We start from the raw sequence: 230,686 nt of genomic DNA, 5'->3' as shown, positions 1-230,686 counted from the left end.
GTGACCCGATTTGCCCAGCCATGACTTCCGTACCCGAATCGATCCCGTCTGAGCAGGACGTGCAGGCCTATGCAGACGGCCGGCTCGCCGCCGACCGGGAGCATAGCGTGAGCGCGTACCTGGCCCGGCGTCCCGCCGAGGCGCGTCGCGTCGCGTTCTATGCGCGGGTCAACGCGCAGTTGCGCAACCATTTTCCGGACGACGGCCTCGCCGCCGCCGTCCTGCCGCTGAGCGCGGCGCCGGCGGCTTTGTCGGTGCCTCCAGCGCAATCGACACCGGCGCTCGCGGCCGTGCCGGCAAGCCGCCGCCGCGCCTCGCGCTTCGGCTACCGGCTGGCCGCCGCCGCGCTATTGGCCCTGCTGGCCGCGGCGGTCCTGCCGCGGCTGTTGCGGGTGCCGGATCACCGGCTCGACACGGCCGCCTACGCGATGCTGCTGGCCTTGCCGGGCATCGACCCGGCAATGGGGCGCGCCGCGCCGTCGTCCGCCGCGGCGCCCGCCGGCGGGGCCGCCAATGCCTCGACGCCGGCCGCGAGCCAAGCCCCGGCTCGTCCGGCCAATCCGCAACGGCCAGCGGCCGCCAGCCTCGCCGCCGGCGCGCTGGCCGGCTCGTCCCTGCTGCTCGCCTCGAAGCCCGCGCCGCGCGACGCGGCGCCGGATCTCGGCGCGGTCGGCTTCCACCTGGCCGGCGCGCGCCGCCTCGACATCTGGCCCTTCGCGAGCGCCAACGCCTACGTCTACCGCAACGCGGCGGGCGAGCCGGCCGTGCTGGTCGCGCACGGCACGCCCGAGGGCGGCGGCCACTGGCAGGCTCGCCGGATCGGCGGGGTGCGCCTGCTGGAGTGGACATCGCGCGCCGGGCAACATATCGTGATCGCCGGTGACGCAGGCACGCGCGGCCTGATGCGCGCCGCCGACCTGCTGGCCGGCGACTGAATGCGCCGCCTATCCTCCTTGCCGTCCGCCATCGGGCCGACTCAGCCATGACCATCCGAGACGAACTGATCGACCATGTCCCGCGCCTGCGCCGCTATGCGCGCGCGCTGATCCACAACCGGGAACTCGCCGACGACCTGGTGCAGGACACGCTCGAGCGCGCGCTGCGCCACACCGAGCAGTTCCAGGCCGGCACCGACCTGCGCGCCTGGCTCTTCACGATCATGCACAACGTGTTCGCGAACCAGGCCCGGCGGCCCGGCGCGCGTGCCGAGCATGTGTCGATGGACGACGACGAGGCGCTGCCCGAGGCCGCGCTGGCCGTGTCGAGCGGCGCCACGCGCTCGCTGGAGGTGCGCGACCTCGACTACGCGCTGCAGCGCCTGCCGGTCGACCAGCGCCAGGTGGTGCTGCTGGTCGGGCTCGAGGAGCTCAGCTATGCCGAGGTGGCGCTGGCACTCGGCATTCCCGTCGGCACCGTGATGTCGCGGCTCTCGCGCGGCCGCGAGCGCCTGCGCGCGCTGATGTCCGGAACCCAACCCAGCGCAAACCTGAAGGTGGTGCGATGAACGACCAAGCCACGCCGATCACCGAATCGGAACTGCATGCCTACGTGGACGGCACGCTCGACGAGGCGCGCCGCGCCCATGTCGACCGCCTGCTCGAGACCGATCACGCGCTCGCCGATCGCATCGGCGACTACTTCTCGATCAACACCCTGCTGCACGAGCGCTACGACCGCGTGCTCGACGAGCCGCTGCCCGCGCGGCTGCTGCCGCCCGAGGATTTCGCGCCCGAGGCGCGGCAGGGCGAAGCGGGCGGCCCGGCGCCCGCTGCGGCGGGGGCAGCCACACCGGCCGCCGCGCCGGCCGTTTCGGCGGTGCCGGGCGCGGCGCGTCCCGCTGCCAACTGGAAGCGTTTCGCCGGCCTGGCCGCGGCGCTGGTGCTCGGCATCGGGATCGGCGCGGGCGGCGTGCTGAGCCCGGTCGGGCGCGGCGTGCTGGGCGGCGACGGCAGCGGCGAGAGCGGCGGCTCGATCATCCACGCTTCCTACAGCGGCGAGGCGCTGGCGCGGCAATCGGCGATCGCCTATGTCACCTATGCGCCGATGGTCACGCGGCCGGTGGAGGTGGGCGCCGATCGCGAGCAGGAACTGGTGCAGTGGCTGTCGAGCCGGCTCGGCACCGACGTGCGCCCGCCGGTGCTGACCCACGCCGGCTACGAGCTGATGGGCGGGCGCCTGCTGCCCGGCGACGACGGTCCGATCGCGCAGTTCATGTATCACAACGCGCTGGGCGAGCGGATCACGCTGAACATCTCGCACCGCAAGCTGAGCTCGGACGTGACGGCCTTCAAGCTCTACCAGAGCGGCCCGGTCAACGTGTTCTACTGGATCGACGGCCGTTTCGGCTATGCCGTCTCGGGCGGGATGGACCGCCAGGCGCTGCTCGACCTGTCGCACGAGGTCTATGAGCAGTTGACGGCCAATGGCGGGCCGCAGCCGGCCAAGTGAGCGGGATGGACGACACGCGCGGGGCGGAGGAAACCAACGAGCGGCGCGGGTCCAGGGCGGGCGCGATGCGGATCCGTCGCGCCGCGCCGGGCGAGGAACCCGCGCTGCTGGCGATCTTCCAGTCCTCGGTGCGCGGCCTGGCCTCGCGCGACTACACGCCGGCGCAGATCGACGCCTGGGCGCCGCTCGCGGCCGACGCGGCCTGGTGTGAAGCATGGTGCCGGCGGGTCGGCGCGAACCAGCCCTGGGCGGTCGAGATCGAGGCCCGGCTGGTGGCCTATGCCGACCTGCAGCCCAGCGGTTATCTCGATCATTTCTACGTGGCGGCCGACGCGGCCGGTCAGGGCATCGGCGCCGCGCTGATGCGGCACCTGCTGGGCATCGCGCGCGAGCAGGGCATCGACTGCGTCGTCGCCGACGTCAGCCTGCGCGCGCGGGCCTTCTTCGAACGCTTCGGCTTCGCGGTGGAGCGGGAGCAATGCGTCAGCGTGCGCGGCGTGAGCCTGCGCAACGCGCGCATGCGTCTCGCCGTTGCCGCCGCGCCCGCCGCTCCCCTTGCTGCCGGCCCGCTCGCCGGCACCCCCCTCAACGATTGACGTCGACCACCAGCCGGCCGCGCACCTTGCCGGCCAGCAACTCCGCGCCGGCCTCGATGGCTTCGGCCAGGCCGATCTCGCGCGTGATGGTGTCGAGCTGGGCGAGATCGAGCGTATCGGCCAGCGCGCGCCAGGCGGCCTCGCGCTCGGCCTTCGGCCGCGTCACGCTGTTGATGCCCAGCAGGCTCACGCCGCGCAGGATGAAGGGCGCGACCGTGGCCGGCAGCGCCATGTCCTGCGCCAACCCGCAGGCGGCCACCGCGCCGTCGGCGCGCAGCGAGGCGCAGACATTGGCCAGCGTCACGCCGCCCACCGAATCCACCGCCGCGGCCCAGCGTTCCTTCTGCAGCGGCTTGCCGGGCTCGGACAGCGTCGCGCGATCGATCACCTCGGCCGCGCCGAGCGCGCGCAGGTAATCGGCTTCCCCGGTCTTGCCGGTCGAGGCGACCACGCGATAACCGCGCCGCGCCAGCAGCGCGATCGCGAAACTGCCCACGCCGCCGCTCGCGCCCGTCACCAGCACCTCGCCGCGCGACGGGTCGATCCCGTGCCGCTCCAGCGCCAGGATGCACAGCATCGCCGTGTAGCCGGCGGTGCCGGCGGCCATCGCCTGCCGCGCCGTGAGCCCCGCGGGCAGCGGGATCAGCCAGTCGCCGTTCACGCGCGCGCGCTGCGCGAGGCCGCCCCAATGCTGCTCGCCCACGCCCCAGCCGTTGAGCAGCACCGCGTCGCCGGCGCGCCAGGCGGGATGCGAACTCTCGGCCACGGTGCCGGCGAAATCGATGCCCGGCACCATCGGGAAGCGCCGCACCACGGGGCTCCTGCCCGTGATCGCGAGGCCGTCCTTGTAGTTCAGCGTGCTGTATTCGACCTCGACCAGCACGTTGCCTTCGGGCAGGCGGCTGTCGTCGAGCGTGTCGAGGCGCGTGCGGCTCTTGCCGCTTTCGTCCTGGTCGATCAGGAGGCAGTGGAACGTCATGCATCACTCCGGGGGAAGTCGGTCCGCGGGCGGACGGGCACGGCCCGTCGCCGGCCGTGCGCGAGGCAGGCCGGCGAGGAAGCCGTCGAAGAAGGTGTCGAGCGGCGCGCCGTCGCGCAGCAGCCGGGCGCGCAGCACCGCGCCTTCCCAGCCGATCCAGAAGAAGGCCGCCAGGCGCTCGAGATCGGCGTCGGCCGCGAGCGTCCGTTCCTGCTGGGCCGCGCGCAGGCAATTCGCGACGCGCGCCTGCCAGCCCGTGAAGATCGCCGCGAGCCGTTCGCGGAAGCCGTCGGGCAGCGCGCCCGCCTCCAGGCCGAGATTGCCGACCAGGCAGCCGCGCGTGAAATCGTGGCGCGCCATGCCGGCCTTGGCGTCCTCGACGAAGGCGGCGAGCCGCGCCAGCGCGGGCTGGCTGTCGTCGAGCAGCCAGCGATCGAGCTTGGCGATGAAGTAGCGGTCGTAGGCGTCCATCAGCTCGCGGCCGAAGGCGTCCTTGCTCTCGAAGTAGTGATAGAAGGAGCCCTTCGGGATGCCGACGCGCTTGAGCACGGCGTCCAGGCCGGTGGCGGCGAAACCCTGCTCGGTCAGCAATTCCATGCCGGCGCGCAGCAGCACGCCGCGCGTGTCGGCATGCGCGGCGGGGTTCTTCGGGGGACGGCCGCGGCGCGGCCTGGCGGGGATCGAGGACATGCGGCGGATTTTAGACCGATCGTCTATAAAATTCAAAGGGAAATCTGAAGGCGCCGCCCACCAGCGCGGATCGGGGCGTTTCAGGCCAACCGGAAGGGCGTGGCGGGGGCGAGATCGAGATGCTGCGCGGCTTGCGCGATGAAACACCGGCTTTCGTCGTCGTAGTCGCAGCGCGTGACGGCGGCGCGGCGCTGGCCGAGGCAGTCGCCCGCGTAGTCGATCAGGTTGACCGAATTCGGCGTGCCGGCGCGCAGGCGGCGCGACACGGCCGTGCCGCCCTGGACCATGAACACCGGCCGCTCGACGGCACCGTCGCGGCCCGCTTCGTCGTCGCGCGGCGTGACCCGCCAGGCGCCGGCGCGATGCGTGTGCCCGCCCAGCACCAGGTCCGCGCCGGCCGCCGCCCAGCGGCGCAGGGCGATCTCGCCGCCATGCAGCCGGTCGTGCCGGTTCGCGGGCCCGATCGCGACGATCGGCTGGTGCACCACCACCACGCGCAGTTGCGCGGGGCTCGCCAGCGCGAGCCGTCGCGCCACGCGCGCCACCTGTTCGGCCGAGATCTCGCCGGCCGTGTGGCGCGCCGGGCGCGTGGTGTTCACGCCGATCGCCAGCAGCGCCGGCGCGTCGAACACGGGCTCGAGTTCCTCGCCGAAGGCGCGCCGGTAGTTCGCGTAAGGCTGCCGCCAGCGCGCGATCAGGTCGAACAGGGGCAGGTCGTGATTGCCGGGGATCGCCAGCACCGGCTGCGCGCCGAGCCGCGCCACGAAGGCGCGGGCCGCCTCGAACTGATGCCGTCGCGCGCGCTGCGTGAGATCGCCCGAGATCACCACCAGCTCGGGCCGCGTCTGTTCGATCAGGCGCACCAGCGCATCGACGGCTTCCTGCCGTTCGGCGCCGAAATGCGGATCGGAAATCTGCAGCAGCCGGCTCATTGGCGATTGCGCTCGGCCTGCTCGGCTTCGGGCTTGAGCAGCCGCAAGGCACGCTCGCCGACGCGGAAGACCAGCGGCAGTTGCAGCCGCAGGATCTCGCCGTCGGTGGCCACCTTCACCGGGCGCGGCCGGCGCCGGGCCGAGCGGCGCGTGAGCGTGAAGCGCTCGAAGCCGAAGCCGATCACGTCGTCGGCGTCGCGCATCCGGCTGAACGCGCCGCGCAGCGACAGCAGGATCTGGGCGAGCCGGCCATGCGCGAGCGGCGCCATCGCCACCAGCATGCCCTGCGCGAGCAGCGGCGCCTCGGCCGCGCCCACCTGTTCCAGTTGCAGCCGGTTGTTGGCGACGAACAGCGTGGTGGTGCGCAGCTCGCGCGTGGTGCCCTCGTGCTCGACATGCAGGTGCAGCAGCCGATGCGGGCGCAGCAGGGTGGCGATCGCCGAGCCGAGCGCGACCAGCCGGCTGCGGCCGAACTGCCGCTTGTAGGCCTCGCGCTGCTCGAGCAGGCGCGGGTAGAGGCCCAGGCTGGCATTGACCAGGAACAGCGCGTCGTTGACGAAGCCGACCTGCACCGGATGCACGCGCGCGCTCAGCAGCAGTTCGATGGCCTGCTCGGTGTCGGCGGGGATGCCGTGGTCGCGGCTGAAGTAGTTGAAGGTGCCGCGCGGCAGCACGCCGAACACGCAGCCGGCGTCGTAGGCGGCGCGCGCCACGGTGCGCAGCGTGCCGTCGCCGCCCACGCCGACCAGCACGCCGTGGCGAGCGCGCTCGGCGGCCTGCGCCACGCTGGCTTCCAGCCGTGACGGTTCGGTGACGGTCACCAGTTCGTAACGGCGGCCCGCGCGGGAAAACGCGGCGTCGAGCTGGGCGGCCAGGGTGTCGAGTTCGCGCCGGCGGCCCGAGCCGGCGTTCACCACGAAGATGCAGGGCGCGTCGGGCGCGGGAGCGGGTTCGGGTGCGGCGCCGGCAGGCGCGGATTGCGCGGCGGATGGCGAGCTCATCGGGCGGCCCTCGTGGATGGGGAGGCTTGCGATTCTATTTCAGTCCGGCCGGCGCGCGCAGATCGGGATGGCCCGGAGGTATCTCCAGCCGGCTCTGTCCCTGTCGATTTCGGCTGGCTACACTGCGCGATTACGCTCGCCGAACGCCGGCAGCCCAGACAACGAACACCCGCGGAGGAGACGCGCAGCATGACGACCCACGACACGACCCAGGCCAGCCGCGACGCGGTGGCCGTCACCACCTGGCGCGGCCCCTCGCTGGAGAACGCGCATCGCGCGCATATCGCGGTGGTCGACGAGACGGGGCGCTTGCTGGCCGGCTTCGGCGACGCCACGCGCTTCACGCTGGCGCGCTCGGCCGCCAAGCCGGCGCAGGCGCTGGCGGTGGTCGAGACCGGCGCGCTGGAGCGCTTCGGTTTCGATTCGGCCGATCTCGCCCTGATGTGCGCCTCGCACAGCAGCGAGGCGCGCCATGTCGAGCGGGCGCGGGCGATGCTGGCCAGGCTCGGCGCGAGCGAGGACGATCTGCGCTGCGGGCCGCATGCGCCCTTGTCGGATGCGGTCTGGCGCGACTGGATCCGCCGCGGCATCGAGCCGAGCGCGGTGTGCAGCAACTGCTCGGGCAAGCACGCCGGGATGTTGGCCGGCGCGAGGGCGATCGGCGCGGCGCTGGCCGATTACCACCTCGAGGCGCATCCGATCCAGCAGCGCGTCAAGCAGGTGATGGCCGAGGTTTGCGACCTGCCCGAGGCGGCGGTCGAATGGGGCATCGACGGCTGCAACCTGCCGACGCCGGCGTTCCCGCTGGACCGGCTGGCGCGCCTCTACATGAAGCTGGCCGACGCGGCCGACCGGGTCGACGCCGCGGGCGCCGCCGGGGCCGCCTGCACGCCGCGCGTGGCCGCGTTGGCACGCCTCTATCACGCGATGACGAGTCATCCCGAATTGGTGGCGGGGGAAGGGCGCTTCTGCACGCGCCTGATGACGGCCTTCGAGGGGCGGCTGGTCGGCAAGCTCGGCGCCGATGCCTGCTACGGCGTCGGCATCCGCGCCGGCGAGGATACCCGCCGGCTGGGCGCTGCCGGCGCGATCGGGCTGGCCGTCAAGATCGAGGACGGCCATGTCGGGGTGCTGGCGATGGTGGTCTGCGAGGTGCTGGCGCGCCTGGACATCGGCGCGCCGGCGCAGCGCGCGCAACTGGCCGCCTTCCATCGCCCGCCGATGCGCAACACGCGCGGCATCGAATTCGGCCACGCCGAGTTTCCGTTCGAGCTGGCGGCGCCGGCCGCGCCTTGAGGCGCGCCGCGCGGCTCGGGGCGGCATCGGCCATCGAATTCGGCGCTGCCGGGTCCCGTTCGAACCGGCCGCGCCGAGCGTGTCGAACGGACATCGAGGCGCCTCGCGCGGCCCGGATCGATGCCCGTCGGGCCCGCCCCGCGGCCCACCCCGAAGCTCACCCCGCAGCTCGCCACGCGGCCCGAGCAGGCGGCCCGAGCCGCCTTACTCCGCGCTCGCGCTGCTGGCCGCCGAGGGCGGCTTGCTGAAGCGGATATGGGCGATGCGGCGCACCAGCCAGGCGGCGGCCACGGCCGCGCAGCCGGCCAGGGCGATACCGATGTGGATCGACTGCACCATCACCCGGCGCGCCGCCTCCAGCAGCGCGGCGCCGTCCAGCCCGGCCGCGTGCAGGCGGTCCAGCAGCGTCCCGGCCACGCCGGGGTCGACCAGCACGCGCGGGTCGGCCAGCTGCGGCAGCCATTGCGCCGAGACGCTCGCGCCCAGCACGCTGATCGACTCGGCCACGCCCCCCGCGTAGTGATGCTGGACGATGGTGGCCAGCACGCTGGTGCCGAGCATGCCGCCCACCATGCGCGTCGACTGCAGCAGCGCGGTGGTGATGCCGAAGCGTTCGCGCCCGGCGATCTCCTGCGCGAAGATGTTGAGGTTGTTGAGGATGAAGCCCAGGCCGATGCCGACCGCCGCCATCGCCACTTCCAGGATCCAGTGCGAGGTGCCGGGCCCGGTCAGCGACAGCGAGGCCGAGGCGGCCGCCAGCAGGCCGAAGCCGACCGAGAGGATCAGGGTGGGCCGCTTCAGGCGCGTCACGATGCGAATGTTGATCAGGCTGCCCAGGGCGATGCAGGCGGCGATCGGCGTGGCCAGCAGGCCGGCCGCCTCGGGCTCGAGGCCGAAGCCGCCCTGCAGCAGCAGCGGCGCGAAGAAGATCAGCGAGAACATCACGAAGCCGGCCAGCGTGGAGAGCAGGAACAGCGTGACCAGTTGCGCGTCGCGAAACAGGTCGAGCGGCACGATCGGGTGGGTGGCGCGCCGCTCGCAGGCCAGGAAGGCCACGAAGGCCGCTACCACCACTGCCGCCAGCGTCAGCGTGCCGGTGCCGATGCCGCGCGCCGGCAGCGCCTCGATCAGGAACTGCAGGCAGCCCAGCATCAGGCCGACGAACAGCGCGCCGGCGTAGTCGATGCGCACCTTGCCCTCGCGCGGGCGCACGAAATGCGGCAGGTGCCGCCAGATGTAGTAGAGCGCCAGTGCCCCCACCGGCAGGTTGATCAGGAAGGTCGAGCGCCAGCCCCAGTGCTGGCTCAGCCAGCCGCCCAGCGAGGGCCCGGCGGCCGTGCCGATGCCGTAGGTGGCCGCCATCACCACCTGCCAGCGCACGCGTTCGCGCGGATCGGGGAACAGGTCGGGGATCGAGGCGAAGGCGGTGCCCACCATCATGCCGCCGCCCACCCCCTGCAGGGCGCGCGCCACCGCCAGCATGCGCATGTCGGTAGCCGCCGCGCACAGCACCGAGGCCAGCGTGAAGACGATCACCGCCGCCACCACGAAGCGCTTGCGCCCGAAATAGTCGCCCAGCCGCCCGAAGATCGGCACCGTCACCACCGAGGCCAGCAGGTAGGCGCTGGCGATCCAGGCGTAGTACTCGAAGCCGTGCAGGTCGGCGACGATCGAGGGCAGCGCAGTGCTGACCACGGTCTGGTCGAGCGCGACCAGCATGTTGACCAGGCCGATGCCGAGCATCGCCAGCAGCGCGTCTCGGAAGGGCAGGGAGGGCGAGGAATCGTTCACGGCGGGGGCGGGGCGCGGGCGCGGCGGCAAAGCCTGTCACGATAGCGAGGCCCCGCGCGCAGCGCAACCGCTTTGCGGGCGGGGCCCGCAAAGCGCCGTCTCAGATGGTTTCCTCGAACACCGTATGGAACACCACGCCGTCGAACATGCCGATCAGCGCGCGCGACTCGACCTGGCTCTCCAGCCGGGTGGGCGAGGCCAGCGCCGCGTCGATCGCGGCCTGGTCCTCGAAACGCATCGTGATCACCAGCGGGAAGGCCGGCTCGCCCACGTCGCTGTGCTGCTGGCGCAGCACGCGCACGTCGTGCGCGCCGGGAAAGCGCGTCCAGAGCGGCACCAGCCGGTTCTCGACATGGTCGTAGAAGCGGGCCTCGCAGCCGGGCTTGATGCGGCCGCTGAAATACGCGCAGCGCGTCAGCATGTTGGCGGCTCCTGTCGGCGGGCGGCGGTGGGGGACGAGGGCCGCCGCATCAGCCGCGTCCCACGAAGGGCATGTGGCTGGCCATCACCGTCATCGACAGCACGTTCGCGTCGAGCGGCAGACTGTCCATGTAGAGCACCGCGCGCACCACGTTGTCCATGCTCATGCGCGGCTCCACCTTCATCGAGCCGTCGGCCTGCAGCGTGCCCTGCGCCATCAGCTCGCTCATGTCGCTCACCACGTTGCCGATGTCGATCTGTCCGCAGGCGATTCCGTAGGCGCGCCCGTCCAGCGAGGCGGCCTTGGTGAGCCCCGTGATGGCGTGCTTGGTGGCCGTGTAGGCCACCGCCTGCGGGCGCGGCGCGTGCGCCGAGATCGAGCCGTTGTTGATGATGCGCCCGCCCCGCGGCTGCTGGCGCTTCATCACGCGGAACGCGCCCTGCAGGCACAGGAAGGCGCCCGTCAGGTTGATGTCGACGGCCTGCTTCCACTGCGCCACCGCCAGGTCCTCCAGCGAGCATTGCGGGGTGAACACGCCGGCGTTGTTGAACAGCAGGTCCAGGCGCCCCCAGTGCGATTCGATGGTGTCGAACAGGCGCTGCACGGCGGCCTCGTCGCCCACGTCGCAACTGATCGGCAGCGCGCGCTCGCCCGCGCCCGATTCGGCCGCCACCTGCTCGAGCGCGTCGAGCTTGCGCGCGGCCAGCGCGACGCGATATCCGGCCTGCAGCAGGCCGAGCGCGACGCTGCGGCCGATGCCCGAGCTGGCGCCGGTGACCAGGGCTACCTTGGAATTCATCCGTGACTCCTTGCTTGAGGTTGGCGGCCGGGCCGCGCGCGAGGGCGGGGCGGCCGGAATGCGTTCAATGGATCGCGTCGTCGAGGTCGGTCAGGTCGCGCCCGCGCGTCTCGGTCGACATCGCCACGCCCACCAGGGTCAGCGCCGACAGCACGGCGGTGTAGAGGCCCATCACCCAGAACGCGCCGCCCGCCAGGCCGATCAGGTAGATGCCGAGGATCGGCGCGAGGCCGCCCGAGAGCACCGCGCCGATCTCGCGCGACAGCGCCACGCCAGAATAACGGTAGCGGTTGCCGAACAGCTCGGCGAAGTGCGCGCATTGCGCGCCGAGCATGCTGTTGGCGCCGATCGCCAGGCCGCCGAACATCGCGACGGCCACCCACACCGGCTCGCCGGTGCTGACCATCCACCACGAGGGCACCGACCACAGCAGCATGAAGATCGCGCCGGCGCGATAGATCGTCTTGCGTCCGAAGCGGTCCGACAGCGCGCCGAACAGCGGCGTGGTGATCACGCTGGCGAGCGTGGCGATCATCGCGCAGGAGGTGCCGATGCGCGCCAGTTGCGCGGCCGGCAGGCCCAGGCGGGTGGCCACCGTGCCGCCCAGGAAGGCGATCACGATGGTGGTGTAGATGGTCGAGCCGCCTTGTTCGGCCAGGCGCATCAGCACCGCCGCCGCGACCGGGCGCCGGGCTTGCCGGAGCACCGCGCGCATCGGCGAGCGCGCCACCTGGTGGCCGCTCTCCAGCGCGGCGAAGGCCGGGCTCTCGCGCAGGCGCAGGCGGATCCACACCGCCACGGCGATCAGGATCACGCTGGCCAGGAACGGCAGGCGCCAGCCCCAGGCGAGGAGGGTGGCGTTGTCCATCAGGTGCTGCAGCAGGCTGAAGGTGGCGGTGGCGATGCCGAAGCCGGCGAAGATGCCGACGAAGGGCAGGGCCGCGAAATAGCCGCGGCGCGGCAGCGGCGCGACCTCGGCCATCAGGGTCGAGGCGCCGGCCTGTTCGGCGCCGGCGCCGAAACCCTGGATCAGCCGCAGCACGATCAGGCCCACCGCGCCCAGCGGGCCGGCCGGCAGCAGGCCCACCAGGGTGGTGGACACGCCCATGATCGCGATCGTCATCAGCAGTACGAACTTGCGGCCCTTGCGGTCGCCCAGCGAGCCGAAGAACAGGCCGCCCAGCGGACGCGCCAGGAAGCCCACGCCGTAGGTCGCGAAGCTGGCCAGCAGGCCCGCGTGCGCGTCGAACGAGGAGAAGAACACGCGGCTGAAGATCAGCGCGGTGGCCAGGCCGAAGATCGCGAAATCGTAATACTCGAGCGCGCTGCCCACCGCGCTGGTCAGGATCGCGCGGCGCAACTGGCGCGCGGAAACCGGCGCGGCGCCGGTCGCATCGGGGGAATCCGGCCGCGTGGCTGTGGCCGGGGACGGCGTCACGGGCGTGATCGCGTCGCGGTTGATCGTCATCTCTGCTGTCTCCATGTTCCGGCTTTCTTGTCGTCGCCCGCCGATCCCGCGGCGCGCGTCCGGTAATGCCGAAACCGGTCCGTCCACTGCGTGGCGACAGACCTTGTCGCATCGGTCCGGCAAAACCCTGTGGCCTGGAACGAGCGGCTTCGGCTACACTTGGTTATCGGTAACCAAGTGATGCAAAATCTAACATGAAGGAGATGCGGATGTCCAAGGAAGAGTTATTGGTTGTTACCCGATATCCCGAGGCCGACATGATCGTGCTGGCCGAGCGCTACACGCTGCATGTGCTGGCCGAGGCGCCGGATCGCGCGGCGCTGCTGGCCGAGCTGGCGCCGCGCGTGAGGGTGCTGGCCACCAATGGCGAGTCGGGCGCCGACGCGGCCCTGATCGACGCGCTGCCGAGGCTGGAGATCATCGTCTCGTACGGCGTGGGGGTCGACGCGATCGATCTGGCGCATGCCGCGGCCAAGGGCATCCGTGTGACGAATACGCCCGACGTGCTGACCGAGGACGTGGCCGACATGGGCCTGGCGCTGATGCTGTCGGTGGCGCGCGAGATCTCCCGCAACGATGCGCGGGTGCGGGCCGGCGAGTGGGGGCGCGAGCATTTCGCGCTGACCTCGCGGATGTACGGCAAGCGGCTCGGCATCATCGGCCTGGGCCGGGTGGGGCGCGCGGTGGCGCGGCGCGCGGCGGCCTTCGAGATGCGCATCGGCTATCACGACCGCTTCCGCTTCGAGGACGTGCCCTATGCCTATCACGACAGCGCGGCGGCGCTGGCGGCCGATTCCGACTACCTGATGGTGTGCGCGGCGGCCGACCAGATCCCGCGCGGCGCGATCGGCCGCGAGGTGTTCGACGCGCTGGGGCCGAACGGATTCCTGATCAATATCGCGCGCGGCAGCATCATCGACGAGCCGGTGCTGATCGACTACCTCGCCGACGGCCGGCTGCGCGGCGCCGCGCTCGACGTGTTCTGGAACGAGCCGGCGATCGACCGGCGCCTGCTGGCGCTGCCCAACGTGGTGCTGCAGCCGCATCGCGCCAGCGCCACGATCGAGACGCGCGCGGCGATGGCCGAGCTGCTGCGCGCCAACCTGGAGGCCTACCTGGCCGGCCAGCCGTTGGTCACCGAGTTCACCGCGCATCTGCGCCGGGCGAGCTGAGCGCGAGAGGGCGATTTCGCGGCATAAAAAACCGACGCGGCGCGTCGGTTTTTTATCTGCGCTTGGGCATCAAGCGCTTTCGCGCGCCACGATCTCGTAAGGAATCCGGATCAGCGGCGGCGCCTCGTGCAGCGTGCGCTCGGCGCGCGCCGAGGCGATCTCGCGGCGCGAGGCGTTGGGCCGCTCCGAGCCGTCGATCGCGGCCAGCATCGACAGGCCGGTGGAATGGCCGATTCCGTAGGCGTCGACCGAGACGGTGGTGATGGTCGGATAACAATGGCGCGCCACCTCGAAGTCGCCGAAGCCGGCCACCGCGATATCGTCCGGCACCTTCAGCCCGAGCCGGTGGCAGGCCATGATCACGCCGAAGGCGTGGATGTCGCTGGTGCACATCACCGCGTCGGTATCGGGCCATTCGGCCAGCAGCCGGTTCAGCGCGGCGCTGGCGTTTTCCATCGCCTTGCCGTGCGCCATGTCGGTGCCGGATTCGTCGTGCTTGACCTCGCGCGTGATCTCGCGCGGCGCTTGGCCCGCCGCCTCGACCGCCGCCAGATAGCCGTTGCGCCGCGCGATGCCGCGCCGGTCCAGGTGCGTGGTGCCGCCGACGAAGCCGATCCGTCGATAGCCGCGCCCGTAGAGATGGCGCACCATCGCGCCCGCCGCGTCCTCGTTCGAGAAGCCCACCACGCGATCGATCGGCTTGCCCGGCAGCTCCCAGGTCTCGATCACCGGGATGCCCACCTGCTTGAGCATGGCGCGCGCCTTGCTCGTGTGATGGCCGCCGGTGAGCACGATGCCGCGCGGCTGGTGGCTCAGCAGCGAGCGGATCAGCGATTCCTCGCGTTCCACCATGTAGTCGGTATTGGCCAGCAGCAGGCGCAGGTTGCGCGTCTCGACCACGTCGTTGATGCCGCGCACCGTGTCGGCGAAGTTCGAGCTCGACAGCGAGGGCACGATCACCGCGATCACGTTGTTGCGGCCCGAGGACAGCGCGCCCGCCACCGCGTCGGCCACGTAGCCGGTCTTGCGCACCGCGTCCATCACGGCCTCGCGCGTCGCGTCGCTGACGTGCTGGCCGGTCAGCACGCGCGACACCGACATCTTCGACACGCCGGCCAGGCGCGCGACGTCGGCCATGCGCACAGGCGCGCCCGGCGCGAGGGTGCCCGGCTCGGGCGGGAAATCCTTGTTGTTTGAACTCATGGTCTCGGAGGCGGCCTTCGGGTCGTGGCCGCCCGCGCGGCGGGCGGCAAACGCCAATTGTAGCCGCAGCGGCCGGGGTTCCGGACCTGGCCCTGTCCTTGCTGGCGGCAGGCGCCGGCAAGGCCCGCGAGCGTCTATTGCTCGGCGGGAAAATGGATGCTCGCGACCGGCGAGAAATCCCTGGGATCGCGATCGATCAGCCGCTCCGGCGAATAGTCGGCGAGCAGGCCGTCGCGACGCTGGTGGACCAGCTCCTCGGCCACCAGGCGCCCCAGCAGCGGGCCGAGCGTCATGCCGCTATGCGTGGCGACCACGTAGGCGCGCTGCCGCGCGGTGACGAAACCCACCGCGGGCAGGCCGTCGGCCGGCCGCGAGCGCTGGCCGACCGAGAGGCGCTCGATGCGCGCATGCCCGGTATTGGCGAACAGGCGGCGCAGGCGCGCCAGCATCTCGCGCCCGACGTAGCCGTCGACGGCGGCCTGGTGGACGGGATCGGCGCGATCGTCGAGATCGGTCGCCTGCAGCAGCAGGCGGCCGCCGCCGTCGGGCCGCACGTTCAGCTCCGGGCCGATCAGGTTGGCGCGCAACTGCACGAATTGCGGATCGGTCGAGGCCAGGAAGCCGCAGGCGCGCTTGTCGGGCCGGTTGGCGTCGAGCATGGCCAGCGACACGCCGAGCGCAGGCATCAGCTCGGGCGTCCAGCGGCCGGTGGCGAGCACGCAGTAATCGCCTTGCCAGCGTTCCCCCGTCGACAGGTCGAGCGTCACACCTTGCGGCGTCTCGGCGATATCGACCACCGAGACGGACTCGCGCAGCACCGCGCCGTGGCTGCGCGCCTCGGCCCACAGCCGCGCCATCAGGATCGACGGCGAGACCAGCGCCTCCTCGGCGAAATACCGGATCGTGCCGCTGCGCGCGTCGATGCGCAGCTCGGGGATGCGCTGCTGCAAGCTTGCACGCGACACTTCCTCGACGGCATAACCGAGCGCCTTCAGGGCCGTTGCGCGCGCATCGAGCTGCGCCTGCCTGGCCGCGTCGATCGCCCATTCGTAGGTGCCGCACACGTCCAGCCAGCGGGCCTCGCCGGCGCCGCCGTCCTGCAACGCGACATGCTCGGCCATGCCGGCGCAGTTGAGCGCGTGGTAGCTCTCGGGTTGCTTGCCGTTCGAATTGATCCAGGCGAAAGTCGTGCTGCTGGTGCCCGAGCCCAGGCGCGACTGCTCGAGGATCGACACCTGGGCGCCGAGCCGGGCCAGCGAACGTGCCACCGACAGGCCGATCACGCCGGCGCCGATCACGGCAATACGGGGAGTGCTTGAATTCATGGGATATGCGCCTCAGAGGTTCTGCGTCAGACCCGACCAGACGATTTCCAGTTCCAGCGCGATCGAGCGAGCCAGGCCGTCGAGCCCCTGGAACAGCGAGGCATTGGTGATGTTCATGCGGTACAGCCACTTCATCGCGTCCACCCGCAGCGCGCCGGGCAGCACCAGCTTGTGCAGCAGTTCCTCGTCGCTGTCGTAGCCGTCGAGGATCGCCTGCAGCGGCTTGTCGATCACGCCCGGCAGCACGAAGGTGCCCGACTGCGACACCAGCCGCTCGTCCATCGCGCTGGGCTCGCCGGACCAGAGAATCTCGTTGGTATTGGACAGGAAGTATTTCTGCAGGTTGTCGCCCACGCGCGGATCGATCACGTCGCGCGACAGGCCCGGGCGCGGCTTCGGCACGGCCCGGTTGTTCCAGAGCGCCGGCGTGTTGAGCGCGAAGATCGCCGCGTCGCCGGTGGCGCGCTCCAGCGCGAAGAAGGCCGCCACGAAGGGGCTCTTGGTGAAGTCGAGCAGCCGCGTGGGCGCGCCGTGGTGCTGCATCAGGGCGAGGCAGCGCAGGTCGTCGTCGAGCGTTTCGGGGTGGGGCAGGAAGTTGTGGGCCTTGCGCCGGAACACGCGGATCGCGCGCTCCTCGCGCGAAGGCCATTGCCGGCGGTCGGGGACGTAGTCGCGCAGGTAGCGCGACAGCGAGCTCTCCAGGCGCCAGTCGGCGTTCTGCTGGCCGCGAAAGGCCCAGCCGTCGAGCTCCGTCGCCAGCGCCATGAATTGCTGCCAATCGGACAGTACCGTGGTCTGCATGCTCTCCTTCCTGTGGCGTGATCGATGCGGAGGCCGCCCGCTCATGCCCGACGATTATCGTTGCGCCGCGTGACGTTTCGCAACCCGGAGTTGGCAATCGGCGCGATTCGCGGCGAAGGCCACGGGCAAGTGGGCGAGTCTTTAGGAAATTAATATTATTAGTCATAATCGCGAACCGCCGTCGCTGCGATTCGGCCTTGCGCAGCCCGCCGCGCCGATGCCGATCAACTCAAGCCGGCCTCGATCGCAGCCACTGCATGCGAGGGCGCCGAAATCTCCTGCGCCCTCGTTTTTCCTGCGCCAGTCAAGCAATCAGACCGACCTGTCATTTCCCTCGACCGGGCCCCGCGAGTCCGCCGCGGCAAGCGAAGGTCATTCCAGGCAAGCCTAGGGGATTGTCCCGACTCGTAAATCCGGGTTCGCAGGAAATATTATTAGTAACAAATATCGCTCATGAATATTGCCTGATCGACGGGTTCCCCGATCGGAGCCGGCCGGGCGGGCAAGCCAGATGAAGGGCCGCGACAGGCGGCAAGCGATCGTCGCGACGCGAACATGCGTCGCGGCGGTTCAATCCATGACAGGCGCGCGGCCGGCGAGGGGGCTTTCCGGCGCGGCGCGCAAGGGCAGGGCCGGCATCGCATTCGTGCCACCTGCTTTCCAGTCTCTTTTCGCTTCTTGATTCTGCTTCGACGATCGCGGCCCCGGCTTGCCGCGATCGGCAGTCGTGTGTGGATCGTCATCAACGCGCGTCGCTCGTCGCATCCAGCGAGTCGGGCGGCGCCGCATCGATGCATGGCTTCATCAGCAAGGCGTGTGCGGTTCTGCAGCGGTATCGCGTGACAGATACTTCGGAAAACTTACTATTTGGGATCGACGGAGGATAGGGCTATGTGGAAGCGGAGTGAATTGAGCATCGCGCTGGCGGCGATGACGATGGCGCTGGCCGCCTGCAATGGGGATTCGGACGGCGGCAGCTCGCTGTCCCTGAAGCAGAATTCGCAAGGCGAGAGCCAGGCGCAGAACGGCGCGTCGGCCAGCACCGGCGGCGCGGCCGCCGCCGCGGCCACGCCCTTGCCCTGCGATACGCTGGCCTCGGCGGGCACCGCCTGTTCCGCGGCCCACAGCGTGACGCGCCTGCTGACCAAGGGCTACACCGGCCCCTTGTTCCGCGTGCTCAACCTGAGCAGCAACGCCGAGACGAATATCTTTCCCTACGCGGCCAATTCGGGCGTGACCGCGAACCTGGTCGGCACCACCAACCTCGATGCGCTCAAGCGGGCCTGCGGCAGCGATGCCAGCGGCTGCGTGGTCGACACCATCTACGACCAGATCGACCTGGTCGCGCCGCTGCAATCGGCCGGCAAGTACGGCAACGTGGCCGCCACCCTCAGCGTGGTGAACAACCAGGCGCAGACGCTCACCATCAACGCCACCGGCCAGAGCGTGCCGGTCACCGGCGGCTTCGCGCAATTGCCGCTGCCCGGCGGCGGCAAGCTGACGGTGCAGGTGCACCGTCCCTCGGTCAACTTCCCGAGCCTGCTGAACAATCCCGTGCCGACCAACCAGGCGATCACGATCGGCAACGACCTGCCGTTCGCCGGCGACAAGGCCCCGGCGACCCTCCGCCTGGTGTCGCTGCCGGGCGGGCGCACTACGGTGGCGCTCGACATCCAGGCGCGGCAGTCGTATCGCAATCGCATCGGCACCGTGAACCAGTCGATCGGCGACACGGAAATCGCCGAATACATGGTGGCCGGCGCGGCCCTGCCGTTCGGCGCGACCTCGTCGTGCTGCGGCACCTACGGCAACATGGAGGACAACTCCAGCGGCAGCTTCCAGGGCAGCGGCACGGTTCCGCCCTCGGGCGGCTCGATCCCGGGCGACCCGGTGCTGGTGGACGGCAACGGCAGCAAGGGGCAGATCGAGGGCATGATGTTCGGGCTCGCCTATGCCAGCGGCAACGCGGCCGTGTTCGGCTACGGCCCCGGCTACAAGAACGGCGGCCCCTCGTATTCGGCCAACAACACCGGCGTGAACTGGCCGGGCGTCGACGCGGAAGCGGGCGTCTATCTCTACGGCCCCAAGCAGCCGCTGACCACCGACTTCGTGACCGTGCTGGCGAAATACTCGCCGCAAGGCCAGGCGAACCGCTTCGCGGTGAAGGGCGGCGATTCGGCGCAAGCCACGCTGACCTCGGTCTATGACGGCGTGCCGCCCGAGGCGGTCGACTTCTTCAACGATACCGGCCATCGCCTGCTGGGCCGCTGGGAAGGCGGCCTGTCGCTGGGCGAGGGCGGCGACGAATCGGATGCGCCGATCACCTTCTACGAAGGCGCGATCGTCACGAAGATGAGCTCGGACAAGTCGGACAACGCGATCCAGGGCAGCATCCAGGGCTTCTACGGCCCGGCCGTCGACACCACGGCCGCCGCCTGCCAGGCCAACAACCTGCTCACGCAGCCGCTCGCGCTGGCCAACACCTCGGCCTGGTCGACCGGCAGCGGCGGCTCGGTGATCGGGCTGAGCACCGACATCTCCGGCCAGACCAACCATGCCGCGGTGATCGGCAATGCCAGCGGCAGCCCGTTCGCGCAGATCAACCAGTGGATCAAGGTGCAGGGCGGCCAGAGCTACACCTTCACGGACTACCTGCCGGCCAGCTCGGGCCAGACCATCTTCCCGGCCTTCTCGGTGCAGACCGACGACGGCAACCAGACCGAATTCGCGGGCGTGCTCAACACCAACAACGGCGTGATCGTGCCGGGTTCGTGGAGCACCGGGAATTCGACGCTGTCGACCAGCAAGGTGGGCAACTGGTGGAAGGTCAGCATGAGCTTCACGGCGCCCTCGGGCTCGTCGAACGCGCACATCTTCCTCGATCCGCGCACCTCGAACGCCTCGGGCGCGCGCAGCAACCAGAGCGTCAACGACGACCTGTCGGCGACGCACTACTGCCCGGGCCTGTCGATCGCGGCGCGCTGAGGAAGAGGCGAAAGCCGAGGAAGGCGCCCGGAGCGAGCGAGTCGATCCGGGCGCAGCGCGGGGCCGATCCGTTGCATGAGGCGGATCGGCCCCGCGTCACATGCCGGTTCGCAAGCCGCGCGTGATCGTCGGGCTGGAAAGCGCCGCTCGAAGATCTGGCGCGAAACGTCAGGCGCGAAATTCAGCCCAGAAACGTCAGGCCGCCGTGCCGGGCCGTTTCAGGCCGAGATGCTCGCGCAGCGTGCTGCCCTCGTAATCGCCGCGGAACAGCCCGCGCTGCTGCAGGATCGGCACCACGCCGTCGACGAAGTCCTGCAGGCCGCCCGGCAGCACGTCGGGCATCAGATTGAAACCATCGGCCGCGCCGGCGCGGAACCAGCGCTCGATATCGTCGGCGATCTGCTCGGGCGTGCCGACCAGTTCGCGATGAGCGCCGCCGCCGCGCTCGCCGCCATCCTCCCAATCGTCCGCCTCGCCCGGCGCTTCGCCGGCCTCCACGCCGAGCCGCTGCGCGAGGCGCTTGCGTCCGCGCGGCGGCGGCACCAGCTCGGCCAGCTCGCGGCGGCGCCGCCGCGCCTCGGCCTCGGTGCCGCCGATGCAGGTGGCCAGGCCCGGCAACATACGCAGGCCGTCGGGATCGCGGCCGAGCGCGCGGGCGCGCTGCCTGAGGCCTTGCGCGTCGGCCAGCGCCTGGTCGAGCGAGCGCGCCGCGCTGAACACGGCTTCCGCGTGACGCGCGGCCAGCGCGCCGCCGTCGCGCGCGGCGCCGGCCTGCATCAGCACCGGGTGCCCCTGCGGCGAACGCGGCTGGTTCAGCAGGCCGTGCACCGAGAAGAATTCGCCGCGATGCCGCAGCGGCCGCAGCTTGCCGGTATCGACGAAGCGCCCGCTGCGCGGGTCGGCCACCAGCGCGTCGTCGTGCCAGCCGTTCCAGAGCCCCTTGACCACCTGCGCGCATTCGTCGGCGCGACGGTAGTGGCTGGCCGGGTCGGCCGTCGCGTCGAGGCGGTAGCTGCGCGCCGCGCGCGGGTCCGGCGCGGCCGCGATGCTCCAGCCGGCCCGCCCGCCGCTGAGCAGGTCGAGCGAGGCGAAGCGGCGCGCGATGTTGTAGGGCTCGTCGTAGCTGGTCGAGGCGGTCGCGACCAGGCCGATGCGGGTGGTCGCGCAAGCCACCGCGGTCAGCACCAGGGTCGGGTCGAGCGCGGCGACCGGGCCGGCATCGAGGCCGTCGACGGCGAGCGAATCGGGCAGGAAGATCGCGTCGAACCGGCCTTCCTCGGCGATCCGCGCGATCCGCACGTAATGCTCGATGTCGACGAAGCCGCGCGGTGAGTTTTCCGGCATGCGCCAGGCCGCGGGCGCGAAACCCTGCGGCCAGGCGTTGACGTGCAGGTGAAGCTGGCGGGGTGGCGGGGCGGTCATGGGCTGGCTGGCGGTGAAGGCTGCTGGACAATCGGTGAAGGGACGCCCGGGCGCCGCGGCGCGAGACGCTCGCGACGGCACGCGGCCGCTGCGAGCGCACGGCGCCGAAGCGCCGGCTTCGGCGTCATCGCGTGCCGAAGCCGGGCTTGCCGTGCCGGCGCCGCGCGCGGGCGCGCGGCCGATGTCGGGCGGCAGCGCACCGCCGCGTCGACCGGCGCGCGGCGCGCGTGTCGTGGTTCATGCCTCATTGCCGAAACGCTCCATCAGGTTCGCCAGCTCGTGCGCGTCGAGGCCGGCCAGCTCGAAGGCGGGCGCCGCGGCCGCGGCGGCCGGCGCCGTCGCCAGTTGCGCCTCGAACAGCGCCAGCAGCCGCTCGACCGAAGCCGGCGCGAGGCGCGCCTCGTCATACGCGCAGCGCAGCGTCAGCCCGGTGTCGTCGCGCAGCAGCTGCAAGGCCAGCGCACGACGCGCGTCGGGCACCAGCAAGGCCCCGGCCGGCCGTTCGACGAAGCTGCCGAGCGAGGCGAGGCCGTCGCTCAGCATGGTGCCGCCGCGATCCTCGTATTCGACCGCCACCTCGGCCGTGCCCGGCATGTCGGACGACATGTCGGGCGGCATGGCGAGGCAGGCCGCGATCCGCTCGCCGAGCGCTTCGCGCGTCGCCTGCTCGTCGACGTCGAAGTGCAGCGCGTGGATCTCGGTCAGGCAGCCGAGCGTGCGCGACAGATCGAGCGGCGCCGCGGCCGTGGCACGCAGCGCCAGGTCGAAGGCGACCTCGACCGCGCCGGACCAGCGGGCCAGCGCCGTGGACAGCGCCGCCAGCAAGGCGATGGGCGCGCCCGCCGCGCCGGGCTCGAACAGCGAGCCCGCGGCGCCGGCGGCAAGCCGCGCCTCGGCCGTCGATACCCGAAGCGCGGCCGCTTGCGTCACCGCCTCGCGCCACGGCGCCGCGAGCCGCGCGGCCCATTGCGCGAAGGCGCTGGTCTTGAGCGGCAGCAAGGGTTCGCGGCCGGCCAGGCATTGTGTATAGGCGTCGTACAGATCGCGGACCAGGATCGGCCAGGCGGCGCGATCGAACACCAGCGCGTGCGCGATCAATACCAGGCAGGTTCGCCCGTCCTCGCTCGCGTAATGGCCGACCCGCAAGCGCGGCGCCTGCGCGAGATCGGCGACCTGCGCGACGCCTTGCTCGATACGGGCCGCCAGTTGCGCGGCGTCGAGCGGCATGTCGGCCTGGTCGTCGAGCACGTTCCGCGTCGGCTCGCCGTGCTGCTGCGTCCAGCCGCCTTCATGCTTCGCGAAGCCCAGCCGCAAGGCGTCGTGATGCGCGAGCAGGGCGGCCACGGCGGCGGCCAGCGCATCGCGATCGAGCCGCGCGCGCGGCTCCAGCTTCAGCACATGCACCGCTTCGCGGGCCGATGCCGCCGTCTCGGCGCGCGCCAGCCAGTGCCGCTGGGCCGGCGTCGGCGGCAAGCCGCCGCCGACGCTGCCCTGCTCGGCATGCACCGTGTCGCTGGCTTGCGCGAGCCGGGCGAGGCCGGCGATGGTCGGCGCGCGGAACAGGTCCGGCGCGGCCAGCACCAGGCCTGCGCGGCGCGCGCGCTCGGCCACGCCGATGCTGAGGATCGAGTCGCCGCCGAGCTGGAAGAAATTGTCCTGGATGCCGATCCGCTCCACGCCGAGCACCTCCGACCAGATCCGCGCCAGGCGGCGCTCGATCGGCGAGACGGCGGCCACGAAGGGATCCGCCTCGTCGCGCGCGACCACGGGCGCCGGCAGCGCGGCGCGGTCGAGCTTGCCGTTCGGGGTGAGCGGCAGCGCGTCGAGCGTGACGAAGTGCGCCGGCACCATGTAGTCGGGCAGCACGGCGGCCAGCGCGGCGCGCCAGGCCGGCGCGCCGCTCGCCGCGGCGGCACCGGCCATGCCGATCCCGGCCGTATCGGCGACCTCGGCCAGCTCGTCGCGCATCGCGGCCTGATCGCCCCCGGTATCTCCAGCGATCTCGGCCGCCGGTACCACATACGCCACCAACTGCTGCTGGCGCACCACCACCGCGGCCGCCCGCACATCCTCACGCGCCAGCAGCGCCGCCTCGATCTCGCCCGGCTCGATCCGGAAGCCGCGCAGCTTCACCTGCATGTCGAGGCGCCCGAGATGCTCGATGCGGCCGTCCGGCAGGTAGCGCGCGCAATCGCCGGTGCGATACATGCGCTCGCCCGGCAGCGCCGAGAACGGATCGGGCACGAAGCGCTCGGCGGTGAGGCCGGCGCGTGCCAGGTAGCCGCGCGCCACACCCTCGCCGCCGATGCAGAGTTCGCCGCGCGCGCCCGGCGGCACCGGCTGCCCCCAGGCATCGAGCAGGTAGACGCGCGTATTGCCCAGCGGCCGGCCCACCAGTACGCGCTCGCCGTCGCGCGCGAGGCGGCTGGCGGTCGACCAGATGGTGGTCTCGGTCGGCCCGTACAGGTTCCAGACCGAGGGTGCGTGCTCGAGCAGGCGCGCGGCCAGGTCGCGCGGCAGCGCCTCGCCGCCGCACAGCACCGACAGCTCGCCGATCCGCCCGGGCAGGCCGTGGTCGGCCAGCGCGCGCCAGGTGACGGGCGTGGCCTGCATCACGGTCGCGCCGCTGGCGTCGACCAGCGCGCTCAGCCGAGCCGGGTCGGCCGCGCTCTCGCGCGGCGCCAGCACCACCTGCGCGCCGCAGGTCAGCGGCGCGAACAGTTCCAGCCCCGCGATATCGAAGGACAGCGTGGTGACGCTCAGCAGCGTGTCGCCGGGGCGCACCATCGCGTGCTCGCCGATCGCGGCCAGGAAATGCACCAGGTTGCGATGGCTGACCATCACGCCCTTGGGGCGACCGGTGGAGCCCGAGGTGTAGATCACATAGGCCAGGTCCTGCGGCCCGGCCAGCGGCGCGGGATTGGTTTCGGGCTCGGCGTCGAGCGGCTCGGTGTCGAGCCAGAGCGTGAGCAGGCCGCTGCCGGGCGCGGGCAGCGGCAGCCGCTCGCGCAGCGAGGACTCGCTCAGCAGCACCGCCGGCGCCGCGTCCTCCAGCATGTAGGCCACCCGATCGGCCGGATAGGCGGGATCGATCGGCACATAGGCGGCGCCCGACTTCAGCACCGCCAGCAGCGCCGCCACCATCTCTACCGAGCGCTCCACGCAGATCGCCACGCTGCGCCCCGGGCCGGCGCCCAGCGCGCGCAGCCGGTGCGCGAGACGGTTGGCGCGTGCGTTGAGCGCGGCGTAGTCGAGCGAGCGCGTGCCGTCGCCGACCGCCGGCGCGGCGGGCGTGGCGGCCGCCTGGCGCTCGAAGCACTGGTGCAGCGTGGCGTCGCGCGGGTAATCGAGCGCCGTCTCGTTCCAGTCCCGCAGCAACTGCCTGCGCTCGGGCGCGTCGAGCATCGGCAGCGCGCCGATCGCCTGGCGCGGATCGGCCACGATCGCCTCCAGCAACCGCAGGAAATGGCCCGCCATGCGCTCGATGGTGGCGTCGTCGAACAGATCGGTGCTGTATTCGAAGCTGCAGTTCAGGCGTCCGTCGTGCTCGGCCGCGTACAAGCTCAGGTCGTACTTGCTGGCCGGCATCGCCGGGGGCTCGGCGCGCAGCGCCAGGCCCGGCAGCGCGCGCGCGGCGGCCGGCGCGTTCTGCAGCACCAGCATCACCTGGAACAGCGGCGTGTGGCTGAGGTCGCGCTCGGGGTCGAGCGCGTCCACCACCTGCTCGAAGGGCACGTCCTGGTGCGCGTAGGCCGCCAGCGCGACGCGGCGCACCTGGGCCAGCAGCGCGGCGTAGCTCTCGCGCGGATCGATCCGCGTGCGCAGCACCAGGGTGTTGATGAACAGGCCGATCAGCGGCTCGAGTTCGGCGCGCTGGCGGTTGGCCACCGCGGTGCCGAGGCTGATGTCGTGCTGGTCGGCGTAGCGCATCAGCAGCACGCGCAGCGCGGCATCCAGCGTCATGAACAGCGTGGCCTGCTCGCGCTGGCCTAGCGCGTGCAGCGCGGCCAAGGTCGCCGCGCCCACCGTGAAGTCGTGGCTCGCGCCGTGGTGGCGCTGCACGGCCGGGCGCGGATGGTCGAGCGGCAGGTCGAGCAGCGCCGGCGCGCCGGCCAGTTGCCCGCGCCAGTAATCGAGCTGCCCCTGCAGGCGCTCGCGGTCGAGGCGGCGACGCTGCCATGCGGCAAAGTCGGCGTACTGCACGGCCAGCGGCGCGAGCGGCGAGGCTTCGCCGCGCGCCAGCGCGGGGTAGAGCGTGGCGATCTCGTCGAGCAGCACGCCCAGCGACCAGCCGTCCGAGACGATGTGGTGCAGCACCGCCACCACCAGGTGCTCCTCGGCGGCGAGCCGCAGCACGCGCACCCGCAGCAGCGGGCCGCGGCCCAGGTCGAAGGGCGCGAGCGCGGCCTCGCGGGTCAGCTCGCGCGCCCGCGCCTCGGCCTGTTGCGCCGGCAGGTGGTCGAGCGCCACCAGCTCGAAGGGCAGCGCGATGCGCTCGGCCACGCGTTGCACGGGCGTGCCCTCGTGCATCTCGAAGCGGGTGCGCAGCGGCTCGTGGCGCGCCACGATCGCCTCGAAGGTGGCGCGCAGCACCGCCGCGTCGAGTTCGCCCTCGAGTCGCGCGGCGACCGGCACGTGATAGGCCGGGTTGCCCGGCTGCAGTTGATCGAGGAACCACAGCCGCTGCTGGGCGAAGGACAGCGGCAGCGGCGCGTCGCGATCGACGGGCTCGATCGGCTCGTCGCGCGCGGCCGGCTCGGCCTGGTCCAGGCGCTGCGCCAGCGCTGCCAGCGTGGGCGCCTCGAACACCGCCGCCAGCGGCAGCTCGATGCCGAGTTCGCGTCGCAGCCGCGACACCAGTTGGGTGGCCAGCAGCGAATGGCCGCCGAGTTCGAAGAAGTTGTCGTGGCGGCCGACGCGCGCGGCCTGCAGCAGCTCGGCCCATTGCGCGGCCAGCGCCTGTTCGCGCGGCGTGGCCGGTGCCGCGTAATCGGCCGAGGCGGCCGAGGCGGCCTCGTCGACCGGCGCCGGCAGGGCCGCGCGGTCGAGCTTGCCGTTGCGCGTGAGCGGCAGCGCTTCCAGCGCGACGAAGCGCGACGGCAGCATGTAGTCCGGCAGCCGCGCGGCCAGCGCGGCGCGCCAGCCGGCGCGAGCGACACCATCGGCGCCCGCGCCCGGCGCCGGCACCACGTAGGCCACCAGCCGCGTGTCGCCGGCGCGCAGCTCGCGCGCCACCACCACGGCCTCGCTCACGCCGGGCAGCGCCGCCAGCGCCGTCTCGATCTCGCCGGCCTCGATGCGAAAGCCACGCACCTTGAGCTGGTTGTCGATGCGTCCGAGGTACTCGAGGCGCCCGTCGGGGCGCCGACGCGCGTGGTCGCCGGTGCGATACATGCGCGCGCCGGGTCGCGCGGCGAACGGATCGGGCACGAAGCGCTCGGCGGTGAGGGCGGCGCGCCCGAGGTAGCCGCGCGCCAGGCCCTCGCCGGCGATGTGCAGCTCGCCGGTGGCGCCTTGCGGCACCGGCTGGCCGAAGGCGTCGAGCAGGTAGATCGCGGTATTGGCCAGCGGCCGGCCGATGCAGGACGCGTCGCGCGCGTGCGCCACCGGTTCGGTGGAGGACCACACGGTGGTTTCGGTCGGGCCGTACATGTTCCAGATGCGCGGCACGTGCGCCAGCAGCCGCTCGGCCAGCTCGGCCGACAGCGCCTCGCCGCCGCACACCAGCCGCAGCGGCCGCGGCAGCGCCGGCCAGCCATGCTCGACCAGCATCCGCCAGGTGGCCGGGGTGGCCTGCATCAGCGTCACGCCGTGACGCGTCATCAGCTCGGCCAGGCGCGCCGGATCGTCGGTGTCCGCGCGCGGCGCGTAGACGGTGCGCGCGCCGCAGAGCAGCGGCAGGAAGAGATTGGGGATCACCAGGTCGAAGGCCAGCGAGGTGACGCTGAGCATGGTGTCGTCGGCCGCGATGCCCGGCTCGGCCTGCATCGAGCGCAGCAGGTTGACCAGCCCCGCGTGCCGCACGCCGACGCCCTTGGGCACCCCGGTGGAGCCCGAGGTGTAGATCAGGTAGGCCAGGCCGTCCGGTGCCTGGCCGCGACGCGCCTGCAGCGCGGCGGCATCGAGCGGCTCGGGCCAGGCCTCGGGCTGGTCGATGCAGAGTGCGGGAATCGCCTCGCCGGGCACCGCCTCGCGCAGCGCGAGCTGCGTGAGGATCAGCTTCGGCGCGGCGTCGCCGACGATGAAGCCGAGCCGCGCCGCGCCCACGTCGGGGTCGAGCGGCACCCAGGCGGCGCCGGTCTTCATGATGCCGAGCACGGCCACCATCATGTCGGCCGAGCGCGCGCAGAACACCGCGACGCGATCCTCGCGGCCGATGCCGCGCGCGAGCAGCGCCGCGGCCACGGCCCCGGCGCGCATATCCAGCTCGCGGTAGCTCAGTCGCGTCGCCTCGAACTCGATCGCGACGCGCGCCGGCGTGGCGGCGGCCTGCGCCTCGAAGCGCGTGATGCAGTCGAGCTCGGGCAGGGGGCCGGCCGTGTCGTTCCATTGCGCCAGCGCCAGGCGCATCCCGGCCGCGTCGACCACGCCCAGCGAAGCCACCGGCGCGGCCGGCGCGGCCACGATCGAGCGCAGCAGCTCGGTGAAGTGACGGCCGATCCGCTCGACCGTGGCGGCGTCGAACAGGTCGGTGTCGTATTCGAGGCCGCAGGCCAGCGTGCCGTCGCCCTCGTTCTCGGCCACGTTGAGCAGCAGGTCGCACTTGGCCGTGGCATTGGCATTGCCGCGCATGCGCAGCGTCAACCCCGGCATGGCCGGCGTGTCCATCGGCGTGTTCTGCACGATCAGCATCATCTGGAACAGCGCCTGGTGGCTCAGGCTGCGGGTGGGCGCGAGCGCGTCCACCACCTGCTCGAAGGGCAGGTCCTGGTGCGCGTAGGCGTCGAGCGCATGCTGCCGCACCTGGGCCAGCAGCGCCTCGAACGAGGCCAGCGGGTCCACCTGGGTGCGGATCACCAGGGTGTTGACGAACAGGCCGATCAGCGGCTCGATCTCGGCGCGGTTGCGGTTGGCGATGGCCGTGCCCACGCTGATGTCGCGCTCGCCCGAGTAGCGGGCCAGCAGCACGTCGAAGGCCGCCATCATCAGCATGAACAGGGTGCTGCCGGTGCGCGCGCAGAGCGCGCGGATCCGCGCGCTCAGTTGCGCGTCGAGCACGAAGCCGAGCTGTTCGCCGTGATGCCCGCGGCGCGCCGTGCGCGGCCGGTCGGTCGGGAAGGCCAGCAGCGGCGGCGCATCGCGCAACTGCGCGCTCCAGTAGGCGAGCTGGCGCTGCATCACGCCGTCGGCCAGCCAGCCGCGCTGCCAGGCCGAGAAGTCGGTGTACTGGAGCTCGAGCGGCGCCAGCGGCGAGGGCCGTCCCTCGGTATAGGCGGTGTACAGCGCGGCCAGCTCGCGCATCAGCACGCCGATCGACCAGCCGTCGGCGACGATATGGTGCAGCGTCAGCAGCAGCACGTGCTGCTCGGCCTCCAGCGCGATCAGGCTCGCGCGCAGCAACGGGCCCTGGCCGAGGTCGAAGGGCCGGCGCGCCTCCTCGGCCGCCAGCGCGTCGATGCGCGCCTCGCGGGCCTCGGGGTCGATCCCGCCGAGCTCGTGCAACGGCAGCGTCAGCCGCAGGCTCGGCGCGACCTGCTGCACCGGCACCCCGTCGCGCTCCACGAAGCGCGTGCGCAGCGAGGCGTGGCGCGCCACGATCGCCTCGAAGGCGCGGCGCAGCGCGTCCAGGTCGATGCGCCCGCCCAGGCTCAGCGTGACGGGGATGTTGTAGAGCGGGCTGCCGCGTTCGAGCTGGTCGATGAACCACAGCCGCTGCTGGGCGAACGACAGCGGCGCGCTGTCCTGCCCGGGCTGCGCGACGATCGCCGGCAGGTGCGTGCCGCGCTGCTCGCGCGCCAGTTCGTCGATGCGGCGCGCCAGGCCGCGCAGGGTCTTTTCCTCGAACAGCGCGCGGATCGGCAGGTCCACCCCGAAGCTCGCGCGTGCCTTGGAGATCACCCGCGTGGCCAGCAGCGAATGGCCGCCGAGCGCGAAGAAATCGTCGTCGACGCCGCTTCGCGCGATGCCCAGCACCTCGTTCCAGATACCCGCCAGCAGTTCCTCGGTCGGGCTCAGCGAGACCGCGCGCGCGGCCGGGCCGGCGGCGGCGGGGTCGAACTCGGGCGCCGGCAGCGCGCGGCGGTCGAGCTTGCCGTTCGGCGTGACCGGCAGGCGCGCCAGGCGCACGAAATGCGAGGGCAGCATGTAGTCGGGCAGGCTGCGCGCCAGCTCGGCGCGCCAGGCGGCCGCCTCGGCGGCGTGCTCGCGGGCGGTCGCGCCGGTCATGTCCCCGCCGGCTTTTCCGGCGATTTCCCCGGCCTCGCGGGTCTCGTCCTCCCGCTCGGCATCGGTGCACAGATAAGCCACCAGGCGCGGCTCGCCGGCCGCCGTGGCGTGAACCGCCACCGCGGCCTCGCGCACGCCCGGCAGCCGGCTCAGTGCCGCCTCCACCTCGCCCGGCTCGACCCGGAAGCCGCGCAGCTTGAGCTGCGCGTCGTTGCGGCCCAGGTAGTCGAGCTGGCCGTCGGGCAGCCAGCGGCCCAGATCGCCGGTGCGATAGAGGCGCGCGCCGGGCTGCCGCGCGTGGGGATCGTCGATGAAGCGTTCGGCGCTGAGCGCGGGCCGCCCCAGATAACCGAGCGCGACCTGCGCGCCGCCGATGCAGATCTCGCCGGGCATGCCCGGCGGCAGCGGCCGCAGGCGCGCGTCGAGCACGTACAGGCGCGTATTGGGCAGCGGGCGGCCGATCGAGGGCAGCACGGGCCAGTCGGCCACCGCCTCGGGCAGCGCCAGGGCCGTCACCACGTGCGACTCGGTCGGCCCGTAGTGGTTGTGCAGCCGGCAGCCGGGCAGGCGCGCGAACCAGGCCGAGATGGCCGGCGTGATGCGCAACTGCTCGCCCGCGACGATCACCTCACGCAGCGCCGGCGGCTCGCCACCGGCCGGCTCGCCGAGTTGCGCGGCGGCGCTGGCCAGGCCGTGCAGGGCCACGTAGGGCAGGTAGAGCCGCTCGATCCGTTGCGCATGCAAGTGTTCGAGCAGGCGCGGGAAGTCGATGCGCAGGTCGCGATCGACCAGGTGCAGCTCGCCGCCCGAGCACAGCGTGCCGAAGATTTCCTGGAAGGCCACGTCGAAGCCGAGCGCGGCGAACTGCAGGGTGCGCGCGGCGAACTCGCCGCCGGGCGGATGCTGGCGGATCTGCCAATGGATCAGGTTGGCCAGCGCGGCATGCGGCATGGCAACGCCCTTGGGCTGGCCGGTCGAGCCCGAGGTGTAGATCACGTAGGCGGCCTGGCCCGGGTCGCTGGCCGCGCTGGGCGGCGTGTCGCTTTCGTGGGCGGTGTCGCGGCCCTGGTCGTCATCGTCGTTGGCAACGGCCGGCGCGATCGCCAGCAGCGGCAGCCCGGCCGGCGCGAAGCCGGCCACCGTGGCGTGCTGCCCGGCGTCGGCGAGGATCGCCGCGGGCCGGCTGTCGGCCAGCATGTAGGCCAGGCGCTCGGCCGGGTAGTCGGGATCGAGCGGCACGTAGGCCGCGCCGGCCTTGAGGATCGCCAGCAGGCCGATCACCATCTCCGGGCCGCGCCCGGCGCAGATCGCCACGCGCGCGCCGAGCCCGGCGCCGGCCGCGCGCAGCCGGTGCGCGAGGTGGTTGGCGCGGGCATCGAGCCGGGCGTAGCTCAGGCGCTGTGCCTGGTGGACCACGGCGATGCGTTGCGGCGTGCGCGCGGCCTGCTGCTCGACCATATGATGCAGGCAGGCCTCGCGCGGATAGTCGGCCTCGCCGTTGAGGCTGCCGACCAGGCGCTGCCAGCTTGCATCGTCCAGCAGCGGCAGGCTGTCGAGCGGCACCTGCTCGGCGTCGGCGGCCCGCGCCATCGCGCGCAGCACGCTCAGCAGGCAATCGACATGGGTGCGCGCGGTGGCGGCGTCGAACAGCGCGCTGGCGTATTCGAGCGCGCCGACGAAACCCTCGCCGCTGTCGCGCAGGTCCAGCAGCAGGTCGAACTTCGCCGAGCGCTGGTCGGTACCCACCACCTGCAGCGCGAGCGAATCGAAATCGAGCGCGCCGCCGTCCTCGCCCTGCCAGGCGAACATCGCCTGGAACAGCGGGCTGTGCGAGGGGTCGCGCTCGGGCTTGACCAGTTCGACCACCTGCTCGAAGGGCAGGTCCTGGTGCGCCTGCGCCTCCAGCGTGCGCTGGCGCACGCGGCGCAGCAGCTCGGCGAGGCTGGCCTCGCCCGGCAGGTCCAGGCGGATCGCCAGGGTGTTGACGAAGAAGCCGATCAGCCCGGCCAGCTCGGGCCGCGCGCGGTTGGCCGCCGGCGTGCCGATCACCACCTCGCGCTGCTCGGCCAGGCGCGAGAGCAGCAGCGCCCAGCCCGCCATCACGGTCATGTAGGGCGTGGCGCCGTGGCGGCGGCCCAGTTCGGCGAGCGCGCGTGCCAGCGGCGCGTCGATGCGCACCTCGACCGCCGCGCCGGCATGGTCCTGGTGCGCCGGGCGCGGACGATCGGTGGGCAGGGTCAGGCGCGCGGGCGCGCCCGCCAGCGCGCGCTGCCAGTAGGCGGCGTGCTCGCGCAGCGTTTCGCCGGCCAGTTGCGCGCGTTGCCAGGCCGCGTAGTCGGCGTACTGCACCGGCAGCGGCGCGAGCGGATCGGGCGCGCCGCGCCGGCGGCCCTGGTAGAGCGTGCCGAGTTCGCGCGTGAGCACGCCCATCGACCAGCCGTCCGAGACGATGTGATGCAGGGTCAGCAACAGCAGATGATCCTGCTCGCCGAGCCGCAGCAGGCGCGCGCGCGCGAGCGGGCCGCGCGCCAGGTCGAAGGGCGCGGCCGCTTCCTCGGCGACGAAGCGTTCGAGCGCGGCGGCGTCCCCGGCGAGTTCGGGGCGATCCTCCACGGCCAGCGCGAAGTCCTCGGCCGGCAGCACCACCTGGCTCGGTTCGCCGTCGTGCTCGACGAAGATGGTGCGCAGCGCCTCGTGGCGGGCCGCCACGCGCGCATAGGCCCATTGCAGCGCGGCCGTGTCGAGCGCGCCGCGCAGGCGCAGCGCCACCGGCATGTGATAGGCGGCGCTGCCGCCCTCGAGCTGGGCGATGAACCACAGCCGTTGCTGGGCGAAGGACAGCGGGGCCGGGCCGGTGGCGGCGCGCGGCGTGATGGGCTGTTCGAGGCGCGGAACCGCGCTCGCGGCCGCCGCCGCGACCTCTGCCTCGGCCTCGCGGCGCGCGCCGTCGATCCGCGCGGCGAGGCCGGCGATGGTGGGCGCGTCGAACAGCGCCTGCAGGTCCAGACGCGCCTGCAGCGTCTGGCGGATCGTCGCCACCACCTGCACGGCCAGCAGCGAGTGGCCGCCGAGATCGAAGAAATCGTCGTGGATGCCGATCGGCGCGATGCCGAACTGGGTGCGCCAGATCTCGGCGAGCGCCTGTTCGGTGGCGCTGGCGGGCGCCACGTAGTCGACCGCCAGCGCCGGGCGGGCGGCGGCTGGCGTGCTGCCTTGCGAGCCGGTCGACGAGCCGGTTTGCGCGTCATCGCCCGCGCCCTGGCCTTCGCCGCGCAGCGCCCGCGCGAGCCGCGCGGTGCCGGCCGCCACCGCCTCGTAGTCGAGCGGCGTGACGATCGCCTGCACCGGCCGCGCGCCGAGCAGGCGCTCGAACAGCAGTGGGCCGTCCTCGGCCGCGAGGCAGTTCGACAGATAGAGTTCGAGCTGGTCGCGGAACGCGGCCGGCACCTCGATGCGGCGCGCCATGCCCACCTCGCGCCAGGTGTTCCAGTTCGCGGCGATGGCCTTCACGCCGCGCGCGCGCAGCGCCTGCGCCCAGCTATCGAGCACGGCGTTGGCCGCGCAATAGGCCGATTGCCCGTCGATCGGCGCGAACGCGGCCAGCGAGGAGCAGAGCAGCACGAAATCGGCGCGCGCCAGATCGAATACGGCGTCCAGCACGCGCAGCCCGGCCGTCTTCGGCGCGAACAGCGCCTCGGTATTGGCGGGCGTTTCCTCGGCGATGCGCCGGCCGCCCGCCACGGCGGCCGCGTGCACCAGGCCGTCGATCGCGCCGAAGCGCGCCGTGGCCGTCCGCGCCACGCGCGTCATGGCTTCGCGATCGGCGACGTCGGCGCTCAGGTACTGGACCTCGGCGCCGAGCGCGCGCAGCGCGCGCAGCCGCTCGATCGCGGCGGCCGGCGCGTCGCCTCGCGGCGCGCCGGCGAGATAGGCGTCCCAGGTTTCGGGCGCGGGCAGCTCGCTGCGGCCGACCAGGGTGAGGCGCGCGCCCGGCGCGCTGCGCGCCGCGTGCTCGGCGAACAAGGAGCCGATGCCGCCCGCGCCACCGACGAGCAGGTAGTGGCCGCCCGGCTTCAGCACGCTGGCGGCAGGCGCGGCCAGCGGCAGCGGCTCGACCGCCTGAAGCCAGCGATGCCGGCCACGCAGCGCCACCACCGGCTCGGTATCGGCGGTGTCGACGACCGTCGTCAGTTCCGCGCCCAGCAACTCGCGGCCGGCCGCGTCGAGCACGGCGCCCGCGCGCAACTCGACATCGACCAGGCGGCAGCGCAGGTGCGGATATTCGAGCGGGATCACGCGGCAGGGGCCGGCCATGGCCGCCTGCTCGGGCAGCAGGAACTCGTCGCCGCTCACCGCGTGGATGCCGTTGGCGGCCGCCGTCAGCAGCACCGGTGCCTCGGCCAGCGGCCCGAAGGCGCGCGCAATCGCATGCAGGCCGTGCACGCCGTCGAAGCGGTTCGCCGTATCCGCGGCGGCCGCCTCCGGATCGACCAGCCCGGCCAGATAGCTGATGCGCGCGGGCAGCCGGCCCGCGGCGCGCAGCGCCTCGGCCAGCGCCGCGTAATCGGCCTCGCCGGCCGGGTCGATGGCGTAGGCCTCGCCGCCGCCGGCGAAGGCCGCGGCCGGCGTCACCACCACCAGGTCCTCGCCCGCGGCGCGCAGTGCGTCCACCAGCGGCGCCGCGCGGCCGCCGCGATCCACGAACAGCAGGTGCACGCCGTCGCCCGCGCGCGCGGCGGCCGGCGCGCCGGTGCCGCGTCGCCACGACGGCGCGAAGAACCAGCGGCCCGGATCGGCCTGCCGCCCCGCGTGACGGCGCGCGCCGCGCGCGGCCGCCGCCGGTGTCTCCTCGAGCGGCTCGCGCGCGGTCTCGGCCTCGACCCAGTAGCGCTGGCGCTGGAACGGGTAGGTGGGCAGGGCGATCCGTTGGCGCCGCTCGCCGCCGTAGTAGCGTTGCCAGTCGATCTCGACGCCATGACGCCACAAGCCGCCGAGCGCCTCGCGCAGGCTCTGCTCGGCCGAGCTCGAGGAACGGCGATGCGGCAGCGAGGCGAACGCGGCCGGCAGGCCGCGCGGCCCGAAATGGGCGCGCGCGAGGCCGCCCAGCATCTGGCCCGGGCCGACCTCCAGCAGCACGCAGGGGCCGCCCGCGGCCAGCGTGTCGAGGCCGTCGGCGAAGCGCACGGTGGCGCGCAGGTGCTCGACCCAGTAGGCGGGATCGGTGGCCTGGCGGGCCGTCACCCAGTCGCCGCTCAGGTTCGATACCCAGGGCAGGCTCGGCGCGCGCAGCGCCACGCTGTCGAAGGCGCGGCGGAACGGGCCCAGCACCGGGTCCAGCAGCCCCGAATGGAAGGCGTGCGAGGTGGCGAGCGGCTGATGGCCGATCGACAGGCCGTCGAGCCGGGCCGCCAGCGCCGCCAGCGCCGCCGGCGTGCCCGACACGCTGCAGGCGGCGGGGCCGTTCACGGCGGCCAGCCACAGATCCTCGCCGAGCAGCGGGCGCAGCTCGGCCTCGCCGGCGTGCACCGCCAGCATGCCGCCGACGCCGGCCAGGCGCTCGATCAGCGCGCCGCGCGTGGCGACGATGCGCAGCGCGTCGTCGAGCGCGAACACGCCGGCCAGGCAGGCCGCCACGTACTCGCCCACGCTGTGACCGAGCATGCCGGCCGGCTCGATGCCCCAGGCCTGCCACTGGCGCGCCAGCGCGTATTCGACGGCGAACAGCGCCGGCTGGGTGAGCCCGGTGCGTTCGAGCCGCGCGCGGGCCGCTTCCGGGTCGGCGCCGGCGGCGGGATAGAGCGCGTCGCGCAGGTCCAGGCCCAGCATCGGCTCCAGCACCGCCGCGCAATGGTCGATCTGCTCGCGGAACACGCCGCCGCGCTCGTAGAGCGCGCGGCCCATGTCCGGGTGCTGCGCGCCCTGGCCGGGGAACAGAAACATCACGCGCGAGCCGTCCTCGTCGCGCGCCTCGGGCGCCGCGTCCGCCGGCGCGGGTCCGTCCAGCGCGCGCAGCGCCTCGTCCAGGTCGGCGGCCACCACCGCGCGGCGCTGGCCGAAGCGCATGCGGCCCACCTGGGTGGTGTAGGCCAGGTCGGCGAGATAGGCGCCGTGGTCCGCGTCGGGATGCGCGGCGAGGCGCGCGCGCAGATGCTCGCGCAGCCCGGCCGTGGCGGCCTCCAGCGCCTCGCCGCCGCGTGCCGACAGCAGGATCAGGTGGTGCGCGTGGCGCGCGGGCTCGACGGGCTGCGGCGGCGCCTCCTCCAGCACCAGGTGCGCGTTGGTGCCGCCGATCCCGAACGAGCTGACGCCGGCACGGCGCGGCACGCCCTCGGGCGTCGGCCAGGGCGCGGTGCGCGCGGCCACCGCCAGCGCGCTGCCGGCGATCTCCAGGTGCGGGTTCGGCGCGCTGAAATGCAGGCTGGCCGGAATCTGCCGGTGGCGCAGCGCCAGCGCGGTCTTGATCAGGCCGGCCACGCCGGCGGCCGCGTCGAGGTGGCCGAGGTTGGTCTTGACCGAGCCGATCGCGCAGACGCTGCCGTTTGCGCGCGGCTGGCCATAGACGCGGCGCAGCGCGTCGAACTCGATCGGGTCGCCGAGCGTGGTGGCGGTGCCGTGGGTCTCCACGTAAGACACCGAATCGGCCGCGACGCCGGCCGCGCCGAGCGCCTCGGCGAGCACCCCGGCCTGGCCCTCGGCGCTGGGCGCGGTGAAGCCCACCTTGTTGGCGCCGTCGTTGTTGATCGCCGAGCCGCGGATCACGGCATGGATCGTGTCGCCGTCGGCGCGCGCGCGCTCCAGCGGCTTGAGCACCACCACGCCCAGCCCGCTGCCCGGCACGGTGCCGCTGGCCTGGGCGTCGAAGGCGCGGCAGTGGCCGTCGCGCGAGCGGATGTCGCCCTCGGCATGGCGGTAGCCCGGCACGCGCAGCACGTCGATCGACACGCCGCCGGCCAGCGCCATCTCGCACTCGCCCGCCAGCAGGCTCTGGCAGGCCAGGTGGATCGCCACCAGCGAGGTCGAGCAGGCGGTCTGCACCGTCACCGCCGGCCCGCGCAGGCCCAGGTGATAGGCCACGCGGCTGGCCAGGAAATCGCCGCCGTTGCCCAGCGTGAGCTGCATCGGCGTGCTGTTGCGCAGGGTGCCCGGGCTGCGGCTGAGCTGGTGGAAGAAGTAGCCGTTGAAGGCCAGCCCGCCGTACACGCCGATCGGCCCGGCGTAGCGCGAGGGGTCGCAGCCCGCGTGCTCCAGCGCGGCCCAGGCGGTTTCCAGGAACAGGCGCTGCTGCGGGTCGGTCAGCTCGGCCTCGCGCGGCGTGAAGCCGAAGAAACCCGCGTCGAAGCGGTCGATGTCGGGCAGGAAGGCGCCCACCGGCACGAAAGCCGGATCGGCGAGCAAGGCCGGGTCGACGCCGGCCGCCGCGAGTTCGGCCGCGTCGTAGCGCCGGATGCTCTCGACGCCGTCGCGCAACTGCTCCCAGAAGATGTCGATGTCCTGCGCTCCGGGGAAGCGTCCGGCCATGCCGACGATCGCGATGCTGAGCGCGTCGTCGGACGGAAGGGAATCGTGATGGTCGGTCATGGTCGGTCTGTCGAGTGTCTGGATCGGTGTTCGGGGGCGATGTCGATGCGGGGCATGGATGCGGCGGCTGGCGCGGCGGACGCGGCCGCTAGCGGCGCGAACGCGGATTCGGCCGCGGGCCTGGCCGCAGCCCCGGGGCGCGGGCGGCGCGCCGGCTCAGCACGAGGGCTCCAGCAGCGAGGTCAGCACGCGGCGCTCGCCGGTGTAGCTGCGCCGGCCGTGCGCGACCTGGATGTTGTCGGCCAGCACGATGTCGCCGCGCTGCCAGGCGATGTCGACCGCGGCTGCGTCGAAGGCGGCGCGCACGGCGGCCAGGCTGGCGTCGTCGATCGGCTCGCCGTTGCCGAAGCAGGCGTTGCGCGGCAGGCGGTCCTCGCCGAAGGCGTCCACCAGGTCGGCGCGGGTTTCCTCGCCGAGGCTGGAGGGGTGGAACAGGTGCGCCTGGTTGAAGAAATACTCGCGGCCGCTGGCGGGATGGATCACCGTGCCCTGGCTGACCTGGCGGGTCCTCAGGCTGCCGTCCTCGAGCCATTCGTGCTCGATCTGGTTGGCTTGGCAGAAGCGCTGCAGCTCGGCGCGCTCCGAGGTCTGGAAGACCACCGTCCAGGGCAGGTCGAAACCCTCGTGGTAGACGCGGTCGTAGCGCACCCCGAGCCGGCCGAAGCGCGCCAGCAGCGCCGGGTCCAGGCGGCGCTGCACCTCCAGCATGTCGGCCAGCGGGGTGGCGCCGCCGCCGGCCGCCGGCTGCAGGCAGCAGAACGCGATCTTGTGCGGCCAGGAGCGCTGGTAGGCGTTCTCGTTGTGCAGCGGGATCTCGCGGTCGGCCGGATATTCGGTGGCGGTGTAGAGCCCGCCCGCCACGCTGGTGCGCGGCGTGGAGCGGTACAGGTAGGGCATCGGCGCGAGCCGCAGCGCCTCGACGAAGGCGCCGAAGGCGGCCGCGTCGGGCACCGCGAAGCCGCGCAGCACCACCGCGCCGCAGGCCTCGACGTGGGACAGCAACTGCTCGCGTCGCGCGGCGGCATAGTCGGCCGCCGGCAGGCCGGGCTCGCGCGACTGGATCAGGAGCGGCATCCGCGTGCCGGGGTTCAGCGCTTGTTCGATGATGTCCATGATGGCTGGCGGGAGGCGGTTCTCGGTAAGGGTTTGGCTGGGCAGGTCCGGCGCGCCTAGGCCGGCGCGCCGTCGCGCAGCAGCGCGGCCAGCTCGGTGTTCAGGTGGGCCAGCACGGCGGCCTCGGCCTGGCCCGGGTGGATGAAGAAGTGGTCGCCCTCGAACCACTGCACCTGGCAGTCGGCGCTGGTCTCGCGCTGCCAGGCGCCGAGGTGCTCCAGGTCGAGATCGACGTCGTCGCGGCCCGACAGCACGTCGATCGGCATGTCGAGCAGCGGCCCCGGCCGGTAGCTGTAGTTGGCCGCCATCGCGAAGTCGGCGCGGATCGCCGGCGCCAGCAGCGACATCAGCTCCTGGTGCTCGAGCAGCTCGGGCGGCGTGCCGTTGTACTGCGCCAGCGCCTCGATGAAGGCCTCGCCCTCGAGCTCGTGCACGTTGCGGATCGCCTTGCGGTGGCGCGGCGCGTCGCAGCCCGAGATGAACAGCTTGCGCGGCGTGCGCATCCAGCGCAGCTTGCAGTAGCGCGCCAGCTCGAAGGCCACCAGGCCGCCCAGGCTGTGGCCGTAGAACACGAAGGGCAGGCGGTCGGGGAACTGGATGCGCGCGGCGATCTGCTCGACCAGGGCCGGCAGCGAATCGATCGGCGCCTCGCGCAGCCGCGAGGCGCGCCCGGGCAACTGCACCGCGACCAGCTCGATGGCGGGATCGAGCCGGGCCTGCCAGGGCAGGTAGGTCGAGCCGCTGCCGCCGGCGTAGCTGAAGCAGAACATCCGCAGGCGGGCCTGGCCGTTCGGGCGGGACGTGAACCAGGGCGTGGTGGACATGGGCAGGGCTCCGTACTGATGAAATGACAAAAGGTGATGGCCTGGATCGAGGCGGGCCGGCATCGACCGGTTTCAACCGGCCTCGTTCTCGGCCAGGCCGGTGGCGCGGGCCGGGCTGGCGGCCTCGGGCGGCGGCACCGAAGCCGCGCGCGGCGCGCTCGCCGCGGCCGCCGGCGCGAGGCCGTCGCGCAGCTTGATCACGCGGTCGGCGCAGTCGAAATAGGCGTCGTCGTGGGTGATCACGATCACGGTCTTGCCGCGGCGCTTCAACTCGGGCAGCAGCTCGGTGTAGAACACGCGCTTGAAGGCCGGGTCCTGGTCGGCCGCCCATTCGTCGAACAGGTAGATCGGCCGGTCCTCGGTATAGGCGCTCACCAGCGCGAGCCGCTTGCGCTGCCCGGTGGACAGCTCGATGGTCGAGTAGCGGCCGTCCTCGATGCGCACCTTGTGAGCCAGGCCGAGCCGCTCCACGTAATGCGCGGCGGCCTGCGCGGCATCGGGCCGGCCGGTGTCGGGCAGGTGCTCGAACAGGTGGAAGTCCGAGAACACCGCCGAGAAGTGGCGCCGGTAGGCGGCCAGCCGCTCGCGCGTGAGCGGCACGCCGTTCAGCGCGATGCTGCCCGCGCTCGGCTCGTACAAGCCCAGCAGCAGCATCGCCAGGGTGGTCTTGCCGCTGCCGTTGCCGCCCACCAGGAACAGCACCTCGCCCTGGTCCACCTCCAGGTCGATCGGCCCGAGCGTGAAGCGGGTGTCGTCGCCGGCATCCTCGAACACGTGCTCCACGCCGCGCAGCTCGAGCCGCAGCGGGCCGTCGCGATCGAACGGGCGAAATGCGTCGTCGGGCGGCGGCAGCGCATCCAGGGTGCTGGCGATCTGCTCGATCCTGCGCAGCGAGATGTCGGCCTGGCGCAGCATCGGCAGGCCGTTGATGGTGGCGGTGACCGGCGAGATCAGGTACAGGCCGAGCAGGGCCGAGGTGGCGCGCACGGTGATCGGCAGCGGCAGCCACAGCGGCGTGACGAACACCACCACGCCGATCACCAGGTAGAACAGCAGCGCGCCGCCGTTGGCCACCCAGATGTAGTTGCGCATGCCGTCCACCGAGGCGCCGCGAAAGCGCTCCAGCCCCGGCGAGAGGATCGCGCCGATGAAGTGGCGCGCGCGCCGCTCGTTGAGCTGCAGCTCCTTGCTGCCGTCGATCAGGCCGCGGAAATGCCGGTACATCACGTCGGTCTGCTCGCGCACCACGCGCAGCTTCTCCAGCGGCACGCGCTCGGCCAGCGGATAGAGCACCATGCCGGCGGCCACGCAGGCCAGGAAGATCGCGCACAGCTGCCAGGAGATCCAGGCCAGGTAGGCCAGGCAGCCGCCGATCACGATCAGGTTGCCGAACATCATCGGCAGCAGCTGGGCGGTCTGCGAGAAGGTGTCGATGTCGCGCGTGAGGATCACGAACAGGTCCGACTTGCCCAGGCGCTGCAGCTTCTCCTGCGGCGTGTCGAGCAGGCGCTGGCTGAGCGTCACGCGCAGCCGCATCATCATCGACTGGGTCAGCCTGACCAGCGCCACCTCGGACCAGGAGCGAAACGCGAGCTGCACCGCGCACAGCCCGAAGAAGGCCAGCGCGTTGCCCAGCAGCGAGGTGCCCGGCGCGATGCTGCGGCTCGTCACGGTGGCCATGCCGGCGCTGGCCAGGCCGCCGATCAGGCTGGTCAGCGTGACCAGCACCATCAGGCGCGGCGACTGGCGGTACAGGTACATCAGCACTTTCATCGCGTGGCTCCGTGGCTCAGGTGGGACGATTCGGCGGCGGCGGCGCCGTCGGGCGCCGCGTTTTCGGCGGGCGAGGCGGGCGCGGCGAGCGCGGCACCTGCGCCGGCCGCCGCGACCACCGCCTCGGCCGGCTGGCCGGCCAGCAGCGCTTCGATCGCGGCGGCGATCGGCGCCGCGTTCTCGCCGGTCACGAACTCGTTGTGCTCGCCGGGCAGGCGCAGCACGGCGCAGGCTTGCGGCTGCCCGGTCAGGGGCAGCCAGACGCGCGGATCGACGCCCCCGGCCAGCGTGTACTCGGCCCAGAACGCATGCACCGGTGCGCGCAGCGGCGTGGGGCGGAACTGGTCGCTGTAGCGGCCCGCCACGCTGCGGTCGCGCTGGAACTTCAGCAGCCGCTGCACCAGCTCCGGGTCGAAGGACAGCGCCGCGTCCGCCTCGCGCGCCGCCGCCTCGCTCGCTGCGTCGTGCTCACCGCGCTCGCCGCGCCTGTTGCCGGCCGCCTGCAACTGCTCGCAGAACGCGTCGAGCCCCAGTCCGGCCACCGCCGCGCGCACGCCGTGCAGCGCGCCGAGCGTCTCGGCGCCGTAGCGGGCCGCGAAGTCCTCGTCCTGCTCGTCGAGCAGGCTCGACACGATATTGCGCAGCGAGAACACGTCCTCCACGCTGCCTTCGTGCTGCACCAGGGTCGAGTCGAGCATCACGATCCACTCCACCGTCTCGCCCTCGCGCTCCAGCAACTGGGCCATGTGGAACGACAGCATGCCGCCCAGCGAGTGGCCCAGCAGCCGGTAGGGCCCGCGCGGCTGCACCGAGCGGATTTCGGCCAGATAGGCCTGGCAGACCGCGTCGAGCGTGTCGGGCTCGATCGTGATGCCGGCCGAGCGCGGCGACTGGATGCCGTGGATCGGCCAGGCCGGGTCGATCAGCTCGGCCAGCTTCAGGTAGCTGAACACCTCGCCGCCGCTCGGGTGGATGAAGAACAGCGGCGCGCGCTCGCCCTTCGCGCGGATCGGCACCAGCAGGCGGCGCTTGGGACTGCGCCGCGCCATTTCCTCGCCCAGCGAGGCCACGCTCGGCGTGAGGAACAGCTGCGAGAGCGGCAGGTCGAGCTGGAAGCGCTCGGCGATGCGCGCCATCAGCTTCACGGCCGTCAGCGAATGGCCGCCGAGCGCGAAGAAGTTGTCGTGGATGTCGAGCCGCTCGATGCCCAGCACCTCGGTCCACAGCGCGTGCAGCATGCGCTCGGCGTCGTTGCGCGGGCCGCTGGGCTCGCCGTCGCGGCTCGCCGCGGCGGTGGCCGCGACGCGCAGCGGCTGCGGCAGCGCGGCGCGATCGACCTTGCCGTTGGCGTTCAGCGGCAGGCGATCGAGCGTGACGAAGTGCGCCGGGACCATGTATTCGGGCAGCCGCTCGCGCAACGCCGCGATCGCGTTCTCGTGCAGGTTCGCCGCCGCCTGCTGGACATAGGGCGTGTTGACCAGCGGCGTGTCGGGCAGCTCGGCGTAGCAGTCGCGCCAGTCGATGCGGGGCGCGCTTGCCACCGCGTCGGCACCCGCATCCGAATCGAGCGAGAACACCGCGTGGAAACCGCCGCTGTCGCCGGCCGCCGGGCTCAGTTGCAGCCGATAGCCGTGGCGGGCCGCCAGCTCGCGCAGCGCGCGATGATCGACGGCCGGCGCCTCGAAGGCGGCGCGCGGCGCATCGAGTTCGCGCTGCAGCTCGGCCGCGGTCTCGCCGGCCGAGGCGTCGCGCAGCCGCTGCATGGCCAGCACGTCGCGTTCGAGACGCGCGTCGGGCACATCGCGGATCGCCACCAGCGCCTGGTCGCGCGGGGCCAGCAGCATGTCGAGCATGGTGAGGCTGCCGATGCCGTCGAGGCCGAATTCCCAGCGCAGCCAGTGCGGGGCGAGTGCCGGCGCATTCGTCACATTCGTCGCATTCGTCGCGTTCGTCGCGCCGTTCGCATCGGCATTTTCGGCGCTTTCGGCCAGGCTCAACACCGCGTCGTAGCGGTAGCGCGTCAGTTCGTTGAGCGCATCGCCGTACTTGATCTGCAGCTCGACGCGCGCGAGCCGCGCATGGCGCGCCGCCAGCCCGTGCAGCCAGGCCGGATCGACCAGCAGCTCGGTCTCGCGGCGCTGGCTTTCGGCGCTCGCCTCGCGCACCTGGGCCAGCGGCGTGGCCGGCCCGACCTGAAACAGGCGCAGCGCGGTGTGGAAGCTTTCCATCAGCCCGGCATGGCGCAGGTCGCCCAGGAACAGGCGGCCGCCCGGCGCGAGCAGGCCCAGCGCCTGCTCGATCACCGCCTCCAGGTAGGCCGCGTCGGGGAAGTACTGCGCCACCGAGTTGATCACGACGGTGTCGAAGCGCTCGCCGTCGAATTCGGGCAGGCGATCGGCCGGCGCCTGCATCACGCGTACCTCGCAGCCTGCCGGCGGATGCGCCCGCAGGCTGCGCCGCAGCTTGCCGATCGCGTTGGCCGACAGGTCGGTGCCGATATAGGCCTCGCAATGCGGCGCGACGCGATGCAGCAGCAGGCCGGTGCCGCAGCCGATTTCCAGCACGCGGCGCGGCGCGAGCGCGAGGATGCGCGCCACCGTCAGGTCCACCCATTCGCGCATCTCGTCGGCCGGCAGCGGCCGGTTGTCGAAAGTGCTGTTCCAGCCGACGATGTCGAAGCGCTCGTCCACGGGGCTTGGGTCGCCGCCGTAGATGTCCTCGAAGGTATGTTCCCAGCGGTCCCCGGCGCTGCCCGCCGCGCTCGCGACCGGCACCAGGTAGGCGGCCAGGTAGGGCTCGCCGGGTTCATCCTCGCGCACCGTCACATGTGCGTCGGCCACCTCGGGCAGGGCCCGGATCGCCGTCTCGATCTCGCCGGTCTCGATCCGGTAGCCACGCAGCTTGACCTGCTGGTCGGCGCGGCCCGCGTATTGCAGCTTGCCGTCGGGCAACTGGCGCACCAGGTCGCCGGTGCGATACATGCGCGTGCCGGGCTCGGCGGCGAACGGATCGGGCAGGAAGCCCGCGGCGCTCAGGTCCGGGCGGTTCAGGTAGCCGCGCGCGAGACCCGCGCCCGCCACGTAAAGCTCGCCGATCGCGCCGAGCGGCACCGGGTTCAGCCGCGCGTCGAGCACGTAGACGCGCGTGTTGGGCAGCGGCCGGCCGATCGGCGGCGCCGCGTCGAGCGCGTCCTCGCCGGCCGGCTCGCAGCGGAACATCGTCGCGCATACGGTGGTTTCGGTCGGCCCGTAGGCGTTGAAGAAATCCCGTTGCGTCGCCCAGGCGCGCACCAGCGCGGCCGGGCAGGCTTCGCCGGCCACCACGATGGTGGCCAGCTTCGGCAGCGCGGCCGCATCGAGCGTGGCGAGCGCCACCGGCGGCAGCGTGGCGGTGTCGATCTCGAGCGCCCGCAGGGTGGTTTCGAGATCGCGCCCCGGCAGCAGGGCTTCGCGCGGCGCCATGCACAGCGTGGCGCCGGCCGACAGCGCCATGAAGATCTCCCAGGTCGAGGCGTCGAAGTTGAAGGAGGCGAACTGCAGCACGCGGCGCTCGGGCGTGAGCGCGAAGGCCTCGGCCTGCGCGTCGACCAGGTTGCAGAGGCCGTCGTGGTGCAGCAGCACGCCCTTGGGGCGCCCGGTCGAGCCCGAGGTGTAGATCACGTAGGCGAGGTTGCCCGGCGCCGCGCTGTCGGCCGGCTCCTCGGCCGGCTGCGCCGCGAGCTGCGCGGCCAGTTCGTCCAGGCACAGCGTGAGGTTGGCGGGCGGCAGGCGGTCGACCAGCGCGCCGCGCGTGAGCACCAGCGGGCAGCGCGAATCCTCCAGGATCCAGGCCAGGCGCTCGGCCGGGTAGTCCGGGTCGAGCGGCACGTAGGCGGCGCCGGCCTTGAGGATGCCGAGCATCGCCACGATCAGCTCCGGCGAGCGCGGCAGGCACAGGCCTACCAGGGTCTCGGCGCCCACGCCGCGCCGGCGCAGCAGATGCGCCAGGCGGTTGGCGCGCGCATCCAGTTCGCCATAGCCGAGCACGGCCTCGCCGAACTGCACGGCCGGGTGGTCGGGCAGGCGCGCGGCCTGTTGCGCGACGCGCTGGTGGATCAGGCGCGGCTCGCGGCGTGCTCGCGCGGTGTCGTTCCAGCCCTTGAGCCGCGTGTCGAGCTCGTCCGCATCCTGCATGTCGAGCGCGGCGATGCGCGCCTCGGGGTTGGCCGCGATCGCGTCGAGCAGGCGCACGAAGTGGCGCGCCATGCGCTCGATGGTGGCGTGCGCGAACAGGTCGGTGTTGTACTCGATCATGCCGGCCAGCTGCTCGCCGTCCTCGGCCACGTGCATCGACAGGTCGAACTTCGAGGTGGCCTGCTCCGCCGAGAAATACTGCAGCTTGACCTCGGGCAGCGCGAGTTCGCTTTGCGGCGTGTTCTGCAGCGTCAGGGTGGCCTGCACCAGCGGCGCGTGGCTCAGGTGACGCTCCGGGCGCACCAGCTCCACCAGCCGCTCGAACGGGATGTCCTGGTGCGCGTAGGCGTTCAGGGTGGTGGTGCGCACCCGCTCCAGCAGCGCGCCGAACGGCTCGGCCTCGTCCACCCGGCTGCGCAGCACCAGGGTGTTGACGAAGAAGCCGATCAGCGGCTCGATCTCGACGCGGTTGCGATTGGCGATGCCGGTGCCGATGCAGATGTCGGCCTGCCCCGAGTAGCGCGCCAGCAGGATCTGGAAGGCCGCCGTGACGGTCATGAACAGCGTGGTCTGGTGGCGGCGACCCAGCGCGTGCAGCCCCGCCAGGGTGGCCGGCGCCACCTCGAAGTTGACCAGGCTGCCGCGGTAGCGCTGCACCGGCGGGCGCGGGAAGTCGGTCGGCAGCCCCAGCAGCGAGGGCGGCGGATCGAGCTGGTCGAGCCAGTAGTCGACCTGGCGATCGAGGATCTCGCCGTCGAGCCACTGGCGCTGCCAGAGCGCGAAGTCGGCATATTGGATGGCCAGCTCCGGCAGCGGCGAGGGCTGGTCCTGCACGAAGGCGCCGTAGATCGCGGCGATCTCGCCCACCAGCACGCCGGTGGACCAGCCGTCCGAGGCGATGTGGTGCAGCGTGAAGAGGATCACGAACTCGTCCTCGGCCAGGCGCAGCAGGCTGACGCGGATCGGCGCGGCGGCCGACAGGTCGAACGGGCGCCGCGCTTCCTCGTCGGCCAGCCGGCGCGCGCTGTCCTCGCGCTGCTCGGGCGGCTGGGTCGACAGGTCGAGCACCGGGATCTCCAGCGGCCGCGGCGGCTCGACCACCTGCATCGGCACGCCGTCCTCGACCGTGAACCGGGTGCGCAGGATCTCGTGGCGGCGCACCACCTCCTCGATCGTGCGGCGCAGCACCGGGATGTCGAGCCGGCCGCTGAGGCGCAGCGCGGCCGGCATGTTGTAGAAGCCGCTGGCGGCATCGAACTGGTTGAGCACCCACAGCCGCTGCTGGGCGAAGGACAGCGGCGCGTGCGTGCCGCGTTCGAGCGCGCGGATCAGCGGCACCACGGTGCCGCTGCGGTCGTAGCGCGCGCCTTCCACGCGCTGCGCCAGCTCGGCCACGGTGGGCGCCTCGAACAGCGCGCGCAGCGACAGCTCCAGGCCGAAGGTCTCGCGGATCCGCGACACGATGCGGGTGGCCAGCAGCGAGTGGCCGCCCAGCTCGAAGAAGTTGCCATGGATGCCGGGCCGCTCGACCTGCAGCACGTCGCTCCAGATCTGCGCCAGCACCTGCTCGGTCGGCGTGCGCGGCGCCACCCGGTGATCGGGATCGCGCGCCCAGTCCGGCGCGGGCAGCGCGCGGCGGTCGGTCTTGCCGTTGGCGTTGAGCGGCATGCGCTCGAGCATCACGAAGTGCGCCGGCACCATGTACTCGGGCAGCATGCGCTGCAGGCTGTGGCGCACCTCGTTGCGGATCGCCACCTGGCGCTGCGCGGCGGCAGGCTGGTTGGCCAGCGCCAGCGGATCGAGCGCCTCGCGCGGGTTCAGGTAGAGCGCGCGCCAGTCCGGCTCGCGCGCGGCGTCCAGCGGCCGGCGCGACAACCAGGCGTGGAAGCAGCCGGCGCCACCGCTGCCGGCCGCGAAGGCGACCTGCAGGCCGTGCCGCCGGGCCAGCGCCAGCAGCTCGGTGCGCGCGATGCCGCGTCGCGGCCGGGCCGCGTGCCGCTCGGCGAGCTGCTGCACGGTGGCGCCGGCCGGCGCCTCGCGCAAGGCGCGGGCGACCTCGCATTCGTATTCGATGGTCGCGTCGGGGATGTCGCGCAGCGCCAGGGCCGCGCCCTGGTCGCTCTCGCCGCCCGAGGCGGCCAGCGCCGCCAGGCGCGCGTCCAGCGCGGCCAGCATGAAGTCGGCATCGGCGGTGCCCTCGGCGCGATCGCCGGCCAGCGTGTCCCAGGCCTGCCAGGCAGGCGCGTCGGCACGATCGGCCGCATCAGCCGCATCGGCTGCATCGAGCGTGAGGATCACGTCGTAGCGGAAACGGTTCAGCTCGTTGGGCGCGCCGAGCTTGGGCAGCGCGCGTACCGAGCGGATTCGCGGCTCGTGCTTCTGCAGCAGGTAGAACCAGGCCGGATCGACCAGCAACTCGTTCTCGCTCTTGACGTTCTGCGCGACGGCCGCGGCCAGCTGCGCCTGCGGCAGGGTCGGCACCGCGTGGAACAGCTCGATCGAGGCGTGGAAGGCCTCCAGCAGGCCGTGATGGCGCACGTCGCCGATGAACAGCGTGGCGGGCCCGGCGGTGAGCTCGAGCACGCCGCGGATCACCTCGCGCAGATAGGCCGCGTTCGGGAAATACTGCGCCACCGAGTTGACCACCACGGTGTCGAAGCGCGCCCCGTTCAGTGCATCGAGCGCATCGAGCCCGTCGAGCGCGTTGGCCGGGCGCGTCTCGAGCGCGATCCGGCAGCCGGGATAGGCATGACGCGCGACGCTGGCGCGCAACTGCTCGATCACGGTGGCGGAGAAGTCGGTGCCGGCATACACCGCGCAATGCGGCGCGACGCGATGCAGCAGCAGGCCGGTGCCCACGCCCAGCTCCAGCACGCGCTCGGGCCGCAGCGCGAGGATCCGCTCGGTGGTGGCGTCCACCCATTCGCGCATCTCGGCGGCCGGGATCGGCGCGTTGCGGTAGCTGTCGGTCCAGCCGACGATGTTGAAGGTGTCGTCCTCGGCCGCGCGCGGCTCGCCGTCGGCGTAGAGCTCGTCGAAGATCTCGCTCCACTGGCCGATCTGCAGGTCGAGGTGGGCCGCGTTGTCGTCGCGCGCCTCGTGGTGCGGCACCAGGTAGGCCACCAGCCGGCGGTCGCCGGGGCGGTCTTCGCGGGCCAGCACGGCGGCGTCGCGCACCGCCGGCAGCGAGGCCAGCGCGGCCTCGATCTCGCCCAGCTCGATGCGGAATCCGCGCAGCTTGATCTGCGTGTCGAGCCGCCCGAGGTATTCCAGGCTGCCGTCGGGCAGGTGGCGCGCCAGGTCGCCGGTGCGATACAGGCGCGCGCCGGGCTCGCGCGAGAACGGGTTCGGCACGAAGCGCTCGGCGGTCTCGCGAGGGCGCTTCAGGTAGCCGCGCGCGAGGCCCGCGCCGCCCAGGTAGAGCTCGCCCGCCACGCCGCGCGGCACCGGCTCGCCGCGCGCGTCGAGCAGGTAGGCGCGGGTGTTGTCGATCGGCTTGCCGATCGGGCAGAGGCCCTGCGCGTCGCGGCGCATCGGCGTGTAGGTGGAGTAGGTGGTGTCCTCGGTCGGGCCGTACAGGTTCAGCACGCGCTCGACATGCGCGCGGCGGTACAGCGCCTGCACCAGCGGGTTCTGCAGCGCCTCGCCGGCCAGGTTGATCACCTTCACGCTGGCGGGGATCGCGTCCTGGCGGTCCAGCTCGGCGATCGCCGAGGGCACCGTGTTGATCAGCGTGACCGGGTAGCGGGCCGGCTCGGCGGCCAGCGCGAGGATGTCCTCGACCAGCCAGACCGAGCCGCCGCAGGACAGCGGCGCGAAGATCTCGAAGATCGACAGGTCGAAGCACACCGAGGTGGAGGCCAGCACGCGTTCCAGCTCGGCGGGCTCGAAGGCGCGCAGCGCCCAGGCCACGAAGGCGGCGCTGCTCGAATGGCGGATCGCGGTGCCCTTGGGGCGGCCGGTCGAGCCCGAGGTGTAGATCACGTGCGAGAGGTGCTCGCCCTGCGCGAGCGGATGCGGATCGTGGGTGCCGAAGGCTGCCAACTGGTCCTGCTCGGCGTCGAGCAGGAAGCTCGGGATGCCCTGGAAGGCCGGGTTGGCGGCCAGCGCCTGCTGGGTCAGCAGCAACGCCGGCTGAGCGTCGGCCAGCATCAGCGCCAGGCGCTCCTGCGGATAGGCCGGGTCGAGCGGCAGGTAGGTGCCGCCCGCCTTGAGGATCGCCAGCAGCCCCACCAGGGTATCGGCCGAGCGCCGCGTGCAGAGGCCCACCAGCGTGTCGGGGCCGACCTGGCGCGCGCGCAGCCAGTGCGCGAGCCGGTTGGCGCGCGCGTTGAGCTCGCCATAGGGCAGCCGTGTCTCGCCGCAGGCCAGCGCGAGCGCCTCGGGCGTGCGCCGCGCCTGCGCCTCGAAGGCCGCGTGCAGCAGCGGCGCGCCGTCGCCGGCGGGCGCGTCGGTGGCGTTGAAGTCCTCCAGGATGGCGCGGCGCTCGGCCTCGCCGAGCATCGGCAGGTCGTCCACCGCGCCTTGCGGGTCGGCGGCGATCGCGCCCAGCAGTTGGCGCAGATGCTCGGCCATGCGCTCGATGGTCGCCGCGTCGAACAGGTCGGTGTTGTACTCGAGCAGGCCGGTGAGCGTGCCGCTGTCCTCGCTGAAGTACAGCGACAGGTCGAACTTCGCGATCGGGTTGCCGCCGTCGAGCGGGCGCGCCTCCAGGCCCGGCAGGTAGAGATCGCCGATCGGCGCGTTCTGCAGCACGATCAGCACCTGCACCAGCGGCGCATAGCTGGTCTGGCGCTCCGGCTTGAGGATCTCCACCAGGCTCTCGAAGGGCAGGTCCTGGTGCGTGTAGGCGTCCAGCGTGGTGTCGCGCACCTGGGCGAGCCAGTCGACGAAGCGCGGATTGCCCTCGATGCGGTTGCGCAGCACCAGCGTGTTGACGAAGAAGCCGATCAGGTTCTCGGTATGCGCGTGGCGGCGGTTGGCGATCGGCGTGCCCACGCAGAGGTCGGCCTGGCCGCTATGGCGCGCCAGCAGCAGCTTGAAGGCGGCCGTCAGCGTCATGAACAGGGTGGCGCCCGCGGCATTGCCGATCGCGCGCAGCCGGCTCGCCACGTGGGCCGAGACCGTGAAATCGACGCTCGCGCCGTGATGGCGCTGCAGCGCCGGGCGCGGCCGGTCGGTGGGCAGCGGCAGCAGCGGCGGCGCGCCGGCCAGCTGGCGGGTCCAGTAGGCGGTCTGCTTGGCCAGGCGCTCGCCGCTCAGCCAGTCGCGCTGCCAGCGCGCGAAATCGGCGTACTGCACCGGCAGCGCGGCCAGTGGCGAGGGCTCGCGGCGCAGCCTCGCACCGTACAGCGCGCTCAGCTCGCGCACGAACACGCCCAGCGACCAGCCGTCGGCGACGATGTGGTGCAGCGTGAAGGCCAGCACGTGCTCGCGCTCGGCCAGGCGCAGCAGCGTGATGCGCAGCAGCGGGCCGCGCGCCAGGTCGAAGGGCGCGCCGGCGTCGGCGGCCACCACCGCCAGCGCGCGCGCCTCGCGTTCGGCGGCCGGCAGCGCGGCCAGGTCGATGACGGGCAGGTCCAGCGCGCGATGCGCGTCGATGCGCTGGCAGGGCGCGCCCTCGACGGTCTCGAAGCGCGTGCGCAGCACCTCGTGGCGTTCCACGATCGCGTCTATCGCGCCGCGCAGCGCCTCCAGATCGAGCACGCCGCTCAGGCGCAGCGCGCTCGGGATGTTGTAGAACGCGTGCTCGGGCTCGAACTGGTCGATGAACCACAGCCGCTGCTGCGCGAAGGACAGCGGCAGGGCCGCGTCGCGCGGTGCCGGCGGGATCGCGAAATCGTGCTCGGCGTGCTCGGCGCCCTGGGCCGCGTTGGCCGCATGCGCGCCGACGATGCGCGGCGCGAAGCCGGCGATGGTCGGCGCCTCGAACAGCTCGCGCAGCGGCAGCTCGACGCCGAAGCGGGCGCGCACGCGAGACATCAACTGGGTGGCCAGCAGCGAGTGGCCGCCGAGCGCGAAGAAGTTGTCGTCGATGCCGAACGCGTCGGTGCCGAGCACCTCGCGCCACAGGCCCGCCAGCGCCGATTCGGTGGCGGTGCGCGGCGCCACGCGCGCGGCCTCGGCGCCGGCCATCTCGTCCTCGGGCAGCGCGCGGCGCTCGAGCTTGCCGTTGGCGCCGAGCGGCAGCCGCTCGAGCAGGATCACGCGGGCCGGCACCAGGTAGGCCGGCAGCGCGCGCAGCAGCGCGGCGCGCAGCGCCTCGGCGTCGAGCCGCCCGGCGAACGCCGCGGTCGGCGCCACGTAGGCCGCCAGGTAGGCACCGCTGTTGTTGCCTTGCTGATCCGACTGCGCGCCGCGCACCACCACGGCGGCCTGGCCCACGCCCTCGAGGCGCAGCAGCGCGGCCTCGATCTCGCCCGGTTCGATGCGCACGCCGCGCAGCTTGAGCTGGCCGTCGGCGCGGCCCAGGTAGTCGAGCGTGCCGTCGTGGCGGTAGCGAGCCAGGTCGCCGCTGCGATAGAGCCGCGCGCCCGGGCGCGGCCCGAACGGATCGGGCAGGAAGCGCTCGGCGGTGAGACCGGGGCGGCCCAGGTAGCCGCGCGCGATGCCGGCGCCGCCCAGGTACAGCTCGCCGGCCACGCCCGGCGGCACCGGGCGCAGCGCCTCGTCGAGCAGGTAGACGCGCACGTTGTCGATCGGGCGGCCGATCGGCACCGCGCCGGCCTCGCCGCGCAGTTCGTGGACGGTCGCCCAGATGGTGGCCTCGGTCGGCCCGTATTCGTTGTAGAGCTTGGCGGCCGGCGCGTGCAACTGGGTCAGCCGCACCGCCGAGGGCGGGCAGGGCTCGCCGCCGACGATGATCTGGCGCAGCCCGCGCATCGCCTCGTGGTCGAGCAGGCGCAGCAGGTCGGTGTAGAGCGAGGCGGTGCAGATCAGCGTGTCGACGCGGTGGCGCGCGAGCAGCGCGGCGATCGCGTCGACGTCGCGCGCCCGTGCCTCGGGCGGCACCACCAGGGTGCCGCCCGAGAGCAGGGTGCCGAGGATGCCGGCCAGCGAGCTGTCGAACGAGATCGACAGCGTCAGCAGGTGGCGCGCGAAGGGCGCGTAGCGCGCCAGGCGCGCCGCGCAGGAGGCGGCCAGGTTGCCGTGCGTGACGGCCACGCCCTTGGGCGTGCCGGTCGAGCCCGAGGTGTAGATCAGGTAGGCGAGATGGTCGTCGCCCACGCGCGCGGGCGGGTCGAGATCGTCGCCGTCGCGGGGCCCGCCCGCCTCGGGGTGCTCCGGGTCGAACAGCGGTAGCGCGAGGGCGGGCGCGGGCAGGCGCTCGCGCAGCGCGGCCGGCGCGACCAGCAGGGCCGGGCCGCTGTCGGCCAGCATCTGCGCGAGGCGCGCCGGCGGGAAGGCGGGATCGAGCGGCAGGTAGGCCGCGCCCGCCTTGAGGATGCCGAGCAGGCCCACCAGCATCGAGGGCGAGCGCTCGGCCAGCAGCCCGACGCGCAGGTCCGGCCCCGCGCCGGCGCGGATCAGCGCATGGGCGAGCCGGTTGGCGCGGCGGTTCAGCTCGGCGTAGTCGAGCACCTGCTCGCCGTCGCCCTTGCCGTCGTCGAAGATCACGGCGGGCTGCGCGGGCTGCCGCGCCGCCTGCCGCGCGAAGGCTTCCTGCACGGTGCGCCAGGCCGGCGGCGGCGCGTCGGTGTCGTTCCACTCGACCAGCACCTGGTGACGGGCCGCCTCGTCGAGCAGCGGCAGTTCGCCCACGCGCGTGGCGGGATCGGCGGCGATCGCCTCCAGCAGGCGCGTGAAGCGCGCGGCCAGCCGCTCGACGGTGGCCGCGGCGAACAGGTCGAGGTCGTATTCGAATTCGCCGACCAGGCGCTCGCCCGTGTCGGTCAGCTTGAGCGTGAGATCGAAGCGCGCCACCGTGCGGCGCGCCGCCATCGGCTGCAGCTCCAGGCCCGGCAGGCGCAGGTCCTCGTTGGGCAGGTTCTGCAGCACCAGCATGGTCTGCGCGAGCGGCGCGTGGTTCGCGTGGCGCTCGGGCTGCAGGGTCTCCACCAGGGTTTCGAAGGGCACGTCCTGGTTGGCGAAGGCGTCCAGCGCGGTGGCGCGCACGCGCGCGAGCAGGTCCAGGAAGCGCTCGGCCGGATCGACGCGGGTGCGCATCACCAGGGTGTTCACGAAGCAGCCGATCAGCGGCTCCAGCTCGGGGCGCGTGCGGTTGGCCACCGGCGTGCCGATGCAGAGGTCGTCCTGCCCGGTATGGCGCGCCAGCAGCACCGCGTAGGCGGCCTCCAGGGTCATGAAGAGGGTGGCGCCCAGGTGCTGGCTCAGCGCATGCAGGCTGGCGCGCAGCGCGGGCGGCAGCGCGAAGCCGTGCGCCGCGCCCTGGTGGCGCGGCACCGGCGGGCGCGGGAAGTCGGTGGGCAGCGCCAGCAGCGGCGGCGAGCCGGCCAGTTGCTCGCGCCAATAGCCGATCTGCCGCTGCAGCGCGCCGCCGTCGAGCCACCGGCGCTGCCAGTGCGCGAAGTCGGCGTACTGGATCGCCAGCGGCGGCAGCGGCGAGGGGCGGCCTTCCAGGAAGGCGGCGTAGAGCAGCCCGACCTCGCGGATCAGCACGCCGAACGACCAGCCGTCCGAGACGATGTGGTGCAGCGTGAACAGCAGCACGTGCTCCTGCTCGGCCAGGCGCAGCAGGGTGGCGCGGATCAGCGGGCCGCTGGTCAGGTCGAAGGGGCGCGCGGCCTCGTCCTCGATCATCTGCCGCACGCGCGCCTCGCGCTCGGCCGGCGGCAGCTCGCCCAGGTCCACCAGCGGCAGCGCCAGCGAGAGTTCGGGCAGCACGCGCTGGGCCGGCTTGCCGTCGAGGTTGTCGAACACGGTGCGCAGCGCCTCGTGGCGGCGCACCACCTCGTCGAGGGTGCGCCGCAGCGCGTCGCGATCGAGCCGGCCGCTCAGGCGCACCGCGTCGGCCAGCAGGTAGGTGGCGCTGTCGTGCTGGAGCTGGTCGAGGAACCACAGTCGCTGCTGCGCGAACGACAGGGCCTGGGGGCCCTCGCGCTCGGCCGCGCCGCGCGGCCGGATCGCGTTGGCGTCGCTGGCGCCGGGCGCGTCGCGCCGCAGCAGGTCGAGCAGCAGGGCCTTCTTCGCACGGATCTCGGCCACGAAGGCGGGCGTGAGCCGCTCGGTCCGGCCGCTCAGCACCAGCTCCCCGTCGGCGGCCGCGAGGCGGATGCCGAGCTCGCGCAGGCCGGCCAGAATCTCAATCGTTTCCATGTCTCAGATCCTCATGCTGATGGCGTCGTCGGAGAGCGAGTCGTGGTTCGACGACATCGCCTGCAACATCGTGATTTCGTCGACGTACTGCGCCATGGCCGCGACGGTCTGGAATTCGAAGGCGACGCGGATCGGCAGGGCCACCCCGAACTCGCGCGCCGCGTGGTTGACCAGCTGCACCGCCAGCAGGGAGTTGCCGCCGATGTCGAAGAAGCTGTCCAGGCGGCCCACCCCGGGCACCCGCAGCACGTTCTCCCAGATCGCGGCCAGCGCGATCTCGGTGGGCGTCTCGGGGGCGGCCTCGCCGTGCGCGCGCGAGCGCGGCTGCGGCGCCGGCAGGGCGCGGCGGTCGACCTTGCCGTTGGAGGTCAGCGGCAGGTGCGCCAGCTCCACGAAGTGCGCCGGCACCATGTATTCGGGCAGCATCTCGCGCAGCGCGGCGCGCAGCGTCGACACGTCGCCCTCGCCCTGCACCTCGGGCACCACGTAGGCCACCAGCGCCACGCCTTGCTCGCCGGCCTCGGACGGGTTGCGCCAGGCCGCCACGAACACGTCGCGCACGCCGGGCAGGCCCGAGATGGCCGACTCGATCTCGCCGGGCTCGATGCGGAAGCCGCGGATCTTGAGCTGGTCGTCGATGCGGCCGAGGAAGTCCATGGTGCCGTCGGGCAGGTAGCGCGCCAGGTCGCCCGAGTGGTACATGCGCGCGCCCGGCGTGGCCGAGAACGGGTTCGGCACGAAGCGCTCGGCGCTCAGCGCCGGGCGGTTCAGGTAGCCGCGCGCCAGGCCCTCGCCGGCGATGTAGAGCTGGCCCACCACGCCGGCCGGCACCGGGTTGCCGAGCGGATCGAGGATATGCATCTGGGTGTTGGCGATCGGCCAGCCGATCGGCACCGTGGCCTCGTAGGGCACGCTGCCGCGCAGCGTCTGCACCGAGCAGCCGACGGTGGTTTCGGTCGGGCCGTATTCGTTGATCAGGGTGGTGTCCGGGAAGTAGTCGAGCCAGACGCGCGCCTGCGCGGCGGTCAGCGCCTCGCCGCCGCTGACGGTGGTGGCGATGCGGGTGCGCACGCTCGACTTCGGCATGCTGGCGGCCACCAGGTCGATATGCGCCGGGGTGATCTTCAGCACGCTCAGGTCGTGCGGCTCCTTGAGGAAGGCGAACAGGTCCGCGCCCGCGTCGGGCGGCGGCAGGTGCACGTCCTTGCCCGACAGCAGCGGGATGTAGAGCGTGGTGATCGAGGCGTCGAACACCAGCGGCAACTGCGCGAAGGAGCCCAGCTCGCGCTCGGTCGGGTAGGCCGTCTGCCCCCAGCGCAGGTACTGCATCAGCGTGTAGTGCGAGATCATCACGCCCTTGGGCTTGCCGGTCGAGCCCGAGGTGTAGATCACGTAGGCCAGCTCGCTCGAGTAGGTGCGCAGGCCCGGGTCGTGATCGGGCAGCGCGGCTTCGTCGGGCAGGCCGGCGTCGAACGTGCAGACCGGCACGCCGGTGGCCGGCAGTTGCCCGGCATGGCGCGCCAGGGTCAGCAGCACCGCCGGGCGCGCGTCGTCGAGCATGGTCTGCAGGCGCTCGTGCGGGTGGCTCGGGTCGAGCGGCACGTAGGCGCCGCCGGTCTTCAGGATCGCCAGCAGGCCGACCATCATCTCGACCGAGCGCTCCACGCAGATCGCCGCCAGCCGCCCCGCGCCGAGCCCGTATTGCCTGCGCAGGTGGTGCGCCAGACGGTTGGCGCGCGCGTTCAGCTCGCCGTAGCTCAGGCGCGCCAGCGGCGAGGCCACCGCGAGCGCGTCGGGCGTGAGCGCGGCCTGGCGTTCGAAGTGTCCGTGCAGGGTGCCTTCGCCTTGCGCGTGGTTGCCGTAGTCGACGGCGTTGTCGTTCCACTCGTGGACGATGCGGCGCTGCTCGGCGTCGTCGAGCATCGGCAGCGCGCCCACCCGCGTCGACGGCGCGGCCACGATGCCCGCCAGCAGTCGCCGGAAGTGGCCCGCCATGCGCTCGATGGTGGCGGCCTCGAACAGGTCGGTGTTGTAGGTCAGCGAGCAGTCCAGGCCGCCTTCGACCTGGCACATGGTCAGCGTCAGGTCGAACTTGGCGGCGTGGCCCGGGGTGGCGAAGGGCTCGACCTCGAGGCCGGGCATCGGCGCGGCCGTGAGCGGCACGTTCTGCAGCTCCACCAGCACCTGGAACAGCACCGAATGGCTCATGTGGCGCGTGAGCTGCAGCGCGTCCACCACCTGCTCGAAGGGCACGTCCTGGCGCGCGTAGGCGGCCAGCGCGGTGTCGCGCACGCGCGTGAGCAGGGCGTCGAAACCCTCGTGCAGTTCGATGCGGTCGCGCAGCACCAGGGTGTTGATGAACAGCCCGATCAGCGGCTCCAGCTCGGCCTGGCGGCGGTTGGCGATCGGCGTGCCCACGCAGATGTCGGCCTGGCCCGCGTGGCGGGCCAGCAGCACCTTGAAGGCGGCCGTCAGCGTCATGAACAGGGTGGCGCCGCCGCGCCGGCCGATCTCGCCGAGCGCGGCCACCGTCTCGGCCGGCACCCGGAAGTCGAGCGTCGCGCCCAGGTAGCGCTGCACCGGCGGGCGCGCGTGGTCGGTCGGCAGCGGCAGCAGGGTGGGCGCGTCGGCGAGCTGGTGGACCCAGTAGTCGAGCTGGGTGTCGAGCGCGCCGCGGCTCAGGCGCTCGCGCTGCCAGGCCGCGAAGTCGGTGTACTGGATCGCCAGTTCCGGCAGCGCGGCGGGCCGGCCCTCCAGCGCCGCCTGGTAGCACTCGGCGATCTCGTTGAGCAGCACGCCCACCGACCACGCGTCGGCGATGATGTGGTGCAGGGTCAGCATCGCCACGTGCCGGTCGGCCGCCAGCCGCAGCAGGCCGGCGCGCAGCAGCGGGCCTCGCGCGAGGTCGAGCGGCGCGCGCGCGGCCTGGTCGGCCAGCTCGGCGGCACGGGCCTCGCGCTGCTCGGCCGGCAGCGTGTCCAGCGCGGTGAGCGGTACCTCGATGTCCAGCCGCGGCGCGACGGTCTGCACCGGCTCGCCGTCGACCATCGGGAAGGTGGTGCGCAGCACGTCGTGGCGTGCCACCACCGCGTTGACGGCGCGGCGGAAGGCCTCGACGTCGAGCCGGCCGCTCAGGCGCAGCGCCAGCGGGATCAGGTAGGCGCTGCTGCCGGGCTGCAACTGGTCGAGGAACCACAGGCGCTGCTGGCCGGTGGACAGCGGCGGCGGCCCGAAGTGCTCGGCGCGCAGCACTGGCGTCTCCAGGCGCGTGCCGGCGCCGGCATCCTCGATGCGCGCGGCCAGGCGCCCCAGCGTGGGCGCCTCGAAGATCGCGTGCAGCGGCAGCTCGAGGCCGAGGTCGCGGCGGATGCGTGCCACCAGCTGGGTGGCCAGCAGCGAATGGCCGCCGGCGGCGAAGAAGTGCTCGTCCAGGCCGACCCGCTCGAGCTTGAGCACGTCGGCCCAGATCGCGGCCAGCGCGCGTTGCAGCGCGGTGACCGGCGCGGCGAAGCCGTTGGCACCGCCGGCACCTTCCGCGGCGCGGGCGTCGGGCGCGGGCAGCGCGCGGCGCTCGAGCTTGCCGTGGGCGCTCAGCGGCAGCGCCGCGAGCCGCACGAAGTGCGCGGGCACCATGTAGTCGGGCAGGCTGGCCGACAGCGCGGCAGGGGCCGCGGCGGCGTCGAAGCCCTCGCCCGTCACGTAGGCCACCAGGCGGCGGTCGCCGGGGCCGAACTCGCGCGCCACCACCACGGTTTCGCGCACGCCCGGCAGGCGGGCGATGGCCGCCTCGATCTCGCCGGGCTCGATGCGCAGGCCGCGCAGCTTGAGCTGCTCGTCGATGCGGCCGAGGTATTCGAGCGTGCCGTCGGGCAGGTGGCGCGCCAGGTCGCCGCTGCGGTACATGCGCTGGCCCGGCGTGGCCGCGAAGGGATCGGGCACGAAGCGCTCGGCGCTCAGCGCGGGGCGGTTCAGGTAGCCGCGCGCGAGCCCGATGCCGGCGATGTGGAGTTCGCCCGGCACGCCGGCCGGGGCCGGCTGGCCGGCCTCGTCGAGCACGTAGAGACGGGTGTTGGCGATCGGCTTGCCGATGGGGATCACGGCGGGGATCACGGCGGGGATCGCGTCCGCGGCCGAGCCGGCCTCGGGCGCCGGCCAGCTCCAGGCCGACACGTCGACCGAGGCCTCGGTCGGGCCATAGAGGTTGTGCAGGGCCACTCGCGGCAGCGCCTGCGCGAAGCGCGCCACCAGCGCGGCGGGCAGCGCCTCGCCGCTGCACATCACCTGGCGCAGCGTCGGCAGCGCGCCGGCCGGCCGCGCCTGCAGGAAGGCGTCGAGCATCGAGGGCACGAAGTGCAGCGTCGAGATCCGCTCGCTCGCGATCAGCGCATGCAGGTAGGCCGGGTCCTGGTGGCCGCCCGGGCGCGCGATCACCAGGGTGGCGCCCTCGCGCAGCGGCCAGAACAGTTCCCAGACCGAGACGTCGAAGCTCAGCGGCGTCTTCTGCAGCACGCGATCGCCCGCGCCGATCGGGTAGGCGCGCTGCATCCAGGCGAGCCGGTTGCCGATCCCGGCGTGGTCGACGCCCACGCCCTTGGGCGTGCCGGTCGAACCCGAGGTGAAGATCACGTAGGCGAGCTGGCCGGGGTGCACCGGCAGGCCCGGCGAGTGGTCGGCGGGCGAGTCGGCGGCGCCGGCCGGCTGCTGGTCGACCAGCAGCAGCGGCAGGCCGTCGTGGGCCGGCAGGCGAGCGGCCAGCCGCGAGTGGCCGAGGATCGCCGCGGGACGCGCCATGTCGAGCATCAGCGCGATCCGCTCGCGCGGCAGCGCCGGGTCGATCGGCAGCCAGGCCGCGCCGGCCTTGAGCGTGCCGAGCAGGGCCACCATCATTTCCAGCGAGCGCTCCAGGCACAGCGCGACCGGCTGGTCGGGCCGCACGCCGGCCGCGATCAGCGCATGCGCGAGGCGGTTGGCGCGGCGTTCCAGTTCGCCGTAGCTGAGCGAGTCGCCCTCGAACACCAGCGCGGTCGCCTCGGGCGTGCGCGCGGCCTGCTGCTCGATGCGCAGGTGCAGGGCCGGCTCGCCCGCGTCGCGAGGCTCGACGGCGGTGGCGTTCCAGTCCTCCAGCACGCGGCGGCGTTCCTCGCGCTCCATCAGCGGCAGCTCGCCGACGCGCCGCGACGGCTGCGCCAGCACCGCCTCGAGCAGGCGCACGAAGCGGCGCGCCAGCAGCTCGACGGTGGCGGTGTCGAACAGGTCGGTGTCGTACTCGAACAGGCAGTCGAGCCCCTCGGCGCCGGCGCTCACGTAGAGCGAGAGATCGAACTTGGCGGCGCGCGTGTCGGCCGCCAGCGGCTGCAGGCGCAGGCCCGGCAGCGCGAGTCCGGCGCCCGGCGCGTTCTGCAGCGCCAGCATCACCTGGAACACCGGCGTGTGGCTCAGGTGCCGCTCCACCTGCAGGGCTTCCACCACCTGCTCGAAGGGCACGTCCTGGTTCGCGTAGGCGGCCAGCGCGGTGTCGCGCACCTGGCCGAGCAGGGTGTCGAAACCGGCGCGCAGGTCGACCCGGTTGCGCAGCACCAGGGTGTTGACGAACAGGCCGATCAGCGGCTCCAGCTCGGCCTGGCGGCGGTTGGCGATCGGCGTGCCCAGGCAGATGTCGGCCTGGCCGCTGTAGCGCGCCAGCAGCACGTCGAAGGCGGCCGCCAGGGCCATGAAGCGGGTCGCGCCGTGGCGCGCCGCCAGCGCGTCGAGCGCGGCGGCGGTGTCGCCCGGCACCTCGAAGGCCAGCGCCGCGCCCAGGTGGCGTTGCACCGCCGGGCGCGGCCGGTCGGTCGGCAGCGGCAGCAGGGCCGGCGCGCCGGCCAGTTGGTCGAGCCAGTAGCGCAACTGCGCGTCGAGCACGCCGGCCTCGCGCCGTTCGCGCTGCCAGCAAGCGTAGTCGGCGTATTGCACCGGCAGGGCCGGCAGCGCGGGCGTGGTGCCCTCCAGTGCGGCGCGGTAACCCGCGGCGATCTCGTCGACCAGCAGGTCGAGCGACCAGCCGTCGGCCACCACGTGGTGGATCACGGCCACCGCGATGTGCTCGTCCTCGCGCAGGCGCAGCAGCGAGACGCGCAGCAGCGGGCCGGTGGCCAGGTCGAACGGCAACTGCACGGCCGCGTCGATCAGTGCGCGGGCGCGCGCGTCGCGCTGTGCCTCGGGCTCCTGGTCGAGCCGCACCAGCGGCACCTCGATGGCCAGCGCCGGCGCGATCTGCTGCACCGGTTCGCCCTCGCGTACCGCGAAGCGCGTGCGCAGCGTGGCATGGCGCGCCACCACGGCATTCACCGCGCGGCCGAAGGCGGCCACGTCGAGCGCGCCCGACAGGCGCACCACCAGCGGGATCGTGTAGGCCGGATTGCCCGGCTGCAACTGCTCCAGGAACCACAGCCGATGCTGGGCCGCCGACAGCGGCGGCGCCTCGCGATGCGTGCGCGGCAGGATCGGCGCGGCGGCGGGCTGGGTATCGGCCTGCGCGGCCGACTCGCCGGCTTCCTGCACGCGGCGCGCCAGCCGTTCCAGCGTGGGCGCCTCGAACACCGCGCGCAGCGGCAGTTCCACGCCGAGTTCGCGGCGCAGGTGGGCGACCAGCCGGGTAGCCAGCAGCGAATGGCCGCCGGCCTCGAAGAAGTTGTCGTGCAGGCCGATCGCGGGGCGCTTGAGCAGGCTGGCCCAGATCGCCGCGATTTGAGCTTGCAGCGGCGTGGCCGGCTCGACATGGACCGCCGGGGCCGTCAGCTCGGGCAGCGGCAGCGCGCGGCGGTCGAGCTTGCCGTTGGCGGTCAGCGGCACCGCCTCGATCTCGACGAAGCAGGCCGGCACCATGTAGTCGGGCAGGGTGGCGGCCAGCGCGTCGCGCAGTGCCTCGGCGGTGTCGGCCGGCGGTGCCGCGTGGCTCGCATCGCCGGCTTCGAGGGCCGACGCGCCCGCCGGCTCGCGCACCAGGTAGGCCACCAGCCGCTGGTCGCCGTCGCCGAACTCGCGCGCCAGCACCACGCATTCGCGGATGCCGGGGCGCGCGGCCAGGACGGCCTCGATCTCGCCGGGCTCGATGCGGAAGCCGCGCAGCTTGATCTGGTTGTCGAGGCGGCCGAGCAGTTGCAGCCGGCCGTCGGCGAGCTGGCGCGCCAGGTCGCCGGTGCGGTACATGCGCTGGCCCGGGCGGCCCGCGAACGGGTCCGGCACGAAGCGCTCGGCGCTCATCGCGGCCTGGTGCAGGTAGCCGCGCGCGAGACCGTCGCCGCCGATGTGCAGTTCGCCCGCGGCGCCGGGCGGCACCGGCTGGCCCGCCTCGTCGAGCACGTAGAGCCGCGTGTTGGCCAGCGGCCGGCCGATGCAGGCGGCGTCGGCGGCGCGCTCGAGCGCGGTGAACGAGGACCACACCGTGGTTTCGGTCGGTCCGTACATGTTCCAGACCGCCGGCACGTGTTCGAGCAGCCGGGCGGCTAGGTCGGCGCCCAGCGCGTCGCCGCCGCACAGCAGCTTGAGCGGCGCGGGCAGGGTCGGCCAGCGGTGCTCGACGAGCATTCGCCAGGTGGCCGGGGTGGCCTGCATCAGGCTCACGCCGTGATGCTCCATCAGCTCGGCCAGGCGCGCCGGATCGTCGGTGAGTTCGCGCGGCGCGTAGACCGTGCGCGCGCCGCAGGTCAGCGGCAGGAACAGGTTCGGCACCACCAGGTCGAAGGCCAGCGAGGTGACGCTGAGCATCACGTCGTCGGCCTCGATGCCGGGTGCCTGCCGCATCGAGCGCAGCAGGTTGGCCAGGCTTTGCTGGCGCACCTGCACGGCCTTGGGCGTGCCGGTCGAGCCGGAGGTGTAGATCAGGTAGGCCAGCGCTTCGGGGGAAATCGCGCGGGCGCGGCGAAACGGCGTGGCCGGCGCGTGTTCCACCTCGGCGTCGTCCAGGCAGATCGCGTCGGCGCCGTCGGGCGTGTGCGCCAGCAGCGCGCGCTGCGTGACGATCGCGGCCAGCCGCGCGTCGGAGACCATGTAGCGCAGCCGCTCGGGCCGCAGCTCGGGGTCGAGCGGCACATAGGCCGCGCCGGTCTTCATCGCGCCGAGCACGGCCACCATCATGTCGGTGTCGCGCTCGGTGTGGATCCCGACCAGGTCCTCCGGGCCGATGCCGCGCGCGGCCAGCGCATGGGCCAGCCGATCGGCGCGCGCGTCGAGTTCGCGGTAGTCGAGCGTGCGGCCCGCGCCGGTGACGGCGACGCGCCCGGGCGTGGCCCGCGCCTGCGCCTCGAACATCGAGATGAAGTCGGCCGGCTCGGGCCAGGCGCGCTCGGTGGCGTTCGCCTGTTGCCTCAGCTCGCGCAGCTCGGCGGCGTCGAACAGGCTCAGGCCGCGCATCGGCGCGTCGGGCGCGGCCGTGACCGCGCGCAGCAACTGCGTGAAGTGGCGCCCGATGCGCTCGACCGTGCCGGCCTCGAACAGGTTCAGGTCGTATTCGAGGTCGCAATGCAGCTCGCTGCCGGCCTCGCTGACGTTGAGGATCAGGTCGCACTTGGCGGTGGTGCCGGCCGCGCCCAGCGACTGCAGCGACAGGCCCGGCAGGGTGAGCGCGGTGTCCGGCGTGTTCTGCAGCAACAGCATGATCTGGAACAGCGGCTGGTGGCTCAGGCTGCGTACCGGCGCGAGCGCGTCCACCACCTGCTCGAAGGGCAGGTCCTGGTTGGCATGCGCCTCCAGCGCGGCGCCGCGCACGCGCTGGAGCAGGGCGCGGAACGAGGCGGCCGGGTCCACCTGGGCACGCATCACCAGGGTGTTGGCGAACAGGCCGATCAGCGGCTCCAGCTCGGCGCGGTTGCGGTTGGCCACCACGGTGCCGACGCAGATGTCCGATTCGCCCGAGTAGCGCGCCAGCAGCAGGTCGAAGGCGGCCATCAGCACCATGAACAGCGTGCTCTGGGTGCCGCGGCCGAGCGCGCGCGCGGCGGCCGCCAGCGGCGCGTCGATCACGAAGCCGGCATGCGCGCCGCGATGGGCGCGATGCGCGGCGCGCGGGTGGTCGGTCGGGAACGGCAGCAGGGCCGGCGCGCCGGCCAGTGCGCCGCGCCAGTAGTCGAGCTGGCGTTGCAGCACGCCCTCGGCCTGCCACTTGCGCTGCCAGGCGGCGAAATCGGCGTATTGCAGTTCGAGCGGCGGCAGCGGCGAGGGGCGGCCCTGCACGAAGGCGCCATAGAGCGCGCCGAGTTCCTGCACCAGCACGCCGATCGACCAGCCGTCGGCCACCGTGTGATGCAGGGTGAGCAGGGCGATGTGCTCGGTGTCGCCGGCGCGTAGCAGGGTGGCGCGCGCCAGCGGCCCGCGCGCCAGGTCGAAGGGAGTTCGCGCTTCCTCGGCCGTCAGCTCGGCGATGCGGGCCTCGCGCGCCTCGCGCTCCAGCGTGTCGAGCTCGACCAGGCGGATCGGCAGGCCCGCCTCGGGTGCGATCAGCTGCGCCGGCTGGCCCTGGGCGTGCTCGGCCCGCGGGCCGTGCTCGGGCACCGCCAGGCGTGTGCGCAGCGTGGCGTGGCGCCCGGCGATGGTGTCCAGCGCGCGTTGCAGCGCGTCCAGATCGAGGCGGCCCGACAGGCGCACCGCGATCGGCATGTTGTAGAGCGCGGAAGGGCCTTCGAGCTGGTCGATGAACCACAGCCGCTCCTGCGCGAAGGACAGCGGCGGCGCCGCATCGGTCGAGCCGGCGGCGTTGGCGGTGATCGCCGGCAGGTTGGTGCCGGCCCGCTCGCGCTGCGCGAGTTCGACGCGCTGCGCGAAGCCGCGCACGGTCGGCATCTCGAACAGGGCGCGGATCGGCAGCTCGGCCTGGAACGCGGCGCGCACCTTCGAGATCACGCGGGTGGCGAGCAGCGAATGGCCGCCGAGGTCGAAGAAGTTGTCCTGCGCGCCCAGCGCGGGCACGCCGAGGATCTCGCTCCAGATGCCGGCCAGGATCTCCTCGGTCGGCGACAGCGCCGCGCCCTGGGCGGCGGCGTCGGCCGCCAGGCCCGCGTTGGCCGTCGCGTCGGGCGCCGGCAGGGCGCGCCGGTCGATCTTGCCGCTGATGCCGCGCGGCAGGCGGTCGAGCACCACCAGGCGGCCCGGGATCATGTAGTCGGGCAGGCGCGTGCGCAGCGCCTGCAGGATCTGCTTGTGGATCTTCGGCAGCAACTGGACGGCGCAAGGCCGATTGACGAGCGGGGCGGCGCCGTCGTGGCCGAAGCGCGCGCGCCAGTCGATGCGCACCGGCTCGCGCGTGAATACCGCGTGGAACTGCCCGAGCGCGCCGGCCGCGCGGCTCAGCTGCAACCGGTAGCCGTGGCGCGCGGCCAGCGTCTCGCAGGCCGCCGGCGCGATGCCGCGGCGCGTGCGCGCGGCCTCGGCGCGGCGCAGCTCGGCCACGGTGGCGCGCGGCGCGGCCTCGGCGTGGACCATCGCGTCGGCCGCCACCTGCGCCTCCAGCCGCGCATCGGGAATCCCGGCGAAGGCCAGGCAGGGCGACGCGCCCGCCGCCAGGCGCCGGTCCAGTTCGGCCAGGGCCTGGTCGGCGGCGAGCGCCGTGTCCCAGTCGATCCAATCCGGCACGAGCGGCGCGGCGTCGCCCGCTCGCGCGCGCTGGTGATCGACGCGCAGCACCACGTCGTAGCGGAAGCGCGTCAGCTCGTTGTCGTCCTCGCCGGCCTTGGGCATCGCCTCGACGTGCGTGATCGCCGGCCAGCGCTCGGCCAGCGCGAAGAAGAAGGCCGGATCGACCAGCAGCTCGGTCTCGCCGGCCTCGATGCGCGCCACCGATTCGCGCAGGCGCGAGAGCAGCGTCGAGGGCTGCGCGCGGAACAGTTCGAGCGAGGTGTGGAAGGCGCGCAGCAGGCCGTGATGGCGCAGGTCGCCCAGGAATACGTGGCCGCGCTCGGGAATCGCCGCCACCGCGCGCTCGATCACCGCCAGCAGGTAGTCGGGACTCTCGAAGTACTGCGCCACCGAGTTGATCACCACCGTGTCGAAGCCGAGTTCCTGCCAGGCCTCGATCTCGTGCGCGCCGCGCGCGAGCAGCGCGATCTCGCAATCGCGATAGCCGGCGGCCCGCACCGCCGCGTCGAGCTGGGCGATCGCGCGCGCGGACAGGTCGGTGCCGTAATAGCGCGCGCAATGCGGGGCGATGCCGTGCAGCAGCATGCCGGTGCCCACGCCCAGCTCGAGCACGTGGCGCGGGTTCAGCGCGAGGATGCGCGCGAGCGTGCTGTCCAGCCAGCGGCGCATCTGCGGGGCGGGAATCGGCAGGTCGTCGTAGCTGCTGTTCCAGCCCGCGGTGTTGAAGCTCGCGTCGGCCGGGCCCTCGACGTCGTAGATGTCGTCGAAGGATTCGCCCCAGTGGCGCGTCTGCTCCTGGCCCGGATCGACGCCGACATAGGCCACCAGCTGCCGTTCGCCGGGGCCGGTTTCCTGCGGCAGCACGATCGCCTCGATCACCGGGCGGGTGGCCAGCAGGGCCGTCTCGACCTCGCCCGGCTCGATCCGGTAGCCGCGCACCTTGAGCTGGTCGTCGGCGCGGCCGACGTATTCGAGCGTGCCGTCGGCCAGGTGCCGGGCCAGGTCGCCGCTGCGGTAGAGGCGCTCGCCGGGCTGTGCGGCGAACGGGTCCGGCACGAAGCGGGCGGCGGTCATGGCCGGCTGGCCGAGATAGCCGCGCGCCAGGTTGGCGCCGCCCACGTAGAGTTCGCCGGCCACGCCCGGCGGCACCGGCTGCATGGCCTCGTCGAGCAGGTAGAGCCGCGAGCCCGCCTGCGGGCGGCCGATCACGGGCAGGGTGCCGGCCGCGTGCAGCTCGGCCACGCTGACGTCGACCGTGCATTCGGTCGGGCCGTAGAAGTTGAAGAAGCGGGTGCCGTCGATCTCGCGCGCGGCGGCCCACATCGCCGCGTCGATCGCGTCGCCGCCGGTGGAGACGTAGCGCGGCAGCCGCGTGCCGCCCGATTCGATCAGGTAGCGCAGTTGCAGGGTCGGGCAGTCGATCGCGTCGATGCGCTGCGCCTCGATGAAGTCGAGCAGGGCCTCGGGCGCGCGGCGCACCTCGTCGGGCACGATCACCAGCGCGTGGCCGTCGAGCAGCACCGCCATCTCGGCCACCGACACGTCGAACGACAGCGAGGCATTGCAGGCCACCCGCAGCGGCCCGGGCGCGACGTTCGCCAGGATCGCCGCGTGCGAGGCGGCCATGTTGAGCGTGGCGGCCTGGCTCACCAGGGTGCCCTTGGGGCGACCGGTCGAGCCCGAGGTGTAGATCACGTAGGCGAGGTTGCCCGGCAGCGCCCGCCCGGGCGGATTGCCGGCCGGTGCCGCGTCGCCCTCGGCGCCGGCGAAAAAAGCCTCGTCGAGGCTGATCACCGGCAGGCCGCCGAAGCGCGCGGCCAGCGCCGGCTCGGTCAGCATCGCGGCCAGCCGCGCGTCGTCGCGCAGCAGTGCGAAGCGTGCCGCGGGCTGGTCCGGATCGAAGGGCACGTAGGCCGCGCCGGCCTTCCAGATGCCGTAGATCGCCGCCACCATCGCCGCGCCGCGGCTAAAGCCGATGCCCACCCGCGCTTCCGGGCCGATGCCGCGCGCGCGCAGCGCCTCGGCCACGCGGTTCGCGCGCGCGTTGAGTTCGGCGTAGCCGAGCACGGTGTCGCCGTGGATCACGGCCGGCGCCTCGGGCGTGGCTGCCGCCTGCGCCTCGAAGCGGTCTTGCAGGGTGGCGGCCGCATCGGGCGCCGGCCGCGCCGCGAACGGCGCGTTCCAGTCGCGCAGCACGGCCCGCCGCTCGGCCTCGCCGAGCACCGGCAGCTCGCCCACGCGCCGCTCGGGGTCGGCGCCGATCGCCTCGAACAGGCATTCGAGGTGCCCGCACAGCCGCTCGATGGTGGCCAGCTCGAAGTGGCGCGTGTCGTAGCTGACCAGGAATTCCAGGTGCGAGGACAGCGAGGCGCCGAAGGTCAGCGGGTAGTTGTCCTGCTCGCGCAGCCGCACCTCGCCGATCGGCAGGATCTGGTCGGCCTGGCGCAGCGAGGCGTCGATCGGGTAGTTCTCGAACACCAGCATGCTGGCGAACAGCGGCAGGCCGGCGGGCACCTCGCTCCATTCGCGGATCTGCGTGAGCGGCGTGTATTCGTAGTGGCGCATCTGCGCGTTGTGCGCCTGCAGCGCGCGCAGCCAGTCGCCGAGCATGGCCTGGCGGTCGATGCGCGCGCGCACCGGCAGGCTGTTGATGAACAGGCCCACCATCGAGTCGATGCCCTCGATCTCGGCCGGGCGCCCCGACACGGTGGCGCCGAACACCACGTCGTCCTGGCGGCTGTAGCGGCCCAGCAGGATCGCCCACACGCCCTGCACCAGCGTGTTCATGGTGATGCCGGCGCGGCGCGTCCAGTCGCGCAGCCGCGCGGTGCCGGCTTCCTCGTAGCGCCAGATGATCTGTTCGACGCCGGCGCGGTCCTCGCGGCGGCGGTCCACCTCCAGCGGCGTGGGGTGCGCGAAGCCGGCCAGGCTGTCGCGCCAGAACGCCTCGGCCTTGGCCAGGTCGCGCTGCTTGAGCCAGGCGATGTAGTCGCGATAGGGGCGCACCGGCGGCAACGCGCTGGCCTCGCCGCGGCTCAGGGCCACGTAGATCGCCAGGAATTCCGACATCAGCTGCGCGAAGGACCAGCCGTCGTAGAGGATGTGGTGCGAGGTCCAGACGAAGCGCGCGTCCTCGTCGCCGAAGCGGATCAGCGTGAAGCGCAGCAGCGGCGGCTGGTCCAGCGCGAAGCCGCGCTGGTAGTCCTCGGCCAGGAAGGCGTCGTAGGCGGCCTCGCGTTCCCCGGCGGGGCGCTCGCGCCAGTCGAGCTGCGCGAGCGGCACGCGCAGCTCGCGGCGGGCGATCTGCAGCGGCTCGTTGAGCTTGTCCCAGGCGAACACGGAGCGCAGGATCGCGTGCCGGTCCACCAGCGCCTGCAGCGCCTGCTCGAAGCGCGCCACGTCCAGGCCCCGGCCGATCCGGCAGGTCAACTGCTCGACGTAGACGCCGGTGCCCGGCGCCATCAGGGTGTGGAACAGCATGCCCTGCTGCATGGGCGTCAGCGGATAGATGTCTTCGATGGCGGCGTTCATGGCGATGTCCTGGGCGTGGCTTGTCGTTCCGTTCGCGGGGCGGCGAGCCGCGGCATGCGGGTGTCGAGGGCGTTGCGGTTCATGAGGCGTCGGGGCGGCGCCGGGCGGCCAGCGCCTGGCGGCGTTGCGCGCCGCGCTGGCGGTCCTGGTCGGGCACGGCCGCCGCGGCGCCGGGCGCGGGCGGGCTGCCCGGGGCGGCATGGGCGCGGCCGATGCCCGGACGCGGCGCGCTCAGGCTCAGCGCGAGCCGCGCCACGGTGGTGTGGCGGAACAGGTCGACCACCGTGAGTTGGGCGTCGAAGGCCGCCACCAGCCGGCCGTGCAGGCGCACGATCGACAGCGAGTTGCCGCCCAGGTCGAAGAAGTTGTCGTGGATGCCTACCCGCTCGACCTTGAGCAGTTCGGCCCAGATCTGCGCGAGGCGCTGCTGGATGTCGTTCTGCGGCGCCTCGTAGCGCAGCGTCAGGCGGCCCGCGTCGGGCATCGGCAGCGCGCGGCGGTCGAGCTTGCCGTTGGCGGTCAGCGGCAGGTGCTCGAGTTCGACGAAGTGCGCGGGCACCATGTAGTCGGGCAGGCTGGCGGCCAGCGCGGTGCGCGCGGCGGCGATCTCGTCCACCCCCTCGGCCGCGGCCGCCGCGGGCTCGCGCACCACGTAGGCGACCAGCCGGGGGTCGCTGTCCTCGCGCTCGCCGCCAGCGTCCTGGCCGCCGAACTCGCGCACCAGCACCACCGATTCGCGCACGCCGGGCAGCGCGGCGACGGCCGCCGCGATCTCGCCCAGTTCGATGCGAAAGCCCCGGATCTTGACCTGCTCGTCGTTGCGGCCCAGGTAGTCGAGGCTGCCGTCGGCCAGGCGTCGCGCCAGGTCGCCGGTGCGATACAGGCGCGAGCCGGGCGCGCCGAACGGGTTCGGCACGAAGCGCTCGGCCGTCAGCGCCGGGCGGCCCAGGTAGCCGCGCGCCAGCCCCGCGCCCGCGATGTACAGCTCGCCCGCCACGCCCTCGGGCACCGCTTCGCGCCGCTCGTCGAGCAGGTAGGCGCCCAGGTCCGGCAGCGCGCGCCCGATCGGGCTGCCGGCGCGCTCGGCGTCGCCGGCCTCCAGCGCCCGGTAGCTGACGTGCACCGTGGTCTCGGTGATGCCGTACATGTTCGCGAGCCGCGTGGCCGCGTTGCGCGGGTCCGCGTACCAGGGCGCGAGCATGCCCGGATCGAGCGCCTCGCCGCCGAATATCACGTGACGAAGCTGGTGCGTGGCGCTGCTGGCACGCTGCGCCGCGATCAGTTGACGGAACGCGCTCGGCGTCTGGTTCAACACCGTCACGCCGGTCTCGCCCAGCAGCGCATGGAAGGCTTCCGGCGACTGCGCCACCGGCTTGGGCACGATCACCAGGCGCCCGCCCGCGAGCAGCGCGCCCCAGATCTCCCAGACCGAGAAGTCGAAGGCGAAGGAATGGAACAGCGTCCAGACATCGTCGTGGTCGAAGCCGAATGCGTCCTGGGTGGCCGAGAACAGGCGCAGCACGTTGGCGTGCGTGACGGTCACGCCCTTGGGCTGGCCGGTGGAGCCCGAGGTGTAGATCACGTAGGCGAGCTGCTCGGGCAGCACGGGCGCGGCGGTGAAATCGTCGGGCGCGGCGGCCGTGCAATTTTCCAGCAACAAGGTCGAGGAGGCCGCCGCCAGCGCGGGGACGCTGTCGAGCAGGGCCTGGCTGGTCAGCAGCACGGCGGGCGCGCTGTCGTCGAGCATGTAGCTCAGGCGCTGGGCCGGATAAGCGGGATCGAGCGGCACGTAGGCGGCGCCGGCCTTGAGGATGCCGAGCACGCCGGCGACCAGGTCGAAACCGCGCTCGACGCAGAGGGCGACCCGTTGATCGGCGCCCACGCCGCGCTCGCGCAGCGCCTGCGCGATGCGATTGGCGCGCGTATCGAGTTCGCCGTAGGCGAGCGACTGCCCGTCATGCAGCAGCGCAATCGCCTCGGGCGCGCGCCGGGCCTGCGCCTCGAAGCGCTGCGCCAGCCCGCCCTCGACTACATAACCTGCTCGAGGCGCGCTGGCCGCCAGCACCGCCTCGCGCTCGCCGGCCGCCATCATCGGCAGCTCGCGCACGCGGCATTCGGGCTGGCTGGCCAGCGCGGCCAGCAACTGTCGCAGGTGGCCCGCCATCCGCTCGATGGTCGCGGCGTCGAACAGGTCCGCGCCGTATTCGAACGAGCACTGCAATTGCTCGCCGTCCTCCACCACGTTCAGCGTCAGGTCGTGCTTGGCGCTCACCTGGCCGATTGCGAACGGGCGGATCGCCAGGCCGTCGAGCGCCAGCTCGGCCGGCGCCATGTTCTGCAGCACCAGCATGGCCTGGAACAGCGGCGTGTGGCTGGTGTCGCGCTGCGGGTTCAGTACTTCCACCAGGTGCTCGAAGGGCACGTCCTGGTGCGCGTAGGCGGCCAGCGCCGTGTCGCGCGCGCGGCGCAGCAGCGACAGCGCCGTCTCGTCGGGATCGATCGCGGTGCGCAGCACCAGGGTGTTGACGAAGAAGCCCAGCAGCGGCTCGATCTCGGCCTGGTCGCGATTGGCGACCGGCGTGCCGATGCAGATGTCGGCCTGGCGGCTGTGGCGCGAGAGCAGCAGCCCGAAGGCCGCGTACAGCGTCATGAACAGGGTGCCCTGCACGCGCCGTGCCGCCTCGCGCAGGCCGCGCGCGGTGGCCGCCGGCACCGTGAAGCCGTGTACCGCGCCGCGCAGGCTGCGCACCGCCGGCCGCGGCCGGTCGGTCGGCAGCTCGAGCAGGGCGGGCGCGTCGGCCAGCTGCGTCTTCCAGTAGTCGAGCTTGCGCGCCAGTACCTCGCCGGCCAGCCAGTCGCGCTGCCACAGCGCGAAATCGGCGTATTGCAGCGGCAGCGGCGCGAGCCGGGCCTCGCGCCGCTGCACGGCGGCCGCGTACAGCTCGCCGAGCTCGCGTACCAGCACCCCGGCGGACCAGCCGTCGAAGGCGATATGGTGGGTGCTCAGCGCGATCACATGCTGTCGCGGCGCGAGCCGGATCACGGCGCAGCGCAGCAGCGCGCCGGCCGCCAGGTCGAACGGCCGGCGGGTTTCGGCCTGCACCAGTTGCTCGGCGCGTGCCTCGCGTTCGGCCTCGGGCAGGGTGCCCAGGTCGTGTTCCTGCGTGTCGATCCGGGCTTGCGCGGCGATCTGCTGGGCCGGCGTGCCGTCCACCACCACGTAGTTGGTGCGCAGCAGCTCGTGGCGCTCGACCACGCGCTCGAGCGCGCCGAACAGCGCCGCGGTGTCGAGCTCGCCGTCCAGCCGCAAGGCCACCGGCACGTGATAGAGCGTCTTGTCGGGCAGCATGCGATCGAGGAACCACATGCGCTGCTGCTCGAACGAGAGCGGCAGGGCGGCCGGGCGCGCCCTCGCGACGATCGGCGGACGGCGCGCGGCAGTGTCGCCCCCGAGCGCGCGCAGCCGCTCGGCGAAGCCGGCCAGGGTGGGCGCCTCGAACACGGTACGCAACGGCAGCTCGGCGTCGAACACGCGGCGCACCTGCGAGATCATCTGGGTGGCCAGCAGCGAATGCCCGCCCAGTTCGAAGAACTGATCATGCCGGCCGACGCGCGCGAGGCCCAGCACGCCGGCCCAGATCGAGGCGAGCGCGAGCTCGGTCTCGCCCGCCGGCGCCTCGTATTCGCGCGCGGCATGCGCGCTGAGCTCGGGCACCGGCAACGCGGCGCGGTCGAGCTTGCCGTTCGGCGTGAGCGGCAGGGCGGGCAGGGCCACGAAGGCGGCCGGCACCATGTGCTCGGGCAGCCGCTCGGCCAGTCGGGCGCGCAGCGTTTCCGGCTCCTGCGCGGCGCCGGTGTGGTAGGTCACCAGTTGCGCGCGGCCCGGCGTGTCCTCGCGCACGATCACCACCGGATCGCTGAGGCCGGCGCGTTCGAGCTGTGCCTCGATTTCGCCCGGCTCGATCCGGTAGCCGCGCAGCTTGAGCTGCGCATCGTTGCGGCCCAGGTAGTCGAGCGTGCCGTCGGCGCGATGGCGCGCCAGATCGCCGGTGCGATACATGCGCGCGCCGGGTTCGGCGGCGAAGGGATCGGGCAGGAAGCTCGCGGCGCTCAGATCCGGGCGGTTCAGGTAGCCGCGCGCGAGGCCCGCGCCCGCCACGTAGAGTTCGCCGGCCGCGCCGAGCGGCACCGGGTTAAGCCGCGCGTCGAGCAGGTAGACCCGCGTGTTGGGCAGCGGCCGACCGATCGGCGGCGAGCCGGCCGGTTCGTCCCGGATGCGTTCCGGCTCGCAGTGGAACATCGTCGCGCAGACGGTGGTTTCGGTGGGGCCATAGGCGTTGAAGAAGCGTCGCCCGGGGGCCCAGGCGCGGGCCAGCGAGCTGGGGCAGGCCTCGCCGGCCACCACGATGGTGGCGAGCCTCGGCAGCGCGGCAGGCTCGAGCGTGGCGAGCGCCACCGGCGGCAGCGTGGCGGTGTCGATCTCCAGCGCCCGCAGCGTGGTTTCGAGATCGCGCCCCGGCAGCAGGGCTTCGCGCGGCGCCATGCACAGCGTGGCGCCGGCCGACAGCGCCATGAAGATTTCCCAGGTCGAGGCGTCGAAGTTGAAGGAGGCGAACTGCAGCACGCGGCGCTCGGGCGTGAGCGCGAAGGCCTCGGCCTGCGCGTCGACCAGGTTGCAGAGGCCGTCGTGGTGCAGCAGCACGCCCTTGGGGCGCCCGGTCGAGCCCGAGGTGTAGATCACATAGGCGAGGCTCGACGGCGCGATGGCCGCCGGCGGCGGCACGGCCGGCGCGTCGTCCAGGGCGGCGCGCTCGTCGTCGAGCGCGAGCACGCGGCAGCCGGCCGGCAGCCGGGGCGCCAGCTCGCGATGCGTGAGCACCAGCGCACCGCGCGAATCCTCGACGATCCAGGCCAGGCGCTCGGCGGGATAAGCCGGATCGAGCGGCACGTAGGCGGCGCCCGCCTTGAGGACGGCGAGCATCGCCACGATCAGCTCCGGCGAGCGCGGCAGGCACAGGCCCACCAGCGCCTCGGCGCCGATGCCGCGCTGGCGCAGCAGTTGCGCGAGCCGGTTGGCGCGCGCGTCGAGCTCGCCGTAGCCGAGCACGGTGTCGCCGAACTGCACGGCGGGGTGATCGGGCGCGCGCGCGGCCTGTCGAGCGACGCGCTGGTGGATCAGGCGCGGCTCGCGGCGCGGCCGGGCGGTGTCGTTCCAGCCCTTGAGCAGGGTGTCGAGTTCGTGCGCATCCTGCATCGCGAGCGTGTCGAGCCGCGCGGCGGGTGCGGCCACGATGGCATCGAGCAGGCGCAGGAAATGACGCGCCATGCGCTCGACGGTGGCGCGCGCGAACAGGTCGCTGTCGTACTCGATCACGCCGCCGAGCCGGCCGTCGCGTTCGCCCAGGTGCACCGACAGATCGAACTTCGAACTCGCCTGCAGCGTCTCGATCGGCTCCAGCGCAAGCCCCGGCAGGCTCAGTTCGCGATGCGGGGTGTTCTGCAGCGTGAGCGCGGCCTGCACCAGCGGCGCGTGGCCGGGATGGCGCTCGGGTCGCACCAGCTCGACCAGCCGCTCGAAGGGCACGTCCTGGTTCGCATAGGCGTCGAGCGTGGTGGCGCGTACCTGCGCGAGCAGGGTCTCGAAGCTGGCCGCCTGGTCCACGCGGCTGCGCAGCACCAGGGTGTTGACGAAGAACCCGATCAGCGGCGCGATCTCGTTGCGGCCGCGATTGGCGATGGCGGTGCCGATGCTGATCTCCTGCTGCCCGGTGTAGCGCGCCAGCAGCACGTCGAAGGCGGCGGCCACCACCATGAACAGGCTGGCCTGGTGGCGGCGCGCGAGCTCGTTCAGGCCGGCCAGCGTGGCTGGCGCGATCTCGAGCGGCACCGTGTCGCCGCGGTGGCGCGGCGCGGCCGGGCGAGGGAAATCGGTCGGCAGCCGCAGCAGCTCCGGCGGCGGATCGAGCTGCGCGAGCCAGTAGTCGATCTGGTTCTGCAGCACCGCGCCGTCGAGCCAGCCGCGCTGCCAGGCCGCGAAATCCGCGTACTGGATCGCCAGTTCGGGCAGCGGCGAGGGCCGGCCCGACGAGAAGGCCGTGTAGATCCCGACGATCTCGCCCACCAGCACGCCGGTGGACCAGCCGTCGGAAACGATATGGTGCAGCGTGAGCAACAGCACGTGCTCGGTCTCGCCGTGGCGGATCAGCGTGACGCGGATCGGTGGCCCCGATGCGAGATCGAAGGGCGCCCGCGCTTGCTCCTCGGCGAGCCGGCGGGTGGCCGCGTCGCATTCGTCGGCGGCCAACTCGCTCAGGTCGAGCAGCTCGCTGTCGAGCGCGAAACCCGTGGCGCAAGGCGGCTCGACCACCTGCGTGGGCGCGCCGTCCACTGCGGGGAAGCGCGTGCGCAGGATCTCGTGGCGCCGCACGATCTCGTCGAAGGTGCGCGACAGCGCCACCACGTCGAGCCGGCCCCGCAGGCGCAGCGCGGCGGGAATATTGTAGAAGGCGCTCTCGGGGTCGAGCTGGTCGAGGAACCACAGGCGCTGCTGCGCGAACGACAGCGGCGCAGCCGCGCCGCGCTCGGCGCGCGGCAGGATCGCATCGCGCCGGGGCTGCTTCGCCTGTCCCTTGAGCCAGCGGTCGAGCAGCACCTGCTTGGCGTCGGACAGGGGGAGGGCATTCGTCATGTCTCGTGACCTTTGTCTCGCTATCGGTATCTCGATGGCCCGTTGCCGGCCGATTGTTTGCCTGCTTCCCTGGCTTGCTTGCCGGCCGCCTGGTCAGGGCAGGGTTCGACGCTTCACGCGAACGCGGCGACCACGCGCCTCACGCCCGAGCCGGGCGTCCAGTTGCAGGTGGCGTGGGTCCAGCTCACGTTGTTCTGGATCAGCAGCTCGCCGGGCGCGAGCCGCGCCGTCAGCTTGCAGCGGAACAGCGCGGCGTAATCGACGCCCGAGCGCCACACGCGCCGCTCGTAGGCGTTGTCGAGCGCCTCGACGCCGAGCGCAACTTGAGCATTCCTGAGTATTCGATTCGATCGCAGCAGTTCGATAAAGGCCTCGCCGGCATCGAAGTCGTAACTGGCGATGCTGTCCCAGTAGGCGTATTGCTCGCGCCCGAGGATCCTGCCGTGCACCGGCCGGGCGCGCGCCAGCACGCGATGCACCTCGAGCCCGGGGATCGTGCTGTCCAGCGTGGCCAGCACCTGATCGCCCTCGTCGAGCGCGGTGGAGGTGGTTTCGATCCCATACGTGGCGCGCGCGCGCAGACTGGCCTCGCGCGTGAGCGGGCCGTCCCGCGCGATACCGCGGTGGGTCAGCTCGCGCACCTGCTGCCAGGCGGCGCTGTCGGGGGCCACGTTCATCAGGATCGACTCGCCGCCGTCGGTACTGTTCTCGAAGCAGTAGAAGCCGGCGAGCTGCATGCCGATGCTGTGCGAGCCCTCGGAATGGGCGGGGATCACCTGGTAGTCGCCGCGCGTGTTGACCGTCATGAAGAACCGCGTGGCGCGCTTGCGATGGCCGCGGAAATCGGCGAAGCCGGCCTGGATCTCGAGCTGGTCCGACAAATCGAAGCCGCCGGCCACTTGGTACATCACGTCGTCCGCATCGTCCTGCTCGACGCCGCGCAGCAGCGCGACGTTGTCGCGCCTGAGCGCCTCGATGGCAAATGCCACCGACTGCGGGACCGTTTCATGCTCGCGTGCTTCAAGTCGTGAGGTATCCTCAGCGATGAGATGCGGGCCGCCATTTTTTTCCATGGACCAATTCCAGTTTTCAGGACGTCAGATCAGTTTCCGGTGGCTCGGCCCGGCGCGCGTCGGCGAAGCGAAGCCATGCGTGTTCGTGCGAATCGAACCCGCCAACAGCGATGGGAATGAAGGTGCGTGTCGCCACGCGCGGCACATGCGCGGATGCGCGCCGTCGAATCAGGCAGCCGGCGTCGAGCGCCGCGCCGGAAGGCCGGCGGCCTGTCCTGGAAGATCGATCGTCGGGGCTCTCAGGTTCGTCAACGGGACGCTCGGTTTCATGTTCTCCTGCCTCGTCTCTCTCATGCGCCGGGCGTGCCGGGCCGCGCGAATCGCGCGTTGTCTGTTGTCGTGCGTATTGCCGGAATCACCGCTTGCCCGCTATTTGGGAAGCACGTGCCGGAGTCAGGCCTGACAAGGAAAACGGGCTGAATGCCGCAAATCAAAAAGAGTTACGGACGTCAGGCCACACCATTGTCACAATTCATTGATTCAAGCAAGGAAGCAATTTCGCTACGCTCGAAAACCCTGATTCTCCACACGTATTCTTTTACGTCGACTTCGCGGGTACGGATCTTTATCGGTCGAAATGTCTCGGAACAAATTCTCTTAACGTGAGCAAAAGTTTGAACTACAATCCTGCCGAAATCAAGCAATGGATTGTGTGCGTGGCAGGGATGATCGAGACCGGCCGGCGACGGTTCCGCCATGCGCGAAGCCGGTGCGAAGTCGCGCCGAGCACGGCATTCCACGTGCGCGAGAGCCTTTGTGGAAGGGCTCTCCTGGCGGTCGGGGCGGGTCCGGAGAGACTGGTCGGTATGCGAAGCAATGTCGGAATTTCCGAATGGTTCCGGCCCGAACAACCTTGTTACCGAATTGGCGCGGGCACGATATGCATATGAAACAAAATCGAAGCCATCGGAATGTCATTTTGACATCGCGGACGAAAGACTTTTAAAGCAGTTGATTTTTCGCTGAGCATTGCCCGAATGCCGGGTATCAGGTTCAAAGGAAAAGCATGCGCAGCAAGTCACGGTTTGCCGAAGACCTCAGGGCGCATGTGCGCACTGTCCTGCTTAGCGACGAGCTGATTGAGCTGGCTTATGCGGCGGGTCTCGATCGAGACGAAATAACCGACCGTCTATGGCCATTGCTGACTCGCCAGCCGCCATTCCGGGCCCAGGCCTTATTGCATGCGATTTCTCCGGATCCGCGTGAAACCGTGGCCTTCATGAGCACGCTGCTGGACGAATTCGCGAGCCTGGCCGAGTGGCGGGCGGCCGGGCTGCGCTCGGCCGCGATGCGCGTGGCGAGCCTGCATGGCCTGGGCGCGCGGCATGCCGAGATGATCTGCAGTTGCTGGATGCTGTTCGGTCCGTCACCGCTCGATCCGTTCGCGAGCATGCAGGTGTTCGGGCGCGAGGCGACCCTGGCGCGCTGCGAGCAGGCCTTGCGCTCGTTCAGCGCGAACCTGATGGTCAGCTGAGCCGGGCGCGGCGGGGCGGGCGACACGCTCGCGAGCGTGTCGCCGGATCAGGAGCAGGGCGGCACGGCGCCGGAACCACGGCGCCGGCCGCATCGATGAAAGACAACGCGGGACGCACGGCTGGCCGGCCGTGACGACACTGGAGACACCATGAAGCAAAGGGTGCGCGGCATCGCTACATCATCAGCACGACCGGACGCCCTGTCCGCCCCGGCAGGCGCGCCGTCAAGCGCGCCGGAGCGGACCTTTCCGGAGATCTTCGCGGCCCGCGCCCTGGCGCATCCGGACAAACTCGCGTTCATCTGGCTCGGCGACGGTGATCTACGTAATACCACGTACTCCGAAATGTATGAGGCGGCGCGTGGCATCGCCGCCGCGATCGCCGAACGTGCCGAACCGGGCTCGCGCGCCGTGCTGTTCTACCAGCCCGGCGCCGATTACCTGAGCGCCTTCCTCGGCTGCCTGCTGGCCGGCGTGATCGCGGTGCCCTGTTATCCGCCGCGCAACCGGCGCGGCTCGGAGCGGATCGCCGCGATCCTGCGCGACTGCTCGCCCGCGCTGGCGATGACCTCGCCGGGCGAGGCCGAGGCGATGCGCAAGCTGGTGGATTGCGAGGGCTGGCTCGAAACCTCGCTCGATTCGCATGCGAGCCAGGTGTTGCAGGACAGCACGCTCCATCACGCCCGTCATGACGATGTCGCCTTCCTTCAGTACACCTCAGGGTCGACCGGCACGCCCAAGGGCGTGATGATCACCCATCGCAACCTGGTCGGCGACGCCGAGCTGATCCAGGCCGCGTTCTCGCTGGACGCCGACAGCGTCGGCGCGACCTGGCTGCCGCCGTACCACGACATGGGCCTGATCGGCGGCCTGCTGCAGGTGCTGTACCTGGGCATCCATTCCGTGGTGATGTCGCCCAACGCGTTCCTGCGCAATCCGCTCGCCTGGCTCGACGCGATCGGCCGCTATCGCGTCACGCATTCGGGCGCGCCCAACTTCGCCTACGACCTGTGCGTGGAGCGCATCGGCGAGGCCCAGCGCGCCGGGCTCGACCTGTCGAGCTGGGTGGCCGCCTATTGCGGCGCCGAGCCGGTGCGCCCGCGCACGCTCGATCGCTTCGCCGAGGCCTTCGCCGCCAGCGGCTTCCGCCGCGAGGCCTTCCTGACCTGCTACGGCCTGGCGGAAGCCACCCTGATGGTGTCGTCCTCGCGGCGCGGCGCGGGTCCGCTGCTGGGCACCCACGAGGACCAGCCGGACAAGACGCTGGTGGCCGCCGGCGCGCCGGTCACGCGCGAGTTGCGCATCGTTGATCCCGAGCGCGGCATCGAGCTGGCCGAGGGCGGCATCGGCGAGATCTGGGTGGCCGGCGAGAACGTCGCGGCCGGCTACTGGGGCAAGCCGGAAGCCAGCGCGGAAGCATTCGGCGCGCGCCTGGAAGGCGACGCGAGCGGCACCGCCTACATGCGCACCGGCGATCTCGGCTTCCTGCACGACGGCCAGTTGTTCGTCAGCGGGCGCATCAAGGACCTGATCATCATCGGCGGGCGCAACGTCTACCCGCAGGACGTCGAGGAAGCCTCGTTCGCCAGCCACCCCGGCCTGCGCATCGACGCGGCCGCGGCCTTCACCCGGGAAGGCGAGGGCGCCGAGCAACTGGTGGTGGTGCAGGAGCTCGATTTCCGTCGGCAGCCCGAGGAGGCGATGTTCGGTGCGATCGCCGAAGCCGTGTTCGAGCGGATCGGCGTGCAGCCGGCCGTGATCGTGCTGCTCAAGGCCGGCGGCGTGCCGCGCACCTCCAGCGGCAAGATCCGCCGCCGCCAATGCCGCGACGACCTGGAGCGCGGCGCGCTGCCGGAACTCGCGCGTCGCGAGCGCCAGCGCGCCGCCGCCGGGGATACGCCCCCGCCGGCCCGCGCGCCGTTCGCGACGGACCGGGCGGACCAGGCGGCAGCGACGCCGGCGGCCTCGGCGCGGATCGTCGAATGGCTGTGCGCGCGCATCGAGCAGCGCCTGGGCCTGCCGGCGCGTTCGATCAACCCGGCCCAGAGTTTCTTCTCGCACGGCGTCGATTCGATCCTCGCCGTGGAGACCGCCGAGGCGCTGTCGAGCCGGCTCGGCCGGCCGATCGAGCCCACCTTGTTCTGGGATTACCCGTCGCCGCTCGCGCTGGCGCTGCATCTGTGCGGCGAGCCCGAGGCGGCGGCCGCGCCGGCGCATGAAGCGCGCGCGACGCCCGAGCCGGACGAGCCGATCGCGATCGTCGGGCTCGGCTGCCGCCTGCCCGGCGCCGACGATCCCGAGGCCTTCTGGCGCCTGCTCGACCAGGGCATCGACGCGGTCCGCGAAGTGCCGCCCGCGCGCCTGGCGGCCGGCAGCTTCCGCACGATCGGCGGCGCCGGCGCGCCCGCCTTCACGCGCATCGCCGGCTTCCTCGACGAGGTCGACCGCTTCGACGGCGAGCTGTTCGGCATCGCGCCGGTCGAGGCCGCGCACATCGACCCGCAGCAGCGCCTGGTGCTCGAAGTGGCCTGGGAGGCGCTGGAGCATGCCGGCATCGCGGCCGGCTCGCTGGCCGGCAGCCAGGCCGGCGTGTTCGTCGGCGTGTCGAGCCGCGACTACGACGAGGTCCGCCACGGCTCGGGCGAGGCGCTCTCGCTCTACGACACCACCGGCGGCGCCTTCAGCGTGGTGGCCAACCGCCTGTCCTACCTGCTCGACCTGCGCGGCCCGAGCCTGGCGATCGACACCGCCTGTTCGTCCTCGCTGGTGGCCGTGCATGCCGCCTGCCGCAGCCTGCGCGACGGCGAGAGCACGCTGGCGATCGCCGGCGGCGTGAACCTGATCCTCTCCACGCGCACCAGCGAGGCCTTCGCCGAATCGGGCGTGCTGTCGCCCGACGGCCGCTGCAAGGCCTTCGACGACGGCGCCAACGGCTACGTGCGCGGCGAGGGTTGCGGGATGGTGGTGCTCAAGCGCCTGTCCGACGCGCGCCGCGACGGCGACACCGTGCATGCCGTGATCCTCGGCTCCGCCGTGCAGCAGGACGGGCGCAGCAACGGCCTGACCGCGCCCAACGGCCTGGCGCAGGCCGCCGTGATCCGGCGCGCGCTGGCGCAGGCCGGCGTGGCGCCGGCCGCGATCGGCCATGTCGAGGCGCATGGCACCGGCACCGCGCTGGGCGACCCGGTCGAGCTGAACGCGCTGCGCCAGGTGCTCGATGCCGAACCTCAGGTCGAACATGGGCTCGCGCATGGCGAGACGCCGCCCGAGCCCTGCGTGATCGGTTCGGTCAAGACCCACGTGGGGCACCTGGAAGCGGCCGCCGGCATCGCCAGCCTGATCAAGGCGGTGCTGTCGATGCGCCACGAGCGCGTGCCCGCGCAACTGCATTTTCAGCGCCTGAACCACCATTGCTCGCTGGACGGCTCGCGCCTGGAGATCGCCGCCGCGGCGCGTGCCTGGCCGCGCGCGAAGCGCCGTTTCGCCGGCGTGAGTTCGTTTGGTTTCGGCGGCACGCTCGCGCACCTGGTGCTGGCCGATGCGGCCGAGATGGCCGACGAGGCGCGAACGCACGAGCCCGCGCCGATCCCGGCGCCGGCCTGCGAGCCGGCCGTGGCGCCGCTGCTGGTGTGGTCGGCGAAGACGCCCGAGGCGCTGGAACGGATGACCGACCGGCTCGCCGCGCGCCTGCGCGAGCGCGACGCCACGCCGGCCGAGCTGGCCTTCAGCCTGCAGACCGGCCGCAGCGCGCTGCCGCATCGGCGCGCGCTGGTCTGCGCGGCGACCGACGACGCGCAGCAGATCGCCGGCTGGCTGACGGCCCGCGATCCGGCCCGCCTGGTCGAGCAGCTCGCGCATGCGCGTGCGCGGCCGGTGCCGGTCTTCATGTTCCCGGGGCAGGGCGCGCAGCGTATCGGCATGGCGCGCGGGCTGTATCGCGAGCTGCCCGGGTTTCGCGCGCCCTTCGATGCCTGTGCCGACGGTTTCGCCGCGCATCTCGGCCTCGACCTGCGCGAGCTGCTGTTCGCGCCGGAGCCGGGCGATGCCGGACAGGACGCCGCGCCGGCCGCGCGGCTCGAATCGACGGCACTGGCCCAGCCGGCGCTGTTCGCGCTCGACTACGCGCTGGCGCGCTGCCTGATCGGGCTCGGCATCCGGCCCGCCGCGATGATCGGACATAGCCTCGGCGAATACGTGGCCGCCTGCCTGGCCGGCGTGTTCTCGCTGGAGGACGCGCTGGCGATCGTCGCGCTGCGCGGCCGCCTGATGCAGGCCCTGCCGGCCGGCGCGATGGCCAGCGTCGGGCTCGGCGAGGCCGAGCTGGCCGAATCGCTGGGCGAGGGCCTGTCGCTGGCCGCCGTAAACGGCGCGGCGCGCTGCGTGGTGGCCGGCGAGAGCGCGCGCGTCGACACGCTGCTGGCCGCGCTCGAGGCGCGCGGCGTGCCGTGTCGCCGTCTGCGCGTCTCGCACGCGTTCCATTCGGCGATGATGGAGCCGGCCCGCGAGCCGCTGCGCGAGGCGCTGTCGCGCATCACGCTGCGCGCGCCGACGCTGCCCTTCGTCTCGAACCTGACAGGCGACTGGATTCGCGACGAAGAGGCCGTCGATCCCGGCTACTGGGCGCGCCATCTGCGCGAGCCGGTGCGCTTCGCCGACGGGCTCGCCACGCTGCGCGAACGCCTGGGCGACGCGACCCTGCTGCTCGAGGTCGGCCCCGGCGGCACGCTGCAGGGCTTTGCCCGGCAGCAGCAGCCCGATGCGGCGCTGCCCGCGCTCGCGCTGATGCCCGCGCCCGGCAGCGCCACCGAGGCGCGCGACTGCCTGGGCGTGCTGGCGAGGCTGTGGGCCGCCGGTTGCGAGCCGGATTGGCCCGCGCTGCATCGCGGCGCGCCGCCGCGCCGCGTGAGCTTGCCCGCTTATCCCTTCGACCGCCGCCGCCACTGGCTCGAACCGGCGGCCGCTGTCCCGCATTCCGCCATTTCCGTCGATCCCGCTTCCGCTCCGGAATCCCTGACCATGTCCGCCTCCCTCCACAGCCCGTTTTCCGGCGCCGCCGCGCATCGTGTCGAAGCCGCGTCGCAGGCTTCGACCGCCGTCGTGGCGCCGCGTCCCGGCGCGCGCCGCGAGCGCATCGAGGCCGAGTTGCGCGAACTGGTGGCGGGGCTGCTGCGCACCGATCCCGCGCGCATCGACACGCGCGCGGCCCTGCTCGAACTCGGCGCCGATTCGCTGGTGCTGGTGCAGGCGGTGCGGCAGCTGGAGACGCGCTTCGGCGTGGCGGTGACGATCCGCCAGTTGTTCGAGGAACTGACCAGCATCGCGGAGCTGGCCGCGCATCTGGAGCGGCACGTGGCGCCGGATTGGGGCGGGGCGCAGGTGGTGCAGGACGCGGCGGGGCAGGCCGCCGCGGCCGTCGCGGTTGCCGCGTCCGCTGCCGGATCGGCGCTCGCGCCGTCTCCAGGCGCGACGATCGTATCCGCCGCCGCCGCATCGCCCGCCAACGCCTCCGCGCTCGAACGGCTGATCGAGCAGCAGCTCGACCTGATGCGCGCGCAACTGGCCTTGATGGGCGGCGCCGCGCCGGCCTCGGCCCCGAGCGCGCTGGCCGCGCCTGCCGCCGCCGCGCCGCGGCAGCCGGCTTCGGCTTCGGCTCCGGCTCCCGCGCCGGCCGCGCCGCGCCTCGGCCACGATCCCTATGCCGCGCTGGCCGCGCCGCAGCGCGCCTACCTGCAAGGCTTCGTCGCCGATCTCGCGCGCCGCACGGCGGCCTCGAAGGCGCATGCGAGCCAGTATCGCGAGGTGATCGCCGATTACCGCGCGCTGGCCGGCTTCCGCTTCTCGGCCAAGGACCCGATCCTGCCGATGTCGCTGAGCGAGCTGTTCTACCCGGTGGTGGCCGAGCATTCGGAGGGCGCGCAGCTGGTCGACCTGGACGGCAACCGCTACGTCGACCTGGCGATGGGCTTCGGCGTCTCGCTGTTCGGCCATGGCGCGCCCTTCGTGCGCGAGGCGATCAGCGCGCAACTGGCGCGCGGCATGCACCTGGGGCCGCAATCGCCGCTGGCCGGCGAGATCGCGCGGATGATCCGCGAGCTGACCGGCATGGAGCGCGTGGCCTTCTGCAATTCCGGCACCGAGGCGGTGATGCTGGCGGTGCGCCTGGCGCGCACCCGCAACGGCCGCCCGAAGATCGCCCAGTTCACCGGCTCGTACCACGGCTGGGCCGACGGCATGCTGGTGGCCGCCGACCCCGAGCGCGACCCCTACGCGGTGGCGGCGGCGCCGGGCCTGCAGACCGGCAGCGGCGAGCAGGCGCTGGTGCTCGAATACGGCTCGGAGCATGCGCTGCGGATGATCCGCGAGCACGCGCACGAACTGTCGGCGGTGCTGGTCGAGCCGGTGCAGAGCCGCCGGCCCGAGCTGCAGCCGCGCGAGTTCCTGCAGCGGCTGCGCGCGCTCACCAGCGAGCTGGGCATCGCCCTGATCTTCGACGAGATGATCACCGGCTTCCGCCTCCATCCCGGCGGCGCGCAGGCCTGGTTCGAGGTGCGCGCCGACCTGGTGGCCTATGGCAAGGCGGTGGGCGGCGGCATGCCGATCGGCATCGTCGCGGGCGACGCGGCGCACATGAACGGCATCGACGGCGGCACCGCGCCCGGCGCCGGCGCGAGCGCCGACACCACCTTCTTCGCCGGCACCTTCAGCAAGCATCCGCTGGCGCTGGCCGCCACCCATGCCGTGCTGCGGCGCCTGATCGAGCGCGGCCCGGAGCTGCAGGCCAGCCTGAACCGCCGCACCGACGCGCTGGTGGCGCGCCTGAACCGGCTGTTCACCACGCATCGGCTGCCGATGCAGATGGTCAACTGCGGCTCGCTGTTCCGCCTGCACTGCCTGCACAACCTCGACCTGTTCTGCTATCACCTGCTCGCCAACGGGCTGTACGTGTGGGAAGGCCGCACCATGTACCTGTCCGACGCGCACAGCGAGGCGGACGTGGACGCGATCTACGCGGGTTTCGAGGCCAGCGCGCGCGCGCTGGTGGCGGCCGGCTTCTTCCCCGACGCGACGCCGCTGCCGCCGCCCCCGGGCGGGCGCCGCGCCGTACCGGCCCAGGCGCCGGCGCCGGCCGCCGCGCGGGCCGAGACGGCAACCGCCGGCACGGCGCTCGCGGCCACGGCCGCGCACGCCGCCGGCGGCGCGATCGAGGCGGCCGGCGCGCGCGTGCCGGACTTCAGCCTGTCCTTTTTCGGCACCTACGATGCCGCCTACCAGCGCGGCAAGTACGACCTGCTGTTCGCCGCGGCGCGCTTCGCGGACCAGCAAGGCTTCGCCGCGCTGTGGCTGCCCGAGCGCCATTTCCACGCCTTCGGCGGGCTCTCGCCGAATCCCTCGGTGCTGGCCGCCGCGCTGGCGCGCGAGACGCGCCATATCGAGCTGCGCGCCGGCAGCGTGGTGCTGCCGCTGCATCATCCGGTGCGCGTGGCCGAGGAATGGGCGGTGGTCGACAACCTGTCGGGCGGCCGGGTCGGCATCGCGGTCGCCTCGGGCTGGCACCCGAACGATTTCGTGTTCGCGCCCGAAGCCTTCGGCCGCCACCGCGAGCTGACCTTCGAGCGGCTCGACCAGGTCCGCCAGCTGTGGGCCGGCCAGGCGCTGCAACTGCCCGACGGCTCGGGCCAGCCGTTCGCCGCCAGCGTCTACCCGCTGCCGGGGCGCAAGCAACTGCCGGTCTGGGTGACCGTGGTCGGCAATCCCGATACCTATCGCAAGGCGGCCGAACTCGGCGCGGGCATCCTGACCAACCTGATGGGGCAGAGCCTCGAGGAACTGGCCCGCAATATCGCCCTGTACCGCCAGGCGCTGGCCGAGCACGGCCACGATCCGCGCGCCGCGCGCGTCACCGTGCTGCTGCATACCTTCGTCGGGCCGGATCGCGAGGCCGCGCGACGCGAGGCCCGCGAGCCGTTCCTGGCCTACCTGAAGTCCTCGGTGGGGCTGTTCCGCAACATGGCGCGCGCGCTCGGCATGCAGATCGACGGCGAGCTGAAGCCCGAGGACGAGGCCTACCTGCTGTCGGCCGCCTACGAGCGCTACGTGAGCTCCAGCGCGCTGATCGGCGATCCCGAATCCTGCGCGCGGATCGTCGCCGGGCTGGTCGCGATCGGCGTGGACGAGATCGGCTGCTTCATCGATTTCGGCGTCGACGCGCATCGTGTCGAGGCGCAGCTGCCGTATCTGCAGCAGTTGCGCGAATGCGTGGCGCAGGCCGCCGTCGAGCTCGCCGAGGCCGCCGAAGTGGCGGCAACGGCGGGAGCGGGCGAAGCGGCGCCGGCCGCCGCGCTCGAAACGACCACCGCCGGGCACGAAGCAGGGAGCGAAACCGACGACCGGACCTGGCCCGTCTCGACGGCCCAGCGCTGGCTCTGGCTCGACCACCAGCGCGACGCGCGCAATTGCGCGCACAACATCTGCGCGATCGTGGCCTTGCCCGCCGGCGTCGCGCCGCGGGTGCTCGACCAGGCGCTGACGCGCATCGTGGCGCGCCACGAGGTGCTACGCACCAGCTTCGCGCAGCGCGACGACGAGGTGGTGCAGCGAGTGGGCGCGGCGCGCGAGCTGCGTGTCGAGACGCGCGAGGCACGCAGCGCCGCCGACGTGCAAGCCTGGCTCGCCGAACTCGCGGCCGAGCCCTTCGATCTGGAGCATGGCCCGCTGTTCCGCGCGCTGCGCGTGGCGCTGCCCGATGGCGGCCAGCAACTGCTCTGGTGCATGCACGAGATCGTCGCCGACGGCGCCTCGGCGGTGCTGCTGCAGGAGGAAGTCACCGCGCTGATGACGGCCGCCGCCGCGGGCGCCGCCGATCCGCTGCCGCCGCTGGCGATGCAGTACCGCCACTACGCGGCGGCCCAGCGCGAGCAGCTGGCCTCGGCCGACCACGCCGCGCGCGACTACTGGCACCGCCAGCTGGCCGCGCCGCTGCCGGTGCTGGACCTGCCGTTCGACCGGCCGCTCACGCCCGCCACGCCGGCGGCCGGCGCGCGCATCGAGCGCGTGATCGGCGGCGAGCGTCACGCTCGCCTGCAGGCGCTCGCGCGCGCCCATCACTGCACCCTGTTCATGTTCCTGCAGGCGGCCGTGGCGGCCTGGCTGGCGCGCATGACGGGCCAGCGCGACGTGGTGATCGCCTCGCCGGTGGGCGCGCGCGTGCATCCCGGCACCGAGCGGCTGATCGGCTTCTTCCTCAATACCGTGCTGATGCGCCACCGCGTCGAGCCGGGCGCGCGTTTCGACGCGCTGCTGCGCGCCGCGCGCATGACCGTGTTCGACGGCCTCGAACACCAGGACTACCCGTTCGAGCAGTTGCTGGAGGAACTGCGCCCGGCGCGCGTGCGCAATGCCTTCCCGGTCACGCCGGTGATGCTCAACGTGCTCAACTACCAGGGCGCGGCCGAGGCCGAGGAGCAGGTCTGGAGCGGGGCGCTCGACATGAAGGCCGAGCTCGAGCTGTATGCCGCCGAGCAGGGGGGCGAGCTGCGGCTGGCCTGTCATTACCGCGAAGGGCTGTGGCAGGCGTCGAGCGTCGAGTACCTGGTCGACGAGCTGGTGTCGCTGCTCGACCAGGTGCTGGCCGACTCGCGGCGCCCGATCGACGACTACGCGCTGTTCGCCGAGCCGGGCCGGCTCGCCGGCCGCTACCTGCGCTTCGTCGAGCCGCTGGAGGCCACTCGCGCGGGGGGCGATTCGGTGCCCTCGCTGGTGTCGCGCATCGCCGCGCAAGTGCGGCGCGCGCCCGCGCATCCGGCGCTGGAGAGCGCGCAGGGCGTGCTCGACTATCGCGGCCTGTGGGGCCGCGCCGGCGCCGCCAGTCGGGCCTGGCGCGAGGCGCTCGGCCTGCGTCGCGGCGAGGTGGTGGCGCTGCTGGGCGAAGACCGCGCGCAGCACGTGGTCGGCCTGCTGGCCGCCTTGCGGGCCGGCGCGATCGCCGCGCCGTTCTCGGTGCGCGAGCCGCTGGCGCGCCAGCGCGCGATGAGCGAGGCGGCCGGCCCGGCGCTGTGGGTGGCCGATGCGCTCTCGCTCGATCGCCTGCTCGAACTGCACGGCGAGCGCCCGATCAGGCTCGCGCTGTGGGGCGCGCCGCCCGAGCGCGCGCTGCCGGCGGCCTGGCAGCTCGTGTCGCTGCCGGTCGATGCCGAGGACGCGGCGGCTGCGCGGGACACGAACGAGGACGCGCCCGCCGAAGCCGGTGCGCCGGCCTACCTGTTCTTCACCTCCGGCTCGACCGGCGAACCCAAGCCGATCGTCGGCCGCGCCGACAGCCTGGCGCAGTTCGTCGACTGGGAAATCGACGAGTTCGGCCTCGACGCCACGCTGCGCGCCAGCCAGCTCGCCTCGCTGAGCTTCGACGCCAGCCTGCGCGACATCCTGGTGCCGCTGTGCGCGGGCGGCACGCTGTGCCTGCCGCCCAGGCCCACCCGAGATCTGGAGCCGCAGGCGCTGCTGGCCTGGCTGGAGGCCGAGCGGATCTCGCTGGTGCATACCGTGCCGGCCGTGTTCCGCACCTGGCTGCCGCTGCTCGAACGCGCCGAGCAACTGCCGGCGCTGGGCCATGTGCTGATGTCGGGCGAGCCGCTGCTGCCGAACGACGTGCGGCGCTGGCAGGCGGTGTTCGGCGAGCGCGTGCAGCTCGTCAACCTCTACGGCGCGACCGAAACCACCCTGGTGCGCTGCTTCCATCGCGTCACGGCCGGCGATGCCGAACGCGACTTCATTCCGGTGGGCCGTCCGATGGCGGGCACGCGCGCGATCGTGCTCGATGCAAACCGGCAGATCTGCCCGCCGGGCATGAGCGGCGAGCTGTGGCTGCGTACCGCCTGGGGCACGCTCGGCTACTACCGCCAGCCGGAGCGGACCGCGCAGGTGTTCGTGCGCGACCTGTTCGACGGAGCGGGACTGGCGCGCGGCGAGGTGGTCTATCGCAGCGGCGACCTCGCGATGTGGCTGGAGGACGGCACGCTGCGCGTGCTGGGCCGGCTCGATTCGCAGCTCAAGGTGCGCGGCGTGCGCGTCGAGGCCGAGGAGATCGAGAACGCGCTGTACGCGCATGGCGGCATCGAGCTGGCGGCCGTGGTGGCGCGTACCGCGCGCAGCGGCGAGACCAGCCTGGCGGCCTATTACACGGCGCCCGAGGCGCTCGACGCCGGCGCCCTGAAGGCGCACCTGGCCACGCGCCTGCCGGCCGAACTGGTGCCGGCCACCATCGAGCGGCGCGCCTCGCTGCCGCTGACCGCCTCGGGCAAGGTGGACCGGCGCGCGCTCGGCGAGGCCGCGGCCGATGCCGCCAGCTCGGCCGCGCGCGCCTTCGAGGCGCCGCAAGGCGACCTGGAAGCGGCGGTGGCCGCCTTGTTCGCCCAGGTGCTGGAGGTGCCGCAGGTCGGCCGCCACGACAATTTCTTCGAGTGCGGCGGCCATTCGCTGCGTGCCTTGCGCGCGATCTCGCGGATCCGCAAGCTGTTCGGCGTCGACCTGGCGCCGGACCGGTTCTTCGAGGCCGCCACGCCGGCCGCGCTGGCGCACGAGATCGAGCGCCTGCGCGAGGCCGCCGAGGCGCCGCGCCAGGACGGCCGGATGCCGCCGGTGCGCCGCCGCGCGACCGACGCGACGCTGCCGCTGTCCTACGAGCAGGAGCGCGTCTGGGCCCAGGAGGTGCTGGGCCTGGCCGGCACCGGCTACAACATCCCGGTGGCGCTGAGCCTGCGCGGCGCGGTACGAGCCGAGGCGCTCGAACGCGCGCTCTCGGCGCTGGTCGAGCGCCATGAGATCCTGCGCACGCGCTTCGAGGCCGCCGAGGGCGGCGCGCGCCAGATCGTCGAGCCGGCCGCGCCGGTGGCGCTGGCGCGCCTCGATCTGGGCAGCGAAGCCGACGAGTCTTGGCAGGCCGCCGCTCTCGATCGCCTGCTGCGCGACGAGGTCGAACGTCCCTTCGATCTCGCCAGCGGGCCGCTGCTGCGCGCCGCGCTGGTGCGGCTCGACGACACCCGCCACGTGATGCTGCTCAACATGCACCACATCGTCTCGGACGGCTGGTCCGCCGACGTGCTGGTGCGCGAGCTCGGCGCGCTCTACGCGGGCTTTGCGGCCGGGCGTGCGGTCGAGCTCGCGCCGCTGCCGGTGCAATACGGCGACTACGCGATCTGGCAGCGCGAATGGCTCGACGAGGCGCGGCTCGCGCAGCAGCTCGACTACTGGAGGGGCGCGCTGGACGGCGCGCCGGTCGCGCTCGAACTGCCGACCGACCGGCCGCGTCCCGCCGAGCAGAGCTTCCGCGGCGCGCGCGCGCAGTTCGTGCTGCCCGGCGAGCTGGTGGCGCGCCTCACCGAACTCGCGCAGCGCGATACGGCGACGCTCTACATGGTGCTGCTGGCCGGCTTCGCCACCTTGCTCGGCCGCTACAGCGGCCAGCGGGACATCGTGATCGGCGCGCCGGTGGCCGGGCGCCGGGCCCAGGAGCTGGAAGGGCTGATCGGCTTCTTCATCAATACGCTGGCGCTGCGCGCCGACCTGTCCGGCAACCCGGGTTTCGCCGAACTGCTGGGCCGCGTCAAGCGCAACGCGCTGGCCGCCTACGCCCACCAGGACCTGCCGTTCGAGAAGCTGGTGGCCGAGCTGGCGCCGGCGCGCGACCTGTCGCGCCAGCCGCTGTTCCAGGTGGTGTTCGGCTTCCAGCAGGCCACGCCGCCGATGTCGCTGCCGGGCATCGAGATCGCGGAACTCGACAGCGAGGCGATGGCGGTGAAGTTCGACCTGTCGTTGCAGATGCGCCAGCATCGCGACCATCTCGCCTGCACGCTCGAATACGCCACCGACCTGTTCGATCGCGCCAGCATCGAGCGGATGATCGGCCATTACCGCAACCTGCTCGAGGCCGCCGTGCGCGATCCGCGGCAGCGGATCGGCGAGCTGGACATGCTCGGCGCGGCGGATCGGGCGCAGGTGGTGCGGGAGTGGAATCGCAGCGAGGCGGCGTATCCGGCGGCGCAGCTGACCGGGATGGTCGAGGCGCAGGCGCGGCGCACGCCGGAGGCGGTGGCGCTGCGGCATGGCGAGGCAACGCTCAGCTATGCGCGGCTCGACGCGAGAGCCAACCAGATCGCCCATGCCTTGATCGCGCGCGGCGTCGGTCCCGACACGCGCGTGGCGATCTGCGTGCGGCGTGGTCTCGACATGGTGACGGGGCTGCTGGGCGTGCTGAAGGCCGGCGCGGCCTATGTGCCGATCGATCCGGCTTATCCGGCCGAACGGCTGGCCTACATGCTGGAGGATTGCCGGCCGCGGGTGCTGCTGACGCAAGCGGCGGTGCGCGCGGGCTTGCCCGAGCACGCGTTCGAGACGCTGAGCCTCGATGCCGATGCGGCCGTGTTCGACGCGATGCCGGATTCTCAGCCGACGCGTCGCACGCTGGCCGAGCATCTGGCCTATGTGATCTACACCTCGGGATCGACGGGTCGTCCGAAGGGCGTGATGATCTCGCACGGCGGCTTGTCGAACTACCTGCAATGGGCGCTGGCGGCGTACGAGCCGGCGCCGGAGCGGGGCGCGGTGGTGTCCTCGTCGCTGTCGTTCGACGCGACGGTCACCAGCCTGTGGACGCCGCTGCTGTGTGGCGGCACGGTCACGCTGCTCGACGAGGGCGACGAGATCGCGGGGCTGGAAGCGCATGTTCGCAACGCGGCGGGCCTGGTGAAGATCACCCCGGCCCACCTCGATGCACTGGGCCGTCGCTTGCGTGCCGAAGGCATCAAGGCGAAGACCGACGCGTTCGTGATCGGCGGCGAAGCGCTGAGCGCGGGCACGGTGGCGCTGTGGCAGGAAGTGGGCCCGGGCGCTCGGCTGGTCAACGAATACGGCCCGACCGAAACGGTGGTGGGCTGCCTGGTGTATGACGCGCAGAACCTGCCGGTGGGGATGATGAACGTGCCGGTCGGCCGGCCGGTGGCGAATTCGCAGATCTACATTCTCGATGCCGGCGGCGAGCCGGTACCGGTGGGGGTGACGGGCGAGATATTCATCGGCGGCGCGGGCGTGGCGCGCGGTTACCTGAACCGGCCGAGCCTGACGGCGGAGCGCTTCGTGCCCGATCCGTTCGGCGCGACGGGCGCGCGCATGTACCGGACGGGCGATCTGGCGCGTTACGAGGCGGACGGCAACATCATCTACCTGGGCCGCAACGACGAGCAGGTGAAGCTGCGCGGCTTCCGTATCGAGCTGGGCGAAATCGGAGCGATGCTGGGGGCGCATCCCGGCGTTCGCGACGCGGTGGTGGTGATGCGGGAGGAGGCGGACGGCGATCGCCGGCTGGTGGGCTACTACACCAGCGACGAAGGCCGGGACCCGGGCCTCGAGGTCTTGCGCGCGCATCTGAAAGCGAGCCTGCCGGACTATATGGTGCCGTCGGCGCTGCTGAAGCTCGACGCGCTCCCGCTGACGCCGAACGGCAAGCTGGACCGCAAGGCGCTGCCGCAGCCGGGCGAGACGAGCGGCAGCGGCAACTACGTCGAACCGGAAGGCGAGATCGAAACGCGCCTTGCGCGGATCTGGCGCGAGGTGCTGAAGGTCGAGCGAGTCGGCCGCCATGACAACTTCTTCGAACTGGGCGGCCATTCGCTGCTGGCGATCAAGCTGTTCTCGCAGATGCGCCGCGCGGGCCTGGCCGCCGACGTGCGCGTGCTGTTCAACGCCCCGACCCTGGCCGCGCTGGCGCGCGCCGTGGGCGGCGAATCGAGCCGGCAGGTGGTCGTGCCGCCGAACGCGATTCCCGCCGGCTGCGAGGCGATCACGCCCGACATGCTGCCGCTCGCGCGGCTCACGCAGGACGACATCGATGCGATCGTGGCCCGCGTGCCGGGCGGCGCCGCCAACGTGCAGGACATCTACGCGCTCGCGCCGCTGCAGGAAGGCGTGCTGTTCCATCACCTGATGGCGCGCGACGGCGACCCCTACCTGCTCAACACGCTGTTCCGCTTCGACGATCGCGCGCGCCTCGACGCCTTCCTGGCGGCCTTGCGCGAGGTGATCGCGCGCCACGACATCCTGCGCACGGCGGTGTTGTGGGAAGGCTTGTCGGAGCCGGTGCAGGTGGTCTGGCGCGAGGCGTCGATCCAGGTCGACGAGGTGGCGGTGCAAGCCGCCGACGGCGACGCGCTGGCCGATCTGCAGCGCCGCTTTGACGCGCGCCAGGTCTGGCTGGACCTGGGCCGGGCGCCGCTGATGCGGATCTTCGTCGCGCGGGACGCGAGCGGCGGCAAGTGGGCCATGCAGGTGCTGTTCCATCACCTCGCGATCGACCACACGGCGCTCGACGGCATCGCGCGCGAAGTGCAGGCCTGCCTGCTCGGCCGCGCCGCGCAACTGCCGGCGCCGGTGCCGTTCCGCAGCTACGTGGCCCAGGCGCGCCTGGGCGTGAGCCGCGAGGCGCACGAGCAGTTCTTCACGAAGATGCTGGGCACGGTGGAGGAGCCGAGCCTGCCGTTCGGCCTGCAGGACACGCAGGGCGAGGGGCACGGCATCGGCGAGACGCGCGTGGAGCTGGAGGCCGCGCTGGCGGGGCGGATTCGCCATCACGCGCGCGAGCTGGGCGTGAGCGCCGCCAGTCTGTTCCACCTCGCCTGGGCCCAGGTGGTGGGCCGCGCGGCCGGCCGCGACGACGTGGTATTCGGCACGGTGCTGTTCGGGCGCATGCAGGGCAGCAGCGAGACCGAGCACGCGCTGGGCATGTTCATCAACACCCTGCCGGTGCGCATCGGCCTGGCCGACGGCGTGCGCGAGGCGATCCGGCGCACCCACGCCACGCTCACCGAGCTGCTGCGCCACGAGCACGCGCCGCTGGCGCTGGCCCAGCAGTGCAGCGGCGTGCAGGCGCCGGCGCCGCTGTTCAGCGCGCTGCTGAACTACCGCCACGACGATGCCGCCCAGGACGCCGAGCAGACGCTGCAGGCCTGGCAGGGCATCGAGACGGTGCGTTCCGAGGAGCGCACCAACTACCCGTTGACGCTGTCGGTCGACGATCGCCAGGCCGGCTTCGGCCTGATGGTGCATGTGATCGACACGCTCGACGGCGCGAGCATCGCCGGCTACGTCGAGCAGGCACTGCGCGCGATGCTCGACGCGCTGGAGCAGGACGGCACGCGCGCCGTGCGCGAGCTGGACGTGCTGCCGGCGGCCGAGCGAGAACAGGTCCTCAACGGCTGGAACGCCACCGGCGCCGACTATCCGCGCGAGGCGGGCCTGAGCGCGCTGTTCGAGGCGCAAGCGGCCCGCTCGCCCGAGGCGATCGCGCTCGAACACGGCAGCCTCACGCTCAGCTACGGCGAACTGGAGCAGCGCGCCAACCGTCTCGCGCACTACCTGGGCGAGCGCGGCGTGACGAGCGGCACGCGCGTCGCGCTGCTGCTGGAGCGCTCGATCGAGCTGGTGGTGGCGGAGCTGGCCGTGCTCAAGTGCGGCGCCGTCTACGTGCCGCTCGACAGCGCGGCGCCGCCCGAGCGGCTGCGCTTCATGCTGGAGGACTGCGGCGCGCGCCTGCTGCTCGCGCATTCCTCGCTGGCCGCGCCCGAATTCGACGCGACGCAAGCCGGCCCGACGCGCATCGACCTCGACACGCTGGCCGCCTCGGGCGAGCTGGCGCGTTGCGCGTCCAGCGCGCCCGCGCTGGCGGCCTGCGCCGAAGCGCCGGCCTACATCATGTACACCTCGGGCTCGACCGGCACGCCCAAGGGCGTGGTGGTGCCGCAGCGCGCGATCACGCGCCTGGTGCTGAACTGCGGCTACGCCGAGTTCGGCCCGGCCGATCGCTTCGGCTTCGCCTCGAACCCGGCCTTCGATGCCAGCACCCTGGAAGTCTGGGGGCCGCTGCTCAACGGCGGACGCAGCGTGGTGATCGACCCGGCCACCCTGCTGTCGCCCACGGGCCTGCGCGACGCGCTGCTCTCGCACGGCGTGGACGTGCTGTTCATGACGGTCGGCCTGTTCGACCAGCATCTCGACACGCTGCTGCCGGCCTTCGCCCGGTTGCGCTACCTGATGGTGGGCGGCGACCTGCTGACCCCGGAACACATGGCGCGCGTGCTGGAGCGCGGCGCCCCGCGGCAATTGATGAGCGTGTACGGCCCGACCGAGGCCACCACCTTCTCGATGTTCTGTCCGCTGGACGCCACGATCGGCGCGGCGCGCTCGGTGCCGATCGGCCGCGCGCTGTCGAACACCCGTGTCTACGTGCTCGACGCGCGCGGCGAGCCGCAGCCGGTGGGCGTGGCGGGCGAGCTGTACGTGGGCGGAGAAGGGCTCGCCCACGGTTATCTCGATCGCCCGGGCCTGAGCGCCGAGCGCTTCCTGCCCGATCCGGCCGGCATGCCCGGCAGCCGCATGTATCGCACCGGCGACCTGGCGCGCTGGCTGCCGGACGGCCGCGTCGAATTCCTCGGCCGCGACGACGACCAGGTCAAGCTGCGCGGCTTCCGCATCGAACTGGGCGAGATCGGCGCGAAGCTGATGCGCCATCCGGCGGTGCGCGACGCGCTGGTGGTGGCGCGTGCCGAGCCTGCCGGCGGGCTGGCCGGCAAGCGGCTGGTGGCCTACTACACCTGCCACGGCGACACCCAGGCGGTGGACGGCGAGGCGCTGCGCCAGCACCTGCTGCCGCTGCTGCCCGAGTACATGCTGCCGTCCGCCTACGTCTGGCTGGCGGCGCTGCCGCTCACGCGCAACGGCAAGCCCGACCGCAAGGCACTGCCCGATCCCGACGACCAGGCCTATGCGCGCGGCGGCTACATGGCCCCGCAAGGCGAGCTGGAAAACACGCTGGCGCGGATCTGGAGCGAGGTGCTCGGCATCGCGCAGGTCGGCCGGCACGACAACTTCTTCGCGCTGGGCGGACATTCGCTGCTGGCCATCGGCGTGATCGAGCGGATGCGCGCGCTCGGCCTGCATGCCGACGTGCGCCTGCTGTTCGGCGCGGCCGACCTGGCCGCGCTGGCCGAGGCGATCGGCTCGGGCCAGGCGGGCGAGGCGCAGGTGACGGTGCCGCCCAACGCCATCGCGCCGGGCACCACCCACCTCACGCCGGCGCTGCTGCCGCTGGTGAGCCTCAGCCAGGCCCAGCTCGACGCGCTGGTGGCGGCCGTACCGGGCGGGGCGGCCAACGTGCAGGACATCTATCCGCTCGCGCCGCTGCAGGAGGGCGTGCTGTTCCATCACCTGATGGCCGAGCAGGGCGACCCGTACCTGCTCAACAGCCTGTTCGCCTTCGACGGCCGCGAGCGGCTCGACGCCTTCCTCGGCGCGCTGCAGCAGGTGATCGCGCGTCACGACATCCTGCGCACGGCGGTGCACTGGACGGGGCTGCCCGAGCCGGTGCAGGTGGTCTGGCGCGAGGCGCCGATCGAGGTCGAGACGGTCGAGCTGGAAGCCGGCGAGGACCCGGGCCGGCAACTGCGCGAGCGCTTCGACGCGCGCCGCATCAAGCTCGACCTGGCGCGCGCGCCGCTGATGCGCGCCGTGGTCGCCCACGACGCGGCGGCCGGGCGCTGGCTGATGCTGGTGCTGTTCCATCACCTGGTGCTCGACCACACCGCGCTCGACAGCGTCGAGCGCGAGGTTCGCGCCTTCCTGCTGGACGCGCCGCAGACGCTCGCGCCCTCGGTGCCGTTCCGCAACTACGTGGCCCAGGCCAGGCTCGGCGTGAGCCGCGCCGAGCACGAGGCCTTCTTCCGCGAGATGCTCGGCGACATCACCGAGCCGGCGCTGCCGTTCGGGCTGGGCGACACGCGGGACGAGGGGCATCGCACGCGCGAGACGCGCCATGCCCTGGATGGCGCGCTGGCCGTTCGCCTGCGCGCCGCGGCACGCGCGCTGGGCGTGAGCGCGGCCAGCCTGTTCCACCTGGCCTGGGCGCGGGTGATCGACCGCACCTCGGGGCCGCGCGCGCAGCCTGACGGCGTGGTGTTCGGCACGGTGCTGTTCGGCCGCATGCAAGGCTCGGCCGGTGCCGAGCGCGCGCTGGGCATGTTCATCAATACGCTGCCGGTTCGCATCGCGCTGGACGGCGGCGTGCGCGAGGCGGTGCGCCGCGCGCACGGCACGCTCACGCAACTGCTGCGCCACGAGCACGCGCCGCTCGCGCTGGCGCGCCAGTGCAGCGGCGTGAAGGCGCCGGCGCCGCTGTTCAGCGCGCTGCTGAACTACCGCTACGACGCGCTCGACCAGTATTCGGGCGAGGCGCGCACGGCCTGGCAGGGGATCGAGTCGCTCGGTTCCGAGGAGCGCACCAACTATCCGCTGACGCTGTCGGTGGACGATCTGGGCGAGGGTTTCGGCATGACCGTGCTGGCCACCGGCGGGATCGACGGCGCGCGCATCGCGGCCTATGTCGAGGCGGCCCTGCTCGGTATCGTCGAGGCGCTCGACGGCACGGCCGCGCCGCTGCTGCGCGAGGTGGCGGTGCTGCCGCCGGCGGAGCGCGAGGCGGTGCTGGCGGCCAGCGCGCCTCGAGCAGGTTATGTAGTCGAGGGCGGGCTGGCGCGGCGCTTCGAGGCGCAGGCACGGCGCGCGCCCGAGGCGATTGCGCTGCTGCATGACGGGCAGTCGCTCGCCTACGGCGAACTCGATACGCGCGCCAATCGCATCGCGCATGCGCTGCGCGAGCGCGGCGTGGGCGCCGATCAACGGGTCGCCCTCTGCGTCGAGCGCGGTTTCGACCTGGTCGCCGGCGTGCTCGGCATCCTCAAGGCCGGCGCCGCCTACGTGCCGCTCGATCCCGCTTATCCGGCCCAGCGCCTGGGCTACATGCTCGACGACAGCGCGCCCGCCGTGCTGCTGACCAGCCAGGCCCTGCTCGACAGCGTCCCCGCGCTGGCGGCGGCCTCCTCGACGCTGCTGCTCGAAAACTGCACGGCAGCCGCGCCCGACGATTTCACCGCCGCGCCCGTGCTGCCCGAGCAGCTCGCCTACGTGATCTACACCTCGGGCTCCACCGGCCAGCCCAAGGGCGTGACCGTCACGCACGCCAACGTGCTGCGCCTGTTCTCGGCCACCCAGGACGCATTCGGCTTCGACCACGACGATGTCTGGACGCTGTTCCATTCCTTCGCCTTCGACTTCTCGGTCTGGGAGATCTGGGGCGCGCTGCTCGCGGGCGGGCGCCTGGTGATCGTGCCCAAGCCGGTGGCGCAGTCGCCGGAAGCCTTCCATGCGCTGCTGGGCGAGACCGGCGTGACGGTGTTGAACCAGACGCCGAGCGCGTTCCGTCAACTGATCGCGGCGCAACGTGCCAGCAGCGCCACGCACCGGCTTCGTCACGTGATATTCGGCGGCGAGGCGCTCGATCCGGGCATGCTCGCGCCCTGGTACGCGGACCCGCGCAACGCGGCCACGCGGCTCGCGAACATGTACGGCATCACCGAAACCACGGTGCACGTCAGCTACCGGGCGCTGGAGGCCGGCGACGCCGAGCGCGCCGGCAGCCCGATCGGGCACGCGCTGCCGGACCTGGGCGCCTACCTGCTCGACGAGCGGCGCGAAGCGGTGCCCGAGGGCGTGGCGGGCGAGCTGTACATCGCGGGCGCGGGGCTGGCGCGCGGCTACCTGGGCCGCCCGGCACTGACGGCCGAGCGCTTCGTGCCGAACCCGTTCGGCGCGCCCGGCTCGCGCCTGTATCGCACCGGCGACCTGGCGCGGCGCCTGGCCGACGGTAGCCTCGACTACCTGGGCCGCAACGACGAGCAGGTCAAGATCCGGGGCTTTCGCATCGAACTGGGCGAGATCGCGGCGGCCGTCGCCGCGCTGCCCGGCGTGCGCGATGCCGTGGTGCTGGCGCGTGAATTCGGCGCGCCCGCCGACCACCAGGCCGGAAATCAGGCAGGCACCGGCCACGGCGGCAAGCCCGGCGAGCCGGACCTGCGGCTGGTGGCCTACTACACGGCGGCGGCGGCCGAGGCCGGCGAGCCGCCGCTCGAGGCCCCGTCCGGCGAGGCGCTGCGCGCGGCCCTGCTGGGCCGCCTGCCGGACTACATGGTGCCGGCCGCCTACGTGCGGCTCGACGCCTGGCCGCTGACCGCCAACGGCAAGCTCGAGCGCGCCGCGCTGCCCGCGCCCGACGCGAGTGCCTACGCGCGCCGCGCCTACGAGGCGCCGCAAGGCGAGATCGAGACGCAGCTGGCCCGCATCTGGGGCGAGGTGCTCGGCGTCGAGCCGGTGGGCCGTCATGACAATTTCTTCGAACTGGGCGGCCATTCGCTGCTGGCCATCTCGCTGACCGAGCGGATGCGCGAGGCCGGCCTGCATGCCGACGTGCGCGCGCTGTTCGGCGCGCCCACGCTCGCCGCGCTGGCCGGGTCGGTCGGCCGCGAGCCGCAGCAGTCCATCGTGGTACCGCCCAACCGTATTCCCCAGGCGTCCGCCCGCAACAAGGCGCAAGCCGACGCCAATCGCACCGTGGAGCTGCGCATATGACTTTTACCGAGCTGAAGGCCCGGCTACTCGAACAGGCTGTCCGGTTGCGCCGCGACGGGGATTCGCTGGTGATCCATTGCGACGGCGAGCTGGACGACGGCGAGCTGCTGGCCGGCCTGCGCGAACACAAGGCCGCGCTGCTCGAGCTGGTGAACGACCGCGACTGGTGGCAGCCCGAACCCGTCATCACGCCCGACATGCTGAGCCTGGTGGCGCTCGGCGAGGACGAGATCGCGCGCCTGGTGGCCGGCGTGCCGGGCGGGGCGGCCAACGTGCAGGACATCTATCCGCTCGCGCCGCTGCAGCAGGGCATGCTGTTCCATCACCTGATGGCCAGCGAGGGCGACCCCTACCTGCTCAACACGATGTTCGCGTTCGACAGCCGCGCGCGGCTCGATAGCTTCCTCGACGCGATGCAGCGCGTGATCGCGCGCCACGACATCCTGCGCACCTCGGTGCATTGGGAGGGGATCGGCGAGCCGGTGCAGATCGTCTGGCGCGAGGCGCCGCTGCAGGTCGAGGAGGTGGTGCTCGACGCACGCGAGGGCGAACTGGCCCGTCAATTGGAGGCGCGCTTCGATGCGCGCCAGGCGCGGCTCGACCTGGGCCGCGCGCCGCTGCTGCGCGCCATCGTGGCGCACGACGCGGCTCATGAGCGCTGGCTGATGCACGTGCTGTTCCACCATCTGGTGATGGACCACACCGCGCTGGCCGGCGTCGAGCGCGAGGTGCGGGCGATCCTCGCCGGGCGGCCGGACCTGCTGCCCGAGCCGGTGCCGTTCCGCAACTACGTGGCGCAGGCGCGCCTGGGCGTGAGCGAGGCGGAGCACGAGCAGTTCTTCCGCGAGATGCTGGCCGAGATCGACGAGCCGACCCTGCCGTTCGGGCTGCGCGACGTGCAGGGCGACGGGCAGGGCATCGTCGAGCACGTGCTGCCGCTGGACGACGCGCTGGCGCGGCGCATCCGCGCCCAGGCGCGGCAGGCCGGCGTGAGCGCGGCCAGCCTGTTCCACCTGGCCTGGGCCCTGGTGGTGGGCCGCACCGCCGGCCGCGACGAGGTGGTGTTCGGCACCGTGCTGTTCGGCCGGATGCAGGGCGGCGCGCATGCCGAGCGCGCGCTGGGCATGTTCATCAACACGCTGCCGGTGCGCATCGGCCTGGCCGGGGACGCGCGCGCGGCGCTGGTCGCCACCCATCGGCGGCTCACCCAGCTGCTGCGCCACGAGCACGCCTCGCTGGCGCTGGCGCAGCAGTGCAGCGGCGTGGCCGCGCCGGCGCCGCTGTTCAGCGCGCTGCTGAACTACCGCCACGGCGCGAGCCCGAAGGCGAGCGAGGCCTCGGCGGGCCTGCACGGCGTGCAGTCGCTGCGTTCCGAGGAGCGCACCAATTACCCGATCTCGCTGGCCGTCGACGATTTCGGCGAGGCCTTCTCGCTGAGCCTGCAGGTGCTGGACGGCCTGCCCGGCGCGTCGATCTGCGAGTACATGCGCATCGCGCTGGAAGGCATCGTGGCCGCGCTCGAGAGCGGCGCCGCGCGTGCCGTGCGCGAGCTGCCGATCCTGCCGCCGGCCGAGCGCGAGGCGCTGGCCCGCGCCTGGCAGCGCGCCGCCACCACCTTCCCCGGCGAACCCTGCCTGCCCGCGCGCTTCGCCGCGCAGGCGGCGCGCACGCCCGAGGCGGTCGCGCTGGTGCACGAGGCGCAGCGCCTGAGCTACGCGGCGCTGAACGCGCGCGCCAACCGGCTCGCGCATTGGCTGATCGCGCACGGCGTCGGCCCCGACATGCGCGTGGCGCTGTGCGCGCAGCGCGGCGTCGGCATGGTGGTCGGGCTGCTGGCGATCATGAAGGCGGGCGGCGCCTACGTGCCGCTCGATCCGGCTTATCCGGCCGAGCGGCTCGCCCATATCCTGCTCGACGCCGATCCGACGCTGCTGCTGGTCGACGAGGCCGGCCGCGAGGCGCTCGGCGGCGAGGCGGCGGTGCCCGGCGCCTGGCTGCTCGACGCGCCGCTCGACGCGAGCCTGCCCGACACCGACCCCGGCGCGCGCGGCCTGCTGCCCGCGCACCTGGCCTACGTGATCTACACCTCGGGCTCGACCGGCAAGCCCAAGGGCGTGCAGGTCACGCATGCCGCGCTGCTCAACCTGCTCGATTCGATGGCCGGGCAGCCCGGCGTCGACGCCCGGGACACGGTGCTGAACCTGACCTCGCTGTCCTTCGACATCGCCGCGCTCGAACTCTACCTGCCGCTGCTCAAGGGCGCGCGCCTGGTGCTGGCGCCGCGCGACGCCGGGCTGGACCCGGCGCGGCTCGCCGCGCTGATCGAGGACCAGGGCGTGAGCCTGGTGCAGGCCACTCCCGCGCACTGGAGCGCGCTGCTCGACCATCGCTGGCCCGCCGGCCGCTTCAAGGTGCTGTGCGGCGGCGAGGCGCTGCCGGCCGCGCTGGCCGCGCGCCTGTTCGAGCACGTGCCGGTGATCTGGAACATGTACGGGCCGACCGAAACCACCATCTGGTCGGCGGTGGACCGCATGGAAAGCGGGCAGGACAGCGCGATCGGCGCGCCGGTCGCCAACACCGGGCTCTACGTGCTCGACGCGCAGCTCGAGCCGGTGCCCGCCGGCGTGGCGGGCGAGCTCTACATCGCCGGCGCGGGCCTGGCGCGCGCCTACGCGGGGCGCAGCGCGCTCACCGCCGAGCGCTTCCTGCCCGATCCGTTCGCCAGCCGCGGCGAGCGCATGTACCGCACCGGCGACCTGGTGCGCCGCCGCGCCGACGGGCGGCTCGACTTCATCGGCCGCGCCGACCAGCAGATCAAGATCCGCGGCTTCCGGATCGAGCCCGGCGAGATCGAGGGCGCGCTGGCGAGCCATCCGCGGGTGCGCCAGGCGGTGGTCTCGACCTGCCGCGACGCGGCCGGCCAGCCGCACCTGGTGGCCTATGTCGAGCCGCGCGACGAGCGCGACGGCAGCCACGAGGGCGGCCCGGGCGAGGACGCGCTGTCGTTCTCGCTGTTCTACTTCGGCGCCGACACCTACGACCCCAAGGACAAGTACCGGCTCTACATGGAGTCCGCCGCGTTCGCCGACGAACACGGCTTCGAGGCGGTCTGGACCCCCGAGCGCCACTTCCACACGGTCGGCGCGCTCTACCCGAACCCGGCCGTGCTGAACGCGGCGCTGGCCGCGCGCACCCGGCGCGTGCACCTGCGCGCCGGCAGCGTGGTGCTGCCGCTGCATCCGGTGCAGCGCGTGGCGGAGGAATGGGCGGTGGTCGACAACCTCTCGCAGGGCCGGGTGGGGATGGCGATCGCCTCCGGCTGGCACTCGCGCGACTTCTCGCTGGCGCCGCACAACTTCCCGCCCGACAAGCGCAAGCAGGCGGTGCGCGAGGGCATCGAGACCCTGAAGGCGCTGTGGGCCGGCCAGACCGTGAGCTTCCCCGACGGCCACGGCAAGCCGGTGGAGATCCAGGTCTATCCGCGCCCGGTGCAGGCCAGCCTGCCGATCTGGCTCACCGCGGCCGGCAACCCCGATACCTTCGTCCACGCCGGGCGCACCGGCGCGCACCTGCTGACCCACCTGCTGGGCCAGACCATGGACGAGCTGGCCGAGCGCATCGCGCTGTACCGCCAGGCGCTCGCCGAGCACGGCCACGATCCACGCCGGCAGCGCGTCACGCTGATGGTGCACGCCTATCTGGGCGAGGACCTCGACACCGTGATGGCCGAGGCGCGCCTGCCCTTCATGAACTACATGCGCGAGCACGTCGGGCTGCTGCGGCCGATGGTGCAGAGCCTGGTGCCGAGCGAGTTCGCCACGCCGGCCGAGATCGACGGTTTCATCGACCAGCACGTCGACCAGCTGGTGGAATTCGCCTTCGAGCGCTACGCGCGCACCGCCGCGCTGATCGGCACGCCGGCGAGCTGCCAGCCGATGCTGGAGAAGTTCCGCGAGGCCGGCGTCGACGAGATCGCCTGCCTGGTCGACTGGATGGAGCCGGACCTGGCGCTGGCCGGGCTGCCGGCGCTGGACCGCCTGCGCCAGCTCGGCGCGCTCGCCCTGCCCAGCGCGCGCGCGCTGCGCCAGCACTGCCAGGAACGGCTGCCCGACTACATGGTGCCGGGGCAGGTGATGCTGATCGAGCGCTGGCCGCTCACGCCCAACGGCAAGATCGACCGCAAGGCGCTGCCGGCGCCGGACCTGAGCGCGGTGGCGCGCCACGAATACGAGCCGCCGCGGGGCGAGCTCGAGGCGAGCATCGCGCGGATCTGGGAGGCGGTGCTGGAGCAGCCCCAGGTGGGCCGCCACGACAACTTCTTCGAGCTGGGCGGCCATTCGCTGCTGGCCATCAACGTGATCGAGCGGATGCGCCAGGCGGGCCTGCACACCGATGTGCGCACCCTGTTCAACGCGCCCACCCTGGCCGCGCTGGCCGCCGCGCTGGGCGCTGCCGGCGACGGCGAGGCCGGTGGCGTGGTGACGGTGCCGGCCGTGCTGGTCGCGCCCGGCACGCAGCGCATCACGCCGGCCATGCTGCCGCTCGCCTCGCTCACGCAGGAGCAGATCGAGCGCGTGGTCGAGCAGGTGCCCGGCGGCGCGCCCAACGTGCAGGACATCTATCCGCTCGCGCCGCTGCAGGAAGGCGTGCTGTTCCATCACCTGATGTCGCGCGAGGGCGACCCGTTCCTGCTCAGCGCGCTGTTCGGCATCGAGACGCGCACGCGCGTGGACGCCTTCCTCGCCGCGCTCGGGCAGGTGGTGGCGCGCCACGACATCCTGCGCACCTCGGTGCACTGGGAGGGCATCCCCGAGCCGGTGCAGGTGGTCTGGCGCGAGGCGCGCCCCGAGATCGAGGAGGTGCAGCTCGACCCGCTCGGCGGCAGCCCCGCCGCGCAATTGCGCGCGCGCTACGACGAGCGCCGCGTGCGCCTGGATGTGCGCCGCGCGCCGCTGATGCGGGTGATCGTGGCCCGCGACGGCTTCGATGCCGGGCAGGACCGCTGGCTGATGCTGGTGCTGTTCCACCATCTGGCGATGGACCACACCGCGCTCGAACGCGTGGCGCAGGAAGTGCAGGCGCACGTGGCCGGCGAGGCCGCCCAGCTGCCGCCCTCGGTGCCGTTCCGCAACTACGTGGCGCAGGCGCGCCTGGGCGTGACGCGCGACGAGCACCTGACCTTCTTCCGCGAGATGCTGGCCGATATCGACGAGCCGACCCTGCCGTTCGGCCTGCAGGACGTGCAGGGCGAGGGGCGCGGGGTGGACGAGGCGCGCCTCGACGTGGCGCCCGCCCTGGCGCGCCGCGTGCGCGCCCAGGCCCGCCAGCTCGGCGTGAGCGCGGCCAGCCTGTTCCACCTGGCCTGGGCCCAGGTGCTCGGCCACGCCTCCGGCCGCGACGAGGTGGTGTTCGGCACGGTGCTGTTCGGCCGCATGCAGGGCGGCGCCGGCACCGAGCGCGCGCTGGGCATGTTCATCAACACGCTGCCGGTGCGCATCGGCCTGGACCACGGCGTGCGCGAGGGCGTCACGCTCACCCACCGCGCGCTCACGCGCCTGATGCGCCACGAGCATGCACCGCTGGCGCTGGCCCAGCAGTGCAGCGGCGTGGGCGCCTCGGTGCCGCTGTTCAGCGCGCTGCTGAACTACCGCTATACCGCGCCGCACGCCACCCGCGACGGCATCGAGCTGCTCGAATCGGAGGAGCGCACCAACTACCCGCTGGCGATCACCGTCGACGATTTCGGCGAGGCCTTCATGCTGACCGCCCAGGTGGTGGAGCGGCTCGAGGCCGCGCGCATCTGCGGCTACCTGCACGAGGCGCTGGCCCAACTGGTCGACGCGCTGGAGCGCCAGGCCTGGCGGCGCGTGCGCGAGCTGCCGATGCTGCCGGCCGCCGAGCGCGAGCGGCTGCTGAGCGCCTGGAATCGCACCGATACCGTCTACGACGGCCCCACCGACCTGGTGGCGATGTTCGAGGCCCAGGTGGCGCGCACGCCCGCGGCTGAGGCGCTGGTCCACGAGGACCTGCGCCTGGACTACGCCGAACTGAACCGCCGCGCCAACCGGCTCGCGCACCAGTTGATCGCGCGCGGCGTGGGTCCCGACATGCGCGTGGCGATCTGCCTGGAGCGCGGCCCGGCGATGGTGATCGGGCTGCTCGGCATCCTCAAGGCGGGCGCGGCCTACCTGCCGCTCGACCCGGGCCTGCCGCCGCAGCGGCTCGCCTACCTGCTCGGCGACAGCGCGCCGGCCATGCTGCTGACGCTCGAGGCGTGGCGGCCGCTGCTGGACGCCGCCGCGCCGCCGGCCGGGCTGCCGCCGCTGCTGTGCCTCGACGCGCCCGAGGCGGCGCTCGACGGCCGCGCGGCCGATGGCGATCTCGATGGCGAGGCCGCCGAGCGCAACCCGGGCGTGGCGCTCGCGCCCGGCCACCTGGCCTACGTGATCTACACCTCGGGCTCGACCGGCCAACCCAAGGGCGTGACGGTGCCGCACGGCGGCATCGCCAACCGCCTGCACTGGATGCAGGCCGCCTACCGCCTGATGCCGGGCGAACGCGTGCTGCAGAAGACGCCGTTCGGCTTCGACGTGTCGGTCTGGGAGTTCTTCTGGCCGCTGTCGGTGGGCGCCAGCCTGGTGATGTGCCGCCCCGGCGGCCACAAGGAGCCCGACTACCTGGCCGCGCTGATCGAGCGCGAGCGCGTCGGCACGGTGCACTTCGTGCCCTCGATGCTGCAGGCCTTCGTGAGCTTCCTGGAGGGCGAGGCGGCGCCGCGCTGCGCCAGCCTCGCGCGCGTGATCTGCAGCGGCGAGGCCCTGCCGGGCGCGCTGGCGCGCCGCGCGCAGGCCTGCCTGCCTGCCGCCGGCCTGCACAACCTGTATGGCCCGACCGAGGCCTCCGTCGACGTGACCGCCTGGACTTGCGAGCCGGCCGGGCAAGCCGCGACAACGGCGGGCGCGGCCGACGGCGTGCGGATCGGTGTGCCGATCGGTGTGCCAATCGGCCTGCCGATCGCCAACACGCGTATCCACCTGCTCGATGCCGCCGGCGAACCGGTGCCGGTGGGCGTGGCGGGCGAGCTGTACATCGCCGGCGTGGGCCTGGCGCGCGGCTACCTGAACCGGCCCGCGCTGAGCGCCGAGCGCTTCGTGCCCGATCCGTTCGGCGCGCCGGGCAGCCGCCTGTATCGCACCGGCGACCTGGCGCGCTACCGCCTGGACGGCGCGATCGAGTACCTGGGCCGCAACGACGAGCAGGTCAAGATCCGGGGCTTCCGCATCGAGCTGGGCGAGATCGGCGCGGCGCTGGCCGCCTGCGAGGGCGTGAGCGACGCGCTGGTGCTGGCGCGCGAGGACGGCGCGGCCGGCGGCGAGCGCAGCCTGGTGGGCTACTACACCGGCCGCACGCAGGCCGCCGAGGCGCTGCGCGCGCAACTGTCGGTGGCGCTGCCCGAGTACATGGTGCCGAGCGCCTTCGTGCGCCTGGCCGAATGGCCGCTGACGCCCAACGGCAAGCTCGACCGCAAGGCCCTGCCCAAGCCGGGCCGCGAGGCCTACGCGAGCCGCGAATTCACCGCGCCGCAGGGCGCCGTGGAAAGCGCCCTCGCGCAGGTCTGGCAGGACGTGCTGGGCCAGCCGCGGGTGGGCCGCCACGACAACTTCTTCGAGCTGGGCGGCCATTCGCTGCTGGCGATCCGCGCCATCGAACGGACCCGCGAGGCGGGCCTGCCGGCCGACGTGCGCCTGCTGTTCGAGGCGCCCACCCTGGCCGCGCTGGCCGCGGCGATCGAGGCCGGCGCCGCCGGCGAGGACGAGGCGGTGCCGCTGGAGGTGCCGGCCAACCTGATCGCCATCGGCTGCGATCGGATCACGCCGGCGTTGCTGCCGCTGGTGGCGCTGTCGCAGGACGAGATCGACCGGATCGTGGCCCGGGTGCCGGGCGGTGTCGCCAACGTGCAGGACATCTATCCGCTCGCGCCGCTGCAGGAGGGCGTGCTGTTCCACCATCTGCTGGCCAGCGAGGGCGACCCCTATCTGCTCGACACGCTGTTCGGCATCGACACGCGCGCGCGTCTCGACGCCTTCCTGGCCGCGCTGCGGCAGGTGATCGCGCGCCACGACGTGCTGCGCACGGCGATCCACTGGGAGGGCCTGGCCGAGCCGGTGCAGGTGGTCTGGCGCGAGGCGCCGCTGCAGGTGGAGGAGGTCGAGCTGGACCCGCTGGCGGGGGATCGCGCGCAGCAACTGCGCGCGCGCCACGACGCGCGCCAGTTGCGCCTGGACGTGCGCGAGGCGCCGCTGCTGCGCGTGATCGTGGCCCGCGACGAGGGCGAGGACCGCTGGCTGATGCTGGTGCTGTTCCACCATCTGGCGATCGACCACATGGCGCTGGACGGCGTGGCGCGCGAGGTGCGCGCGCTGCTCGACGGCGCCACGCAACTGCCCGAGCCGGCGCCGTTCCGCCAGTACGTGGCGCAGGCCCGCCTGGGCGTGAGCCGCGAGGCGCACGAGCGCTTCTTCTCGGCGATGCTCGGCGACGTGGTCGAACCGAGCCTGCCGTTCGGCCTGCAGGACGTGCAGGGCGAGGGACGCGACGTGAGCGAGACGCGTCTCGAACTGGACGCCGCGCTGGCCGCGCGCATCCGCCATCATGCCCGCGAGCAGGGCGTGAGCGCCGCGAGCCTGTTCCACCTGGCCTGGGCCCAGGTGATCGGCCGCGCCAGCGGCCGCGACGACGTGGTGTTCGGCACGGTGCTGTTCGGCCGCATGCAGGGCCTGGTCCACACGCAGGCCGCGCTGGGCCTGTTCATCAACACGCTGCCGGTGCGCATCGGCCTGGCAGACGGCGTGCGCGAGGCGCTGCGGCGCACTCACGCGCGCCTGGCCCGGTTGCTGCGCCACGAGCATGCGCCGCTGGCGCTGGCCCAGCAACGCAGCGGCGTGGCCGCGCCGGCGCCGCTGTTCAGCGCGCTGCTCAACTACCGCTACGACGCCAATGCCCAGCAGACCGACGCGGCCTGGGAAGGCGTGCGCGCGCTCGACACCGGCGAGCGCACCAACTATCCGCTGATGCTGGCGGTCGACGATCGCGTCGAGAGCGCCGGTTTCGGGCTGGCGGTGCAGGCGGTCGACACGCTCGACGGCGCGGCGGTGGCCGCCTATGTCGAGCAGGTGCTGCGCGGCCTGTGCGAGGCGCTGGAGCAGGCGGGCGAGCGGCCCGTCGCCGAGCTGGAGATGCTGCCGGCGCGCGAGCGCGAGCAATTGCTGCGCGGCTGGAACGCCAGCGCGCTCGACACGCCGCGCGAGGTCTGCCTGCCGGCGCTGTTCGAGGCGCAGGTGGCCCGCACGCCCGAGGCGGTCGCGGTGGAATTCGAGGGTCGCACGCTCAGCTATGCCGAGCTGAACGCCCAGGCCAACCGCCTGGCGCATCACCTGATCGCCGACGGCGTGGGCGCCGACCAGCTGGTGGCGATCTGTGCCCGGCGCAGCCTGGAGATGATGGTCGGCCTGCTCGGCATCATGAAGGCGGGCGCGGCCTACCTGCCGCTGGACCCGGCCTATCCGTCGGAGCGGCTCGCGCACGTGCTGCGCGACGCGGCGCCGGCGCGGCTGCTGGTGGACGCCACCGGCTTCGACGCGCTCGGCGGCGAGGCGGTGGTGCCGCGCGCGCTGTTCCTCGACGCGCCGGTCTGGCGGCAGCAGCCGGCCGCCAACCCGGCGCCGCGCGCGCTGGCCGCGCACAACGCCTACGTGATCTACACCTCCGGCTCGACCGGCAAGCCCAAGGGCGTGCAGGTCCCGCATGCCGCGCTGGTCAACCTGCTGGCCTCGATGGCGGTGGAGCCCGGCATCAGCGCGCACGACACGGTGCTGAACCTGACCTCGCTGTCCTTCGACATCGCCGCGCTCGAACTCTACCTGCCGCTGCTGCACGGCGCGCGCCTGGTGCTGGCCTCGCGCGAGGACGCCACCGACGCCGAGCGCCTGGCCCGGCTGATCGAGACGCGCGGCGTGTCGCTGGCGCAGGCCACGCCCTCGCACTGGCGCCTGCTGGCCGACCATCGCTGGCCGAACGCCTCGTTCACGCTGCTGTGCGGCGGCGAGGCGCTCTCCGCGCAACTGGCCGCGCGCCTGCTGGCCCACGTGCCGGTGATCTGGAACATGTACGGGCCGACCGAGACCACCATCTGGTCGGCGGTGCACCCGGTGCGCGAGGCGCGCGACGTGGCGATCGGCCTGCCGATCGGCAATACCGCGCTGTACGTGCTCGACGCACGCCTGGAGCCGGTCCCGGCCGGCGTGGCGGGCGAGCTCTACATCGCCGGCGCGGGCCTGGCGCGCGGCTACCTGCGCCGCCCCGACCTGAGCGCCGAGCGTTTCCTGCCCGATCCGTTCGCCAGCCGCGGCGAGCGCATGTACCGCACCGGCGACCTGGTGCGCCGGCGCGCCAACGGCACGCTGGAGTTCATCGGCCGCACCGACCAGCAGGTCAAGATCCGCGGCTTCCGGATCGAGCCGGCCGAGGTCGAGGCCGTGCTCGGCAGCCATCCGCAGGTGCGCCAGGCCGCCGTCGCGGTGCGCCGCGATCCGGCCGGCCAGCCGCATCTGGTCGGCTACGTGGAGACGCGCGAGGATGCCGCGCGCGCGGCCGATCCGCTGGCCTTCAGCCTGTTCTACTTCGGCGCGGAAACCCATGACCCGGCCGACAAGTACCGCTTCTACCTGGAATCGGCCGAATACGCCGACCGCCACGGCTTCGAGGCGGTCTGGACCCCCGAGCGGCACTTCCACACGGTGGGCGGCCTCTACCCGAACCCGGCGCTGCTCAATGCCGCGCTGGCGATGCGCACCGAGCGCGTCAAGCTGCGCGCTGGCAGCGTGGTGCTGCCGCTGCACCAGGTGCAGCGCGTGGCCGAGGAATGGGCGGCGGTCGACAATCTCTCGCGCGGGCGCGCCGGCATCGCCGTCGCCTCGGGCTGGCACGTGCGCGACTTCTCGCTGGCGCCGCATCACTACGCGCCGGAGCGCCGCAAGGACGCGGTGCGCGACGGCATCGGCCAGCTCAAGGCGCTGTGGGCCGGCGAGGCCGTCAGCTTCCCCGACGGCAACGGCGAGCCGGTGGACGTGCGGGTGTTCCCGCGCCCGATCCAGGCCGAGCTGCCGCTGTGGCTGACCGCGGCCGGACATCCCGAAACCTTCGCCTATGCCGGGCGCAGCGGCGCAAACCTGCTGACCCACCTGTTGGGCCAGACCATCGAGGAACTGGCCGACAAGATCGCGCTGTACCGCCGCAGCCTGGCCGAGCACGGCCACGACCCGCGCTCGCGGCGCGTGACGCTGATGGTGCACGCCTATCTCGGCGAGGACCACGACGCCACCCTGGCCGAGGCGCGCCAGCCGTTCAAGGACTACATGCGCGAGCACGTCGGCCTGCTGCGTCCGCTGGTGAAGGGCATGATGCCGGCCGAGATGGCCGCGGCCTCGACCCCGCAGGCGATCGACGCCTTCCTCGAGCAGCACCTGGACCAGCTCACCGACTACGCCTTCGAGCGCTACGCGCATACCGCCGCGCTGATCGGCACGCCCTCGGGCTGCCTGCCGATCCTGCGGCAGATCATCGATTGCGATGTCGACGAGGTGGCCTGCCTGGTGGACTGGATCGAGCCGGGCAAGGCGCTGGCCGCCTTGCCGCGCCTGGAGCAGTTGCGCGCGCTGGGCCGCGCCGCCGCGCCGGGCACGCGCCTGCTGCGCCGCTATTGCCAGCAGCGCCTGCCCGACTACATGGTGCCGGGCCAGTTGATCGTGATCGAGCGCTGGCCGCTCACGCCGAACGGCAAGATCGACCGCAACGCCTTGCCCGCGCCGGAATTCGGCGCGCTGGCCGCGCACGCCTACGAGGCGCCGCGCAGCCTGGCCGAGCAGCAGCTCGCCGCGATCTGGCAGGCCGTGCTCGGGGTGGAGCGGGTCGGCCGCCACGATCATTTCTTCGAGCTGGGCGGCCATTCGCTGTCGGCGATGCAACTGATCTCGCAGATCCGCCGCCAACTCGGCGTCGAGCTCGAACTCGCGGCGATCTTCCGTCATCCGCGCCTGTCCGAGCAGGCCGAGGCGCTCGGCGGCGCGCTGCGCAGCACCTTGCCGTCGATCCAGCCGGCGCCGCGCGACGCGGTCCTGCCGCTGTCCTTCGCGCAGCAGCGGCTGTGGTTCCTGGCCCAGCTCGACGGCGGCAGCGAGGCTTATCACACCCTGGTCGGCCTGCGCCTGAGCGGCACGCTCGAAAAGGCCGCGCTGCAGCGCGCGCTGGACCTGGTGCTGGCCCGCCACGAAGGGCTGCGCACCCGTTTCGCGCCCGGCGCGGACGGCCAGCCGGTGCAGTTCATCGATAGCGCGGCCGGCGGTTTCGCGCTGCGCGAGGACGATCTCGGCGGCCAGGCCGATCGCGAGGCCGCGCTGGAGGCGCTGCGCCGCGACGAGGCGCGGATCGCCTTCGACCTGGCGCGCGGGCCGCTGATCCGCGGCCGCCTGGTGCGGCTCGCCGACGACGACCACGTGCTGCTGGTGAACATGCATCACATCGTCTCGGACGGCTGGTCGATCGCGGTGCTCACGCGCGATCTCGGCGCGGCCTATGACGCCTGCCGGCGCGGCGTGGCGCCGGACCTGCCGGCGCTGCCGATCCAATACGCCGACTACGCGCTCTGGCAGCGGCGCTGGCTGGGCGGCGCGGTGATGCAGGCGCAGGGCGACTACTGGCGCGCCGCGCTGGCGGGCGCGCCGGCCCTGATCGAGTTGCCGACCGACCGCGCGCGGCCGGCCCAGCAGGACTTCTCGGGCGACACCGTGGCGGTGGAGTTCGACGAGCCGCTGACCGCCGCGCTCAAGGCGCTCGGCCAGCGTCACGGCACCACGCTCTACATGAGCCTGCTGGCCGGCTGGGCGGTGGTGCTCGCCAGGCTGTCCGGGCAGGACGAGGTGGTGATCGGCAGCCCGGTCGCGCATCGCACGCGCGCCGAGGTGGAGGGGCTGATCGGCTTCTTCACCAACACGCTCGCGCTGCGCATCGAGGTGCCGGCGCGCGCCACCGTGGCCGAGCTGCTGGGCGCCGCGCGCGAGCGCACGCTGGCCGCGCAGGCGCACCAGGACCTGCCGTTCGAGCAGGTGGTCGAGATCGTGCGGCCGGCGCGCAGCCTCGCGCACAGCCCGATCTTCCAGACCATGTTCGCGTGGCAGAACAACGTGCGCGCGCAGCTCGACCTGGCCGGGCTGCGGCTGGAAGTGCTCGACGAGGTGCATCGCTCGGCCAAGTTCGACATGACGCTCGAATTGAGCGAGGTGTCGGGGCGCATCCGCGGACTGATCGAATACGCCACGGCGCTGTTCGAGCGCGGCACGATCGAGCGCTTCCTGCGTTATCTGCGGCGCGTGCTGGAGGCGATGGTGCGCGACGACACGCTGACGCTGGATCGGCTGGAACTGCTGGACGATACCGAGCGGGCGCAGGTGGTGCGGGAGTGGAATCGCAGCGAGGCGGCGTATCCGGCGGTGCAGTTGACCGGGATGGTCGAGGCGCAGGCGCGGCGCACGCCGGAGGCGGTGGCGTTGCGGCATGGCGAGGCAACGCTCAGCTATGCGCGGCTCGACGCGAGAGCCAACCAGATCGCCCATGCCTTGATCGCGCGCGGCGTCGGCCCCGATACGCGCGTGGCGATCTGCGTGCGGCGTGGGCTCGACATGGTGACGGGTCTGCTGGGCGTGCTGAAGGCCGGTGCGGCCTATGTGCCGATCGATCCGGCTTATCCCGCTGAGCGGCTGGCCTACATGCTGGAGGATTGCCGGCCGCGGGTGCTGCTGACGCAAGCGGCGGTGCGTGCGGGCTTGCCCGAACACGCGTTCGAGACGCTGAGCCTCGATGCCGATGCGGCCGTGTTCGACGCGATGCCGGATTCTCAGCCGACGCGTCGCACGCTGGCCGAGCATCTGGCCTATGTGATCTACACCTCGGGATCGACGGGTCGTCCGAAGGGCGTGATGATCTCGCACGGCGGCTTGTCGAACTACCTGCAATGGGCGCTGGCGGCGTACGAGCCGGCGCCGGAGCGGGGCGCGGTGGTGTCCTCGTCGCTGTCGTTCGACGCGACGGTCACCAGCCTGTGGACGCCGCTGCTGTGTGGCGGCACGGTCACGCTGCTCGACGAGGGCGACGAGATCGCGGGGCTGGAAGCGCATGTTCGCAACGCGGCGGGCCTGGTGAAGATCACCCCGGCCCACCTCGATGCACTGGGCCGTCGCTTGCGTGCCGAAGGCATCAAGGCGAAGACCGACGCGTTCGTGATCGGCGGCGAAGCGCTGAGCGCGGGCACGGTGGCGCTGTGGCAGGAAGTGGGCCCGGGCGCTCGGCTGGTCAACGAATACGGCCCGACCGAAACGGTGGTGGGCTGCCTGGTGTATGACGCGCAGAACCTGCCGGTGGGGATGATGAACGTGCCGGTCGGCCGGCCGGTGGCGAATTCGCAGATCTACATTCTCGATGCCGGCGGCGAGCCGGTACCGGTGGGGGTGACGGGCGAGATATTCATCGGCGGCGCGGGCGTGGCGCGCGGTTACCTGAACCGGCCGAGCCTGACGGCGGAGCGCTTCGTGCCCGATCCGTTCGGCGCGACGGGCGCGCGCATGTACCGGACGGGCGATCTGGCGCGTTACGAGGCGGACGGCAACATCATCTACCTGGGCCGCAACGACGAGCAGGTGAAGCTGCGCGGCTTCCGTATCGAGCTGGGCGAAATCGGAGCGATGCTGGGGGCGCATCCCGGCGTTCGCGACGCGGTGGTGGTGATGCGGGAGGAGGCGGACGGCGATCGCCGGCTGGTGGGCTACTACACCAGCGACGAAGGCCGGGACCCGGGCCTCGAGGTCTTGCGCGCGCATCTGAAAGCGAGCCTGCCGGACTATATGGTGCCGTCGGCGCTGCTGAAGCTCGACGCGCTCCCGCTGACGCCGAACGGCAAGCTGGACCGCAAGGCGCTGCCGCAGCCGGGCGAGACGAGCGGCAGCGGCAACTACGTCGAACCGGAAGGCGAGATCGAAACGCGCCTTGCGCGGATCTGGTGCGAGGTGCTGAAGGTCGAGCGCGTCGGCCGCCATGACAACTTCTTCGAACTGGGCGGCCATTCGCTGCTGGCGATCGGCCTGATCGAGCGGATGCGCCAGGCCGGGCTGCATGCCGACGTGCGCGCGATCTTCGGCGCCACCACGCTGGCGGTGCTGGCCGCCGAGGTGTCGACGCACTCGCGCGCCGTCGTGGTGCCGCCCAACTGCATCGCGCCCGGCTGCACGGCGATCACGCCCGCGATGCTGCCGCTGGTGCGGCTCGGCGTGGGCGAGATCGCCGCGATCGTCGCGCAGGTGCCGGGCGGCGCCGCCAACGTGCAGGACATCTATCCGCTCGCGCCGCTGCAGGAAGGCGTGCTGTTCCATCACCTGATGGCGCGCGACGGCGAGCACGACGGCGACCCCTACGTGCTCAGCACCGCCTTCGGCTTCGACAGCCGCGCGCGTCTCGACGGTTTCGTCGCGGCGCTGCGGCAGGTGGTGGCGCGCCACGACATCCTGCGCACGGCGGTGTTCTGGGAGGACCTGCCCGAGCCGGTGCAGGTGGTGCTGCGCGAGGCGCCGCTGCTGGTCGAGGAAACCGGGCTCGACCCGGCCGGCGGCGACGCGGTCGCGCAGTTGCGCGCGCGTTTCGACGTGCGCGAGCGGCGCATGGACGTGCGTCGGGCGCCGCTGCTGCGCGCCTTCATCGCGCGCGATACCGGCGGCGACTTCGATGCCTGGGTGATGCTGGTGCAGTTCCACCATCTGGCGATGGACCACACGGCGCTCGAGGTGGTGCAGGAGGAAGTGCGCGCCTGCCTGGGCGGCGAGTTCGAGCAGTTGCCGCCGGCCGCGCCGTTCCGCAGCTACGTGGCGCAGGCCCGCCTGGGCGTGAGTCGCGACGAGCACGCGGCGTTCTTCCGCGAGATGCTCGGCGAGGTGGACGAGCCGAGCCTGCCGTTCGGGCTCGGCGAGATCCGCGGCGACGGCTTCGGCATCGACGAGGCGCGGCTGCCGATCGATGCCGCGCTGGCCGCGCGCGTACGCGAACAGGCGCGGCGCCTCGGCGCCAGCGCGGCGAGCCTGTTCCACCTGGCCTGGGCGCAGGTGCTCGGGCGCGCCTCGGGCCGCCATGACGTGGTGTTCGGCACGGTGCTGTTCGGGCGCCTGCAGGCCACGGCCGATGCCGAACGCACGCTCGGCATGTTCATCAACACGCTGCCGGTGCGCATCGGCCTCGATACCGGGGCCGAGCAGGGCGTCACGCTCACCCACCGGCGCCTCGCGCAACTGCTGCGGCACGAGCACGCCCCGCTGGTGCTGGCGCAGCAATGCAGCGGCGTGCCGGCGCCGGCGCCGCTGTTCAGCGCGCTGCTCAACTATCGCTATTCGGCCGCGCTGCCCGAGGACGACGCCGCTGCCCAGGTCTGGGCCGGCATCGAATCGCTCGACAGCGAGGAACGTACCAACTATCCGCTGGTGCTGTCGGTGGACGATTTCGGCGAGGGTTTCGGGCTGAGCGTGCAGGTGGCCGGCGCGCCGGGCGCGCAAATCGTCGGCGCTTGCGTGCAGGCCGCGCTGGCGGCCCTGGTGGCGGCGCTGGAGCACGCGCCGCGGCAATGCCTGGCCGATCTGCCGGTGCTGCCCGAGGCGGAGCGCGGCTGGCTGCTCGACGGCGGCCGCGACGCCGCGCGCGTGCCGCTGGACGAGGCGACGCTGCACGGCCTGGTCGAGGCGCAGGTGGCGCGCACGCCGCAGGCGATCGCCCTGGTCGCCGCCGACGGTGCGAGCCTGAGCTACGCGCAACTGAACCGCCGCGCCAACCGCCTCGCGCATCGCCTGATCGCGCTGGGCATCGGCGCCGATGCGCGGGTGGCGATCTGCGCCGAACGCGGGGTCGAGATGGTGGTCGGCCTGCTGGCCACGCTCAAGGCCGGCGCCGCCTACCTGCCGCTCGACCCGGCCTATCCAGCCGAGCGGCTCGCCGACATGCTGGCCGACAGCGCGGCGGCGGCCCTGCTGATGCACGAGGGCACCGCCGCGGTGATGCCGGCGCTCGGTGCCGGCGACCGGCTGCCGGTGATCGACATCGGCGCGCCCGCGAGCGAGGGCAACGACGAGGACAAGGACGAGGACCGCAACCCGGCACCCGCCGCGCTCGGCGCGCGGCATCCGGCCTACGTGATCTACACCTCGGGCTCGACCGGACGTCCGAAGGGCGTGGTGGTCGAGCATCGCCAGATCGTCAACCACATGCGCTGGATGCAGGCGGCGTTCCCGCTGGGCGAGGGCGATGCGGTGGCGCAGAAGACGCCGTTCAGCTTCGATGCCTCGGTCTGGGAATTCTTCGCGCCGCTGCTGGCGGGCGGCCGCCTGGAGATGGCCGCCCCCGACGGGCATCGCGATCCGGTCTACCTGGCCGGGTGGTTGCGCGCGCAGTCGATCCACACCGTGCAGATGGTGCCGACGCTGCTGGCGGGCCTGCTCGAGATCGACGGTTTCGCGGGCTGCCCGGCGCTGCGCCGCGTGTTCTGCGGCGGCGAGGCCTTGCCGGCCGCGCTGGTCGAGCGCTTCCGCGCGAAGGTGCCGGGCGTGACGCTGGTCAATCTCTACGGCCCGACCGAAACCACCATCGATTCGAGCAGCCATGTCTGCTCCGAGCCGTCCTCGCCGGCGGCGTCGGCCGGTGCCTCGGTGATCGGACGGCCGCTGCCGAATACGCGGCTCTACCTGCTCGACGCGCGCCTCAATCCGGTGCCGCCGGGCGTGGCCGGCGAGCTGTACGTGGCCGGCGCGGGCGTGACGCGCGGTTACCTGGCGCGGCCGGCGCTGAGCGCGGCGGCCTTTCTGCCCGATCCGTTCGCGCCCGAGGCCGGCGCGCGCATGTATCGAACCGGCGATCTGGCGCGCCGCCTGCCGGACGGCAACCTGGTCTACCTGGGCCGCAACGACGGCCAGCTCAAGCTGCGCGGCTTGCGTATCGAGCCGGGCGAGATCGAGGCGCGCATGCGCGGTTTCGCCGGCATCGGCGAGGCGGTGGTGATGGTGCGCGACGAGGTGGAGGGCGGCCTGCTGGCGGCGTATTACACGCGGCGCGGCGGCGAGGCGGCGGCAGTATCGGCCGAGGCGCTGCGCGAGCATCTGGCGGCCGGGCTGCCGGCGCACATGGTGCCGCAGGCCCTGGTCGCGCTCGACGCGCTGCCGCTCATGCCTAACGGCAAGCTGGACCGCAAGGCGCTGCCGGCGCCGTCGCGCGGCGAGGGCGCCGGCGCGCTCGCGTTGCCGATGAGCGCGGAGGAGCAGACCGTGGCCGGGATCTGGGCCGGCGTGCTGGGCCTGGAGCGGGTCGGCCGCGACGACGACTTCTTCGCGCTGGGCGGCCATTCGCTGCTGGCCACCCAGATGATCTCGCGGGTGCGCCGTGCCTTTGGCGTGGAGGTGCCGCTGCGGGTGGCCTTCGACGCGCCGACCCTGGCCGCCTTCGCGCACCGCCTGGCGGCGCTCGACCCCGCCGGCGAGGCGCCGCCGCTGGTGGCCGCGGAGCGTCCCGAACTGCTGCCGCTGTCGTTCGAGCAGCAGCGCCTGTGGTTCCTCGACCAGTTGCATCCGGACAGCACGCTCTACCACGTGCCGGTGGCGCTGCGCGTGGCCGGCGCCTTCGACGTGGCCGCCTTCCAGGGCGCGCTCGAGGCGGTGGTGGCGCGCCACGAGGTGCTGCGCACGGCCTTCGCGGTCGAGCGCGGAGTGCCGACGCAGCGCATCGCGGCGGCGCGCGGATTGGCGGTGCCGCTGGTCGATCTCGCCGCGTTGCCGGCCGGGCAGGCCGAGCCCGAGGCGCAACGCCTGGTGCGCGAGGCCGCGAGCCTGCCGTTCGACCTGGCCGCCGGCCTGCCGCTGCGCTGCACGATCGTGCGGCTCGGGCCGCTGGACCACGTGATCGCGCTGACCCTCCACCACATCGCCTTCGACGGCTGGTCGACCGGCGTGCTGATCCGCGAGATCCGCGAACTCTACGAGGCGCGCACGCAGCAACGGCCGCCACGCCTCGCGCCGCTGCCGCTGCAGTACGCCGACTTCGCGCTCTGGCAGCGCGGCTGGCTAGACGGCTCGCTGCTGGAGGGCAAGCTCGACTACTGGCGTCGCCAGTTGGCCGGCGCGAGCGCGCGCCTGGCGCTGCCGACCGATCGGCCGCGCCCGGCGGTGCAGAGCCTGCGCGGCGCGACCCAGGCCTTCACGGTGCCCAGGCAGACCGCCGACGCGCTGCGCCGGGTCGGCCGCGAGGCGCAGACCACGCTGTTCACCACGCTCTACGCGGCCTTCCAGGTGCTGCTGTGGCGCTACAGCGGCGAGGTCGACATCTGCGTGGGCACGCCGGTGGCGAACCGCAACCACCTGGAGACCGAGGCGCTGGTCGGCTTCTTCGTCAATACCCTGGTGCTGCGCACGCCGCTCGATCCGCTGGAGGGTTTCGACGCGCTGCTGCGGCGCGCGCGCGACACCGCGCTGGCGGCCTATGCGCACCAGGACGTGCCGTTCGAGCGCCTGGTGGAGGAGCTCAACCCGCAGCGCGAGCTCAGCCATTCGCCGCTGTACCAGGTGATGCTGGTGCTGCAGAACGCGCCTGCCGACGAGCTCTCGCTCGGCGATCTGGAGATCCGTCCTTACGCGCTCGGCGGCGTGACCGCGAAATGCGACCTCACGCTGAACGTCGACGAGGACGCCTCGGGCCTGGCCTGCCGCTTCGAGTACTGCGCGGACCTGTTCGACGCGACCACCATCGAGCGCATGGCGGCGCAGTTCCAGCAGCTGCTGGAAGAAGTCGTCAATGCACCCTCGCGCGCGGTAGGCATGCTGCCGCTGGTCGACCAGACCACGCGCGCGGCGCTGCTGCGCGAGGCGCTGGGCGAGACGGTGGCGCTCGCGCATCCGACCATCCCGGCGCTGTTCGCCGAGAGGGTGGCCGCGCATCCGCGGGCGATCGCGGTGGAGGCGGGCGAGCAGGGCGAGTTCGCGCTGACCTATGCCGAACTCGATGCCCGCGCCAACCGGCTGGCACAGGGGCTGCGCGCGCTCGGCGTCGGTCCCGACGTGCCGGTCGCGCTGTGCGCGCAGCGCTCGGCCGAGATGGTGGTGGGCCTGCTCGGCATCCTCAAGGCCGGCGGCGCCTACCTGCCGCTCGATCCCGACTATCCGCCCGAGCGCCTCGACTACCTGGTCGAGGATGCGCGCCCGCGCGCGCTGGTCGGCGACGCGGGGCTGATCGCCGCGCTGGCGGCTCGCCTGCCGTCGCCGCCGCCGAGCATCGCGCTGGACGCGGCCACGCTCGATGCCTGGCCCGCCGAGCCGCCGCCGCTCGCGCTGCATGGCGATCATCTCGCCTACCTGGTCTACACCTCGGGTTCGACGGGGCAGCCCAAGGGCGTGGCGATCACGCATCGCAACGTGGCGCGCCTGGTGCATCGCAACGGCTATTTCGATGCCGCCGCCGCGCCGCGCGTGCTGCAGTTCGCCTCGCTGAACTTCGACGCGGCCACCTTCGAGATCTGGGCGCCGCTGCTCAACGGCGGCACCCTGGTGATGGCCGCGCCGCAGCGGCACTCGCTGGAGCGGCTGGCCGCGACCCTGGTGGAGCGCCGCATCGACATGCTGTGGCTGACCGCCTCGCTGTTCGATCAGATGGTGGAGCGGCACCTGCCGGCCTTCGCCTCGGTGCGCCACGTGCTCACCGGCGGCGAGGCGCTGTCGCTGCCGCACGTGCGGCGCTTCCTCGAGGCCGGGTTCGCCACGCGCCTCACCAACGGCTACGGCCCGACCGAGAGCACCACCTTCGCGTGCTGCCACGCCATCGAGCCGGCCTCGCTCGGCGCCCAGTCGGTGCCGATCGGCCGGCCGATCGCCAACACGCGCGCCCATGTGCTCGACGCGCGGGGCGAGCCGGTGCCGGTCGGCATTGCCGGGGAGTTGTGGCTCGGCGGCGAGGGCCTGGCGCGCGGCTACCTGAATCGTCCGGACCTGAGCGCCGAGCGCTTCGTGCCCGATCCGTTCGCGGCCGACGGCTCGCGGCTCTATCGCACCGGCGACCTGGTGCGGCGCCTGCCCGACGGCACGCTCGACTATGTCGGGCGGATCGACAGCCAGGTCAAGATCCGCGGTTTCCGGATCGAGACCGGCGAGATCGAGGCGGTGCTGCTGGCCATGCCGTGGGTGGCCGGGGCGGCCGTCGCGGTGATCGAGGACGAGGACGGCGAGCGGCGCCTGGCCGCCTACGTGGTGCGCCGGCCCGAGGCGCGCGAGGTGGACCCGGGCGGCCTGCGCGGCCTGCTCAGGCAGCGGCTGCCCGAGTACATGATGCCCTCGGCCTTCGTCGAGCTGGATGCGCTGCCGCTCACCGCGAACGGCAAGATCGACCTGCGCGCGCTGCCGGCGCCGAGCTTCGCGGCGGACCGAGCCGAGCATGTCGCGCCGCGCACGCCGCTGGAGGAACTGCTGGCGGGGATCTGGGCCCGGGTGCTCAAGCTCGATCGGGTGGGCGTGCACGACAACTTCTTCGATCTCGGCGGCCACTCGCTCAGCGCCACCCAGGTGGTGGCCGAGCTGCGCGAGCACCTGCCGATGGAGCTGCCGCTGCGCGCCTTCTTCGAGGCGCCGACCATCGAGGCCTTCGCCCAGGTGGTCGAGACGCTGATGGTCGAGCATCTGCAGGGCATGTCGGAGGACGATGCGCAGCGCCTGCTGGCGCAGGAGGAAGAACAGCCGGGCAGCGCGGTGAAGTGAGGCGCCGCGGGCGCGGCGGCCCGGGTCCTGGCCGCGCGCCCGATGGCGTGAAGCGCGGCACGGGCAGGCAACGGGAAACGGAACGCAATGCGATGCGCCATGAAAAACGGCGCGGCCCGTATCACGAGCCGCGCCGTGGCGGAAGCAGGCGACGAATCAGAGGCTCATGGCCACCAGCACCTTGCGCTGGCCGGTGAAGGGAGAACGTCCGTGGCTGACCAGCAGGTTGTCGATCACCAGGCAGTCGCCGCGTTGCCAGTCGAATCGCTGCGTGTGGCGCTCGCTGACTTCGCGGATATGCGCGAGCGTCGCGTCGGGGATCGGGCCGCCGTCGCCGAAGGCGGCGTGCTGTGGAAACGCGAAGGGATCGTCGCCGAATACCTCGAGCAGCGCCTCGTGGACGTCGGCGCTGTTGGTGGAGGGATGGAACTGGTCGGCCTGGTTGAACCAGACGCGCTGGCCGGTGAGCGGATGCCGGATGCTGGCGGGGCGGCGCGCGAGCAGGCGCAGCGCGCCGTCGGCGCGCCAGTCGAATTCGATCCGGTGGCGCGTGCAATGCGCCTCGACCTCGGCGCGCTCGGTGGTCTCGAAGCTGTCCTGCCAGGACGGGCCGAGCTGCATGCCGCGGCCGCCGTGCAGGTTGCGGATGTAGAGCACGCCCCTGGCCTCGAACTCGTCGCGCACCGCCGCGTCGAGATCGGCGAGGATCGCGGCGCTGGAGGCCAGCAGGGTGTGGCCGCCGCTGGCCGCGGGCGTGACGCAGCAGAAGTAGAGGCGGTTGGGCCAGCTGGCGCTGTAGGACAGCTCGTTGTGCATCGAGATGAAGGCTTCGGGCGGATGCTCGGTCGAGGTGTAGACCTCGCCGGCGTCGAGCTTGGTGCGCGGCGAGTTGCCCTCGACATAGGGCATCGGCTTGCCGCCCAGCGCGGCGACCGCGCGAGCCAGCGCCTCGGTGGAGGCCACCTCGAAACCGCGCAGCAGGATCGCGCCGGTCTCGGCCAGCTGCTCGCCGAAGCGTGCCAGCGTGTCGGCCGGCAGGGCCGGCGAGGTGAGGTCGAGCGAGGGCAGGGGGCAGCGGTCTTTTTCCCACAACACGGGCAACACGCGCGAAGGCATTTATTGGATCTCCAGGGATTGGGGGCGGTGCGGCGAGGACGGATCGGCAGCGGCATCGCGCGCGATACCCACGCGCTCGAGGCAGGCATGGGCCAGTTCGTCGAGCGCATCGAGCGAGGGCAGGCCGGCGAGCAGGGGATGACGATAGGCAATCGACAAATCGGTACAGGCGATCAGCAGGGCTTGCGCGCGATCGCCTTCGAGCAGCGTCTCGGACACGCGCGCGAGTTCGCCGAGCATCCGCGCATCGAGCGGCGAGGCGCTGGCCTTGATGCCGCGCAGCGGATCGTAGATCGCCGCGGACACCAGCGCCTGGCCCGCCGCGTCGGGCACCACCACCTCGATGCCGGCCGCCTCCAGCGGGTGCTGGTAGAGGCCGCTGGCGACGGTGCCCTCGGTGGCCAGCAGCGCCACGCGGTGCAGGCCCAGTTGCGCGAGCCGCTCGCTGGTGGCCGCGATCATGTCGATCACGGGCAGCGTCGCGCGCGAGCGGATCTCGTCGAGGAACACATGCGCGGTATTGCAGGCGATCGCCGCGAACTGCGCGCCGCAGCGCGCCAGCAGGTCGAGCGATTCGGCGATCTCGGGCACCGGCGAGGGGCCGCGCCCGAGGATCGCGTCCACCCGGTTGGGGATCTGGCTGTTCGAGTAGAGGAGCACGCGCGGATGATCCTGGTCGCGGCGCGCGGCGTGATGCAGGGCAGTGAGCCGTTCCACCAGCAAGGCGCCCGCATGCGGTCCCATGCCGCCAAGGATGCCGATCATGGTTCAGCTCACCAGCACGCCGGCGCGCAGCGCTTCGAGCGCGGTCTCGCAGCGCCGGCACACCTGCTCGCGGCCCAGCGCCTGCATGCTCGAATAGAGTTCCAGCGAGGACGTGCCGAACAGCATCCAGCCGGTGCAGATCGCCTGCGCGTCGGCCGGCGCCAGCGCATGCTCGGCGGCGGCGCGCTGCACCGTGTCGCGCAGCGTGCGGGCCTGCCAGGCGTCGCCGCGCAGCGCGCGCAGGGCGGCCAGCGTGGTGTCCAGCACCTTCAGCGTCAGGTGCGCGTCGGGCAGCACCGAGTGCAGCAGGCGAACCGCGTGGAAGGGCGTATGGCGCACCAGCAGCGGATGCAGGATGTCGAGCACCGCATCGCGCTCGAGTCCGGCATCGAAGGCGAGTTCGACGAGCTCGTCGGTCAGCAGTTCGTGACAGACATGGTCACGTATTTCCTCGGCGAATCGCGTCTTGTCTTGCATGGTTTTCCCTCGGATCCCGTGCCGCTCTGCGGGGGGGTGGACAGACAGAAAAAGCAGCCTTGTGCGCGAAATCGGTGCGGCTTTCGCAGCATCCTCGATGATGCCCGCACGATCGTCGCGAGATGCGCGCAGCCATGTCCGGGAGTGCGAATTTTTCGAAGCGAATGCGCGCGGTTTTTTGGTGACGCGGCGTTGATTTTGGACGGATTGTAGTTCAAACTTCTGTTCACGGTAAGAGAAATTGTTCAGGCGTCCAATCGATTCAAAATGTGACGTCGGAGGACTCGGGGCAAACCCGGGTCGATGAGTAAAAGACACCGAATTCACATCCCATCACGGCGCGAAAACAGAATGGAACCAGGCCACGGAATCCTTGGAATCGCGGCAATTTCCGTGGGCCGGCAGCCGATTCCCGGCCGTTCGGCCATGCAGCATGGCTGTCACGCAAAGCGTTCAAACTAGTCACGGCGTTCGCAGCGAATTCGTTGATTCGTGATGCGAACGATCAATTCACCGGGCGGATTTACCGAGAGAATTTCCGCCGCGTTGTTTCTTGCAAGGAGACGTGTTGTGAGCGAAACCACCGAAGAAATCTATACCGTCGTCGTCAATCACGAAGAGCAGTATTCGATCTGGCCGGAATACAAGGAAATTCCCGCCGGCTGGAAGGCCGTCGGCAAGGCCGGCCCGAAGCAGGTCTGCCTCGACTACATCAACGAAGTCTGGACCGACATGCGTCCGCTCAGCCTGCGCCAGCAGATGGGCAACTGATTTCGCCTCGCCGGCGCGCATCGAGGGCGCGTGCCGGCGGCTCCCATTACGTCGTATGAACGATGCGCCGCATGCACATGCGGCGGGTCGGTTCACGCTCGCCGGCAGGCGGGTGGCGGCGTGCCCGCGGCATATCGATCGAGTCGACGCGACCGGCCCGCCCCGAGGGCCGCCGGTGGCGCGCGCTCGGCCGGCCGCGCGCGCGGCGCGTGCGTCGAGCGTCTTCACAGTCAGGACATCCATGTCCAACCCGGTTCAGTTCGCACGACGCAGGCCCTGGCTCGCGGCGTGTGTGGTCGTCGCGGTGCTGCTGCTCGCGCTGCTTGCCTGGCGCGCCGCGCGAGGGCCCGCGCCCGCGCAATACCTGAGCGCGGAAGTCAGGCGCGCCGATATGGAGCAGACCGTGCTCGCCACGGGCACCCTGCATCCGATCGAGCAGGTCGCGATCGGCGCGCAGGTCAACGGCCAGATCAAGTCGATTCCCGTCAAGCTCGGCGATCACGTCAAGCGCGGGCAACTGCTCGCGGAAATCGACCCGGTGCTGCAGCAGAACGCGCTGCGCAGCGCGCAGGCCTCGCTCGACAGCGCGCGCGCCCAGCGCGATTCGAAGCTCGCGCTGCTCACGCAGTACCAGCACGAGGAGGAGCGCCAGGCCTTCATGCTCCAGCACGATGCCAGCTCGCGCGCCAACTACGAGGTGGCGCAGGGCAATGTCGAGACCACCAAGGCCGACGTGGCCTCGCTGAACGCGCAGATCACCGTGTCGGCGGTGCAGGTCGACAATGCGCGCGCACAGTTGTCCTACACGCGCATCACCGCGCCGATGGACGGCGACATCATCGCGATGGTGGCGCAGCCGGGGCAGACGGTGGTGGCCGCGCAGATCGTGCCGGTGCTGATGATCCTCGCCAACGTCGACACCATGACGGTGCGCGCGAAGATCTCGGAGGCCGACGTGGTGCGCGTCAAGCCCGGCCTGCCGGTGCATTTCTCGATCCTCGGCGCGCCCGACCAGCCCTATGCGAGCCAGCTCAGGGCGATCGAGCCGGCGCCGGAATCGATCGTCGCCGACAGCTCGCCGCAATACCAGCAATCGCAGCAGCAGACCCAGACGGCGGTCTACTACAACGGCCTGTTCGACGTCGCGAATCCCCGACACACGCTGCGCACCTCGATGACGGCCCAGGTCTCGATCGTGCTGGGCCGCGCCGCGGGCGCCCTGAGCGTGCCGCGCGCGGCGCTGGGCCGGCGCATCGACGGCGATCGCTACGAGGTGCGGGTACTCGACCAGGGCCAGCCCAGGGCGCGCGAGATTCGCGTCGGCTTGATGAACGACACCGACGTGCAGGTGCTCTCGGGCCTGGCGGTGGGCGAGCGCGTGATCGTCGGCGATTCGCTGGAGCAGGCGCTCAAGGCCGGCCAGCAGCAGGGGAGCGGCACGTGAGCGCGCGCGAGGCGCCGCCGCTGCTCGAGCTGGTCGGCGTCGAGCGGCGCTTCGCGCTCGGCGACGGCGAGGTGGCGGTGCTCAAGGGCATCGACCTGCGGATCCGTCGCGGCGAGCTGCTGGCCATCACGGGGCAGTCGGGCTCGGGCAAGTCGACGCTGATGAACATCCTCGGCTGCCTCGATCGCCCCAGCTCGGGCAGCTACCGGATCGACGGCCAGGAGATGCGCACCCTCGACGGCGATGCGCTGGCACGGCTGCGCCGCGAGCACTTCGGTTTCATCTTCCAGCGCTACCACCTGCTGCCGCACCTGAGCGCCGAGGAGAACGTGCAGATCCCGGCGATCTATTCGGGCGCCGCGCGCCAGGCGCGCCTCGCGCGCGCGCGGGCGCTGCTGGCGCGGCTCGGGCTGGCCGAGCGCAGCGCCTATCCGCCGGCCAAGCTCTCGGGCGGCCAGCAGCAGCGCGTGAGCATCGCGCGTGCCCTGATGAACGGCGGCGAGGTGATCCTGGCCGACGAACCGACCGGCGCGCTCGACACACGCAGCGGCCGCGAGGTGATGAACATCCTGCTCGAACTCAATGCGATCGGGCATACCGTGATCCTGGTCACGCACGACCGCAACGTGGCCGCGCATGCGCATCGCGTGGTCGAGATCAACGACGGCGAGATCGTCGCCGATCGCCTACGCGACGAGACGGCGAACCCGGCGCAAGACGAAACCGAAAACGAGCCCGCGACGCCGCTCGCCGTGCTGCCCGGCGACGCCGCGCCGATGCCGCCACCACCCGCGCGCGGCGGCGCCGACAGCATCCACGCCGGCAGCCTCGGCGCGGCGTTCCGGATCGCCTGGATCGCGATGATCACGCATCGGCTGCGCACCCTGCTGACCATGCTCGGCATCGTGATCGGCATCGCCGCGGTGATCACCGTGGTGGCGCTGGGCCAGGGCGCGCAGCGCAGCGTGGTGGCCGCGATCGAGGCGATCGGCACCAACACCATCGACCTGAGTCCCGGCCGTGACTGGGGCGACGAGAACGCGCGTTCGATCCACACGCTGTCGGCCGCCGACGCGGCCGCGCTGCGCGCGCAGTTCTACGTGGACAGCGCCACGCCGCTGGTGGCTTCCTCGCAGACACTGCAGCACGCCAACGTCAAGGCCAGCGCCTCGGTGCGCGGCGTGGGCGAGGACTATTTCCGCGTGCACGGCACGCGCTTCGCGCAGGGCGAGCGCTTCGACGCCAGCCAGGTGCTGCGCCGCGCCCAGGTGGTGGTGATCGACGACAACACGCGCCAGCGCCTGTTCCGAAGCTGGGAGCAGCCGATCGGGCAGATCATCCTGGTGGGTTCGCTGCCTTGCACGGTGATCGGCGTGACCGCGCGCAACGACGGCCTGTTCGGGCCGCGTACCGATCTCGAGGTCTTCATCCCCTACACCACGGCCGCCGATCGCCTGACCGGTCAATCCTGGCTCAACGGCATCACGGTGCGCATCCGCGACGGCGTGCCGAACGGCATCGCCGAGCAGAACATCACGAAACTGATGAGCAGCCGCCACGGCATCAAGGACTTCTTCACCAATTCCAGTGACAGCATCGTGCAGACGGTGCAGCGGACCACCGGCACGCTCACCCTGCTGATCCTCTCGGTGGCCGTGGTGTCGCTGCTGGTGGGCGGGATCGGCGTGATGAACATCATGCTGGTGTCGGTCACCGAGCGCACCCACGAGATCGGCATCCGCATGGCGGTGGGCGCGCGCCAGTCCGACGTGATGCAGCAGTTCCTGATCGAGGCCGTGCTGATCTGCGTGGTGGGCGGCCTGTTCGGCGTGCTGCTGTCGTTCGCGGTCAGCGGCGCCTTCTCGCTGTTCGTGAAGATCATCGTGATGCGCTTCTCGCTGCTGGCGATGCTGGTCGCCTGCCTGTGCTCGACGCTGATCGGCGTCGCCTTCGGTTTCTGGCCCGCCCGCAACGCGGCGCGGCTCGACCCCATCGATGCGCTGGCGCGCGAATGAGGCCCGGCATGCGCACTTCATCGATCCTGTCCCGTCGTCGCGCCGCATCCGCCCCGCGGGCGCGCCGGCCATCCTCGCGCGCGCTGCTGGCCTGCCTGCTGGCCGCGGCCTGCGGGCTCGGCGGCTGCGGCGGACTCACGCGCAGCGAGTACCGGCGCCCGGCGCTCGACGTGCCCGCGCAGTGGAACGCCGGCCAGGATGCCGCCGCCGCGGCGCCGGTCACCGGCAGCAGCTTCGCCGCGAGCGAGCCCTGGTGGCGCCGCTTCGACGATCCGCAGCTCGATGCCCTGATCGAGCGCGCGCTGCGCAGCAACAACAACCTGGCGGCGGCCGCGATGCGGCTCTACAGCGCCCAGCTGCAGTCGCGCCTGACCGATACCAATCTCACGCCTGACGTGACGGTGAGCGGCAGCGGCAGCGCCGCGCGCAATCTCACGCGCGGCGGCAGCACCCTCAAGTCCTACACGACCACCACCAACGTCAGCTACGAGCTCGACTTCTGGGGGCACCTGGCGCGCCAGCGCGATGCGGCCGCGTTCGAGGCCCAGGCCACCGAGTACGACCGGCGCGCCGCGGCGCTGACCCTGGTGGGGCAGACGGCTACCGCCTACTGGCAGATCGCGGCCCTGAAACGGATCGCCGCGACCACCCAGGAGAGCATCGACACCGCCGAGCGCACGCTGAAGTTCGTCCATATCCAGCATGTGGCGGGCGAGGCCAGCGACTACGAGGAGTCGCAGGCGCGCAGCACGCTGAAGACGCTGGAGGGCGAGCTGAGCCAGATCGTGGCGCAGCTCGAGGCACAGCGCAATGCGCTGGCCATCATCTTCGACCAGTCGCCCGAGCATCGCGAGCCCGAACTCGATTCGCTGCCGATCCGCGCCATGCCGGCCATGCCCGCGGTGGTGCCGGCCGACATGCTGGCCCATCGTCCCGACCTCCAGGCGGCCGAGACGCGGCTGCGCGAGACCCTGGCCCAGGCCGACGCGCAGCGGCTCGCCTTCTACCCGAGCTTCTCGCTGTTCGCCTCGGTGGGCACCGGCGGCACCAGCACCACGCTCGCCGACATCCTGCGCAATCCGCTCGGCACGCTGGGCGCCACGCTGTCGCTGCCCTTCATCCAGTGGAACACCGCCGAGCTGACCATCAAGTCCTCGAAGGCCACCTTCGACACGGCCGTCATCAACTTCCGCCAGACCTTCTACCAGGCGTTGGCGGACACGCGCTCGGCGTGGGTAGCCAGCGTGCAGTCCGAGCGCGAGGTGCGCTCGCTGAAGGAGGCGGTGGAGGCGGCGCGGCGCGCGGAATCGCTGGCCGAGATCCGCTACCGCTCCGGCGACACCAGCCTCACCGACTGGCTGAACCTGCAGCAGACGCGGCAGCAGGCCGACGTGCAACTGGAGCAGGCGGTGTATTCGCAGTACGTCAACGCGCTCACGCTGTTCCTCGCGCTGGGCGGCGATCCGGCCTCGCAGGCGCTGGGCGTGGCCGGGGCGGCGGCGCCAGTGCAGGGCGCGAGTCGAGGCGGGGCGGGTGCCGACGGCATGCGCCTGGCCGGCAAGGCGCGCGAATGAAACCGCGGCAGGCCGCGGCGCCCGTGAGGGCGCCGCGCCTCGAGCGGCCGGGCACGATGGATGCCGTCGAGCCATCAAGACAAGGACATGCCATGCGATTCGAAGCAGGAACCCCCGTATACCTGAAGCCGTCGGTGAAGATGGAGCTGTTGCTGGACCGCTGGCTGGCCTGGCCGCACCTGGTGCCGCCGGTGCAGTACGCGATGAATCTCGCGTTCCGCTACCTGCCGGCGCTGCAGTCCTTCGTGGCGAACCCGAAGATCCACGTGGCCGCCTCGAACGATCCGGCGCTGTACGGCGGCCCCTTCATGGACCTGCCCGAGGCGGCGGCCGGGGAAATCGCCGCGCTGCTCGACGAGACCCGGCAGCGCTCGGCGGCGCTGCTGCGCTTCGCCGCCGATTTCAAGGCCTTCGATCGCATGCTGCAGGAAGCCGGCACCGGCCATTCGCTCGACGCGCTCTACGAGAAGCTGCCGGCCACGCTGGCCGGCCTGACCGAACTGGTCTACGACCACAACAACCAGCCGGTGATCCGCATCATCGAGGAACTGGCGGAGCGCACCGGCCTGAGCAACCGGGCCAGCCAGGAACTGCTGCTGAGCACGGTGGCCGATGCCGATCGCAAGTTCTTCATGAACACGCCGCGCGTGAGCGGCCCCGGCAACGCCTTCGCGCGCGTGCCCTTCGCCTCGCCGCTGCTCGACAAGCTCGCTGCGATGCGTACCCGCGCCGCGCCGTTCGGCGAGCTGGCCGAGCTGTTCGACGCCGCCACGCTGGCGCGCGAGGACGTGCTCGAGATGTTCGACACCGAGGCGCCGGCGCGCAAGGCGCCCGACTACGATGGCGAGCAGGTGCGCGTGCGCCACTTCGGGCATGCCTGCGTGCTGATCCAGACGCCCGAGGTCAACATCCTGATCGACCCGATGTTCACCTGGGATGCCGCCGACGACGGCCGCTTCACCTATGTGGACCTGCCCGATCGCATCGACTACCTGGTGATCTCGCATTGCCACCAGGACCATTTCTCGCCCGAGGCGCTGGTGCAGTTGCGCCACAAGGTCGGGCAGGCGATCGTGCCGCGCAATCGCACCGGCAGCCTGGCCGATCCCTCGATGGAGCTGGCGCTGCGCAGCCTCGGCTATCGCGACGTGCGCAGCGTCGGCGCGTTCGACAGCGTCGCGGTGCCGGACGGCGAGATCGTCAGCCTGCCGTTTACCGGCGAGCACGCCGATCTCGACATCTACAGCAAGCAGACGCTGTTCGTGCGCGTGAAGGAGCGGCGCTTCTTCTTCCTGGTCGATTCGGACGCGATCAACCCGGCGCTCTATCAGCTGGTGCGCGAGACCGCCGGCACGCCCGACGCGATCTTCGTCGGCATGGAGTGCAACGGCGCGCCGCTGAGCTGGCTCTACGGGCCGCTGATGACCAAGCCCTTGAGCCGCCGCGACGACGATTCGCGTCGATTGTCCGCCTCCAACGCGGCGCGCGCCTGGCGGCTCGTGTCCGATCTCGGCGCGCGGCGCGCCTTCATCTATGCGATGGGACAGGAGCCCTGGCTGCGTTACGTGATGGGTGCCGAATACGCGCCCGACAGCATCCAGGCACGGCAGATCCGCAATTTCTTCGAGCGGTGCGAGCAGGCCGGCGTCAGTTTCGAGCACCTGCATATCGGTAAGGAAATGCTTTACTAGGCCCGCTTGCGGGCCGGCGACGGCGCGCGGCGCCAAGGGGGACACGTGGACATCAAGCGCAGCAATCAAGGTGCCGGCCAGCTCGTCGGCGAGACGGCCGAATCCGGCCAGCAGCGATACCCGGGGCGCTTTTCGCGGCGCGATTTCGAGGCCATCGCCGAGCGCGCCGTCTTGCGCGAGCCCGGGCAGGAGCCGGGACGCGAGGGCGCGGCGCGCGCCGAGGCGCTCGGCATGGCGCTGGACGCAGGCGTGCGCATCGACGGCCGGCGGCTGTGGGACAGCCTGATGGAACTCGCGAAGATCGGCGCCACACCCAAGGGCGGCGTCTGCCGTCTCGCGCTGACCGATCTCGACAAGGCCGCGCGCGACCTGATCATCGACTGGGGGCGGCAGGCCGGCTGCTCGATCACGATCGACCAGATGGGCAACGTCTTCATGCGCCGCGGCGGGCGCAACGACGCGCTGGCGCCGGTGCTGACCGGCTCGCATACCGATTCGCAGCCCACCGGCGGCCGTTTCGACGGCATCTACGGCGTGCTCGGCGGCCTGGAGGTGATCCGCACGCTGAACGATCACGGCATCGAGACCGAGCGGCCGATCGAGGTGGTGATCTGGACCAACGAGGAGGGTTGCCGTTTTGCGCCGGGCATGACCGCCTCGGGCGTGTTCGCCGGCGTGTTCGCGCTCGACTATGCGCTGGGCCTGCACGACATGGACGGCAAGACGCTCGGCGAGGAGCTGCGCCGCATCGGCTACGCGGGCGAGACGCCGTGCCGGCGCCGTCCGATCCATGCCGCCTTCGAGCTGCATATCGAGCAGGGGCCGATCCTGGAGGCCGAGGGCCTGACGATCGGCGTGGTCACCGACGCGCAGGGGCAGCGCTGGTACGAGATCGAGATGATCGGCCAGGAGGCCCATGCCGGGCCGACGCCGATGCCGCGTCGCCGCGATGCGCTGCTGGGTGCCTCCAGGATCGTGCAGCTGGTCAACGAGATCGGGCTGCGCCATGCGCCGCTGGCCTGCGCGACGGTCGGCATGATGCGTGTCTACCCGAACTCGCGCAACGTGATTCCGGGGCGCGTGTTCTTCACCGTGGATTTCCGCCATCCGCAGGACGAGATTCTCGCGCGCATGAACGACGAGCTGCGCGAGGGCATCGCGCGCGTCACGGCCGAGATCGGGCTGGAGGCGAAGATCGACCAGATCTTCTACTACGCGCCGGTGGCCTTCGATCGCGCCTGCGCGCAGGCGGTGCGTTCGGCCGCGTCGCGCCTGGGCTACGGGCATCGCGAGATCGTGTCGGGCGCCGGACATGATGCCTGTTACCTGGCGCAGGTTGCGCCCACCTCGATGGTGTTCGTGCCTTGCGTGGATGGCATGAGCCACAACGAGATCGAGGACGCGCTGCCCGAGTGGATCGAGGCCGGCGCGAACGTGCTGCTGCATGCGGTGGTGGACCGGGCCTCGGAACCGGGGTGAGGGCGCGGCGCGCCGCGCGCGAGGCAACGAGGCCCGAGCGGTTCGAAGCCGTCGGATCACGGCCTTGTCCCCACGATAATGCAACGATGCTGCGATGCAGCTAAACTGCACGGACTCGAACCTGGCGACCGGTTTTCCGAAGGCTGCGCGCGCATTCCGCAATGCGGCAAACAGCTTTCGTTTCGCCTGCGATTCCCGACTTTTCGCCCCAGCAGTCCGTTCCGACCCAATGGAGGAAATCATCGTGGATGCAAAGACCAACGGCACGCTCTATGTGCTGCAAACGCGCCCGCCGGCGATCATCGCGCTGTCGTCGGACGGCTCGCACGAGGCGATCGTGACGGACCTGAGCTTCACCCCCGACGGCATCAAGGTCGACGCCGAGAACGGCGTCATCTACTGGTCCAACATGGGCAGCGGCGTGCACCTGATCGATTCCGACCCGGCCGCGGGCGCCGTCCCGCCGAACGACGGCACGATCGAGCGCGCGAACCTCGACGGCAGCGACCATCGCGTGCTGGTGGCATCCGGCCTGGCCGGCACGCCGAAGGAACTCGCGCTCGACATCGAGGGCGGCCTGATCTACTGGTGCGACCGCGAAGGCATGCGCGTGATGCGCGCGCGGCTCGACGGCTCGGAGGTCACGGTGCTGGTGAAGACGGGCGAATTCCCCGCCGACACCGCCGATGCGAAGCGCCACTGCGTGGGCATCGCGCTCGACAAGCCCAACGGCCATCTCTACTGGACCCAGAAGGGCGCGCCCGATGCCGGCGAGGGCCGGATCTTCCGCGCGAGCATCGACCTGCCGGCCGGCGCGGCGCCCGACGCGCGCCCGGACATCGTGTGCCTGCTCGACAAGCTGCCCGAGCCGATCGACCTCGACATCGACAGGCAGAAGAACGTGCTGTACTGGACCGATCGCGGCGACGACGCGCATGACGGCAACACGCTGAACCGCGCCCACGTCACGCCCGACGGGCTCGTGAACCACGAGGTGCTGGCGCATGGGCTCAAGGAGGGCATCGGGCTGTCGCTCGACGAGGCGGGCCGCCGGGCGTTCGTGACCGATCTCGGCGGCAACGTGCTCGAATTCGACATCGACACCACCGAGCAGGACCACTTCACCTCGATCGCCCACCTCGGACCGCTCACGGGTATCGACTACGTGGCCTGACGAAACGGCACGTCGCGCGTTCGGCGCGCGGCGTGCCGTGCGGATCGCTCTGATCGCCCGGGTCGTTCAGCGCGCCACGGCCGCCGCGGCATTCGCCTGCTGCGAGACCTGCGTGAGAATCTGGCCGGCCGCGCCATAGGACGCGTTCATGTAGATCTTCGCGAACGAATGGCCGAGGGGATCGGAGATCGGGTGCAGCCCCAGCGAGAAGTTCGAGGGCATCACGGTCTGCACCAGGCCGAGGCTGCCAATCACCGCATCCGAGCTCGAGGTCAGGTAGCTGGAGCCCGGCAGCAGGTAACGCGCCGCATTGCCGACATTGACCGTGCTGATCCTGCCCTGCGCCTTCTCCGGCCCGGTGACCAGCACGTTGGTCTCGAAGTTGGCATACAGCGAACCCTGGGAGTGGCCCACCAGCACGACCTTGCGGTTCTGCTTCAGGTACGCGCGATATTGGTTCAGGTGGTCCGGCAATTCCGGAACCTGGCTCTGCGCCAGGATATCGATGTACTTCTGCTCCAGCGCGGCGTCCATGCCGCCCGCGGGAATGCTGCCGCCGTCTATCGCCCGCCAGAAGTCGGCCGGGCTCGACCCTTCGATCGCCTTCTGCTTGAACACCTGATAGAGATCGCTGAAGGTGCCCTGCGTCGCGTTGTAGGCATTGCCATAGACATAGGCGTTGCCGGCATTGCGCGCGTTCAACTGGGTCTTGAGGATCTGCAGGTTCGCGACGGCGTCGTCGAAGCTGTTGTTGATGCCGTTGACGAACACGATCGCGGTGTTCGACGGGGCGGCGGCCGCGGTAGCCGAGGCGACCGTCGCCGCATTCAGCGGCAGGGAATAGGGCAGCGCGAGCAGCGATCCGGCAATCATCAGGCTGGCTGGTTTTCTCATCGGAGGATGTCCTTGGGGTGAGGGAAGGGCACGGCAAGGCGGTGCTCAGTTCTGCAGCGAGCTCGGATCGAAGCTGCAGGACCGGGCGCCGGGATCGTCGAAATACTGGCCGCCGGCCAGCGATTGAAAACGGATATAGGCCTGCGTGTCGGCCTCGGTATCGAGCATCACGGCCCGCGCGCCCTTGATCCGGTCGAGCATCGCCTGCTGGTCGACGCCCGACTTGCCGAGCACGCCCTGGCTCAGCGCGCAGGCGATGCCCTTGGCGATGGCATTGCCGGCATCCTTCGCATCGGCGGGATTGTGGACCTCGCGAATGGCCTGGCTCCAGCCATAGGCGATCTGCGTGAGCGCTTCGCGGGTGGCGGCGGAGTTCGCGTATTCGGCGGCGATATATTCGGTGACGCGGGCGGGAAGGGGCGGCGGTGAGCGGCGTTGTCCCGCGGCCGACGAGGCGGCGCCGGAAAACGTGTTGGCCATCGGCGCATCGGCCGGCCGCTCGATGTTAGAGGGCCGATCGGGCGACGCCGAAGTCCCCCGGGCCACGATCGCGAAACACAGGCATGCAAGCAGCCCTGCCGCGAGTATCGCGGCAACGACATATTTCCAGCGCATTTTGTTTTGCCCTCTATCGTTTCTTTTTTATTGTGAATTTTTCGGATTGTTCACCGATTCATTGATTAAGAATGCCAAGCAAAGTTGAAGATTGCATGACAGCATATATTCGGGAAATCGGATAGGGAGGTTGCCACGAATGCGACGACGCAAACGCAGGATATGTGGTCGTCAAGTTCCAGGTTGCCTGCCGGTTGTTCGCCTTGCCACGCTTTGCAGAAACCAGGTTTCAGCCGCGCGCACGCCGGTGAGACGTCCTTTGACCGCCGATTCGATAACTTTGACACGTTGCAGTTCGTTCATGCCGATCGTGACCAGGCCGGGCTTGTTCATGGCAGGCTCCACCGCGTTGCGCCTCGACAGCATGCGCCTGCGGCAGGTCTGAGCCGGACATTACTAAATGGCCGTAACACGCAAATTGTCGATAATTAGGATTATGTAAAATACGCTGCGTGCCCAACGTATTTGGGAAACCCCGATCAAGACTGCCACCCGTGCTTCGAGACGCCACGGCCGTCCGACCACTGTCGCCGTCATGCCGGGGAGCGAGGATCCCCGCTCCCCGGCATGACCGAGCGAAAACTGAGTAGTTGACTGATCGAGGCGGCGCCGGCCGCGCCCGCGCCGACCCAAGCCGATTGAGGCGGCCCCGGGGCCGACATCCTGGATGGGCGAGAGCCCGTTTGCCTCGGCTCAGCCCATCGCCGCGGCCAGTTCCTCGACCGACGGAATCGCCAGATAGGTGCCGCTGCGCTCGACCGTCAGCGCCGCCGCGCCCTGTGCCGCCGTGATCGCCCGCGCCGGCGGCTCGCCCGCTGCCAGGCCGGCGACCAGCACACCGCAGAACACGTCGCCCGCGCCCGAGGTGTCCCTGACGTCCGCCGGCACCCCGCCATGGCGCGTACTGCCCGCCGCGTCCACCAACAAGCAACCGCGAGCGCCAAGCGTGACGATCACCCAGGCAGGCCCGCGCGCGAGCAGCCAGGCCGCGCCGGCCTCGACGTCCGCCATGCCGGAGATGCCGATCATCTCGCCTTCGTTCGCGATCACGCCTTCGCACCGTTGCAGAACCTCGGGGCCGTCCCAATGCCATGGCGCGGCGTTCACCACCACACGGGCGCCGCGCGCGCGCGCGTGCTCGGCCAGCGCGCCGGTGACGGCCGAGGAAAGATTGCCTTGCATCAGCAGATAGTCGCCTGGCCGCAGATCGTGCAGATGGTCCTGCAATGCTTCCGGCGGCACGGCCTGGAGGCAGCCGACGGTGGTCACGATGGCGTTCTCGCCGTCCGCCGTCACGGTCAGGATCGACATGTCGGTGGCCACCGGCAACTGCAGCATGCGCAGCGCGGCGAAGGGCTCGCGCGCCAGCGCGCCGGCCAGCTCGCTGCCGCTCGCGTCGGTGCCGAGCGCCGACACGAACACCACCTCGGCGCCGGCGCGGCCGGCCGCCACCGCCTGGTTCAAGCCCTTGCCGCCCGGCGCGCGCACGATCGAGCGGGCCAGGATCGACTCGCCGGGCCGCGCCGCGCGCTCGATCGTCAAGCTCACGTCGGTGACGGCATTGCCGAGCACGTAGACACGCGTCATGAGCGTGCCCTGTCGGCCGCGCTCATGAATTCGCGCAGCCGCGCGGTGTCGACGTCGTTCCACCACAGGCCGTCATGCTTGAGGTAGCTGGCGACGATCACGGCATCGGCGATGCCGAACATGTCGCCGACGTTCTCGGGCGTCACGCCGGAGCCGACCACCACCGGCAGCGAGGTGCCGGCGCCGATCGCCTCGAGCTCGTCGAGGCTGGCGGAGTCGCCCGTGCGCTGCCCGGTCGCCACCGCCGCGTCGGCGTCGAAGAACTCCACGTCGCGCGCCAGCTCGGGAATCGAGCGATCCGCGGTGATCGCGTGCGCGCCGTGCTTGACATGGACATCGGCGAAGATCTTCACCTCGCGCGCATGCAGCCAGGACCGATAACGCGTCGCCTGCGCGGCCGGCCCCTCGACGAAACCCTCGTTGGCGATATAGGCATTGGCCCACTGGTTGACGCGGATGAACGAGGCCGAGGCGGCCTTGGCGATCGCCAGCGCCTGGATCGCGCCGTTGGCCAGCACGTTGATGCCGATCGGGCAGGACACCGCGCGCTTCACGGCGGCCGCCACCACGGTCATGGCCGCCACCGTTTCCGGGCCGATATCGTCGGGTTTGGCGAAGGGAATGTCGCCGTGATTCTCGACGATCAGCCCGTCGACGCCGCCGTTCACCAGCAGGCGCGCCTCGTTGACGGAGAACGCGACGATCTCCTCGATGCCCTGCCCCTGGTAGCGCGCCGAGCCCGGCAGCGGCAGGCAGTGCAGCATGCCGATCACGGCCTTGCGGCGGCCGAACAGGGTTTCGATGACATTGGGTTTCTGGTCGAGCACCAGCTTCTTCTGCATGATCCGTGGCTCCTGATACCGATGACGGGGACGAGGGCTTATTGGTAGGCGGCACTATGGAAATCGATCTCCAGCGCCAGGGCTTTCGCGAACACCGCGTTCGCGCCGGCGAAATCGAAGTGTTCGTCGGGAATCGAATCGATCTGCTCGCGCAGCCAGAGCGCCTGCCGGGTGAAGGCCTCGTCGGCATGCAGGTCCACCCAGGCCCGGATGCCGGGATGGCTGATGGTCTTGCGCGCGGCCGCGCCGCACCATTCCGAATACATCCATTCCGCGCACATCATGGCGACGATCGCGTCGTGGTAGCTGCCGTTCGCGGCTATCTCGAGCATGCCGCGATCGAAGGCCCGCACCGGCTCGGGCAGCACCGCCTCGGGCGGCAGCGCGGTGATGCCGAGCCGCGCGAACATCGCCTCGAAATAGGGAATCTGCTCGGTGGCCAGCGCGTGCAGCACGCCGGCCAGCCAGCGCTTGCTGGCGAAATCGGGCGCCTTCACCAGGGCATGGCCGAAGATCGTGACGGCGGTCTCGACGAAGCGGTGCTCGTAGCGCAGGTAGTTGGCGAATACCGCGTCGGGCAGCGCGTCGGCCTGGATGTCGGCCACGAAGCGGTGCGCCTGCATGGCGTCCCAATGCGCGAGGTTGTGGGCGCGCAGGCGCGCCGAATGAGTCGGATGCTCCATCATTTCCTTCCTTTGCGCGCCGAGCGCAGCTTGCCGAATACGCGCGTGTTGGACCAGATGGCGAGCAGGATGATGATCCCGGTCACGATCTGCGTGAAGAACGGCGAGACGTGCAGCAGGATCAGGCCGTTGCCGAGCGTGGCGATGGTCAGCGCGCCGAGGATGGTGCCGACCACGGTGGCCCGCCCGCCCATCAACGAGGTGCCGCCCAGCACCACGGCGGCGATCACGTCGAGCTCGAAGCCCGAGGCCGCGTTCGAGGAGCCGGAGCCCAGCCGCGAGGCCAGCACCAGGCCGGCCAGCGCGGAAGCCAGGCCCGAGATCACGAACACCGAGGTCTTGATGCCCAGCGCGGGCATGCCCGCGCGCCGCGCCGCCTCGCTGTTCGAGCCGACCGCGATCACCTGTCGCCCGTAGCGCGTCCGGTTCAGCGTCACGTAGCCGGCCACGGCGGCCAGCACCGCGATCAGGGCCGGCACCGGAATGCCGGCCAGCGTTCCCGCGCCGAACACGTCGAAGCCGGTGCCGGGCGCGATCGGGATCGAGAAGCCCTGGGTGGCGTACAGCGCGATGCCGCGCAGCGTGGTCAGGCCAGCCAGCGTGACGATGAAGGACGGTATCGCCTGGCTGGCCGAGAACCAGCCCTGTACCCAGCCGATGCCGGCGCCGGCCAGCAGCGTGAGCACGAAGGCCAGCGGCCAGGGCAGCCCCGCCTGCATGACCAGGGCAGCCAGCGAATTGGTGAGCGCCACGATCGCGCCGACCGACAGGTCGATGCCGCCGGTCGCGATCACGAAGGTCATGGCGACGGCGACGATCATCATCGGCGCCAGTTGCCGCAGGATGTTCAGCAGGTTGGCGCCGGTCAGGAACACCGGCGTGCTCGCGCCGAACAGCAGGCAGCAGAGCACGAAGAACACCGCGATCGACGCCACCTGCGCATGCGAGAGCAGATAGTCCTGGTAGCGGGCGCCGCGCTGCCGCTCCGTGTAGGTCGAGGTATCCATCAGTGCCGTCCTCCCACGATCAGCCGGACCAGTTCCTCGAGCGAGGTATCGGCGATGCGCCGCTCCGCGACCTTGGTCCCTTCGTACATCACCGCGATGCGGTCGCACACGCGGAACAGGTCCTGCAGGCGATGCGTGATCAGCACCACCGACACGCCCTGCGCCTTGACGCGATCGATCAGCGCCAGCACCGCCTCGACCTCGGCCACCGCCAGCGCCGAGGTGGGCTCGTCCATGATCAGCACGCGCGGTTCGAACGAGGCGGCGCGCGCGATGGCGATCGCCTGGCGCTGGCCGCCCGACAGTTGCTCGACGTTCGCGCCGAGATCGGGAATGCGGATCTTCAGGTTGGCGAGCAGGCGCTCGCCCTCCTCCAGCATCTGGCGACGCCTGAGAAACCCCCTGCTGCTGATTTCCCGGCCCAGGTACAGATTGCCGGCCACGTCGATCGCATCGCACAGGCTGAGATCCTGGTAAACCATCTCGATGTGCCGCCGCCGCGCGTCGGCGGGGTCGGCCAGCCTGACCGCCTCGCCGCCGACGAAGATCTCGCCGCTGTCGGGAATATAGGTGCCCGCCATGATCTTGGTCAGCGTCGACTTGCCCGCCGCGTTGTCGCCGATCAGGCCCAGGCACTCACCCGGATAGAGATCGAGATCGACGCCGCGCAGCGCCTGGAACGAACCGAAGGAGATGCGGATGTCGCGCAGCGACAGCACGGGCTGCCGTGCCGGCGCGCTGGCCACCGGTTCGAGGGGGTCCATGTCGCTCATCTCGATCTCACTTCCTGAACTGGGCGCGATACGGGTCGACGCCGGCCTTGGTCACGATCGCGACCGGTACCGTGATGACGGGCTGGACAGGCTTGCCGTGCTGGATGTCGTCGAGCGCCTGGATCGACGCCGCGCCGATCGCGGCCGGATCCTGCTGCACCACGCCGAGCACCACGCCGCTGTCGAGACCGCGGATCACCTCGGCCGCCAGGTCCCACCCGACCACCTTGATCTTCTGGTTCATGCCCTGCGCGTTGATGGCGGCGATCGCGCCGAGCATGGCCGGCTCGCCGGTGGCATAGATGATGTTCAGGTCGGGATTGGCCGTGATCAGGTTCTCGGCCGCCGCGAGCGCCACGTCCTGGCTGTTGCGGCCGTCGACGGTGCCGGCGATCGAGATGCCGGGCGTCTTCGACCACTGGCCGACGGCGGCCTTCAGGCGTGCGTTCTGGATCGTCGAGCTGAGCGCGCCGATCACGCCGATCCTCGCCTTGCCGCCCAGTTGGCGCTTCACGTAGGCGGTGGTGAAATCGGCGATCATGCCGCCGCCCACGGCGTTGTCGACGCCTACCTGGGCCTTCTGCGGCCCGGGCGGCAGCACCGCGTCGATGCCGACCACCGGGATGCCGGCGTCGGTGGCCGCCTTGATCGAGGCGCGCAGGCCGTTGACGTCGATCGCGTCGACGGCGATGCCGTTGACCTTCTGCTGCGTGTAGTCGTCCATCGCGTTGTTCTGCGCGCTGGGCGCGTCGTTCGCGTTGAACACCACCAGCTTCGCGCCCAGCTTGTCGGCCTGCTTCTGGGCGCCCTCGCGCATCTGGTTGAAGTAGGTGGCCTGCTGATTGATCAGGATCAGGCTGTAGGTGGGCGCCGCCACGGCCGTGACGGCCGTGGCCGACGAAGATAGTAGCAGTCCTAATATAAAACGATGAAAACGCTTCCCGCCGACGATGCTTTTCATGACGACCTCCAGGGTAAGGGTTATCGGTTTCCCGGTGACGAAACGGAGCCGCGCACGATCAGCTCGACCGGCAACCTGCATTCCGCCTGCCCGGCCGCCGCTTGCGGCTCGGCCAGGGCCAATTCCACGGCTTTCCTGCCCATCTCCCGGATCGGCTGCCGAATGGCCGTCAGGGGCGGGTTGAACAGATGCAGGGGGCCCGCATCGTCGAACACGATCAGCGACAGCTCTCCCGGCACCGACACGCCGGCCGCCTGCAGGGCTTCCAGCAGGCCGAAGGCGATTTCCCCGCTGGAGATGAAGACCGCGGTGGGGCGCTCGGGCGACTGCAGCAGCTCGGCCGCCGCCTGCCTGCCGAATTCCGGCGAATAGGCGCCGAAGCTCTCCATCACCACCTGGGCCCCGCCGGCCCCGGCCGCGTCCCGCAGGCCCTTCAGGCGCTCCGCGGTGCTGCGCAGCCGCCGCGGGCCGCCGACGAAGGCCAGGCGCCGATGGCCGAGCGAGGCGAGATAGTCGCCCGCCAGGCGGCCGCCGCCTTCGTTGTCGCAGAACACCTTCGCGCAGGCGATGCCCGGCACGTCCTCGTCGATCAGCACCAGGCTCGGCGCGTTGCGCAGGGCCTCGCCCAACTCGGCCGTGTCGTGATGGCCGCTGACGAACAACAGCCCGCTCACCCGGTTGCGCAGCATCCGGTCCACATAGGCGACTTCGCGCGCGGCGCTGTTGGAAGTCGCGCTCAGCAGCACGCCCTGCCCTCGCTCGTCGGCTGCCTGCTCGACAGCCGAGGCCAGCGCGGCGAAGAACGGATTGGCGATCTCCGGAATCACCAGGCCGATGGTGTCGGAACGCCCGCGCCCGAGGCTGCGCGCCAACGGGTTCGGCGTATAGCGCAGCGCGACGATCGCGGCGTCGATACGCGCCGTGGTGGCGGCCGGCAGCTTGATACCGGCGTTGAGATAGCGCGACACGGTGGACGGGGACACCCCCGCCGCCGTCGCGACATCGCTGAGACTGGCTCCGTACTTCGTTTTTGCCAAGGTGTTCCCTTTAGGAAAACGCTTTACTAAATCGCTTTCCTATTCGAATTGGCCATAATCGCCGTGTCAAGAAGAATCCTTGTCTGGAGAATGGCGGCGACCTCGAGCGGCGGCGGATGGGCTGAAGCTGTGCAGCCGAGGAGAACGAGACGGAGAAAGCCTCGACGCGACGCTCGCCGTCGCGATGCAAGGCGTGGCCTGGCCTGGCCCTGGAGATGAGCCGGGCGCCGGCTTCCAGGTCGGCTCTTGAAAGGGAAACGTATCCAGGCCCGCGCTCGCCTCCGGAGGTGCCGGCGAGCGCGGGTTTGCTGCCTTACTTCGTCTTCCAGCTGGTGGCCTTGACGATATCCGCGTCACAGCTCCTGAGATTCGAGAGCCCCTCGTTGAGCAGGCTGTCCCATTGCTTGACGCGATTCAGGCCATTCGGCTTCTGGTTGAAATGGTCCGTATCCATGACCTTCGAACGTTCCGCGTGTAAGGCGTGCGCGCTTGACCGGGATGGACGGCCGGCACCCGCTCGCCGCGGGCCGGCCCGCGTGACACCTCGACATCGACGGCAGTCCCCCTCTGCCGCCTGGACGCAGCGTCCAAGCTTGCTGCCTTGTCCCGCTACGGCAAATCTGAAAACCTCCCTCCGACAAGAGGTTCGAACCTGTCCATCGGAGCGCATTCGAGATGTTTTCAAGCCTGGCACCGTTGTTCTTCGTGCTCATCTGGTCCACGGGGCTCGTCGTCGCGAAAGCGGTGGTGCCGCATGCCTCGACGGACCTGTTCCTGCTGGTGCGCATGCTGCTGAGCGCGGGCCTGCTCGGCGCGCTGGCGCTGGCGGCCCGCGAGCGCTGGCCACGTGGCCGGCAGTTGGCGAGCCACCTGCTGGCCGGTGCGCTGCTGCACGGCGTCTACCTGAGCGCGGCCTACTGGACGGTCGGGCATGGCATGCCGGCCGGCGTGATGTCGCTGATCGGCAGCATGCAGCCGATCGTGACGGTGCTCGCGATGTTCTTCATTTTCGGCGAACGCCCGGCGCCGCGGACCGTGGCCGGCCTGGCGATCGCGATTGCCGGCGTGGTGTGCGTGCTGATGCCGGCCGTGGCGAGCACCAGCACGACGGCGCAGCACTTCGGCGTGCTGGCCGTGGCGGTCGCGATCGTCTCGGTGACGGGCATGACCGCCGGCACCATGATCCAGCGCGGCCGGCTCGCCGGCGACGGCGTGCGCGTGTCGGCCAGCGTGCAGAACGCCGGCGGCGCGATGGTGGCCCTCGCGGGCATGTTGCTGGGCGGCGGGTATCGCTGGGACGGCACGCCCACGCTGTGGCTGGGCCTGGCCTGGTCGGTGGTGGGCCTGTCGGTCGGCGCGGTGCTGTTGCTGGTGTGGATGGTGCGCGTGCACGGCGCGACCAGGATGAGCACCCTGCTGCTTGCCGTGCCGGCCCTGGCCGCCGCCGAGGCATGGGCCCTGTTCGGCGAGAAGCTGAGCGCGCTCCAGATGCTGGGCTTCGTGCTCGCCCTGGCCGGCGTGGTGCTCGCCCGCCGGGCCGCGGCGCCCTCGCCGCTCAAGCCGGCGCCGGCCGGCTCGCTCGAAATCCAGCCAGGCGCGGCCGCCTCGCGCAAGTAGCGCTTCGCGCCCGGCTCGCTCCCGACCTCGGGCTCGAACGTCCCCCGCCAGAAACCGGGGACGCCCGAGCCCGACACGGCACTTAGAGCCCCACGAAAGCCGGCAAGGGCTTGAAGTCGGCGCCGATCTGGTTCGGCATGACGCCCAGTTGCTCGGTGGGCGCCTTCAGGCGATTGGCCCATAGCGTCGGAAAACCGAAGGTCTTCGCGCCGGCGGCGTCCCAGCCGGCGAAGGCGACGAAGGCGATCTGCTCGCGCGGCAGGCCGAAGGCATCGATGCCCATCTGGTACGAGCGCGGATCGGGCTTGTAGGCCTTGACCAGGTCGGTCGACAGCAGGTGATCGAACACGCCGCGCAGCTCCGGATTGTTCCTGACGCCGGCCTCCAGCATCGGCAGCGAGAAGTCGGTCAGCGGCGCCAGGCCGATGCCGTGCGCCTTCAACTGCTTCAGCGCCGGCACCACGTCCGGCCAGACCTTCAGGTTCAGGAACCCGGCCAGCAACTGCTGGCGCTGCTCCGGCGCGAGGCTGGCCTTCTCCGCTTCTTCCGTGAACTGCAGCGCGTCGGCGCTGATCTGCACGAAATCGACGTAGCTGCCCATCATGGTCCGCAGCCAGGTGTAGTCGAATTGCCGGGCACGCCAGGTGGCCACGAAGGCGGCGCCCCGGCCCGGCAGGAACTGCTCCACCATGGCGAAGATCGGGCGCGGATCGAACAGCGCCAGGCCGTCGAAGCCCACTGCCTTGATTCCGTTGCTTGCCGCCCAGGCCGGGATTGCCGTGCTTGCCGCGCTGGCCAGGGCCGCGGTCACGAAGTTGCGTCGATTCATGGTTTGCCTTTGGTGATGTCGAACATCGGTGGAGGATTGGGTGGAACGAACCGGAAGCGGGCTTGCCGGCGCGAAGGCGCGGCGCGCCGATTCGCGTGGGTTCGCGAATCGGCCCCGGCACGCCGGTGAAAAGGAAAGGTTTCGGCCTGGGCTTAGACCTGGGCTGTGGCCTGGGTTGTGGCCTTAACGCCGGACTTCGATGGTGTCGAATGACTGGCGCCGATAGATCAGCGCGGAAACCGCCCAGCTCAGGATGAAGATGCCGATGATGGCGTAGCCGAGCGTGCCGAAGTTGTCGTTGAGCGCGCCGATGGCATCCCAGAAGGCGCCGCTCACCTTGGCGTGGTTGGCGACCAGCCCCAGCGCCTCCACGCCGCCGACCACCACCGCCGCGATCACCGAGATCAGCGTGATGGTCATGTTGTAGTAGATCTTGCGCAGCGGCTTCATGTAGGCCCAGCCATAGGCGCCCAGCATCAGGTGGCCGTCGAGCGTGTCGATCAGGGACATGCCCGCGCTGAACAGGATCGGGAACACCATGATCGCCCACGGCGACAGCCCTTGCGCCGCCTGGTTGCCCGAGATGCCCAGCAAGGCGATCTCGGTCGAGGTGTCGAAGCCCAGCCCGAACAGGAAACCGAGCGGGTACATGTGCCAGCTCGCGCCGATCACGCGGAACACGCGCCGGAACATGCGCGAGAAGAAACCGCGCTCGGCCAGCAGCGCGTTGAAGTCGTCGTCGTGGTAGGCGCCGCCGTTGCGCACGCGAATCCAGGTCTTGACGATCGAGCGCAGGATGATCAGGTTCATCGCCGCGATCGCCAGCAGGAAGCCGGTCGACACCGAGGTGCTGACGATCGAGCCGACCGCCTTGTAGTGGGCGAAGCGCCCGTTCAGCGCCGTGGCGACCACCGCCACCGCCGCCGAGGCCAGGATCACCACGCTGGCATGCCCGAGCGAGAAGAACAGCCCCACCGTCACCGGCCGCTGGCCGTCCTGCATCAGCTTGCGCGTGACGTTGTCGATGGCCGCGATGTGGTCCGCGTCCACCGCGTGACGAAGGCCGAAGCCATAGGCCAGCAAGGCGGTGCCCAGCACCACCGGATGATGCCGGAACGCCATGAAGGCCCACAGCCACGCGAGCAGGTTCAGGCCGATCAGGAATGCATAGGTCGCAAGCAGCTTGCGCCTTACTGTTTCATCCGACTGGCTGAAGATGCCGACGAATCGCGAGATCATGCTGCATCCTTGTTTGCGTCGCCCGGCGACGACGGGCGAATTCGAGGTTCGAAGCGGCGCGGCCATGCCGATCGCACGAGCGCGCCGCGCATGCCGCTCAGACCGGCACGCCGAGCCGCAGCGACACTTCCTTGTGCTTGCGGCCGATTTCGTCGGGGTTGAGGATGCCCTTCTGCATCAGGCAATTCGAGGCCGACACGATCCACTTCTCGTAGTAGGTCAGCTTCGCCGCCATCTCGGTGCCGATTTCCTCGGTACCGCGGCGCTTCTCCTCGGTATTGACGATCTTGTGGAAATCGAGCACGTCCAGCAGCGCGTGGCAGCGCTTCTCCCAGGGCAGCAGCGGATGTTCGACGATCTGCACGGGCTCGTGGGCACCGGTGCCGCCGAAGTCGTTGGGCAGCTTCTTCACCAGCATCGAGGTATCGGTCATGGGTGTCTCTCCTGTTAGATGCGCGGTACCGACACGCCGATCATCGTATCGCGCGTTGCCAGCTTGACGAGTTGCTCCTCGGTGTAATGCTCGGTGCCCTTGGGGCGCAGCGGCAGCACCAGGTAGCGCAGGTTCGAGGTCGAGTCGTTGACGCGCACCTCGACGTGCTCCGGAATCCGGGTGCCGAATTCCTCCAGCACGGCGCGCGGCTCGCGCACCGCGCGCGAGCGATAGGGCTTGCTCTTGTACCAGTCGGGCGGCAGGCCCAGCACCGGGCGCGGATAGCAGGAGCACAGCGTGCAGACGATCAGGTTGTGCACCGTCTCGGTGTTTTCCAGCACCGTGAAGGTGGTGTCGTCGTACATGGAGATGCCCATCTCCTCGGCCGCCGCGTTGCCGTCGGCCAGCAGCCGGGCCTTGAAGGCCGGATCCACCCAGGCGCGCGCCACCAGGCGCGAGCCGAGGATCGGCGAGCGCGAGTCGAGCACCTCGATCTGGTGGCGAACCTCGTCCGCCGTGATCAGGTCGCGCTCGATCAGCAATTCGCGAATCGCGATTTCCAGGATTTCGTAATAACCCGGTTGCGCGTTGTTCTCGATGGCCGCGTGCTCGGAATGGTCCGAATGGTCGTGCGTATGATCGTTTGCCATGTTTCGCCTTTATGCCTTTTCAAGCCAATTTTCAAAAATCTCGAGTTGCAGCGTGTCCGACGGCGCGCCTTCGTTTTCCGGCCAGAGATCCTTTTGCGAGAAACGCACCTGGTAAAGCCAGAGCTGGCTGCCGGCGTTATGGCCGAATGCCTCCTGCTCGGGATTGATGTACTGCTCGACCACCCTCACCACCTGGCCGGGTTTGCCGCGCAAATAGAACGGCGTGCGGTAATGGCCGATCGGATAGCGGACCGACACCCTGACGTGGTCGCCCACCTGGAACGGCGACACCCGCCCTTCGCGATTGACGATGCCGGGAATCCTGGCGATGTGCGAAGCCGCGGCGGCATGGGCCGGGACGCCGAACGCGATCGACGCGCCGCCGGCCACCAGCGACTTCAGCAGCGTCCTGCGGGCCGGCGAGCTTTCGTGGTTCGCCGAATGGGCGGGATGAAGCGAGGGAGAATCATTGATCGACATGGCTGCCACCTTTCGAGGATACAGGCCTGAAAATCCTGTTTACCGCTAATGACGCAAAATCTGGAATCCAGGCGCGACGGTAATGATTGGTATGGGAACTCGATCGAAATCGCCATTGCCGATATCGGCGGCAAGCGGCGGATTCGATTCGATGCGTTTTTCGATTTCCAGCTGGAAATTGTTTCCGAATCGATATTTTCAGATTTGCCATGTCGAAACAAGGCACGCTTCTTGGAAGCAGCGTCTAAGTCGGACCAAGCGCGGAAATGGCCCGGCGGCGGCCTGGGAATGGCCGCTGGAATCGGTTCGGAAAATGCCCCGCGGGCCGCGCGCGAAGTGATCGGCGCGGCCGCGAATCAAGGATCAGGGCTGGCGGGAAGGTGCAGCGGGAGAGTCTGGCGAGGACGGCGCGGGGGCGTGGGCCATGGCACGGCCGGATGGCGTGCCCGTGTCAGTGACCGAGGTTGGTTTCGCAATCTTCCCAGTACCGCAGCGGATCGCGGTGCTGCGGATAACGCTCGTTGAGCCAGCCCGTCAGGCGGCTCCATTCCGGGTGGCGGGAGCCGATCAGCGAGGACCAGATCTCCGAGCGTTCGAGGATCTTGCCGCTCGCGCGATCGCGGATCAGCAGGCTGCCGAGGCCGCTCGAGCTGTTCGTCTGCGATTCGACCTGGTAGCGCGGCAGGATCCGCAGTTCGGCGTCCTCGGCCCAGCCGTAGACGGCGCGAACCGTGTTCGAGGGGTCGCGCAGCTCGATCGGGCCGCTGGCCGGACGAATCGCCTTCCAGCCTTCCGGGAACTCGACGACGATCTCGTGGCCGCCTTCGCGCACCAGCTTCACGCGCCAGGCGCGTGCCATCGCCTCGCGCAGGCGGGCCGCCGACTCGTAGCCGGACGGCAGTTCGACCGCCATCGGCAGGGTAACCAGGCTGTCCTTCCAAAGCCGGCTTTCGTCGGCGGCGCGCTCGATGGTCTCGAATCCGCTGCCTTCGAAGGGATTCACCGGCCGGCTCGACGCGCTCGTGCTGATGCTGCCACCGGGTAAGCCCGAAAAGAGACGCTCGGCGTCCTGTCGGGTCAGTTTTGTCTTTCCTTTTTTCATCAGTTCTTTTTGTGCCACGATCTCGATTACCTCGGGCCCGTGCCGGATATCGGCACCGCGCCCCTTTTTACGGGCGCCCGAATGGGCCCGAAGCGCCATTTTGCACGCATATTACCGGCTTGCCGGCCTCGGTGGGGCCGAGATGCGCACAAGAATGGCCTGGCACCGGGCGGGGACACGGCGCCGAGCGCTCGGCTGCGATGTCCCCGCCCGCTTCTCAGCGCACGGCCCGTGCCCGGGATTGTCCGCAGCCGCCCACCTCGCATCGGCTCTCGCGCTCGACGAGCAGCCGTTTCGCCGAGTCCGCCATGACCAGCACCGAGGCCGCCAGGATCACGGTGTCCTTGATGATCAGGCGGCCGTGCTCGGAGAGGAAGGGAAAGCCGTGCTGCGCGTCGCCCAGCGCCGGCACCCAGGTTTCCGGCGTGCTCGCCAGGAACGACAGCGTGACGAAGGGCGTGAGAAACGACAGCAGGCCGCCGAGCAGGCCCAGCTTGCGCGAGGCGACGTTCGACAGCACCAGCAGGCCGATCAGGATCTCGAGCGTTCCCAGGCCGCGCGAAAAGGCATAGGTGTTGTTGTCCCGCTGCCAGGCGCGTTGCTCGGGCACCAGTTGCCCTTCCTTCGTCATGTGCCGGGCGTAATCCTCGGGATGCTTGTAGAAGAATTCCATCACGGGGCTTTGCGCCACCAGCGGCGTGATGCTGTCGGCCTCGTAAGGCACGAACTTCAGCGCGCCGATCCAGAGAAACACGATGGCGATCGAGATGCGGACCAGGTTGACGCCGAAACGATCGGCGCGGCTGGTGACCTTCAGGAAATGGATATAGGCATTCATGTACGTTTCAAACCACGGCGAGGAAAGTCTCCAGGAGCGCGGACATCCACCATGCCGCGCTCCCGTCCCGGATCAGCTGCCAAAGTAGACCGGCTTCAGGCCGCTGTTCTCGTCCGCGGCGATGCCGCGATTCGCGCCGCCGGCTTCCGAGCGCGCTGCCGGGTTGGCGCCGTAGCCCGCCGCGCCCTCGCCTTGCCGGTTGGCGGCGATGCGTTGCTCCGCGGCTTGCAGTTGCGTCGGATAGCTGTTGTCCTCGCCGCGGCCCACGTTGTAGCCGGCCTCGTGCAGTTGCACGATCTCGGCGCGTACCTGGGCGCGCGTCAGCGTGCCGGCCTGGGCGTTGGCGGTGCCGGCGGCGAATGCCGCGACGAGGGTGGTGGTGGCGACGAACACGGGGATAAAGCGCTTCTTCATGATCTTTTCCATCTGGCAAATTAGGTGTGCGTACAACCTTGTCGGCTCGACATGCTGGATCGATGCCGCCGGGTTGTCGGGATGCGTCGTACTTGGTGATCGCATGAGCACACTGTAGTTGCCGGGCTGTCGCGCTTGAATGCCGGGCAAGCTCAACAAGATGCCCGTTCGTCTCACGATGAGGATCAGGCGCAAAAGCACCGTCGGCGCTTCGTGCGAGCCCTTCATTTTCATTTCGGCGAAGCGGCTCGCCAGCGGATTGAAAGGCTTCGCCGATCGGCACGAAGCCGGCCGCCGAGGGCTGGAGCCCGCGTCACGCAAGGGGCGCACAGACTGTTACATAATGCGCGCCGCATCTCGTGCACGAAGCCTCGCCGAGGATCGTTATGCTCACTGTGGCCGCCGCGCCAGGCTTTCGTTTCCGTCAGGTCGAGATGGCCGCCACCCGGCAACACCGCTGCCGCAAGCCCGGGCTCACTCCGATGAACGACAAGCACAAGATCATGAAAGACACCCTGCCGCCTCGTCACCACCCCGCTCGCGCGATCGTCGCCTCCACGCTCGTGATCGCCCTGCTCGGCCTCGCCGCCTGCAACCGGAAGAGCGATGACACGCCGCCGGCCGCCGCGGCCAGCGCCACGAGCGCGCCGGCCGCTTCCGACGCGCAGCCGGCACCGGCCGCCTACACGCCGCCGAGCGCCGACCAGCTCTACCAGATGGTGGCGCCGATCGCGCTGTTCCCGGACAAGCTGGTGGCGCTGGTCCTGGCCGGCGCCACCTACCCCGACCAGGTCACCGCCGCCAATACCTGGCTCGGCCAGAATCCGACGCTCAAGGGCGCCGACCTGACGGCCGCCGCCGACGCGCAGCCCTGGGACCCTTCGGTCAAGGCGCTCACGGCCTTCCCGGCGGTGCTCTCGCAGATGGCCTCGAACATCGAATGGACCACCGCGCTCGGCCAGGCCTACTACCACGATCCGAACGACGTGCTGAACGCGATCCAGGTGATGCGCCAGCGTGCGCAGAAGGCGGGCCACCTGAGTTCGGGCAGCCAGCTGCACGTCACCCAGGTGGCGCAGGCCGCGCCGCCGCCGTCCTACACGCCGGCGCAAAGCGGTCCGGCGATCTACGAGGGGCCGCCGATCGTGCCGCCGCCGCCCCAGACCATCGTGATCGAGCCGGCCCAGCCCGATACCGTCTATGTGCCGGCCTACAACCCGGCGGTGGTCTACGGCGAGCCGGAGGTCTACCCCGGTTACGCCTACCGGCCGAGCTACGACACCGGCGCGGTGGTCACCGCGGGCGTGCTGTCGTTCGGGGTGGGGATCGCCGTGGGGGCGCTGTTCAGCCATCACGACTGGGGCTGGCATTCGTGGGGCGTGAACTGGGGCGCGCCGCATCCGGGCGGCCCGGCCTGGGGCAACCGGGAACGGCCGGCGGTGGTGTACAACCACACCACCTACATCTCGAAGTCGACCACCGTGATCAACAACATCCACAACACGCGGATCACGAACAACGTCACCAACAACTACGGCAACACCACCAACAACGTCGGCAACCTGGTCAATCGCGGCGCGCCGCCGGCCGGCGTGGCCGCCGCGCAGCAAATGCGCGAGCAGCAGGCCGCGCGCGAGCAGCAGATGCGCGAGCGTCCGGGGGCGCCGCATCCCGGTCCGTCGGCGATGTCGATGCCGCATTTCGGCGCCAACGATACGCGGCCGGGCGAACGGCCCGCGGCGCATCCCGAGGCGAATCGTCCGAACGAGATGGCCGCGCATGCCGGCCCGGGCGAGCCGCATCCGGGTGAGGCGCGGCGTGTCGAGCGCAACGAGGCGGCCCAGGGCGCCGCCCATCCGCCTGCCGAGGGCCGCGCGCCGGAAAACGTCCCGCATCCGCCCGCCAACGCGAACGCGATGCACGGCGCGAACCCGGCGAACGGCGAGATGCGCGAGATGCCCGGCATGCAGATGCACCAGCAGGCCGAGCCGCGCCGCGAGCCCGAGGCGCCGCGCAACGAGCCGGCCGAGGCGCCCCGCCAGCAGCACGAGGCGCCGCCCCAGGCACGCGAGGCCTTGCAGCAGCGCGAGGTGCATGCGCCGCAGCAGCACGAGGCGCCGCGCCCGGCTGCGCAGCCTCGGCCGGCCGATCACGTGCAACATGAGCCTCAGCAGCACGCGGCGCCGCATCCGCAAGAGCACGAGAGGCAGGAGCATCGCTGATCGCGAGGCGCGTCGAGGGAATGGGCGAACGGGATCGCAGGCCAAGCGGTCCCGCCTAGGGTGAACCGTGCCCCGCATATCAAGGCCGCTGGCCGGACCGCCCCGCTCATGTCGAAGCCCGGTCATTCGCCGTCGCTGCTGACGACCAGCGTCCCCCTCCATCCGTCGACATTCTTGTCGCGCGTCGTCATCGTGAATTCGTCGGCCGCGGCCTTGCGCGGCTGACCGCTCAACTGTTCTTTCGGCAAGGTTTGAGATATCGGGCGGCTGGCGTCGGCACGGCGAACGTCATGCGCCTCCCCGGTCGAAACGCCCGGAGCGGCCCGACGATTCCACAGACGATTGGCTCGTCCACGCCGAATCGTGACGACATGAAACCGACGGGGCGGACGGAATCGTCGGATCTCCCGCCGAGACGGCGATCGAGCGCGATGCTGGCGGCGGGGGGCGTCAGCCTGCCTCCTTCCCGGGCGATGTCAGGGCCGCCATGTCATGGTTTTCCCTTGGTGTATCGCTGAAGCGAAACACGGCCCAGAGGGCGCCGACGCTCCCCGAGCGCCGTCGATCACGGTGCTTCCCCACATGCCGCACGACAAGCCGGCCCCGGTGGTCTGCTGTCTTCGCCATGAGCCGACGTCGTCCGACCACGGTGGACGGCCTGCCTCGCAGGCTGGCGAGCCCCCTCTTCCATCCAGTTCAATCATCATTTAGACATCTGACATCATATTTCAAATAGATGAAATCGATGAACAGATCTCAAGTCTGGTGATAGGTGCGAGATGTCCATTGCGCAATGGGGAAATCGATAAATATCCATAAAAATCGGGGCGGCTCCCTGATGCCTCAGTGCTTCTTCGTAGGGTAGACACGTACGTGAAATTCAACGGCTTCGACATACCATTGTCGTGTCATCGTATGACGACGGATATCAGCTCGCCCCTTTCATCGACAAGACCACACGACCAGAACGGAGACAGCAGTGACGGCACCCGACTTCGACGCGACGCACGACGACCGCGAGCAGCCCCCCCGATTCATGCTCACCAGGCGACATTTCCTCGGCTACGGCGGCGCACTGATGGGCAGCGCCTTGCTCGGTGCCTGCGGGGGCGGCACCGATACGCCGCCGTCGCCCGGGTCTTCCTCGCCCGGCGGCATCGCCATGCCGGCCGATCCGATCTGGGGGCCGGACGGCGCGGCCACCAACATCATCGCTTCGCTCGACGGCATCAGGCAGGCGGCCTTCCCGGCCGTCGATTTCGAAGTCGAGGCCTATGGCGCGCAGCCCTGCTCCGTGATCACCCAAACCAGCCCCTACACCGATGCAGGCAAATCGCCGGTCAGCCCAGGCGCCGGCGCGACCCAGGGTGCCGGTGCCTTTGATTCGCGGCCCGCCTTCCTGGCGGCGATCAGCGCCTGCGCGGCGGCCGGCGGCGGCCGCGTGGTGGTGCCGGCGGGCGACTGGTACTGCGCGGGGCCGATCGTCCTGCAAAGCAATGTCAACTTCCATCTGAGCGCCAACTGCACGATCTTCTTCAGCCCGAACCCGGCTGACTACGCCAAGGACGGCCCCGTCGACTGCGGCGCGAACGGCAAGCTGTTCTACAGCCGCTGGCAGGCCAACGACTGCCTGAACTTCGGCGCGCCGGTCTACGCGCGCAACGCCAGCAACATCGCGCTGAGCGGCGAAGGCCCGACCTCGATCCTGAACGGCCAGGCGATGACGCCGTTCGCGGGCGCGGGCAACACGGCCACCTGCTGGTGGACCTGGAAGGGCAGCAGCGGTGCATATGGCTGCGCGAATTCCTCGACACCGTCGCAGGCCTACGCGAACCCGAACAACGTCGACCTGAAGACGGCGGCGCCCGGCATCGCCGCCGCGCTCTACGCACTGCTGACCAACCCCGCCACGCCCTGGCAACAGGACCAGAACTACCTGCCGGCGCTGTCGGAGGCGGGCGTGCCGGTGGCGCAGCGGATCTTCGGCCTGGGCCATTATCTTCGGCCCTGCATGGTGGAATTCATCGGCTGCACCAACGTGCTGATGGAGAACTACCACACGCAGAACACACCGTTCTGGCAGCACCACCCGACCGACTGCACGAACGTGGTGATCCGCGGCGTGATGGCCGACAGCATCGGCCCGAACAACGACGGCTTCGATCCCGACGCCTGCCGCAACGTGCTGTGCGACGGCATGGTGTTCAACACCGGCGACGACTGCATCGCCATCAAGTCGGGCAAGGATCTCGACACCGGGTACGGCCCCGCGCAGAACCACGTGGTGCAGAACTGCACCATGAACAGCGGCCACGGCGGCATCACGCTAGGCAGCGAGATGGGCGGCGGCGTGGAGAACATCTACGCGCGCAACCTGACGATGCTGAACCAGTTCTGGGCGACCAATTCGCTGAACATCGCGATCCGTATCAAGACCAACATGAATCGCGGTGGCTTCGTGCGCAACTTCTACGTCGACGGCGTGAGTCTGCCCAACGGCGTGAGCCTGACGGGCAGCGGTTACGGCAGCAAGCTGCTGGCCGGCAGCCCGATCAACGGCACGGTGCCGCTGGGCGTGGTCACCGCCACCGCGGGTAACCCGTCCGCCTCGCAGGGCGGGCTGATCACCTTCGACTGCGACTACCAGCCGGCCGGCGACGCGATACGCACGCGCCCGGCGCAGGTGCAGAACGTCAACATCAGCAATGTGACGGCCAGCAACGTCACGCTCGGCGGCAGCACCGGATCCTGCTTCCAGGCGATCGTCGCGCAGGGCCCGGTGGCCTTTGACTACAACGGCCCGGCCCCCATCCCCGCGATTCCCGCCATCAGCGGCGTGACGATCTCGAACTGCGATTTCGGCTCGCCCAGCGCCGTCGGGCCCGCCAGCGCCTCCGCGCCGGGGCCGATCTACGCCTGGAACGTGAACGGCATCACGTTGCAGAACGTCAAGATCGCGGGGCAGCTCTACAACACCACGATCACCGACCTGCGCTGATCCGCCGGGATTGGCGCAAGTCGGCTGCAACGAGCAGTACCCGGAGCCCGGGCAGGGCTCCGGTCGAGGTTCGACCGGCGGCGGCGATTCATCGGCCGTGGGCTGCCGCGCGCCGGGCGAACCTGATTTCCCCCCTCCTCCATTCGAAAACAAGGAACAACCCGATGAAAGGGAAAATCAGCATGCGCGCGGCATGGGCGCTCTCCGTCTTCGCCACGCTCGTCGGGCAGGCATCCGCGCAAGCGGCCACCTGCACGCCGCAGTGGAGCGGTTCAGCCAGCACCAACACCACCAACCTGCAGAACGCCATCACGCAGTGCGCCGCCAGCGGCACCAGCAGCAGTCCGGGCCTGGTCGATCTCGGCAGCAACAACGGCATCTCGACGGCGGTCATCACCAGTGTGAACCTCGCCAGCAATATCGTGCTCAAGCTGGAGAAGGGCTTCACGCTGAAAGGTTCGCCGGCGCAGCCGTCGGGCGGCGCGATGCTGACCGGCAGCAGCCTGAGCAACCTGACCATCACCGGCACCGGCGCGATCGACGGTGACGGACAGGACTACTGGCCCGCCGCGGTCGGACAGAACAACACGGCCCGGCCGAAGCTGATCGCCATCACCGGCTCGAACCTGCAGATCGGCTCGAACTTCACCGATGCCGGCAAACCGCAATCGATCGTGGCCTTCCCGAGTTCGTCCAATGCCACCGGTAACGCGCTGATCATCCGTAATTCACCGAAGGAACAGCTGGTGATCGAATCGGGCTCGAAGAACGTCACGATCGACGGCGTGTGGATCTACGCGAACCCGAACCGCAACGCCAGCGGCGACGATCTCGCGCCGAACACCGACGCGATCGACATCATCGGCACCCAGACCGCGATCATCAAGAACTGCCTGCTCGACACCGGCGACGACGATATCGCCATCAAGTCCAACGCGGGCGGCGCAGCCACCTCGAACGTCAACATCAGTCACTGCGTGGTCGGCGGCGGGCATGGCATCTCGATCGGCGGGCAGGAAGCGGCCGGCACCACGCTGGCGAATCCGGGCGTCTCGCAGGTCACGGTCGACACGGTGCAGTTCAGCGGCACCGACTACGGCTACCGGATCAAGACCGACCAGACCGCCAAGGACAGCGGCGCCACCACCGGCGTGACCTATCGAAACACCTGCATGCGCAATGTCCAGCAGCCCTTCCTGTTCACCTACGCCTATGCCTCGGGCACCGGCGGCACCTTGCCGATCATCGCCAACGTCGACATCGACAACGTGATCGCCACCGCCACCAAGCAGCAAGGCGCCATCGTCGGGCTCTCGAACAGCCTGATGGGCGTACCGAAATCGGGGGACACCGGGATCCGCATCACCAATAGCCAGATCAGCGGCGGCAAGGCCTTCTCGGTGACCAACGGCGAATTGCAGCTGGGCAGCCACAGCACCGCAGCGACCACGACCGGCTCGAACGGCCAGGTGGTGCAAGTCCCGGATAGCGGCACGACGCTGTCCTGCCCGAGCAGCATCACGATCCCGGCACAGATCTGAGCCGAGCCGCGAACACGCCGCCGGCGCGATGCCGGCGGCCTTCGCGCTCAGTCGAAGTCGAACATGTCGAACAGCGAGCGTTTCTTGCGATAGCCCTGTTGGTGCCCGGCGCGATGCTCGTCGCGTCGATAAGGATGGCCTTCATGGCTCGCCTCGCGCGATCGTTCGCGCTCGCGGTCCTCGTATCCGCGCGCGCTCGACGGCGCGGGCATCCCGGCCTCCCGCGCATCGAGCGCGATCAGCTTGTCGAGCTCGCCGCGATCGAGCCACACGCCGCGACAGGTCGGGCAGTAATCGATCTCGATGGTGCGGCGCTCGGCGATCAACAGATCCGGGGTCTTGCAGACGGGACATTTCATCTTGCTGCCTCCTTGAGCGGCTTGAAGATGACGCCAGCATAGCGAGCGGGTGGTATCGAAAAAACCTGTATTACGCGAAATTCGACTGCGTTTTTTTCGAACCACCCGCCTCCCCGCCTCCCCGCCTCCCAGCTTCCCTGCCTCGACATCGAGCCGGTCGACATCGACTGCATCGAAGGCGCTCGGCGGCGCGCCTGGCCCGTTACCAGCCGAACTTCGCCTCCATACCGACGTAGTCCGCGTTGCGCGCGCCCAGCGCCCGCAAGGAATTGCCGACATTGAAATGCACGGCTTCCAGCGCGAGCGCCACGTTATCGCTGACCAGCCAGTCGGCGCGCAACTGCGCATACATGCCGGTCCAGCGGCTGCCGTGGCCCGCCGTGCCCGGCACCACCGCCATGCCCTGGCCGTAGACGGCATCGGCGGCGGTCTCGCGCCACTGGAAGCCGAGCGCCGTCATCAGCGTGAGTGTCGGCGCGAGCTTGAACGTCAGCGAAGGCTTCACGTGGATCAGGTTGCTGTAGCCCGTGTAGCCGGCCAGCGTGAAGTAATAGCCGTTCGGGAACAGCGGGTTGAAGGTGCCGACGTGGCCGTTGCCGGGATGGCTGTCGCCGGAGGCGCCGTCCACCTGCAGGCCGAGGCGCGGCGTGCCGGGCAGCGAGGCGAAGGTATAGCCGCCCAGCGCGCCGAAGGCCCAGGCGCCGATGCTGGCCGCGCCCACGTGCCCGGTCTGCCCCATCGCTTCCACGTCCCAGTCGAACGGCGCGCGCTTGCCGGCGTAGCGCAGGTCGAACACGTCGCGCCGCTCGTTGCCGGCGGCATCGAGAAAGCGCGCGCCGTCGCGCTCGTAGCGCGACCAGTAGGCCGACAGGTCGCCGGGGCCGAAGCTGCTGCGCTCGACGCGCAGGCCGCTGAACTTCAGGTGGCGGTTCGAGGTGTCGTCGAAGCTGTCGAGATCGCGATACTGCACCGGCCGCGTGAGATAGCCGATGAAGCGCCATTGGCCGATCTCGTAGTCGCCCCACAGCGCGTCGAAGGCCTGCCGCACATTGGGGCCGTCGCGCACGGCGATGAAGCGCTGCAGGTCGAAGGCCATCTCCTGGCGGCCGATGCGCGCCTTCACGGTGCCGGCGCCGAGCTGGCCGACGTAGGCGACGAAGGCCTGCTCCAGGTCGAGCGGGTTCTTGTCGACGGGCGACACCGAATCCTTGCCGAATGGGCGCGCATCCTCGAGTTGCACGAAGGCCTGCACGTGCTCGCCGAAACGCGCATCGGCATGGACTTGCGCGCGCTGGATCACGTAGCCGTCGGCGCGGCCGCCGCCGAGCCCGAACAAGGGCGCGTCGTTGAATTCGAAGCGCTCTCGCAGGTTCGCGCCGAGCGAGAGATACCAGCTCGGGTCGCCCGACAGCGGAATGTACTTGAGCGCGTCGAGCGGCTTGCGCGGCAGGCAGGGATCGGCGAGCGCGCCCCAGTTCTCCTGCCAGCGATTGAAGGACGGCGCGGGTCGGCTCGCGGTGCAGGCCGGCTGCGCGACGGCGCTTGCCGCAGGCGGCGTCTGTGCCTGCGCGGCCGCGCCCGGCAGCAATGCGAGCGCGCAGGCCGCGCGCAACGCGCGGCGGATCGTCTTGCTTTGCATGCGCTCAGTTCGCGGCGGCGGCGTCGAATTGATGCAATTCGGCCACGTAGCCGCCGGGGAACTCGACCATCGCCGTGCGTCCCTCGGCATTGCGCGCCGGCGGCACCAGCAGCCTGACCTTGGCAGCGCGGGCTCGGGCCAGGGTCGCGTCGAGATCGGCCACGCGGTAGCCGGTGGTCTCGTGCCCGTACGGATAGGGCAGTTTGCCGTCGGTCACGAACACCAGCATGTTGCCGAAACCCGATTCGATCCGAACCCGGCGAATCGATTCGCCCGGCTTGCCGAGTTCGGCGCCGTCGGCCCGACGATCGTCCGAGACGATCCGGCCATGCGAGAAGCGCAGGAAGCGGCCGATGAAATTGCCTGCCTCGTATTTCGACACATAGACGCGGTTGTCCGGCACCCGCTCGAGCGGCGCGTACGAAGGCGCCTTGGTGTGCCAATAGAGCTGCATGTTCAGGCCGCCCGGCCACTGGATGATCGCGTCCTTGCCGATCGGGTCGTCGAAGGGCTCGACCCGCACGTCGGCGCCGGCCGCGCGCGCGGCCCGCACCGCCTGCTCGATATCGCTGACCAGGTAGCCGGTGCGCTCCTCGCCGAACGGATAAGGCACGGGCGTCTCGAAGGCGAACACCGACAGCATGCCCACCGGCGTCTGCACATATTGCGAGGCGGTCCTGCTCGGCGTGGGCGTAACCGTGAACACGGCGCGTGGCGAGGCCTTGCCGCCGAAGGTCGCCACGAAACTGTCGACGAACGCGTCGATGTCGGCGCTCGCCACATAGACGTGCGTGGTGTCGTATTGCGGACCGACCGAGACCACCGGCGTGCGCGAGGCTGGCGCGGCGTAGCGCGCTTCGTCGGCGAAGCTGGAGGCGGCCGGCAGCAGCAGGCCGAGCGTGGCAAGCGCCGCAAGCACGCGCATCGGACGGGAAATGACGGAGAAGCTCATCGGGGACTCCAGGTTGGGAAAGGAAAACTGCAAGGCCCGGCTCTCGCCCGCCAACGGGGGGCGAGGACCGGAACGGGGACGGCCTGGCCTCATCGGCCCGGGCCGCCGGCAATGCCGCCCGCGCCGGTGCCGGACATACCGTGGCGCGAGGCGATCGCGAGCACGCCGAGCATGGCGAGCGGCACCAGCAGCGCCGCGAACCCGGCCATGCGCCAGCCGAGCGCGCCGAGTGCCGCGCCCAGCGCAAAGGCGAGCACGGGCGGCATGACCTGCGCCAGGCGCCTGCGCACCGCGGCCCGCTCGTCGGGCGCGCCAGTCGGTGCCAGCAGCTCGAGCAGATCGAGCACGGCCTGGGTGACATTGCCGGTCATCACGGTGTTGGCGGCGATCGCGCGTGTGGCGAGCCTGGCATGCGCGTTCTGCACCCCCATCGCGGCCGCGCCGAGCAGTCCGCAAGCCACGGCCGCCGGCGCCTCGGTGCCGGCCATCGGCATGGCGGCGAGGCCCGCCAGCAGGAACGCGGCCAGCAGCACGCACTGCAGGCCGTACAGTGCCGCGGCGTGATGGCCCGGCGGCGCCTCGCGCGTGATGCCGGCCAGCAGCCTGGCGGCGGCGATGCCGGCGACGAAGGCCGGAAACACCAGCAGCTTGGCCAGCACCCCGCTGCCGGCGCCGGCCAGGCCCGAGCCGATCAGGATGAAGTTGCCGGTGACATGCGCGACGAACAGGCCCGACAAGGCCACGAAGCCGAGCGTATCGACGTAGCCGGCCACGAAGGCCAGCAGCACGTTTTCGCCGCGCAGCGTCCGCGCGGCACAGCCGCGCGCGCCGAGACCGCAGCCGGCGCCGCTCATGGCCGACGATCCCGCGGCGCGGCACGCCCGGTCGGCGTGTCGGCCGGGCCCGGCGCGGTGGCTGCCTGGGTGGCCTGCCATTGCGCCTGCACCAGCGGAATCGCGTGTTCGCCGATCACGATGCCGAGCAGCCCGGCCAGCGCGATCAGCGGCGGCGCGGGCGACTGCACGCGCGAAAAGTAATAGAGCAGACCGACGACCACGCCGGCGCCGAGTGAAATCAGATACGACATTGCCACTCTCCCTTGATCGGCCACGAGCACTCGCCCGAGCCTGGTTTGCCTGATTGCCCGCCGCGCCGGCCTCGCCAACCGCGCTAATCGCGCCACGGCGAGCCCAGAATCTGGCCGCAGAAATTCATGCGGCGGTAATCCGGATCGATACGATCGAGCACGTCGGCACCGGCCGTGCCCGCGGTGCTGCCCGGCCGATGCGCGAGGCCGCGGCCGATCGCGTCGATCACCGCCTCGCCGAACCGCGCGCCGCGCGGATAGGCGGCCAGCACGCCCGCCCGCTCGCCACGGGTGTAGGCGTGGTAGTGGGCACCGGTCAGGTCGGTGCGCACCGCCTGCGCGAGCACGCCCGCCAGCGGCGAGATGCGCGCCGGAATTCCCGAAGTGGTATGCAGCGCGATCGCCAGCCAGAGCTCGCTCTGCTCGCGCTCGCTGGCGCCGTGGCGTCGCAGCAGGCCACGCGCGGCGTCGGCGCCGTCGAGCTCGTAGCGCTCGGCGGAACGGGCGTAGGCCGCGCTCAAGCCCATGTTGGCGTACAGCGAGCCCACGAACAGCGCGCCCGCATCGCAGGCCAGCCCGCCGCGCCGCGCGCTCAGTGCCGCCAACACGAAGACCCGGCGCGCATGCCCGAGCAGCACCGCCGGCAGCGCCGCGCCGGCGCTCTCGAGGGCTGCCAGGGCCAGCGGCGTGGCTGGAATCCTTACCCCCGCCACCTCGCCGCCCACGCCAGCCAATGACGCCTGCATGCCGCCCTCCCGGCTCTCGCCCTGTGTGGTTCGTGATCGCGTGCGCCGTCGCGGCTGATCGCCAGCGCTCTCGCGGCGCGGCCCGCGGCATGTGCGGCCGTCAAGGCCGGCCGCGTTCGATCGCCGGCCATCGCAGGCGATGACGCCCCGCACCGCCGATCGCGACCGTGCCTAACAGGATCAGCAGCATCCAGGCGAACTGCCCCTGTTCCAGCGACCAGTCCGGATGCACCAGCGTCAAGGCGACCACGGTGACGGCCAGGATCGGCAGCGCGGCGAGCCGCGTGGCGATGCCGGCGATCATCAGCAAGGGGCAGAGCACCTCGGCGAAGATCGCGAAACCGAGCGTGAGCGGCGCGCCCAGATGCAGCGGATCCTCGATCGCGGCGAGCTGCACACGCACGTGCAGCAACTTCGGCAAGCCGTGGACCGCCAAGACCAGCAGGCTGGCGGCGACACGCAGGAACAGCAGCGCCGCGTCGGCTGTGCTGCCCGAACCCGGGCCTGTCTCGTTCGATCTCATGCGCGGCGCCTCAGAATGCGAAGCAACTGCAGCCGAGCGCGCCCCAGAACGCGTTCGCGTCGCCGGCCGGCACCTGGCCGCCCCAGGCCCGCCCATGCGCGTGGCGATGCACGCCGCAGAGGTTCGCGCAGCCCTCGGCGCAGGCGCGTTCCAGCGAGGCCACCGGGCGATAGCGCGCATAGCCGCCGAACTCGGCTACCGGCGACCAGCTCGGGCTGACCGGCAGCGCTGGCGGCCCGAAGCACTCGAATTCCTGGTCGGCGTACACCACCCTGCCGTTCACCACCGTCAGCACCGACACCAGATGACGAATCGCTGCTTCCTCGATGCTGAAGAAGTCGTCGCTGAGCACGGCGAAATCCGCGTACTGGCCGGGCACCAGCGCGCCCTTCCTGGTCTCGTCGTTCGAGAACCAGGCGCTGCCGACCGTGTAGCGGCGCAACGCCTCCATCCGCTCCAGCCGGTCGCGCGCCGCGTACATCGGCGTGCCGCCGACGGTGCGGCCCGATACCAGCCAATAGAGCGAGACAAAGGGGTTGTAGCTGGCCACGCGGGTGGCGTCGGTGCCGGCACCCACCGGCAGCCCGGCCTCGAGCATCTTGCGCACCGGCGGGGTCTGCGCGGCGGCGTCGGCGCCGTAGCGCGCGATGAAGTACTCGCCCTGGTAGGCCATCCGGTGCTGCACCGCGATCCCGCCGCCGAGCGCGACGATCCGCTCGATATTGCGTTCAGAGATCGTCTCGCAGTGGTCGAAGAACCAGCGCAGGCCGGCGAACGGGATATCGGCGTTCACGCGCTCGAACACGTCCAGGAAGCGCGAGATCGATTCGTCGTAGGTCGCGTGCAGGCGGAACGGCCAGCGATTGGCGACCAGCAGGCGCACCACCGCTTCCAGCTCCTGCTCCATCTGCTCGGGCAGGTCCGGGCGCGGTTCGAGAAAGTCCTCGAAGTCGGCCGCCGAGAACACCAGCATCTCGCCCGCGCCGTTGACCTTGAGGAAGTCGTCGCCGTCGCCGGGCCGCGTGGCCTTCACCCACTTCGCGAAGTCCTCGATCTCGCGCCGCGCGTTCTGCGTGAACAGGTTGTAGGCGATGCGCAGGCTCAGTTGGTCGCGCCTGGCCAATTCCATGATCACGGCGTAGTCGTCGGGATAGGCCTGGTAGCCGCCGCCCGCGTCGATCGCGCTGGTCACGCCGAGCCGGTTCAGCTCCCGCATGAATTGCCGCGTGGAGTTCATCTGGTCCTCGACGGCCAGCTTCGGGCCCTTGGCCAGCGTCGCGTAGAGCAGGCCCGCGTTGGGCCGGGCGATCAGCATGCCGGTGGGATTGCCGCGCCGGTCGCGCTGGATCTCGCCGCCCGGCGGATTCGGCGTGTCGCGGTCGTAGCCGACCGCGCGCAGCGCGGCCGCGTTGAGCAGCGCGCTGTCGTAGAGATGCAGGATGAAGACCGGCGTGTCGGGGGCGATCGCATTGAGTTCGTCGAGCGTCGGGCCGCGCTTTTCCACGAACTGGAATTCGTTCCAGCCGCCCACCACGCGCACCCATTGCGGCGCCGGGGTGCGCGCCACCTGCGCGCGCAGCATCGCCAGCGCGTCGTGCAGCGAGGGCACGCCGTCCCAGCGCAGCTCCATGTTGAAGTTCAGGCCGCCGCGGATCACGTGCAGATGCGAGTCGTTCAGGCCGGGGATCACGGTACGGCCCTGCAGGTCGATGCGTCGCGCGTCGTCGCGCGCCCATTGCATCACCTCGCGATCGTTACCGGTCGCGACGATCTTGCCGCCGGCCGAGGCCAGCGCCGTGACGAACGAGCGGCGCTCGTCCTGGGTGGCGATCTTGCCGTTGAAGATCACCAGGTCGGCGATGCGTGCCGGTTGGTCGGGTGCGCCCATCGTCGCTCTCTCCTGTTGTGTGCTGGACGTGGTGGCCGACGCGCGGGCCCTGCTGCGGGTCGATGCCGGAATCGAAGGCGGCGGCGCGGCACGCATCCAGGCGTGCCGCGCCGCCCTGGCGCGTGCGCGTCGGCGGCGCACGCCGGCGGGGATCAGCCCGCCTCGCTGGCGTGCTCGCCGAGGATCTGCTTGGCGTAGCGCACGCCGATCCCGTAGGCGCTGTGCGCCTTGAAGATCTCCATGCAGCCTTCGTAGGTCTCGCCGCGCGCCCAGTCGCGCTGCAGCTCGCACATGAACTGCAGCGAGCTGGTGGGCACCGCGCCGGCCTGGATCACGCGCTGCACCGCGCGCTCGTGCGCCTCCTCCGTGACGTCGCCGCAGGCGTCGCTCGGCACGTAGATCTCGAAGCCCTCGGCCAGCATCTGCACGCTCGGGAACGCCACGCAGACCTCGGTCCAGAGGCCCGCGATCACGATCTTCTTGCGCCCGGTGGCCTTGATCGCCGCGCGAAAGCCCGCGTCTTCCCAGGAGTTCATCGAGGTGCGGTCGATCGGCTTCTGATCGGGAAACACCGACTGCACCTCCGGCAGCAGGTGGCCGCTGAAGGTCTCGGAAGCGATGGTGGTCAGCACGGTGGGCACCTTGAACAGCTTCGCGGCCTTGGCCAGGATCTGGACGTTGTGCAGCACCGTGGTGCGCTCGTGCGAGTGCGTGCCGAAGAACATCTGCGGCTGGTGGTCGATCAGCGCGAGCGCGCAGTTGTCGGGGGTCAGCAGTTCATAGGCCATCTGGGACTCCATAAAGGTGGCGAGGATCGGGTCGGGCAAAGCCGGCTCCACCTCGAGGGCGCCGGCTTCGCGACTGGACCGCAGATTACGGAGCGCGGACCTGAAAGTCCTGTCGATCATCTGAAGCGAGCTGAAGCCAACTGAAGCCGGCGGAGCCGGTTGCGCGCGACGGGGCAGGCGGCCGCCGCGGCGGGCGCGAAAAAAAGCCCGGCGCGTGGACCGGGCGAGCGCAGCGGGAAATCGGGCGCGCGGCGTCGTTGCCGACGCGCGAGCCACCCGCGATCAGGACTGCAGGAAGGCCAGCAGGTCCGCGTTGACCTGCTCCGCGTGCGTGCTGCACATGCCGTGCGGCGCACCGGCATGGATCTTCAGCGTGGCATTGCGCACCAGCTTCGCCGACAGGCGCGCCGAGTCGTCGATCGGCACGATCTGGTCGTCGTCGCCATGCAGGATCAGGGTGGGCACGCCGATCCGCTTCAGGTCCTCGCTGTAGTCGACCTCGGAGAACTGCCTGATGCACTCGTACTGGCCTTTGATCGAGCCGGCCATGCCCTGGCGCCAGAAGTCCTGGACCAGGCCCGGCGAGACCTTCGCCTGGGGCCGGTTGAAGCCGTAGAACGGCGTGGCCAGATCCAGGTAGAACTGCGAACGGTTCGCGGCCACGCCGTCGCGAATGCCGTCGAACACCGAGATCGGCAGGCCACCCGGGTTGGTTGCCGTGCGCAGCATCAGCGGCGGCACCGCGCCGATCAGCACCGCCTTGGCCACGCGCGCCTCGCCGTGCCGGCCGATGTAGTGGGCCACTTCCCCGCCGCCGGTCGAATGCCCCACCAGCATCGCGCCCATCACGTCGAGTGCCTCGAGCACCGCGGACAGGTCGTCGGCGTAGGTGTCCATGTCGTTGCCCGAGGACGGCTGGCCCGACCGGCCGTGCCCGCGCCGGTCGTGCGCGATCACGCGGTAGCCGCGGTTCACCAGGAACAGCATCTGGGCATCCCAGGCATCGGCCGACAGCGGCCAGCCGTGCGAGAACACCACTGGCGTGCCGCTGCCCCAGTCCTTGTAGTAGATCGGCGTGCCGTCCCGGGCGAGCACGAAGCCGCCGCCGTCGGCATGGGCCCTGGCATGCCCCGGCGCATGCGCGTTCGCGGCGGCGGCCGGTGCCGACAGGCCCGACATCGCCGCCACGGCGCCCGCCATGCCGGCGCCGGCCGACAGCAGGCGGCGTTGAGCCGAGCGGCTCGTGAGGATGCGGTGCTGATGACTCATGTTTTCTCCTTCGATGGCTCGCGCGTATCGGATGCGGATCGATGGCGACATCTGCCTCGGTTCGCCGCGTCGAGCGCGTGGGGTTGGCGGTGGATCGCCCCGGGCCGACTCGGCGATGTCGATCGCAAGCCGTCCGAGGCGCGATCGCAGCCTATCGGGGCGAAAACCGGAAGTCCTGTGGCAAACCTGAAAAGATCTGAACGGCGCATGGCGCGGGACGGTGTGGCCATTCCTGCAATCCACGCCTCGGGCGTTTGCAATATTTACCGACATCGCCCCGGCCCGGGCCGGACGATGCCGACGCCGGCCGTCGTCGAGGCGCGCCTCGCGGCATGCTCGGCACGGGTTCGGCAGCGGGCTCGCGAGCCGATCCGCGCGAGCTGGCCCGTCAATTGCATGAGATGGCTGCCGGCCTCGCGCCGGCCAAGAGAGAGCACGATGCGGGGCCGGCCTGGCGCCGCTTGCCGCATCCGCACAAACCAACTATAGGGAGTTGATCGACATGCTGAAATGGGCACTGATTTTCGCGGTGATCGCGATTGTCGCGGGGCTGTTCGGATTCACGGGTATCGCCGCCGGCTCGGCTGCGATCGCCAAGTTTCTGTTCGGCCTGTTCCTGGTGCTGTGCATCGTGTTCCTCGTGATCGGCGTGGTGGTTGCCAAACGCGTCGTCAAATAGCGCCGGCGAGGGCCGGTTCGACCAGGGCCGGCCCTCGGGCACCGCCGCAGCGCCGGCTTCACGCGCGTGTCCTTGCGCGTGGCAAGGACACGCGCCCGGTCGCGGCCGGGCCGCGTTCAGGAAATGGTCGGCGCCGCGTTCAGCGGTTCGCGGTGGCACAGCGTGTCGAGCAGGGCCTCAAAGCGGCGCGCCTCCGGCACGTGCACCGACATGCCGGTGCGCGCGAGCAGCGCCCGGAACGGCAGCAGCAGCGCGCGCGCCTGGTCGGCGGCGCCGCCCAGGCGCAACGATTCGGCCAGGTCGAGCGCGGCGCGCAGCTCGAACAAGGGCGCGCCCTGCTCGCGCGCCAGCGCGAGCGCCTCGCGCAGATAGCGCCGGCCGGTCTCGATGCCGGTCGATACGCGGTAACGGCGTGCGTGCCCCAGCTCCATCACGCCGCGCACGCGCAGCAGTTCGGCCGCGAAAGCATGATCGCCATGCAGTTCGCCATGGCGGCTGGCCTGATCGAGCCAGCCGCGCGCCACGTCGAAGCGCGAGGCATTGGCCAGCGCCTCGGCGCAGACCGTCACCAGCGGCGCGATCATGCGCCTCAGGCCGCGCGCGGCCAGTTGCGCGAGTCCCGTCTCCAGTCGAGCCAGGCCCGATTGCGGGTGGCCGGTCTGGATCTCGAGCTGGCCGGCCAGGCATTCGCCGTAATCGCGCCAGCCGTCGAAACGATTCAGGGCCGCCTGCGAGCGCAGCAGCGCTAGATGGCGCGAGGCCGCCGCGGTCTCGCCGCAGGCCAGCGCGAGCGGCACCACCACCGCCGCCAGCAGATGACACAGCGAAGGCTCGGGCAGATCGGCCCGCACGTGGTGCAGCGCGCGTTCGGCCAGCCGCCAGGCCAGCGCGGTCTCGCCTTGCATCCAGGCGATCCGCGCCAGCGTGCCGGTGCCGAAGATGCGGGGATCGACCGCGAGGTCGACCGGCGTTCGCTCCAGCGGGCCCAGCGCCTCGAGCGCCGCCAGCGTGCGCTCGAGCCGCTCGCGCGCCTGCTGGTGCTCGCCGAAGCAATGCAGCGACGCGGCCAGCGTGGTGCTCGCGCACAAGGCCTGCCAGCGCGAGCCGCTGGCCTGCGCGCGCGACTCGAAGCGCGTGGCGAAGCGCAGCGCTGCATGGATCTCGCCGGTCGCCATCGCGGCGTTCCACATCCCCCACAACGCACGCGTGGCGAAACCCTCGTCGGCGCAAGCCTCGGCACGCACCAGCACACGGCGCCACAGGGCGGCGGCCTGCCTGGACTCGCCGCCCGTCAGCAGGAGCGTGGCCGCGTAGGCCGAGCACACGCGCATCTCGCAGGCCGGATCGACACTGCCCTCTGGAAGCGCGTCGAGGCTGGCGAGGGCGCGGCCGGCGCGTTCGCGGCACTCGGCGACCAGCGAGGCATCGCAGAGCGTGCCCACCAGCGAACCGGTCAGCAACACGCCCAGCGCCGGATCGCCTTCGGCGGAAAAGGCCCATTCCCAGACGCTGCGCGCGGCCTCGAGCGGCGCCGCCGGCCGGGCGGCGTGCAGGCACGGCGCCAGCGCATCGCGTTCGTCGATATGGCGTTGCAAGTAGCGCAGATGCCGACGCGCGACGCGTTGCACCTCGCCTTCGTCGCGCAGTTTTTCCATCGCGTAGGCGCGTGTCGATTCGGATAACCGATAGAACGCGATCGCGCCATGGAAATCGACCGAGAGCAGCGACTTGGTGCTCAACTCCGCCAGCGAGTCGATCGCGCTGGCCACCGGCACGCCCGGCTCGGCTGCTACCGCGCACACCGCGTCGAAGCTGAAATGGCCGACGAAGAAGGCCAGGCTGCGGAACAAGGCGCGCGCGGCGGGATCGAGCAGCGCGTAGCTCCAGTCGAAGGTCGCGCGCAGCGTCTGGTGGCGCGGCAGCGCGAGCCGCAGACCGCCGCCGAGCAGGTCGAGACGATCGTCGAGACGCAGGGCCACGCCCGCCACGCCGAGTGTGGCGACGCGCGCGGCCGCCAGCTCGATGGCCAGCGGCATCCCGTCCAGCCGGCGGCAGATCTCGGCCACCTGGCGCAGGCTGGGCTCGTCGCCCGCGCAGTCGGGCGCGATGCGCCGCGCGCGCTCCAGGAACAGCGACACCGCGCCATAGGTGCTCAAGGCCTGATGGCTCGCCTCGGGCGGCGGCACCGCGAGTGGCTCGACGCGATGCACGGCTTCGGCGCGGATCGCCAGCGGCTCGCGGCTGGTCACCAGGATTCGCAACGTGGCCGAGACCGCCAGCAGCATCTCGACCAGCCGCGCCACCACGTCGACCACCTGCTCGGCATTGTCGAGCACCAGCAGGCCGCCATCGGCGGGCAGGCCCGCGAGCAGTTGCAGGGGATCGTGCATCACCGGCTCGGGCGCGAGCCGCAGCGCCACCGCGAGCGTGGCGAGCACGGCGTCGCGCGAATCGGCCGAGGCGAGTTCGACGAACACCACCTGCCGCGCCTCGCGCTCGCGCAGGTGCCGCGCGATGCCGAGCGCCAGTGCGGTCTTGCCGATGCCGCCCGCGCCCACCAGGGTGACCGCGGCCGATTCGCCCAGCCGCGCCACCACCTCGGTCAGGTCCTGGTCGCGCCCGATCAGGGGAACGGCCGCCTGCGAGGCGTCGCCGGGCGCGATGGCCCTGCCCGCCTGCCGCGCGTCGTCCCGGCCATCGACGGCCGCCGCGTCCATCGCCAGCAGGTAGCCGCGGCCGGTAATGGTGCGGATTCGTTCGCGATCCGTGCCGAGCAGCTTGCGCAAGGCGGCCACGTGCACCTGCAGGCGATTTTCCTCGACGATCTGCCTGGGCCAGACCGCATCGAGGATCGCGTCCTTCGAGACGATCGCCCCGTTGGCGCGCCACAGCACCTCGAGCACGTCGAAGGCACGTGCGCTCACGCGCAGCGAGGCGCCGTGCCGCCGGAGTTCACGCCGTTCGAAATCGACCTGCAGCGCGCCGATGCATATCATGACCGCCTCCGGGTGGCGCCTGGCAGGGCGCGGGATGAAGCCGCGAGGCAGGCGGCGCGCCGCCCGCGCTCACGGGGGAAAGCGCGGATGGTAAGCGAATCGTAACGATCGGGTCTTGAAGAAAAATGCGCCGTCGCACGGGCGGCAATTCGCTACCACCGCGTTTTTTGAACAAAAGAGTTCAATTTTTCATCCGGCAAATCCGGGCGCTGGAAAAATTCGAATGAAGATTCGAATTCACACCACTCGCCAGTGTCATTCCGCATTCATATCTGAATCGACAAGACGCACGATTCCATGCGTGTTCCGCCAATCACGGCGCGATTCGCGCATTGCGTGACATTTTCATTTCGGCCGGCGGCCGATGCGTTTTTGCCATGCTTGAAGCGTGATTTGCCCGATGGTATAAACCCGGTCCATGGCCATTGCGATTCGCCGTGGCTCGCCGAGCCCGTTCGAATCGCGCTTTCAATATCTTGTCGATTCGCGTCACACGCCCCGGGCGGCGCGCATGGCGTGTTTTTCGTGCGAGGAATCACCCGATGTCACTTGCCCCCGATGCGATATCCGCCGACGGCGCCGCCTCCGCGCCACGTGATACGCTCGGCTGCCTGTCGAGCAAGCTGCGCAAGAACCGGCAATGGCTCGGCGAGGCCATCGAGATCCATCACAAATGCATGGACGAAACGCAACTCCACCGAGTCGCGATGCCGGCTTGCGAGCGCGGTTTCCTGTTGGGCATTTCGTTGAAACCGGGCCATCGGCGCAGGATTTTTCGCGGTGCGCGAGTGGAGGATCGGCGCTTCGAACAGCACTCGATTTATCTACGCGATTTTTCGGACGATTATCTGGCCGATCTTCATGGCCAATTCGATTTTCTGCTGGTCGAGGTATCGCCGCGCTACCTCGCCCGCCTGGCCGAGGAGCACGAGGCACCGGCCATCGACGGCCTGAGCTGCGCCGCCAGGCAGCAGGACCCGGTGCTCAGCCATCTCGGCGCCGCCTTCGCGGCCAGCCTGGACACGCCGAACGGCCCCGACGCGCTGTTCGCCGAGCAGTTGAGCCTGGCGATCGGCATGCACCTGGCGCGCCAGTACGGCAGCCTGCGCAAGCGCGGCGAACCCGCCAAGGGGCGGCTCAGCGCCCGCCAGGAAACGCTGGCCAAGGAACTGCTCCTGCTGCGCGCGCACGCGGGCTCGTCGATCGCCGATATCGCGCGCGAATGCAATCTGTCGCGCAGCTATTTCATCCGCGCGTTCGCCCGCACCACCGGCCGCACGCCGCATCAATGGCTGCTCGAACAGCGCACCGCGCAGGCGCGCGGCATGATCGAGGGCACCCGCATGACGCTGGCCGAGATCGCGCTGGCGTGCGGCTTCGCCGACCAGAGCCACCTGAGCCGCGTGTTCGCAAAGACGCTCGGCATGACGCCCGGCGCATGGCGGCGCGGCGCCGACAACTGAGCGCGCTGCGCTGTCAGCCGGCCATCTCGGCGGGGCTCGGCAGCCGCGCTTTCATCCAGGCCTCCAGCCCCGTCACCGCGATGCCCCGCTCCGCGTTGAAGGTTTGCCGCTGGTCCCAGGCCACGCCGCGCCCCTGCGCGAATACCACGCGGTACTTGCGCAGCGCGTCGTCGGGCGCCTCGGCCAGTTGCCGCTGCAGCTCGGGCACGCTCCAGGTCTCGCGCCTGACGCGCCGGCCGCTCCAGCGTTCGAGCGCATCGGCCAGCTCGCGGTAGGTGACGGTGTCGCCCGCCACGCGGACCACCTGGTTGGCGATGCGTGGCTCGGCGAACAGCACCTCGGCCGTCAGCGCGCCGATGTCGTCGGCCGTGGTGAGGGTCACGGCGGTGTCCTCGCTGCCCAGCGCATGCACGGCGTGCGTCGCCAGGTCGACCACGCCGAACGCGGGCTCGAACAGGAAGCTCGTGAACATCCCCGTCGAGACGATCACCCATTCGGTGGCTCGTTGCGCGCGCAACATCTCGCGTACGTCCAGTTGTTCGTCGAACAGGTCCTGGGCGCTGCCGCGGCCGATCACGTCGTAGTCGACGCCGAACTGCCAGGGGAAATAGCGCTGCACGCCGGCATCGAGCGCGGCGCCGGCCAGCTTGCGCTGCACGCCCGGCCCGCCGACGAAGCCGGTGCACGAGAGCACCGTGTGGTAAGGCCGGAACAGCGCCGCGAGCTGCTCGCGTGACTGACTGGCCAGGTCGCCCGTCACGATCGCGATGCCGAGCGCGCGCAGTTCGGCCAGGTCGCGCTGTTTGGCGGGATCGGTCGAGGCCAGGGTGGCCGCGCGCAGCAGCACGCTCAGGCGCGTGCCACCGCCGGTCGCCGCTGCCCGCCGTGCCAGCGCGCGCAGCATGGCCATGCCGAGTTCGCCCGCGCCCAGGACCAGGATCGTTTCGTCATGCTGGATATTGCCGGTGTTCGCCATCTTCGTTCTCCATTCGCAAAGCCCGTATCGGGACAGGAGCGAAGCTTAGCGGCGGGCGGCCCGGCCATTGTTCGGCCGGCTTGAACACAGAACGCGTGGGCGAGCAACCGCGGGGCGGCGCGATTCGCGTAGCGGCCATCTTCGGCTAGAGTGGCGGAACCTCCCCGTCTGCCCGGCTCCCATGGACAAACTTCACGCGATGACGACCTTCGTGCGCGTCGTCGAGGCGCGCAGCTTCAGCAAGGCCGCCGAAACGCTGTCGCTGCCGCGCTCCTCGGTCACCACCACGGTCAAGCAGCTCGAGGCCTACCTCGGCACGCCGCTGCTCAGGCGCAGCACCCGCAGCCTGAGCCTGACCGAGACCGGAGAACGTTATCTAGCCTCGTGCCGCGCGATCCTCGGCGAGATCGCCAGCGCCGAGCGCGCCCTGCTGAGCGAGGCGCACGCGCCGCGCGGGCGCGTGCGCGTCGACCTGCCCGGCGTGATCGGCCGTGCCTGCGTGCTGCCGCGGCTCGCGGAGTTCGAGGCGCGCTACCCCGAGATCGAGTTGGTGCTGGGCCTGAGCGACCGGCCGGCCGACCTGATCCACGAGGGCATCGACTGCGTGATCCGCACCGGCGAACTGGCCGATTCCTCGCTGGTGGCGCGCCGGCTCGGCGAGCTGGCGTGGATCACCTGTGCCTCGCCGCGCTACCTGGAGCGCCACGGCGAGCCGGCTTCGATCGATGCGCTGGGCGAGCACCGCATCGTCAACTACCTGTCGAACGCGACCGGGCGGCCGCTCGACTGGCGTTTCCGGGTGGACGGCGAGGCGCGCGCGATAACGCTGCCGAGCCGCTATGCCGTCAACGAAACCGAAGCGTATCTGCAATGCGCGCTGGAGGGATTGGGCCTGATCCAGATCTCGGCCTTCGCGGCCGCCGCCTACCTGCGCAGCGGGCGGCTCAGGGAAGTGCTGGCCGACCTGCGCTGCGCGAGCGTGCCGGTCTCGATCGTCTATCCGCAGGCGCGCGTGAACGCGGCGGTGCGCACCTTCATCGACTGGGTGTCGTCAGCCGTGACGGCCGACCTGGCGGCCTAGCCGCCGGCGCGTTCCTCCTGGCCGCCACCGGGCCTGCCGAGACGCGCGGCTCAGGCGCGCGCGGGGTCGAGATAGCGCTCGACCAGCCGCGACCAGTACGCGGCGCCCACCACCAGGTTGTCGTCGTTGAAATCGTAGGTCGGGCTGTGCAGCACACGGCCGCCCGTCGCGGCGCCGTTGCCGATGCGCAGGAAGCAGCCGGGCCGGGCCTGCAACAGGTAGGCGAAATCCTCGCTGCCCATCAGCGGCTCCATGTTGGCCTCGACGTTCGCCTCGCCCACCACCTCCCTCGCCACCTCGATCGCGAAGGCGGTCTCGGCCGCGTGGTTGTGGACCACCGGGTAGCCCTCGACATAGTCGATCTTCGCCTCCACCTCGAAGCTGGCCGCCTGCATCGAAACCAGGGTCTCGATGCGTCGGCGCAGCAGCGCGCGCGTGTCGGCATCGAAGGAGCGCACGCTCAGGCTCATCTGCACGCGATGCGGGATCACGTTCGGCGCGTGGCCGCCATTGAGCATGCCCACCGTGACCACCGCCGCGCGCGAGGGATCGACGTTGCGCGCCACCACCGTCTGCAAGGCGGTGACGATGGCGGCGGCGGCCACCACCGGATCGTGCGTCTGGTGCGGGCGCGCGGCGTGGCCGCCCTTGCCCTCGATGGTGATGAAGACGCGATCGCCGGCCGCCATGAAGTCGCCGGCGCGGAACATCAGCCGGCCTTGCGGCTGGCCCGGGTGATTGTGCATGCCGAACACCGCATCGCAAGGGAAGCGCTCGAACAGCCCCGCCTCGATCATGCGCTTCGCGCCGCTGTCGTAGCCGCGTTCCTCGGCCGGCTGGAAGATCAGGTTCAGCGTGCCGTCGAAGCGGCGCGTTCGCGCCAGGTGCCGGGCCGCGCCCATCAGCATGGCGGTATGGCCGTCGTGGCCGCAGGCGTGCATGCGCCCCGGCACGCAACTCGCGTGCGCGAAGCCGTTTTCCTCGGTGATCGGCAAGGCGTCGAGGTCGGCGCGCAGGCCGATCGAGCGCGTGCCGCCGCCCGCGCGCAACACCCCCACCACGCCGGTGCCGGCGATCCCGGTATGCACCTCGTAGCCGTAGTCGCGCAGGCGCGCGGCCACCTCGCGCGCCGTTTCCTCCTCGGCGAAGGCCAGCTCGGGCTGGCGGTGCAGCGCGTGGCGCAGGTAGCGCATGTCCTCGTCGAGCGGTTCGAGTTCGGTCAGGCTGGAGAACAGTCGGTTCATGAGCGGCCTCTTGCGGGCGGAAAATGATGGCCTTGTCGGCGGTACGAGCCGCGATTATGCGCGCGGCCTCGCCTTGAAGGCGGTGCCGTCACATGCGAGTATGTTGCTTTTCCTGCAACAGACGGAACCGCCTTGCTCGACGACGATCCGCTCATCAGCGAACGCACCCTTGCCTATCTCGAGGCCGTCGCCACCCACGGCAGCATGCGCGGCGCGGCCGATTCGCTCGACGTCAACGTCTCCACGGTCAGCCGCCAGATCGCGCTGCTGCAGCGCCAACTGCGCCTGCCGCTGGTATCGCGCAAGGGCCGCTCGGTGGCGCTGACCGAGGTCGGCCTGGCGATGGTCGACTACCATCGCGAGCGCGAACGCAATGCGCGGCGCTTCCGGCAACAGTTGCAGGACTATCGCGCGCTGCGACGCGGGCGCTTGACGATCGGCATCGCCGAGGGCTTCGTGGCCGAATTCGTCGGCGGCGTGCTCAAGCCCTTCAGCCAGCGCTTTCCCGACATCACGCTGGAATTGCGCAGCGCGCCGCTCTCGGAGTTGATCCGCCTGGTGCGCGAGGACCAGGTCGACATCTGCCTCGCGGTCGGCCTGCAGCGCGATCCGGCCTTGCAGATGCGGCGCATCCAGAGCGATCCGCTGTGCGCGATCGTGCCGCGCGGGCATCGCCTGGCGCGGCGCAACACGATCGCGATCGGCGATCTGGCGGACCAGGACCTGGTGTTCCTGGAGCCGCAGTTCGCGGTGCAACAGCATCTCGACGCGATGCTCGATGCCGAGCGGCTGGTGCTGACGCCCAGGTTCCGCTGCGATCGTTTCTCCACCACCCTGCTGCTGGCCGCCGAGGGGCTCGGCATCGCCTTCATGACGCGGCGCGCCGCCAGTCGCGAGATCGCGCGCGGCGAAGTGCGCGCGATTCCGCTCAACCACCCGATCGCGCGCGGCTTCGACCGCTACGTGATCACGCGCGCGGGCCGGCGGCTGCCGCCCGCCGGCAATCATCTGTGGAAGGAGATCGTGCGCGTGCTGTCGGCGGCCTGAGCGGCGCGCGGCGATCGTCATCGTTTCGCTATATGATGGAACGATCGATCCATCTAGTGGATGCGCCACGCGACGCCTTCCCCATCACGAAAGAGAAACTCATGAGCGGCAAGCCCCAATACGACGAGGCCGTGGTCATCGACGCGGCGATCCAGGTGTTCTGGCGCCATGGTTACGCGGCGGCCTCGATCAGCGACCTGACCGAGGCGACGGGCCTGTCGCGCTCGAGTCTCTACCAGCGCTTTCGCGACAAGGACGGCCTGTTCCAGGTCGCGCTGGCCACCTACACCGAGCGTGTGCTGCGCCGCATGAATTCGGCCGAGGGAAGCACGGCGCGCGAGAAGCTGCAGGCGCTGCTGCGCGGCATGCTGCCGGTGGCATCCCCGCAGCGCCCGCCAGGCTGCCTGCTGACGCGCAGCTGCGCCGAGCGCGTGGACCTGCCGCCGGCCGGGCAGGAAGCCGCGCTCGACGGTGTGAGGCGGCAACGCGAGGTGCTGGTGGACTGGCTGAACGAGGCGGTGACCGGCGGCGAACTGCCGGCCGAGGCGGACGTGGAGGCACTGGCCTGGCATTTCCTCGGCGTGTGCCAGGCGGTGCTGGGCCTGCCCCAGGCGGGGGCCGGGCGCGAGGTGCTGGAGCGGATGATCGAGGTGGCGATGGGGGTCTGGCCGGTGGCGGCCCGGCATGGCGGCCACGCCTGATATGCCCCGCAATGATCGAATTATCAAAGGCTCGATAATAAATTAATGAATTGATGTCGATTTTTACGAAGAATTACATTCACGATATCCCGTGATAGATTGCGTTCGCCAATTCCATTGGCGAAGTCTTCGCAATTATCAATTCGGAGAATTTATTGTGAATATTTCCAGGCTCACACTGGCAACCCTGGGTTTTCTCTCGCTTTCCCAGGCGCAGGCAATTGTCATCAGCGACGACGTATTTACCGCGAACGGCGGCAACCTGAAGGACATTCCGGGCACCATCGCCACGGCGCTGGAACCCCAGCGCGTACAGAGCTATGCGCCGCAGTTCCTTTCCGCCGGGCACCTGGACACGCCCGGGGGCGCCTGCACGGCCACCTGGCTCGGCGATTCCGCGGACGGCAAGTCGGTATTCCTGCTCACGGCCGCACATTGCACCGAGGGTACCCAGCAAACGGGCAAGGGCAATTTCAAGTTCACCGACTGGAAAGAGCGAACCATCGCTTCGGGTCAAGGCTCATATACCACCGGGCCATATCGTTTTTCCAATACGCCGGGTTTCGGCGGCGCTTCCACCGACATTGCATTGATTCAATTGCCCAAGATCGCGGATATTCTCGATCAAAACGGCAGCAAGGTGGCACGCCCGGTTCTTTACGACCTGTCGGATAACGAAGGCGAATTGAACAAGGAAGTCTGGTTTGCCGGTTATGGCTCCTGGGGAACCGGCACCGGCGGCTCGAACGGCGGTTATTTCCCGAAGTCGGGCCCGCGCCGCGCCGCGGGGGCGGCGACGATTTCGTCGATCTTCGAAAACGATCACGGGATCGGCGCAGCGTTCAAGACATCGGTCGGCCGGGATCCGTCCAAGGGCATCGACGCCTGGACCCGGACCGCGTCGGGCGACAGCGGATCGGCGTGGTGGCAATTGCATAGCGGTATCTGGACCATCATCGCCGACACCAACGGCGGCAGCGATAGCCTGTCCACCGGCGCGCGGACCTCGCAGTATGTCGACTTCATCAAGTCGGTTTACCCGCAAGCGCTGTTTCTCTCGCAAGTCCTGAGCGAACGCCGTTCGACCGCCGCGTCGAGCCTGGTCTCGCCGTTCTCTCGGTCGTCCGCGGCCGGCAGGTAACGGCGGCAGCGATCGGGCCTGCGCCGGGAAGTATGGCGCAGGCCAATCGCAAGCCTAGCGCGCAACCAGCCGCAAGGCCTGTCCCGCCTGCGGCCAGACCGGGATCGATGCGCCGGCGGCGGCATCCCAGCTGCGGATCGGCACCGTGGTCACGCCGGCCAGGTCCGATGTCAGCGCCGTGCCCGACACGTTCAGCGCCAGGCCGCTGTAGCGATTGACGATGCGATAGCCGCCCGAGCCGCCGCTGCCGATCTTCTGGAAGTACCACTGCTGCTGCGCGCCGCCCGCCGAGGACGACCAGACCGGTGCCGCGCCCCAGGCTCTTCCCGCATTGCCGCTCCCCACCCCGAGATAGCGGCCGCCCAGTTGCAGTGTGAAGAAACCGTCGCCGAGCGCGCCCAAGGTCCAGGCGCCCGAGGCCGCGGCGGGCAGATTGGTGCCGCCGTTGCCGGGATGCACGACGTAGGCCTGCACCGGGGCCGACTTGACGGTGACGCGCATGCCGCCCGCATCGGCGTAAGCGAGCGACGCCGCATCGCGGCTCGCATCAGGCGTGATCGTCACGTCGGCATATTCCGCGCCGTAGGTCTGGCATTTTCCGTACACGCAATACGTGCGGAAGCGATTGCCCAGCGTGTCGGAGGCGGTCTTCGAGACGCTGTCGGTGAACCAGCGATACCAGGAGGCGGTCTGGTACGGCACGCTGCCGGCGAAGCGCCACTGCTGCGTCGCCAGGTCGTCGGAGACGTAGAACTTCAGGGTCGACGCGGGGCCGTTGTAGTCGAAATCGCGCGTGCCGGGCTTCGTGATCGCGCGATCCTCGGCCACGGCGACGTACTTCTGCAGATACAGGTTCCATGCCACATTCATGACGCGCATCGTGCCGTTCGTGTAGCCGGCGGACAGCAGGTCGCCCGCCCCTTGCGCCGGCGGCACGAAGCGCTCGCTGCCGGTCCCGTCGGCGGCCGGCCCACCTTGCGCGCCGAGATCGCTGGTCGGTCCCGCGATGTTCGATTCGAGCGAACTGGACACCGGCGCCGTCGCGCAGGGCGTGGCGGCGGCCGTGGCGGCATCGCAGGTCCAGTTCGTGCCGGGCACCTGCTGCCACTTTCCGGCGTAGAACTTCTGCCACGACGCGGGCTTCATCTTGTCCTTGATCGGCGCGCGCGCCGCGTGTGCCCACATGTAGTTGTCGAAGCCGCCAGGATTGCCGTTCTGCCCCTGGATGCGACTCGTATAGAAGATGTAGAAATAGCCGCCCACGTTGTCCACGTAGAGGCGCGGATCGCCGTCGCCGTAGTAGTAATACGGCGTCTTCGGATCGCCGCGCCCGTAGGGCGAGCTCAGGATCGGATCCTGGAGCGTCCAGTTCGCGCCCTGGTCGGTGGAAATCGCGTACGAGATGGCGTCGACGCGTGGATCGTTGCCGAACAGTTCGTTATGGACCACACCGTACCAATTGCCCGAATCGGGATCCACCCACACGCCGACCAGGTCGCAATAGTCGGCCTGCGTATACCCGGTGCGCGATGTAACGGGCTGCCCGAACAGCGCGATCGCGACCGGGTTCCGGTCGTTGCAGAGCACGCGCGTGTCGTACTGCGAATGAGCCTTCGCCTCGCTCAGATTGTCGACATCGGCGCCGCTGTAGAACTTCCAGTAATGGTTGTCGGGATTGTCGTCGTATTGCGAGAGCGCGTTCTGCGCATAGAAGCTGCCGTCGCGATCGATGAACAGCGAGTTCGGACTATCCGATACCGGACTCGCGGCCACCGACGGGCCTACGCTGAAACTCGCCGTCTGGGCGCTCGCGGCCATGCACAACAGGCTGGTGCCGGCGATCGTCGCGAGCCGGCCTTGCATCGATTTCATGATTGATTTCCCTCCCGGGTGGAAACGGATCGAACCAGCGCCGGCCGCGGCCGGCAGCCGGGGTGCTCAGGCCAGCGTGGCGGCAAACGCGATCGGCTGGCTGTCGGTCTGGTGCAGGTCGAACACCAGCACCTCGTTGCTGCCCTGGCGCAGCCAGGGCGCCGGGCAATAGAGCCGGTGCTGCGGCCCGATCGCCCAGTAGCGCCCCAGATGGCGGCCGTTGACCCAGACATGGCCCTTGGTCCAGCGGCTCATGTCGAGATAGGTATCGGCGCTCGCGTCGAGCTGGAACGTCGTCCTGAAGAACAGGCCACCGCGGCGCGGGTCGCTGACGACGGGCCGCAAGCCGGCCAGGAACCCGGCGTCGAGCGGCAGCAGGCGAACCTCCCAGCCCAGCAGTTCCTGGCTGCCGCCGCCGGATTGCAGCGAGACCGACTCGAGGATGCCCTTGCGATCGACCATCGCATGGCCGTAGTTCACCCTGCCCATGCCCTCGACCAGCAGGTCGAGGACCGGCGCCGGCGAGTTCGCCGGGCCGGCCGGCAGGCTCAGCGGCTGGTGATGCGTGAGATTGAAGCTGCGCGCGTAGTCGGCCGGCAGCGCCGCGCGGGAGATGCCGCCGGCATACTGCCCGCCGATGAAGACCGTCGCGTAGTCGTGCACCTCGCTGACCGTCAGCACGCCGCCGGCGTAGGCCGGCAAGGTCTTGCGGTATAGCGCCAGGCCGAATGCCTGGCCGTACATCTCGAAGGGCTGGGGCCGCTCGGTCGAGGCCGCCGGCACGGCGGCCGGCAGGTTGTCCCACAAGGAGGCGAACGGCGCGGGCGTGATCGTGTCGGTGCGCGCCAGGGTCGGCACCGGATCGGGCACGGCGGGCAGCGGCGCGCGAAGATAGCCGCCGATCAGCTTGCGGTAGCGCGTGTAGTGCTCGGTGGCCACGCCCTGCTCGCTGATCGGCGCGGCGTAGTCGTAGCTGGTGATGTCCGGCTGATACTCGCCGCTGCCCGTATCGGTGTTCGCCCCGGAGAAGAAACCGAAGCTGGTGCCGCCGTGGATCACGTACAGGTTGAAGGACAGCTTCCGGCTCATCAGGGCGTCCAGTGTGGCCGAGATGTCGGTGGCGGTGCCCTGCAGCACCGGATCGCCCCAGTGCGTGAGCCAGCCGGGGTATACCTCGCCCGCCATCGCCGGCACGTCGGGATAACGCGCGCGCGCCGCGGCGATGCCGTCGGCGGTGCCGTCGCTGAGCGCGATCGCGCCGCCCTTCACGTTGGACTGGTTCTGCTCGAGTTGCGTCAGGCCATCCTCGGTATAGAACGGCCCGTTGATCCCGCCCTGCACCCAGAGCTGGCGAACCTCCTCCATGTAGGCCGGGTCGTTCGCGTAGGAGCCGAACTCGTTCTCGATCTGGATCATCAGGATCGGGCCGCCGCTGGACACCAGCAGCGGCGCGATCATCGGCACCAGGCGCGCGATGTAGCGCGAGACGGCCGCCATGTAGCGCGCGTCGGTGGCCGAATCGACCCGTAGCTGGATATCGGAGTAGCGCAGCAGGTAGGACGGCAGGCCGCCGAGGTCCCACTCGCCGCAGACATAGGGCCCCGGGCGCAGCAGCACCCACATGTCCTCGTCCTGGCAGAGCCGGATGAAGGCGACGATATCGCGGTTGTCGGTCTGGAAGTCGAATACCCCGGGTTCCGACTCGTGGTAGTTCCACATGATGTAGAGCGCGATGGTGTTCATCCCCATCGCCTTGGCCATGCGGATGCGATGACGCCAGTATTCGACCGGGATGCGCGCGGGATGCATCTCGCCGCTGCGGATCTGGAATGCCTGCTTGTCCAGCAGGAATTGCGCACCGTCGCTGCTGAACGAGAAGGTGTGCCGTGCGCGCACGCTCGGCCGCGGCTCGATCGCGGCGGCCGATGATGACGCGCTTCCCGTCGATCCGGCCGATAGCGGCGTCGCGCCGCCGTCGTTTCCATCATCGCCGCCACCGCATGCGGCCAGCACCGGCATCAAGCTCGTCAATGCCAGGAAGTTCCTTCGACTCGTAGCCATACCTGCCCTCGTGATATCGGCGGCGATGTGGTTGCCGCCAGTCTTGTTATTCAAGGCCGTGACGCGATCGGCCGGGATCCAGCCCATCCGATTCGTTATTTTTTATTAGCAAACCTAAATGAAAAGGCGAAAAAATCTACTCGGACGACACGAACGCGAAACCCGCCGGCCTGCCGATCGTGACCTTGCCGGGTTTGGGGTCGAGCCGCCCCGATTCCTGGTCGCGGCGAAAGACGCGCAGCGCGTCGCTTCCCTGGTTGCCGACGATCAGCCAGCCGCCGCCCGGATCGATCGCGAACTCCCGGGGCGTCCTGCCGAGGCAGGATTGGCGCCCTGCCTCCTTCAGCATTCCGCTGGCAGGATCGACCGCGTAGACGAGGATCTGGTCGGCATCGCCGCGGTTGCTGGCATACAGGAAGCGCCGGTCCGGCGAGAAGTGCAGCGCCGAGCCGGCCACGCTGCCGCCGAAGCCGGGCTCCGTCATCGGCACATGCTGGGCCAGGCTCAGCAGGCCATCGTGATGGCGATAGACATCGATGCTCGCGTCCAGCTCGTTCATCACGTACGCAAAACGCCCATCCGGGCCGAAGCGCAGATGACGCGGCCCGGAACCGGGCCGGACCTGCAGCCAGACGGGATCGACCAGTTGCGCGGGCTTGTCCGGCGCCTCGCTCTGGAAGCGCCAGCGAAGGATCCGGTCGGCGCCGAGATCGAGCGCGAACAGATGACGGCCGTCCGGCGCGAACACCACCGAATGCGCGTGCGCGCTGTCCTGCCGCCCGCTTACCGGGCCGCTGCCCTTGAGGCGAACGCTCGCCGCGCCGGCACCGAACCGGCCGTCGGCGGCGACCGGCAGGACCGTCACGCTGCCGCCCGGATCGGCGGCGACCGAGTAATTCGCGAGCGCCAGGTGGCGACCATCCGGCGACAGGCTCAGGTGGCACGGATCCTGGCCATGCGAGGACACGCGATCGAGCAGCGTGAGCGTGCCGCTCGTGGCGTCGAACGCGTAGGCGCTGACCATCCCCGTCACGGTGGCGATGCCGGGCGCGGCGCCGCCGCCCGGCAGTTCGTTGACCGCATAGACATGGCGGCCGTCGCGGCTCGCAACCAGGTAGGACGGATTCGCCGCGGGGATCGCGAAGACGCGCTCGAGCGCGCCCGATGCCGTATCGAACCGGTAGACGTGGATCCCGTCGTCGCCACCCTCGGCATAGCTGCCGACCAGCAGCATCGGCCTGGCGCCGGGCTTCGGGGCGCGCCGGCGGCCTTCCGCCGGGCCCGTCATTTCACGGCCCCCATCGCCAGGCCCTTGACCATGAAGCGCTGCAGCCAGGCGAACACGATCGACACCGGCAGCGTGGCGCACAACGTCGCCGCCATCACCAGTTGCCACTCGACCACGTACTTGCCGGCCACCATGTCGGTCACCTGCACGGTCAGCGTCTTGTTCTCAGGCGAGCGGATCAGCGTGTAGACCACGGCGAACTCGTTCCAGGCATTGATGAAGGTGAAGATCGCGGCCACCACCATCGCCGGCACGGTCAGGGGAAGGAACACCTTGAGCACCGCCGCGCCGCGCCCGCAACCCTCCAGCCAGGCCGATTCCTCGAGATCGCGCGGCACCGTCTCGAAGTACGAGGACAGCATCCAGACCGCGAAGGCGATGTTGAACGCCGCGTACGAGACGATCACGCCGATCTTCGAGTCGACCAGATTGCCGTCGCCGTAGGGAATCATCGCGGCGAGCCGGAACAGCCCGACCACCAGCAGGATCGGCGAGAGCATCTGGGTGAGCAGCAGGAACTGCCGATAGGCGCCGCGCCCGCGAAACGGCAGGCGCGCCAGCGCGTAGGCGGCGGGCAGGCTGACCGCGAGCGCCAGCGCGGTGGACAGGAAGCTGATCACCAGGCTGTTGCGCAGCGCCGCGCCGAAGTTGGCGGCCTGCCACATGTCGACGAAATTCTGCCAGCGCCAGTGGTTCGGCATCCAGCGCGCCGGGTAGACGAACACCTCGTCGGCCGGCTTGAGCGCGGTAAACAGCATCACCGCGAACGGGAACAGGATCACGATCACCAGCGGCGACAGGACCAGCCAGCACCACAGCGTGCGCTTGCCCTTGGCGTTCATGCGACCTCCTCGTGCTTCGGCTGGATGCGCAGGTAGATCATCGAGAACAGCAGCAGGATCGCCAGCATGATCAGCGACACCGCCGCCGCCTGCCCCGGGTGGCCGAGGCGGAAGCCCAGCTCGTAGAGGTAGGTGACCAGGATATGGGTGCTCTCGTCGGGGCCGCCCTGCGTCATCACCCAGATGATCGGGAAGGAATTGAACACGTAGATCACGTTCAGCAGGATCGCCATGTTGATGAACGGCCGCAGCAGCGGCAGCGTCAGGCGCCGGAAACGCTGCCAGGCGCCGGCGCCGTCGATCTGCGCGGCCTCGTAGATGTCGGCCGGGATCGAGGACAACCCGCCGAGCAGGATCGTCACCGTAAACGGGATCGAGACCAGGATGCCGACCAGGATTTCCGCGGTGAAGGCCAGCCCGGGCGTGGCGAGCCAGTGCAGCGGCGCGCCGATCAGGTGCAGGCGCTGCAACGTGACGTTGACCATGCCGTAGTCGTCGTTGAAGGCCCAGCGCCAGACCACCGCGGTCATGGTCAGCGAGACCGACCACGGCAGCATCACGATGGTGCGCGCCAGGCCGCGCCCATGGAAATCCTGGTTCAGCACCAGCGCCACCGGCACCGAGATCAGCACGGTCCCGCCGACCACGCAGGCGGTCCAGTACACGGTGCGCCACAGCGAGCCGATGAAGACCGGATCGGCGAACACGGCGCGGAAATTGTCGAGCCCGCTGAAGCCGCGAACCGTGCCGAAGCGCGAGACCTCATGCAGCGACTGGTAGACGATGTTGAAGACCGGATAGGAGATGATCAGCAGCGCCAGCAACAGGCTCGGCACGATCAGCAGCCAGGGCAGCGTGGAGCGCGGCATGGCCCTGCCGCCCCGGCGCTTCACCGGCGCGCGGCGCGTGAGCACCGCCTCGCCCGAAGCCAGCCCCGCGGCGCGCGCATCAGTGTCCGAGCGCATGGTTCGCCTCGCTGGCCGCTGCGTTCAGCGCGGCGGCCGGTTGCGCGCGTCCCAGGTAGATCGCCTGCACCGCGTTCGTGACCGCCCGGGCGGTGTCTTCCCAGCCGGAAATGGTGGGCGCGAAGTGCGCGCTCGGCAGCAGCGCGACGAAGGCCCGGGTATCCGCATCGCCCAGCGCGGGGTCGGCCGCCTCGGCCTTGGTGGTGGGCAGGAAACCCTCGGTGCGCGTGAACTCCACGCGCGGGCCCTTGGTGAACAGGTAGTCGAGGAACTTCCACGCGCTCTTCTTCACCTTCGAATTGCGGAACATCACGATCGAGTCCGTCACCGCATAGGTCGCGTGCACGGTGCCGACAGGGATCCCGGTGATGCCGTACTTCAGGTTCGGCACCTCCTTGTTCAGTTGCCTGGCGAGAAACGGCGCCGAGATCACCATCGCGACGCGCCCCTGCTTGAACAGGTTCTGCACGTCCTCGCGGTTGTAGCCGGTCACGCCCGGCTCGGTCAGGCCGGCATCGATCATCGAGCGGTAGAGCTGGGCGGCCTTGATGCCGGCGGGACCGTTGAAGGCCGCCTTGCCGTCCTTGCCGACCACCTCGCCGCCGTACGACCAGAGCGCGTAATAGAAATACACGTCGGTCTCGATCTCCTTGCCCTGCAGGCCGAAGCCCGCGATGCCCTGGGCCTTCAGCTTCCTCGCGGCGGCCACCACGTCGTCCCAACTGGCCGGTCCGTTCGGATAACCGACTTTCGCGAGCAGGGTCTTGTTGTAGTACAGCGCGCGTGCCGATCCCGCGATCGGCAGCCCGTACAGCTTGCCGCCCACCTCGCCGGGCGCGAGCAGCGAGCCGATGAAGCGGTCGCGAAACGCCGCGTTCATGTAGCCGTCGAGCGGCTCGGTCAGCTCGTCGCGCACGAAGTCCGGCAGCCAGCGCGTGCCGACGATCGCCAGGTCGGCATTGGCGCCACCGGAAATATCGGTCTGCATCTTCTGCTGCAGGGTGTCCCAGTTGACGTCCTCGATCTTGATGGTGGTGCCCGGGTTGGCCTGCTCGAAGCCGCGCGCCATCTTCTCGAAGTACGGCGCGGTGGCGTCGCTGTAGTGCGCGACCGTGACTCGCACGGTGTCGGCCCGCACCGCCTGGCTCGCCAGGCAGACGGCCAGCGCGCCGGCGGCGAACCCGCAGAGTCTCGTGATGGTCGACCGGGAAAATCGCATGGGGCACCCCTCGTCATGATGTGATGGACGGCTCTCGATGTCCGTCCTTGTAAAAATCCTACAGAGCAAAAATAAAAATGTCACGAGCCCGTTGAGATTTTTTTCCCAGCGTTTTCCGCTTATATTCTGCTCATCCAGGCAAACCTGGGGCAATCCATAAGCAACGGCGCCGATGCTCGTGTATATAATTTTCACGAACTGCGAAGCATCGGGACGAGATCGGGGCGCACCGCCCATGCATTCCAAACCTCGGAGAAACAATCCCATGAATCATGTCGTTCTGGTCACCGGCGCCTGCGGCGGAATCGGTCGCGTGCTGTGTCGCCGCTTCGTCGAGCAAGGCGATACCGTGCTCGCGCTCGATCGCGATGGCGCCGCGCTGGCCGCCCTCCCCGGCGTGCGCCCGGTGGTCGCCGATCTCACCGACGGCGAAGCCGTGCGTGCCGCCGTCGACGCGGCGGTGCGCGAGGCGGGCCCGGTCGGGATCCTGGTCGCCAACGCGGGAGCGGCCGTCGCCGGCTCGCTCGCCAGCACGCGCGATGCCGACTGGCGCCGCGATATCGACCTCAACCTGAACGGCACCTACTACTCGGTGGAAGCCGTGCGCGCCTCGATGATCGAGCGCCGGCGCGGCAACATCGTGGTGATCGGCTCCGTGAACGGCGCCACCAGCCTCGGGCACCCCGCCTACAGCGCGGCGAAGGCCGGGCTCGTCAGCTATACCCGGGCGCTCGCGACCGAGTTCGGCCAGTTCGGCATCCGCGCCAATATCGTCTGCCCGGGCACCGTCAAGACGCAGGCCTGGGAGGCGCGCATCGCCAAGGATCCGGCCGTGCTCGAGAAGCTGCGCAAGTGGTATCCGCTGGGCGACTTCCCGAACCCGGACGACGTCGCCGATGCCGTGCTGTTCCTCGCCTCGGAGCAGGCGAGGATGATCACCGGCGTGATGCTGCCGGTCGACGGCGGCCTGCTCGCCGGCAACCGGCTGATGGCGGCCGAACTCACGCTCGAATCGTTCTGACACCCCACCCGGGCCAGGGCTCGAAAGGAAAAGACATGGCGGAAGTCCAGTTGCAAGGCCTCTCCAAGCGCTACGGCGCGGCGCAGGTGGTGCACGGCATCGACCTGCATATCGACGACGGCGAATTCGTGGTCCTGGTCGGGCCGTCCGGCTGCGGCAAGAGCACCCTGATGCGGATGATCGCCGGCCTCGAGGACATCAGCGACGGCGAGCTGCGGATCGGCGGCACGCGCGCCAACGAGTTGTCGCCGCAGCGGCGCAACGTGTCGATGGTGTTCCAGAGCTACGCGCTGTATCCCCACCTGAGCGTGCACGAGAACATCGCGTTCGGCCCGAGGATCCGCAAGGAAGCCCGGCAGGACTACGAACCGAGGATCCGAGCGGCGGCCAGGATGCTGAACCTGTCCGACTATCTCGATCGCCTGCCGCGCGCGCTGTCGGGCGGGCAACGGCAGCGCGTCGCGATGGGGCGCGCGATCGTGCGCGAACCCGCGCTGTTCCTGTTCGACGAGCCGCTGTCGAATCTCGACGCCAAGCTGCGCGTGCAGATGCGCACCGAGATCAAGGCGCTGCACCAGCGGCTGCGCAACACGGTGGTCTATGTCACGCACGACCAGGTCGAGGCGATGACCATGGCCGACCGCATCGTGGTGATGAATGCCGGACGCATCGAGCAGATCGGCGCGCCGCTGGCGCTCTACGATCGCCCCGCCAACCGCTTCGTCGCCGGCTTCCTCGGTTCGCCGGCGATGAATTTCGTGGACGGCACGGTCGAGGCTGCGCGGGATCTCCCCACGCTGCGGCTCGCCGACGGCACGCGCGTGCCGCTGCCCGCCGATCTGCCGGGCGCGCTCGCGGGCAGGCGCGTCACGCTCGGCGTGCGCCCGGAGGAGATCGCCTGGTCGAACGGCGAGCGCGCGCTGCGCCTGTCGGTCGACGTGGTGGAGCCGACCGGGGCGGAAACCCATGTGTACGGCAAGCTGGCCGATGCGACCTGGTGCCTGACCACCCGCGACCGGACGATCGACAGGCCCGGCATCGAGCTGGGCCTGTCGTTGCCGCCCGAGCACATGCACCTGTTCGACGCGGACAGCGGGCGGCGCCTCAACTGACGGGTTCGGGCCGCCGATTTCCAGGCGGCGGCCCGACCCGGAGCATGGATCCCGCTTCGGCATTGATTGATTAGGAATCCACATCCATCCCGGGGGAAGCCGCAATTCGGCAACAGCTTGCCCCTTCGTTCCGCTGTGCAACCGGAGCGCGTGACGGCCAATCCTGGCGCCGGCCTCGCTCCGTTCCCGAGGAGAATCGCATGCGTACCCGCTTCCCGCGCCTCGCATCGAGCGCGCTGCTCGCCCTGCCGCTCTGCCTGAACCTGCCGGCCCATGCCGATACCGTGGCCGCCAATACCAGCACGCCGCTGGCGGCGACCCCGCCGATGGGCTTCAACAACTGGGCCCGCTTCCAGTGCACGGCCCAGGCACCCATCGACGGCAGCGCGCGCGCCAATTATTCGTTCCAGCATTTCATGCTCGACCAGGCCGAGGCGATGCGCGCGACGGGGCTGGTCGCGTCGGGCTATACCCTGCTGTGGGTCGACGACTGCTGGATGTCGCGCAGCGGCAGCGGGCAGATCCAGGGCGCCGCGCGCTGGGGCGGCTCCCAGCAGCCCGGCTTCGATTCCGACCTGGGCGCCTACGCGAGCGCGGTCCATGCCAAGGGCATGCTGGCCGCCCTGTACAACACCTCCGGCGCGAAGACCTGCCAGGGCGTGGCGGCCGGCGAACAGGGCCATCAGCTGCAGGACGCGCAGACCTACGTGGCCTGGGGCGTGGATGCCCTAAAGCTCGACAATTGCGGCGCGGTCGACAATGCCACGCCGCAGCAGCTCTTCAAGCAGATGGCCGATGCGCTGGGCCAGGCCAGCGCCGGTTCGGCGCGCAAGATCCTGTTCAACGAATCCGCGCCGGCCGGCTACGGGCCCACCGGGTCCGCCAAGTACGCCACGCTGGACTGGGTGCGGCCGCTCGGCCAGATGTGGCGCACCGGCCCGGACATCCGGACCACTTCGACGACCGCGAGCGGCCAGGCGGCCAGCGATCCATGGGACTACTACAACGCCAATGCCTACCAGGAAGGCGTCTATCAGAGCTACAACGAGACGATCGCGCTGTCGCGCTACGTGTCGCCGGGCAACTGGAACGATCCCGACCAGCTCCTGATCGGCGACAACGGGCTCACGCCGGCCGAGGAGCGCAGCCAGATGGCGCTCTGGTCGGCGATGGCCGCGCCGCTCATCCTCAGCACCGACGTTCGCAAGTTCGCGGCCAATCCGGCCGATCCCCGCTGGCAGCAGTCGCTCGCCACGCTGAACAACGCCGACGTCGTCGCGGTCGACCAGGACCGGCTCGGCATCGGTGGGTACCGCGTCTCGCGCGACGATCCCTCGAGCAGCGCCGGCATCGAGGTGGTAGCGAAACCGCTCGCCGACCATGCGCTGGCCGTGGTGGTGCTCAACAAGGGCGCCGCGTCGGCCAGCCCGACGCTGTCGTTCGCGAACCTGGGCTACCGCAACGGCGCGGACGGCACGCCCTGCACGCTGGTGGTGCGCGATCTGTGGGCGCATTCTGGCTCGCAGCTCGCCGCGCAGGTGCCCCTGACGATCGGCGCCCATGACAACGCGATGCTGAAACTGAGCGGCACATGCGGCGGCTGGGCGCCGACCGGCGAGATCGAGACGGTCGGCGACTGGGGCGCGACGCCGTTGTGCATCGCCGCCGGCAGCGCGGCGCCCGGCGCGGCGCTTGCCCTCGCCAACTGCGACGCGGGACCGAAGCAGCGCTGGAGCCGCAAGGCCGATCGCACCGTGGAGCTGGCGGGCACCGGTCTGTGCCTGAGCTCGACGGCGCCCGGCGCCACGCTCGGCGCCGCCGCCGGCCAGTGGGCCACGCTCGCCAGTTGCAATGCGCAGGACACGAAGCAGCAATTCAGCTACCGGCGCAATGGCCAGCTCGCGGCGGCCGCCGACGGGACCTGCCTCGACATCTATCGCGGCGTGGTGGACGGCACGCTCGGCAAACCCGGCACGCCGCTCGACCTGTATGCCTGCACCGCCAACCAGGTCAACCAGGTCTGGGCCGCGCCGCATGCCGATGTCCTGAACGACTAGCCCGGCAGCCCAGCCATGGTTTCGACCCGCTACCGGCCCGGCGGCCTGCCCGCCGCCGCCCGGTGGAGCAGGCAGCGGGCCGGGACTTGAACTGGGTTTAGAATTGCCGCTTCAGCCCATCCATCGGTTCGATGCGCAAGGCGGCGGGCGGCTCGATCCTCACCTCGGGCCCGCCGCTTCCCGCCGTTCCGTAACGAACCGCGCCCAGCGAACACCGTGTCACAACTCAACCTGATTCCGCACATCCGCAAACTGCTCGGCGAGCTGCGCCCGGCCGAGCAAAAGGTCGCCGAGCTGGTGCTGGACGATGTCGATTTCGCGCTGCATGCCAGCATCACGGAATTGGCCCAGCGCGCCAACGTATCGGAGCCGTCGGTCACGCGCTTCTGCCGCGCGGTCGGCACCGACGGGCTGCGCGATTTCAAGGTGAAGCTGGCGCAGAGCCTGTCGGGCGGTCTGTCCTATTCGCAGGCCTCGATCGAGCGCGACGACACCACCGCCACCCTGGTCGAGAAGATCTTCCACACCACCATCTCGGGCATCCAGCAGGCCTGCGACACGATCCAGACCGTCGAGCTGGAGGCCGCGATCCGGGCCATCTCCAGCGCGCGGCGGCTGATCTTCCTCGGCGTGGGCTCGGGTTCCGGGCTGGCGATCCAGGACGCCATGCTGCGCTTCCTGCGCCTGGACATCCCGACCAGCGCCTTCGCCGACGGCCATCTGCAGCGCCTGCACGCGGGGCTGGCCGAGCCGGGCGACGTGGTGTTCGCGATCTCGCATGCGGGGCGCAGCCCCGAAGTCAACGACAGCATCAAGATCGCCCGCAAGCGCGGCGCCACCACCATCGCCCTCACCAATGCGGGCGCCCCGCTGGTCGCGCTGGTCGACATCCCGGTGATCCTGCACATGCCCGGCACGGTCGACCCGAACACGCCGGGCGTGTCGCGGATCGTGCAGCTGTGCGTGATCGACGCGATCTCGATCGGCGTGTCGCTGCGCCAGGATTCGGTGATGCTGGAGAAGCTCCGGCGCGCCAAGGCCGCGCTGCACGCGAGCCCCTCGCCGAAGGAAGCCTGAGACGGCGCGATCGCGGCGCACGGGAAACCGGCGCGCCCGCCCTGCGCGCGCCGCGTCGTGATCCCAGCCTGCCCCATCCATGAACTTCGACCTCTCCGACCTCCGCGCCTTCGTCGCCTCCGCCGATTTCGGCAGCTTCCGCGCCGCGGCCGATTCGCTGCACCTCTCGCCTTCCGCCCTGTCGCGGCGCGTCGAGAAGCTCGAATCGGCGCTCGGCGTGAAGCTGTTCGAGCGCACCACGCGCCGGATGGAGCTGACCGTGGCGGGGCGCGCCTTCATCGACAAGGCGCGCAACGTGCTGACCGAGCTCGAGAGCTCGCTGTTCGGCATGGAGGACCTGGGGCGGCGCCTGACCGGCCTGATCACCATCGCCTGCGTGCCGTCCGCGGTCAGCTTCTTCCTGCCCGACACGGTCAAGCGCTATCACCACGCCTACCCCGGCATCCGCGTGCGGCTGATCGACGAGAACTCCTCGGTGGTGTTTCTCTCGGTGGCGCGCGGCGAGGCCGATTTCGGGCTCACCTACATCGGCACCCAGGAGCCCGATATCGAGTTCACGCCGATCCTGCAGGACCCGTTCGTGCTGGCCTGCCAGCGCGATCATCCGCTGGCGCGCAAGCGTTCGGTGAGCTGGGCCGAGCTGGCCGAGCAGCCGGACTACATGCTGCTCGCGCAAGGCAGCGGCAACCGCACCCTGATCGACCACGCCCTGGCCAGCTCGGTGCGCCAGCCCAACTGGTTCTGCGAGGTGCAGCACGTGCCGGCGCTGGTGAGCATGATCGAGGCGGGGCTCGGCATCGGCATCGTGCCCAGGCTGGCGCTGCCGCGCGACCGTCATCGCGCGCTGGTCAGCGTGCCGGTGACCGAGCCGGCCGTGGTTCGCACGCTCGGCGTGATCCGCCGCAAGAACCGGCCGCTGGGGGTGGCCGCGCAGCACTTCTTCGACATGCTGGTGCATCCGCGCGAAGCGCCGCGTCGCCGCGCCAAACCCCGCCAGGCAGCCTGAAACGAGCGCCGCGCGGGCCGGCGCGGCGGGCTTCGATTCGCGCGTTTCACGCATCAATCGAACGAAAAAATGCGTTTGTCACGGTAATCGCCTCGGCCACATCATGAACGGAACAGGAGCGGCCCATCGCGGCGCCGCCCGACATTCCGATTCGAGATCCAGGAGACGACGCATTCCATGACCCAAGCCACCACTTCCAGCGGCATCCTCGGCAAGGCCGAACTGACCGACCTGACGATCGAGGCGCTGTGCGCGCTCGGCCTGGCGCGCGACGATGCCGCCGAGGCCGCCACCATCCTGGTGCTGGCCGACCTGTTCGGGCTGCGCACCCACGGCACCAGCCGCATCGAATCCTATGGCGCGCGCCTGCGCATCGGCGGCATCAAGGCCCGGCCCGAGATTCGCGCCGAACAGGTCGGCCCGGCGCTGCACCGGCTCGACGGCGACAACGGCGTGGGCCCGCTGGTCGGCTATCGCGCGCTGCAGCTCGGCATGAAGGCGGCGCGCGAACAGGGCATCGCCTGCGTGCTGGTGCGCGGCAGCAATCATTTCGGCCCGGTCTCGCCCTACAGCTACCTGGCCGCCGAGCAGGGTTTCGCCAGCATCATCGGCAGCAATGCCACCACCACCATCGCGCCCTGGGGCGGCACCGACGCCCGGCTCGGCAACAGCCCGGTGGGCTTCGGCGTGCCCAATCCGGGCGGCCGCCCCTTCATGCTGGACATGGCGATCAGCGTCGCGGCGCGCGCCAAGATCCGCAACGCGCTCAAGCGCGGCGAGTCGATCCCCGGCGACTGGGCCACCGACGCGCAAGGCCGCCCGACCACCGACCCGAAGGCGGCGCTCGACGGCTTCCTGCTGCCGATCGGCGGCCACAAGGGCTACGGCCTGGCGCTGGTGGTCGACCTGCTCGCCGGGCTGTTGTCGGGCGCGGCCTACCTCACGCACGTGAAGTCCTGGGAGGACGAGCCCGACCAGCCGCAGGACCTCGGCCACTTCTTCATCCTGATCGACACGCGGATGCTGGGCAGCGGCGACTGGCTGGCGCAGCGCATGGGCGACTACGCGGCGATCCTGCACGGCTCGGCGGCGGCCGACCCGGCCGCGCCGGTGGTGGTGCCCGGCGAGATCGAGCTGGCGCGCCTCGAGCGGCAGATGCGCGACGGCATCGATATCGGCGAGGCGCAGCGCGCGATGCTGGAAGCCGCCGCCGGCATCCGCCGCGAGGCCTGAGCCGGCCGCGGCACATCGAGGGGAGACAGGTGGCGCAGCCGGCATCGAGCCCGGCCCGCGCCTCCATGACAAGCTAAGGAGCGGCATGTGACCAAGATCCGATGGCGTATCGTTTTGCTGCTGTTCATCGCGGGCTTCATCAACTACCTGGACCGCTCGGCGCTGTCCGTCGCGGCGCCCGCCGTCGCGCAGGAGCTGCATATCTCGCCGGCGCATCTCGGGCTGGTGTTCTCGACCTTCTTCGTCGGCTACGCGGCCTTCAACTTCATCGGCGGCTGGGCGGCCGACCGCTGGGGCGGCAAGAACGTGTTCTCGGGCGCGATCCTGCTGTGGTCGCTGCTGTGCGGCGCCACCGGCCTGGCGAGCGGATTCGGCTCGCTGCTGGCGGTGCGCACCCTGTTCGGCATGGCCGAGGGGCCGCTGGCCACCACCATCAACAAGATCGTCAACAACTGGTTTCCGCACAGGGAATCGGCCACCGCCTTCGGCTTCGCCAACTGCGGGCTGCCGCTGGGCGGCGCGGTGGCGGGGCCAGTGGTCGGGCTGATGACCGCCGCCTACGGATGGCGCGTCGCGTTCGCCGGCATCGCCTGCTTCGGGCTGGTCTGGCTGCTGTTCTGGCATCGGCTGGCGACCGACCGGCCGCGGCAGCATCCGCGCGTCTCGATGCAGGAGCGCGAGCTGATCGAATCGGATCGCAGCGTGCCGGAGACGCCGGCCGACGTGCAGCGGCTCGGCACCTACCTGCGGCAGCCGGCGATCCTCGCGGCGATGATCTCCTACTTCGGCTACAGCTACATCCTGTTCTTCTTCCTCACCTGGTTCCCGAGCTTCCTGACCATGGACCGGCACCTGAGCCTGAAGAGCATGAGCCTGGCCACGGTGCTGCCCTGGCTGCTCGGTTTCATCGGCTACGGCCTGAGCGGGCTGCTGTCGGACTGGATCTTCCGGCGCACCGGCAATGCGCTACGCGCGCGCAAGTGGGTGCTGATCGTCTGCCTCGGCACGGCCGGCATCTGCGTGGCGCTGGCCGGCGCGGTGACCACCACGCTCGGCGCGCTGCTGCTGATGGCGGTCGGCGTGTTCGCGCTGTATCTGAGCGGCAGCACCTATTGGGCGCTGATCCAGGACACCATTCCCGGCCCGAAGCTCGGCAGCGTCGGCGGCTGCGTGCATTCGATCGCGAATTGCGCGGGCATCGTCGGCCCGGCCGTGACGGGTTTCCTGGTGCAGGAAAGCCATACCTTCTTCAGTGCCTTCGTGCTGGCGGGAGCGATCGCCCTGGCCAGCGTGCTCGCCGTGGCCGTCCTGCTGCGCCCGGGCGCAGCGGCCGGGATCGAGGCGAATGCGGCGCGCGCGGCAGGCTGAGCTTCGATGATGCGATCATCCACGTCATTGCCGCCGATGCCCGGCGAAGGCTTCGCGCCGGATTTCGTCGCCGCGCTGCCGGCACGGCGGCTGGCCGCCGGGGGGGCGCTGTACGTGGCGGGCGCGAGCGAGCCGCGCCTGTTGTTCGTGCATGGCGCATTCCACGGCGCCTGGTGCTTCGGGGCATGGATGCAATGCCTGGACGAGATCGGCATCGCCTCGGCGGCCCTAGACCTGGCCGGGCATGGTTTCCTCGCGAACGAGGCCCTGCCGCTAACCACGACCCTCGACGATTACGCGGAAGCGATCGTCGAAGCCGCCTCGCTGCCGCGCCGTGGCCTCACCGTGGTCGGCCATAGCCTGGGCGCGCTGGCGGTGGCGCGGGCGGCGGCACGCATCGAGTTCGCCGGCATCGTGCTGCTCGCGCCCTCGCCGCCCGGCAACCTGCCCGGCGCGGCTCGCGTGGCCGGCGTGGCGCCGGGTGAACCGGTGGCGCCGCCTGCGTACGAGCTCGCGCTGCAACGCTATCTCGGCGGCCAGGCCCGGGCATGGAGCGAGCACTGGTATCGCCTGCTGGGCCGGGAAAGCCCCGCCGCGCTGAACGATCGCTACACGCTTGGCCTGGCCGTCGATCCGGCGCCGCTCGCGCGCAAGACGCACGTCGTGTCGGCCGGCCTCGACGATCCGGCGCGCCACCCCGAAGGCCAGGACGCCGCGATCGCGCGCTTCTACGGCGCCTCGTATCGCCTGCTCGCCGACGCGCCGCATTGCCTGATGCTCGGCCCGCATTCGGCGCTCGCGCTCGCCGAGGTGCTGGACTGGCATCGGCGTCCCGGCGGCGGCGTCACGCCTCGATAGACGACATCCCCCCTTCCACTCTCGACTTGATTCCATCGCCATGACACTCGATCCGTCCTTGCTTCAGGCCTTCGCCCCCGAAGGCAGGCTGCGTGCCTCCATCAACCTCGGCAACCCGATCCTCGCCGGCAAGGACGCCGCGGGCGAGCCGGCCGGCGTGTCGGTCGACCTCGCGCGCGCCCTCGCCGAGCGCCTCGGCGTCGAACTGGAACTGGTGGTGTTCGATGCGGCGGGCAAGTCGGTGCAGGCCGTCGGCGAGGAACGCGCCGATTTCGGTTTCTTCGCCATCGATCCGCTGCGCGGCGAAACCATCGCCTTCACCGAGCCCTATGTCCTGATCGAAGGTTATTACCTGGTGCGCGATGCCTCGCCGATACGCGGCAACCAGGACGTGGATGCCGCCGGGCATCGCGTGGTGGTCGGCCAGGGCAGCGCCTACGACCTGTTCCTGACGCGCAGCCTGAAGCATGCGCGAATCGTGCGCGCGCCCACCTCGCCGACGGTCGTCGAGACCTTCCTCGAACAGGGGCTGGAGGTGGCGGCGGGTGTCAGGCAGCAACTGCAAGCCGATGCCAGCACCACGCCCGGCCTGCGCCTGCTCGACGAGCGCTTCATGGTGATCCGGCAGGCGATGGGCTTGCCCAAGCGCCGCGGCCCCGCCGCGGCGCGGGCCCTGCATGACTTCGTCGAGGCGATGAAGGCCTCGGGCTTCGTCGCCGAGGCGCTAGCGCGGCACGGCGTCGTCGGCGCGTCGGTGGCGCCGGCGGCGTGAAGCTTGGCGCGAGGCGGGGTCACGATCGTGCAATTCCGCAGCTATGCGCAGTTCGACGATTTTTGCGCTCGTATCGGGGCACAAGTCTAGCGGCTGGTGTTGCACCGCCTGCTCCCTTTCAATGAAGTCGCTCAAGCCTCCGGGCTGTGGCACACCATCTCGATGTTGTGCCCGTCCGGGCCGATCACGAAGGCCGCGTAGTAGTTCGCGTGGTAATGCGCTCGCAGCCCGGGCGCGCCGTTGTCCTTGCCGCCGGCCGCCAGCGCCGCGCGATGGAAGGCATCGACCTGCTCGCGATGATCCGCCGTGAAGGCCAGGTGCAGGTGCGCGGGCCTCTCGTCGGTCTGGTACAGGCACAGGGAGGCCTTGCCCTTGGGACTCATTTCGATGCCGTAGGTCGGCACGCCCTCGCCGAGCACCGCGACGCCGATCGGCTCGAGTGCCTTGAGGAAGAAATGTCTACTTGCCGCGTAATCGCTGACGCCGAATTTGACATGGTCGAACATGAATGGCTCCTGGCAAGGGGATGCGAGACGATGACACAAGCGCGCGATGTCTTCAATCCTCGTTTCGAGCAGGATGCGCCTGCCCGCCATCGTATCGACGGACTCGCCCGAATAGCTCGATATCCTCACCATCGACCACCATGCCCGCGCCGTCGGGGCAAGCATGCAGGTTCGGCAGGGTCGACGACAGGCTGCGCTGCCAGGCCATCAGGTTCGCCGGATCGAAATGCGGCCAGAAGCGGAAGTCGACCAAGGCGAGCCCGGCATCGTCGGTCGATTCCGGATCCCGGATGTCCCCGCACAACAGCGCCGATTCGATGCTCGGCGTCATCAGGATCGCGCCCGCGCTGACGCCGATCAGCACGCCGCCCTCGGCCGCGTAGCGGGCCAGGCGTGAAAGCCCATCGCCGCGCCGCAGCCAGGACAGGAAGGAAAAAGTGTTGCCGCCCGACAGGTGGATCGCATCGCACGACAGCACCGCCGACCATGCCGCCTCGGACGCGGGATCGCGCGGATCCACCCGCGCGTCCAGTTCCGCGCCGATCGAGCGATAGTAATCGGCCTGACGATGGAAATAGAGAAGCCGTGGGTCGGGCTCGGCGGGAACATAGCCGATCCGTGGGCGCTCGCGGCCGATCAGTTGCAGCAGGCGCGCGTTCATGGCCTCGTTGCCTGGCGCTTCCTGATCGCTGTACAAGGCCAGTCTTCGGTGAATCGGCATGATGCCTCCGGTCGGTTTCGCGTTGGCGGGATTGTCCCGTGACTGGCGCCGGCGCTCAAGCCAGCGTCGCCTGCTCCCGGAGCATGCCGTACAGCGCCTGCGCCGCGGGCAGCCGATCCACGTGGTCAATCCCGAGGTACTGGCACGCGCGCGAACGCCGGGCGACGACGCCGTCGAAGCCCTGATTCTCGACCTGCTGGAATGGATCGGCTCTGGCGCGGGGCCTACAGCGAGGTGATGGAGGCCTGGCGCGCCTCGTGCCCGCGCCTGCCGGTCTGGGAGAAAGCCGGCGCGCGCGGTTACCTGGAGCGCAGTCACGCGCCGGTTGGCGTCGCCGAGGTGAGCGGCAGCGAGGCCGGCGCGGCTTGTCCGAGGGCGCGCCGCAAGACGCCAGGGTGAGATCCGCTGGATTCACGGCGGCTCGCCAGCGTGACGAGCCGAATACGTCGATGCCCCTGCCTTCCTCGCTCAGGCCCCGCTGCTGGCCTGCTGAGCGGCGGCGTTGCCACCACGACGCGACGCCAGTCCGGCGCCGCCGTAGCGTTCGGCAGCCGGCTGCGGCCTGATCTGCGGCGCGGTGGCTGCCGGGCGCGCACGCGCCGGCTGCACCGCCTTGCGTTCCTCGCGCAGGGCCGGCAGGTCGACCAGCGAGCGGTACAACTCGAGATAGCGCTTGGTTGGCCCGGCCCAGCTCGAATCGCGCTGCATCGCATTGCGTTGCAGGACCCGCCACGCCTGCGGCTGGCCGAACAGATCGAAGGCGCGCTCGAGCGCCTGCACGATGTCCTCCGCGCGCTCGCCGTCGAACAGGAAGCCGGTGGCGCCCTGCTCCAGCGTGGCGCGCTCGTGCTCGTCCGGTGCCGCGTCGGCCGCGCGGTGATCGACGATCGTATCGGCCAGCCCGCCCACGCGCGAGGCGACCGGGATCGTGCCGTAGCGCATCGCGTAGAGCTGGGTGAGCCCGCAGGGTTCGAAGCGGCTCGCGTGCAGCAGGATGTCGGCGCCGGCATGCAGCCGGTGCGCACGCGGCTCGTCGTAGCCGATATGCACGCCGAGCCGCCCCGGCCAGCGCGCCGCGAGCTGGCGCAGCTCGTATTCGATGCTGGCCTCGCCCTGCCCCAGCACGGCGAACTGCGCGCGCGGCCAGCGCTCCAGCGCGGCCGGAATCGCCTCGCACAGCCGGTCGGCCAGCTTCTGCGTGGTCAGGCGACTGCCGATCGCCACCAGCGGCGCGAACGGATCGGTCGGCAGTCCGTAGCTCTGCTGCAGCGCACGCTTGCAGGCATGCTTGCCGACCAGGTCGTCGACGCCGTAGCCCTGCGCGATCAGGCTGTCGTGGCGCGGGTCCCAGAGCGTGTCGTCGATGCCGTTGACGATCCCCGAGAGCTTGTCGCGATGCGCTTCCAGCACGCCTTCCATGCGATTGCCGAAGCGCGGCGTGAGGATCTCGCGCGCATAACGCTCGCTGACGGCCGACAGGCGGTCGGCATAGACGATCGCCGCCTTCATGCAGCTCAGCGCGCCGTAGAACTCGATGCTGTGCGGCTCGTGCGGCGCGGCGGCCAGCAGCTCGGACGGAATCCCCGCGTAGGGCGCGAGGCCCGGCGGATAGTTGCCCTGGAAGGCCAGGTTGTGGATCGTGAACACGCTGCGCGCCGGCGCGCCCGCCAGCTTCATCAGGAGCGGCGTGAGGCCGGTGTGCCAGTCGTGCGCGTGGACGATGTGCGGGCGCTTCACGCCGCGCACGCCCGAGGCGATCCGCGCGGCGGCCGCCGACAGCGAGGCGAAGCGCACGAAGTTGTCGAGGTAGTCGCGGCCGCCCTCGTCCTGGTAGAGGCCGCTGCCGCGATGGCCATACAGGTGATTCATTTCCAGCAGCAGCACCGGCACGCCGGTGTCGGGCATCGCGGCGCGCCACAATCGCGCGTCGCCGCCGGGCAAATCGCGCAGGTAGCCGAGCGGCGTGGGCGCGAGCGCCTGGTCGAAGGCACTTTCATAGCCGGGCAGCAGGATCGACACGTCGATTCCGCGTTGACGCAGCGCGCTCGCGCAGGCGCTGACCATATCGCCGAGACCGCCGCTCTTGGCAAGCGGCGCCGCTTCGGCGGCGACCATCAGGACATTTGGCGCCAAGGTAACTCCCAGTTCGGACAGGTGATGGACGGGCTTTCGTTGGCATGTCGTGGCATGCCGCCCCCTGGCTTTAGCAAGCTCCAAGCCAGGTCTGTCGAATGGAGGAAAAAAACGCGCGGGGCCGCGTCGCGTCATGCGGCGGTGCGGCATGGATTCGCCGGCGCTCGGGAGCCGGCTTGCCTGGCCCTTGTAGTTTTGACATCGCCGCGACAGCGACTTGTACTTTTGGCCGCCGGGCTTGCGTGGCACGGCATACCGGCGGGAATCCGGATACTCGCGAGCGGCTTTCCGGCGTTCGCCCGGCCCGCCGCCAGGCAAGCCGGCGCTACCAGCGCAGCACGCGCCGCCCGAGCAGCCCGCCTGCCAGCGCCGGCACCGCCATCCCCACCAGGTACCAGAGCGCCCAGAACGGCACGGCCGTCTCGGGGCAGCGCAGGCAATACACCAGGGTGCCGATCGCGCCGGCCAGCAGCCCGGCCACGCGGCCGGCCGCGACGGGCCGGGTGGCGGCCAGGCCGCGCATCGCGTGCAGCAGCACTGCCAGGGCCGGCATCGACAGCCCCGCGATATAGAGCGAGCAGGTGCGCCAGGTATGACCCAGCAGCAGGCCCGCGCGCGCGTCAGGCGGCGCGGTGGCCAGCACCAGCGCTGCCGCGACCGCCACCAGCGCCACCGGCAGGCCGAGCGCGAGCCAGGCCCGCCCGACCTTCACGCCGGGCTGCGAGAGCCGCGCGGCGGTCCACAAGGCCGCCAGCGTCATCGAGGCCGGCAGCATCACCTTGGCCCAGAACATCGGCCGCAGGATCGCCGCCTCGATGCGGCCGGTATTGCCCCAGATCAGCGGCAGCAACAGCAGCGCCGCCGCCAGGCCGGCCGCCACGGCCCAGCCCAGCCGGCGAGCCACGGCCGCGCGTCCCGGCGCGCGCGGCGCCTCCACCAGGTTCGCGATCAGTTCCTCGGTGTTCATGGTTCGTTCCCCGCGCTTTCCGCGTTTTTCGTCCCCTTGCCCCGGATTCGCGCGGCCAGCGCCTTCAGCCCGCGATGCACGCCCACCTTCACGGCCGATTCCGAAAGCCCCGTGGCCGAGGCCGTTTCCGCCACCGACATGCCGAGCAGGCGCGTGTGCTCGATCGGCACGCGCTGGCCCTTCGGCAGCGTCGCCAGCAGTTGCCGCACGTCGCGCCGGGCGTCGACGGCCTCGTCGGCCGCCTCGACGAACAGCTCGCCATCGTCGTCGAGCGGCGTGTGCAGCGCGTCCCAGCGATAGCGCGCGCGATGATGGTCGGCCACCTTGTAGCGCACGATCGCGCTGATCCAGGCCGTCAGCGGCACCTCGGGCCGGAAGGTGGCGAGCCCGTGATGGACCGCGATCAGCACCTCCTGCAGCAGGTCCTCGAGATCCTCGTCGCTGCGGCGCAGCTTGGCGCGCAGGCGCGCGCGCAGCAACCGCGTCAGCTCGACCAGGAAGTCGCGATAGGCGGCCTTGTCGCCCTCGATCGAGCGCAGCAGCAGCGCGGTCAGCCGCTGCTCGGCGTCGCCCGGCTGGGGTGCCGCGCCGCGATGTGCCGCGCGCCCCCCGGCGGCGCGGACCGGCGCGGCATCGGGCGACCAATCCGGCTCGCCTGCCAGGCTCAGGAACGGGCTTGCCATCGGCGAAAGCACGTGGATGGCCCGCTCAAGCCGCCACGCGGCGCGGCGCGCCGGCGAGCCGCGCGTACCAGGGCGCGAGCCGGCGATCGACGGCGAACGGGCCCGAGCCGCCGAAGGCCAGCGTCAGCAGGCCGGCGACATAGAGCAGATCGGTCTCGACGCCGGGCGGCCCGAATGTCGGCACGCCGTCGATCACGTCCATCAGCTTGATCGAGGTGAAGCCGTAAGGCAGGTGCACGCCCAGCATCGCCACCAGCAGCACCGCCAGCATCGGCCAGGCCACCAGCGGCACGAAGGCACCGGCCAGCACCGCCAGGCCGCCGCCGAGCTCGATCGCGATGGTCGCCCAGGCCATCAGGTGCGGCGCCGGCACGCCGATCCCGTGCAGGATCGCCGCGAAATGTTCGGGCTGCTTGAGGATCTTGGCGTAGCCGTGCGCGAGAAAGCCGTAGCCGACGATCGCCCGCACCGGCAGCGGCGCGTAGGCCTGCAGCCGCGCGACCAGCCAGGCGGGGTCGAACAGCCGAAGCAGCGTGCGTGGCGAGGAGGAGCTTGGCGTCATGTCGGGATCCTGTGGTGAACCGGCGCCCGGCGGGCGCCGGGCCGTCGCGTCGCGCTGCGGGAGTGCAGGCGCGGCGTCTGTCTTCACCAGATCGCTCGACAGGCGCGTTCGGTTACAGCACGCGCGGAATTTCCCGGGCGGGGCTGCCCCGCCCTCGCCGAAGTTCGCTTAACAAATGATTTTGTAAGGGAGCGCGCAGGCCGCCCCCGGCTTCGAGGCAGGGACGAGTCGAGAGCATCAGCCGGGGCGCAGCGTCTCCAGCTCGAACAAGGGCGGCAAGCCGTCGAAGTCGGGATCGCGCCGGGTTTGCCAGGCCTGCACCGCCGCGAGCAGGTCGGCCGGATCGAAGATCGCGCTCTGCAGCACCGCCATCTGGCGCAGCGATTCGTCGGTGCCGTGGTCGCGCGCGAAGTTCATCGCGAGCTTGGTGCCGGCCACCGCCAGCGGCGATTTCGCGGCGATCTCGCGCGCGAGCTCCATGGCCCGCTGCAGCAGCGCCTCGGCATCGGGCAGCACCGCATTGACGAGGCCCAGCGCCAAGGCGCGCTCCGCGCCCACGCGCTCGCTGGTATAGGCCATCTGCCGGGCCGCGCCCGCGGGGATCAGCCGGCCCAGGCGCTGCAGCACGCCCAGGTCCGCCGTCATGCCGATCTGGGTTTCCTGCAGGCAGAAGAAGGCGTCGGCCGAGCACAGGCGGATATCGCAGGCGGCGGCCAGGTCGAGCCCGCCGCCGATGCAGCCGCCCTGCACCGCGCAGATCACCGGGAAGCGCGCCTTGTCGAGCACGTCGAAACAGTTCATCAGGCCCGCCAGCGCGTGCTGGAAACCGAGCCGCCGGCGCGGGCTGCCGGTATCGAAGTCGCCCATCATCCTGGCGAACTCCTGGAAATCCATGCCGGCGGAAAAATGCTTGCCGGTCGAGCTGATCACCAGCGCGCGGACCTCGCCGCCCTGGTCCAGCGCGCGCACGTGATCGCGCAGGCCGGTGAAGAAGGCGCGATCCATGACATTGAATTGATCCGGGCGGCTCAGTTGCAGATGCGCGATGCCCTTGTCGATATCGAGCTGGAAATGATGGCTGCTCATCGGAAGACTCTCTGCTCTGGAAGGTGGATGAGGTCAGGCGCCGGCCTTGAAGCCGGGCAGCACGGCGCCGAGACGGGCGCCCATTTCCGCGCCCAGCAACTGCAGCGCATTGAGCGGGCGGATCATCACCTCGAACTCGACAATCCGCCCCTGTTCGTCGAAGCGGATCATGTCGATGCCCTTGAGCTGCCTGCCCTGCACCGTGGCGCTGAACTCGAGCACGACGTCGAGCCCGTCGGCGCCGGCGAACTCGCGGTGGTAGCTGAAGTCCTCGAGGATCGTGATCACCGTGCGCAGCGCCATCAGCAGGGCCGGCGCGGGGCCATAGGGATGGAAGGCCATCGGCGAGCGAAAGCGCGCTTCGGGATGGACGAGGGCGTCCAGGCCGTCGAGATCGCGGCGGGCCACCATCTCGTGCCAGCTCGCCAGCGAGCGCGCCACGGCGGGGTTCAGGTTCAGGCTTGCGTGGTCCATGGCGGCTCCGCTTGCTGGGTTCGGTTCGGTGAAGGAGAAAGGGCGCGGGCTCAGAGCCTCGCGGCGAGCGTGGTGCCCTGGTGGATCGCGCGCTTGGCGTCGAGCTCGCCGGCTTCGGCCGCGCCGCCGATCACATGCACGCGCATGCCCGCCGCCTCGAGCTGGTCGGCCAGCTCGCGCAAGGGCTCCTGCCCCGCGCAGATCACCACGTTGTCCACCGGCAGCACCTGCGGCTCGCCATCGATGCTCAGGTGCAGGCCCTCGTCGTCGATGCGCCGGTATTCCACCGCCGGCACCATCTTCACGCCGCGCGCCTTGAGCGCCGCGCGATGGATCCAGCCGGTGGTCTTGCCGAGCCCGTCGCCGACCTTCGACGCCTTGCGCTGCAGCAGGTAGACCTGGCGCGCGGCCCGGGCCGGCTGCGGCAGGCGCAGGCCGCCGCGCTCGGCATAGGCGGTGTCCACGCCCCATTCGGCGAAGAACTTCGCGGCGTCCAGGCTGGCCGATTCGCCCTCGTGCACCAGGTACTCGGCCACGTCGAAGCCGATCCCGCCAGCGCCGACGATGGCCACCTTGCGACCCACCGGCTTGTCGTCGCGCAGCACCTCCAGATAGGCGAGCACCTTGGGATGGTCCAGGCCCTCGATCGGCGGCCGGCGCGGCACGATGCCGGTGGCCACCACCACCTCGTCGAACTGCTCCCGCAACAGTGCCTCGCCGCTGGCGCGCTCGCCCAGGCGCAGCGTCACGCCGGTCGATTCGATGCGGCGGCGGAAGTAGCGCAGCGTCTCGTGGAATTCCTCCTTGCCCGGCACCTTCTTGGCGAGATTGAACTGGCCGCCGATCTCGGCGGCCGCCTCGATCAGCGTGACCTCGTGGCCGCGCTCGGCCGCGGTGACCGCGCAGGCCAGCCCCGCCGGCCCCGCGCCGACCACGGCGATGCGCTTGCGTTGCCCGGCCGGCGCGATCACGATCTCGGTCTCGTGGCAGGCGCGCGGATTGACCAGGCAGGAGGTGACCTTGCCGGCGAAGGTGTGATCGAGGCAGGCCTGGTTGCAGCCGATGCAGGTGTTGATCTCGTCGCCGCGTCCTTCGCGGGCCTTGCGCACGAAATCCGCATCGGCCAGGAACGGGCGCGCCATCGACACCATGTCGCAAGCGCCATCGGCCAGCAGGCTTTCCGCCATCTCCGGCGTGTTGATGCGGTTGGTGGCCACCAATGGCACGCTCACCTGCCCCATCAGCGTCTGGGTCACCCAGGCATAGGCCGCGCGCGGCACCTTGGTGGCGATGGTGGGCACCCGCGCCTCGTGCCAGCCGATGCCGGTGTTGATGATGGTGGCGCCGGCCTGCTCGATCGCGCGGGCCAGCTGGATCACCTCGTCGAGCGTCGAGCCGCCTTCCACCAGGTCGAGCATCGACAGCCGGTAGATCAGGATGAAACGGGGCCCGACGCGCTCGCGCACGCGGCGCACGATCTCGACCGGGAAGCGGATGCGCTGCGTGTAGTCCCCGCCCCAGCGATCGCTGCGGTGATTGGTGCGCGCCGCGATGAATTCGTTGATGAGGTAGCCCTCGGAACCCATGATCTCCACGCCGTCGTAACCGGCATGCTGGGCCAGGGCCGCGCAGCGCACGAAGTCGTCGATGGTCTGCTCGACTTCCTCGTCGCTGAGTTCGTGCGGCACGAAGGGATTGATCGGCGCCTGGATCGCGCTCGGCGCCACCAGGTTCGGCTGGTAGGAATAGCGCCCGAAATGCAGGATCTGCATCGCGATCTTGCCGCCTTCGGCATGCACCGCATCGGTCACGCGGCGATGCGGTTCCGCCTCGGCCTCCTTGCTCAGCATCGCGCCGCCGCGCATCGGCCGCCCGCGTTCGTTCGGCGCGATGCCGCCCGTCACGATCAGGCCCACCTCGCCGCGCGCGCGCTCGGCGTAGAAGGCGGCCATGCGCTCGAAGCCGTTCGGCGCCTCTTCGAGGCCGATATGCATCGAGCCCATCAGGACGCGATTTCTCAGGGTGGTGAAGCCAAGGTCGAGCGGACGCAGCAGGTTCGGGTAGGGGATCATGATTTTTATGCAACCAGTTGCATTCGGGTTTCGGGCATACTGCAACCAGTTGCATTAACAGTCAAGCGCGGGCGCTGGATGCTTTCCACTAGGCGCGCCCCGCGCTCTTTCCGGTTCGAGATCCGATGTCCCTGCCTCATGCCCTGCTCACCGCGCTGGTCGAACGATCCTGTTCCGGATCGGAGCTGGCCGCGCGTTTCGATCGATCGATCGGCCATTTCTGGCATGCCACCCACCAGCAGATCTATCGCGAGCTGGCGCGCCTGGAGGAAGCCGGCTTCATCGAGGCGCTGCCCGAAACCTCCACGCGCGGCCGCAAGCGCGGCTACCGCATCCTGGCGGCGGGACGCGGCGAGTTGCGGCGCTGGATCACCGAGGAGGAGGAGCCGCCCGCGCTGCGCGACGAGTTCATGGTGCGCCTGCGTGCCGAGGCGGCGGTCGGGCCCACCGGGCTGGAAAAGGAGATCGCGCGCCGCATGGAGCGGCACCGCGAGAAGCTCGCGCTGTATCGCGAGATCGAGAAGAAGGACTTCCCCGACGAGCCGCGGGATCGCGGCACGGCCTTGCAACTGCTGGTGCTGCAGGTCGGCATCCGTTACGAGGAAAACTGGCTGGTGGTGCTGGAGGAGGCGCTGGCCGCCTTGCAAAAACCGGCACTGGATACCGATTCGATGCCGGCCACGGCGCGCCGCCGCGCCGCTCCATCCCGGGCCGGCAAGCGCGTTGCCGGAAAATCCTGAAAACCGGCGGACGCGGATTCGCAAATATTAACGACTTCGTTTAGTGCCATTCCTCGCTGGCCGGCGGCAAGCGAGATTCTCGCGTGCAATGCGCGAGATCGATCATAAAAGCGAAATAAAATCACCTGTGCCCAGACCGCCCGGTCACGCCGGAATGGCCTGGATCGTGCCGCCGCCCCATATCAAAAACAACTCGATCAATAATCTGATTTCGTGATTCATTTATCGATCCAATTATTGAATATCCAATAATAAAATTATCTCCAGATTCCAAAGCGTGACGCGAGCCATTACCATCCAATGGCGCTTCGGGTGACTTATTAAAAAGACGTTTCGTAACGGCAACTAAAACCCATTCATTCCGAGAGGATGTTCCATGAACAAGAATCCCAGCCGGTCCCGCGTCCTGCCCTATCCACTCTGGCGTTTGCTGTCCGCCTGCCTGCTGCTGACGGCCTTCGCGCCGGCAGCGCAGGCCGACGAGGCCGCCGCCGCGCCGCGCCAGTTGACCACGGTTGCCTCGCTGGACCGGGCCGCGCGCCCGGCCAACGTGCCGCTCGACTACGTGGTGACGCCCAACGGTTATTTCTCACCCGCTTGCGTGCAGGTCATCCACCAGAACGAAACCCTGCGCACCGACGGCAGCATCCTGCAGAAGAACGGCGCGGTGCGCTCGGCGGCCAAGTGCGATCGCCCGCACTTCGACCGCGCCGGGCATAGCATCGCGGCCACGGCCAACGGCCCGGTGCAGGCGCAATCCGCATCCGGCACGGTGGAGCCGACCTATACCGGCTGGATCGAAAGCGCCAACTACAACAACGGCAGCAACGTGGGCCGCCTGCGTGCCACCTGGAAGGTACCTTCGGTGCCGGGCGATGCGCAGAACCAGACGGTGTTCTTCTTCCCCGGCCTGGAGCAACTGCCGACCGTGCAATCGATCCTGCAACCGGTGCTGGGCTGGAACGGTTTCGGCGACCATACCTGGACCATCGCGAGCTGGAACTGCTGCACGGCGGGCACCACCACCCACACCGATCCCGTGAACGTCGCGCCCGGCGACGAGATCGTCGGCGATACCTATTCGCTGTGCGGCGTGGGCGTCTACAACTGCGGCTCCTGGGCGATCGTCACGCAGGACACCACCAGCGGGCGCAGCGTCACGCTCAACACCTCGCCGCAAGGCAACCTGCAATGGGTGTTCGGCGGCGTGCTCGAGGTGTATGGCATCAGCAACTGCAACCAGTTGCCGCCACAGGCGATGACGCAGTTCTACGGCGTGACCGTGTGGGATACCAATGGCAACGTGCTGTCGCCGCCGTGGCAGGCCGGCCGTGCCGGTTCGTCGATCTCGCCGCAATGCAACTACAACGTGGCGACCAGCCCGGGGAATGTGTATCTGTATTACTGAGCGCCTGGGGTTCGGGATGCCGGCCAGCCCGGCATCCCGCCGCGCCGTCTCAGAAGCGGTGACGCACGCCGAGGTTGAGCAGGGTCTGCACGCTCGTGCCCGCATAACCATACGAGCCGATCGAGGCCTGCGCCTTCGGCTTGCTCCCGGCGTCGCCGCCGGTTCGGCCGCGTGCATGCTGATAGGCCGCCGTGACATACAGGTCGGTGCGCTTCGAGAGCATGTAGTCCGAGCCGAGCGACAACTGTCGATAGCTCGTCGAACTGTCTCCGCCCGATTTCGTATAGCTGTAACCCGCGCCGATCAGCCAGGCCGCGTTTGCCTGGTAGGTCAGGAAACCCTGGCCGGTGTCGAATCGCTCGCCGGCCCGGAATGACGAACTGCCGTCCCGGCCGTAGCGAGCGTGGCTATAACCCGCTCCGAAGGTGAATGCGCCCAGCACGTATCGGGCCGCCACGCGCGTGATGCCGATCGAGCGCGCGCTGGCATACGCGGTGTTGACCGGGCCGTTGAAGGTGCCGTCCGAGGTGCCGGCCCAGTCCTCGCGCCAACGCGCCTTCGCCGGCGTGTTGGCGGCCTGGAAATAGCCGCCGGCCAGGCTGAACGGGCCCAGCTCGTAGGCCAGGCCAGCCGAATACGATTGCCCGGCGCCCACCCGGCCCGCGACGCCGCCGAACGCGTACATCGCCTCGAAGCGCAAGCCGGATAAGGCCGGCGAAGCATATTTCACCGCGTTGTTCACGCGAAAGCTGTTGTCGTAATTGTCGACATCGCCCGCCGTCGCGAATGCGCTGCCGAAATCATTGCCGGCGGTGATGCCCTGCACGAGATCGACCAGCGGATCGTACTGGCGGCCGAGCGTGAGCGTGCCATATCGCTCGCTGGCGAGGCCGACGAAGGCCTGGTTGCCGAACAGGCGGCCGCCGGCAAGCTGGCCGTTGCCGGGATCGAAGCCGTTTTCGAGCTGGAAGATCGCCTTCAGCCCGCCGCCCAGGTCCTCGCTGCCCTTCAAGCCCCAGCTGCTGCCGGTCAGGTTGCCCATGCTGCTGTTGCCGAGCAGCCAGAGATTGTCCTTGCCCCTGGCATGGCCGACATGGCTCAGTGATATGTCGATGGTGCCGTATAGCGTGATGTTCGATTGAGCATGAACGGGCACCGATGTCAGCAGGGCGAGGCCGCCCAGCGCGCGGGTAGCGTGCTTGATGGTGTTCAGGGCTTGCAAGGTCCGGCACATGAGACTGTCTCCGCGTGAAATCCCGATTCGATGGCAAGAAAGCATGGCAAGCGTGACTTGCCATGCCGATTCCAATCTTCGATTGGGTATTGCGGGAGCGTCGATTTCCGGGCCATGTCCTCGGCAAGCGGTTCGGCTGCGCGACATGGCCTGGGTGAGATATCGGATCCATCATGGCCGGCCGACCGGCCCCTTGCTGCGTGGGCCGGCGTGATCCATGGGCTGGTCGATGGACGATCCCTTTGCGTCCGATCTTCCATCGATCCGCCGGCTCGATCTATCGGTCGATTCCTAAAAGGCCAGTTCAAAAAGACGCTCGGCTCGGCTGAAGCTGTTCCAGCAGGCGGTTGAGCCGGCTGGTTTGAGGAGCGCTTCGACAATGTCGATCGGCGCACGCATCGAGCGAATCCGGTGAACCCGAGCTGCTTCGGATGGCAAAGCTTCCTTAGTCGGCCGCCGTTCGCGCCGGCTGAGTCCGAGGCGACGCGGCGGTTCCACCTAGAAGCGTGCGCGCGAGCTTGCCATCGTGGCGTGCCAGCTCCGCGAAAACATTGTCCAGGTCGCCCATGGTCACCTTGCCGGGGCTGCCTCGCATGATGCTCTGCTGCGCCAATCGGCGGACGAGCTCTTTTATGAATGCAGCGCTAACCCCTGTTGTCTTGGCCACGGCAGCCTCGGCAACATCGGTCGGGATTTCCATGGCACTTCCATAAAGCTCGAGCAGCCTCAGGCGACATTCGTCGTCGGGAGCCGGTATCTCGATGGCTTGGTCGATACGGCCGGGGCGACCGGCGATGGCATCTTCGATGTCGTCAGGGCGGTTGGTGGTGAGGATGAAGAAGAGCTGTGCCGATGGACTGAGTCCGTCCATTTCATTGAGGAGGCGATTGAGCATTGCCTCCTCTTTCGTCTCCCTCATCTGCGTCCTGTCCCTGCCAATCAAATCCACATCCTCGATAACGATGAGGCAGGGCTGGAGGAGCTTGGCGAGGTTGACATATTCGTCGAGTGCCGCGACCTGTCCGGCCGTGATGAGCAGCGTCGTGTGATGCTCCAGATTGGACGCAAGGTAGCGAATGATGTGTGTCTTCCCGGTGCCAGGCGGCCCGTAAAGCAGGATTCCCTTCTGTTGGGAGTGACCAAGCTTTGCAAGCGCTGGTCTGCTCTTCGCGAACTGGAAGATGTGGAGGTCAAGCGCTTCCATCGTGGCGGCTGAAAGAATCACCTCGTTGCGCGTGACCGTGGTCAGACGATGCACAGTGACGCCCTTGGTCTGCCCGATATAGCCCTCTTTGTCCTCAAACGAGAGTACTTTCCCCCGATAGAGTTTGGTCTTCGAAAGCGTCTGTTCGATGGTCTCGAACGTGCGTGTCACGAACGCCGCGCTATCCGGTGACGGGGAAAACGCAATCTCCACGTTGACGGTGCGAGGCCCTCTCGGCGGTTCGAAGCGCGTGAAAAGAACGGCTGCTCGAAGATTCGACTGGTCGTGGACCAGCCAGAGGGCGTTATCCAACCCTTCGACCGGCTCATCTTCGCCGACATCGATAGATTCATAGCGCACTGGCGTCAGAGCGAAGTCCGCTGGCGCCGGGCCTCGCGGTTCGACAAAGAGACCCGAGATGCGCGCAGGCATGAAGCTTTCGTGTGCTCGATTGATACCGAGAAGGCGCGTTCGATATGCCTTGAAGCATTCAAGCAACGCTGCCTGGACCTCCGTCCGAATGTAGCTCGGAAACACTCGCAAAGCGGAGGAAAGCTCGGCAGTCGGAACGTCACCAAAGTGCTCTTTGACGGCCTGCCAGGCATGCGTGTGTGGACTCTTATTCGTGGCTTGTTCTTCCTGCACGTTTTTGCTCCCGGAAACTCAGTTTCGCTCTGATTTCGTGTGGCGAAGTGAGTCTACAGGGGAAGGCCAGGAATAAAATTCCAATTTGACGACGGGCCGTAGCAATCGCGTGGAAGCGGTCGTGGCTCCATGGATTCCGTCGTCTACGCATTCGCTTCGAGCGCCGATCTGACATTCTCGAAGCATTCCTCGAACAAGCGGCTCGATCGCCTGCTGGAACAGCTTCAGCCGAGCTGAGCGTCCTTTTTGAACTGGCCTTTTAGCGATCCGCCAGCTCGGCCCGCCGCTCCACCACGCGCGCCACCAGCCCATATCGCAGCGCCTCCTGCGCCGGCATCCACCGATCGCGCTCGATATCCTCCAGCACGCGGGCCAGCGGCTGCCCGCATTCGCGGGCGATCACCGCCGCGATGCGCTCGCGCGCCTTGACGATCTCCTGCGCCTGGATCGCGATATCGCTGGCCTGGCCGCTGGCGCCGCCGCTCGGCTGGTGGATCAGGAAGCGCGTCTGCGGCAGGCAGAAGCGCCGCTCGCGCGCGGCGCCCAGGTACAGGTGGGTGGCGGCGCTGCCCACCCAGCCGGTGCCGATCATGTTGACCGGCGCGTCGATGAAGCGGACTACGTCGTGGATTGCGTCGCCCGACTCGAGATGGCCGCCCGGCGAGGACACGATCATGTCGATCGGCGCGGCGGATTCGGCATCGAGCGCCAGCAGGCGGCGCACGGTTTCCGAGGCGAGCGCGTCGGTGATGGTGCCGAACACCAGCACGGTGCGCGCGCGAAAGGCCTTCTCCTCCAGGAAGGCGCCGGGCTGTCCCGGCGCGGGCTGGGCCGCGCCGTCCTGTTCCTTGTCGTTGGCAAGCATGGTTGAAAACTCCTGGTCGTGTTAGTTTCAACGCGGTATACGAACGAGCCGCCATGAACGTGACATCCACCCACGCCTCCCATCCCCTGGCCGAGGACCGCGCCCTGCGCCGGCGCTTGCTGGCCCTGGCGCGCCGCTGGCTGGCCGACGGCAGCGAAGCCGAGGACCTGGTCCAGGACACCTACCTGCGAACCGCCACGGGCGACCTGCCGCCCACCGCGGCCGGCCACGAGGCCTGGCTCGCCACCGTGCTGCGCCATCTGTGCATCGACGTGCTGCGCCGCCGCGAACGTTACCGGGGCATCCTGGCGCGCGAGGCAGAGACCGGCAGCCCCGGCCTCGACGCGGCGCATCCCGAGCAACTGGTCGAGCAGGCCCGGCGCCTGGAAGCCGCCTTGCAGCATCTCGCGCATGTGCTGCCAGCCGTGGACGGCGCCGTGGTGCTGCTGCACGAGGTATTCGGTTTCGATCACGCTGAACTGGGGCCGCTGACGGGACGCAGCGAGGCGGCCTCGCGCCAGCACCTGCGCCGCCTGCTGGGCCGCCTGCGCGAGCGCCCCGTGGCGCCCGGCGAATCCGTCCCGCAGGATGACGAGCGTGCCGACTGGCTCGCCCTGTGCCGTCTTGCGGTCGGCCAGCGCGATCCGGCCGGGCTGGTCGCCGCGCTGCGGGCCGCCCGCCCGCAAAGCCTGGCCGCGGGTGCCGCCCGCGTAGCGTCGCGAGCCGCCCTGCCCGGCACCGTCCAGGCCGGCAGCAGCCTGCTGCAGATCCACGGTCAACTGGGGCTGGCCTTCCATGTGAACGGCATCCAGGTCGCCTGGCTGCCGTTGACGTCCGCCGTCGAGGAAGCCTGATGACGCGCCTGTCGAACATGCCCGGCTCGTGGCCCGGAATCCGCTTGCCGATCCATCACCCGCGCCACGGAGCCCTCGCATGAGCCAGGCTGCCTATCCGATCGAAGTCGAGTTCCCCGATATCGGCGTGCATGCCGAGGGCAACACCGGCATCGCCCATGTCCACAGCTTCGATTCCGGCGCGCCGGGGCCGCACGTGATGGTGAACGCGCTCACGCATGGCAACGAGGTCTGCGGCGCGATCGTGGTGGACGCGCTGCTGCGCGTCGGCCTGCGCCCGCGCCGCGGACGCCTGACGCTGGCCTTCGCCAACGTCGCGGCCTATGCACGCTTCGATCCCGCGCAGCCCGACCGCGCGCGCTTCGTCGACCAGGACTTCAACCGCGTCTGGACGGCGGCCCTGCTCGACGACGTCGCGCGCCGCTCGTCCGAGCTCGATCGGGCCCGCGCGATGCGCCCCGTGATCGACACGGTCGACCTGCTGCTGGACCTGCATTCGATGCACGAGAAAAGCGCGCCGCTGATCGTGGCCGGGCCGCTCGACAAGGGCGTCGAACTGGCCGTCCAGCTCGGCGCGCCGGCCACGGTGATTGGCGACGAAGGCCATCCCGAAGGCCGTCGCCTGCGCGACTACGCGGGGTTCGGCGATCCCGCCAGCGAGCGCAACGCGTTGCTGATCGAATGCGGCCAGCACTGGGAGGCGAGCGCCGTCGAGGTCGCGCGAGACAGCACCGCCCGTTTCCTGCTCGGCGCCGGCGTGATCGAGCCGGCCGATTTGCCGGCCGGCTGGCTGCGGCCCTTGCCGGCACGGATGACGGTGGTTCGCGTGACCGAGCCGGTGGTGGCGAGCAGCATGGATTTCCGTTTCGCCGGGCCCTACACGGGGCTGGAGCGCTTCGAGACGGCCGGCACCACGATCGGCTGGTCGAATGGCGAAGCGGTTCGCACGCCTTACGACGACTGCATGCTGGTGATGCCCTCGCTGCGCCAGTTGCGCCCCGGCGTGACCGTGGTGCGCCTCGGCCGCATCGAACGGCGTTTCGATCATGCGGCGCGCCGGCAGGAACATCTGGAATGACCGGCCCGTGCCGGCATAAGCCATCATGAAAAATCGGCGCGCGGCGAAACCGCCGCGCGCCGATGTCGATCCGGCCTGAGCCGGCCTTATGCCTTACACAGGCAGCGGCCCGCTCACCGATCCAGCCTCACCAGCTCGCGCAGGTACTGCGGCCGCCGCTGATCGGCATAAAACTCGATATTGCCGCGCAAGCGCGTGAGTTCCGCCTCCGAGAGCTCCCGCACCACCTTGGCCGGCGCGCCCAGCACCAGCGAGCGATCCGGCACCACGGTGCCGGCCGTGACGATCGCACCCGCGCCCACCAGGCACTGGCGGCCGATCACCGCGCCGTCGAGCACCACCGCCTGGATGCCGATCAGGCTGTAGTCGCCGATCGTGCAGCCGTGCAGCACCACCTGGTGGCCGATCGTGACATGGGCCGCCACCCGCAGCGGACGATCGCGCTCGGTATGCAGCACCGCGCCGTCCTGCACGTTGGTGCCCTCGCCGATCACGATGGGTTCGGTATCGCCGCGCAGCACGGCGCCGAACCAGACGCTGGTATCGGCGGCGAGCCGCACGTCGCCGATCACGGCCGCGGTATCGGCCACGAAGGCGCTGTCGTCGATCGACGGCACGCGCTCGCCAAGTCGGTAAATCGCCATGGCCCGCTCAGCCCGCCGCGGCCTGGCGCTCGCGCTGCACGGCCGGCTTGTGGCCAAGGCCGAACATGTCGCGCACCTGGGCCGCCGTGAGGATCTTCGCGCCCTTGCCGAGCAGTTCCTCGCGCAGCAGGCTGACCTGCTCCCAGGTGCCGCGCGCCTTGCGCACGCCGCCGGGCACGCGCGCGTCGTTGACGGTCAGGCCGTCCTCGAGGCCGACGCGGATGCCGTCGAGCTTGAGCGCCAGCGCCACGTCGACCAGCAGGTTCTGCATCGGCCCCGGCAGCAGGATCGAGACCTTCGAGACCGGGAAGCTGGCCCGCAGCCGCTCGACCACCGGGCGCAACTGCTCGACCGCCAGCTCGACCGCGCGCTGGTGCGATTGCGCATTCTCGGCGGCCAGCAGGCCGGCGATCTCCTCGCGCACCGCCGAGGCGATCAGCGAATCGTCCTCCACCTCGCCGCTGATCGGATCGCGCCGGTACTGATCGACGCCGGCCACCAGCATGAACAGCACCGGCTTGCCGGTGCGCAGCAGCCGGTCGCGGTACAGCGAGGTGGCGTTGTCGACGATCGCGTGGTTGAACACCTCCACTTCGGGACGCGTGCCGACTTCCTCGAAATGGGCGAACTGCGCGTCGAGGAAATCCGGTGCGTTGTCGTAGCCGCCGCCGCCCTGGAACACCACCGCGGCCGGGCTCAGCGAGGCCACCTCGGGGATCGATCCCGCGTCGTCGTAGAACTTCAGGTGGGCGCGGCGCAGCGTGCTGCGGGCGCCGTGACGATCGCCGCGCACGCTGGTCGACAGGTTCAGGATCGCGCCCGGCTCGCGCTTCTTCACCATCGGCACGATCTCGTCGTAATCGTCGAGCACGATCTGGTTGCGCTGCGAGCCGACCGTCACCGCGCCCAGCCCCGGAATCTCGATGCGCCGGCGGTCGCTCAGGTCCCGCGTATGCAGATGCACCACCGCCGCGCCTTCCTGCATCGAGCGAATGGTTTCCTCGGTAATCGCGTCGGGCGTAATCGGCAGATAAGGCGAGCGCGCCTTGCCGGCCTGCCAATAACCGACCGGACATAGGGTCCAACCGGCATTTTCCAGATGCGTCAATAATGCCGGCGATTCCTTTTGAATCATTTCGATTAATGAAGGCGGCAGGTAATTGTGCTGGCTCGCGTGTTCCCAGATCAAATCGCCCTGATCGGAAACGATCCAGCCATAGGTGGTCAATTGCAATACGATGCGCCGCGCCAGTTTATTGGAAACATCGGCCAGCCATTGCTTGGGGATTCGCGCGGCATTTTGATTCGAAGCCTGCGAGGGGTGCCAGGCGCCATCGCGCGGCGACCAGTGCGCCTGGCTCAGCGCCTGGCGCAGCGAGTCGCCCTGGGCGCCGCCTGGCAGCAGGCTTTCGGCGATCGGAAAGGCATGCCCGGACTGCAGCAGAAGGCCGCCCGCCGGCACCACTTCCCAGCCGTCCGCCTTCAGGTCGGCCAGGATCTTGGCGCGCTGGCCGGCATCGAAAAATCCTTCCAGCAGGAAAGCGGGAATAAAGGTCGCTTCAAGCGGATCGAGAAACTTGGGAACAGCGCCTATCGGCGCCGCCGTGATGTATAGCGTGGTCATGATCGGCCCTCTCTCTCAACGAATATCTATGTTTACAAATACCTGACTACCGCTCAATCCTATTACAGGCCGTATTGTTTTTGAAAGGTATTTGTTTGGCTTTTGCGCATATGATCGCGCAGCGAAATAGTGAGTGGGCAATCGGCGAATCAGATTCCATGATTGACGCAATCGACGGAAAGCAAAGGCCGCGAGTGTGGAGAATCGATCCAGACCGTTTCGATGCGAACAGCAGCGGGAGGGATTGTTTGGAATGAACTGACTGAAATAATTTTCCAGGCGATGTCGATCCAGCCTGATCGCGAACGTCGATCGGATATGCGCGACCGACAACCAGGGAGACACCACCATGAGCCCCACCCAGCTTCCCATCGTCACGGTGTTCGAACGCTCGCCCGATCGCGGCCAGGGGCTCGCGCGCGACATGCGGGTTCGCTGGGCGCTGGAGGAAGCGGGCCAGGCCTACACGGTGCGGCTGCTGTCGTTCGCCGCGATGAAGCAGGCCGAGCACCGCGCGCGCCATCCCTTCGGGCAGATTCCGAGCTACGAGGAAGGCGAGTTGGTGTTGTTCGAATCGGGCGCGATCGTGCTCCATGTCGCGCAGCGCCATCCGGGCCTGCTGAGCGCCGAGCCGAACGCCAGGGCGCGCGCGATCGCCTGGCTGTTCGCCGCGCTCAACACGATCGAACCGCCGATCCTCGATCTGCAGAACCTCAGGTTCCAGGAGCGCGACCAGCCCTGGTACGCGCAGCGCCTGCCGATCGTCGAGGATCGCATCCGGGCCCGGCTGGATAAATTGTCCGAGCGCCTGGGCACGGCCGACTGGCTCGACGGCGCATTCAGCGTGGGCGATCTGATGATGGTGGCGGTGTTGTTGCGCCTGAAACCTTCAGGGCTGCTGGACGAATTCCCGAGGCTGGCGGCCTACGCGGCGCGCGCCGTGGGGCGGCCCGCCTACCAGCGCGCCTTCGCCGCCCAACTGGCCCTATTCACGACGCAGTCGGCGGCGGGCTGAGCCAACGCGGTGTCAGGGCTCGATGCCCGCCGCGCGCAGCGCTTCCCGCATGTCGGCCTCGATCCCGGCCAGGCGCGCGGTGATCTGCGTGGCCGTGGTGCGGCCTTCGCCGAACCATTCCTCGTTCATCAGGAGGGTGGGCACCACCTCGATGCCGCGCGCGCGGGCTTCCTCCGGGAACAGGCCGATATCGATCACGCGATGGCGGATGCCGGGGTTCAGCGCCGCGATGCCGTTGAGCGCCTGCACCACTTCCTGGCAATAGGGGCAGGTCAGGGAAACGAAGGTGTCGAAGGCGTAGTCGCCGCCCAGGGCTTCGATGCGCGCGAGCAGCGCCTCGTCGAATTTCGGCCGGTGGCCGCCCACCTGCAGGATCGCCAGCACCACCGAGGTGAACTCGCTGCCGGTGGGCACACCGCAGAAGCGGATGCGCGGCGCCTCGCCGGGCACGCCGATCGAGAACGAAGGTGCCGCCATCTCGTCCCCGCTCGACTCGACCAGCGTCAGCCGCGCCGACACGGAAACGATTTCATCGAGCAGTTCGCGAAGTTTCGCCGACTCGGCGCCTGGGTCGAACGCGGCGGCAATCTCGACCGCCTGCGTCTGGTAGCGAAGCAGCTTGTCTTTCAACTGCTCCTTGATGCGGGCATCCAGCATGGCGCGTGTCTCCTGATTCTGGCGCCTCTGTCAGTGCCTCGATGGGGGTCGGCCGAGGATGCCGGGCGCTGGCTGAATCATCTGGTTTGCCGCCCCGAGCGTCAAATGGGGATTACCTAAGGCGCTAATTGGGGCGCCCTATCAGGGCGACATGGTTCAAGCGAGGTTCAAGGCGCGGCAGCCGGGCAGCGCGCCGCCCGCGCCGGCTCGGCTTCGTAGATCCGCACCCAGCCGACCTGCAGCACCGAGGGATTCGGCGTGTCCTTGATCGAGAAGCCCGAACCGAGCGCTAGGTTCAGCAGCGGAAACAGCGGCAGGCGGTGCTCGGGCGGCGTCGGCGTGCGCCATACCGGGCGGCGGTCGAGGTAGAACGTGATGTCCTCGGGCGTCACGCGCGCGCCGTAGCTGTGAAAGCCCGCCACCAGCGAGCCCGGCTCCACCGGCACGTATTGCGAACGATGCCGCGACAGCGGCTTGTCCTTGCCCTCGTACCAGACGTGGACGGCCGAGCGGTAACCGCCGTCGGCATGTCCGTAATACTCGATCACGTCGATCTCGATGCCCGGCGACTTGTCGCTGCCCGGCTTCAGGGTGCCGAGCCAGAACGCCGGCCAGGTGCCCGGCCCCGGCGGCATGCGCAGGCTCGCCTCGAAATAGCCGTAGCGCACGCCGCTGCCCTTGCCGCTGCCGTCGGCGGCCGCGATCAGGCCGGAGCGCCAGCGGCCGTCGGCCGACTTGCGCGCCGTGATCGACAGCGTGTGGCCGCTCACCGAGAACGGGCCGTTCGGCCCCGGGTCGCTGAAGGCGGCATCGCCGAAATCGCCGTTCCAGGGCGTGTGGGCGATCCATCGTGCGTCGCCGAGCTGGCGCGGCGCGACCCGGAAGTCGGAAAAGTCCTCGTCGAAGACCAGGCGATAGGCGCACAAGTCGAGTGTCTCGGCGGATTGCCCCCGCGCCTGGGCGATCATGGCCAGCCCGAGCAGCGCCGCGACGGCCAGCCTGCACGCCCGTGCCCGCCGCGAGCCCGTCATGCGTCGCGCCCCAGCAGTTGCGCGCTGAGCCGCACGTGATGGCGCACATACTGCTGCGCGCCCAGCTCGCCGCCCTCGCCCATGCGCGCCTGGGCTCGCGTGGCGCGCGCCAGCGCCGCCGCCGGGTCGCCCGCCACCTCGACGATCGCCTCGCGCAGCGTGGCGGCCTCGCCCATCGGCACGTAACGCAACTCGTCCGCCGAGAAGTAGGCGGACAAGCCGCCGATATCGGTGGCGATCACCGGCAGGCCCGAGAGCACCGCCTCCTGGATCACGGTGATGCCGCTCGCGTGCAGGTTGCGGCGCAGCGGCACGCAGACCAGCGTGGCCGCCTCGAAGGCCGCGCTCAGTTCCTGGTGGCTGCGCGCCAGGCGGATCTCGACGTTGCGCGCGCCGCTCGCGAGCCCGGCCGGCACCGTGCCGGAGAGGATCGTCAGCTCGATGCCCGCCACGTCGCGCACCGCCTCGATCAAGGTGGCCCAGTCGCGATGCCGGTCGTTGCCGAGCGCGAGCACGCGGATCGGCCCGTCGACGCGGCAGCGCGGCGGCTGCCGTCGTTCGGCGGGAATCCCGAAGGGCAGGAACTCGACGCGCGCATGCGGGAACAGTTGCCGGGCCAGCGCCGCGTTCTCGGGCGACAGGAAGCTCAGCACGTCCACCCGCGCGATCAGGCGCCGGAACAGCCACTTGTGCGGCCACCACAGCCCGCGCCAGCGATCGACCAGCCAGACCGACTGGCCGATCAGCCTGACGCGCTTGCCGATCAGCAGACCCACCGCGGCCACCGCCAGGTACTGCGATTCGGTATGCGTCCAGACCACGTCGGCGACGCGGATCGCATCGCGATTGCGCCAGGCATGCAGCAGGTCGAAGCCGATCACGGCGCGCAGGCCGAGGCGCAGCAGCTTGCCCAGGCGCCCTTCGCGGCCCGCCGCCGAGAAGCGCACATGGCACTGCATGGCCTCGGCGCGTCCGTAGCCATAGGGCGTCGCGTCGTTCAGGCCGACCAGCTTGCCCGACTCGCGATTGCGCCGCCATCGTTCGGCATCCTTGTCGATCGCCAGGTGCGCGTAGATCTGCATCACGCGCTCGTGCGCGCGCGCGATGGGCGCCGCCTCGCGGGCCGGCATGGAGACCGGCAGGCAGCCGGGAACGGGGGCGAGCTCGATCAGCTCGGGTTGGACTGGCATGGCGGGCACTCCGCGAATCAGGTCAGGGATGGCGGGACGGGACGCTCACTTCGCGCCGATCTGCAGGACCCGCAGCGGATGGATCTTGCCGCGCACCACGTCCCAGAAACCGATCACGTTGCCGTGCAGGCGGCCCGGATAGTCGACGAAAGGAATGCGCAGCAGGCTCTTGAGCACGTTGGCGAGCACGTTGCGCACGATGAAGCGCAGCGCCACGCGGCGGCTCATGGTGCCCTTGCGGTACAGGTAGAGCGGATTGGCGATCTGCGAATAGCCCATCCGGATCCCCGAGGTGCGGCCGCGCTTGGTGCCCAGGTGCACGCCGACGCAGCGCGGGTCGTAGACCACCTTGCCGATCCGCTTGATCAGCCCGGTGAAATCGCGGTCCTCCTGCCAGGCGTAAAGCGGCAGGTTCTCGTCGAAGCGGAACGAGCGCATCGCGCGGCCGGCGATCGCCATGTTGCAGCCGTAGACGGATTGCATCTCGCGCTGCGTGTCGCCCGAGGCCCAGTGGCTGGCAGGCGGGATCGCGCCGCGCAGGTAGTCGCGCGCCTGCTGCTCGGTGAGGCCCGCGCCCATGATGCCGTCGGCCAGCACGCGCCCGGTCAGCGCGACGATCTCGCGGTTCTCGGCGAACACCTGCTCGCAGCAGGCGGCCCAGTCGGCGGCGGGCCGGTAGTCGTCGTCGAAGAACACCACGAACCAGTCCTGGTCGCCGGGCGCATCCGTATCGATGTCGGCCAGCAGACGCTCGACGCCGTGATTGCGCTGGCGCGTGAGGCCCTGGGCCGGCGAGAGGCAGACCGTCAGCCGCGTGCGCGAGGCCAGCGGATGCGCCTGCAGGCCCTCCACGTCGGGCGGCTCCGCGCCCACCACGTAGACGGCATCGAGCGGCGCGCTCTGCCCCGCCAGCAAGGACAGCAACTCGCGGCACTCGTCGGCCCGACCCTTGGTGGCCACGATCACGTATTTTTTCATCTGCACTCACCCATCGATTCGTTCATGTCGCTGCCTCGTCCCTCGTCCTGCGCTCCGCGCCCTGCTCCACCCCGCGCCTGCCGCTTCATGACGCCGGCCGCCCGCCCGGCAGGAAACGCCGTCGCGACAGCGGATTGGCGATGAAGCGCACCACCTCGTCGGACAGCCGCTGCCCCGGCACGAAGCAGCACAGGCTGATCGCCACCAGCGCGAGCTTCTTGCGCCAGCCCCAGTAGGGATTGGTGAGGATCGAGCGGAAATAGCGCGGCGAGCCGCGCAGCAGCCAGCGCGCGCGCGGCAGGAAGGGCCGCCCGTACAACTCGGCGACGAACACCGACTTGGTGTACGAGTAGTCGTTCAGCTCGGCCGGCAGCGCGATGCCGAGCCGGCTCGCGGCCAGCGTCGACAGCAGGGTCCAGCGCCGCAGGAACTCCTGCGGCGTCTCCTTCCATTTCGCGGCGTTCGCGAAGGAGATGTCGCGCGCCTTGTCGGCGCGCAGGTTCGGCGCGTGGGTGCGATAGCCGCCCAGCGCGCGATCGATGCTGCCCACCTCGCCCGTCAGCGCGATGCCGTAGATCGCGTAGAAATCGGCGCCGTACTTGCTGTGCAGCGGCTCCCGGATCGGGTAGATGCGCCGCAGGTTCGCGACGCGATAGGCGTTGCCCGAGGCCGGCGGCGAGGGATACAGCCAGCCCTTGCGCAGCGAGGGGCCGCAGTCGCGCGGCGGCCGCGAGTTCGGGATCTGGCTGCCGGTCGGGTCGCCGCCGCTGGAGAAAATGTCGAGCCGGTACTGCACCTTGGCCAGCCGCGGATCGGCGAAGCAGGCCATCACCTGGGCCACCGCCTCGTGATAGAGGAAATCGTCGGCGTCGAGGAAGATCACGATCTCGGTGTCGAGCAGCTCGACGGCCGTGTTGTAGGCCGATACCTGCCCGCCGTTCTCCTTGCGCAGCAGCTCCACCGCCGCGCCGTAGCGGCGCACCACCTCGACCGAATCGTCGGTCGAGCCGTCGTCGATCACCAGCACGCGCGCCGGTCGGCGGGTCTGCGCCAGGGCCGAGTCGATCGCCTCCGCGATGTAGCGGCCGTAGTTGTAGTTGCAGATCACCACCGTCACCGATTCCGTCACCGCCTGCATGTGCGTCACGCTCCCCGTCGCTTCGTCATCGATTGCCTGGTTGCTGGATGAGGCGGCCCCGACATCGAGGCGGCCATGGTTCATGTGCGTGCCGGCGTGCCGGCGCAAGGCCGGCCGCCGACGAACTCCGCCATCAGGCCGGCGCGCCAGACGCCCAGCAGCAGCACCGCCAGCAGCGTGGATTCGCCGAGCAGGCGCGCCACGGCCATGCCGATCGCCCCCCAGTGGGTGGCCAGCGGCACCGCGCAGGCCAGGTTGACCAGCGCGCCGATCACCCCGCCGCGCGCCAGCAGGCCCTCGCGCTTGCGCGGGATCAGGAAGTACATGCCGAGCACCTGGGTGCAGACGCTCACCGGCAGCACGAAGGCCAGCGTCTTCAGCACCGGCACCGCGTGCTCGAAACCCTGGCCGAAGATCAGCGGGATGATCCAGCCGGCCGCGAACACGGTGACCAGCGTGGCCAGCGCCGCGCCGCAGAAGAAGAAGGCGAAGATGCGCCGTGCCAGCGTGTTGGCGCGATGCGTGTCGCCGCCGACCAGGAAGGTGACCTTCGGCACCAGGATCTGCGCGGCCGGCCCCATCAGGCTCAGGCCCGCGCCGATCAGGCGCTCGGCGATGCCGAAGGCGCCCACCTCGCCGGCCGGCGCAAGCAGCGAGAGCACGTAGGTGGAGGCGCCGATCAGCAGCACCGAGGTGCCGCCGTAGACGAAGATGATGGTGGACTTGCGGATCAGCTCGAGCGCCTCGCGCAGCTTGCCGAGCAGCCCGTCGAATTCGCCGCGCAGGGCCCAGTAGGCCAGCCCGAGCTGCACGCTGCTCGACAGCAGCAGCAAGGGGAACACATGGCGCAGGTCGCCCGGCCGGTGGATAAAGCAGAAGATCAGCGACAGCGACAGGATGAAGCCGATCACCTCGATCGCCACGCTCTTCCTGGCGCGCCCGGTGCTGGCGAAATACCAGCCGAGGTTGAAGGCGGCCACCAGCCCCATCGCCACCACCGGCACGCCGATGCCGGGCACGCGCGCGAAGATCGGCGAGTTGGCCACCGCCACCGCGCCGATCAGCACGCCCGGCACACACAGCACCAGGCGCGCCGTGAACTGGCGGCGCAGGATCGCCGCGCGCTGCGCGTCGGTCTCGGTATGCACCACGTCGCGCGCGCCGACCGTCGAGAAGCCGTAGTTGACGAACAGCCAGATCGAGTTCGACAGCGACATGCCGGCCAGGATCACCGCGTAGCCGCCGGCACCGAGCGTGCGCCCGTAATACGGCAGCAGGAACAGCGGGTAGACGTAGCGCGCCACGTAGGACAGGTAGACCGCCAGCAGCTCGAAGCTCGACAGGGTGGGCTTGATGCGGTTCATGGGCGCCCTCCCGCGCGCGGCCGGTATCCCGGCGGCAAGGCAACCAGGCCCGCGGCGCGCCGAGGGACGTCGCGCATGTCGTGCGGCTCACCCACGGCGATAGCTCCGTTGCAGGCCGCCCGCCGTGCGCGCCTGCCGCGGCAGGTCGCGGCGCATGGCCGGCGCGCGCCGGTTGAGCGCGGCGAACGCCACCGCCGAGAACAGGTAGAAGCACGGGCCGAGATCGAACACCGCCGCCGAGATGGTCGCGCCGATCAGGTTCGCGAACATCGCCTGCCGGGCCGCGAAGCCCACCACCTCGTCGCCGCGCGTGGTGGCCACGCCGCGCCGGCGCGCCACCGTGCAATACAGGAAGGCCGCGTAGATCACCAGCCCGGCCAGCCCGAGATTGCCGAGCAGCACCAGCGGGAAGCTCGAGGCGCGCGAACTGCCCAGGCCCACGCCGATCCCGTCGGTCTCCACGAAGTTGAGCAGTGCCTGCAGGTTCCAGGCGCTGCGCTCGACGCCCGAATCGCTGTCGAGCTTGTCGAACAGCGCGCCGGACAGCAGGTCGGACACCGCCTGGATCACGGGCGAATCGATCGCGGCCAGCACGCCGGCCAGCAGCACCATGCCCACCGCCGCCAGCGCGATCAGCGACAGCTTGCGGCGCGGGCTGGCCCGGTCGACCGCGCCGCTGCGGCTCAGCGCGAACACCACCAGGTAGCCGGCCAGCCCCGCGTAGGCGGTAGTCGAGGTCGACAGCATCAGCAGCGCGAAGCTGGCCAGCGCGAGCGCGCCGCTCGGCAGGCGCCGATAGCCGAGCAGCCAGAGGCTCAGCGAGAACGCGAACAGCGGCAGCGAGAACGCGGAGAAGGCCGAGGTCTCGGTGAAGGTGCCGCTGATGCGGCGCAGGCCATCCACCTGCGCGCCGTCCATGATCGCGTATTGCGCGGTCTTGATGCTCGACAGGATGTCCAGCCCGAGCAGGCCCGAGCCGAGGTCGATCAGCGCCGCGGCCACGTTCAGCGCGGCCAGCGCGAGCATCGCGTCGGCGAACACCAGGCTGGCGTCGCGCCGGCGCAGGTAGATCGAGGCGCTCAGGTAGAGCACCAGCTCGCCCACCAGGTAGACCGATTGCGAGAGGTTGCCCGATACCGGCGCGAGCGGCGTGAGCGCGAGCCGGCCGCCCGAGGCGTCGGCGCGGTCGATCGCGAACACGAAGGTATCGCCCTGCAGGATGCGCGGATACAGCAGCGCGCCGAGGCAGCCGAGCACGGCCAGCATCGCGAGCCAGAACGCCGGCGAGGCGGGCGTGAGCTCGCGCAGGAAGGCCGGCAGGTCCTCGCGCAGCAGCGCGCGGCCGGCGAAGAACAGCAGGAACAGGTTGGCGGGCAGGATGCCGGTGCCGCCGATCGAGATCGCCTCGGTGGCGCCGAACAGGGTGCAGCAGGCCATCAGGATCACCGACCATCGGAACGGCAGCGCCAGGCTCAGGAGCCCCAGCACCGCGACGATCACGCCGAATACGCTGATCTCCATGTTCAGCCCGCCTGCCGGTCGAAAGCGAAACCCTGCTCGCGCCGCGCGACGGTCGTGGCCCCGGTGTGGATGGTGCGCCTCAGGCGATGCATGGACGGATCTCCCCGATCAGTTGCATGGCGCTGTCGCGCCAGGTCAGTTCGCGCGCGCGGGCCAGGCCGCGCGCGCGCATCGCCTCGCGTTGGCCGGCGTCGCCGGCCACGCGCAGCAGCGCGGCCGCGAGCGCGGCGGGATCGTCGGGCGACACATAGATGGCCGCCTCGCCGCAGGCCTCGCGCACGGCCGGCAGGTCGGCCACCACGATCGGGCATCCCAGCGTCATGGCCTCCACCGGCGGCAGGCCGAAACCCTCGTAGCGCGACGGATGCACGAAGCACGTCGCGCGTCGGAACAGCGCCTTGAGCTCGCCGTCGGAGACGAAGCCGACATGCTTCACGTAGTCGGGCAGCGCGGCCGCGCCGTGGCCGTACACGGCGGGATCGGTGCCGCCCGCCACCACCACGTCGAAATCGGCCCGGCCGAGATGGCGCAGCGCGTCGATCACCAGCCGGAAGTTCTTGTGGCGGTTCAGGCTGCTCACGGCCAGCACGAACGGCCGCGCGCCGATGCCGTGGCGCGCCAGGATCGCCTGGTCCTCGTCGTGACGCAGCATGTGCTCGCCACTCTCGGAGATCACGCCGATCTTGCGGCCCGGGATCCGGTAGGCATCGATCAGCTCGCCGCGCGAGAAGCGCGACACGGTGACGATGCGCTTGGCGGCGCGGCCCACGCAGGGCGCCATCAGTCGATACCAGGAGCGGAACGCGCGGCTGTAGCTGTCGGGCACGCGCACCGGCGCGGCATCGTGGATCACGGCGATCTGGTTGCGCAGGAACAGCGGCGCCGAGTTGCAGAGATTGAGCAGCAGGCTGCCGCGCGCGGCGCCGGGCAAGGCCCATTGCTCCCAGGCCTGGCCGCGCCGGCCCGGCACGGTGCGCATGGCGATCCGGCCGAACGGGTTGACGATCCGGCGCGGCCCCTCGGGCACCAGCAGCTCGACCGCCAGCCCCGCCACCGCCGGATGCGCCTCGGCCAGCAGCTCGTCGATGCTGCGCATGATCTCGTAGGCGAAGCGGTCCACGCCGGTGGCCGGCCGCAACAGGAACCTCCCGTTCACGCTGATTCTTCCTGGCTGGTTCGAGATGCTCATCGGCTGGTCTGCCTGCTCTGTTCGTTTCGAGGCCGGCTCGCGAGCCGTGCGTGACGGATACCGTGCGGTGGATGCCGACGCGGGCCGGGCCCACCGGCGCCGGCCCCGCGATCGACGCCGTCGCGCCGGCTTTCCCCGGCCTGCGCGACGACAGGCCTGTACAGCAGGTATCGTGCCAAGCCGAGCCCCGCCCGAAGCTCATGTTGCATCGCATGAAAAACGCGTATTTTCAAGCGCTTGGCCGGATGCGCCGCGCGATCGCTACCTGCCGTGCAGCGATGTACCCGATCGTTACGTAACCCTTGTGGCAAGGCGTTACGTAACGATCGCCGGCGCGCCGGGGCAGACTGCCGGTATCGTCCCGCGCGGCAAACGATTGCGGATATTGCATCGCAATAGATCGGCGCCATTCCGGGCGGTTCGCGGCGCTCGGCGACGAAGTCACGAGGTGGCCCGCTCATTTGATTAGGTTTCCTCTTGAACGGCACGCATGTTGCTTGATGCTTGCGTGCACATCCTTTTCGATTCGACGATGACGAACCCCATCCACGCCTTCGCGAACCTCGGCAAGCGCCGCGCGGCCGTCGCGCTGGCCAGCCTGCAGGCCCTCGTGCTGGCAGCCCGCCGCCGACGCGAGTTCGCCTCGCGGCGCCCCGGCACGATCAAGATCGTGGCCCAGTTCGGCGTGGCCAACGGCATCGTCAACGGCGCGCGCTACCAGGCCAGGACCTTGCGGCGGCTCGGCTACGAGGTCGAGACGATCGACGTGACCGAGGCGGTGAAGCGCCCGTGGCGCCGCGTCGAGGCTACGCCGGGCGGCTTGTTCGTGTTCCACTGCGGCGGCCCCGAGCTGCCGCTGCTGGCCTGGCCGCTGCGCGAGGTGCTGGCCAGCGGCCGCTCGATCGGCTACTTCGCCTGGGAATCGGCGCTGCCGCCGCGCGGCTGGGGCCTGGCCGCGCCGCTGGTCGACGAGGTCTGGACCCCGAGCCGCTTCGCCGCCGAGGCGCTGGCGCCGGTGTTCGCGGCGCCGGTGCTGGTCGCCCCGCACGTGGTCGATCCGCTCGGCACGCCGCGCCGCTGGCATCGCGAGGCCGGCCCGCTGCGCTTCCTGGGCATGGCCGACGCGCGTTCGAGCCTGGCGCGCAAGAATCCGCTCGGCACCATCGCCGCGTTTCGCGCTGCCTTCCCGCGCGAGGCCGACGTGCGGCTGGTCATGAAGCTCAAGCTGCACGACCGGCCCGGCGAGCTGGCGCGCCTGCGCGAGGCGGCCGGCGGCGATCCGCGCATCGAGCTGATCGCGGCGACGCTGCCGCGCGACGAGGTCGATGCGCTGTTCAGCGCCGCCCACGTGTTCGTCTCCCTGCATCGCGCCGAGGGTTTCGGCCTGCCGCTGCTCGAGGCGATGGGCCTGGGTCTCGCGACCGTCGCGACCGGCTGGTCCGGCAACCTCGAATTCATGCGCGAGGACAACAGCCTGCTGGTGCGCCACCGGCTCCATACCGGGCCGGACGAAGGCGGCGTGTACGGCACCGTCACCTGGGCCGAGCCCGATCTCGCCGATGCCGCGGCGCGGATGCGCCAGTTGTACGAGGACCCGGCGCTGCTGCATCGCCTGATCGAGCGCGGCTGGCGGGACTGCCGCGTCGAGACGCAATTGCGCGCGTTCCAGGCCGGCGTCGCCGCCAGCCGCGCGCTGGGCGCCGCCGCGCTGCGCGCGAACGACCCAGGCCCGCTCGCACAGGCGCCCGCCGCGGCGAAGCTCGCGCCGGTTCGCTCCGCTTCCTGAGCCGCGGGCCGAGACAACACGCGCCGCGCGCATCTCAGTCGCCTCGCGCCTTGCCGCCCGAGGCACGCGCCACCACCTCGGCAAAGGCCTCGCGAAAACGCTCGGCGGCGAAGCGCTGCGCATTGGCACGGCAGGCCACCGGGTCGAACGGCCCCAGCGCCTCGAAGCGTTCCACCGCGTCGATCACGTCCTCGACGGTCTGGCGGTGGAAGAACACGCCGGTGCGCCGCTGCCTGTCCTCGGACTCGATCACCGTCTCCAGCGCGCCGCCGCGTCCATAGGCGATCACCGGCGTGCCGCAGGCCTGCGCCTCGACCGGCGCGATGCCGAAATCCTCCTCGGCGGCGAACACGAAGGCGCGGGCGCGCTGCATGTAGCTGACCAGCACGTCGTTGGGCTGGTAGCCGAGCAGGGTCACGTTGGGCGCCTCGATCGCCTGGGCCTTCGCGAAGTCGGGCCCGTCGCCGATCACCACCAGCCGGCGCCACGGCGTGCGCGCGAAGGCCTCGATCAAGAGCGGCATGCGCTTGTACGGCACCATCCGCGAGGCGGTCAGGTAAAACGCCTCCTTCTGCGCATGCAGGCCGAAGCGCTCGATGTCGACCGGCGGATAGACCACCGTCGCCGCGTAGCCATAGGCCTTGCGGATGCGCCGCGCGATGAAGCCCGAGTTGGCGACGAAGGCGTCCACGCCGTGCGCGGTGCGCTGGTCCCAGATCCGCATGTAGTGCAGCAGCGAGCGCGCCAGCCAGCCCTTGAGCCCCGAGGTCAGGCCCGATTCGGCCAGGTAGCGGTGCTGCAGGTCCCAGGCATAGCGGATCGGCGAATGCACGTAGCTGACGTGCAGTTGGTCCGGGCCGGTCAGGATGCCCTTGGCGACGGCATGGCTCGACGAGATCACCAGGTCGTAGCCGGACATGTCGAACTGCTCGATGGCCAGCGGCATCAGCGGCAGGTAGGCGCGATAGCGCGAACGCGCGCGCGGCAGGTGCTGGATGAAGGAGGTCCTCGCCCGCTTGCCGCCCAGGTTGCGGCGGTCCTCGTCGGAGAGGAAATCGACCACCGCGTACAGGTCGGCCTCGGGCCAGATCGCCAGGATCTGCTCGAGCACCTTCTCCGATCCCGCATAGGTGGTCAGCCATTCGTGCACCACGGCCACCCGGCCGAAGCGGCGCCCCGCGGCGCGCGCGGGCGCCATAGACGACGCCTCGGGCGCGGCCGTCTCGACGGCTTCGATCCCGGCCATGGCTTCGGGGGGCGACGACAGCTCATGCATCTCGTGGCTCCCGCGGGCCGCGCACGCCGGCCTCATGCCTGCTCGTCGTAGGAATAGTTGCTGCGCGCATAACGGTACTGTCCATAACCATAGGCATAGTTGCCGGGACGCGGGCGCAGGCCGTTGAAGATCAGCCCGCGCGGGGCCACCCCCACCTGCCGCAGGCGCCGCAGCGATTCGCGGATCTCGCCGCGCTTGGTCACGCCCTGGCGCACCACCACGAAGCTCACGCCGGCGTAACCGGCCAGTTGCACCGCGTCGGGCACCGGCAGGATCGGCGCGCCGTCGCAGATCACGATGTCGTAGGCGGCGCTCATGGCCGCGAAGATCGCGCGCAGGTCGGCGTCGAACAGCTCGTCGCTGGCGTTCTCGGCGTGGCTGCCCGGCGAGATGTAGTCGACGCCCTTGAGCACCTCGGGGCGCACCACCTGGGTGAGCTCGTGGGTGCCGCGCAGCAGCTCGACGAAACCGGCACCGCGTTCGGCCTGGATGATGCGGTTCATGCCGCTGCGGCGCAGGTCGGTGTCGACCAGCAGCACGCGCTTGCCGGCGCCGCCGAGCACCGCTGCCAGGTTCAGCGCGATGAAGGACTTGCCGATGCCCGGCGTGGGCCCGGTGATGAACACCACGCGGTTGCGCAGGTCGGCCATCGCGAAGTCGAGCGCGGTGCGAAAGCTGCGCAGGCTCTCCAGCGCCGGATCGAGGGCCGCGCGATTGGCGAGGATCAGCTCACGCGAGGGCGTGGCCGCCACGCGCCGCAGCCGCGTGAGCGAGACCTCCTCGCGGCTGTGCGGGATGCTGGCATAGACCGGCAGCGCGGCGAAGCGCTCGACCTCGCCCGGATCCTCGATCGAGTCGAACATGCGGCGCCGGCCGAACGCGATGCCCATGCCGATCATCAGCCCCAGCACCAGCGAGCCGCCGATCACCAGCGGCCGCTTGGGGCGCACCGGCAGCTCGGGCACCGCCGCCGAATCGACCAGCCGCACGTTGCCGACCTTGCCGGCCTTGACCAGGCGCAGTTGCTCCTGGGTGTTGAGCAGGTTGGTGTAGAGCTCGGTGCCGACCTGCACGTCGCGCTGCAGGCGCAGCACCTCCTGCTCGATCGGCGGCAGCGCGCGCGTCTTGCCGTCGATCCCGGCCAGCTCGGCCTGGGCGGTGGCGATCTGCGCGTCGATCGCCTTCACCGCCGGGTGATCGGGCATGAAGCGCGCCAGCATCTCGTCGCGCTTCTGCTGCAGGCCCGTCATGCGCGTCTGCGCGTCGACCGAGCGCTGCAGCAGCGCGGTCGCTTCCTCGTCGAGATTGAGCGTGCCCTGCCTTGCGCGATAGGCATTGAAGCGGCTCTCGGCACGCTCGAGCTGGGTCTTCAGCTCGGGCAACTGGGCATTGAGGAACTGGATCGAACGCTCGGCTTCCTCCGACTTGCGCTGCACGTTCTGGCGCACGTACTCGGTGCCGATCGCGTTGAGGATCGCGGCGGTGCGCTGCGGATCGGCGCCGTCGAGCGTCACGCCGATCACGTCCGACTGCTTGCCCTTCTCGGCGATCTTCAGCGACTCGCGCAGGCGCTCGGTGGTGGCGAGCTGCGAATTGCAGCGCAGGATGAAGTCCGCGCCGGGTTCGGCCTCGATGGCGGCCACCGTCAGTTGCACCGGGCCGTGGCGCGTGGGCATCGTGAGCGGCACGCCGATGCTGCCCTCGGCGACGAGCCCGGCGATCTCGAGCCGGTAGCGCGGGCCGGCCAGCCGCGTCAGCACGAAGGGCTTGCCGTGCAGCGCGTCGGGCACCGAGAAGGCCGCCACCGAGATGCGCTCGGCGCCATGGACGTAGCCGAAGGGCAGCGGCTGCGAGGGCACTTCCGAGCGGCTTGCCAGCCAGCGGCCCAGCAGCGGCAGGTAGCGCGGCTTCGCGTCGATATAGAGCTGGAGGCCGTCGACCACGCGCCCGGAAACCAGCCGCGAGCGCAGCACTTCCATCTCCGAGGACGCCTGCGCCTTGACGTCGAACATCGAGGAGATGTCGCCGAGCATGCTCTTGGCCGATGTGGTGTTCTCCTCGACCTGCACCAGGATGTCGGCGCGATAGACCGGCTCGGCGAGGATCGCGTAGGCGGTGCCGAGCACCAGCATCGACGCCGCAATGCCGGCGATCAGGCGGCGGTTGTCGTAGAGCGCGTCGAGGTAGCTGCCGAAGCTGGACGGCGGCGCGCCCTCGTCGGGCTCGCGATACGGGAACGGGGCGTCAAACTG

The 230,686-nt window shown here is 70.8% G+C and carries 131 protein-coding genes and 1 pseudogene (2 of these 132 only partly in view); 45 read left to right on the top strand and 87 right to left on the bottom strand.

The annotated features are described in order from the left end of the window. Nucleotides 1–20: 20 nt before the first annotated feature. Genes BM43_RS37745 through BM43_RS34110 form a run of 4 tightly spaced genes read left to right on the top strand, consistent with a single transcriptional unit; the run spans nt 21 to nt 3,044 of the window. Nucleotides 21–935, top strand: a complete 915-nt coding sequence (locus tag BM43_RS37745) for an anti-sigma factor family protein (RefSeq protein ID WP_105828621.1) — start codon at nt 21–23, stop codon at nt 933–935. 47 nt (nt 936–982) lie between these two features. Further along, entirely contained in the window at nt 983–1,504 is a 522-nt protein-coding gene (locus BM43_RS34120) for an RNA polymerase sigma factor (RefSeq protein WP_025100434.1), read from the top strand. Continuing rightward, nucleotides 1,501–2,448: an anti-sigma factor family protein gene (locus tag BM43_RS34115; RefSeq protein WP_036051403.1), complete on the top strand. Its 948-nt coding sequence runs from the start codon at nt 1,501–1,503 to the stop codon at nt 2,446–2,448. The genes BM43_RS34120 and BM43_RS34115 overlap by 4 nt, the downstream gene beginning before the upstream one ends. Nucleotides 2,449–2,453: 5 nt before the next feature. Beyond that, a complete protein-coding gene (locus BM43_RS34110) occupies nt 2,454–3,044 on the top strand; it encodes a GNAT family N-acetyltransferase (protein WP_230676274.1) in 591 nt (196 codons plus the stop codon). Here BM43_RS34110 and acuI read toward each other — a convergent pair. From acuI to BM43_RS34090, 4 genes are all read right to left on the bottom strand, one after another. After that, nucleotides 3,034–4,023, bottom strand: coding sequence for an acrylyl-CoA reductase (NADPH) (gene acuI / locus BM43_RS34105; RefSeq protein ID WP_025101793.1), 990 nt, complete (start codon nt 4,021–4,023; stop codon nt 3,034–3,036). The two genes, BM43_RS34110 and acuI, sit on opposite strands and share 11 nt — an antisense overlap. Nucleotides 4,024–4,026: 3 nt before the next feature. Then, nucleotides 4,027–4,713 (bottom strand): acrylate utilization transcriptional regulator AcuR, encoded by a 687-nt coding sequence (acuR, locus tag BM43_RS34100; RefSeq protein WP_036051405.1) that lies wholly within the window; start codon nt 4,711–4,713, stop codon nt 4,027–4,029. 80 nt (nt 4,714–4,793) lie between these two features. After that, nucleotides 4,794–5,645, bottom strand: a complete 852-nt coding sequence (locus tag BM43_RS34095; protein ID WP_036051406.1) for a metallophosphoesterase family protein — start codon at nt 5,643–5,645, stop codon at nt 4,794–4,796. Further along, nucleotides 5,642–6,646 carry a diacylglycerol/lipid kinase family protein gene (locus BM43_RS34090; protein WP_036051407.1) on the bottom strand — a complete coding sequence of 335 codons (1,005 nt, stop codon included), beginning with the start codon at nt 6,644–6,646 and terminating at the stop codon, nt 5,642–5,644. Before BM43_RS34090 ends, BM43_RS34095 begins: the two co-directional genes overlap by 4 nt. Before the next feature lie 189 nt (nt 6,647–6,835). Between BM43_RS34090 and BM43_RS34085 the strand changes: the two genes are divergently transcribed. After that, entirely contained in the window at nt 6,836–7,942 is a 1,107-nt protein-coding gene (locus BM43_RS34085; protein ID WP_036051408.1) for an asparaginase, read from the top strand. Nucleotides 7,943–8,146: 204 nt separating this feature from the next. On the opposite strand, the gene BM43_RS34080 is transcribed toward BM43_RS34085, so the two are convergent. From BM43_RS34080 to BM43_RS34065, 4 genes are all read right to left on the bottom strand, one after another. Next, a complete protein-coding gene (locus tag BM43_RS34080) occupies nt 8,147–9,685 on the bottom strand; it encodes an MFS transporter (RefSeq protein WP_036053402.1) in 1,539 nt (512 codons plus the stop codon). 148 nt (nt 9,686–9,833) lie between these two features. Beyond that, nucleotides 9,834–10,154 carry an antibiotic biosynthesis monooxygenase gene (locus BM43_RS34075; RefSeq protein ID WP_025101787.1) on the bottom strand — a complete coding sequence of 107 codons (321 nt, stop codon included), beginning with the start codon at nt 10,152–10,154 and terminating at the stop codon, nt 9,834–9,836. 49 nt (nt 10,155–10,203) lie between these two features. Further along, nucleotides 10,204–10,953 carry an SDR family oxidoreductase gene (locus BM43_RS34070; protein WP_036051409.1) on the bottom strand — a complete coding sequence of 250 codons (750 nt, stop codon included), beginning with the start codon at nt 10,951–10,953 and terminating at the stop codon, nt 10,204–10,206. 64 nt (nt 10,954–11,017) lie between these two features. After that, nucleotides 11,018–12,421, bottom strand: a complete 1,404-nt coding sequence (locus BM43_RS34065) for an MFS transporter (RefSeq protein ID WP_080742165.1) — start codon at nt 12,419–12,421, stop codon at nt 11,018–11,020. 209 nt (nt 12,422–12,630) lie between these two features. On the opposite strand from BM43_RS34065, the gene BM43_RS34060 reads away from it, so the two are divergent. Further along, a complete protein-coding gene (locus tag BM43_RS34060; protein WP_036051410.1) occupies nt 12,631–13,593 on the top strand; it encodes a 2-hydroxyacid dehydrogenase in 963 nt (320 codons plus the stop codon). A 69-nt stretch (nt 13,594–13,662) separates the two neighbouring features. Here the strand turns inward: BM43_RS34060 and BM43_RS34055 are convergent, their stop codons facing one another. From BM43_RS34055 to BM43_RS34045, 3 genes are all read right to left on the bottom strand, one after another. After that, complete coding sequence (locus BM43_RS34055) at nt 13,663–14,730, bottom strand: LacI family DNA-binding transcriptional regulator (RefSeq protein ID WP_025101783.1); 1,068 nt, start codon at nt 14,728–14,730, stop codon at nt 13,663–13,665. Nucleotides 14,731–14,930: 200 nt separating this feature from the next. Then, entirely contained in the window at nt 14,931–16,121 is a 1,191-nt protein-coding gene (locus BM43_RS34050; protein WP_036051413.1) for an NAD(P)/FAD-dependent oxidoreductase, read from the bottom strand. Nucleotides 16,122–16,133: 12 nt separating this feature from the next. Continuing rightward, complete coding sequence (locus BM43_RS34045) at nt 16,134–16,922, bottom strand: FRG domain-containing protein (protein WP_013698133.1); 789 nt, start codon at nt 16,920–16,922, stop codon at nt 16,134–16,136. An 891-nt stretch (nt 16,923–17,813) separates the two neighbouring features. On the opposite strand from BM43_RS34045, the gene BM43_RS34040 reads away from it, so the two are divergent. Then, nucleotides 17,814–19,907 (top strand): arabinofuranosidase catalytic domain-containing protein, encoded by a 2,094-nt coding sequence (locus BM43_RS34040; RefSeq protein WP_036051415.1) that lies wholly within the window; start codon nt 17,814–17,816, stop codon nt 19,905–19,907. A 195-nt stretch (nt 19,908–20,102) separates the two neighbouring features. Here BM43_RS34040 and BM43_RS34035 read toward each other — a convergent pair whose 3' ends face one another. From BM43_RS34035 to BM43_RS33995, 9 genes are all read right to left on the bottom strand, one after another. Then, a complete protein-coding gene (locus tag BM43_RS34035; RefSeq protein WP_036051416.1) occupies nt 20,103–21,329 on the bottom strand; it encodes an NtaA/DmoA family FMN-dependent monooxygenase in 1,227 nt (408 codons plus the stop codon). A gap of 237 nt (nt 21,330–21,566) precedes the next feature. After that, a complete protein-coding gene (locus tag BM43_RS37740) occupies nt 21,567–37,292 on the bottom strand; it encodes a hybrid non-ribosomal peptide synthetase/type I polyketide synthase (RefSeq protein WP_052409215.1) in 15,726 nt (5,241 codons plus the stop codon). 156 nt (nt 37,293–37,448) lie between these two features. Further along, on the bottom strand, nt 37,449–38,405 hold the full coding sequence (locus BM43_RS34025) for a TauD/TfdA family dioxygenase (RefSeq protein WP_052409214.1): 957 nt from the start codon (nt 38,403–38,405) through the stop codon (nt 37,449–37,451). Nucleotides 38,406–38,461: 56 nt separating this feature from the next. Then, nucleotides 38,462–39,229: a thioesterase II family protein gene (locus tag BM43_RS34020; RefSeq protein ID WP_036051419.1), complete on the bottom strand. Its 768-nt coding sequence runs from the start codon at nt 39,227–39,229 to the stop codon at nt 38,462–38,464. Nucleotides 39,230–39,301: 72 nt separating this feature from the next. Next, complete coding sequence (locus BM43_RS34015) at nt 39,302–41,002, bottom strand: cyclic peptide export ABC transporter (RefSeq protein WP_042285751.1); 1,701 nt, start codon at nt 41,000–41,002, stop codon at nt 39,302–39,304. Next, nucleotides 40,999–54,450, bottom strand: a complete 13,452-nt coding sequence (locus BM43_RS37735; protein ID WP_042285749.1) for a non-ribosomal peptide synthetase — start codon at nt 54,448–54,450, stop codon at nt 40,999–41,001. The genes BM43_RS34015 and BM43_RS37735 overlap by 4 nt, the downstream gene beginning before the upstream one ends. A gap of 3 nt (nt 54,451–54,453) precedes the next feature. Continuing rightward, the gene (locus BM43_RS34005) at nt 54,454–68,589 is read right to left on the bottom strand and encodes a non-ribosomal peptide synthase/polyketide synthase (protein WP_045577502.1); all 14,136 of its coding nucleotides are present in this window, start codon (nt 68,587–68,589) and stop codon (nt 54,454–54,456) included. 79 nt (nt 68,590–68,668) lie between these two features. Then, nucleotides 68,669–75,277: a non-ribosomal peptide synthetase gene (locus BM43_RS34000; RefSeq protein ID WP_052710584.1), complete on the bottom strand. Its 6,609-nt coding sequence runs from the start codon at nt 75,275–75,277 to the stop codon at nt 68,669–68,671. Between the two features lie 113 nt (nt 75,278–75,390). After that, nucleotides 75,391–76,266 (bottom strand): hypothetical protein, encoded by an 876-nt coding sequence (locus BM43_RS33995; protein WP_036051423.1) that lies wholly within the window; start codon nt 76,264–76,266, stop codon nt 75,391–75,393. 1,090 nt (nt 76,267–77,356) lie between these two features. Between BM43_RS33995 and BM43_RS41035 the strand changes: the two genes are divergently transcribed. From BM43_RS41035 to BM43_RS33980, 3 genes are all read left to right on the top strand, one after another. Further along, on the top strand, nt 77,357–77,824 hold the full coding sequence (locus BM43_RS41035; protein WP_144417722.1) for a hypothetical protein: 468 nt from the start codon (nt 77,357–77,359) through the stop codon (nt 77,822–77,824). Between the two features lie 150 nt (nt 77,825–77,974). Continuing rightward, the gene (locus BM43_RS33985; protein ID WP_045577501.1) at nt 77,975–99,325 is read left to right on the top strand and encodes a hybrid non-ribosomal peptide synthetase/type I polyketide synthase; all 21,351 of its coding nucleotides are present in this window, start codon (nt 77,975–77,977) and stop codon (nt 99,323–99,325) included. After that, nucleotides 99,322–121,191: a non-ribosomal peptide synthetase gene (locus tag BM43_RS33980; protein WP_080941776.1), complete on the top strand. Its 21,870-nt coding sequence runs from the start codon at nt 99,322–99,324 to the stop codon at nt 121,189–121,191. The genes BM43_RS33985 and BM43_RS33980 overlap by 4 nt, the downstream gene beginning before the upstream one ends. 156 nt (nt 121,192–121,347) lie before the next feature. Here BM43_RS33980 and BM43_RS33975 read toward each other — a convergent pair whose 3' ends face one another. From BM43_RS33975 to BM43_RS33965, 3 genes are read right to left on the bottom strand one after another with little or no spacing between them, the layout of a single operon-like run. Continuing rightward, nucleotides 121,348–122,307, bottom strand: a complete 960-nt coding sequence (locus BM43_RS33975) for a TauD/TfdA family dioxygenase (RefSeq protein WP_052409290.1) — start codon at nt 122,305–122,307, stop codon at nt 121,348–121,350. Then, entirely contained in the window at nt 122,308–123,072 is a 765-nt protein-coding gene (gene cuyB / locus BM43_RS33970) for a cysteate racemase (protein WP_042286583.1), read from the bottom strand. 3 nt (nt 123,073–123,075) lie between these two features. Next, nucleotides 123,076–123,549, bottom strand: a complete 474-nt coding sequence (locus BM43_RS33965) for a hypothetical protein (RefSeq protein WP_036051426.1) — start codon at nt 123,547–123,549, stop codon at nt 123,076–123,078. 570 nt (nt 123,550–124,119) lie between these two features. Between BM43_RS33965 and BM43_RS33960 the strand changes: the two genes are divergently transcribed. From BM43_RS33960 to BM43_RS33930, 7 genes are all read left to right on the top strand, one after another. Continuing rightward, nucleotides 124,120–124,320 (top strand): MbtH family protein, encoded by a 201-nt coding sequence (locus BM43_RS33960; protein WP_036051427.1) that lies wholly within the window; start codon nt 124,120–124,122, stop codon nt 124,318–124,320. Between the two features lie 241 nt (nt 124,321–124,561). Beyond that, nucleotides 124,562–125,764 (top strand): efflux RND transporter periplasmic adaptor subunit, encoded by a 1,203-nt coding sequence (locus BM43_RS33955; RefSeq protein WP_036051428.1) that lies wholly within the window; start codon nt 124,562–124,564, stop codon nt 125,762–125,764. Further along, nucleotides 125,761–127,779 (top strand): MacB family efflux pump subunit, encoded by a 2,019-nt coding sequence (locus BM43_RS33950; RefSeq protein ID WP_036051430.1) that lies wholly within the window; start codon nt 125,761–125,763, stop codon nt 127,777–127,779. Before BM43_RS33955 ends, BM43_RS33950 begins: the two co-directional genes overlap by 4 nt. Before the next feature lie 8 nt (nt 127,780–127,787). Further along, nucleotides 127,788–129,353, top strand: coding sequence for an efflux transporter outer membrane subunit (locus BM43_RS33945; RefSeq protein ID WP_052409289.1), 1,566 nt, complete (start codon nt 127,788–127,790; stop codon nt 129,351–129,353). A gap of 92 nt (nt 129,354–129,445) precedes the next feature. Beyond that, nucleotides 129,446–131,044 carry an MBL fold metallo-hydrolase gene (locus tag BM43_RS33940; protein ID WP_036051432.1) on the top strand — a complete coding sequence of 533 codons (1,599 nt, stop codon included), beginning with the start codon at nt 129,446–129,448 and terminating at the stop codon, nt 131,042–131,044. A 231-nt stretch (nt 131,045–131,275) separates the two neighbouring features. Beyond that, nucleotides 131,276–132,523 (top strand): Zn-dependent hydrolase, encoded by a 1,248-nt coding sequence (locus tag BM43_RS33935; RefSeq protein ID WP_036053419.1) that lies wholly within the window; start codon nt 131,276–131,278, stop codon nt 132,521–132,523. Between the two features lie 244 nt (nt 132,524–132,767). Further along, nucleotides 132,768–133,697 (top strand): SMP-30/gluconolactonase/LRE family protein, encoded by a 930-nt coding sequence (locus BM43_RS33930; RefSeq protein ID WP_226285259.1) that lies wholly within the window; start codon nt 132,768–132,770, stop codon nt 133,695–133,697. A gap of 66 nt (nt 133,698–133,763) precedes the next feature. Here the strand turns inward: BM43_RS33930 and BM43_RS33925 are convergent, their stop codons facing one another. The 11 genes from BM43_RS33925 to BM43_RS41470 all read right to left on the bottom strand — a co-directional run bounded on the left by BM43_RS33925 (nt 133,764) and on the right by BM43_RS41470 (nt 142,550). Continuing rightward, a complete protein-coding gene (locus BM43_RS33925; protein ID WP_036051434.1) occupies nt 133,764–134,591 on the bottom strand; it encodes a hypothetical protein in 828 nt (275 codons plus the stop codon). Between the two features lie 45 nt (nt 134,592–134,636). Next, on the bottom strand, nt 134,637–135,206 hold the full coding sequence (locus tag BM43_RS33920; RefSeq protein WP_036051435.1) for a hypothetical protein: 570 nt from the start codon (nt 135,204–135,206) through the stop codon (nt 134,637–134,639). 171 nt (nt 135,207–135,377) lie between these two features. Next, nucleotides 135,378–135,539 carry a hypothetical protein gene (locus tag BM43_RS41475; RefSeq protein ID WP_155296547.1) on the bottom strand — a complete coding sequence of 54 codons (162 nt, stop codon included), beginning with the start codon at nt 135,537–135,539 and terminating at the stop codon, nt 135,378–135,380. Nucleotides 135,540–135,899: 360 nt separating this feature from the next. Next, nucleotides 135,900–136,793 (bottom strand): ribokinase, encoded by an 894-nt coding sequence (locus BM43_RS33915; protein ID WP_036051437.1) that lies wholly within the window; start codon nt 136,791–136,793, stop codon nt 135,900–135,902. Then, entirely contained in the window at nt 136,790–137,635 is an 846-nt protein-coding gene (locus BM43_RS33910; protein ID WP_036051439.1) for a BtpA/SgcQ family protein, read from the bottom strand. The genes BM43_RS33915 and BM43_RS33910 overlap by 4 nt, the downstream gene beginning before the upstream one ends. A 38-nt stretch (nt 137,636–137,673) precedes the next feature. Further along, nucleotides 137,674–138,318: a TenA family protein gene (locus BM43_RS33905; protein WP_080742267.1), complete on the bottom strand. Its 645-nt coding sequence runs from the start codon at nt 138,316–138,318 to the stop codon at nt 137,674–137,676. Continuing rightward, nucleotides 138,318–139,325 carry an ABC transporter permease gene (locus BM43_RS33900; protein WP_025100114.1) on the bottom strand — a complete coding sequence of 336 codons (1,008 nt, stop codon included), beginning with the start codon at nt 139,323–139,325 and terminating at the stop codon, nt 138,318–138,320. The genes BM43_RS33905 and BM43_RS33900 overlap by 1 nt, the downstream gene beginning before the upstream one ends. After that, nucleotides 139,325–140,089 (bottom strand): ATP-binding cassette domain-containing protein, encoded by a 765-nt coding sequence (locus tag BM43_RS33895; protein ID WP_230676275.1) that lies wholly within the window; start codon nt 140,087–140,089, stop codon nt 139,325–139,327. Before BM43_RS33895 ends, BM43_RS33900 begins: the two co-directional genes overlap by 1 nt. A 16-nt stretch (nt 140,090–140,105) precedes the next feature. Further along, complete coding sequence (locus tag BM43_RS33890; protein WP_036051444.1) at nt 140,106–141,059, bottom strand: substrate-binding domain-containing protein; 954 nt, start codon at nt 141,057–141,059, stop codon at nt 140,106–140,108. A 20-nt stretch (nt 141,060–141,079) separates the two neighbouring features. Then, nucleotides 141,080–142,096: a LacI family DNA-binding transcriptional regulator gene (locus BM43_RS33885; RefSeq protein WP_025100117.1), complete on the bottom strand. Its 1,017-nt coding sequence runs from the start codon at nt 142,094–142,096 to the stop codon at nt 141,080–141,082. A gap of 313 nt (nt 142,097–142,409) precedes the next feature. Continuing rightward, nucleotides 142,410–142,550 carry a hypothetical protein gene (locus tag BM43_RS41470; protein WP_155296546.1) on the bottom strand — a complete coding sequence of 47 codons (141 nt, stop codon included), beginning with the start codon at nt 142,548–142,550 and terminating at the stop codon, nt 142,410–142,412. 221 nt (nt 142,551–142,771) lie between these two features. Here BM43_RS41470 and BM43_RS33880 point away from each other — a divergent pair, with 221 nt between their 5' ends. After that, complete coding sequence (locus BM43_RS33880) at nt 142,772–143,713, top strand: DMT family transporter (protein ID WP_042286577.1); 942 nt, start codon at nt 142,772–142,774, stop codon at nt 143,711–143,713. 82 nt (nt 143,714–143,795) lie between these two features. Here BM43_RS33880 and BM43_RS33875 read toward each other — a convergent pair whose 3' ends face one another. The 8 genes from BM43_RS33875 to BM43_RS42770 all read right to left on the bottom strand — a co-directional run bounded on the left by BM43_RS33875 (nt 143,796) and on the right by BM43_RS42770 (nt 149,926). Further along, on the bottom strand, nt 143,796–144,542 hold the full coding sequence (locus BM43_RS33875; protein ID WP_036051446.1) for a haloacid dehalogenase type II: 747 nt from the start codon (nt 144,540–144,542) through the stop codon (nt 143,796–143,798). A gap of 183 nt (nt 144,543–144,725) precedes the next feature. After that, the gene (locus tag BM43_RS33870; protein ID WP_036051448.1) at nt 144,726–145,781 is read right to left on the bottom strand and encodes a HoxN/HupN/NixA family nickel/cobalt transporter; all 1,056 of its coding nucleotides are present in this window, start codon (nt 145,779–145,781) and stop codon (nt 144,726–144,728) included. Between the two features lie 97 nt (nt 145,782–145,878). Beyond that, nucleotides 145,879–146,214, bottom strand: a complete 336-nt coding sequence (locus BM43_RS33865) for an SH3-like domain-containing protein (protein WP_025100123.1) — start codon at nt 146,212–146,214, stop codon at nt 145,879–145,881. Between the two features lie 14 nt (nt 146,215–146,228). After that, nucleotides 146,229–146,864, bottom strand: coding sequence for a nitrile hydratase subunit alpha (gene nthA, locus BM43_RS33860; RefSeq protein WP_036051450.1), 636 nt, complete (start codon nt 146,862–146,864; stop codon nt 146,229–146,231). Nucleotides 146,865–146,873: 9 nt separating this feature from the next. Next, entirely contained in the window at nt 146,874–147,344 is a 471-nt protein-coding gene (locus BM43_RS39670; RefSeq protein ID WP_080742266.1) for an SH3-like domain-containing protein, read from the bottom strand. Nucleotides 147,345–147,795: 451 nt separating this feature from the next. Further along, the gene (locus BM43_RS33850) at nt 147,796–148,446 is read right to left on the bottom strand and encodes a hypothetical protein (protein WP_036051453.1); all 651 of its coding nucleotides are present in this window, start codon (nt 148,444–148,446) and stop codon (nt 147,796–147,798) included. A gap of 217 nt (nt 148,447–148,663) precedes the next feature. Beyond that, complete coding sequence (gene rclC / locus BM43_RS33845; protein ID WP_036051454.1) at nt 148,664–149,284, bottom strand: reactive chlorine resistance membrane protein RclC; 621 nt, start codon at nt 149,282–149,284, stop codon at nt 148,664–148,666. A gap of 72 nt (nt 149,285–149,356) precedes the next feature. Then, a complete protein-coding gene (locus BM43_RS42770) occupies nt 149,357–149,926 on the bottom strand; it encodes a DUF4148 domain-containing protein (RefSeq protein ID WP_370448938.1) in 570 nt (189 codons plus the stop codon). Between the two features lie 275 nt (nt 149,927–150,201). Between BM43_RS42770 and BM43_RS33835 the strand changes: the two genes are divergently transcribed. Continuing rightward, entirely contained in the window at nt 150,202–151,920 is a 1,719-nt protein-coding gene (locus tag BM43_RS33835) for a DUF3300 domain-containing protein (protein ID WP_036053423.1), read from the top strand. A 122-nt stretch (nt 151,921–152,042) separates the two neighbouring features. Here the strand turns inward: BM43_RS33835 and BM43_RS42530 are convergent, their stop codons facing one another. Beyond that, nucleotides 152,043–152,168, bottom strand: coding sequence for a hypothetical protein (locus tag BM43_RS42530; RefSeq protein ID WP_255222537.1), 126 nt, complete (start codon nt 152,166–152,168; stop codon nt 152,043–152,045). 788 nt (nt 152,169–152,956) lie between these two features. Between BM43_RS42530 and BM43_RS33830 the strand changes: the two genes are divergently transcribed. Both BM43_RS33830 and BM43_RS33825 read left to right on the top strand, forming a co-directional pair. Then, nucleotides 152,957–154,918: a glycoside hydrolase family 28 protein gene (locus BM43_RS33830; protein WP_230676330.1), complete on the top strand. Its 1,962-nt coding sequence runs from the start codon at nt 152,957–152,959 to the stop codon at nt 154,916–154,918. A 164-nt stretch (nt 154,919–155,082) separates the two neighbouring features. Continuing rightward, the gene (locus BM43_RS33825; protein ID WP_036051460.1) at nt 155,083–156,459 is read left to right on the top strand and encodes a glycoside hydrolase family 28 protein; all 1,377 of its coding nucleotides are present in this window, start codon (nt 155,083–155,085) and stop codon (nt 156,457–156,459) included. Between the two features lie 47 nt (nt 156,460–156,506). Here BM43_RS33825 and BM43_RS33820 read toward each other — a convergent pair whose 3' ends face one another. The 10 genes from BM43_RS33820 to BM43_RS33775 form a co-directional block, all read right to left on the bottom strand. Then, nucleotides 156,507–156,818 (bottom strand): TFIIB-type zinc ribbon-containing protein, encoded by a 312-nt coding sequence (locus BM43_RS33820; RefSeq protein WP_036051461.1) that lies wholly within the window; start codon nt 156,816–156,818, stop codon nt 156,507–156,509. 202 nt (nt 156,819–157,020) lie between these two features. After that, nucleotides 157,021–158,457 (bottom strand): alginate export family protein, encoded by a 1,437-nt coding sequence (locus tag BM43_RS33815; protein WP_036051462.1) that lies wholly within the window; start codon nt 158,455–158,457, stop codon nt 157,021–157,023. A gap of 4 nt (nt 158,458–158,461) precedes the next feature. Then, entirely contained in the window at nt 158,462–159,409 is a 948-nt protein-coding gene (locus BM43_RS33810; RefSeq protein WP_036040810.1) for a VOC family protein, read from the bottom strand. 89 nt (nt 159,410–159,498) lie between these two features. Next, on the bottom strand, nt 159,499–160,263 hold the full coding sequence (locus tag BM43_RS33805) for a YoaK family protein (protein ID WP_036051463.1): 765 nt from the start codon (nt 160,261–160,263) through the stop codon (nt 159,499–159,501). Then, nucleotides 160,260–160,496, bottom strand: a complete 237-nt coding sequence (locus BM43_RS33800) for a DUF1427 family protein (protein ID WP_036051465.1) — start codon at nt 160,494–160,496, stop codon at nt 160,260–160,262. The genes BM43_RS33805 and BM43_RS33800 overlap by 4 nt, the downstream gene beginning before the upstream one ends. Before the next feature lie 83 nt (nt 160,497–160,579). Beyond that, on the bottom strand, nt 160,580–161,242 hold the full coding sequence (locus tag BM43_RS33795; RefSeq protein WP_036051467.1) for an HD domain-containing protein: 663 nt from the start codon (nt 161,240–161,242) through the stop codon (nt 160,580–160,582). 100 nt (nt 161,243–161,342) lie between these two features. Continuing rightward, a complete protein-coding gene (locus BM43_RS33790) occupies nt 161,343–161,765 on the bottom strand; it encodes a DoxX family protein (RefSeq protein ID WP_042286199.1) in 423 nt (140 codons plus the stop codon). Between the two features lie 10 nt (nt 161,766–161,775). After that, nucleotides 161,776–163,653, bottom strand: coding sequence for an amidohydrolase (locus BM43_RS33785; RefSeq protein WP_036051469.1), 1,878 nt, complete (start codon nt 163,651–163,653; stop codon nt 161,776–161,778). A 152-nt stretch (nt 163,654–163,805) separates the two neighbouring features. Beyond that, complete coding sequence (locus BM43_RS33780) at nt 163,806–164,441, bottom strand: hydrolase (RefSeq protein WP_013698044.1); 636 nt, start codon at nt 164,439–164,441, stop codon at nt 163,806–163,808. Nucleotides 164,442–164,723: 282 nt separating this feature from the next. Then, complete coding sequence (locus tag BM43_RS33775; RefSeq protein WP_036051471.1) at nt 164,724–165,710, bottom strand: alpha/beta fold hydrolase; 987 nt, start codon at nt 165,708–165,710, stop codon at nt 164,724–164,726. 502 nt (nt 165,711–166,212) lie between these two features. Between BM43_RS33775 and BM43_RS33770 the strand changes: the two genes are divergently transcribed. Then, nucleotides 166,213–166,389 carry a DUF1328 domain-containing protein gene (locus tag BM43_RS33770; RefSeq protein WP_013698042.1) on the top strand — a complete coding sequence of 59 codons (177 nt, stop codon included), beginning with the start codon at nt 166,213–166,215 and terminating at the stop codon, nt 166,387–166,389. Nucleotides 166,390–166,505: 116 nt separating this feature from the next. Here the strand turns inward: BM43_RS33770 and BM43_RS33765 are convergent, their stop codons facing one another. Continuing rightward, nucleotides 166,506–169,385, bottom strand: coding sequence for an ATP-binding protein (locus BM43_RS33765; protein WP_036051473.1), 2,880 nt, complete (start codon nt 169,383–169,385; stop codon nt 166,506–166,508). A gap of 542 nt (nt 169,386–169,927) precedes the next feature. Here BM43_RS33765 and BM43_RS33760 point away from each other — a divergent pair. Further along, nucleotides 169,928–170,848: an AraC family transcriptional regulator gene (locus BM43_RS33760; RefSeq protein WP_036051475.1), complete on the top strand. Its 921-nt coding sequence runs from the start codon at nt 169,928–169,930 to the stop codon at nt 170,846–170,848. Between the two features lie 13 nt (nt 170,849–170,861). Here BM43_RS33760 and BM43_RS33755 read toward each other — a convergent pair whose 3' ends face one another. Continuing rightward, nucleotides 170,862–171,824 carry an aromatic alcohol reductase gene (locus BM43_RS33755; RefSeq protein WP_036051477.1) on the bottom strand — a complete coding sequence of 321 codons (963 nt, stop codon included), beginning with the start codon at nt 171,822–171,824 and terminating at the stop codon, nt 170,862–170,864. Nucleotides 171,825–172,005: 181 nt separating this feature from the next. On the opposite strand from BM43_RS33755, the gene BM43_RS33750 reads away from it, so the two are divergent. Further along, nucleotides 172,006–172,905: a LysR family transcriptional regulator gene (locus BM43_RS33750; RefSeq protein WP_036051479.1), complete on the top strand. Its 900-nt coding sequence runs from the start codon at nt 172,006–172,008 to the stop codon at nt 172,903–172,905. Nucleotides 172,906–172,955: 50 nt separating this feature from the next. Here the strand turns inward: BM43_RS33750 and BM43_RS33745 are convergent, their stop codons facing one another. Next, nucleotides 172,956–174,149, bottom strand: a complete 1,194-nt coding sequence (locus BM43_RS33745) for a M20 aminoacylase family protein (RefSeq protein ID WP_036051481.1) — start codon at nt 174,147–174,149, stop codon at nt 172,956–172,958. Nucleotides 174,150–174,281: 132 nt separating this feature from the next. On the opposite strand from BM43_RS33745, the gene BM43_RS33740 reads away from it, so the two are divergent. From BM43_RS33740 to BM43_RS33730, 3 genes are all read left to right on the top strand, one after another. Beyond that, complete coding sequence (locus tag BM43_RS33740) at nt 174,282–175,196, top strand: LysR family transcriptional regulator (RefSeq protein WP_036051483.1); 915 nt, start codon at nt 174,282–174,284, stop codon at nt 175,194–175,196. Between the two features lie 101 nt (nt 175,197–175,297). Then, nucleotides 175,298–175,897 (top strand): TetR/AcrR family transcriptional regulator, encoded by a 600-nt coding sequence (locus BM43_RS33735; RefSeq protein ID WP_036051485.1) that lies wholly within the window; start codon nt 175,298–175,300, stop codon nt 175,895–175,897. Between the two features lie 157 nt (nt 175,898–176,054). Then, nucleotides 176,055–177,038 carry a hypothetical protein gene (locus tag BM43_RS33730; protein WP_052409266.1) on the top strand — a complete coding sequence of 328 codons (984 nt, stop codon included), beginning with the start codon at nt 176,055–176,057 and terminating at the stop codon, nt 177,036–177,038. A 54-nt stretch (nt 177,039–177,092) separates the two neighbouring features. Here the strand turns inward: BM43_RS33730 and BM43_RS33725 are convergent, their stop codons facing one another. The 6 genes from BM43_RS33725 to BM43_RS33700 form a co-directional block, all read right to left on the bottom strand. Further along, nucleotides 177,093–178,910, bottom strand: coding sequence for an RICIN domain-containing protein (locus BM43_RS33725; protein WP_036051487.1), 1,818 nt, complete (start codon nt 178,908–178,910; stop codon nt 177,093–177,095). A gap of 66 nt (nt 178,911–178,976) precedes the next feature. Then, on the bottom strand, nt 178,977–180,971 hold the full coding sequence (locus BM43_RS33720) for a beta-galactosidase (RefSeq protein WP_230676277.1): 1,995 nt from the start codon (nt 180,969–180,971) through the stop codon (nt 178,977–178,979). 136 nt (nt 180,972–181,107) lie between these two features. Then, nucleotides 181,108–182,259 (bottom strand): lactonase family protein, encoded by a 1,152-nt coding sequence (locus BM43_RS33715; protein WP_042286201.1) that lies wholly within the window; start codon nt 182,257–182,259, stop codon nt 181,108–181,110. Further along, complete coding sequence (locus BM43_RS33710; RefSeq protein ID WP_036051489.1) at nt 182,256–183,101, bottom strand: carbohydrate ABC transporter permease; 846 nt, start codon at nt 183,099–183,101, stop codon at nt 182,256–182,258. Before BM43_RS33710 ends, BM43_RS33715 begins: the two co-directional genes overlap by 4 nt. Continuing rightward, a complete protein-coding gene (locus BM43_RS33705) occupies nt 183,098–183,970 on the bottom strand; it encodes a carbohydrate ABC transporter permease (RefSeq protein WP_036053433.1) in 873 nt (290 codons plus the stop codon). Before BM43_RS33705 ends, BM43_RS33710 begins: the two co-directional genes overlap by 4 nt. Before the next feature lie 79 nt (nt 183,971–184,049). After that, the gene (locus BM43_RS33700) at nt 184,050–185,285 is read right to left on the bottom strand and encodes an ABC transporter substrate-binding protein (protein WP_042286203.1); all 1,236 of its coding nucleotides are present in this window, start codon (nt 185,283–185,285) and stop codon (nt 184,050–184,052) included. A gap of 265 nt (nt 185,286–185,550) precedes the next feature. Between BM43_RS33700 and BM43_RS33695 the strand changes: the two genes are divergently transcribed. From BM43_RS33695 to BM43_RS33655, 9 genes are all read left to right on the top strand, one after another. Beyond that, a complete protein-coding gene (locus BM43_RS33695) occupies nt 185,551–186,306 on the top strand; it encodes an SDR family oxidoreductase (RefSeq protein WP_036051490.1) in 756 nt (251 codons plus the stop codon). 35 nt (nt 186,307–186,341) lie between these two features. Next, the gene (locus BM43_RS33690; protein WP_036051491.1) at nt 186,342–187,418 is read left to right on the top strand and encodes an ABC transporter ATP-binding protein; all 1,077 of its coding nucleotides are present in this window, start codon (nt 186,342–186,344) and stop codon (nt 187,416–187,418) included. A gap of 200 nt (nt 187,419–187,618) precedes the next feature. Continuing rightward, the gene (locus BM43_RS33685) at nt 187,619–189,475 is read left to right on the top strand and encodes an alpha-galactosidase (protein ID WP_036051493.1); all 1,857 of its coding nucleotides are present in this window, start codon (nt 187,619–187,621) and stop codon (nt 189,473–189,475) included. A gap of 216 nt (nt 189,476–189,691) precedes the next feature. Then, complete coding sequence (locus BM43_RS33680) at nt 189,692–190,552, top strand: MurR/RpiR family transcriptional regulator (RefSeq protein ID WP_025098396.1); 861 nt, start codon at nt 189,692–189,694, stop codon at nt 190,550–190,552. Between the two features lie 79 nt (nt 190,553–190,631). Further along, nucleotides 190,632–191,558, top strand: a complete 927-nt coding sequence (locus BM43_RS33675) for a LysR family transcriptional regulator (protein WP_036051494.1) — start codon at nt 190,632–190,634, stop codon at nt 191,556–191,558. A 177-nt stretch (nt 191,559–191,735) separates the two neighbouring features. Further along, nucleotides 191,736–192,791, top strand: a complete 1,056-nt coding sequence (locus tag BM43_RS33670; RefSeq protein WP_036051496.1) for an Ldh family oxidoreductase — start codon at nt 191,736–191,738, stop codon at nt 192,789–192,791. Between the two features lie 87 nt (nt 192,792–192,878). Then, nucleotides 192,879–194,159 (top strand): MFS transporter, encoded by a 1,281-nt coding sequence (locus BM43_RS33665; protein WP_036051498.1) that lies wholly within the window; start codon nt 192,879–192,881, stop codon nt 194,157–194,159. Nucleotides 194,160–194,165: 6 nt separating this feature from the next. Further along, entirely contained in the window at nt 194,166–195,017 is an 852-nt protein-coding gene (locus BM43_RS33660) for an alpha/beta fold hydrolase (RefSeq protein WP_063769163.1), read from the top strand. A 40-nt stretch (nt 195,018–195,057) separates the two neighbouring features. Beyond that, a complete protein-coding gene (locus BM43_RS33655; protein ID WP_036051500.1) occupies nt 195,058–195,789 on the top strand; it encodes an ABC transporter substrate-binding protein in 732 nt (243 codons plus the stop codon). Between the two features lie 131 nt (nt 195,790–195,920). Here BM43_RS33655 and BM43_RS33650 read toward each other — a convergent pair whose 3' ends face one another. Beyond that, on the bottom strand, nt 195,921–196,295 hold the full coding sequence (locus tag BM43_RS33650) for a VOC family protein (protein WP_036051501.1): 375 nt from the start codon (nt 196,293–196,295) through the stop codon (nt 195,921–195,923). Nucleotides 196,296–196,347: 52 nt separating this feature from the next. Further along, nucleotides 196,348–197,145 (bottom strand): Type 1 glutamine amidotransferase-like domain-containing protein, encoded by a 798-nt coding sequence (locus tag BM43_RS33645; RefSeq protein WP_230676278.1) that lies wholly within the window; start codon nt 197,143–197,145, stop codon nt 196,348–196,350. 72 nt (nt 197,146–197,217) lie between these two features. Between BM43_RS33645 and BM43_RS33640 the strand changes: the two genes are divergently transcribed. Beyond that, nucleotides 197,218–197,415 (top strand): hypothetical protein, encoded by a 198-nt coding sequence (locus BM43_RS33640; RefSeq protein WP_052409268.1) that lies wholly within the window; start codon nt 197,218–197,220, stop codon nt 197,413–197,415. A 69-nt stretch (nt 197,416–197,484) separates the two neighbouring features. Here BM43_RS33640 and glgA read toward each other — a convergent pair whose 3' ends face one another. The 7 genes from glgA to BM43_RS33605 form a co-directional block, all read right to left on the bottom strand. Further along, the gene (gene glgA / locus BM43_RS33635; RefSeq protein ID WP_036051502.1) at nt 197,485–199,149 is read right to left on the bottom strand and encodes a glycogen synthase GlgA; all 1,665 of its coding nucleotides are present in this window, start codon (nt 199,147–199,149) and stop codon (nt 197,485–197,487) included. A gap of 325 nt (nt 199,150–199,474) precedes the next feature. Further along, nucleotides 199,475–200,116, bottom strand: coding sequence for a DUF1109 domain-containing protein (locus BM43_RS33630; RefSeq protein ID WP_036051505.1), 642 nt, complete (start codon nt 200,114–200,116; stop codon nt 199,475–199,477). Continuing rightward, nucleotides 200,113–200,799 (bottom strand): sigma-70 family RNA polymerase sigma factor, encoded by a 687-nt coding sequence (locus BM43_RS33625; protein WP_080742235.1) that lies wholly within the window; start codon nt 200,797–200,799, stop codon nt 200,113–200,115. Before BM43_RS33625 ends, BM43_RS33630 begins: the two co-directional genes overlap by 4 nt. Nucleotides 200,800–200,824: 25 nt before the next feature. Further along, the gene (locus tag BM43_RS33620) at nt 200,825–201,361 is read right to left on the bottom strand and encodes a DoxX family protein (RefSeq protein WP_080742236.1); all 537 of its coding nucleotides are present in this window, start codon (nt 201,359–201,361) and stop codon (nt 200,825–200,827) included. 237 nt (nt 201,362–201,598) lie between these two features. Then, entirely contained in the window at nt 201,599–202,447 is an 849-nt protein-coding gene (locus BM43_RS33615) for an enoyl-CoA hydratase-related protein (protein WP_036051507.1), read from the bottom strand. A 33-nt stretch (nt 202,448–202,480) separates the two neighbouring features. Beyond that, nucleotides 202,481–202,921, bottom strand: coding sequence for a nuclear transport factor 2 family protein (locus tag BM43_RS33610; RefSeq protein WP_036051509.1), 441 nt, complete (start codon nt 202,919–202,921; stop codon nt 202,481–202,483). Between the two features lie 50 nt (nt 202,922–202,971). Beyond that, nucleotides 202,972–204,993, bottom strand: a complete 2,022-nt coding sequence (locus BM43_RS33605) for an NADPH-dependent 2,4-dienoyl-CoA reductase (RefSeq protein ID WP_036051510.1) — start codon at nt 204,991–204,993, stop codon at nt 202,972–202,974. 125 nt (nt 204,994–205,118) lie between these two features. On the opposite strand from BM43_RS33605, the gene BM43_RS33600 reads away from it, so the two are divergent. Continuing rightward, nucleotides 205,119–205,733 carry a PadR family transcriptional regulator gene (locus BM43_RS33600; protein ID WP_036051512.1) on the top strand — a complete coding sequence of 205 codons (615 nt, stop codon included), beginning with the start codon at nt 205,119–205,121 and terminating at the stop codon, nt 205,731–205,733. 376 nt (nt 205,734–206,109) lie between these two features. Continuing rightward, nucleotides 206,110–207,141: a hypothetical protein gene (locus BM43_RS33595; RefSeq protein WP_036051514.1), complete on the top strand. Its 1,032-nt coding sequence runs from the start codon at nt 206,110–206,112 to the stop codon at nt 207,139–207,141. Between the two features lie 49 nt (nt 207,142–207,190). Here the strand turns inward: BM43_RS33595 and BM43_RS33590 are convergent, their stop codons facing one another. Next, the gene (locus BM43_RS33590) at nt 207,191–208,375 is read right to left on the bottom strand and encodes a porin (RefSeq protein WP_042286213.1); all 1,185 of its coding nucleotides are present in this window, start codon (nt 208,373–208,375) and stop codon (nt 207,191–207,193) included. 445 nt (nt 208,376–208,820) lie between these two features. Then, on the bottom strand, nt 208,821–210,224 hold the full coding sequence (locus BM43_RS33585; protein WP_036051516.1) for an AAA family ATPase: 1,404 nt from the start codon (nt 210,222–210,224) through the stop codon (nt 208,821–208,823). Nucleotides 210,225–210,343: 119 nt separating this feature from the next. Here BM43_RS33585 and BM43_RS42405 point away from each other — a divergent pair. Beyond that, nucleotides 210,344–210,474 (top strand): annotated as a pseudogene (locus tag BM43_RS42405) (IS5/IS1182 family transposase); the annotation flags it as partial. Nucleotides 210,475–210,483: 9 nt separating this feature from the next. Here the strand turns inward: BM43_RS42405 and BM43_RS33580 are convergent. Next, nucleotides 210,484–211,089, bottom strand: coding sequence for an ATP-dependent Clp protease proteolytic subunit (locus tag BM43_RS33580; RefSeq protein ID WP_036051518.1), 606 nt, complete (start codon nt 211,087–211,089; stop codon nt 210,484–210,486). Between the two features lie 53 nt (nt 211,090–211,142). On the opposite strand from BM43_RS33580, the gene BM43_RS33575 reads away from it, so the two are divergent. Next, nucleotides 211,143–211,943: an RNA polymerase sigma factor gene (locus tag BM43_RS33575; RefSeq protein ID WP_042286215.1), complete on the top strand. Its 801-nt coding sequence runs from the start codon at nt 211,143–211,145 to the stop codon at nt 211,941–211,943. 79 nt (nt 211,944–212,022) lie between these two features. Next, nucleotides 212,023–213,021 (top strand): M14 family metallopeptidase, encoded by a 999-nt coding sequence (locus BM43_RS33570; RefSeq protein ID WP_036051520.1) that lies wholly within the window; start codon nt 212,023–212,025, stop codon nt 213,019–213,021. Between the two features lie 113 nt (nt 213,022–213,134). On the opposite strand, the gene BM43_RS33565 is transcribed toward BM43_RS33570, so the two are convergent. Together BM43_RS33565 and BM43_RS33560 are read right to left on the bottom strand one after the other, a co-directional pair. Further along, a complete protein-coding gene (locus BM43_RS33565) occupies nt 213,135–213,665 on the bottom strand; it encodes a gamma carbonic anhydrase family protein (RefSeq protein WP_036051522.1) in 531 nt (176 codons plus the stop codon). Between the two features lie 7 nt (nt 213,666–213,672). Next, complete coding sequence (locus BM43_RS33560; protein ID WP_036051523.1) at nt 213,673–215,289, bottom strand: 3-keto-5-aminohexanoate cleavage protein; 1,617 nt, start codon at nt 215,287–215,289, stop codon at nt 213,673–213,675. 349 nt (nt 215,290–215,638) lie between these two features. Between BM43_RS33560 and BM43_RS33555 the strand changes: the two genes are divergently transcribed. After that, nucleotides 215,639–216,304: a glutathione S-transferase family protein gene (locus BM43_RS33555; RefSeq protein ID WP_036051524.1), complete on the top strand. Its 666-nt coding sequence runs from the start codon at nt 215,639–215,641 to the stop codon at nt 216,302–216,304. 12 nt (nt 216,305–216,316) lie between these two features. Here BM43_RS33555 and BM43_RS33550 read toward each other — a convergent pair whose 3' ends face one another. The 8 genes from BM43_RS33550 to BM43_RS33515 all read right to left on the bottom strand — a co-directional run bounded on the left by BM43_RS33550 (nt 216,317) and on the right by BM43_RS33515 (nt 225,339). After that, on the bottom strand, nt 216,317–216,961 hold the full coding sequence (locus tag BM43_RS33550) for a thioredoxin family protein (protein ID WP_052409269.1): 645 nt from the start codon (nt 216,959–216,961) through the stop codon (nt 216,317–216,319). A 167-nt stretch (nt 216,962–217,128) separates the two neighbouring features. Continuing rightward, nucleotides 217,129–217,992 (bottom strand): glycoside hydrolase family 16 protein, encoded by an 864-nt coding sequence (locus BM43_RS33545; protein ID WP_036051525.1) that lies wholly within the window; start codon nt 217,990–217,992, stop codon nt 217,129–217,131. Continuing rightward, entirely contained in the window at nt 217,989–219,182 is a 1,194-nt protein-coding gene (locus BM43_RS33540) for a glycosyltransferase (RefSeq protein ID WP_052409270.1), read from the bottom strand. Before BM43_RS33540 ends, BM43_RS33545 begins: the two co-directional genes overlap by 4 nt. Before the next feature lie 45 nt (nt 219,183–219,227). Further along, on the bottom strand, nt 219,228–220,160 hold the full coding sequence (locus tag BM43_RS33535) for a glycosyltransferase family 2 protein (protein ID WP_036053453.1): 933 nt from the start codon (nt 220,158–220,160) through the stop codon (nt 219,228–219,230). An 85-nt stretch (nt 220,161–220,245) separates the two neighbouring features. Further along, entirely contained in the window at nt 220,246–221,298 is a 1,053-nt protein-coding gene (locus tag BM43_RS33530) for a glycosyltransferase family A protein (RefSeq protein WP_036053455.1), read from the bottom strand. Nucleotides 221,299–221,378: 80 nt separating this feature from the next. After that, a complete protein-coding gene (locus BM43_RS33525; RefSeq protein WP_036051526.1) occupies nt 221,379–222,662 on the bottom strand; it encodes a lipopolysaccharide biosynthesis protein in 1,284 nt (427 codons plus the stop codon). Between the two features lie 87 nt (nt 222,663–222,749). After that, nucleotides 222,750–224,183 carry a hypothetical protein gene (locus BM43_RS33520; protein ID WP_036051528.1) on the bottom strand — a complete coding sequence of 478 codons (1,434 nt, stop codon included), beginning with the start codon at nt 224,181–224,183 and terminating at the stop codon, nt 222,750–222,752. Between the two features lie 79 nt (nt 224,184–224,262). Then, the gene (locus tag BM43_RS33515) at nt 224,263–225,339 is read right to left on the bottom strand and encodes a glycosyltransferase family 4 protein (protein ID WP_226285273.1); all 1,077 of its coding nucleotides are present in this window, start codon (nt 225,337–225,339) and stop codon (nt 224,263–224,265) included. A gap of 83 nt (nt 225,340–225,422) precedes the next feature. On the opposite strand from BM43_RS33515, the gene BM43_RS41465 reads away from it, so the two are divergent. Together BM43_RS41465 and BM43_RS37730 are read left to right on the top strand one after the other, a co-directional pair. Next, nucleotides 225,423–225,671 (top strand): hypothetical protein, encoded by a 249-nt coding sequence (locus tag BM43_RS41465; RefSeq protein WP_155296537.1) that lies wholly within the window; start codon nt 225,423–225,425, stop codon nt 225,669–225,671. Between the two features lie 233 nt (nt 225,672–225,904). Continuing rightward, nucleotides 225,905–227,158, top strand: a complete 1,254-nt coding sequence (locus BM43_RS37730; protein ID WP_157693197.1) for a glycosyltransferase — start codon at nt 225,905–225,907, stop codon at nt 227,156–227,158. A 34-nt stretch (nt 227,159–227,192) separates the two neighbouring features. Here the strand turns inward: BM43_RS37730 and BM43_RS33500 are convergent, their stop codons facing one another. Continuing rightward, complete coding sequence (locus BM43_RS33500) at nt 227,193–228,356, bottom strand: glycosyltransferase family 4 protein (protein WP_036053460.1); 1,164 nt, start codon at nt 228,354–228,356, stop codon at nt 227,193–227,195. A gap of 110 nt (nt 228,357–228,466) precedes the next feature. Next, nucleotides 228,467–230,686, bottom strand: partial view of a GNVR domain-containing protein gene (locus BM43_RS33495; protein ID WP_036051535.1) — the 3' portion only. 6 nt of this gene lie beyond the right edge of the window; 2,220 of the gene's 2,226 nt are visible here — the last part of the coding sequence; the start codon falls outside the window, past its right edge; its stop codon occupies nt 228,467–228,469. After that, nucleotides 230,679–230,686, bottom strand: the 3' end of a protein-coding gene (locus tag BM43_RS33490; RefSeq protein ID WP_036040857.1) for an arsenate reductase/protein-tyrosine-phosphatase family protein. Its footprint extends 460 nt past the window's final position; only the last 8 of its 468 coding nucleotides appear in the window; the start codon falls outside the window, past its right edge; its stop codon occupies nt 230,679–230,681. The genes BM43_RS33495 and BM43_RS33490 overlap by 14 nt, the downstream gene beginning before the upstream one ends.

Origin of the sequence: Burkholderia gladioli (assembly GCF_000959725.1) — a bacterium.
GTDB lineage: Bacteria > Pseudomonadota > Gammaproteobacteria > Burkholderiales > Burkholderiaceae > Burkholderia > Burkholderia gladioli.
The sequence above is the reverse complement of the archived record's forward strand: the minus strand, read 5'-3'. Positions and strand labels throughout refer to the sequence as shown.

Coding starts and splice junctions, on each gene's coding strand:
- BM43_RS37745 (WP_105828621.1), top strand. CDS start 21: ATGACTTCCGTACCCGAATCGATCCCGTCTGAGCAGGACGTGCAGGCC.
- BM43_RS34120 (WP_025100434.1), top strand. CDS start 983: ATGACCATCCGAGACGAACTGATCGACCATGTCCCGCGCCTGCGCCGC.
- BM43_RS34115 (WP_036051403.1), top strand. CDS start 1,501: ATGAACGACCAAGCCACGCCGATCACCGAATCGGAACTGCATGCCTAC.
- BM43_RS34110 (WP_230676274.1), top strand. CDS start 2,454: ATGGACGACACGCGCGGGGCGGAGGAAACCAACGAGCGGCGCGGGTCC.
- acuI (WP_025101793.1), bottom strand. CDS start 4,023: ATGACGTTCCACTGCCTCCTGATCGACCAGGACGAAAGCGGCAAGAGC.
- acuR (WP_036051405.1), bottom strand. CDS start 4,713: ATGTCCTCGATCCCCGCCAGGCCGCGCCGCGGCCGTCCCCCGAAGAAC.
- BM43_RS34095 (WP_036051406.1), bottom strand. CDS start 5,645: ATGAGCCGGCTGCTGCAGATTTCCGATCCGCATTTCGGCGCCGAACGG.
- BM43_RS34090 (WP_036051407.1), bottom strand. CDS start 6,646: ATGAGCTCGCCATCCGCCGCGCAATCCGCGCCTGCCGGCGCCGCACCC.
- BM43_RS34085 (WP_036051408.1), top strand. CDS start 6,836: ATGACGACCCACGACACGACCCAGGCCAGCCGCGACGCGGTGGCCGTC.
- BM43_RS34080 (WP_036053402.1), bottom strand. CDS start 9,685: ATGCTCGGCATCGGCCTGGTCAACATGCTGGTCGCGCTCGACCAGACC.
- BM43_RS34075 (WP_025101787.1), bottom strand. CDS start 10,154: ATGCTGACGCGCTGCGCGTATTTCAGCGGCCGCATCAAGCCCGGCTGC.
- BM43_RS34070 (WP_036051409.1), bottom strand. CDS start 10,953: ATGAATTCCAAGGTAGCCCTGGTCACCGGCGCCAGCTCGGGCATCGGC.
- BM43_RS34065 (WP_080742165.1), bottom strand. CDS start 12,421: ATGACGATCAACCGCGACGCGATCACGCCCGTGACGCCGTCCCCGGCC.
- BM43_RS34060 (WP_036051410.1), top strand. CDS start 12,631: ATGTCCAAGGAAGAGTTATTGGTTGTTACCCGATATCCCGAGGCCGAC.
- BM43_RS34055 (WP_025101783.1), bottom strand. CDS start 14,730: ATGGCCGACGTCGCGCGCCTGGCCGGCGTGTCGAAGATGTCGGTGTCG.
- BM43_RS34050 (WP_036051413.1), bottom strand. CDS start 16,121: ATGAATTCAAGCACTCCCCGTATTGCCGTGATCGGCGCCGGCGTGATC.
- BM43_RS34045 (WP_013698133.1), bottom strand. CDS start 16,922: ATGCAGACCACGGTACTGTCCGATTGGCAGCAATTCATGGCGCTGGCG.
- BM43_RS34040 (WP_036051415.1), top strand. CDS start 17,814: ATGTGGAAGCGGAGTGAATTGAGCATCGCGCTGGCGGCGATGACGATG.
- BM43_RS34035 (WP_036051416.1), bottom strand. CDS start 21,329: ATGACCGCCCCGCCACCCCGCCAGCTTCACCTGCACGTCAACGCCTGG.
- BM43_RS37740 (WP_052409215.1), bottom strand. CDS start 37,292: ATGACCGACCATCACGATTCCCTTCCGTCCGACGACGCGCTCAGCATC.
- BM43_RS34025 (WP_052409214.1), bottom strand. CDS start 38,405: ATGGACATCATCGAACAAGCGCTGAACCCCGGCACGCGGATGCCGCTC.
- BM43_RS34020 (WP_036051419.1), bottom strand. CDS start 39,229: ATGTCCACCACGCCCTGGTTCACGTCCCGCCCGAACGGCCAGGCCCGC.
- BM43_RS34015 (WP_042285751.1), bottom strand. CDS start 41,002: ATGAAAGTGCTGATGTACCTGTACCGCCAGTCGCCGCGCCTGATGGTG.
- BM43_RS37735 (WP_042285749.1), bottom strand. CDS start 54,450: ATGGAAACGATTGAGATTCTGGCCGGCCTGCGCGAGCTCGGCATCCGC.
- BM43_RS34005 (WP_045577502.1), bottom strand. CDS start 68,589: ATGAACGCCGCCATCGAAGACATCTATCCGCTGACGCCCATGCAGCAG.
- BM43_RS34000 (WP_052710584.1), bottom strand. CDS start 75,277: ATGACGAATGCCCTCCCCCTGTCCGACGCCAAGCAGGTGCTGCTCGAC.
- BM43_RS41035 (WP_144417722.1), top strand. CDS start 77,357: ATGCGCAGCAAGTCACGGTTTGCCGAAGACCTCAGGGCGCATGTGCGC.
- BM43_RS33985 (WP_045577501.1), top strand. CDS start 77,975: ATGAAGCAAAGGGTGCGCGGCATCGCTACATCATCAGCACGACCGGAC.
- BM43_RS33980 (WP_080941776.1), top strand. CDS start 99,322: ATGACTTTTACCGAGCTGAAGGCCCGGCTACTCGAACAGGCTGTCCGG.
- BM43_RS33975 (WP_052409290.1), bottom strand. CDS start 122,307: ATGCCTTCGCGCGTGTTGCCCGTGTTGTGGGAAAAAGACCGCTGCCCC.
- cuyB (WP_042286583.1), bottom strand. CDS start 123,072: ATGATCGGCATCCTTGGCGGCATGGGACCGCATGCGGGCGCCTTGCTG.
- BM43_RS33965 (WP_036051426.1), bottom strand. CDS start 123,549: ATGCAAGACAAGACGCGATTCGCCGAGGAAATACGTGACCATGTCTGT.
- BM43_RS33955 (WP_036051428.1), top strand. CDS start 124,562: ATGTCCAACCCGGTTCAGTTCGCACGACGCAGGCCCTGGCTCGCGGCG.
- BM43_RS33945 (WP_052409289.1), top strand. CDS start 127,788: ATGCGCACTTCATCGATCCTGTCCCGTCGTCGCGCCGCATCCGCCCCG.
- BM43_RS33940 (WP_036051432.1), top strand. CDS start 129,446: ATGCGATTCGAAGCAGGAACCCCCGTATACCTGAAGCCGTCGGTGAAG.
- BM43_RS33935 (WP_036053419.1), top strand. CDS start 131,276: ATGGCGCTGGACGCAGGCGTGCGCATCGACGGCCGGCGGCTGTGGGAC.
- BM43_RS33925 (WP_036051434.1), bottom strand. CDS start 134,591: ATGAGAAAACCAGCCAGCCTGATGATTGCCGGATCGCTGCTCGCGCTG.
- BM43_RS33920 (WP_036051435.1), bottom strand. CDS start 135,206: ATGCGCTGGAAATATGTCGTTGCCGCGATACTCGCGGCAGGGCTGCTT.
- BM43_RS41475 (WP_155296547.1), bottom strand. CDS start 135,539: ATGAACAAGCCCGGCCTGGTCACGATCGGCATGAACGAACTGCAACGT.
- BM43_RS33915 (WP_036051437.1), bottom strand. CDS start 136,793: ATGACGCGTGTCTACGTGCTCGGCAATGCCGTCACCGACGTGAGCTTG.
- BM43_RS33910 (WP_036051439.1), bottom strand. CDS start 137,635: ATGCAGAAGAAGCTGGTGCTCGACCAGAAACCCAATGTCATCGAAACC.
- BM43_RS33905 (WP_080742267.1), bottom strand. CDS start 138,318: ATGGAGCATCCGACTCATTCGGCGCGCCTGCGCGCCCACAACCTCGCG.
- BM43_RS33900 (WP_025100114.1), bottom strand. CDS start 139,325: ATGGATACCTCGACCTACACGGAGCGGCAGCGCGGCGCCCGCTACCAG.
- BM43_RS33895 (WP_230676275.1), bottom strand. CDS start 140,089: ATGGACCCCCTCGAACCGGTGGCCAGCGCGCCGGCACGGCAGCCCGTG.
- BM43_RS33890 (WP_036051444.1), bottom strand. CDS start 141,059: ATGAAAAGCATCGTCGGCGGGAAGCGTTTTCATCGTTTTATATTAGGA.
- BM43_RS41470 (WP_155296546.1), bottom strand. CDS start 142,550: ATGGATACGGACCATTTCAACCAGAAGCCGAATGGCCTGAATCGCGTC.
- BM43_RS33880 (WP_042286577.1), top strand. CDS start 142,772: ATGTTTTCAAGCCTGGCACCGTTGTTCTTCGTGCTCATCTGGTCCACG.
- BM43_RS33875 (WP_036051446.1), bottom strand. CDS start 144,542: ATGAATCGACGCAACTTCGTGACCGCGGCCCTGGCCAGCGCGGCAAGC.
- BM43_RS33870 (WP_036051448.1), bottom strand. CDS start 145,781: ATGATCTCGCGATTCGTCGGCATCTTCAGCCAGTCGGATGAAACAGTA.
- BM43_RS33865 (WP_025100123.1), bottom strand. CDS start 146,214: ATGACCGATACCTCGATGCTGGTGAAGAAGCTGCCCAACGACTTCGGC.
- nthA (WP_036051450.1), bottom strand. CDS start 146,864: ATGGCAAACGATCATACGCACGACCATTCGGACCATTCCGAGCACGCG.
- BM43_RS39670 (WP_080742266.1), bottom strand. CDS start 147,344: ATGTCGATCAATGATTCTCCCTCGCTTCATCCCGCCCATTCGGCGAAC.
- BM43_RS33850 (WP_036051453.1), bottom strand. CDS start 148,446: ATGAAAAAAGGAAAGACAAAACTGACCCGACAGGACGCCGAGCGTCTC.
- rclC (WP_036051454.1), bottom strand. CDS start 149,284: ATGAATGCCTATATCCATTTCCTGAAGGTCACCAGCCGCGCCGATCGT.
- BM43_RS42770 (WP_370448938.1), bottom strand. CDS start 149,926: ATGAAGGGCTCGCACGAAGCGCCGACGGTGCTTTTGCGCCTGATCCTC.
- BM43_RS33835 (WP_036053423.1), top strand. CDS start 150,202: ATGAAAGACACCCTGCCGCCTCGTCACCACCCCGCTCGCGCGATCGTC.
- BM43_RS33830 (WP_230676330.1), top strand. CDS start 152,957: ATGCTCACCAGGCGACATTTCCTCGGCTACGGCGGCGCACTGATGGGC.
- BM43_RS33825 (WP_036051460.1), top strand. CDS start 155,083: ATGAAAGGGAAAATCAGCATGCGCGCGGCATGGGCGCTCTCCGTCTTC.
- BM43_RS33820 (WP_036051461.1), bottom strand. CDS start 156,818: ATGAAATGTCCCGTCTGCAAGACCCCGGATCTGTTGATCGCCGAGCGC.
- BM43_RS33815 (WP_036051462.1), bottom strand. CDS start 158,457: ATGCAAAGCAAGACGATCCGCCGCGCGTTGCGCGCGGCCTGCGCGCTC.
- BM43_RS33810 (WP_036040810.1), bottom strand. CDS start 159,409: ATGAGCTTCTCCGTCATTTCCCGTCCGATGCGCGTGCTTGCGGCGCTT.
- BM43_RS33805 (WP_036051463.1), bottom strand. CDS start 160,263: ATGAGCGGCGCCGGCTGCGGTCTCGGCGCGCGCGGCTGTGCCGCGCGG.
- BM43_RS33800 (WP_036051465.1), bottom strand. CDS start 160,496: ATGTCGTATCTGATTTCACTCGGCGCCGGCGTGGTCGTCGGTCTGCTC.
- BM43_RS33795 (WP_036051467.1), bottom strand. CDS start 161,242: ATGCAGGCGTCATTGGCTGGCGTGGGCGGCGAGGTGGCGGGGGTAAGG.
- BM43_RS33790 (WP_042286199.1), bottom strand. CDS start 161,765: ATGAGATCGAACGAGACAGGCCCGGGTTCGGGCAGCACAGCCGACGCG.
- BM43_RS33785 (WP_036051469.1), bottom strand. CDS start 163,653: ATGGGCGCACCCGACCAACCGGCACGCATCGCCGACCTGGTGATCTTC.
- BM43_RS33780 (WP_013698044.1), bottom strand. CDS start 164,441: ATGGCCTATGAACTGCTGACCCCCGACAACTGCGCGCTCGCGCTGATC.
- BM43_RS33775 (WP_036051471.1), bottom strand. CDS start 165,710: ATGAGTCATCAGCACCGCATCCTCACGAGCCGCTCGGCTCAACGCCGC.
- BM43_RS33770 (WP_013698042.1), top strand. CDS start 166,213: ATGCTGAAATGGGCACTGATTTTCGCGGTGATCGCGATTGTCGCGGGG.
- BM43_RS33765 (WP_036051473.1), bottom strand. CDS start 169,385: ATGATATGCATCGGCGCGCTGCAGGTCGATTTCGAACGGCGTGAACTC.
- BM43_RS33760 (WP_036051475.1), top strand. CDS start 169,928: ATGTCACTTGCCCCCGATGCGATATCCGCCGACGGCGCCGCCTCCGCG.
- BM43_RS33755 (WP_036051477.1), bottom strand. CDS start 171,824: ATGGCGAACACCGGCAATATCCAGCATGACGAAACGATCCTGGTCCTG.
- BM43_RS33750 (WP_036051479.1), top strand. CDS start 172,006: ATGGACAAACTTCACGCGATGACGACCTTCGTGCGCGTCGTCGAGGCG.
- BM43_RS33745 (WP_036051481.1), bottom strand. CDS start 174,149: ATGAACCGACTGTTCTCCAGCCTGACCGAACTCGAACCGCTCGACGAG.
- BM43_RS33735 (WP_036051485.1), top strand. CDS start 175,298: ATGAGCGGCAAGCCCCAATACGACGAGGCCGTGGTCATCGACGCGGCG.
- BM43_RS33725 (WP_036051487.1), bottom strand. CDS start 178,910: ATGAAATCGATGCAAGGCCGGCTCGCGACGATCGCCGGCACCAGCCTG.
- BM43_RS33720 (WP_230676277.1), bottom strand. CDS start 180,971: ATGGCTACGAGTCGAAGGAACTTCCTGGCATTGACGAGCTTGATGCCG.
- BM43_RS33715 (WP_042286201.1), bottom strand. CDS start 182,259: ATGACGGGCCCGGCGGAAGGCCGCCGGCGCGCCCCGAAGCCCGGCGCC.
- BM43_RS33710 (WP_036051489.1), bottom strand. CDS start 183,101: ATGAACGCCAAGGGCAAGCGCACGCTGTGGTGCTGGCTGGTCCTGTCG.
- BM43_RS33705 (WP_036053433.1), bottom strand. CDS start 183,970: ATGCCGCGCTCCACGCTGCCCTGGCTGCTGATCGTGCCGAGCCTGTTG.
- BM43_RS33700 (WP_042286203.1), bottom strand. CDS start 185,285: ATGCGATTTTCCCGGTCGACCATCACGAGACTCTGCGGGTTCGCCGCC.
- BM43_RS33695 (WP_036051490.1), top strand. CDS start 185,551: ATGAATCATGTCGTTCTGGTCACCGGCGCCTGCGGCGGAATCGGTCGC.
- BM43_RS33690 (WP_036051491.1), top strand. CDS start 186,342: ATGGCGGAAGTCCAGTTGCAAGGCCTCTCCAAGCGCTACGGCGCGGCG.
- BM43_RS33685 (WP_036051493.1), top strand. CDS start 187,619: ATGCGTACCCGCTTCCCGCGCCTCGCATCGAGCGCGCTGCTCGCCCTG.
- BM43_RS33675 (WP_036051494.1), top strand. CDS start 190,632: ATGAACTTCGACCTCTCCGACCTCCGCGCCTTCGTCGCCTCCGCCGAT.
- BM43_RS33670 (WP_036051496.1), top strand. CDS start 191,736: ATGACCCAAGCCACCACTTCCAGCGGCATCCTCGGCAAGGCCGAACTG.
- BM43_RS33660 (WP_063769163.1), top strand. CDS start 194,166: ATGATGCGATCATCCACGTCATTGCCGCCGATGCCCGGCGAAGGCTTC.
- BM43_RS33655 (WP_036051500.1), top strand. CDS start 195,058: ATGACACTCGATCCGTCCTTGCTTCAGGCCTTCGCCCCCGAAGGCAGG.
- BM43_RS33650 (WP_036051501.1), bottom strand. CDS start 196,295: ATGTTCGACCATGTCAAATTCGGCGTCAGCGATTACGCGGCAAGTAGA.
- BM43_RS33640 (WP_052409268.1), top strand. CDS start 197,218: ATGGATCGGCTCTGGCGCGGGGCCTACAGCGAGGTGATGGAGGCCTGG.
- BM43_RS33630 (WP_036051505.1), bottom strand. CDS start 200,116: ATGAACACCGAGGAACTGATCGCGAACCTGGTGGAGGCGCCGCGCGCG.
- BM43_RS33625 (WP_080742235.1), bottom strand. CDS start 200,799: ATGGCAAGCCCGTTCCTGAGCCTGGCAGGCGAGCCGGATTGGTCGCCC.
- BM43_RS33620 (WP_080742236.1), bottom strand. CDS start 201,361: ATGACGCCAAGCTCCTCCTCGCCACGCACGCTGCTTCGGCTGTTCGAC.
- BM43_RS33615 (WP_036051507.1), bottom strand. CDS start 202,447: ATGAGCAGCCATCATTTCCAGCTCGATATCGACAAGGGCATCGCGCAT.
- BM43_RS33610 (WP_036051509.1), bottom strand. CDS start 202,921: ATGGACCACGCAAGCCTGAACCTGAACCCCGCCGTGGCGCGCTCGCTG.
- BM43_RS33605 (WP_036051510.1), bottom strand. CDS start 204,993: ATGATCCCCTACCCGAACCTGCTGCGTCCGCTCGACCTTGGCTTCACC.
- BM43_RS33600 (WP_036051512.1), top strand. CDS start 205,119: ATGTCCCTGCCTCATGCCCTGCTCACCGCGCTGGTCGAACGATCCTGT.
- BM43_RS33595 (WP_036051514.1), top strand. CDS start 206,110: ATGAACAAGAATCCCAGCCGGTCCCGCGTCCTGCCCTATCCACTCTGG.
- BM43_RS33590 (WP_042286213.1), bottom strand. CDS start 208,375: ATGTGCCGGACCTTGCAAGCCCTGAACACCATCAAGCACGCTACCCGC.
- BM43_RS33580 (WP_036051518.1), bottom strand. CDS start 211,089: ATGCTTGCCAACGACAAGGAACAGGACGGCGCGGCCCAGCCCGCGCCG.
- BM43_RS33575 (WP_042286215.1), top strand. CDS start 211,143: ATGAACGTGACATCCACCCACGCCTCCCATCCCCTGGCCGAGGACCGC.
- BM43_RS33570 (WP_036051520.1), top strand. CDS start 212,023: ATGAGCCAGGCTGCCTATCCGATCGAAGTCGAGTTCCCCGATATCGGC.
- BM43_RS33565 (WP_036051522.1), bottom strand. CDS start 213,665: ATGGCGATTTACCGACTTGGCGAGCGCGTGCCGTCGATCGACGACAGC.
- BM43_RS33560 (WP_036051523.1), bottom strand. CDS start 215,289: ATGACCACGCTATACATCACGGCGGCGCCGATAGGCGCTGTTCCCAAG.
- BM43_RS33555 (WP_036051524.1), top strand. CDS start 215,639: ATGAGCCCCACCCAGCTTCCCATCGTCACGGTGTTCGAACGCTCGCCC.
- BM43_RS33550 (WP_052409269.1), bottom strand. CDS start 216,961: ATGCTGGATGCCCGCATCAAGGAGCAGTTGAAAGACAAGCTGCTTCGC.
- BM43_RS33545 (WP_036051525.1), bottom strand. CDS start 217,992: ATGACGGGCTCGCGGCGGGCACGGGCGTGCAGGCTGGCCGTCGCGGCG.
- BM43_RS33540 (WP_052409270.1), bottom strand. CDS start 219,182: ATGCCAGTCCAACCCGAGCTGATCGAGCTCGCCCCCGTTCCCGGCTGC.
- BM43_RS33535 (WP_036053453.1), bottom strand. CDS start 220,160: ATGAAAAAATACGTGATCGTGGCCACCAAGGGTCGGGCCGACGAGTGC.
- BM43_RS33530 (WP_036053455.1), bottom strand. CDS start 221,298: ATGCAGGCGGTGACGGAATCGGTGACGGTGGTGATCTGCAACTACAAC.
- BM43_RS33525 (WP_036051526.1), bottom strand. CDS start 222,662: ATGAACCGCATCAAGCCCACCCTGTCGAGCTTCGAGCTGCTGGCGGTC.
- BM43_RS33520 (WP_036051528.1), bottom strand. CDS start 224,183: ATGGAGATCAGCGTATTCGGCGTGATCGTCGCGGTGCTGGGGCTCCTG.
- BM43_RS37730 (WP_157693197.1), top strand. CDS start 225,905: ATGACGAACCCCATCCACGCCTTCGCGAACCTCGGCAAGCGCCGCGCG.
- BM43_RS33500 (WP_036053460.1), bottom strand. CDS start 228,356: ATGGCGCCCGCGCGCGCCGCGGGGCGCCGCTTCGGCCGGGTGGCCGTG.